Source organism: Pseudomonas sp. NPDC087342, from assembly GCF_044744265.1.
Classification (GTDB): Bacteria; Pseudomonadota; Gammaproteobacteria; order Pseudomonadales; family Pseudomonadaceae; genus Aquipseudomonas; species Aquipseudomonas nunensis.
Window position 1 is genome coordinate 400178 of record NZ_JBIUXZ010000001.1, and the last position, 227298, is coordinate 627475.

204 protein-coding genes and 3 pseudogenes (1 of these 207 running past the window's edge) are annotated in these 227298 nt (G+C 60.5%); 113 read left to right on the forward strand and 94 right to left on the reverse strand.

What is annotated here, in order from left to right; all coding sequences use genetic code 11:
* Positions 1-61: 61 nt before the first annotated feature.
* The 4 genes from ACIOYV_RS01910 to ACIOYV_RS01925 form a co-directional block, all read right to left on the reverse strand.
* Entirely contained in the window at positions 62-760 is a 699-nt protein-coding gene (locus ACIOYV_RS01910) for a dienelactone hydrolase family protein (RefSeq protein ID WP_401320358.1), read from the reverse strand.
* A gap of 33 nt (positions 761-793) precedes the next feature.
* Positions 794-1414: a glutathione S-transferase family protein gene (locus tag ACIOYV_RS01915; protein ID WP_054050387.1), complete on the reverse strand. Its 621-nt coding sequence runs from the start codon at positions 1412-1414 to the stop codon at positions 794-796.
* Positions 1415-1465: 51 nt separating this feature from the next.
* The gene (locus ACIOYV_RS01920; protein WP_163914317.1) at positions 1466-1981 is read right to left on the reverse strand and encodes a DoxX family protein; all 516 of its coding nucleotides are present in this window, start codon (positions 1979-1981) and stop codon (positions 1466-1468) included.
* Between the two features lie 289 nt (positions 1982-2270).
* The gene (locus ACIOYV_RS01925) at positions 2271-2894 is read right to left on the reverse strand and encodes a ferric reductase-like transmembrane domain-containing protein (RefSeq protein ID WP_054614360.1); all 624 of its coding nucleotides are present in this window, start codon (positions 2892-2894) and stop codon (positions 2271-2273) included.
* 208 nt (positions 2895-3102) lie between these two features.
* Here ACIOYV_RS01925 and glsB point away from each other — a divergent pair, with 208 nt between their 5' ends.
* The 3 genes from glsB (at position 3103) to ACIOYV_RS01940 (ending at position 5955) form a co-directional block, all read left to right on the forward strand.
* Positions 3103-4011 (forward strand): glutaminase B, encoded by a 909-nt coding sequence (glsB, locus tag ACIOYV_RS01930; RefSeq protein WP_054050381.1) that lies wholly within the window; start codon positions 3103-3105, stop codon positions 4009-4011.
* A 90-nt stretch (positions 4012-4101) separates the two neighbouring features.
* Positions 4102-5604, forward strand: coding sequence for an aldehyde dehydrogenase family protein (locus ACIOYV_RS01935; RefSeq protein WP_401320363.1), 1503 nt, complete (start codon positions 4102-4104; stop codon positions 5602-5604).
* Between the two features lie 60 nt (positions 5605-5664).
* Positions 5665-5955, forward strand: a complete 291-nt coding sequence (locus tag ACIOYV_RS01940) for a BON domain-containing protein (RefSeq protein WP_163914321.1) — start codon at positions 5665-5667, stop codon at positions 5953-5955.
* 8 nt (positions 5956-5963) lie between these two features.
* On the opposite strand, the gene ACIOYV_RS01945 is transcribed toward ACIOYV_RS01940, so the two are convergent.
* The gene (locus ACIOYV_RS01945; protein WP_401320366.1) at positions 5964-6860 is read right to left on the reverse strand and encodes a DMT family transporter; all 897 of its coding nucleotides are present in this window, start codon (positions 6858-6860) and stop codon (positions 5964-5966) included.
* 87 nt (positions 6861-6947) lie between these two features.
* Here ACIOYV_RS01945 and ACIOYV_RS01950 point away from each other — a divergent pair, with 87 nt between their 5' ends.
* Entirely contained in the window at positions 6948-8279 is a 1332-nt protein-coding gene (locus ACIOYV_RS01950; protein WP_401320368.1) for a PLP-dependent aminotransferase family protein, read from the forward strand.
* A gap of 3 nt (positions 8280-8282) precedes the next feature.
* On the opposite strand, the gene ACIOYV_RS01955 is transcribed toward ACIOYV_RS01950, so the two are convergent.
* The 3 genes from ACIOYV_RS01955 to cynS form a co-directional block, all read right to left on the reverse strand.
* Positions 8283-8942, reverse strand: coding sequence for a carbonic anhydrase (locus ACIOYV_RS01955; RefSeq protein ID WP_054614365.1), 660 nt, complete (start codon positions 8940-8942; stop codon positions 8283-8285).
* Positions 8943-8976: 34 nt separating this feature from the next.
* A complete protein-coding gene (locus ACIOYV_RS01960) occupies positions 8977-9213 on the reverse strand; it encodes a DUF2790 domain-containing protein (protein ID WP_401320369.1) in 237 nt (78 codons plus the stop codon).
* Between the two features lie 76 nt (positions 9214-9289).
* Positions 9290-9757 (reverse strand): cyanase, encoded by a 468-nt coding sequence (cynS, locus tag ACIOYV_RS01965; protein WP_054050366.1) that lies wholly within the window; start codon positions 9755-9757, stop codon positions 9290-9292.
* 124 nt (positions 9758-9881) lie between these two features.
* Between cynS and cynR the strand changes: the two genes are divergently transcribed.
* On the forward strand, positions 9882-10763 hold the full coding sequence (gene cynR / locus ACIOYV_RS01970; RefSeq protein WP_401320372.1) for a transcriptional regulator CynR: 882 nt from the start codon (positions 9882-9884) through the stop codon (positions 10761-10763).
* A gap of 179 nt (positions 10764-10942) precedes the next feature.
* Here cynR and ACIOYV_RS01975 read toward each other — a convergent pair whose 3' ends face one another.
* The 7 genes from ACIOYV_RS01975 to ACIOYV_RS02005 form a co-directional block, all read right to left on the reverse strand.
* Positions 10943-11272: a hypothetical protein gene (locus ACIOYV_RS01975; protein WP_054050362.1), complete on the reverse strand. Its 330-nt coding sequence runs from the start codon at positions 11270-11272 to the stop codon at positions 10943-10945.
* 494 nt (positions 11273-11766) lie between these two features.
* Positions 11767-12285 (reverse strand): GNAT family N-acetyltransferase, encoded by a 519-nt coding sequence (locus ACIOYV_RS01980; RefSeq protein ID WP_401320375.1) that lies wholly within the window; start codon positions 12283-12285, stop codon positions 11767-11769.
* Positions 12286-12487: 202 nt separating this feature from the next.
* Positions 12488-13117, reverse strand: coding sequence for a glutathione S-transferase family protein (locus ACIOYV_RS01985; RefSeq protein WP_163914337.1), 630 nt, complete (start codon positions 13115-13117; stop codon positions 12488-12490).
* 78 nt (positions 13118-13195) lie between these two features.
* On the reverse strand, positions 13196-15145 hold the full coding sequence (locus ACIOYV_RS01990) for a DNA topoisomerase III (protein ID WP_401320378.1): 1950 nt from the start codon (positions 15143-15145) through the stop codon (positions 13196-13198).
* A 117-nt stretch (positions 15146-15262) separates the two neighbouring features.
* Positions 15263-15412 carry a hypothetical protein gene (locus ACIOYV_RS01995; RefSeq protein ID WP_401320381.1) on the reverse strand — a complete coding sequence of 50 codons (150 nt, stop codon included), beginning with the start codon at positions 15410-15412 and terminating at the stop codon, positions 15263-15265.
* Between the two features lie 519 nt (positions 15413-15931).
* Positions 15932-16261: a DHCW motif cupin fold protein gene (locus ACIOYV_RS02000; RefSeq protein WP_401320384.1), complete on the reverse strand. Its 330-nt coding sequence runs from the start codon at positions 16259-16261 to the stop codon at positions 15932-15934.
* 76 nt (positions 16262-16337) lie between these two features.
* Positions 16338-17237, reverse strand: coding sequence for an AraC family transcriptional regulator N-terminal domain-containing protein (locus tag ACIOYV_RS02005; protein ID WP_401322560.1), 900 nt, complete (start codon positions 17235-17237; stop codon positions 16338-16340).
* A 205-nt stretch (positions 17238-17442) separates the two neighbouring features.
* On the opposite strand from ACIOYV_RS02005, the gene ACIOYV_RS02010 reads away from it, so the two are divergent.
* The 3 genes from ACIOYV_RS02010 (at position 17443) to ACIOYV_RS02020 (ending at position 20381) form a co-directional block, all read left to right on the forward strand.
* On the forward strand, positions 17443-18276 hold the full coding sequence (locus tag ACIOYV_RS02010) for an oxidoreductase (RefSeq protein WP_401320386.1): 834 nt from the start codon (positions 17443-17445) through the stop codon (positions 18274-18276).
* 149 nt (positions 18277-18425) lie between these two features.
* Positions 18426-19835 carry a serralysin family metalloprotease gene (locus tag ACIOYV_RS02015; RefSeq protein WP_401320389.1) on the forward strand — a complete coding sequence of 470 codons (1410 nt, stop codon included), beginning with the start codon at positions 18426-18428 and terminating at the stop codon, positions 19833-19835.
* 177 nt (positions 19836-20012) lie between these two features.
* Complete coding sequence (locus tag ACIOYV_RS02020; RefSeq protein WP_054052884.1) at positions 20013-20381, forward strand: DUF427 domain-containing protein; 369 nt, start codon at positions 20013-20015, stop codon at positions 20379-20381.
* A 127-nt stretch (positions 20382-20508) separates the two neighbouring features.
* Here ACIOYV_RS02020 and lldD read toward each other — a convergent pair whose 3' ends face one another.
* The 3 genes from lldD to ACIOYV_RS02035 all read right to left on the reverse strand — a co-directional run bounded on the left by lldD (position 20509) and on the right by ACIOYV_RS02035 (position 25567).
* Positions 20509-21651, reverse strand: coding sequence for an FMN-dependent L-lactate dehydrogenase LldD (gene lldD / locus ACIOYV_RS02025; RefSeq protein ID WP_265039027.1), 1143 nt, complete (start codon positions 21649-21651; stop codon positions 20509-20511).
* A gap of 290 nt (positions 21652-21941) precedes the next feature.
* Positions 21942-23564, reverse strand: coding sequence for an MFS transporter (locus ACIOYV_RS02030; protein ID WP_401320393.1), 1623 nt, complete (start codon positions 23562-23564; stop codon positions 21942-21944).
* A 356-nt stretch (positions 23565-23920) separates the two neighbouring features.
* Entirely contained in the window at positions 23921-25567 is a 1647-nt protein-coding gene (locus ACIOYV_RS02035) for a GMC family oxidoreductase (protein WP_401320395.1), read from the reverse strand.
* Positions 25568-25688: 121 nt separating this feature from the next.
* Between ACIOYV_RS02035 and ACIOYV_RS02040 the strand changes: the two genes are divergently transcribed.
* From ACIOYV_RS02040 to ACIOYV_RS02050, 3 genes are all read left to right on the forward strand, one after another.
* Positions 25689-26585 carry a LysR family transcriptional regulator gene (locus ACIOYV_RS02040; RefSeq protein ID WP_401320398.1) on the forward strand — a complete coding sequence of 299 codons (897 nt, stop codon included), beginning with the start codon at positions 25689-25691 and terminating at the stop codon, positions 26583-26585.
* A 197-nt stretch (positions 26586-26782) separates the two neighbouring features.
* Positions 26783-26998: a DUF4287 domain-containing protein gene (locus tag ACIOYV_RS02045; RefSeq protein WP_290027292.1), complete on the forward strand. Its 216-nt coding sequence runs from the start codon at positions 26783-26785 to the stop codon at positions 26996-26998.
* A 697-nt stretch (positions 26999-27695) separates the two neighbouring features.
* Positions 27696-28064, forward strand: a complete 369-nt coding sequence (locus ACIOYV_RS02050; RefSeq protein ID WP_401320401.1) for a DUF6124 family protein — start codon at positions 27696-27698, stop codon at positions 28062-28064.
* A 395-nt stretch (positions 28065-28459) separates the two neighbouring features.
* Here the strand turns inward: ACIOYV_RS02050 and ACIOYV_RS02055 are convergent, their stop codons facing one another.
* From ACIOYV_RS02055 to ACIOYV_RS02070, 4 genes are all read right to left on the reverse strand, one after another.
* Positions 28460-29563 (reverse strand): DNA alkylation repair protein, encoded by a 1104-nt coding sequence (locus ACIOYV_RS02055; RefSeq protein WP_401320404.1) that lies wholly within the window; start codon positions 29561-29563, stop codon positions 28460-28462.
* A gap of 25 nt (positions 29564-29588) precedes the next feature.
* Positions 29589-30200: a glutathione S-transferase gene (locus ACIOYV_RS02060; RefSeq protein WP_401320407.1), complete on the reverse strand. Its 612-nt coding sequence runs from the start codon at positions 30198-30200 to the stop codon at positions 29589-29591.
* Between the two features lie 60 nt (positions 30201-30260).
* The gene (locus ACIOYV_RS02065) at positions 30261-31370 is read right to left on the reverse strand and encodes a hypothetical protein (protein WP_401320410.1); all 1110 of its coding nucleotides are present in this window, start codon (positions 31368-31370) and stop codon (positions 30261-30263) included.
* Positions 31371-31456: 86 nt separating this feature from the next.
* Positions 31457-32377, reverse strand: coding sequence for a MurR/RpiR family transcriptional regulator (locus tag ACIOYV_RS02070; protein ID WP_054052853.1), 921 nt, complete (start codon positions 32375-32377; stop codon positions 31457-31459).
* Between the two features lie 310 nt (positions 32378-32687).
* Between ACIOYV_RS02070 and iolC the strand changes: the two genes are divergently transcribed.
* The 14 genes from iolC (at position 32688) to ACIOYV_RS02140 (ending at position 50780) form a co-directional block, all read left to right on the forward strand.
* On the forward strand, positions 32688-34625 hold the full coding sequence (iolC, locus tag ACIOYV_RS02075) for a 5-dehydro-2-deoxygluconokinase (RefSeq protein ID WP_401320413.1): 1938 nt from the start codon (positions 32688-32690) through the stop codon (positions 34623-34625).
* Between the two features lie 134 nt (positions 34626-34759).
* On the forward strand, positions 34760-35650 hold the full coding sequence (gene iolE / locus ACIOYV_RS02080) for a myo-inosose-2 dehydratase (RefSeq protein WP_401320416.1): 891 nt from the start codon (positions 34760-34762) through the stop codon (positions 35648-35650).
* Positions 35650-36459: a 5-deoxy-glucuronate isomerase gene (iolB, locus tag ACIOYV_RS02085; protein WP_401320418.1), complete on the forward strand. Its 810-nt coding sequence runs from the start codon at positions 35650-35652 to the stop codon at positions 36457-36459. The genes iolE and iolB overlap by 1 nt, the downstream gene beginning before the upstream one ends.
* A gap of 44 nt (positions 36460-36503) precedes the next feature.
* On the forward strand, positions 36504-38006 hold the full coding sequence (locus ACIOYV_RS02090; RefSeq protein WP_401320421.1) for a CoA-acylating methylmalonate-semialdehyde dehydrogenase: 1503 nt from the start codon (positions 36504-36506) through the stop codon (positions 38004-38006).
* A gap of 23 nt (positions 38007-38029) precedes the next feature.
* Complete coding sequence (locus ACIOYV_RS02095) at positions 38030-38851, forward strand: TIM barrel protein (RefSeq protein WP_401320423.1); 822 nt, start codon at positions 38030-38032, stop codon at positions 38849-38851.
* A gap of 173 nt (positions 38852-39024) precedes the next feature.
* On the forward strand, positions 39025-40956 hold the full coding sequence (gene iolD / locus ACIOYV_RS02100; RefSeq protein WP_401320425.1) for a 3D-(3,5/4)-trihydroxycyclohexane-1,2-dione acylhydrolase (decyclizing): 1932 nt from the start codon (positions 39025-39027) through the stop codon (positions 40954-40956).
* Between the two features lie 42 nt (positions 40957-40998).
* A complete protein-coding gene (locus ACIOYV_RS02105; RefSeq protein ID WP_054052840.1) occupies positions 40999-42009 on the forward strand; it encodes a Gfo/Idh/MocA family protein in 1011 nt (336 codons plus the stop codon).
* A 141-nt stretch (positions 42010-42150) separates the two neighbouring features.
* The gene (locus ACIOYV_RS02110; protein WP_401320429.1) at positions 42151-43011 is read left to right on the forward strand and encodes a sugar phosphate isomerase/epimerase family protein; all 861 of its coding nucleotides are present in this window, start codon (positions 42151-42153) and stop codon (positions 43009-43011) included.
* A gap of 163 nt (positions 43012-43174) precedes the next feature.
* Positions 43175-44245, forward strand: a complete 1071-nt coding sequence (locus tag ACIOYV_RS02115) for a Gfo/Idh/MocA family protein (RefSeq protein ID WP_401320432.1) — start codon at positions 43175-43177, stop codon at positions 44243-44245.
* 349 nt (positions 44246-44594) lie between these two features.
* Positions 44595-45521, forward strand: coding sequence for a sugar ABC transporter substrate-binding protein (locus ACIOYV_RS02120; RefSeq protein ID WP_401320435.1), 927 nt, complete (start codon positions 44595-44597; stop codon positions 45519-45521).
* A gap of 70 nt (positions 45522-45591) precedes the next feature.
* Positions 45592-47157: a sugar ABC transporter ATP-binding protein gene (locus ACIOYV_RS02125; RefSeq protein WP_163914378.1), complete on the forward strand. Its 1566-nt coding sequence runs from the start codon at positions 45592-45594 to the stop codon at positions 47155-47157.
* A gap of 57 nt (positions 47158-47214) precedes the next feature.
* Positions 47215-48237, forward strand: coding sequence for an ABC transporter permease (locus ACIOYV_RS02130; RefSeq protein ID WP_054052830.1), 1023 nt, complete (start codon positions 47215-47217; stop codon positions 48235-48237).
* A gap of 326 nt (positions 48238-48563) precedes the next feature.
* Positions 48564-48968, forward strand: coding sequence for a TraR/DksA family transcriptional regulator (locus ACIOYV_RS02135; RefSeq protein ID WP_010459637.1), 405 nt, complete (start codon positions 48564-48566; stop codon positions 48966-48968).
* A 588-nt stretch (positions 48969-49556) separates the two neighbouring features.
* A complete protein-coding gene (locus tag ACIOYV_RS02140) occupies positions 49557-50780 on the forward strand; it encodes a methyl-accepting chemotaxis protein (RefSeq protein ID WP_401322563.1) in 1224 nt (407 codons plus the stop codon).
* Between the two features lie 276 nt (positions 50781-51056).
* On the opposite strand, the gene ACIOYV_RS02145 is transcribed toward ACIOYV_RS02140, so the two are convergent.
* The 3 genes from ACIOYV_RS02145 to ACIOYV_RS02155 all read right to left on the reverse strand — a co-directional run bounded on the left by ACIOYV_RS02145 (position 51057) and on the right by ACIOYV_RS02155 (position 52066).
* Entirely contained in the window at positions 51057-51296 is a 240-nt protein-coding gene (locus ACIOYV_RS02145) for a DUF2789 domain-containing protein (RefSeq protein WP_054052826.1), read from the reverse strand.
* A 130-nt stretch (positions 51297-51426) separates the two neighbouring features.
* Positions 51427-51657 carry a hypothetical protein gene (locus ACIOYV_RS02150; protein WP_054052825.1) on the reverse strand — a complete coding sequence of 77 codons (231 nt, stop codon included), beginning with the start codon at positions 51655-51657 and terminating at the stop codon, positions 51427-51429.
* Between the two features lie 160 nt (positions 51658-51817).
* Positions 51818-52066: a hypothetical protein gene (locus ACIOYV_RS02155; protein ID WP_401320439.1), complete on the reverse strand. Its 249-nt coding sequence runs from the start codon at positions 52064-52066 to the stop codon at positions 51818-51820.
* Between the two features lie 408 nt (positions 52067-52474).
* Between ACIOYV_RS02155 and ACIOYV_RS02160 the strand changes: the two genes are divergently transcribed.
* The 3 genes from ACIOYV_RS02160 (at position 52475) to ACIOYV_RS02170 (ending at position 54294) form a co-directional block, all read left to right on the forward strand.
* Positions 52475-52945 (forward strand): hypothetical protein, encoded by a 471-nt coding sequence (locus ACIOYV_RS02160; RefSeq protein ID WP_401320442.1) that lies wholly within the window; start codon positions 52475-52477, stop codon positions 52943-52945.
* Positions 52945-53148, forward strand: coding sequence for a hypothetical protein (locus ACIOYV_RS02165; RefSeq protein WP_401320445.1), 204 nt, complete (start codon positions 52945-52947; stop codon positions 53146-53148). Before ACIOYV_RS02160 ends, ACIOYV_RS02165 begins: the two co-directional genes overlap by 1 nt.
* Before the next feature lie 129 nt (positions 53149-53277).
* Positions 53278-54294, forward strand: a complete 1017-nt coding sequence (locus ACIOYV_RS02170; protein WP_054052817.1) for an ABC transporter substrate-binding protein — start codon at positions 53278-53280, stop codon at positions 54292-54294.
* Between the two features lie 122 nt (positions 54295-54416).
* On the opposite strand, the gene ACIOYV_RS02175 is transcribed toward ACIOYV_RS02170, so the two are convergent.
* Positions 54417-56549 carry a TonB-dependent receptor gene (locus ACIOYV_RS02175; RefSeq protein WP_401320448.1) on the reverse strand — a complete coding sequence of 711 codons (2133 nt, stop codon included), beginning with the start codon at positions 56547-56549 and terminating at the stop codon, positions 54417-54419.
* 88 nt (positions 56550-56637) lie between these two features.
* The gene (locus ACIOYV_RS02180) at positions 56638-57024 is read right to left on the reverse strand and encodes a DUF2946 domain-containing protein (protein ID WP_401320451.1); all 387 of its coding nucleotides are present in this window, start codon (positions 57022-57024) and stop codon (positions 56638-56640) included.
* A gap of 95 nt (positions 57025-57119) precedes the next feature.
* Here ACIOYV_RS02180 and ACIOYV_RS02185 point away from each other — a divergent pair, with 95 nt between their 5' ends.
* Complete coding sequence (locus ACIOYV_RS02185) at positions 57120-57557, forward strand: DUF3995 domain-containing protein (protein ID WP_265038991.1); 438 nt, start codon at positions 57120-57122, stop codon at positions 57555-57557.
* Positions 57558-57684: 127 nt separating this feature from the next.
* On the opposite strand, the gene ACIOYV_RS02190 is transcribed toward ACIOYV_RS02185, so the two are convergent.
* From ACIOYV_RS02190 to ACIOYV_RS02220, 7 genes and pseudogenes are all read right to left on the reverse strand, one after another.
* On the reverse strand, positions 57685-58047 hold the full coding sequence (locus ACIOYV_RS02190) for a Na+/H+ antiporter subunit G (RefSeq protein ID WP_054614405.1): 363 nt from the start codon (positions 58045-58047) through the stop codon (positions 57685-57687).
* Positions 58044-58322 (reverse strand): K+/H+ antiporter subunit F, encoded by a 279-nt coding sequence (locus ACIOYV_RS02195; RefSeq protein ID WP_054052807.1) that lies wholly within the window; start codon positions 58320-58322, stop codon positions 58044-58046. Before ACIOYV_RS02195 ends, ACIOYV_RS02190 begins: the two co-directional genes overlap by 4 nt.
* Positions 58319-58807 carry a Na+/H+ antiporter subunit E gene (locus tag ACIOYV_RS02200; protein WP_401320455.1) on the reverse strand — a complete coding sequence of 163 codons (489 nt, stop codon included), beginning with the start codon at positions 58805-58807 and terminating at the stop codon, positions 58319-58321. The genes ACIOYV_RS02195 and ACIOYV_RS02200 overlap by 4 nt, the downstream gene beginning before the upstream one ends.
* Positions 58804-60489 (reverse strand): monovalent cation/H+ antiporter subunit D, encoded by a 1686-nt coding sequence (locus ACIOYV_RS02205; protein ID WP_401320459.1) that lies wholly within the window; start codon positions 60487-60489, stop codon positions 58804-58806. Before ACIOYV_RS02205 ends, ACIOYV_RS02200 begins: the two co-directional genes overlap by 4 nt.
* Positions 60486-60830, reverse strand: coding sequence for a Na+/H+ antiporter subunit C (locus tag ACIOYV_RS02210; RefSeq protein ID WP_054052801.1), 345 nt, complete (start codon positions 60828-60830; stop codon positions 60486-60488). The genes ACIOYV_RS02205 and ACIOYV_RS02210 overlap by 4 nt, the downstream gene beginning before the upstream one ends.
* Positions 60830-63766, reverse strand: a complete 2937-nt coding sequence (locus ACIOYV_RS02215; RefSeq protein WP_401320462.1) for a monovalent cation/H+ antiporter subunit A — start codon at positions 63764-63766, stop codon at positions 60830-60832. The genes ACIOYV_RS02210 and ACIOYV_RS02215 overlap by 1 nt, the downstream gene beginning before the upstream one ends.
* A 244-nt stretch (positions 63767-64010) precedes the next feature.
* Positions 64011-65040: pseudogene (locus ACIOYV_RS02220) on the reverse strand (DMT family transporter).
* On the opposite strand from ACIOYV_RS02220, the gene ACIOYV_RS02225 reads away from it, so the two are divergent.
* The 12 genes from ACIOYV_RS02225 (at position 65035) to ACIOYV_RS02280 (ending at position 76735) form a co-directional block, all read left to right on the forward strand.
* Complete coding sequence (locus ACIOYV_RS02225; protein WP_401320464.1) at positions 65035-65598, forward strand: helix-turn-helix domain-containing protein; 564 nt, start codon at positions 65035-65037, stop codon at positions 65596-65598. The pseudogene ACIOYV_RS02220 and the gene ACIOYV_RS02225 sit on opposite strands and share 6 nt — an antisense overlap.
* Positions 65599-65725: 127 nt before the next feature.
* Entirely contained in the window at positions 65726-66058 is a 333-nt protein-coding gene (locus ACIOYV_RS02230; RefSeq protein ID WP_401320467.1) for a hypothetical protein, read from the forward strand.
* A gap of 168 nt (positions 66059-66226) precedes the next feature.
* The gene (locus ACIOYV_RS02235; protein ID WP_401320469.1) at positions 66227-67420 is read left to right on the forward strand and encodes an SfnB family sulfur acquisition oxidoreductase; all 1194 of its coding nucleotides are present in this window, start codon (positions 66227-66229) and stop codon (positions 67418-67420) included.
* A gap of 10 nt (positions 67421-67430) precedes the next feature.
* On the forward strand, positions 67431-67868 hold the full coding sequence (locus tag ACIOYV_RS02240) for an acyl-CoA dehydrogenase (protein ID WP_401320472.1): 438 nt from the start codon (positions 67431-67433) through the stop codon (positions 67866-67868).
* The gene (locus ACIOYV_RS02245; protein ID WP_401320474.1) at positions 67868-69271 is read left to right on the forward strand and encodes an LLM class flavin-dependent oxidoreductase; all 1404 of its coding nucleotides are present in this window, start codon (positions 67868-67870) and stop codon (positions 69269-69271) included. The genes ACIOYV_RS02240 and ACIOYV_RS02245 overlap by 1 nt, the downstream gene beginning before the upstream one ends.
* A 233-nt stretch (positions 69272-69504) precedes the next feature.
* A complete protein-coding gene (locus ACIOYV_RS02250; RefSeq protein WP_401320476.1) occupies positions 69505-70410 on the forward strand; it encodes an acyl-CoA synthetase in 906 nt (301 codons plus the stop codon).
* Complete coding sequence (locus tag ACIOYV_RS02255) at positions 70407-71183, forward strand: ABC transporter ATP-binding protein (protein WP_163914411.1); 777 nt, start codon at positions 70407-70409, stop codon at positions 71181-71183. The genes ACIOYV_RS02250 and ACIOYV_RS02255 overlap by 4 nt, the downstream gene beginning before the upstream one ends.
* Positions 71183-72064 (forward strand): branched-chain amino acid ABC transporter permease, encoded by an 882-nt coding sequence (locus tag ACIOYV_RS02260; protein WP_054052782.1) that lies wholly within the window; start codon positions 71183-71185, stop codon positions 72062-72064. The genes ACIOYV_RS02255 and ACIOYV_RS02260 overlap by 1 nt, the downstream gene beginning before the upstream one ends.
* Positions 72065-72068: 4 nt before the next feature.
* Positions 72069-73118, forward strand: coding sequence for a branched-chain amino acid ABC transporter permease (locus ACIOYV_RS02265; RefSeq protein ID WP_054052780.1), 1050 nt, complete (start codon positions 72069-72071; stop codon positions 73116-73118).
* A gap of 25 nt (positions 73119-73143) precedes the next feature.
* Positions 73144-74484 carry an ABC transporter substrate-binding protein gene (locus tag ACIOYV_RS02270; protein ID WP_290027259.1) on the forward strand — a complete coding sequence of 447 codons (1341 nt, stop codon included), beginning with the start codon at positions 73144-73146 and terminating at the stop codon, positions 74482-74484.
* A gap of 3 nt (positions 74485-74487) precedes the next feature.
* Positions 74488-75255 carry an ABC transporter ATP-binding protein gene (locus ACIOYV_RS02275; protein WP_401320478.1) on the forward strand — a complete coding sequence of 256 codons (768 nt, stop codon included), beginning with the start codon at positions 74488-74490 and terminating at the stop codon, positions 75253-75255.
* Between the two features lie 7 nt (positions 75256-75262).
* Positions 75263-76735, forward strand: a complete 1473-nt coding sequence (locus ACIOYV_RS02280) for an FAD/NAD(P)-binding protein (protein ID WP_401320480.1) — start codon at positions 75263-75265, stop codon at positions 76733-76735.
* Positions 76736-76913: 178 nt separating this feature from the next.
* Here ACIOYV_RS02280 and ACIOYV_RS02285 read toward each other — a convergent pair whose 3' ends face one another.
* From ACIOYV_RS02285 to ACIOYV_RS02295, 3 genes are all read right to left on the reverse strand, one after another.
* Entirely contained in the window at positions 76914-77159 is a 246-nt protein-coding gene (locus ACIOYV_RS02285) for a hypothetical protein (RefSeq protein WP_054053488.1), read from the reverse strand.
* Positions 77160-77408: 249 nt separating this feature from the next.
* Entirely contained in the window at positions 77409-77711 is a 303-nt protein-coding gene (locus tag ACIOYV_RS02290; RefSeq protein ID WP_401320482.1) for a phage infection protein, read from the reverse strand.
* Between the two features lie 173 nt (positions 77712-77884).
* Positions 77885-78625, reverse strand: coding sequence for a response regulator (locus ACIOYV_RS02295; RefSeq protein ID WP_401320485.1), 741 nt, complete (start codon positions 78623-78625; stop codon positions 77885-77887).
* Between the two features lie 205 nt (positions 78626-78830).
* Here ACIOYV_RS02295 and ACIOYV_RS02300 point away from each other — a divergent pair, with 205 nt between their 5' ends.
* Positions 78831-79853: an alpha/beta fold hydrolase gene (locus tag ACIOYV_RS02300; protein ID WP_401320488.1), complete on the forward strand. Its 1023-nt coding sequence runs from the start codon at positions 78831-78833 to the stop codon at positions 79851-79853.
* Positions 79854-79988: 135 nt separating this feature from the next.
* On the opposite strand, the gene ACIOYV_RS02305 is transcribed toward ACIOYV_RS02300, so the two are convergent.
* Positions 79989-81512 carry an MFS transporter gene (locus ACIOYV_RS02305; RefSeq protein ID WP_401320491.1) on the reverse strand — a complete coding sequence of 508 codons (1524 nt, stop codon included), beginning with the start codon at positions 81510-81512 and terminating at the stop codon, positions 79989-79991.
* Positions 81513-81630: 118 nt separating this feature from the next.
* Here ACIOYV_RS02305 and ACIOYV_RS02310 point away from each other — a divergent pair, with 118 nt between their 5' ends.
* On the forward strand, positions 81631-82533 hold the full coding sequence (locus tag ACIOYV_RS02310; RefSeq protein WP_401320493.1) for a LysR family transcriptional regulator: 903 nt from the start codon (positions 81631-81633) through the stop codon (positions 82531-82533).
* A 128-nt stretch (positions 82534-82661) separates the two neighbouring features.
* On the opposite strand, the gene ppnN is transcribed toward ACIOYV_RS02310, so the two are convergent.
* The gene (gene ppnN, locus ACIOYV_RS02315) at positions 82662-84035 is read right to left on the reverse strand and encodes a nucleotide 5'-monophosphate nucleosidase PpnN (protein WP_054053494.1); all 1374 of its coding nucleotides are present in this window, start codon (positions 84033-84035) and stop codon (positions 82662-82664) included.
* 229 nt (positions 84036-84264) lie between these two features.
* Here ppnN and ACIOYV_RS02320 point away from each other — a divergent pair, with 229 nt between their 5' ends.
* Both ACIOYV_RS02320 and ACIOYV_RS02325 read left to right on the forward strand, forming a co-directional pair.
* Positions 84265-84792: a DUF3087 domain-containing protein gene (locus ACIOYV_RS02320; protein ID WP_401320496.1), complete on the forward strand. Its 528-nt coding sequence runs from the start codon at positions 84265-84267 to the stop codon at positions 84790-84792.
* Positions 84793-84991: 199 nt separating this feature from the next.
* Positions 84992-86569: a sensor domain-containing diguanylate cyclase gene (locus tag ACIOYV_RS02325; protein ID WP_401320499.1), complete on the forward strand. Its 1578-nt coding sequence runs from the start codon at positions 84992-84994 to the stop codon at positions 86567-86569.
* Positions 86570-86571: 2 nt separating this feature from the next.
* Here the strand turns inward: ACIOYV_RS02325 and ACIOYV_RS02330 are convergent, their stop codons facing one another.
* The 3 genes from ACIOYV_RS02330 to ACIOYV_RS02340 all read right to left on the reverse strand — a co-directional run bounded on the left by ACIOYV_RS02330 (position 86572) and on the right by ACIOYV_RS02340 (position 89002).
* Complete coding sequence (locus ACIOYV_RS02330; RefSeq protein WP_401320502.1) at positions 86572-87489, reverse strand: LysR family transcriptional regulator; 918 nt, start codon at positions 87487-87489, stop codon at positions 86572-86574.
* 130 nt (positions 87490-87619) lie between these two features.
* Positions 87620-87994 carry a DUF2784 domain-containing protein gene (locus ACIOYV_RS02335; RefSeq protein WP_401320505.1) on the reverse strand — a complete coding sequence of 125 codons (375 nt, stop codon included), beginning with the start codon at positions 87992-87994 and terminating at the stop codon, positions 87620-87622.
* 72 nt (positions 87995-88066) lie between these two features.
* The gene (locus tag ACIOYV_RS02340; RefSeq protein WP_401320508.1) at positions 88067-89002 is read right to left on the reverse strand and encodes a GGDEF domain-containing protein; all 936 of its coding nucleotides are present in this window, start codon (positions 89000-89002) and stop codon (positions 88067-88069) included.
* Positions 89003-89181: 179 nt separating this feature from the next.
* On the opposite strand from ACIOYV_RS02340, the gene ACIOYV_RS02345 reads away from it, so the two are divergent.
* The 3 genes from ACIOYV_RS02345 (at position 89182) to ACIOYV_RS02355 (ending at position 90416) form a co-directional block, all read left to right on the forward strand.
* Positions 89182-89880, forward strand: coding sequence for an AzlC family ABC transporter permease (locus ACIOYV_RS02345; protein ID WP_054053503.1), 699 nt, complete (start codon positions 89182-89184; stop codon positions 89878-89880).
* On the forward strand, positions 89880-90191 hold the full coding sequence (locus ACIOYV_RS02350) for an AzlD domain-containing protein (RefSeq protein ID WP_162830874.1): 312 nt from the start codon (positions 89880-89882) through the stop codon (positions 90189-90191). Before ACIOYV_RS02345 ends, ACIOYV_RS02350 begins: the two co-directional genes overlap by 1 nt.
* Positions 90192-90257: 66 nt before the next feature.
* A complete protein-coding gene (locus tag ACIOYV_RS02355; protein WP_401320511.1) occupies positions 90258-90416 on the forward strand; it encodes a hypothetical protein in 159 nt (52 codons plus the stop codon).
* Between the two features lie 111 nt (positions 90417-90527).
* On the opposite strand, the gene ACIOYV_RS02360 is transcribed toward ACIOYV_RS02355, so the two are convergent.
* From ACIOYV_RS02360 to ACIOYV_RS02385, 6 genes are all read right to left on the reverse strand, one after another.
* Complete coding sequence (locus ACIOYV_RS02360) at positions 90528-90755, reverse strand: hypothetical protein (RefSeq protein ID WP_401320513.1); 228 nt, start codon at positions 90753-90755, stop codon at positions 90528-90530.
* Between the two features lie 195 nt (positions 90756-90950).
* Positions 90951-91223 carry a hypothetical protein gene (locus tag ACIOYV_RS02365; protein ID WP_401320516.1) on the reverse strand — a complete coding sequence of 91 codons (273 nt, stop codon included), beginning with the start codon at positions 91221-91223 and terminating at the stop codon, positions 90951-90953.
* A 276-nt stretch (positions 91224-91499) separates the two neighbouring features.
* Positions 91500-92189 carry an SOS response-associated peptidase family protein gene (locus ACIOYV_RS02370; RefSeq protein WP_401320517.1) on the reverse strand — a complete coding sequence of 230 codons (690 nt, stop codon included), beginning with the start codon at positions 92187-92189 and terminating at the stop codon, positions 91500-91502.
* 29 nt (positions 92190-92218) lie between these two features.
* Positions 92219-92932, reverse strand: coding sequence for an ABC transporter ATP-binding protein (locus ACIOYV_RS02375; RefSeq protein ID WP_401320518.1), 714 nt, complete (start codon positions 92930-92932; stop codon positions 92219-92221).
* 3 nt (positions 92933-92935) lie between these two features.
* Positions 92936-93772 carry an ABC transporter permease gene (locus ACIOYV_RS02380; protein ID WP_401320521.1) on the reverse strand — a complete coding sequence of 279 codons (837 nt, stop codon included), beginning with the start codon at positions 93770-93772 and terminating at the stop codon, positions 92936-92938.
* Positions 93773-93898: 126 nt separating this feature from the next.
* Positions 93899-94885 carry an aliphatic sulfonate ABC transporter substrate-binding protein gene (locus ACIOYV_RS02385; RefSeq protein WP_401320522.1) on the reverse strand — a complete coding sequence of 329 codons (987 nt, stop codon included), beginning with the start codon at positions 94883-94885 and terminating at the stop codon, positions 93899-93901.
* Between the two features lie 299 nt (positions 94886-95184).
* Between ACIOYV_RS02385 and ACIOYV_RS02390 the strand changes: the two genes are divergently transcribed.
* Complete coding sequence (locus ACIOYV_RS02390) at positions 95185-96132, forward strand: ABC transporter substrate-binding protein (RefSeq protein WP_401320525.1); 948 nt, start codon at positions 95185-95187, stop codon at positions 96130-96132.
* Here the strand turns inward: ACIOYV_RS02390 and ACIOYV_RS02395 are convergent.
* Positions 96106-97008: a LysR family transcriptional regulator gene (locus ACIOYV_RS02395; protein ID WP_401320527.1), complete on the reverse strand. Its 903-nt coding sequence runs from the start codon at positions 97006-97008 to the stop codon at positions 96106-96108. The genes ACIOYV_RS02390 and ACIOYV_RS02395 overlap by 27 nt on opposite strands.
* A gap of 131 nt (positions 97009-97139) precedes the next feature.
* On the opposite strand from ACIOYV_RS02395, the gene ACIOYV_RS02400 reads away from it, so the two are divergent.
* The 8 genes from ACIOYV_RS02400 (at position 97140) to ACIOYV_RS02435 (ending at position 104813) form a co-directional block, all read left to right on the forward strand.
* Complete coding sequence (locus ACIOYV_RS02400) at positions 97140-98432, forward strand: CitMHS family transporter (protein ID WP_123409572.1); 1293 nt, start codon at positions 97140-97142, stop codon at positions 98430-98432.
* Entirely contained in the window at positions 98432-99796 is a 1365-nt protein-coding gene (locus tag ACIOYV_RS02405; protein WP_401320530.1) for an acyclic terpene utilization AtuA family protein, read from the forward strand. Before ACIOYV_RS02400 ends, ACIOYV_RS02405 begins: the two co-directional genes overlap by 1 nt.
* A complete protein-coding gene (locus ACIOYV_RS02410) occupies positions 99793-100101 on the forward strand; it encodes a hypothetical protein (RefSeq protein ID WP_401320532.1) in 309 nt (102 codons plus the stop codon). The genes ACIOYV_RS02405 and ACIOYV_RS02410 overlap by 4 nt, the downstream gene beginning before the upstream one ends.
* Positions 100102-100249: 148 nt before the next feature.
* Positions 100250-101149 (forward strand): polysaccharide deacetylase family protein, encoded by a 900-nt coding sequence (locus ACIOYV_RS02415; protein WP_401320534.1) that lies wholly within the window; start codon positions 100250-100252, stop codon positions 101147-101149.
* Positions 101150-101260: 111 nt separating this feature from the next.
* Complete coding sequence (locus tag ACIOYV_RS02420; RefSeq protein WP_401320536.1) at positions 101261-101503, forward strand: DUF1652 domain-containing protein; 243 nt, start codon at positions 101261-101263, stop codon at positions 101501-101503.
* A gap of 100 nt (positions 101504-101603) precedes the next feature.
* Complete coding sequence (locus ACIOYV_RS02425; protein WP_265045031.1) at positions 101604-102488, forward strand: LysR substrate-binding domain-containing protein; 885 nt, start codon at positions 101604-101606, stop codon at positions 102486-102488.
* Between the two features lie 100 nt (positions 102489-102588).
* On the forward strand, positions 102589-103713 hold the full coding sequence (gene aguA, locus ACIOYV_RS02430) for an agmatine deiminase (RefSeq protein WP_401320538.1): 1125 nt from the start codon (positions 102589-102591) through the stop codon (positions 103711-103713).
* Between the two features lie 2 nt (positions 103714-103715).
* Positions 103716-104813 (forward strand): extracellular solute-binding protein, encoded by a 1098-nt coding sequence (locus ACIOYV_RS02435; RefSeq protein ID WP_401320541.1) that lies wholly within the window; start codon positions 103716-103718, stop codon positions 104811-104813.
* Positions 104814-104928: 115 nt separating this feature from the next.
* On the opposite strand, the gene ACIOYV_RS02440 is transcribed toward ACIOYV_RS02435, so the two are convergent.
* The 6 genes and pseudogenes from ACIOYV_RS02440 to ACIOYV_RS02465 form a co-directional block, all read right to left on the reverse strand.
* Positions 104929-105546 carry a DNA-3-methyladenine glycosylase family protein gene (locus ACIOYV_RS02440; RefSeq protein ID WP_401320543.1) on the reverse strand — a complete coding sequence of 206 codons (618 nt, stop codon included), beginning with the start codon at positions 105544-105546 and terminating at the stop codon, positions 104929-104931.
* 5 nt (positions 105547-105551) lie between these two features.
* Positions 105552-106355 carry an isocitrate lyase/phosphoenolpyruvate mutase family protein gene (locus ACIOYV_RS02445; protein ID WP_401320545.1) on the reverse strand — a complete coding sequence of 268 codons (804 nt, stop codon included), beginning with the start codon at positions 106353-106355 and terminating at the stop codon, positions 105552-105554.
* A gap of 24 nt (positions 106356-106379) precedes the next feature.
* Positions 106380-107462, reverse strand: coding sequence for a bifunctional transcriptional activator/DNA repair enzyme AdaA (locus ACIOYV_RS02450; RefSeq protein WP_401320547.1), 1083 nt, complete (start codon positions 107460-107462; stop codon positions 106380-106382).
* A 177-nt stretch (positions 107463-107639) separates the two neighbouring features.
* Positions 107640-107792, reverse strand: a pseudogene (locus tag ACIOYV_RS02455) (LysE family translocator); the annotation flags it as partial.
* 3 nt (positions 107793-107795) lie between these two features.
* Positions 107796-108275, reverse strand: coding sequence for an SRPBCC family protein (locus tag ACIOYV_RS02460; RefSeq protein ID WP_401320548.1), 480 nt, complete (start codon positions 108273-108275; stop codon positions 107796-107798).
* 290 nt (positions 108276-108565) lie between these two features.
* On the reverse strand, positions 108566-109189 hold the full coding sequence (locus ACIOYV_RS02465) for a TetR/AcrR family transcriptional regulator (RefSeq protein ID WP_401320550.1): 624 nt from the start codon (positions 109187-109189) through the stop codon (positions 108566-108568).
* Between the two features lie 392 nt (positions 109190-109581).
* Between ACIOYV_RS02465 and ACIOYV_RS02470 the strand changes: the two genes are divergently transcribed.
* From ACIOYV_RS02470 to ACIOYV_RS02485, 4 genes are all read left to right on the forward strand, one after another.
* A complete protein-coding gene (locus tag ACIOYV_RS02470) occupies positions 109582-110538 on the forward strand; it encodes a Bug family tripartite tricarboxylate transporter substrate binding protein (RefSeq protein ID WP_401320553.1) in 957 nt (318 codons plus the stop codon).
* Between the two features lies 1 nt (position 110539).
* On the forward strand, positions 110540-111034 hold the full coding sequence (locus ACIOYV_RS02475) for a tripartite tricarboxylate transporter TctB family protein (RefSeq protein WP_054047492.1): 495 nt from the start codon (positions 110540-110542) through the stop codon (positions 111032-111034).
* Between the two features lie 24 nt (positions 111035-111058).
* Positions 111059-112567: a tripartite tricarboxylate transporter permease gene (locus ACIOYV_RS02480; protein WP_290028344.1), complete on the forward strand. Its 1509-nt coding sequence runs from the start codon at positions 111059-111061 to the stop codon at positions 112565-112567.
* A gap of 82 nt (positions 112568-112649) precedes the next feature.
* Positions 112650-113237: a LysE family translocator gene (locus tag ACIOYV_RS02485; RefSeq protein WP_401320556.1), complete on the forward strand. Its 588-nt coding sequence runs from the start codon at positions 112650-112652 to the stop codon at positions 113235-113237.
* Between the two features lie 37 nt (positions 113238-113274).
* Here ACIOYV_RS02485 and ACIOYV_RS02490 read toward each other — a convergent pair whose 3' ends face one another.
* Both ACIOYV_RS02490 and ACIOYV_RS02495 read right to left on the reverse strand, forming a co-directional pair.
* Positions 113275-114108, reverse strand: a complete 834-nt coding sequence (locus ACIOYV_RS02490; RefSeq protein WP_401320559.1) for a helix-turn-helix domain-containing protein — start codon at positions 114106-114108, stop codon at positions 113275-113277.
* Positions 114109-114142: 34 nt separating this feature from the next.
* Positions 114143-114640: a VOC family protein gene (locus tag ACIOYV_RS02495; RefSeq protein ID WP_401320561.1), complete on the reverse strand. Its 498-nt coding sequence runs from the start codon at positions 114638-114640 to the stop codon at positions 114143-114145.
* Between the two features lie 148 nt (positions 114641-114788).
* Between ACIOYV_RS02495 and ACIOYV_RS02500 the strand changes: the two genes are divergently transcribed.
* Entirely contained in the window at positions 114789-116147 is a 1359-nt protein-coding gene (locus tag ACIOYV_RS02500) for an XAC2610-related protein (RefSeq protein WP_401320563.1), read from the forward strand.
* A gap of 9 nt (positions 116148-116156) precedes the next feature.
* Here the strand turns inward: ACIOYV_RS02500 and ACIOYV_RS02505 are convergent, their stop codons facing one another.
* From ACIOYV_RS02505 to ACIOYV_RS02515, 3 genes are read right to left on the reverse strand one after another with little or no spacing between them, the layout of a single operon-like run.
* The gene (locus tag ACIOYV_RS02505; protein ID WP_401320565.1) at positions 116157-118580 is read right to left on the reverse strand and encodes a TonB-dependent siderophore receptor; all 2424 of its coding nucleotides are present in this window, start codon (positions 118578-118580) and stop codon (positions 116157-116159) included.
* Positions 118580-119563 (reverse strand): FecR domain-containing protein, encoded by a 984-nt coding sequence (locus ACIOYV_RS02510; protein WP_401320568.1) that lies wholly within the window; start codon positions 119561-119563, stop codon positions 118580-118582. Before ACIOYV_RS02510 ends, ACIOYV_RS02505 begins: the two co-directional genes overlap by 1 nt.
* A gap of 3 nt (positions 119564-119566) precedes the next feature.
* Positions 119567-120091: a sigma-70 family RNA polymerase sigma factor gene (locus ACIOYV_RS02515; RefSeq protein WP_401320570.1), complete on the reverse strand. Its 525-nt coding sequence runs from the start codon at positions 120089-120091 to the stop codon at positions 119567-119569.
* 293 nt (positions 120092-120384) lie between these two features.
* Here ACIOYV_RS02515 and ACIOYV_RS02520 point away from each other — a divergent pair, with 293 nt between their 5' ends.
* On the forward strand, positions 120385-120633 hold the full coding sequence (locus ACIOYV_RS02520; RefSeq protein ID WP_401320572.1) for a transmembrane sensor/regulator PpyR: 249 nt from the start codon (positions 120385-120387) through the stop codon (positions 120631-120633).
* On the forward strand, positions 120633-121787 hold the full coding sequence (locus ACIOYV_RS02525) for an NnrS family protein (protein WP_401320574.1): 1155 nt from the start codon (positions 120633-120635) through the stop codon (positions 121785-121787). Before ACIOYV_RS02520 ends, ACIOYV_RS02525 begins: the two co-directional genes overlap by 1 nt.
* Here the strand turns inward: ACIOYV_RS02525 and ACIOYV_RS02530 are convergent.
* Positions 121771-122700 carry a LysR family transcriptional regulator gene (locus ACIOYV_RS02530; protein WP_401320577.1) on the reverse strand — a complete coding sequence of 310 codons (930 nt, stop codon included), beginning with the start codon at positions 122698-122700 and terminating at the stop codon, positions 121771-121773. The genes ACIOYV_RS02525 and ACIOYV_RS02530 overlap by 17 nt on opposite strands.
* Positions 122701-122815: 115 nt before the next feature.
* Between ACIOYV_RS02530 and ACIOYV_RS02535 the strand changes: the two genes are divergently transcribed.
* From ACIOYV_RS02535 to ACIOYV_RS02555, 5 genes are all read left to right on the forward strand, one after another.
* Complete coding sequence (locus ACIOYV_RS02535; RefSeq protein ID WP_401320580.1) at positions 122816-123661, forward strand: oxidoreductase; 846 nt, start codon at positions 122816-122818, stop codon at positions 123659-123661.
* Between the two features lie 368 nt (positions 123662-124029).
* The gene (locus ACIOYV_RS02540; RefSeq protein WP_054615082.1) at positions 124030-124485 is read left to right on the forward strand and encodes a (2Fe-2S)-binding protein; all 456 of its coding nucleotides are present in this window, start codon (positions 124030-124032) and stop codon (positions 124483-124485) included.
* Between the two features lie 9 nt (positions 124486-124494).
* A complete protein-coding gene (locus tag ACIOYV_RS02545; RefSeq protein ID WP_401320584.1) occupies positions 124495-126666 on the forward strand; it encodes a molybdopterin cofactor-binding domain-containing protein in 2172 nt (723 codons plus the stop codon).
* Between the two features lies 1 nt (position 126667).
* The gene (locus ACIOYV_RS02550) at positions 126668-127249 is read left to right on the forward strand and encodes a hypothetical protein (protein WP_401320587.1); all 582 of its coding nucleotides are present in this window, start codon (positions 126668-126670) and stop codon (positions 127247-127249) included.
* Between the two features lie 74 nt (positions 127250-127323).
* Complete coding sequence (locus ACIOYV_RS02555; protein ID WP_401320589.1) at positions 127324-127932, forward strand: GGDEF domain-containing protein; 609 nt, start codon at positions 127324-127326, stop codon at positions 127930-127932.
* Positions 127933-127941: 9 nt separating this feature from the next.
* Here ACIOYV_RS02555 and ACIOYV_RS02560 read toward each other — a convergent pair whose 3' ends face one another.
* Positions 127942-128367 carry a VOC family protein gene (locus tag ACIOYV_RS02560; protein WP_290028358.1) on the reverse strand — a complete coding sequence of 142 codons (426 nt, stop codon included), beginning with the start codon at positions 128365-128367 and terminating at the stop codon, positions 127942-127944.
* Between the two features lie 111 nt (positions 128368-128478).
* Here ACIOYV_RS02560 and ACIOYV_RS02565 point away from each other — a divergent pair, with 111 nt between their 5' ends.
* Positions 128479-129345 carry a LysR family transcriptional regulator gene (locus tag ACIOYV_RS02565; RefSeq protein WP_401320592.1) on the forward strand — a complete coding sequence of 289 codons (867 nt, stop codon included), beginning with the start codon at positions 128479-128481 and terminating at the stop codon, positions 129343-129345.
* Positions 129346-129526: 181 nt separating this feature from the next.
* On the opposite strand, the gene fabI is transcribed toward ACIOYV_RS02565, so the two are convergent.
* The 8 genes from fabI to gloB all read right to left on the reverse strand — a co-directional run bounded on the left by fabI (position 129527) and on the right by gloB (position 140336).
* Positions 129527-130321: an enoyl-ACP reductase FabI gene (gene fabI / locus ACIOYV_RS02570; protein ID WP_054047522.1), complete on the reverse strand. Its 795-nt coding sequence runs from the start codon at positions 130319-130321 to the stop codon at positions 129527-129529.
* A gap of 21 nt (positions 130322-130342) precedes the next feature.
* The gene (locus ACIOYV_RS02575) at positions 130343-131953 is read right to left on the reverse strand and encodes an ABC transporter ATP-binding protein (protein ID WP_401320595.1); all 1611 of its coding nucleotides are present in this window, start codon (positions 131951-131953) and stop codon (positions 130343-130345) included.
* Between the two features lies 1 nt (position 131954).
* Positions 131955-132974: an ABC transporter permease gene (locus ACIOYV_RS02580; RefSeq protein ID WP_163909757.1), complete on the reverse strand. Its 1020-nt coding sequence runs from the start codon at positions 132972-132974 to the stop codon at positions 131955-131957.
* Between the two features lies 1 nt (position 132975).
* Positions 132976-134049: a microcin C ABC transporter permease YejB gene (locus tag ACIOYV_RS02585; RefSeq protein ID WP_054047527.1), complete on the reverse strand. Its 1074-nt coding sequence runs from the start codon at positions 134047-134049 to the stop codon at positions 132976-132978.
* 3 nt (positions 134050-134052) lie between these two features.
* Entirely contained in the window at positions 134053-135894 is a 1842-nt protein-coding gene (locus ACIOYV_RS02590) for an extracellular solute-binding protein (RefSeq protein WP_401320600.1), read from the reverse strand.
* Positions 135891-137723 carry an extracellular solute-binding protein gene (locus ACIOYV_RS02595; RefSeq protein ID WP_054615075.1) on the reverse strand — a complete coding sequence of 611 codons (1833 nt, stop codon included), beginning with the start codon at positions 137721-137723 and terminating at the stop codon, positions 135891-135893. Before ACIOYV_RS02595 ends, ACIOYV_RS02590 begins: the two co-directional genes overlap by 4 nt.
* Positions 137724-138005: 282 nt before the next feature.
* Complete coding sequence (locus ACIOYV_RS02600; protein WP_054047531.1) at positions 138006-139469, reverse strand: transglycosylase SLT domain-containing protein; 1464 nt, start codon at positions 139467-139469, stop codon at positions 138006-138008.
* A gap of 99 nt (positions 139470-139568) precedes the next feature.
* Positions 139569-140336, reverse strand: a complete 768-nt coding sequence (gene gloB, locus ACIOYV_RS02605) for a hydroxyacylglutathione hydrolase (RefSeq protein WP_401320602.1) — start codon at positions 140334-140336, stop codon at positions 139569-139571.
* A 65-nt stretch (positions 140337-140401) separates the two neighbouring features.
* Here gloB and ACIOYV_RS02610 point away from each other — a divergent pair, with 65 nt between their 5' ends.
* The 5 genes from ACIOYV_RS02610 to ACIOYV_RS02630 all read left to right on the forward strand — a co-directional run bounded on the left by ACIOYV_RS02610 (position 140402) and on the right by ACIOYV_RS02630 (position 145803).
* Positions 140402-141160, forward strand: a complete 759-nt coding sequence (locus tag ACIOYV_RS02610; protein ID WP_054047532.1) for a class I SAM-dependent methyltransferase — start codon at positions 140402-140404, stop codon at positions 141158-141160.
* Positions 141161-141250: 90 nt separating this feature from the next.
* The gene (gene rnhA, locus ACIOYV_RS02615; protein WP_401320605.1) at positions 141251-141703 is read left to right on the forward strand and encodes a ribonuclease HI; all 453 of its coding nucleotides are present in this window, start codon (positions 141251-141253) and stop codon (positions 141701-141703) included.
* Positions 141704-141799: 96 nt separating this feature from the next.
* A complete protein-coding gene (gene dnaQ / locus ACIOYV_RS02620) occupies positions 141800-142558 on the forward strand; it encodes a DNA polymerase III subunit epsilon (RefSeq protein WP_401320608.1) in 759 nt (252 codons plus the stop codon).
* 360 nt (positions 142559-142918) lie between these two features.
* Positions 142919-145174, forward strand: a complete 2256-nt coding sequence (locus ACIOYV_RS02625; RefSeq protein ID WP_401320610.1) for an Orn/Lys/Arg decarboxylase N-terminal domain-containing protein — start codon at positions 142919-142921, stop codon at positions 145172-145174.
* Positions 145175-145188: 14 nt separating this feature from the next.
* Positions 145189-145803 (forward strand): GNAT family N-acetyltransferase, encoded by a 615-nt coding sequence (locus tag ACIOYV_RS02630; RefSeq protein WP_163909762.1) that lies wholly within the window; start codon positions 145189-145191, stop codon positions 145801-145803.
* On the opposite strand, the gene ACIOYV_RS02635 is transcribed toward ACIOYV_RS02630, so the two are convergent.
* Together ACIOYV_RS02635 and ACIOYV_RS02640 are read right to left on the reverse strand one after the other, a co-directional pair.
* Entirely contained in the window at positions 145769-146662 is an 894-nt protein-coding gene (locus ACIOYV_RS02635; protein WP_265045120.1) for a LysR substrate-binding domain-containing protein, read from the reverse strand. The two genes, ACIOYV_RS02630 and ACIOYV_RS02635, sit on opposite strands and share 35 nt — an antisense overlap.
* Positions 146663-146750: 88 nt before the next feature.
* Positions 146751-147011, reverse strand: coding sequence for a hypothetical protein (locus ACIOYV_RS02640; protein WP_054047549.1), 261 nt, complete (start codon positions 147009-147011; stop codon positions 146751-146753).
* A 176-nt stretch (positions 147012-147187) separates the two neighbouring features.
* On the opposite strand from ACIOYV_RS02640, the gene ACIOYV_RS02645 reads away from it, so the two are divergent.
* Both ACIOYV_RS02645 and ACIOYV_RS02650 read left to right on the forward strand, forming a co-directional pair.
* Positions 147188-147748 (forward strand): NADPH-dependent FMN reductase, encoded by a 561-nt coding sequence (locus tag ACIOYV_RS02645; RefSeq protein WP_213938218.1) that lies wholly within the window; start codon positions 147188-147190, stop codon positions 147746-147748.
* 751 nt (positions 147749-148499) lie between these two features.
* Positions 148500-149783 carry an arsenic transporter gene (locus tag ACIOYV_RS02650; protein WP_054047553.1) on the forward strand — a complete coding sequence of 428 codons (1284 nt, stop codon included), beginning with the start codon at positions 148500-148502 and terminating at the stop codon, positions 149781-149783.
* Positions 149784-149890: 107 nt separating this feature from the next.
* Here the strand turns inward: ACIOYV_RS02650 and ACIOYV_RS02655 are convergent, their stop codons facing one another.
* Entirely contained in the window at positions 149891-150841 is a 951-nt protein-coding gene (locus ACIOYV_RS02655) for a DUF1853 family protein (RefSeq protein WP_401320614.1), read from the reverse strand.
* A 105-nt stretch (positions 150842-150946) separates the two neighbouring features.
* Here ACIOYV_RS02655 and ACIOYV_RS02660 point away from each other — a divergent pair, with 105 nt between their 5' ends.
* From ACIOYV_RS02660 to ACIOYV_RS02695, 8 genes are all read left to right on the forward strand, one after another.
* On the forward strand, positions 150947-151837 hold the full coding sequence (locus ACIOYV_RS02660; RefSeq protein WP_010459816.1) for an NAD(+) kinase: 891 nt from the start codon (positions 150947-150949) through the stop codon (positions 151835-151837).
* Complete coding sequence (locus tag ACIOYV_RS02665) at positions 151834-152808, forward strand: metallophosphoesterase (protein ID WP_177332710.1); 975 nt, start codon at positions 151834-151836, stop codon at positions 152806-152808. The genes ACIOYV_RS02660 and ACIOYV_RS02665 overlap by 4 nt, the downstream gene beginning before the upstream one ends.
* Positions 152805-153674, forward strand: coding sequence for a rhomboid family intramembrane serine protease (locus tag ACIOYV_RS02670; protein ID WP_401320616.1), 870 nt, complete (start codon positions 152805-152807; stop codon positions 153672-153674). The genes ACIOYV_RS02665 and ACIOYV_RS02670 overlap by 4 nt, the downstream gene beginning before the upstream one ends.
* A gap of 33 nt (positions 153675-153707) precedes the next feature.
* Positions 153708-153968, forward strand: a complete 261-nt coding sequence (locus ACIOYV_RS02675; RefSeq protein WP_054047564.1) for a YeaC family protein — start codon at positions 153708-153710, stop codon at positions 153966-153968.
* A complete protein-coding gene (locus tag ACIOYV_RS02680; RefSeq protein WP_265045131.1) occupies positions 153965-154795 on the forward strand; it encodes a DUF2797 domain-containing protein in 831 nt (276 codons plus the stop codon). The genes ACIOYV_RS02675 and ACIOYV_RS02680 overlap by 4 nt, the downstream gene beginning before the upstream one ends.
* 10 nt (positions 154796-154805) lie before the next feature.
* The gene (pepN, locus tag ACIOYV_RS02685; RefSeq protein WP_401320620.1) at positions 154806-157463 is read left to right on the forward strand and encodes an aminopeptidase N; all 2658 of its coding nucleotides are present in this window, start codon (positions 154806-154808) and stop codon (positions 157461-157463) included.
* 1211 nt (positions 157464-158674) lie between these two features.
* Positions 158675-159727: a WD40/YVTN/BNR-like repeat-containing protein gene (locus tag ACIOYV_RS02690; RefSeq protein WP_401320621.1), complete on the forward strand. Its 1053-nt coding sequence runs from the start codon at positions 158675-158677 to the stop codon at positions 159725-159727.
* Positions 159728-159756: 29 nt separating this feature from the next.
* Positions 159757-162141, forward strand: coding sequence for an RND family transporter (locus tag ACIOYV_RS02695; RefSeq protein ID WP_163909771.1), 2385 nt, complete (start codon positions 159757-159759; stop codon positions 162139-162141).
* A gap of 123 nt (positions 162142-162264) precedes the next feature.
* Here the strand turns inward: ACIOYV_RS02695 and ACIOYV_RS02700 are convergent, their stop codons facing one another.
* From ACIOYV_RS02700 to ACIOYV_RS02710, 3 genes are all read right to left on the reverse strand, one after another.
* A complete protein-coding gene (locus ACIOYV_RS02700; protein ID WP_401320623.1) occupies positions 162265-167001 on the reverse strand; it encodes a dermonecrotic toxin domain-containing protein in 4737 nt (1578 codons plus the stop codon).
* A gap of 262 nt (positions 167002-167263) precedes the next feature.
* Positions 167264-167992: a FadR/GntR family transcriptional regulator gene (locus tag ACIOYV_RS02705; protein WP_054047576.1), complete on the reverse strand. Its 729-nt coding sequence runs from the start codon at positions 167990-167992 to the stop codon at positions 167264-167266.
* Positions 167993-168178: 186 nt separating this feature from the next.
* Positions 168179-169915 carry an IlvD/Edd family dehydratase gene (locus ACIOYV_RS02710; RefSeq protein WP_265045141.1) on the reverse strand — a complete coding sequence of 579 codons (1737 nt, stop codon included), beginning with the start codon at positions 169913-169915 and terminating at the stop codon, positions 168179-168181.
* A 195-nt stretch (positions 169916-170110) separates the two neighbouring features.
* On the opposite strand from ACIOYV_RS02710, the gene ACIOYV_RS02715 reads away from it, so the two are divergent.
* From ACIOYV_RS02715 to ACIOYV_RS02750, 8 genes and pseudogenes are all read left to right on the forward strand, one after another.
* Positions 170111-171433, forward strand: coding sequence for an MFS transporter (locus ACIOYV_RS02715; RefSeq protein WP_401320626.1), 1323 nt, complete (start codon positions 170111-170113; stop codon positions 171431-171433).
* Positions 171434-171498: 65 nt separating this feature from the next.
* Positions 171499-172491 carry an AraD1 family protein gene (araD1, locus tag ACIOYV_RS02720; protein WP_401320628.1) on the forward strand — a complete coding sequence of 331 codons (993 nt, stop codon included), beginning with the start codon at positions 171499-171501 and terminating at the stop codon, positions 172489-172491.
* 10 nt (positions 172492-172501) lie between these two features.
* Positions 172502-174082, forward strand: a pseudogene (locus ACIOYV_RS02725) (aldehyde dehydrogenase (NADP(+))).
* A gap of 203 nt (positions 174083-174285) precedes the next feature.
* Positions 174286-174582, forward strand: coding sequence for a DUF5629 family protein (locus ACIOYV_RS02730; protein ID WP_054047586.1), 297 nt, complete (start codon positions 174286-174288; stop codon positions 174580-174582).
* Positions 174569-175744 (forward strand): lactonase family protein, encoded by a 1176-nt coding sequence (locus ACIOYV_RS02735; protein WP_401320631.1) that lies wholly within the window; start codon positions 174569-174571, stop codon positions 175742-175744. The genes ACIOYV_RS02730 and ACIOYV_RS02735 overlap by 14 nt, the downstream gene beginning before the upstream one ends.
* Before the next feature lie 167 nt (positions 175745-175911).
* The gene (locus tag ACIOYV_RS02740; protein ID WP_054047590.1) at positions 175912-176091 is read left to right on the forward strand and encodes a hypothetical protein; all 180 of its coding nucleotides are present in this window, start codon (positions 175912-175914) and stop codon (positions 176089-176091) included.
* A 253-nt stretch (positions 176092-176344) separates the two neighbouring features.
* A complete protein-coding gene (locus ACIOYV_RS02745; RefSeq protein ID WP_054047591.1) occupies positions 176345-176557 on the forward strand; it encodes a hypothetical protein in 213 nt (70 codons plus the stop codon).
* Complete coding sequence (locus ACIOYV_RS02750; protein WP_401320633.1) at positions 176554-176811, forward strand: hypothetical protein; 258 nt, start codon at positions 176554-176556, stop codon at positions 176809-176811. The genes ACIOYV_RS02745 and ACIOYV_RS02750 overlap by 4 nt, the downstream gene beginning before the upstream one ends.
* 113 nt (positions 176812-176924) lie before the next feature.
* Here the strand turns inward: ACIOYV_RS02750 and ACIOYV_RS02755 are convergent, their stop codons facing one another.
* From ACIOYV_RS02755 to ACIOYV_RS02800, 10 genes are all read right to left on the reverse strand, one after another.
* Entirely contained in the window at positions 176925-177521 is a 597-nt protein-coding gene (locus ACIOYV_RS02755) for a glutathione S-transferase (RefSeq protein WP_401320635.1), read from the reverse strand.
* Positions 177518-181159, reverse strand: coding sequence for an AAA family ATPase (locus tag ACIOYV_RS02760; RefSeq protein ID WP_401320638.1), 3642 nt, complete (start codon positions 181157-181159; stop codon positions 177518-177520). Before ACIOYV_RS02760 ends, ACIOYV_RS02755 begins: the two co-directional genes overlap by 4 nt.
* Entirely contained in the window at positions 181156-182400 is a 1245-nt protein-coding gene (locus ACIOYV_RS02765) for an exonuclease SbcCD subunit D C-terminal domain-containing protein (RefSeq protein ID WP_401320640.1), read from the reverse strand. Before ACIOYV_RS02765 ends, ACIOYV_RS02760 begins: the two co-directional genes overlap by 4 nt.
* Before the next feature lie 254 nt (positions 182401-182654).
* On the reverse strand, positions 182655-184295 hold the full coding sequence (locus ACIOYV_RS02770; protein WP_401320643.1) for a BatD family protein: 1641 nt from the start codon (positions 184293-184295) through the stop codon (positions 182655-182657).
* The gene (locus tag ACIOYV_RS02775) at positions 184292-186031 is read right to left on the reverse strand and encodes a tetratricopeptide repeat protein (protein ID WP_401320645.1); all 1740 of its coding nucleotides are present in this window, start codon (positions 186029-186031) and stop codon (positions 184292-184294) included. The genes ACIOYV_RS02770 and ACIOYV_RS02775 overlap by 4 nt, the downstream gene beginning before the upstream one ends.
* On the reverse strand, positions 186028-187107 hold the full coding sequence (locus ACIOYV_RS02780; protein ID WP_401320647.1) for a vWA domain-containing protein: 1080 nt from the start codon (positions 187105-187107) through the stop codon (positions 186028-186030). The genes ACIOYV_RS02775 and ACIOYV_RS02780 overlap by 4 nt, the downstream gene beginning before the upstream one ends.
* Positions 187100-187594: a DUF4381 domain-containing protein gene (locus ACIOYV_RS02785; protein WP_054047613.1), complete on the reverse strand. Its 495-nt coding sequence runs from the start codon at positions 187592-187594 to the stop codon at positions 187100-187102. Before ACIOYV_RS02785 ends, ACIOYV_RS02780 begins: the two co-directional genes overlap by 8 nt.
* Positions 187591-188535, reverse strand: a complete 945-nt coding sequence (locus ACIOYV_RS02790) for a DUF58 domain-containing protein (protein ID WP_401320650.1) — start codon at positions 188533-188535, stop codon at positions 187591-187593. Before ACIOYV_RS02790 ends, ACIOYV_RS02785 begins: the two co-directional genes overlap by 4 nt.
* A gap of 5 nt (positions 188536-188540) precedes the next feature.
* On the reverse strand, positions 188541-189500 hold the full coding sequence (locus ACIOYV_RS02795) for a MoxR family ATPase (RefSeq protein ID WP_003218556.1): 960 nt from the start codon (positions 189498-189500) through the stop codon (positions 188541-188543).
* Between the two features lie 285 nt (positions 189501-189785).
* Positions 189786-190139, reverse strand: a complete 354-nt coding sequence (locus ACIOYV_RS02800; protein ID WP_163909791.1) for a hypothetical protein — start codon at positions 190137-190139, stop codon at positions 189786-189788.
* A gap of 504 nt (positions 190140-190643) precedes the next feature.
* Between ACIOYV_RS02800 and ACIOYV_RS02805 the strand changes: the two genes are divergently transcribed.
* Entirely contained in the window at positions 190644-195539 is a 4896-nt protein-coding gene (locus tag ACIOYV_RS02805; protein ID WP_265045215.1) for an NAD-glutamate dehydrogenase, read from the forward strand.
* Between the two features lie 170 nt (positions 195540-195709).
* On the opposite strand, the gene ACIOYV_RS02810 is transcribed toward ACIOYV_RS02805, so the two are convergent.
* The 4 genes from ACIOYV_RS02810 to ACIOYV_RS02825 form a co-directional block, all read right to left on the reverse strand.
* Entirely contained in the window at positions 195710-196417 is a 708-nt protein-coding gene (locus tag ACIOYV_RS02810; RefSeq protein WP_401320653.1) for an ATPase, read from the reverse strand.
* Between the two features lie 230 nt (positions 196418-196647).
* Positions 196648-197046: a cupin domain-containing protein gene (locus tag ACIOYV_RS02815; protein WP_054615052.1), complete on the reverse strand. Its 399-nt coding sequence runs from the start codon at positions 197044-197046 to the stop codon at positions 196648-196650.
* 282 nt (positions 197047-197328) lie between these two features.
* A complete protein-coding gene (locus ACIOYV_RS02820) occupies positions 197329-197622 on the reverse strand; it encodes a putative quinol monooxygenase (RefSeq protein WP_054047625.1) in 294 nt (97 codons plus the stop codon).
* 122 nt (positions 197623-197744) lie between these two features.
* Positions 197745-199178 (reverse strand): PLP-dependent aminotransferase family protein, encoded by a 1434-nt coding sequence (locus ACIOYV_RS02825; RefSeq protein ID WP_401320657.1) that lies wholly within the window; start codon positions 199176-199178, stop codon positions 197745-197747.
* A 205-nt stretch (positions 199179-199383) separates the two neighbouring features.
* Here ACIOYV_RS02825 and ACIOYV_RS02830 point away from each other — a divergent pair, with 205 nt between their 5' ends.
* Entirely contained in the window at positions 199384-199824 is a 441-nt protein-coding gene (locus ACIOYV_RS02830) for a carboxymuconolactone decarboxylase family protein (protein ID WP_163909796.1), read from the forward strand.
* 267 nt (positions 199825-200091) lie between these two features.
* On the opposite strand, the gene ACIOYV_RS02835 is transcribed toward ACIOYV_RS02830, so the two are convergent.
* Entirely contained in the window at positions 200092-201042 is a 951-nt protein-coding gene (locus tag ACIOYV_RS02835; protein WP_054047631.1) for a transporter, read from the reverse strand.
* Between the two features lie 196 nt (positions 201043-201238).
* Between ACIOYV_RS02835 and ACIOYV_RS02840 the strand changes: the two genes are divergently transcribed.
* The 11 genes from ACIOYV_RS02840 (at position 201239) to ACIOYV_RS02890 (ending at position 212133) form a co-directional block, all read left to right on the forward strand.
* The gene (locus tag ACIOYV_RS02840) at positions 201239-202267 is read left to right on the forward strand and encodes an AraC family transcriptional regulator (RefSeq protein WP_401320661.1); all 1029 of its coding nucleotides are present in this window, start codon (positions 201239-201241) and stop codon (positions 202265-202267) included.
* A gap of 173 nt (positions 202268-202440) precedes the next feature.
* Positions 202441-203328, forward strand: a complete 888-nt coding sequence (locus ACIOYV_RS02845) for a Dyp-type peroxidase (protein WP_401320664.1) — start codon at positions 202441-202443, stop codon at positions 203326-203328.
* 16 nt (positions 203329-203344) lie between these two features.
* Entirely contained in the window at positions 203345-204310 is a 966-nt protein-coding gene (locus ACIOYV_RS02850) for a Gfo/Idh/MocA family protein (RefSeq protein WP_401320665.1), read from the forward strand.
* A gap of 274 nt (positions 204311-204584) precedes the next feature.
* Positions 204585-205337, forward strand: a complete 753-nt coding sequence (locus tag ACIOYV_RS02855; RefSeq protein ID WP_401320666.1) for a GntR family transcriptional regulator — start codon at positions 204585-204587, stop codon at positions 205335-205337.
* Positions 205334-207079 (forward strand): fumarate reductase/succinate dehydrogenase flavoprotein subunit, encoded by a 1746-nt coding sequence (locus ACIOYV_RS02860; RefSeq protein ID WP_401320669.1) that lies wholly within the window; start codon positions 205334-205336, stop codon positions 207077-207079. Before ACIOYV_RS02855 ends, ACIOYV_RS02860 begins: the two co-directional genes overlap by 4 nt.
* A 25-nt stretch (positions 207080-207104) precedes the next feature.
* Positions 207105-207350 carry a ferredoxin family protein gene (locus ACIOYV_RS02865; protein WP_007946457.1) on the forward strand — a complete coding sequence of 82 codons (246 nt, stop codon included), beginning with the start codon at positions 207105-207107 and terminating at the stop codon, positions 207348-207350.
* Positions 207351-207586: 236 nt separating this feature from the next.
* A complete protein-coding gene (locus ACIOYV_RS02870; RefSeq protein WP_401320670.1) occupies positions 207587-208993 on the forward strand; it encodes an ABC transporter substrate-binding protein in 1407 nt (468 codons plus the stop codon).
* 269 nt (positions 208994-209262) lie between these two features.
* Positions 209263-210045, forward strand: coding sequence for an ABC transporter permease (locus ACIOYV_RS02875; protein ID WP_401320672.1), 783 nt, complete (start codon positions 209263-209265; stop codon positions 210043-210045).
* The gene (locus ACIOYV_RS02880) at positions 210045-210893 is read left to right on the forward strand and encodes an ABC transporter ATP-binding protein (RefSeq protein ID WP_054047644.1); all 849 of its coding nucleotides are present in this window, start codon (positions 210045-210047) and stop codon (positions 210891-210893) included. The genes ACIOYV_RS02875 and ACIOYV_RS02880 overlap by 1 nt, the downstream gene beginning before the upstream one ends.
* Positions 210890-211852: a HEAT repeat domain-containing protein gene (locus tag ACIOYV_RS02885; protein ID WP_401320675.1), complete on the forward strand. Its 963-nt coding sequence runs from the start codon at positions 210890-210892 to the stop codon at positions 211850-211852. The genes ACIOYV_RS02880 and ACIOYV_RS02885 overlap by 4 nt, the downstream gene beginning before the upstream one ends.
* Complete coding sequence (locus ACIOYV_RS02890; RefSeq protein ID WP_401320676.1) at positions 211849-212133, forward strand: DUF971 domain-containing protein; 285 nt, start codon at positions 211849-211851, stop codon at positions 212131-212133. Before ACIOYV_RS02885 ends, ACIOYV_RS02890 begins: the two co-directional genes overlap by 4 nt.
* Positions 212134-212456: 323 nt before the next feature.
* Here ACIOYV_RS02890 and ACIOYV_RS02895 read toward each other — a convergent pair whose 3' ends face one another.
* The 3 genes from ACIOYV_RS02895 to ACIOYV_RS02905 all read right to left on the reverse strand — a co-directional run bounded on the left by ACIOYV_RS02895 (position 212457) and on the right by ACIOYV_RS02905 (position 217173).
* Positions 212457-214115 (reverse strand): phosphoethanolamine transferase, encoded by a 1659-nt coding sequence (locus ACIOYV_RS02895; protein WP_401320678.1) that lies wholly within the window; start codon positions 214113-214115, stop codon positions 212457-212459.
* A gap of 480 nt (positions 214116-214595) precedes the next feature.
* Positions 214596-215333: a TorF family putative porin gene (locus tag ACIOYV_RS02900; RefSeq protein ID WP_401320681.1), complete on the reverse strand. Its 738-nt coding sequence runs from the start codon at positions 215331-215333 to the stop codon at positions 214596-214598.
* A gap of 97 nt (positions 215334-215430) precedes the next feature.
* The gene (locus tag ACIOYV_RS02905; protein WP_401320683.1) at positions 215431-217173 is read right to left on the reverse strand and encodes an amidohydrolase; all 1743 of its coding nucleotides are present in this window, start codon (positions 217171-217173) and stop codon (positions 215431-215433) included.
* 103 nt (positions 217174-217276) lie between these two features.
* On the opposite strand from ACIOYV_RS02905, the gene ACIOYV_RS02910 reads away from it, so the two are divergent.
* The 7 genes from ACIOYV_RS02910 to ACIOYV_RS02940 all read left to right on the forward strand — a co-directional run.
* Positions 217277-218212 (forward strand): LysR family transcriptional regulator, encoded by a 936-nt coding sequence (locus tag ACIOYV_RS02910; protein ID WP_169369145.1) that lies wholly within the window; start codon positions 217277-217279, stop codon positions 218210-218212.
* Positions 218213-218403: 191 nt separating this feature from the next.
* Positions 218404-219021: a transcriptional repressor LexA gene (lexA, locus tag ACIOYV_RS02915; RefSeq protein ID WP_163909811.1), complete on the forward strand. Its 618-nt coding sequence runs from the start codon at positions 218404-218406 to the stop codon at positions 219019-219021.
* Entirely contained in the window at positions 219021-219638 is a 618-nt protein-coding gene (imuA, locus tag ACIOYV_RS02920; RefSeq protein ID WP_054055082.1) for a translesion DNA synthesis-associated protein ImuA, read from the forward strand. The genes lexA and imuA overlap by 1 nt, the downstream gene beginning before the upstream one ends.
* A gap of 7 nt (positions 219639-219645) precedes the next feature.
* On the forward strand, positions 219646-221061 hold the full coding sequence (locus ACIOYV_RS02925; RefSeq protein WP_401320688.1) for a Y-family DNA polymerase: 1416 nt from the start codon (positions 219646-219648) through the stop codon (positions 221059-221061).
* Positions 221037-224135, forward strand: coding sequence for an error-prone DNA polymerase (locus ACIOYV_RS02930; RefSeq protein WP_401320690.1), 3099 nt, complete (start codon positions 221037-221039; stop codon positions 224133-224135). The genes ACIOYV_RS02925 and ACIOYV_RS02930 overlap by 25 nt, the downstream gene beginning before the upstream one ends.
* 136 nt (positions 224136-224271) lie before the next feature.
* Entirely contained in the window at positions 224272-226383 is a 2112-nt protein-coding gene (locus tag ACIOYV_RS02935) for an ATP-binding protein (RefSeq protein WP_401320692.1), read from the forward strand.
* A gap of 145 nt (positions 226384-226528) precedes the next feature.
* On the forward strand, positions 226529-227298 hold the 5' end (the start) of the coding sequence (locus tag ACIOYV_RS02940; RefSeq protein WP_401320695.1) for an excinuclease ABC subunit A. The gene runs 1861 nt beyond the window's last position; the window shows 770 of its 2631 coding nt (coding positions 1-770); its start codon is at positions 226529-226531; the stop codon falls past the right edge of the window.

Genomic DNA, 227298 nt, shown 5'->3' on the forward strand with positions numbered 1-227298 from the left:
ATCGACTGGGATGACGCCTTCGCGGGCAAGCCTCGCTCCTACAAGGGGTTTTGCGTTGGGCTTAGAGTTCCATGCCCAGGAAAATCAGGGTATTGCCATGGGCCTCAACCGAGGCGCGCTGGTTGTAGCTGTCGCGGTGGGAGCAGTTGAAACCATGCTCGGCTTCCGGGTACACCACGATTTCCACATTGTCGTTGTTGTCGAAACGCTCGGCGATTTTCTCCACGGCTTCCAGGGGAATGTGGCTGTCCGCTTCACCGAAATGCATCAGCAACGGCACTTCGATTTCATCGGCGCGGTCGAGTTGGTTCTGGATACCGCCGCCGTAATAGGCGATGGCTACGTCGACGAAACCGTTGGCGGCGGTGTGATACGACAGCAAGCCGCCGAAGCAGTAACCGATCGATGCGATGCCGCCATCCAGGCCCGGTTGGGCTTGCAGGGCATCGATGGCCAGTTTGATGTCGGCCTGGGCCTTCGTCACGTCGGTGGCGTTCATCAACTCGACGGCTTTTTTCCAGCCGGCCTCGTCGTAACCCAGTTCGATGCGCGGGCCGCTGCGCCAGAACAGGTCCGGTGCGATCACCAGGTAGCCGTCGGCAGCGTATTGCTCGACGACCGAGCGGATGTGTTCGTTGACGCCGAAGATCTCCTGGATCAACACAATCCCCGGACCCTTCTGGGTATGGGGAATCGCCAGGTAAGCGCCGAATTTACCTTCGGGGCTGTCGATCTCGATCCATTGGGTGGTCACGCTCATGGTGGCTCCTGTCTTCAGTGAGGGTTGAGTTTATTACGGTGCGGTGGCCTGGAAACTGGGCAAGGCCTGCAGACGTTTCCACCACTCGGCGAAACCGTCAACGGCAAATACTTGCCCTGCATCCGGCGTCATGGCGATGTAGGCGCAGCCCGGAGCCAGGTAGAAGTCACCAAAGCTGGGGGCGAGGCCGGCGATATACGGATCATCGCCTTTTATTTTCATCAGTTCACGCAAAACGCGCTTGGAGTTTTCGATGCCTTTGCGTCGTGAGTCTTCATTCTTGCCGCCAATAAAGTCTGGAAACAGGTGATAACCGAACACCGAGACCAGCGAACCATAGCCATAGGAATCATAAATGCCCATGGCCATGTGCGTACGAGCGCGGTCGTGGGCGTTGTCCGGGGTCAGCGACGGGCCGGGCAGGACTTCATCCAGATAGGCCATGATCGCCGCGGTTTCGATGATCCGGAAACCGTCGTGATCAATCACCGGCACCTTGCCGAAAGGGTGGCGTGCCAGGTGTTCCGGCAGGTGCGGTTCGCCTTTGATGACGTTGACCTGCACCTGATCGAAATCCGCGCCTTTTTCCTCCAGTAGCATCTTCACCGTGCGTACATAACTGCTGCCGTCAAAACCGTAGAGTGTGAGGCTCATGACGATCGCTCCGTTTTAGAGAGTGTGGGACGTTTTCGAGACACTGACGTTTCAGTGGTTGTGACGACGCCAGAAGAATCGAGCCAGCAAGGCATCCAGACTGAGCTTGCCTGCGCCCGAGAGCAACAGCGGCATAAGGGCGGCGAGGTAGATCAGCGGCAGTTTGAAGTTGCCGTGTCCTTTGTTACTGATGGCGTAGCCTTGCGCGAGTTCACTCAATGTAGACCAATCGGCCGGCCAGTGAACAGCGGCTGTCGCGACCACAGTGACCACGATCAGAATGACTGTAGAGATCCGCGTGCCGAGGCCGACCAGCAAGGCGAGGGCGCAGATCAGCTCGGCCCACATCGACAGTTCCCAGTTCAGCGTGGCGGGTACGTGGTTGAACGGAAACGGAAAGGCATCCTGGATATCGGCGAACCAGTTCTCGCCGTTCCATTTCTCCAGGCCCGACTCGAAAAACTCCCAGGCCAGGAAAATGCGCAGGGTCAGCGGCGCGATCCAGCTGCCGGCACGGTCGAGGTTCAGGTGCAGGCCTTTGACGGCCGAAGAAAGTGAAGTGTTCATGGGCTTGATCTCCGTTGAGGACTTTGATCGGCTGGGCCAATCGACCGGGTCATTTGATCAAGCGGGTGTATCTGCGGTGTGTCGCGGGGGTAGGGTTTTGAAGCGTTGGTGTGTCTGGGGCAGGGCTGTACACACTCCGATACATAGCCGAACGCTGAACCCCCAAACACCAAAAATCCCCCTGTGGGAGCGGGCTTGCTCGCGAAGGCGCCGTGTCAGTCAACATTAATGCTGGATGACAAACCGCTTTCGCGAGCAAGCCCGCTCCCACAGGAGGCAGTGGTGGATTTCAGGAATAGGCAACCCGCTGACTACGCTTGTTCTTCACCGCCCACTTACCCACCAACCGCACCGCAATCGCGGCGCACATCATTCCGAACGGCAACACGTACCAGGCACTCATCGGGATCCGTTTGAAGTTGGAATAGGTAAACACCGCCGCAATCACCCACATGCCGGTCACGTGCAGGGCTTTCCAGGCTTTGGCGCCGATCAGTCGCGTGGTGGTTTTGAACGACGTCAGCGCCATCAGCAAAATGAACAAATAACCCACCGACCCCGGAATATTGCCCACCGTGGTTCGCCCCGGCCAGAACTCGGGATTCAACTGCCCGTAGCTATAGATCAGTACCGCATGCACCAGATGCGAAAAGGCAAACGCCAGGCCGATAAACCGCCGCTCGCGCACCAGGGATTTAGTGAACGGCGAGGGCACCAGCACGGCGAAGGCCGACGCCAGGAACGCCGCGAGAAACAGTGCAAACGAAGTCCGGGCCGTGGCGCGGATGGCGCTGCGGGTGGCTTCCACCAGATCGGGGTTGAGCACCAGGATCAGGCCGGTCATCAACAGCACCAGCAAGGACAGCAGGCCGAACAGCGACCAGCCGTGATAACGAGGAATTGAAGTATTCATGACAACGCTCCGGAACAAGGGCCGACCAGGGTCAGCAGACAACCCAAGTGTTTCAGCGCGGTGTGTTGGCGATATGTCCTGAAAGCCTCTTCATGTATCAGGCCGGGCGCCAGATACATTCCTCTACAAAACTGTGATCCGTCCCGGACCAGCGGCGTCTAGCGACTGTGTCCCCGCAAACCCATGGGGCGAGACTTCGGAACCCGGCATGCAAGCGCTGTTGAACGAGATCCTTGACGCAGTTCGTCCCCTGATCGGCCAGGGCAAGGTGGCTGACTACATTCCTGCCCTCGGCACCGTGCCGGCCAACCAGTTGGGCATCGCCGTGTATGGCAATGACGGCGAGTTGTATTGTGCCGGCGACGCGGAGACGCTGTTCTCGGTGCAGAGTATTTCCAAGGTGTTCAGCCTGGTGCAGGCCATCGACCACTCCGGCGAAGCAATCTGGGAACGCTTGGGCCACGAGCCGTCCGGCCAACCGTTCAACTCGTTGGTGCAGCTGGAATTCGAACGCGGCCGCCCGCGCAATCCGTTCATCAATGCCGGGGCGCTGGTGATCTGCGACATCAACCAGTCGCGCTTTGCCGCGCCGGCCCTGTCGATGCGCGATTTTGTCCGGCGCCTGTCCGGCAACCCGCAAGTGATGGTGGACGGCAAAGTCGCCGAGTCCGAATACCAGCACCGCGCACGCAACGCCGCCATGGCGTACCTGATGCAATCCTTCGGCAACTTTCACAACGACGTCGAAGCCGTGTTGCGCAGCTATTTCAGCCACTGCGCCCTGCGCATGAGTTGCATCGATCTGGCGCGGGCCTTCTGCTTCCTGGCCAACGACGGCTTCTGCAAACACAGCGGCGAACAAATCCTCACCGCGCGCCAGACCCAGCAAGTCAACTCGATCATGGCCACCAGCGGCCTCTACGACGAAGCCGGCAACTTCGCCTACCGCGTCGGCCTGCCGGGCAAGAGCGGCGTCGGCGGCGGGATTGTTGCGGTGGTGCCGGGGCAGTTCACGGTGTGCGTCTGGTCGCCTGAATTGAATGCGGCCGGTAACTCCCTGGCAGGGATGGCGGCACTAGAGTTGTTGAGTCAGCGGATTGGTTGGTCGGTGTTCTAAAGGCGTGCAGGCGAGGGCGTTGGTAATGACGGTTCGGGAAAATTGCTATACATTTTTCCGCCCCGCCCCTCTGCATGGTGAAACCGCTTCATGTCCCTGATGCTCGAACGTCTCGTCGCTGGCACTCCGATCCCTTTCGCTGGTAACCGCGTCACTGTGGTCAGCCCCGAACTGGCGGCGCGCTTCCAGCCCGGTGACCATCTGCTGGTGGAGCAGGTCAGCGGCGAGTTGTTGTTGATTCCGGTGGTGGATCAGCAAGCGGCAACCGCGGCGATCGAGCGCGCGCAAGCGGCGTTTACTGCGATGTCGGCGGTGTCGGATGAGGCGATCAGCGAGTTCTTCGATTTGTTCGCCCAGCGTCTGGAAACCGCCGAAACCTGGGCCTTGATCGAGGCCGCCAACCTGGCTGACATCGAGCGCGCCAAGGCCCGTGGACGTTCCACTACGCGGTTGCTGGCCGATGAACGCATGCGCCGCGACATGATCGCCGGCCTGCGGGCCTGGCGCGATGCGCCGGCCACTCGCGGCAAAGTGATCAGCTGCGTCGAGCACGACGGCTGGAAAGTCGAGCAAGTGGTGTCGCCGCTGGGCATCGTCGCTTTCGTCTTCGAAGGCCGGCCGAATGTGTTTGCCGACGCCGCTGGCGTTCTGCGCACTGGCAACACCGCCGTGCTGCGGATTGGCAGCGATGCGTTGGGCACCGCCCAGGCCATCGTCAAACACGCCTTGAGTCCGGCACTGGCCGATGCCGGGTTGCCGACTGGCGCGGTGTCGCTGGTAGAGAGCATCAATCACGCCGCCGGTTGGGCGATGTTCGCTGATCGGCGTCTGTCGCTGGCCGTGGCCCGGGGTTCGGGTCGTGCGGTCAGCCAACTCGGCAGCATCGCGCAACAGGCCGGCACCGCCGTCAGTCTGCACGGCACTGGCGGCGCCTGGTTGATCGCGGATAAAGACGCCGACGCCACGCGATTTGCCGCCGTGGTGCGCAATTCCCTGGACCGCAAAGTCTGCAACACCCTGAACGTTTGCCTGATCCAGCGCGACCGCGCCGCTGAATTGGTGCCGCTGTTTCTCGAGGCCTTGCAACAGGCCGGCACCGCACGCGGCCAGGGCTGCAAATTGCACATTGTCGAAGGCAGCGAATCGTACTTGCCGAACGAGTGGCAGGGCGCCACGGTCGAGGTCTATCGCGCCGAAGGCTACGTCACCGAAGCCTTGGCCGAACCACTGGCGGAAGCTCAATTGGGCCGCGAGTGGGAATGGGAAGAAACCCCGGAAGTCAGCCTGAAAATCGTCGACGACCTGGATCAGGCGATCGCGCTGTTCAACCGCTACAGCCCGCAGTTCACCGTGTCGCTGATCAGCGAAGAAGCGCCAGCGCATGAACGTTTCTACAACGCGGTGAATGCGCCTTTTGTCGGCAACGGCATCACCCGTTGGGTCGACGGCCAGTACGCGCTGAACAAGCCGGAACTGGGGCTTTCGAACTGGGAAAGCGGTCGCCTGTTCGCCCGCAGCGCGATTCTTTCGGGCGACGGCGTGTTCACCGTACGCAGCCGCATGACCCAGGTCGATTTGTCGGTCAAACGCTGAGCCCCCGCGACCGCACTATACTTATCGGGTGTCTGTGTTTGTGTAATGGAGGTTTGCACCATGAAACTTCATTCCTTTGAGCATTACTCCCATGACCTGGCCATGGCCGCTCGCGACTCGTGGACCACCGCGAGGGTGAAGTCGGCCCTGACCCGGGCCGACCCCAACTTTGGCCTGCACATCCATGTCAAAACCCATGGCGGCGCGGTGGCGCTGAGCGGCATGGTCGATACCCATCGCCAATGTGACCAGGCGATTGAAGTGACCCGGTCGGTCCAGGGTGTCGTCGATGTCGAGGCCAGTGCCTTGCGCACCCATGTGTTCAAGCCCGGTAACTTTGACGACCAATGATCTGGCGATCAGCGAGAAAACTTTCTCGCCCCGGCCACACACAGGATCACCGCAACGGTGACCCCCAGCATCCCCAAGCTGACCTGCTCATGCAGCAGGGTGGCTGCCAGCGCCAGGCCAAAGAACGGTTGCAGCAACTGAAGCTGGCCCACGGCGGCAATCCCGCCTTGGGCCAGCCCGCGATACCAGAACACAAAACCGATCAGCATGCTGAACAGCGACACATACGCCAGGCTCAGCCAAGCGGGTGTGCTAACCGTCGAAAATGAGTTGGGCAACCGATACCAGGTCAGCGCCGCCATTACCGGCAACGCCACCAGCAGCGCCCAGCAAATCACCTGCCAGCCGCCCAGCGTCCGGGACAGTTTCGCTCCTTCGGCATAACCGAGCCCGCACACCACCACCGCCAGTAGCATCAGCAGATCGCCGGTGGGCGAAGCGGTAAGTCCCTGTGAAACGGCAAATCCAATCACCAGCAAACTGCCGAGAATCGAGAACAGCCAGAACGCCGGTTTCGGCCGCTCGCCACCGCGCAACACGCCGAACACGGCAGTCGCCAGCGGCAGCAGACCGATGAAGACAATCGAGTGCGCGGAGGTCAAGTATTGCAAGGCCAGTGCGGTCAACAACGGAAACCCGACGACCACGCCCAACGCGACAACGATCAGCGGTACAAGCTGATGCCGGGCAGGGCGTTTTTCCTTGAACAGCCATAGCAGGCACAGCGCGAGAATCCCGGCAATGGTCGCGCGGGCCACGGTCAGGAACACCGGGTCGAATTCGAGCACCGCTACTCGTGTGGCGGGCAACGAGCCGCTGAAGATCACCACGCCAATCAGTCCATTGATCCATCCACGGGTGCTGTTTTCCAGCGGCGGGTTATTCAGCTTCGAGGTACGTTCCATGGCGGGTCTCGTCAGGTCGGGTTGCTTTCAGCGCATGCTATGACCGAAGATCAAGACAATCAAAAAATTGTCATGGATACATTTCCGATGCCGCGCTCCCGGTACAAGTCGTTGGTCGACACGTTTGCCGCCGATATCCGTTCAGGACGATTGCCGCCCGGTACGCGTTTGCCGACGCATCGGCAGTTGGCGACCACGGAAGGTCTGGCGCTGGTCACGGCCAGTCGGGTCTATGCCGAGCTGGAAGCCATGGGCCTGGTCAGTGGCGAAACCGGGCGCGGCACTTTTGTCCGCGAGACTTCGCTGCCACCCAGCCTGGGCGTGCACCAGCCCAGTGTGGTCGCGGGGATGCGCGATCTGAATTTCAACTATCCGGCGTTGCCGGGCCAGGCCGATCTGTTGCGCATGGCCTTGCGTCAGTTGGCGTTGTCCGGGGATCTGGAATCCCATTTGCGCTATCAGCCCCACGCCGGACGCCTGCACGAGCGGGCTTCGGTGGCGCGGCATCTGCTGACACGCGGGCTGAGCGTGGCGGCCGAACAAGTGGTGATCGTCAGCGGCGCCCAGCACGGTTTGGCGGTGACGATGATGGCGCTGCTGCAACCGGGCGATGTGATCGCTGCCGACGCGTTGACCTATCCGGGGTTCAAGGTGCTGGCCGAGACGCTACACCTTGAAGTGGTGCCGATTCCCGTGACGGAGACCGGGCCTGATCTTCAGGCGCTGGAAAAACTCTGCCGAAGTCGTTCGGTGCGCGCCGTCTACAGCATGCCGACCCTGCATAACCCACTGGGCTGGGTAATGGCCGCCGATCAACGCGAGCAACTGGTATCGATTGCGCGAAAACATGATTTGCTGATCATCGAGGATGCGGCTTATGCGTTCCTGGCGGAAGCGCCTCCACCACCGCTGGCTGAATGGGCGCCCGAAAGAACGGTCTACGTTTCCGGATTATCCAAGAGCATCGCCACTGGACTGCGCGTCGGTTTTGTCGCCGCGCCGTTGTCGATGGTGCCGGCGCTGGAGCGCACGATCAGGGCCACCACCTGGAACACTCCTGGCGTGATGACGGCGATTGCCACCGCCTGGCTCGACGATGGCACCGTTACTCTGTTGGAAGCGCAAAAACGCGCGGATGCCCAGGCCCGGCAGGCGATAGTCGATGAGGTACTGGCGGGCTTGCACTACGTGCGTCATCCGTCGTCCTACTTTGTCTGGCTGCCCTTGTCGGAGGAGGCCAGGGCGGATCAGATTGCCGTGGCGTTGCTGCATGAGCAGGTGTCGGTGTCCACCGCCGAGCCGTTTGCCACCTCGGTCCATGTCCCCCATGCGATCCGGTTGGCGCTTGGCTCGGTGGACATGGACGCGCTGCGCCAGGCGTTGAGGACAGTGAAGCAGGTGGTTGGGGCTTACTTTTAGCTGTCAGGCGACTTGCGCAGCCTTCGCGTAAACCGCGCAGGTAGTCGGGTGCTCGACCAGTGACACGAAGCTGCGGCTGTCCGCATCCAGCGCATCGATCGAACCGGTTTCGATGTCGTACACCCAGCCGTGCAGGTTCAACTGACCTTTTTCCTGGGCCAGACGCACGCTTGGGTGAGTCTGGATATTCGCCAGTTGCGCGATCACGTTCTCGCGCACCATCGAACTGACCTTGGCCGCTTCACTGGCGTGAGGCCGCGATTCGTTGATCACCTTGGCCGACTCGGCGTGTTGCAACCAGCCGCTGACGGCGGGCAGGTGATCCATGCATTTACACTTGGCCACGGCGGTCATCGCGCCGCAATCCGAGTGGCCGCAGATCACGATGTCGGTGACGCCCAACACCGCGACGGCATATTCAACCGTGGCCGAGACACCACCCGGGTGCGGGCTGTAGGAAGGCACGATGTTGCCGGCGTTACGGATAACAAACAGCTCACCGGGCTCTTGCTGGGTCAGCAATTCCGGCACGACGCGGCTGTCGGAACAGGTGATGAACAACGTGCCGGGGTGCTGGGTGGTGGCCAGGTGTTTGAACAGGTCGGTGCGTTGCGGGAAGGCTTCTTTCTGGAACTTCAAAAAACCGTCGATGAGCGCTTTCATGGTTGCGTCCTCATAAGTGATGAACGGTGGCGGCTCAGTTCGAGCAGCCGGTGCCGAATTCGCTGTACTGCAAAATGTGCGTTACGCCTTTGGAGTCGAGGTAGGTCATCTCCACCGGCGCCGGGCCGCAGACATCGGCAACCGGGGTGATATTCACGACCTGAGCGATGTCCAGGTCCATGCCGTATTGGTAGGCGACGGCGCTGTCCTGGGCTTGAGCCTGGGTTGCCAAACCGGCGATCAGCGACAGTGCGAGCAGAATTTTTTGCATGGGGCGTCCTCCAGTCGAAAGTGGTGACCTGTGGAATTTGGGGGGAGGCCCGCCGGTTAAGCGGGCCTGTCCTGGTTTAGAAAGGACGCAGTGGCAGGAACTTGCCGTCCAGGGTGATCACGGCGCGGGAGCCGCCTTCCGGGTCTTCGACTTTCTTCATGTCCAGCTTGAAGTTGATCGCGCTGATGATGCCGTCGCCGAATTGCTCATGAACCAGGGCTTTGAGCGTGGTGCCGTAGATCTGGATCATTTCGTGGAAGCGGTAGATGGTCGGGTCGGTCGGCACACCGGCCAGGCTGCCGCGCAGCGGGATGATTTGCAGACGGGCGATGCTGTCGGCGTCCAGCTCCAGCTTGTCGCCGACCACTTTGGCGGCGGCTTCCGGCAGTGGATGCTGGCCGAGCAGGGCGGCGGTAACGTAGGCCAGGCTCAGGCCGGTGCCGTCGCTCAGGTCCTGCCAGGACAGGTTTTTGCGCGCCTTGGCATCGAGAATCGAAGTGGTCAGGGCCAGACTCTGATCGTTGTAAGCGTGGGACTGTTGCATGGTGTGACTCCTTTATCGGATTGGGTTGTTGCTGTGTGTGGAGCAATCTTCTGCCGATTGATCCATAGCGTCCAAGACCGATATACAATGCCGAGCATAAGCACAGCCTATAGATGGTGTTCCGATGCTGCTCCGACATTTGCGTTACCTGATCGCCGTCGCCGACCACGGCGGCTTCACCCGCGCCGCCGAAGCGCTGCACGTCTCCCAACCGACCCTGTCCCAGCAGATCCGCCAGCTGGAGGAAACACTCGGCGTGAGCCTGTTCGACCGCACTTCGCGCACGGTCAAAACTACCGATGCCGGCGAGGCCTACATCGAATGCGCCCGTCGTGTATTGGTGGAACTGGAGGCGGGCAAGCGTGCGTTGCTCGACGTGAAGGACTTGTCCCGTGGCACCTTGCGCCTGGCCATGACGCCGACGTTCATGGCGTACCTGGTGGGGCCGCTGGTGCGCGATTACGTGGCGCGCTTCCCGAACATTCACCTGGAGATTTTCGAGTTGTCCATGGACGACATCGAGGCCGGGCTGGCGGACGACTCATTGGACATTGCTATCGCTTTTACGCCGGTGCGAAACCCCGAAATCGAGTGCCTCCCGGCGTTCGTAGAAACCCTTGGGGTGATGGTCGGGCGTGATCATCCGTTGTATGAAAGCCAGGGCGCGCTGGCGCCGAGCGAGGTGGCGCAATTGGAGTTCGCCTTGCTGGCGCCGGAGTTCATTACCCGGTCGTCCATTGACGAATATTTCCGCCAGCAAGGCATCACGCCCAAAGTGGTGATCGAAGTGAACTCGGTGAGCACGCTGCTGGAGGTGATTCGGCATACGGCGGTCGCGACGATTTTGCCGGAGGCGATTGCGACGCAGGATCGCGCGTTGCGCAAGATTGTGGTGACGGGGGAGGCGCCGCAGCGCGGGGCGGCGTTGTTGCGGCGGCGGAATAACTACCACAGCGCGGCGGCGTCGGCGTTTGTGGATTTGGTGCTAAGTACGAAGTTCCCCTAGTCACCGCGAACCACTGTGGGAGCGAGCCTGCTCGCGAAGAGGCCGTCACATCCAACATCATTGTTGTCTGAGCTACCACTTTCGCGAGCTGGCTCGCTCCCACAGGGTTCGATGTGATATTTCGGGCATAAAAAAAGGGCCTGCTCCTCAATGGAAGCAGGCCCTTTTTTCAATGTTGCTTAGTAGAACCGATCAATCACCCGAACTTCGTTCTGGTTCTGCATCGATGCCCACGCCTGTTTCAGAGTTTGCAGAACATTACCGATGAAGTCCTTGTCGGCGGCGGCTTTCTTGCCGACATAACCCTGGCCGCGACGGTACATCTTCAGGCGGGCCAGCAGGTTCTGGTTGTTCTTGTCGAACTCTTCTTCGTGAGCATGCGGCGACAGGCAGTCCATGTGCACCTGGCCCGACTTGCTGATCCAAAGGATATGGCTGTCGTGGCTGTCTTTTTGCGCAGCGAACATACGAGCCAGTTCATCGATAGTGGTTTGATTGTTCAGATTCATAGTAAGCCCCTTGACCATTTGGTGATCTTTCAAAGTTGATTCGCTAATACAGGTAGCCCATCGGTTAGTTGATCCCTGGCACCGAAACCAGGACGTCAGCGGTCAGCCGTCAAATTGACGGGGTCTCGCGTCTGCTGCATGTAGTCGTGTTGAATAACTGCTACGCAATAGCGTCACAACGAAGAGAAGCGGCGAAAACCTGGAGGCCACTGCCGACGTTTTCAGGGTCGGCCACAAGCTTCATGAGAACATTTCGCCAGCGCTTCTCGTCTTTGTACTGGACGTTCGGGCCAGGTCAGCTTCTTCAATCTGCCTTGTGGGCAGCGTGTATCCGGGAAAAACAGCTCGGCGGTCAGACGAGCTTGCTCAAACATGTTGCCTGTACTCCCGATCGGGGAGACGTCTGCATCATGCAAGGGCAAATCGACGGCGTCAACGGTTATGTAGTGATTATTTTTAGTCACTACATATTGTCGGACAAAGTGCTTTTGGAATTAGGAAGGGTCGCCCGAGGGGCTGTGGCGGGGGCTTTCGAAGCAGTAGGAGGTGCACGGATAGCCGTCCACCTCGAGTTGATGCGTTGTGAATTCTCCCAGGGTAAGAACCGGGATCACACGCGCCCAGAACCGCTGTGCAGGCTGGTTCGCATCGATGTGGAAAATTTGCCACTGACCGGGCAATCGGCTCAAGAGGGCAGAGACGACAAACTTCGCGACACCTTGGCCACGAAAGCGTCGGCTGACAAAAAAGTAGCCGATGTTGTACTCGGCGCCGGCAACGTGGGTGTCACCGTCGACGGTCACAAACCCGGCCAGTTCGCCATCGACCCTGATCAAGAACGGGCGCGTGGCCGGTTGCTGCCAGTAGTCCGGTTTAGGCTGGATGTTGAATAAACCCTGCTCGCCCAGTTTCAACGGCAACCATTCGCTGAAGTCGTACACGTAGAACTGCATCAGGTTTTCAATGGTTTCCAGCTCATCGCGATGGGCGGCATGCAATTCGATTCGAGACATGGCGGGAGCGCTCTGGTAAGGCCTGATACTTGTAGCAGCTGCCGAGGCACGAGGCTGCGTTCGGCTGCGAAGCAGTCGTAAAACCTGAGCTCGTGGTCTTCCTGAAGCACCGCGTCGGCTGATTACACGACTGCTGCGCAGCCGAACGCAGCCTCGTGCCTCGGCAGCTGCTACAGAGCCGGGCGCAGGCTGCTACAGATTCTCAGTGCGGCGCGAAGTCGTACTTGCCACCCGTTTTCAAAGCGGCGGCGTAGGCCGGACGCGCCTGGAAGCGTTCAACCCAGGCGGCAATATGAGGATAGTCACGCAACTTGCCCTGGGCCCTGGCGATCTCGCCGATAAAGCTCATCTGGATATCGGCGGCGCTGAATTCATCGCCCAGCAGGTAATCGGACTGGCTCAGTGCGGTGTCGAGGTAGCTCAGGTAATTCGCCACTTCCGAGTTGATTCGCGGATGCAGCGGCGCGCCGGCTTCACCGAGCTTGCCCACGTACAGATTCAACATCAGCGGCAACATCGCCGAGCCTTCGGCGAAGTGCAGCCACTGCACGTATTGATCGTAGGCGGCGGTGGATGGATCAGGTTGCAGGCGACCCTGGCCGTGACGACGAATCAGGTAGTCGATGATCGCGGCGGACTCGATCAGCTTCTGCGCACCATCCTCGATCACCGGCGACTTGCCCAAGGCGTCGATGGCTTTCAGTTCCGGTGGCGCGAGGTTGGTTTTCGGGTCGCGCTGATAGAGCTTCAGTTCGTAGGGGATGGCCAGTTCTTCCAGCAGCCAGAGAATGCGCTGGGAGCGGGAGTTGTTCAGGTGATGGACGATGATCATGGTCGGTGCCTTTTCAGAAAGTGGGGCGATCGCCGGGCTTGAGCAACACTAGACCATTCGGGACTTCATGAAGTGCCCTCAAGCTTTGCTCGCCGGTTTGGCGGCGCGTTTGGTGCCGGTCGCGGGCTTGCGCGGGGCGGACTTGCGTTTTTTCTTCCACGGAGTGGCGCCGCGACCGGCCGGGCTCGCCGGTCCACTGATGGTCATGCTCAGGCCCGCACAACGGGCGACTTGCTTGCTCATCCACGCGGCTTGTTTGGTGACGAATTCTTCCAGGCTCATTTCGCCGCTTTGCACCATGTCCAAGGCCTGTTCCCAGATTGCAGTGGTGCCGGGGTCGGCGATGGCTCGCGGCACGGCATCGATCAGGCTGAACGCGGCCGGCGTCGCGGCCAGGGCCTTGCCGTTCTTCACCAGATAACCACGGTCGAGCAGGCCCTGGATGATCGAGGCGCGGGTCGCTTCGGTGCCGATCCCGGTGGTGTCCTTGAGCTTCTGCTTGAGCAGCGGGTCTTCCACCAGTTTGGCGACGTTCTTCATTGCCTTGATCAGATCGCCTTCGGTGAACGGCTTGGGCGGTTGGGTCCAGAGGTCCTTGAGCTTGACGTCTGCCACCGCGCAATCGCGTCCTTCGGCCAGCGCCGGCAAGGTTTGTGGCGCTGGCGCCTCACGTCCCTTGGCCGGTGCCAACGCTTCGGGCAGGGCACGCTTCCAGCCGGGTTCGACAATCTGTTTGCCCACGGCGCGCAAGGCTTCACCGGCACAGTCGAAGTCGGCCTGGGTGCGGTCGTATTCATGGTTGGGCAGGAACTGCGCCAGATAACGCGCACGAATCAGGGTGTAGACCGCCCGTTGTTTGCCCACCAGTCGCTCAAGGTTTTTTGCTGCTGCGGTGGGGATAATGCCGTGGTGAGCGCTGACCTTGGCATCGTTCCAGGCTCGTGAGCGCCGCTGCGGCTCCAAATGCTCGTTTAAGGCGTTCAGGCTCGGGTCAGCCTGACGTAGCGCCGCGAGAATGCTTGGGGCTTCGCTGTGCTGGCTCAGGGGCAGGTAGCCGCAATCGCTTCGCGGGTAGGTGATGACTTTGTGGGTTTCGTAGAGGGCCTGGGCGATATCGAGGGTTTCCTGGGCGCCGAGCCCGAGTTTCTTCGAGCAGACTTCCTGCAAGGTACCCAGGTCGAACGGCAACGGTGCGATTTCACGCATGCGCTCGGTGCGCAGCTTGATCACCCGGGCGCTCGTCGCGCTGCTCATTGCCGCCGCTGCTTGCTGCGCCAGGGCCTGATTCAGACAGCGATCCTGATCATCACAAACATCGGACGCCGCGCGCCACTGTGCGGTGAACGCCGTGCCATCGTGCAGCAATTGCACATCGATAGCCCAATAGGCGACCGGAACGAAATCGGCAATGCTGCGATCCCGATCCACCACCAGGCGCAAGGTCGGCGTTTGCACGCGACCCACCGGCAACACCCCTTGGTAACCGGACTGGCGCCCAAGCAAGGTGAACAACCGGCTCATGTTCATCCCGATCAGCCAATCGGCGCGGGAGCGGCCCAGCGCCGAATGGTAGAGGCTGAACGTCTCGGCCCCCGGCTTCAGTGCCGCCAGGGCCTTGCGGATCGAGGCATCGTCCAGCGCCGACAGCCATAGCCGTTGGATCGGTCCTCGATAACGGCAATGCTCCACCAGTTCCCGGGCGATCATCTCGCCCTCACGGTCGGCATCGGTGGCGATCACCAGCTCAGTGGCCTCGCCGAGCAAGCGCTTCACTGCTTTGTATTGGCTGGCGGTACGCGGCTTGACGGTCATCTTCCATTTGTCGGGGATGATCGGCAGATCTGCCAGCACCCAGCGCTTGTAACGCGCGTCGTAGGCATCCGGCGGGGCGGTTTCCAGAAGATGGCCGATGCACCAGGTCACCGTGACGTTCGTTCCCAACCAGCAACCGTCGCCCCGGCGCTTGGCGCCGAGCACTGCCGCGATGTCTTTGGCCTGGGAAGGTTTTTCACAGAGGTACAGCTGCATAACCACCATCGTTCAAGTCGGTTTGAAGAAGGTGAACAGAATGCGCAGGGATTTTGATTGGAGCAACCTTTATCTGTATGGATATACAGATAAAAGGTTGCCGATGATGACTGAGGGTCAGGCCGAGGCTTCCAGACCAGCGAGCGCTTTCCATCCGGCCAGCGGCGTCAGGAAGTGCAACTCGAAGCGGCGTTCGGTAAAGGCCCAGCGACCGTCCCGACGTTCGAAACGATCGTGGTAGAGGCCACTGATTTGCACCTGGCCCATTTCGCCGTGATTCAGTGTGGGAGCGGGCTTGCTCGCGAACGCGGTGGGTCTGGCGAATCTGATGTTGAATATGCCGGCCTCTTCGCGGGCAAGCCACGCTCCCACAGTTGTCCTGTGTTGTGCCTTGCATGTGTGCACGACCACGATCCCTTGTGGGAGCGGGCTTGCTCGCGAACGCGGTGGGTCTGGCGAATCTGAGTTGAATATGCCGGCCTCTTCGCGGGCAAGCCACGCTCCCACAGTTGTCCTGTGTTGTGCCTTGTATGTGTGCACGACCACGATCCCCTGTGGGAGCGGGCTTGCTCGCGAAAGCGGTGTGTCTGGCGAATCTGATGTTGAATGTGCCGGCCTCTTCGCGGGCAAGCCACGCTCCCACAGTTGTCCTGTGTTGTGCCTTGTATGTGTGCACGACCACGATCCCTTGTGGGAGCGGGCTTGCTCGCGAAGACGGAGTGTCAGGCGACATCATTTTTGAATGAGCCGGCATCTTCGCGAGCAGGCTCGCTCCCACATTGGTTATCAGTCGACGATGAACAATCTGGCGCCAGTGGACGTTGAGGACCGATGCGCTTCAGCATTGTCCGCGACCTGGTAACTCATGCCGGGTTTGAGCACGAATTGGCGGCCATCGTCCAACTCGGTTTGCAGTTCCCCTTCAAGGCAAAACAACACATGGCCCTTGGAGCACCAGTGATCAGCCAAGTACCCCGGTGTGTATTCGACGATACGCACCCGAATCGCCCCGAACTGTTGCGTGCGCCAAAGAGCGCTGCCGGTTTCTCCCGGGTGTTCGGTGGGTTTGATGTGGGTCCAGTCGGTGGTGCCAAAGGGGATGCCTGCAATGTCCATTTTGCTCTCCAGAGTGTGATTCTTGCCGAAGCGATGGGTCGGCACTGTAGCGGAAGGTGGCAGGCCATGAAATGGCTTAATGCGACGACACAAACACCGAATCCTGCACCGGCGGCGGCAGCGCGAACGCGCCTTTCATCCGTGCCACTTCATCGGTCGGCGTCCGGCCAAATAGCCGTTTGAACTCGCGACTGAATTGCGAGCCGCTTTCATAACCGACTTCCGAGGCCGCCAGCGCCACGCTGTAGCCGTTGCGCGCCATCAACAGTCGGGCCTGGTGCAGGCGGGTGGATTTCAGATACTGCATCGGCGAAGTGTGGGTAACGGCTTTGAAGTGCGCGTGAAAGGTCGGCATGCTCATGTTCGCCTCCGAGGCCAGTTGTTCGACGTCGAGCCGTTCGCCAAGGCTGCCGTGGATTTTACGCAAGGCCAGGGAGATCCGGCCGAAGCGGCCTCGGGCGGTGAGGGCGGCGCGCATCGAGCCGCCCTGGGCGCCGGTGAGGATTCGGTAATAGATTTCCCGCACCAGCGACGGCCCGAGAATGCGGCCATCCAGCGGCAGGTCGAGGGCTTCCAGCAGACGCAACACCGATTGGCTCAAACACGCTTCCATCGGCGAGGCGTACATGCCCTTGGGCTCGGCGGTGGGCTGGTCATCGAGTTGCAGCATCAGGTCGGCGGCGAGGTTAAAGTCCAGATGGAAATAGATCGCCAGCAATGGCTCCTCGGCGCTGGCGTCGGTTTCCATGGTGAACGGCACGGGCACGGCAACCGCCAGATAATGCTGGGCATCGTAGAGGTAAGTCGCATCGCCCCAATACCCGCGTTTGCTACCCTGACAGACGATGACGATGCCCGGATCGTAGAGCACCGGCGTACGTGCCAGCGGACGGTTACAACGCAATAAACGGACATCCGGCAGTGCCGTCAGGTTGTAACCCTCGTCCGGGGCGAGCTTCGTCAGCAACGTGATCATTCGTTGCTGGTCATCGTTTTGATCAACCTTTGCCGCGCTCACATGTCTTCCTCGTGCGATATCACTGGCTCGAATGTGAACCGCCGTACGCCGTAAATCAATCGGCTCATAGGATTAGGCAAAACACCCACAGTAATCGGCGTTCAGCCATCAAGGCTGCCTCCCTATCATGGCTACAACTTCACAACCACGGCGGAACGCGACCATGACGACAACCAAAACGCTTTTCATCACCGGCGTCAGCAGTGGCTTCGGCCAGGCCCTGGCCAACGAAGCCCTGGCCGCAGGGCACCGGGTGATTGGCACCGTGCGCAACGAAACGGCCCGCATCGAGTTTGAACAACATCCCTCGAAAAACGCCTTCGGCCGCTGCCTGGATGTCACCGATTTCAGCGTTATCGATGCCGTCGTCGCCGAGGTCGAAAGCACCCTCGGGCCGGTGGATGTATTGGTCAACAACGCCGGTTACGGCCATGAAGGAATTTTCGAGGAATCGGCGCTGGAAGAGATGCGCCAGCAGTTCGACGTCAACGTGTTCGGCGCGGTGGCCGTGACCAAGGCGTTCGTGCCGTTCTTCCGCCAGCGCCGGGCCGGACACATCATTAACATCACCTCCATGGGCGGCTTTATCACCATGCCCGGCATCGCCTATTACTGCGGCAGCAAATTTGCCCTGGAAGGCATTTCCGACACCTTGAGCAAGGAACTCAAACCGTTCGGCATCGCGGTCACGGCAGTGGCGCCGGGCTCGTTTCGCACCGACTGGGCCGGGCGCTCGATGCGTCGCTCCGAGCGCAGCATCGCCGACTATGACGCGACATTCGACCCGATCCGCACCGCGCGCCAGAAAAAGAGCGGCAAGCAATTGGGCGACCCGGTGAAAGCTGCGCGCGCCATGCTGACCTTGATCGCCAGCGACGCACCGCCCGCGCATTTGTTGCTGGGCAGCGATGCCCTGCAACTGGTGCGCGAGCGATTGGCGACGATGGCGCAAGAGATCGAGGCGTGGGAGGCAGTGTCGCGATCCACGGATGGTTGAACCGCAGCGCTATCGAGAAATTGATTAGCGCCACGTTTCAGGCTGTGTCAGTTTCACCTCGCCTTTTTTGGGGCGAGTGACAGGACGATCTCGCCAAGGGATCGCCGTGGTCTGTCGGAAACTGACTACTTTGAACAAGGACGTAAGCAATGTCTCAAGCAAAATCCCGGGCCAGTGACGCCTACTCGACAGTCGACACCTTCAGCCATCTGTACGACCGTGGCGGCAGCGTTTTGGTGAACGGCAAGCCATCCTTCACCGCCGATCAGGCGGCGGACCAGATCCTGCGTAAAGGCGCGTCCTGGCACGACCAGAATGCCGACGGCAAGATCGACCTCAGCTACACCTTCCTGACTGCGAAACCGGCGAACTACGACCGGGCCCTCGGCACGTTCAGCGAATTCAGCGCCCAGCAAAAAGCCCAGGCCGTATTGTCGATGCAATCCTGGTCGGACGTGGCCAACGTCACCTTCCGCGAAGGCGCTGGCGGCGACGGTCACATGACCTTCGGTAACTACAGCAACAACACCGGCGGCGCGGCGTTCGCCTACCTGCCTCAGGGCAGTCAGTACGACGGCCAGTCCTGGTACATGATCAACGATCAATACCAGGTGAATAAAACCCCGGACACCAACAACTACGGGCGCCAGACCCTGACTCACGAAATCGGCCACACCCTGGGCCTGTCGCACCCTGGTGTGTACAACGCCGGCAACGGCAACCCGACCTACAACGACGTGACCTACGCCCAGGACACCCGTGGCTACAGCCTCATGAGCTACTGGAGCGAAAGCAATACGCACCAGAATTTCAGCAAGGATGGCAGCGGAGCCTACGCCTCGGCCCCGTTACTGGACGACATCGTTGCGGTGCAGAAACTCTACGGCGCCAACCTGGACACCCGCGCCAGCGACACGGTGTATGGCTTCAACTCCAACGCCGAACGGGACTTCTACAGCGCTACTTCGGCGGCGTCGAAAGTGGTGTTTTCGGTGTGGGACGGCGGTGGCAACGACACCCTGGACTTCTCCGGTTTCAGCCAGAACCAGAAGATCAACCTCAACGAAGGTTCGTTCTCCGACGTTGGCGGTCTTGTGGGCAACGTTTCCATCGCCCACGGCGTGACTATGGAAAACGCGGTCGGCGGTTCGGGCAATGACCTGCTGATCGGCAACGCGGTGGCGAACGCTCTGGAAGGCGGGGCCGGTAACGACATCCTCTACGGTGCCGGTGGCGGTGATTCGTTGTGGGGCGGGGCGGGGGCGGACACTTTTGTGTTTGGCGCGGCGAGCGATTCGACCATGACTGCGCCGGACTGGATCATGGATTTCACCAGCGGCCAGGACAAGATTGACCTGTCGGGGATTGCTGAGTTTGCTTCGGGCGCGGCGACGTTGAACTTCGTTGGCGGTTTTACCGGGCATGCCGGGGATGCGATCCTGACGTACTTTGCGCAGACCAATCAGACCAGTTTGATGGTGGATTTGACCGGGCATGGCGCGGTGGATTTTGCGGTGGGGACGGTGGGGCAGGCGGCGGTGACGGATATCGTGGCTTGATCTTTTGATGTTGTGGCGAGGGAGCTTGCTCCCGTTCGGCTGCGAAGCAGTCGTGAATGCGAAATTTGGGTTATACCTGACAGTTCGAGGTCTCAGATTTCGGGGCTGCTTCGCAGCCAGCGGGAGCAAGCTCCCTCGCCACAGGGATACGTTCATCCCATGACTCAGGAGAAATCCATGAAAAGCTCCGGTCCCAGTCCTGTCATCACCATCGCCGAGCAACCCGGTTGCCTGCTGGTGAAGTTCCACGGCATCCAGGTGGCCGCCTCCGCCCGGTCGCTGGTGCTGCTTGAGGCCAACTACCCTCCGGTGTATTACGTCCCGCGCGAAGACATCGACGAAAAGTATTTCGCCCGCACCGATCACACCAGCTATTGCCCCTACAAGGGCGATGCCAGTTATTTCAGTTTGCAGATTCCGGGGCACGAAGGCGCCAATGCGGTATGGAGTTATGAAAACCCCAAGGTGTCTGTGGAGCAGATTCGTAACTATGTGGCGTTCTATCCCGATCAGGTGAAGTTCGAGATCATCGAAAACTTTGAGTGATTGTGGCGCTGACCTGTGGCGAGGGAGCTTGCTCCCGCTGGAGTGCGTAGCAGTCCCGTTCTTTTGGGGCAGCTTCGCAGCCCAGCGGGAGCAAGCTCCCTCGCCACAGGGTCAGTGTCGAAGCTCGTTACCGGGTAGCAGCCACCAACGTCGATTCATCAATCTGCCCAATCGACGTCACCCCGGTCAACGTCATGGCCACGCGCATTTCCTTGGCGAAAATATCCAGCATGTTCTCCACCCCACGCTGACCATCGGCCGCCAATGCATAAGCCATGGACCGCCCCAGCAGCACGCCTTTGGCCCCCAGCGCCAGCATCCGCACCACATCCAGCCCCGAACGAATCCCCGAGTCCACCAGCACCGTCAGGTCATTGCCCACGGCCTGCATGATCGGCGGCAACGCCTTGGTCGTCGACAGCACGCCATCCAACTGCCGCCCACCGTGGTTCGACACCACGATGCCATCCGCGCCGAAGCTCACCGCATCCTTCGCATCCTGCGGATCGAGAATGCCTTTGATGATCATCGGGCCTTTCCAGAACTCACGAATCCACTCCAGATCGCTCCAGCTTATCGACGGGTCGAAGTTGTTGGCCAGCCAGCCCATGTAGTCTTCGAGGGTGACGGCTTTGCCCAGGTACTTTGAAATATTGCCCAGATCGTGCGGCCGTCCCATCAAGCCAACGTTGAACGCCCAGTCGGGTTTGGTCATCGCCTGGAGCATCCGCCGCGAAGAGGCGAACGGGCCGGACATGCCCGAGTGCGCATCCCGGTATCGGGCGCCTGGGGTGGGCATGTCCACGGTAAACACCAGGTTCTTCACCCCGGCGGCCTTCGCGCGCTCCAAGGCGTTTTTCATGAAGCCCCGGTCTTTCAGCACATACAGCTGAAACCAGATCGATTGCTGGCTGTGGGCCGTGACTTCCTCGATCGAGCATACCGACACCGTGGACAGGCACAGCGGAATGCCTTTGTTCTCCGCCGCTTTGACTGCCTGCACTTCACCACGCCGGGCGAACATGCCCGTCAGGCCGACCGGCGCCAGTATGATCGGCATCGAAAGCGGTTGATCGAAGAGGGTGGTTTCGAGGCTCAGGGTTTCGACGTTTTTCAGAATGCGCTGACGCAGGCTGATGCCGGTCAGGTCGGCACTGTTGGCCCGCAACGTATGCTCGGCGTAAGCGCCGCCATCAATGTAATCGAACAGAAATCGGGGAAGTTTGCGACGTGCCGCCTCGCGATAGTCGGATGCAGATGAAATGATCATGGTGCCTCGGTCTGTGGAGTGGCGGGGCTAAAGTGTTCATCGAGCTTAACCTGTTGCGAGGACCTGTAGCAGTTGCCGAGGTTGCGCGCGGTTCGCGTAGCAGCTGCCGAGGTACGAGGCTGCGTTCGGCTGCGAAGCAGTCGTGAAATCAGACACCGCGGTGTTTCAGGAAGACGGGTTTTACGACTGCTGCGCAGCCGAACGCAGCCTCGTACCTCGGCAGCTGCTACATGAGCCGAACGCAGCCTCGTGCCTCGGCAGCTGCTACAGATTAGGCATTTGCCGCGCTGTCAGTTTTTATCCAGATCCACGTTCTTCGTTTCGCGCAAGCAGATCAACCCCACGATCAAACTCACCCCGGTAATCACCACCGGGTACCACAGCCCATAAAAGATGTCCCCGGTGTACACCACCAACGCAAACGACACCGTCGGCAGGAACCCGCCGAACCAGCCATTGCCGATGTGGTAGGGCAGGGACATCGAGGTGTAGCGGATGCGCGTCGGGAACAGTTCGACCATCAGCGCGGCCAGCGGGCCGTAGCACATGGCGGAAATGATGATCAGCGCCACAATCAGCGCGACGATCATCGGTTTGTTGATCAACTGGGTATCAGCCTGTGACGGATAACCCGCCAAAGTGATCGCGCCGCGCAGGGCGGATTCGTCGTAGCCATCGATTTTCACGTCACCGACGCTGACCTGCACAGCCGCGCCTGCCGGGGCTGCGGCGCTGGTGTAAGGCAGGCCCTGCTTGACCAGGAAGGTCTTGACCTTGTCGCACGGGCTATCAAATTTCTCCTTGCCCACCGGGTCGAACTGGAAGGTGCACGTGGCCGGGTCGGCCAGCACGGTGATCGGCGCCTGTTGGCTGGCTTGATCCACGGCTGGGTTGGCGTAGTGAGCCAGGCTTTTGAAGATCGGGAAGTACAGCGCGGTGGCCAGCAGCAGGCCGATCATTAGCACCGGTTTGCGACCGACCTTGTCCGACAGCCAGCCGAAAAAGATGAAGAACGGTGCGCCAATAATCACGCTGACGATCAACAAACTATTCGCCAGCGCCGGGTCCATTTTCAGGAACTGAGTGAGGAAGAACAGCACGTAGAACTGCGCGGCGTAGAAGGTCACTGCTTGGCCGGCGTTGATGCTGAACAGGGCGATCAGTACGACTTTGAGATTTTCCCATTTGCCGAAGGAATCCCGCAGCGGCTGCTTGCACAGCTTGCCTTCTTCTTTCATTTTCACGAAGGCCGGCGACTCGTGCAGGCTCAAGCGAATCCAGGTCGAAATGCCCAACAGCACGATGGAAAACAGAAACGGAATGCGCCAGCCCCAGACTTCAAACTGGTCGCCGGTGAAGTAGCGGCAACCGAGCACCACCAGCAACGACAGCAGCAACCCGAGGGTCGCGGTGGATTGAATCCAGCTGGTGTGAAAACCGCGTTTGCCCATTGGCGCGTGTTCCGCCACGTAAGTCGCGGCGCCGCCGTACTCGCCACCGAGCGCCAGGCCCTGGAGCATGCGCAACACCACGAGAATGATCGGCGCGGCGATGCCGATGCTGGCGTAGGTCGGCAGCAAACCGACACAGAACGTCGCGAGACCCATCAGGACAATGGTCGCGAGGAACGTGTATTTACGCCCGATCATGTCCCCCAACCGACCGAACACCAGCGCACCGAACGGCCGCACGATGAAGCCGGCGGCAAATGCCATGAGCGCGAAGATAAACGCCGTGGTGTCGTTGACCCCGGCAAAGAACTGCTTGCTGATCACCGCCGCGAGGGCGCCGTAGAGGAAAAAGTCATACCACTCGAACACCGTCCTCAGGGACGAAGCGAAGATGACTTTCTTGGTGCCGCTGCTGACGCCCGCGCTGCGCGTGGCTTCCAGGGGCTGAACGTGTTCTGACATATCGGTATCCCTCACAGTGATTGTTTTTGTTGTTCCACTGTCGGCACCTGCCTTGTGGGCGAGTGCCGCGTTTATCCATAAAGCGGGGTGTACGTACCGCGAATCTTCCTGTGTGCCGCCATTTTCGTTGGACCATGCTCCTGCGGGTATGATCTTGCTCTCTGTAGGAGCGAAGCTTGCTCGCGAAGGCGTCAGACCTGACACACCGCGTCATCGTTCTTCGCGGGCAAGCCTCGCTCCTACAGGTGGCGCATTCCAGATATCTGTAGGAGCGAAGCTTGCTCGCGAAGGCGTCAGGCCTGACACACCGCGTCATCGTTCTTCGCGGGCAAGCCTCGCTCCTACAGAGGTGTGATTCAGGCGTTACTCAGCAGTTCCTTCTGCGGGGTGGCGCTCCTTGTGCTTGGGTTGAGGATCAACTGCGCCGCCTTCTCGGCAATCATCAGCGTAGGCGAACACGTGTTGCCCGAGGTAATACGCGGCATGATCGACGCGTCGGCGATACGCAGGCCCGGAATGCCATGCACGTTCAACTGCGCATCCACCACCGCGTCCGCATCATTGCCCATCCGGCAAGTACCTACCGGATGGAAAATCGTCGTGCCAATCCGCCCGGCCGCTTCGTGCAGTTCTTCTTCACTCTGCAAACTGTCACCCGGCAAATACTCGACCGGTTTGAACGCCGCCAGGGCTGGCGCAGCAACAATGCGCCGGGTCAGGCGGATGGCATCCGCCGCGACACGCAAATCCTCGGGATGGCTCAAGTAATTAGGCTGAATCAGCGGCGCTTCCTGCGGATCGGCACTGCGAATCTCAATTCGCCCACGGCTCTGCGGCCGCAGATCACACACCGACGCGGTGAACGCAGGGAAGGGGTGCAACGGCTCGCCAAAACGTTCCAGCGACAGCGGCTGCACGTGATACTCAAGATTCGCCGAAGCCTGCTCCGGCCCCGACCGCGCAAATGCGCCCAATTGACTCGGCGCCATGGACAGCGGCCCGCTGCGGTCATACAGATAACGCAGGCCCATGCCCATCTTGCCCCACACCGTGCCGGCGATTTGATTGAGTGTGCGGGCGTTTTCCAGTTTGTAGATCAGCCGCAGTTGCAGGTGATCCTGCAGATTGCCGCCCACCCCCGGCAGCTCATGCACCACGCCGATCCCCAGGCGTTGCAGCAATGGACCCGGGCCGATCCCGGAGCGTTGCAGGATGCTCGGCGAACCTACCGAGCCGGCGCACAGTACGATTTCCTTGCGGGCCTTGAAGGTTTTCGCCTGGCCTTGCCAACGGGTGAGGACCGCAGAGGCACGGCCGTTTTCCAGCAACACACGGTCCACTTCAACTTCAGTCAACACCGTGAGATTGGCGCGATGACGGATCGGTTTGAGAAACGCCTTGGCTGCGTTCCAGCGAATCCCGGCCTTCTGATTCACCTGAAAGTAGCCGCAACCTTCGTTGTCGCCCTGGTTGAAGTCATCAATGCTGGCGATACCGCTTTGTTCGGCGGCGCTGCGAAACGCATCCAGAATCGGCCAAGACAACCGCTGACGCTCGACCCGCCATTCTCCAGCGGCGCCGTGAAATTCCGAGTCGCCGGCAAAGTGGTTTTCGCTTTGTTTGAATAACGGAAACACGTCTTTCCAGGACCAGCCCGGATTGCCGTCCGCCGCCCAACCGTCGTAATCGCCAGCCTGGCCGCGCATGTAGATCATGCCGTTGATCGAGGAACAGCCGCCGAGCACTTTGCCCCGTGGGTAGCTCAGCGTTCGGCCTTGCAGACCGGGTTGCGCTTCGGTCTTGAAGCACCAATCGGTGCGGGGGTTACCGATGCAGAACAGGTAACCCACGGGAATATGAATCCACGGGTAATTATCGCGGCCGCCGGCTTCGAGCAGCAGCACCTGGTGTTGCGGGTTGGCCGACAATCGATTGGCCAGCAAACACCCGGCCGGCCCGGCGCCGACCACGATGTAATCGAATTCATCCAGGGAGGTCTGCATCCCTTACCTCGTATTGTTTTTGTTGTTGGGCTTCATCCTAGTTGTTAGCTTTCGTATAAAGAATGTTAGTTTTTGCGCAGCCGCTGTGCGTTTTCAGACAGCTTAGCCCTAAGGAAGCCTGATGTTCGATTGGAATGACCTGCGGTTTTTTCTTGAATTGCAACGCAGCGGCCGCCTGCTTACCGCTGCCCGCCGCTTGAACACCACCCACGCCACGGTGGCCCGGCACATCGAGGCCATCGAAAAAAGCCTCGGCACCGCGTTGTTCGTGCAGCACGCCCAAGGCTATCAGCTGACCCCGGCCGGCGAGGCGCTGCTCAAACACGCTGAAGCCATGGAAAACGTCGCGCTGCTGGCTCAGGAAGAAATCACCCAATCCACCGCGCCTCTGGGCAAAATCCGCGTCGGCGTCACCGAAGGCCTGGGCATCATGTTCCTCGCCAGCCGCATGAACGGCCTGTTCGAACGCTACCCCGGCCTTGAAGTGGAACTGGTCGCCGTGCCGCGCTTCGTCAGCATCCTCAACCGCGAAGCCGAAATCAGCATCCACCTCGAACGCCCGGCCGCCGACATGCTGGTCACGCGCAAACTCACCGACTATCGTCTGGCGCTCTATGCCAGCCAGGCCTACCTCGACAAGGCGCCACCACTCAACAGCCGCGAAGACCTCGGCCGCCATGCGTGGATCGGCTACGTCGATGATTTGCTGTTCAGCCAGGAGCTGATGTTCCTCAACAGCTTCTGCCGCAACCCCCAAGTCGTGTTCCACAGCACCAGCGTCATCGCCCAGCAACAGGCCGCGCGCTCGGGGCTGGGGATCGCGGTGCTGCCGTGTTACATGGCTGCTGATGATCCGCAATTGGTGCCGTTGTTACCGGATGAAAGTATTCAGCGCAGCTACTGGATCAGCACACGGCGGGAGTTGCACAAGTCGGTGCGGTTGCGGGTGTTGTGGGATTACGTGGTGGAATTGTGTGAGCGCGAGCAGGATTTGTTGCTGGGCCCCAATCCCCTGTAAACGCCATTCCCCTGTAGGAGCGAAGCTTGCTCGCGAAGGCGTCAGGCCTGGCACACCGCGTAATCTTCTTCGCGGGCAAGCCTCGCTCCTACAGGGCATAGCAGGGGATTTGCGGGAATAACACTTGGCGTCCACTCTATTTCATGCCGACAAGGAGCGTTATCCGACACTCCGTCGTGATAAAGGGAGCTTGCAGCATGACCGAAGATACAAAAGTGAAAGGCCCTGCGTCGTACTTCCCCTCCATTGAAAAAAAGTACGGCCAACCAGTCAGCCACTGGCTGGGGTTGCTCGAAACTGTGAGCGGGAAGAAGCATATGGAAATGGTGGCGTGGCTGAAAGATGAACATGGGATGGGGCATGGCCATGCGAATGCGTTGGTGGCGCATTATTTGGCGAGTGCTAAAAAGTGAGGCTTCTTTAGGCGGTATACCGTTACATGGATGTTGTCTCTGCCGACGTCTTCGCGAGCAAGCTCGCTCCCACATTGGTTCGATGTCGTTTGCAAGATTTGTGGCCGCCACAGACCCCAGTAGGAGCGAAGCTTGCTCGCGAAGGCGCCTGTCCAGCCGGCGCATCTTCGGTGCCTGAAATACCGCTTTCGCGAGCAGGCTCACTCCCACATTGGTTCAGTGTCGTTCGCAGGATTTGTGGCCGCCACAGATCTCCTGTGGGAGCGGGCTTGCTCGCGAAGGCGTCGTGCCTGACACACCGCGTCATCGTTCTTCGCGGGCAAGCCTCGCTCCTACAAAAGCAGGCGTTTAAGGGAGTGTTTAAAGACACCCGGTGTTACGTCATAAACGGCTACAACGCCTTGCGCCGTTACCTACGCGTACGCCAGAATCGGCCGGCTTGTGCGTCTAGGGCTTGGGTTTTATCGTTACTGGGTCACTGCAAAACAGTGATCGGGTTTGGTAGCCCGGTATTCCAGTCGCATAGCGCCACCTTTGCAGAGACCGTTTTCTTCTCAGTCTTTTATGGTGGCCATGCGCAGGGCGCCTTCGGGCGCGCCGGGTTCCTGGACCGGTCTACCAACCCGCGTATGGCCACCACCCTACGTTTGGTAGCGAAGGGTGATGGCTCCTAATATGTTTTCCAGGAGTTCCATCCATGTTCAAACCAACACCCAATCCCCCGAATACTGATCCAGTACCCTACGACGCCTCTTTTGATCTTGACCCCAATAAAATGAAAGCGGCGGCCGACCGCGCGCTCAAGATCTACCTCAACCCCGGGGCGACGAAAGCGCAGATACCGCCCCGCAGATCCGGCACCATCTTCACCATCGACGCAGCGGTGGATGACGAAGCGTTGCTGGTTGAGGTCTATGAGTCGCTTTCAACCGCCTGCAAGATGGTCAACGATATGGTCGAGCTGGAGGAAGGCCCGCGACGCCATACGTTGTTGGTGTTGCATCGGTCGCTCCTGATGGGAGAGGCGGCGGCCAATCGCGTACTGGATAACCACAAGCCTTTGTAGGAGCAAAGCTTGCTCGCGAAGGCGTCGGACCTGACACACCGCGTCATCGTTCTTCGCGGGCAAGCCTCGCTCCTACACAAAAGCTTGCCCAATCCCCTGTAGGAGCAAAGCTTGCTCGCGAAGGCGTCGGACCTGACACACCGCGTGATCGTTCTTCGCGGGCAAGCCTCGCTCCTACACAAAATCCTGCCCAATCCCCCGTAGGAGCGAAGCTTGCTCGCGAAGGCGTCGGGCCAGACACACCGCGTTATCGTTCTTCGCGGGCAAGCCTCGCTCCTACACAAAATCCTGCCCAATCCCCCGTAGGAGCGAAGCTTGCTCGCGAAGGCGTCGGGCCAGACACACCGCGTTTTCGTTCTTCGCGGGCAAGCCTCGCTCCTACGGGGGGTTGTGTTTCAAGGGAGGATTTCGAATGAAGTGCTGGCTAGCCGTTCGCCGTTGACCATGATGTGCACGGCGTGCGCGCCCGCGTAATGCCTACGCGTCGTGAGCTCCTTAATCTGCTGCCCACGACTGACGAATTCACTGGCATGGCCGGGCAGGGTCAGGGCCTTCAGCTTGAACACCTTCGCCGACGTGCTGCCGTTGGCTTTGACGTAATCAATCGCATAATCAATCACCAACCGCTGACTCTCCGCCACCGTGGATTTCACGCTAAACGAAAGCGTGATTTTCTCCCCAAGCCGAATCACCGCCGGTTCAACCTTCACCCCGACAATCTCAACCTCAGGCTTCCCGCCAGCCCCAATCACCGCCAACGCCCGCTGATTCCCCTGTTTGATCAAACTGCGCAGCGCATGCTTGGCAATCCACGCGGTGTGCTTGTTCTCCAGCGACCAGCCCTCAATCAGATCCAGCACCCACTCCGGGTGATCCTTGGTGATGTCATTGAGGTGATTGGCGACAGACTTGCGCACATACAGGCTTTCATCCGCCTTGAGGTTATCGAGAATCGCCGCCGCTAACCTCGGGTCAGCCTGAATCGGTTCCAGGCGAAACGACCATGGTAATCGCGGCCGACTGCCTTCGCTGGCCAGCCTGCGCACATGTTCGTTTTCATCCAGCGACCACACCTGCATCAACGCCAACGAGCGCTCAAGATCACTGCGCAGAAAATGCCGGATCGCAAACTCGGATGAACCGAACGAGGTGAAAAACTTCAGCGCCTCCATCGACTGGTCAAAGTCATGTGCGCCGTACATCGCGACGTAATGCGGCAGGGAGATGCTGACAAACCCGCTATTCAGCCGAGGGGCGAGGGCACGCAACACGTCCAGGGATTCTTCATACCCAAGCGGCAACACCGCATGCAGGCACTCGCTGACCCGCGCCATGCGCTGCATGATCGACAGGTCAGCCAGGCCTTCATTGGCCATTTTCAGGAAGGCTTTGGCGTTGAACGCCGGGTAAACCGCCGTCATTTCGGTCGCGATGTGCTTGAGGCGCTCGGCGTTGAAGATTTCCTTCAGCGCCGGGGCAGGGGTTTCAGCGGCGGTCATGAGCGAATCCGTGAAGAAGGGCGGCTCAGGTTATCGGGGTAGCGATGAACGCCTCAAGCTTTTCCGCCTGCGCGGTGAACTCGGCGATCTGCGGGAAGCGCTCCGCATCGACCTGATCTGGTACCACGAGGTTGGTGAAGCTCCAGGCGACCGCTACGGTAATCCCGTCCTGCGCAATCGCGGAACCACCCAGCAATTGTTGCTTCGAAAGCTCCCGCTCCAGCGCCGAATAGGCCGCAGCGAGTTGACCTTCAACCCGCTCAACCCACGGCTGATACTGAATGTCCGCCGGCCGCAGATTACGTTCGTAGTAAAGCTGCACCGACTTCTCGCACGCCGCCAACGCCAACCCGATCACCCGCAACGACCGCAGGCGCTGCTTCAGATCGCTCGGCATCAAGCTTTTAGAAGGTCCGGCCAGCGCTTCGAGGTAATCAATGATCAGCGTCGAATCGACCAACACTTCACCGTCATCCAGCACCAGCGTCGGTGCCTTGACCACCGGATTGATCTGCTGGAACTGCTCGAAATGCCGGAACACCGACACCGAGTCGTGTTCCAGAGAAACACCCAGCTGCCTGGCGGAAATCGCCACACGTCGTACGTAAGGTGAATCCAGCATACCGATCAGTTTCATAGTAGGGCTCCTTCAAAACTTTTAGGGCTGTTATTGTTGAGCTTTGAATGGGGGTTGATTTTATTTGTTTTCATCTGCTTTTTTTGAAGTCGGAATTTCAAGTTTGTTTATTATTGCCATCATTATTTCGTGAGTGTTTAAAGGGTATGGGTCGGCGGCTGTAGTAGAAAAGTCCTTCGCTGAAAAAACTCTGCTCGCTATCTCTATCTTTAACTTATGCTGTTCTTCTACTGGTAGTGAGGCGACAAATGGCGCCAAAGCTTTCAAATCTAAAGCTGTCTGTAGATGTTGGTATTGTTGCTGTCTGCGTTTGGCTGATTCTCGGGCTAAATAGGCAGCGGGTACGGATATTAAGAAGGTAAGAGTTATTCTAAATATAGTTTTTTCCCATTGAAAAGTTGATTCTGTGGTCTCCCAAAAGGTAATGCCCAGTAAGATTGTAACCACGAGCATGCATGCAAGCGAGCCCCAGCGCAGCATGTCAGCCATGAATTGCTCTTGCGTGGCGCTTTTTTCGTAATCTCCAGCTATCACTCTTCCAGACGCATGCCCTAAAAGATCATCTATTTGTTGTTGTTTGTTATTTGTATCTGTTACGGCGTCATCATACGTGCTAGATATTCTTGCTATCTGTTCGTGCGCTAAGCTCTCGATAACTTTCAGCTTTTCATCAAGAAGAGTTATTTTGGATTCGCTTTCGCTAATCGATTTTTTTATTCGATTGTCGTGTCGTTCTTGTTCTTCTGAAATAGATTGTATTTCTTTTTTTATCTTTAAATAGTCGAACGTTTCGCTCGTGTTTTTTGATGTTATGTCAAGTGGTCGGTAAGTTGCGGGGTTTTCATCGATAAAAGTTCTGAAGGCGGTTGCTTGGAGTAGCAATTGCTCGCTTGTATTGATTGTAACTGGGTCAAGTAGGTCTCGGTAGCTAGGTGTTGTTTGCCCTATGGATTGGCCATAGACGGCAACCATTTTTGCTGCTTGGGTAATGGAGTCTATGTCCGAAGTATTTGCTATCTTTGTATATGACTCAAGGCGTTCGTAAAATGTACTTATTGATTCTCGCAGGTCTTTAGGTAAGGGTGTAATACCCAAGAAACCTTTTAGCTTGTCGACATGTTCCTTAAGTGTGCTTATTCTTTTGTCGAATTCGAAGAGCAATTCATCCATTTTCCTGTTCCTATTAATGTTTTTTTTTGCCTGTCATGCCAAAGAAGTTCGAGTGTCACATTGATTCAGTACTTGGATGCTAGACATTAATCCTCAAACCCCACCTGCTCATGAATCTCATCCACCTTCAGTTCCAACCGATACGCCACCGCAATAAACAACGCCTGACACAAACACAACGTCGCACTCAACGAGCGAAACGCAAACGAACTTCCTTCGTTCACCAACAACACCGTGCTCGCCCGCTTGGCCAGCGGCGAAAGGTTGCTGTCGGTGATGATCAGGGTTTTCGCCTGATGATGCTGGGCGATGCGCAGGCAGTGTTGGGTTTCCTTGCCGTAGGGCGTGAAGCTGATGGCGATCACCAGATCGTTGGCGCGCACGCTGCGCATTTGCTCGCGGTAGCTGCCGCCGAGGCCGGAAACCAGGTGAATGCGCTTGTTGGTGTGTTGCAGGTTGTAGACCAGATAGTCCGCCACCGCGAACGAGCGGCGCACGCCAACCACGTAGATGTTGTCGGCATTCACCACGAGGTCCACGGCTTTGTCGAAGGCGACGTCGTCGAGTTCCATGCCCAGGCGTTCGATGCCCGACAGCGTGGCGTTGACGCATTCGCGCGCCAGGTCGCCGCCGCTGGCCTTTTGCGACTTGTTGGCGATCATGCTGCGGATGCGTTGCTGGTAGTTCTGCACCGGCGTGGTCTTGTGCGTGTACGCCTCGCGGAACAGCGCCTGCATCTCGCTGAAACCGCTGAAACCGAAGCGCTGGGAAAACCGCACGATGGCCGACGGGTGCACTTCGCATTCCCGGGCGATGTCGCTGATGCGATCGACCATGATCCGGTCGCTTTGCTGGCTCATGTAGCTGGCGATGCGTTTGAGCTGGCGCGGCAGGCTTTCGTATTCGTTGGTGATCAGCTGCAGCAATCGCTCGGCATTGATCGGTGGGCTCTGGAGGTCGCTCTCGGGCGTGCTCTCGGTCGTAGCCGGCTGATCGGTGCGGGACATAGGAAATCCTTCTGGCTTGTTCTTATAGGAATGACGAATCGGTCATCCCCTGACAATAGGTTGGCTGTGCGCAGTCTACAGGGTAGGCCGGAATAAAATCTTGAGCTTGCCGACGGCAAGCGGCCTGCTGAAACGATGAACCACGTCTGGAACGCTCGTACCGGAGTTTATTGGAAAAAATATTCCACGTAAAAAATATATAGAATAAATATTGATTGTTCGGTCCCGGTCGTTTTAGTCTGCATCCACCAAGAGTGTTCGGCACGTCCATCGTCCCGAACGCAGGCTGATAAAAATAACAGGAGCCAGCATGGGCCAGACTCGTTTTGCCAGTGGGCGTCAATTGGATCTGATTTGCCTGGGGCGCCTTGGCGTCGACCTCTATGCGCAGCAAGTCGGGGCGCGGTTGGAAGATGTTTCAAGCTTCGCCAAATACCTCGGTGGATCCTCCGCCAATATCGCGTTCGGCACCGCACGCCTGGGCCTCAAGTCGGCCATGCTGAGCCGGGTAGGCGACGACCACATGGGCCGCTTCCTCCTCGAATCCCTGGCCCGCGAAGGTTGCGATGTCAGCGGTATCAAGGTCGATCCGGAGCGCCTGACCGCCATGGTCTTGCTGGGCCTCAAGGACCGCGAAACCTTTCCGTTGGTGTTCTACCGCGAGAACTGCGCCGACATGGCGCTGCGGGCCGAAGACATCAGCGAAGCCTTTATTGCCTCCAGCAAAGCCTTGCTGATCACCGGCACGCATTTCTCCACCGACGGCGTGTACAAGGCGAGCATCCAGGCGCTGGACTACGCCGAAAAGCACAACGTTAAACGCATTCTCGACATCGACTATCGCCCGGTACTCTGGGGCCTGGCCGGTAAGGCGGATGGCGAAACCCGTTTCGTTGCTGACCAGAACGTCAGCCAGCACGTGCAGAAAATCCTCCCGCGTTTTGACTTGATCGTCGGCACCGAAGAAGAGTTTTTGATTGCCGGCGGTTCCGAGGATTTGCTCACGGCGTTGCGCAACGTGCGGCGTTTGAGTGATGCGACCTTGGTGGTCAAGCTCGGGCCGCAAGGTTGCACGGTGATTCACGGGGTGATTCCGGTGCGCCTTGAAGACGGCGCGATCTACCCCGGCGTGCGCGTCGAAGTGCTCAACGTGCTGGGCGCCGGCGATGCCTTCATGTCGGGCTTTCTCGCCGGTTGGCTGGAAGACGCCAGCGACGAGCGTTGCTGCCAATTGGCCAATGCCTGTGGTGGTCTGGTGGTGTCGCGCCACGCCTGCGCCCCGGCGATGCCGACCCGCGCCGAACTCGACTATCTATTCAACAGCCCGGTGCCGATCACCCGGCCGGATCAGGACGCTACCCTGCAACGCCTGCATCAGGTCAGCGTGCCGCGCAAACAGTGGAAGCAGCTTTTCATCTTCGCCTTCGACCATCGCGGGCAACTGGTGGAACTGGCGCACAAGGGCGGTCGCGACCTCAATGCGATTGGCGAACTGAAACAACTGTTTATCAAAGCCGTGGAGCGGGTCGAAGCGGATTTGCGCGAGCAGGGCATCGAGGCTGACGTCGGGTTGCTGGCGGATCAACGCTTCGGTCAGGACTCGCTGAACGCCGCCACCGGGCGTGGCTGGTGGGTGGCGCGGCCGGTGGAAGTGCAGGGTTCGCGGCCATTGGCTTTCGAGCACGGGCGCTCCATTGGCAGCAACCTGATTGCCTGGCCGCAAGAACAAATCATCAAGTGCCTGGTGCAATTCCACCCGGATGACGAGCCACTGTTGCGTCTGGAGCAGGAAGCGCAGATCAAGGGTTTGTATCAGGCGTCCCAGGTCAGCGGGCATGAACTGCTGCTGGAAATCATCCCGCCGAAGGATCATCCATCGGCTCATCCCGACGTGCTGTACCGCGCGCTGAAACGCCTCTACAACCTGGGTATTTACCCGGCGTGGTGGAAGATCGAAGCGCAGAGTGCCGAAGAGTGGAAACAGCTCGATGAGTTGATTCAGGAGCGTGACCCGTATTGCCGTGGGGTCGTGCTGTTGGGCCTGAATGCCCCGGCGGCGGCGTTGGCCGAGGGCTTTCAACAGGCCAGCCAGAGCCAGACCTGCCGAGGGTTTGCCGTGGGCCGCACGATTTTCCAGGAGCCGAGCCGGGCGTGGATGGCGGGGGAAATCGACGATGAAACGTTGATCCGCCAGGTGCAGGGCACGTTTGTCGAATTGATCGATGCCTGGCGCACGGCCCGCGCCTGACGTTGTACCGCGTTATCGTTCTTCGCGGGCAAGCCTCGCTCCTACAGATCACCGCAAACCCGTAGGAGCGAGGCTTGCCCGCGAAGGCGGCCTCAGACTCAACGCAAATTTAGAAAACAATAAAAGGTGCAGCCATGCCCGCTATCCGAATTGGCATCAACCCGATCTCTTGGAGCAACGACGACTTGCCGTCCCTCGGTGGCGAGACGCCGCTGAGCACTGCGTTGAGCGAAGGCAAGGAAATCGGTTACGAAGGTTTCGAACTCAACGGTAAATTCCCCAAGGATGCCAAAGGCGTCGGTGACGTGCTGCGGCCTTACGATCTTGCGCTGGTGTCCGGCTGGTATTCCAGCCGATTGGCCCGCCGTTCGGTGGCCGAGGAAATCGACGCCATCGGCAGCCATGTCGAGCTGCTGGCCAAAAACGGCGCCACGGTGCTGGTCTACGGCGAAGTCGCTGACTCGATCCAGGGCCAGCACATTCCACTGGTCGAACGCCCGCGTTTCCACACCGAGCAGGCGTGGCAGGAATACGCCGACAAGCTCACGGAACTGGCGCGTTTCACCCTGTCCCAAGGCGTGCGCCTGGCGTATCACCACCACATGGGCGCCTACGTCGAATCCCCGGCGGACATCGACAAGTTGATGGCGCTGACCGGCAGCGAAGTCGGCCTGCTGTTCGATTCGGGCCACTGCTACATGGGCGGCGGCGAACCGTTGCAGGTGCTGCGTAAACACATCGAACGCATCTGCCACGTGCATTTCAAGGACGTGCGCAAACCGGTGGTGCAACTGGCGCGCAACCACTTGTGGAGTTTTCCGGACTGCATCATCAACGGCACTTTCACTGTGTCGGGGGATGGCGACATCGATTTCGGCGCGTTGCTCGATGTGTTGCTGGCCGCCGATTACCACGGCTGGCTGGTGGTCGAAGCCGAACAGGATCCAGCGGTCGCACCGAGTTATGTCTACGCCAAGAAAGGCTTCGACACCCTGCGCGCACTGCTCGACGAGAGGATTAAGTGATGAGCCTGCTGGTTAAAAGCAACGCCCGTGGCCGGACCATGGTCGAGCTGGGCAAAGGTGAGTTGGAGTACGTCGGCTTCGCTGCGTATCGCTTGAGCCTCGGCGAAACCTTGCCGGTGTCGGCGGGCGATAAAGAACTGTGCCTGGTGCTGCTCAGCGGTCGCGTCAGCATCAAGGGCGAAGCGCCGGGGCAGGGCGCATTCGACTGGGACAACCTCGGCGATCGCCAATCGGTGTTCGAAGAAAAATCCCCGTTTGCCGCGTACTTGCCGCCCGGCAGTCAGGCGCAAGTGGTTGCCCTCAGCGATGTGCAAATCGCCGTGTGTGCCGCACCCGGCTCAACCGCCAACAACCTCGGGCCACGCCTGATCAGACCCGAAAGCATGAAGCGCAGCGTGCGCGGCAAGGGCGCCAACACCCGTTACGTCTGCGACATCCTGCCGGACACCGAGCCTGCGCAGTCGCTGCTGGTGGTGGAAGTGCGCACGCCGTCGGGGCACTCGTCGAGCTACCCGCCGCACAAGCACGACACCGACGACCTGCCGCACCAGAGCTTTCTCGAAGAAACCTATTACCACCAGATCAACCCGCCTCAGGGCTTCGTGTTCCAGCGGGTCTACACCGACGACCGCAGCATCGATCAAGCCATGGCCGTGGAAAACAGCGACCTGGTCGTGGTGCCCAAGGGTTACCACCCGGTCAGCGTGCCGTACGGCTACGAGTCGTATTACCTGAACGTGATGGCCGGGCCGAAACGCGTCTGGCAGTTCCATAACGATCCGCAGCACAGTTGGCTGCTTGATCTCTGAACTGAAAAGCCTGAATTCCAACATTTGCGAGGAGAACAAGAACAATGAGCAACGCCCCGGTTTTAGGCCATTACATCAACGGCCAGGTGCAAGACAGCGGCAGCGAACGCTTCAGCAACGTATTCAACCCGGCCACCGGTGCGGTGCAGGCGCGGGTCGGATTAGCAAGCGAGAAGACCGTCGACGAAGCCGTGGCCTCGGCCCTGCAAGCCTTCCCTGCGTGGTCCGAGCAATCGTCGCTGCGTCGTTCCCGGGTGATGTTCAAGTTCAAGGAACTGCTCGACCGCCACCATAACGAACTGGCGGAAATCATCAGCCGCGAACACGGCAAAGTCCTGTCCGACGCCAAGGGCGAAGTCACTCGCGGCATCGAAATCGTCGAATACGCCTGCGGTGCGCCGAACCTGCTGAAAACCGATTTCAGCGACAACATCGGTGGCGGTATCGACAACTGGAACCTGCGTCAACCGTTAGGCGTTTGCGCCGGGGTTACGCCGTTCAACTTCCCGGTGATGGTGCCACTGTGGATGATCCCGCTGGCGCTGGTCACCGGTAACTGCTTCATCCTCAAGCCGTCCGAGCGCGATCCGTCGGCCAGCCTGTTGATGGCGCGTTTGCTGACTGAAGCCGGGTTGCCGGACGGTGTGTTCAACGTGGTCCAGGGCGACAAAGTCGCGGTGGATGCGTTGCTGCAACACCCGGACATCGAGGCGATTTCCTTTGTCGGCTCGACGCCGATTGCCGAGTACATCCACCAGCAGGCCACGTCTCGCGGCAAACGCGTGCAGGCGCTGGGCGGCGCGAAGAACCACATGATCGTCATGCCCGACGCGGATCTCGATCAAGCCGCCGACGCCTTGATCGGCGCGGCTTACGGCTCGGCTGGCGAGCGGTGCATGGCGATCTCGATTGCCGTGGCAGTGGGCGATGTTGGCGACCAGTTGATTGCCAAGTTGCTGCCGCGCATTGATCAGCTCAAGGTCGGCAACGGCATGCAAGGCGACAGCGACATGGGGCCGCTGGTGACGGCTGAGCACAAGGCCAAAGTCGAGGGCTTCATCGGCGAAGGCGTGGCCCAGGGCGCGCAGTTGATCGTCGACGGACGCAATTTCAAGGTGCCCGGTGCCGAGAACGGTTTCTTCGTCGGCGCGACGCTGTTCGATAACGTCACGACCGAGATGAGCATCTACCAGCAAGAGATTTTCGGCCCGGTGCTGGGCATCGTCCGCGTGCCGGATTTCGCCAGCGCCGTGGCGTTGATCAACGCCCACGAATTCGGCAACGGTGTGTCGTGCTTCACCAGCGACGGCGGCATTGCCCGCGCGTTTGCCCGCACGATCAAGGTCGGCATGGTCGGCATCAACGTGCCGATCCCGGTACCGATGGCCTGGCACTCGTTCGGTGGCTGGAAGCGCTCACTGTTCGGCGACCACCACGCGTATGGCGAAGAAGGCATTCGCTTCTACAGCCGCTACAAAAGCGTGATGCAGCGCTGGCCCGACAGCATCGCCAAAGGCCCCGAATTCAGCATGCCAACCGCCAAATAATTCACCTGCGGAGAACAACAATAATGAGCAAGCCCCTGCGTTTCGCCCTGAACCGTATGGTCGCCCCGCGTTTGTCCCTGCCGGCGTTCATCGACCTGGCGGTGACCCTCAAGGCCGACGCCATCGAGATCCGCAACGACCTCAAAGGCATCGAGATCGAAGACGGCACCGCGCCTGAAACCGTGCGTGAACTGTGCGCGGCCAAAGGCATCACCGTGCTGTCGATCAACGCGCTGTACCCGTTTGATGTGTGGAATGACGAGCGCCGTGCCCAGGCGTTGAAGCTGGCTGCGTATGCCCGGGATTGTGGCGCGCAAGGGCTGGTGATGTGCCCGTTGAATGACCGCGCCGATACGCGCAATGAAGCGGAACGCGCTTCGGGGTTGCGCACGGCGTTGACTGAACTGGCGCCGATCCTGCGCGATCACGGGATTCTCGGGTTTATCGAGCCGCTGGGGTTTGAAGAGTGTTCGTTGCGGCGCAAACGGCCGGCGGTGGATGCGATCAAGGCGATTGGCGGGCTGGATGTGTTCCGGCTGGTTCACGACACCTTTCACCATCACCTGGCCAGTGAACAGGAGTTTTTCCCTGAGCTGACCGGGTTGGTGCATATCTCTGGCGTCGAGGATGCCGAAGCACCGCTGAACAGTATTCGCGACGGTCATCGAGTGCTGGTGGGCGAGGGCGACATTCTCGGCAATGCCGCGCAGATCGAAACCTTGCTGGGCAGCGGTTACAGCGGCTACCTGTCGTTCGAACCATTTGCCGACAGCGTGCATGGCCTGGCGGACATCGAACAGGCGATCGGCGCAAGCATGAACCACCTGCAAAACTCTCAAGGCTAATGAAGATCCCCCTTGTGGGAGCGAGCCTGTGTGGCGAGGGGGCTTGCCCCCGTTGGACTGCGCAGCAGTCCCAAATGCTAATAGAGGGCCGCTCCGCGCCCTAGCGGGGGCAAGCCCCCTCGCCACACAAGCTCGCTCCCACATGGGTTTCTTCGTGTATTGAAGGATCGGACATGACCACTACAAGACTGACCATGGCCCAGGCCCTGGTGAAATTCCTCGATAACCAGTACATCGAAGTCGATGGCGTTCAGAGCAAATTCGTCGCCGGGGTCTTTACCATTTTCGGCCACGGCAACGTGCTCGGTCTCGGCCAGGCGCTGGAGCAGGACAGCGGCGATTTGATCGTGCATCAGGGCCGCAACGAGCAAGGCATGGCCCACGCCGCCATCGGTTTCGCCAAGCAACACCTGCGGCGCAAGATCTACGCCTGCTCCTCTTCGGTCGGCCCCGGCGCGGCCAACATGTTGACCGCGGCTGCCACGGCCACCGCCAACCGCATTCCTTTGTTGCTGCTGCCCGGCGATGTCTACGCCTGTCGCCAGCCGGACCCGGTGCTGCAACAGATCGAGCAGTTCCACGACCTGAGCATCAGCACCAACGATGCCTTTAAAGCCGTGAGCAAATACTGGGACCGCATCAATCGTCCCGAGCAACTGATGACGGCGGCGATCCACGCCATGCGCGTGCTCACCGACCCCGCCGAAACTGGCGCCGTGACCCTGGCATTGCCGCAAGACGTGCAAGCCGAGGCCTACGACTACCCCGATTATTTCCTGCAAAAACGCGTGCACCGCATCGAACGGCGTCCGGCCACTGAAGCGATGCTCGGAGATGCGCTGGCGCTGTTCAAAGGCAAGCGCAAGCCGCTGATTATTTGTGGTGGCGGGGTGCGCTACTCAGGTGCTAACGCCGCGTTGCAGACGTTTGCCGAGCGCTTCGATATTCCGTTCGCTGAAACCCAGGCGGGTAAAAGCGCGGTGGTGTCGAGCCATCCGTTGAACGTCGGCGGCATCGGCGAAACCGGTTGCCTGGCGGCGAATCTGCTGGCGAAAGACGCTGACCTGATCATCGGTATCGGCACTCGCTACAGCGATTTCACCACCGCGTCGAAATCCTTGTTCCAACATCCCGAGGTGCAATTCCTCAACCTGAATATCAGCCCCTGCGATGCGCTGAAACTCGATGGCGTGCAACTGCTGGCCGACGCCAAAAGCGGTCTGCTGGCATTGGCCGACGCATTGGGCGATTACCGTTCGAGCTGGGGCGATCAACCGCGCCAGGCCAAGGCGCAACTGGATGAGGAAGTCGACCGCATCTATCAGGTCGAATACCAGGCCAAGGATTTCGTCCCGGAAATCAACGACCACATGGACCCGGCCGTGCTGCGGGAATTTATCGAGCTGACCGGTTCCTGCCTGACCCAGAGCCGCGTGCTCGGCGTGCTCAACGAAACCCTGGCCGACGACGCGGTGATTGTCGCCGCCGCCGGCAGCCTGCCCGGCGACTTGCAGCGCAGCTGGCGCAGCAAAGGCGTGAACACTTACCACGTCGAGTACGGTTATTCGTGCATGGGCTACGAAGTCAACGCCGCGCTGGGGGTGAAGCTTGCCGAGCCGGATCGCGAGGTCTATGCATTGGTCGGTGACGGCTCTTACATGATGCTGCACTCGGAACTGGCGACCTCGATTCAGGAACGACGCAAGATCAACGTGGTGCTGCTGGACAACATGACCTTCGGTTGCATCAACAACCTGCAAATGGAACACGGCATGGACAGCTTCGGCACCGAGTTCCGCTTCCGCAACCCGGAAACCGGCAAGCTCGATGGTGGTTTCGTGCCGGTGGATTTCGCCATGAGCGCGGCGGCCTATGGCTGCAAGACTTACAAGGTGAATACCGTTGAAGAGCTGCAATCGGCACTGGCCGATGCGCGGTTGCAGACGGTCTCGACCCTGATCGATATCAAGGTTCTGCCCAAGACGATGATTCACAAATACCTGTCGTGGTGGCGGGTCGGCGTGGCGCAAGTCTCCACCAGCGCCCGCACCGACGCGGTGGCCAAGACCCTGAACGAACGACTGGCCAAGGCCCGTCAGTACTGATTGCCCCTGAAACCAATAACAAGTCCTCACAGGAGAGTTTTCATGTCTTTAAAGATCGGCGTCATCGGCACCGGGGCCATCGGCCAGGACCATATCCGTCGTTGCAGCCAGACCTTGCTCAATAGCCAGGTCGTCGCGGTCACCGACATCAACTTGCAGCAAGCCGCGAAAGTGGTGTCCGACCTGAAGCTGACCGCCGAGGTTTACCCCGATGGCCACGCACTGATCAAGGCGCCAGAGGTCGAGGCGATCCTCGTTACCTCCTGGGGCCCGAGCCACGAAGAATTCGTATTGGCAGCGATTGCGGCGGGCAAACCGGTGTTCTGCGAGAAACCCCTGGCCGTCACAGCCGAAGGCTGCCGCAAGATCGTCGAGGCCGAGGTGGCCCACGGCAAGCGCCTGGTGCAGGTCGGTTTCATGCGTCCGTACGACGAAGGTTATCGCGCCCTCAAAGCGGTGATCGACAGCGGCCAGATCGGCGAACCGCTGATGCTGCACTGCGCGCACCGCAACCCGAGCGTGGGCGAGAACTACAAGACCGACATGGCGATCACCGACACGTTGATCCATGAACTGGATGTGCTGCGCTGGTTGCTTGATGACGACTACGTTTCGGTGCAAGTGGTGTTCCCGCGCAAATCCAGCAAAGCCCTCGCGCACCTGAAAGACCCACAGATCGTCCTGCTGGAAACTGCCAAAGGCACGCGTATCGACGTGGAGGTGTTCGTCAATTGCCAGTACGGCTACGACATCCAGTGCGAAGTGGTGGGGGAGACCGGCATCGCCAAGTTGCCGGAACCGCAACAGGTGCAACTGCGCAGTGGCGCGAAGCTGTCGAACGCGATTCTGATGGACTGGAAGGATCGGTTTATCGCGGCGTATGACGTGGAGTTGCAGGCGTTTATTGATGGTGTGCGTGCGGGCCAGGTTGGCGGCCCATCGGCGTGGGATGGCTTCGCGGCGGCAGTGGCCGCAGACAAGTGCATCGAAGCGCAAAACAGCGGTCAGATCGTCAAAGTCGGCCTGCCAGAGCGCCCACACTTTTACGGCTAACGATGATCTCCTGTAGGAGCGAGGCTTGCCCGCGAAAGCGGTGTGTCAGGCGACATCAATGTTGACTGTGCCGCCGTCTTCGCGGGCAAGCCTCGCTCCTACAGGGGGAGGTGTCGATTTCGGGTGAAGGAGAACAATAAAATGCGCATCGCACTAGACCCCTACATGTACCGCACCCTGTCCCTGGGCAAGATGGTCGATAAAGTCGCCGAGCTCGGCTATGAACACATCGAACTTTCGCCCCGCGAAGACTTCTTGCCGTTCTACAAAGCTCCCCGCGTGGACAAGGCGCGGATCAAGGAATTTCGCAAAGCCCTGAGCGACACCGGGGTCAAACTCTCTTCTTTATTACCGATGTACCACTGGGCCGCTGCCGACGAAGGCCTGCGGGTCGCCGCCGTACGCAACTGGAAACGCGCGATTCAGATCGCCGTGGAAATGGACTGCGAACTGGTCAACACCGAATTCACCGGCCAGTCGGACAACCCGCTGGTGTGCGAGAACCAGTTCATGCGCTCCATGGACGAGTTGATCCCCGAGTTCGAACGCGAAGGCATCAAGCTCGATATCCAGGCGCATCCATATGACTTCTGCGAGCGCAACAACGAGTCGGTGGACATCATTCGCGGCCTCGATCGCGACTGGATCAACTACCTCTACGCCGCGCCGCACACGTTTTTCTATGACGACGGCGTCGGGGATATCGCCTCGATGCTCAAGTACGCCGGCGCCAAGCTGAGCCACTTGATCATCGCCGACACCTACAACCACAAGGCTTCTTCGGGCTTGCGCTATATCGTCAACCCGCCGGGCGTGGTGGCCACCGTGCACCAGCATCTGGACATCGGCCAGGGCGAGGTCAATTGGGAGGCGTTTTTCAGCACGTTGCGCGAGATTAAGTTCGACGGCATCGCCACGGTGTCGGTGTTTGCCTGGGAAGACCGGCCGGATGAGTCCAACCGGATGATGCTGGAACGGGTCAAAAGCGAACTCTGCCGCTAACGGCCACCACAACACCTTTGTAGGAGCGAGGCTTGCCCGCGAAGGCGGAGTGTCAGGCGACGTCAATGTTGAATATGCCACCGCCTTCGCGGGCAAGCCTCGCTCCTACAGGGGGAGTGCCAACCCAGCCAGCGGCTATCTAACAATAAGAAGGAATGCACACATGCGTATCGGACTTGTCGGTTACGGCCATGGCGGCCGGTTTTTCCATGCTCCGCTGCTCAGCAGCCTGCCGGGCGCCACGTTTGTCGGTGTGGTCACCCGTTCCCCGGAGCGCCGACAGTTGCTCGCCGCCGAGCACCCCAACGTGCCGGCCTTCGACAGCATCGGCCAACTGGTGGAAGCCGGGATCGATGTGCTGGTGGTGTCGACGCCGCTCAAGGGCCGTCCGGCGCTGGTGCTCGATGGCATCGAACACGGGGTGGCGGTGGTCAGCGACAAACCGTTCGCCGCCGATGCGCAACAGGCGCAAACCCTGATCACCATGGCCGAGCGTCAGGGCGTGCGGCTCAGCATCTATCAGAACCGGCGCTGGGATTCGGACTTCCTCACGGTGCGCAAACTCATCGAATCCGGCGCGCTGGGCCAGATCACGCGTTTCGAATCGCGGATCGAACGCTACTCGCCGCAAGCAGTGAACAACCCCAGCGGTGGCGGATTCCTGCGGGATTTGGGCAGCCATCTGGTGGATCAGGCGCTGCTGCTGTTCGGTCCGGTCACGCAGGTGTACGCCGAACTGGAATACCTCGAAAAGGGCCAGGCCTACGACAACGGCTTCTTTATGTCCCTGACACACGCCAGCGGCGTCACTTCGCACCTGGGCGGCAGTTGCCTGCAAAACACCCCCGGGCCGCGCTTTCGGGTCACCGGTACTCAGGGCTGCTACAGCGTCGATGGGCTGGACGGGCAGGAAGCCTCGGCGCTGGCCGGGCTCTCGCCAAAATCCGAGGGCGAACGCTGGGGCGTCGAGGAACACCGCAACTGGGGCTGGTTCGAACAAGGCGAGGTGCGTGAGCGCGTTCCCTCCGAACGCGGCTGCTGGAATCAGTTCTATTTACAGCTACAAACCGCGTTGCAGAGCGGTGGCCCACTGCCGGTCGAGGCGCGTGATGCACTGGCGACCACCCGTGTTCTGGACGCTGCGCGACTGAGTGCCGAGCGCCATCAAGTGGTGGAATTGGGCCAGTTCGATGCCCGTGGAATAAAATCAGAATTAAATTCTAAAATGAGTTGATATAGAAATTATTTTCCAATAAAGTCATTTCCAGGTTGCCGACTATCAACGTTCAATCTCGCTCAGGCCAAGCCTGAACGGGTGCAGAACGAACCAAAAACAAGAAACAAAAGCCAGGTACCGTCGATGAAAACCTTTAACGCTGCTTTGCATGTTTTACGTTCCGCCTCACACCTCTTTCGCGACCTGCCTCGCGCCTCGTTCCATTCCTTTTCCCGTTTGCTGTGCGTTGAACGCAACGGCGCCCTGGTCTGCTGCATTCCAGGCGCACCGATTGTCCGCTTGCCCCGTCACTGAAATCGTCACGCCTTATCCATAAAACCAACAAGAATGTGGAGAAAGACTTTTCATGAAGACCCCGATCCGTTTCACCGCACTTGCCTTGTCCTTGATGTTCGCCAGCGGCGCTGCTCTGGCTGATATGAAGATCGGCGTGAGCATGTCCCAGTTCGATGACACCTGGCTGACTTACCTGCGCGAATCCATGGACAAGAAAGCCAAGACCTACCCCGATGGCGTGCAGCTGCAATTCGAAGATGCCCGCAGCGATGTGGTCAAGCAGTTGAGCCAGGTGGAAAACTTCATCAGCCAGAAGGTCGATGCCATCGTGGTCAACCCGGTGGACACCGCAGCCACCCGTAAAATCACGGACGCCGCGGTCAAGGCCGGCATTCCGCTGGTCTACGTCAACCGCCGTCCGGATGACCTGAAACTGCCCAAAGGCGTGGTCACCGTCGCTTCCAACGACCTGGAGGCCGGTGAAATGCAGATGCAATACCTGGCGGACAAGATGGGCGGCAAGGGTGACATCGTGATTCTGCTGGGCGACCTGGCCAACAACTCCACGACCAACCGCACCAAAGGCGTGAAAGAGGTGCTGGCCAAATACCCAAACATCAAGATCGAGCAAGAGCAGACCGGCACTTGGCTGCGCGATAAAGGCATGACCCTGGTCAACGACTGGCTGACTCAGGGCCGCAAGTTTGACGCGGTGGTGGCCAACAACGACGAAATGGCGATTGGCGCCGCGATGGCCCTGAGTCAGGCCGGCGTCGACAAGGGCACGGTGCTGATTGCCGGGGTCGACGGCACGCCAGATGGCTTGAACGCGATCAAGAAAGGCAACATGGCGGTCTCGGTGTTCCAGGACGCGAAAGGCCAGGCGGACGGCTCCATCGACACGGCGGTGAAAATGGCCAAGAACGAGCCGGTTGAACAGAACGTCTGGGTGCCATACCGCTTGATCACCCCGCAAAACGTCGACACGTTCAAATAGCCTGTCCGTTCAATAACAACAATAAGCACGCAAGGTTGCCACCGCGACCTTGCTGATGGAGTACCTGATCATGTTCGCTTCAGCGACTGCTTCGAGCACCCCGTTGGTGGGTATCCAGCCAACCGCAACACCTGTCGATGAGCCGTACCTGCTGGAGATCATCAACGTCAGCAAGGGTTTTCCCGGTGTGGTGGCCTTGTCCGATGTGCAACTGCGGGTGCGCCCCGGTTCGGTGCTGGCCCTGATGGGCGAGAACGGCGCGGGCAAATCGACCCTGATGAAAATCATCGCCGGCATCTACCAACCGGACGCCGGCGAGATTCGCCTGCGGGGCAAACCGGTGGTGTTCGACACGCCGCTGTCGGCCCTGCAATCCGGGATCGCGATGATCCACCAGGAACTCAACCTGATGCCGCACATGAGCATCGCCGAAAACATCTGGATCGGTCGTGAGCAGCTCAATGGCCTGCACATGATCGATCACCGCGAAATGCATCGCTGCACCGCGAAACTGCTGGAACGCCTGCGCATCAACCTCGACCCGGAAGAGCAGGTCGGCAACCTGAGCATCGCCGAACGGCAGATGGTCGAGATCGCCAAAGCCGTGTCCTACGACTCCGACGTGCTGATCATGGACGAACCGACTTCGGCCATCACCGACAAGGAAGTGGCCCATCTGTTCTCGATCATTGCCGACCTCAAGAGTCAGGGCAAAGGCATCATCTACATCACCCATAAAATGAACGAAGTGTTCGCCATCGCCGATGAAGTAGCAGTGTTCCGCGACGGCGCCTACATCGGCCTGCAACGGGCCGACAGCATGGACGGCGACAGCCTGATTTCGATGATGGTCGGCCGCGAGCTGAGCCAGTTGTTCCCGGTGCGCGAGAAGCCGATTGGCGATCTGCTGCTGTCGGTGCGCGACCTCAAGCTCGACGGGATTTTCAAAGGCGTGTCCTTTGACCTGCATGCCGGGGAGATTCTCGGGCTTGCTGGCTTGATGGGCTCTGGGCGGACCAACGTCGCCGAAGCGATTTTCGGCATCACCCCCAGCGACGGCGGCGAGATTCGCCTCGACGGCGAGGTGGTGCGCATCAGCGATCCGCACATGGCGATCGAGAAGGGCTTCGCGCTGCTGACTGAGGATCGCAAGCTCAGTGGCCTGTTCCCGTGCCTGTCGGTGCTGGAAAACATGGAAATGGCTGTGCTGCCGCATTACGCCGGTCACGGTTTTATCCAGCAGAAAGCCTTGCGGGTGTTGTGCGAAGACATGTGCAAGAAGCTGCGGGTCAAGACCCCGTCGCTGGAGCAGTGCATCGACACACTGTCCGGCGGTAATCAGCAGAAAGCCTTGCTGGCGCGTTGGCTGATGACCAATCCACGAATCCTGATCCTCGACGAGCCGACCCGTGGCATCGATGTCGGCGCCAAGGCCGAGATCTATCGGCTGATCTCCTACCTCGCCAGCGAAGGCATGGCGGTGATCATGATTTCCTCGGAACTGCCGGAAGTGCTCGGCATGAGCGACCGGGTGATGGTCATGCACGAGGGCGACCTGATGGGCACCCTCGACCGCAGCGAAGCGACCCAGGAACGGGTGATGCAACTGGCCTCGGGCATGTCCGCGGTTCACTAATTGATGTTGGCGTTGGCTGCGGCCAGCGCTGGCGACGCGATAAAAGGGTGAGTGGTTATGAACGCGATACTGGAAAACAAGCCAGCAACGGCACCGACCAAGAGTCGTCGGCGCTTTCCGACCGAGTTGAGCATCTTCCTGGTGCTGATTGGCATTGGCCTGGTCTTTGAGGTGTTCGGTTGGATCGTGCGCGACCAGAGTTTCCTGATGAACTCCCAGCGCCTGGTGCTGATGATCCTGCAAGTGTCGATCATCGGTTTGCTGGCGATCGGCGTGACCCAGGTGATCATCACCACCGGTATCGATTTGTCCTCCGGTTCGGTGCTGGCGCTGTCGGCAATGATTGCCGCCAGCCTGGCCCAGACCTCGGACTTTGCCCGGGCGGTGTTTCCGTCGTTGACTGACTTGCCGGTGTGGATACCGGTGATTGCCGGGCTCGGGGTCGGACTGCTGGCGGGGGCGATCAACGGCAGCATCATTGCTGTGACCGGGATCCCGCCGTTCATCGCCACCCTTGGCATGATGGTGTCGGCCCGTGGTTTGGCGCGGTATTACACCGAAGGCCAACCGGTGAGCATGTTGTCCGATTCCTACACCGCCATCGGCCACGGCGCCATGCCGGTGATCATCTTCCTGGTGGTGGCGGTAATCTTCCACATCGCCCTGCGCTACACCAAGTACGGCAAATACACCTACGCCATCGGCGGCAACATGCAGGCGGCGCGGACCTCCGGGATCAACGTCAAACGGCATCTGGTGATCGTCTACAGCATCGCCGGGTTGCTTGCCGGTCTGGCTGGCGTGGTGGCCTCGGCCCGAGCAGCGACCGGGCAAGCCGGGATGGGCATGTCCTATGAGCTGGATGCGATTGCCGCGGCAGTGATCGGCGGCACCAGCCTGGCGGGCGGGGTAGGGCGCATCACTGGCACGGTGATCGGCGCGTTGATTCTCGGGGTGATGGCCAGCGGCTTTACCTTTGTCGGGGTCGATGCGTATATTCAGGACATCATCAAGGGGCTGATCATTGTGGTGGCGGTGGTCATCGACCAGTACCGCAACAAGCGCAAACTCAAACGCTGAAACTGCAATAAACAGCAAAATGCGCCACGCCTGACCCGCGTGGCGCAGCCGTTTGTCTTCTATATACAGCCGCTGGACTGAATTTCTTGCTATAAACGCACTCCGATAACCACCACAACGGCTGCCATAGAGCACTTTCCGGGTGTTGTCGGACAAATTCGCTGTCTTTTCAGTTGCTGAGGCCTCAAGTCGGCCTTAGACTGCCGCCCCTCGTAAATTGAGTGCCGGGTGGCGCTTGGAATACATGGCGCCTTTCCGACGGCCGACGAGGTCCGACGGAACGCTCCCTAATTCGCCTTAATGCACGTTTTTTTATAGAGATATCAATGACAAAGGACAAGTTGCTGGCCATGCCGGCGGATGACTACATGAATGCCGAGCAACATGCTTTTTTCTACGAGCTGTTGCAGAACATGAAAGTCGAAACCCACGAGCGCATCGAACAGAACCGCATCGCCATCGAAAGCCTGGACACCCCGGCTGACCCGGCCGACGCTGCTTCCGTTGAAGAAGAGCGCACCTGGCTGGTCAACGCGATCGATCGCGACCAACGCATGCTGCCTCAGTTGGAACAGGCTCTGGAACGCATCAAAGAAGACAGCTTCGGCTGGTGCGACGACAGCGGCGAGGCCATTGGCCTGAAACGCCTGCTGATCAGCCCGACCACCAAGTACTGCATCGAAGCTCAAGAGCGCCACGAGCAAATCGACAAGCACCAGCGTCAGGCTTGATTCGGTAACGCCCACTTCGCGGGCAAGCCTCGCTCCTGCACACATCCTGTAGGAGCAAGGCTTGCCCGCGAAGCTTTTTGCCGTCTGAAAATCCCCCGCACTTCTATTGACCTGCTGCAGCATCCACTACGAACGGACCATAGATAATGGCCCATTAGTGGCGTTTAATGCAGTCACAACAAATAGAAAACGCATGGGGTGACGAAGATGACGAGAGACGGATCTCTGGTTGGGCATGTGCCTGCACCAGTGCTTGCGCCGAAAAACCTGTGGCTGACGCCGACCTTGCAAAGCATCGCCCTGGTGCTGTTGCTCTGTGGCATGACCTTGGGTGGCGCTTCGCTTTATATCGGCCTGCCCGTGGCCGTGCTGATCATCTGGCTGCCGCGCCTGCGTTCGCGCGCGATCCCCGATTTAATCCCCGTCGACAGCTCAAGCGCGATCGCCGAGCTGACCCGCGACCTTTCCTACACCACCAGTCACAACGCGTTGTCCGCTGCGGGCGTGGCATTTTCGGTCAAGCAACTGGCCGAGAAGGTGCAATCGCAACTCGATGCGGCCAAGCGGATCGTCAGCAACGCTGAAGTGATGATTTCCACCGAACAAGCCACATCGACGCTCAGCCGAGAAGCCTTGACCGCTGCCAGTGAGGCCCACGAGAGCAGTGCCGCCGGGCGCACCGAACTGATCGAATCGATCTCGCGCATGCATCAGCTCAGCCAGCGCGCCAGTGCCAGTCGTGAACTGATCGAAGCCCTGAGCCTGCGCAGCGATGACATTCAGCGGGTTACCCTGGTGATCCAGTCCATCGCCAGCCAGACCAATTTGCTGGCACTGAATGCTGCCATCGAAGCGGCACGCGCCGGGGAGCACGGTCGCGGGTTTGCCGTGGTGGCGGACGAGGTTCGCGGTCTGGCCGCACGCACCGCGACAGCCACCGGCGAAGTAGGAGAGATGGTCGCCGACATCCAGCAACGCACCGCGCAAGTGGTGGAGCAGATCCGCCAGCTCTCCAGCGACCTCGACGTCGGGGTCAAACAGGTGGAGCACACCGGCCAGCATCTGGAAAACATCGCGCGCCTCGCCGCCGGTGTCGAACATCAGGTCGGGGAAATCGCCCGGGGCGCCGACACCAATCGCGAACAACTCGACAGTCTGTTTCATGCCATCGAACAGATGCGCAGCGATTTGGCGATCAGCGATCAGCAAACTCAGCACTTGGCCAAGGCAGCGGTGCAGATGGAAGGGCAGGCCGAAACCATCAGCGAGCGTTTGGCGGAGGTCGGGCTGGACGACTATCACCAACGGATTTATGACTTGGCTCGGGAAGGTGCGAGCCAGATTGCCGCGCGGTTTGAGGAGGATATCGATCAGGGCCGGGTCAGTCTCGATGACCTGTTCGATCGCAATTACCAGGCGATTCCCAACACCAGCCCGGCCAAGTTCCAGACGCGCTTCGACCGTTACACCGATCAGGTGCTGCCAGCGATCCAGGAACCGTTGCTACCGCGTCATGAAGGTTTGGTCTTTGCCATCGCCTGCACGCAGCAGGGCTATGTGCCGACCCATAACACGGTGTTCAGCCAGCCGCTGACCGGTGATGTGCAGGTCGACACTCTGCAGAACCGCACCAAACGCAAGTTCGCCGACCGCACCGGGATTCGCTGTGGCAGTCATCAGCAACCGGTGCTGTTGCAGACCTACACCCGCGATACTGGTGAGTTGATGCACGATTTGTCGGTGCCGATCATGCTAAAGGGAAGGCATTGGGGTGGGTTGCGGTTGGGGTATAAACCAGAGAAACCACGCTAGGTGCGTGGTCCTGTATCGCCGCCAGCTTGTAGCAGCTGCCGAGGTACGAGGCTGCGTTCGGCTGCGCAGCAGTCGTAAAACCTGAGCATGCGGTCTTCCTGAAACACCGCGTAGCCTGATTCCACGACTGCTTCGCAGCCGAACGCAGCCTCGTACCTCGACAGCTGCTACGGGCGAACGCAGCCTCGTACCTCGACAGCTGCTACGAGCGAACGCAGGCTTGTACTTTGGCAGTTGCTACGAGCGAATGCCTGCTACTAAGGGTGGGGGTTTTGCCTAGTGAACCTGATGCATCCGCAGGTTCAAATCATCTACCACTCGCGCCCAGTCTGCGTCTTCACGCAGTTGTTCTTTCAGGAACCCGGCTTGTTGCGGGGTCCAGAATTCGGCGTCGATCAGTTTTTTGTCGTCGGGAAGCGGTGAGTGGCTGGCGATGAAATCGTCGATGGCCTTCTCGCTGGAGTCCAGGCCGAGCTGGTCGAACAAACCTTTCAAGTCGTGTGTCGGTGAATCCATGTTCATCTCCTTGCGGGTCGCGTCGAGTGCGAGATCTGAGGGGCGGCTTCACTGCATCTGAGGGAGCCGCGCGTCAGGAGTTCGATTGCGATGGTCGAAAGCAGGAGAGAGCATAGACGGCAAAGCAGGATCAGGCTTTCAATGCACCTTCATCGACCGCCAGCTTCAGGGCCTTGGCGGCTTCCAGGGCGGCGATCAACGCAACGTCCGAGGTCTTGAACCAGCGATCTTTCTCGACCTGGTGATAGGTCACGGTGGTCAAGGGTGGTTTGGCACGCATCACAATGACTGCCTGGAATTCGCCTTCGACTTCTCTGGCTTCGCCCCGGATAAAAAATTCACCGATATCAAATTCCGTCACGTAGCAGCCTTCCCTTGGAAATATTATGTTGTATTGAAAGCCGTCCGCCGAGGGGCCGGAATTCATGGGTTGTGCAGTATGGCAGTAGTTGCCGGCCGACGGCTGAGTTAAGTCGTCGGTGTGACGAAACGTCATTCGGGATAAAGACAAGGGTGGGGCGTCAGTTGCGTGTCGCCAATGAGCGGGCGAGAGTGCAGGCGTCGTTATGATTAGTGCGGAAACCTCTTACATGTCCGGTGGCAGTTTCCTTGATGTGGAAGAACGACTTGCCGGCCGGTATCACCTGAAAGCGCGGCATGACAAGCGTTTGCGAGGCCAGGACATAGGCTTGCAACACCACGGGATGCAGGTTCGCAGGGAGGTTTGTCGAGGCGGTCGAGTGTTTCGCAAAGTGAGTCATGGTGCACATAAGAAGTCCTTTTCATGTTTTTACCGACGTGTGTTCGTCGTTTTGAGTAGTCTCGATGAGCGTCGCTGCTCTAGAATCGCCATCACTGTTGGCGATTGGCGTCCATCTAAAGCAATTTTTTACGGGCGATATGTCGGAAAAGTGCTTTTCTTGAAGGGTTTTTTCCCTAAAGTTAGTAGTCCGCTTTTTCTGGCCGCCAGAAGGGCGTTTTCCTTCAAGGTTTGGCGAACGTCAGGGAGGACGGCGCAGGTGACAATCCAGTAATCTCACTGACCTCGCGATAGATGAGCGCTCTGCTCAGTTCAGGATTTTGACCCGGCTCATTCGGCAACACATTCGCCATGGCCGCTTTTTCTGCTGTGCGTTTTTCCTGCGTGCAGCATCATTTTCAGATGTGGGGATGTTTCCTTGGCAGTAAGTAATCTTGATATGCACGCGTTGTTCGTCCTGGGCGATTTGCGTGCAAAGTTGGTTAAACAGTTCCAGTCCCGTTTTGTCTACGTCACCGAACAGAACGCCGAAGGCATCTACATTGCCGAAATCGATACCGAAGAAGCGCTGGTGGTGGACGACAAGCCTGGCCTGAAACTCAAGGTCGGCGATCATTTCAGCGCCTCGGTGTTGCCCAGTCGCGAAGGCGGCAAACTGGACATCAAGTTCCGTGAAATCAAACTGACGGTGTATGGCCTGGGCGATTACGCATTTGTCACCACCGCTGACGGTCACGCGATTGTGTTCAAGGAAGGCCATAGCGTGGTGATGGTGTTCGCCGCTCACCAACAGTTGCAGGAAGGCCTGACCAAAACCTTGAAAGCCGTGACGGCCAAGGCCGCCAAGTGGCGCAAGGGTGAACTGGTGACCTTCAAGGCCAGCGAGTAATGCCCTTGGCCCGCGCCGATTTCCACCTGCAGAACCTTGCCAGTGCACAGGCCGAGGCCCAGCGCCTGTTCGACCAGAAGGCCATTCTGCAAGGCGGTTGGCTGACTTGGGTGGCGTCACAGATCTATTCCCTGCGTCCGGCGGAATACGCCAGCATGGTGCGAAGGGAACTGGTGCGGTTGCAGCAACCTTCTGAAAAGTAATCCTCGTACCTCGTGATCCCTAAAAAGCGGGAACCTCTACTACAGTCAATGGACTGAGTATTCAGAGGCTTGCGGTCTTGTCTGTCAGGCCATCCTGCTATTGCTGTGAACAGCACGAGGTGCAAAAGCATGAAAGGACTTCGACGGTTGCTGGCCGCTACCCTGGCCACCTTTGGTTTACTGGCTTCACCGGTACCGGTATTCGCGGCCCAGGCGCCGATCCACTTCGCCGACCTGAACTGGGAAAGCGGCAGCCTGATCACCGATATCCTGCGGATCATCGTCGAAAAGGGCTACGGCCTGCCGACCGATACATTGCCGGGAACCACCATCACGCTTGAGACCGCCCTGGCCAACAATGACATTCAGGTCATTGGCGAAGAGTGGGCGGGGCGCAGTCCGGTGTGGGTCAAGGCCGAGGCCGAAGGCAAGGTCGTTAGCCTGGGCGATACGGTCAAGGGCGCCACCGAAGGCTGGTGGGTGCCGGAATACGTGATCAAGGGCGATCCAGCCAAAGGCATCAAGCCGCTGGCGCCGGACCTGCGCAGTGTCAGCGACTTGCCACGCTACAAGGACGTGTTCAGCGACCCGGAAAGCCCGGGCAAGGGACGCTTCCTCAACAGCCCGATCGGTTGGACCTCGGAAGTGGTCAACAAACAAAAGCTCACGGCGTATGGGTTGAACGACAGCTATGTAAATTTCCGCAGCGGTTCCGGCGCAGCGCTGGACGCGGAGATCGCGTCGTCGATTCGCCGTGGCAAACCGGTGTTGTTCTATTACTGGTCACCGACGCCGTTACTCGGGCGCTTCAAGTTGATCCAACTGGAAGAACCGCCGTTTGACGCCGAAGCCTGGAAAACCCTGACCGACGCCGACAACCCGAATCCGAAGCCGACCCGTTCGCTGGCCTCGAAACTGTCGATCGGGGTGTCCACACCGTTCCAGAAGCAGCATCCGGAAATTGCCGAGTTCTTTAGCAAAGTTGATTTGCCGATCGAGCCGTTGAACAAGGCTCTGGCGCAGATGAGCGAGAAACACACCGCCCCGCGTCAGGCGGCCGAGGCGTTCATGAAGGCGCATCCGGACGTTTGGAAGGCCTGGGTGCCGAAGGATGTGGCGGATAAGGTGAGTGCCAGTCTTCAGTGATGAGGTGATGCGGATGGCGCCTTCGCGAGCAAGCCCGCTCCCACAGGGGTTGAAGGTGGACACAAAATTTGTGTACATCCAAAGCCAATGTGGGAGCGGGCTTGCTCGCGAAGCTTTTGCTCTTAGAACCGCGTCTGCACCGCCAACTCAAAGGTCCGCGGCGTCCCCAGATAATACGCCGGCGACACATGCGCAAACTCGGCATACACCTCGTTGGTCAGGTTACGCACCCGGCCGGTGACGGTGGTGTGCTGGTCGACTTTGTAGCTCAGGAAACTTCCGAACAGCGTGTAGGACGGCACGGTCATCGTGTTGGCGCTGTCGGCAAACACTGAAGCCACGTACCGCGCATCGACGCCTCCCTGCCATTGCGGCGCGAAGTCGTAGGTCAGCCACAGGTTGCCGACCCGATCCGGCACGTTGGTCGGTGTGTTGCCTTTACGTGAAACCACCACGCCCGCCGCGTTCTTCTCGGTGAACTCGTCGTACTGCGCATCGACCCAGGCGAAGTTGCCTTCGGCCAACAGTTTGTCGGTGATCCTGAAAGACGTGGCCAGCTCGATGCCTTTCGAGGTTTGCTGACCCACCGGAATACTTTGCGTCGGGTCCAGCGGATCCGTCACCGCGAAATCCTTGCGCTCGATCGTATACGCCGCCACCGTCGCCGAGCCTCGACCGTCCAGGTAATCAAACTTGCTGCCGACTTCCCATTGCTTGCCGGTGGACACGTCGAAATCCTGCGTGCCATTGGGCTGTTCGGCGGCGGTGCTGTATTGCACGTAGACGTTGGCCGAGGGGATGAACTGGTAGGTCAGGCCGACGCGACCGGTGACCGGTTCCCAACTGCGCTTGAGGTGTCGGGGATTGCTGGCGGTCACTGCGCGGTGATTGGTTACGTCCAGGTCAATGTCGTCGTAGCGCAGGCCGGTGAGCAGCGCCAGTTTGTCGGTCAGCGCCAGGCGATTCTCGGCGAACAACGCCTTGGTGGTGACTTCGTTGGTCTTGTCGCTGATCAGCTTCGGATTGGTGCCCGGAATGTCGTAGAAGTGGCCCGGCTGGAAATTATTCGGGTCAACGGTGCTGGCGCCTTTGACGTTCAGCGGCGAGTTGGTGGTCTGGTTGACCTTGTACTCGAAACCGCCGGACCAGGTGGTGTCCAGACCGAACAAGGTGTTGTCGTGGCGCAGCTCGAACTGGTTGCCATTCTGCTCACCCTGATGCCGCACCTGATACGCCGTCGAGCGGTTCACCGCGCTGTTGTCGGCGTTGTATTGGTAGGTTTCCAGGTTGCGATAGTCGCGCTGACTGTCGAGGTGGTACAGGGTGTTGCGCAAGGTGGTGTTGTCGTTGATGCGGTAGTCGATGATCGAGCGCACCCAGATCGTGCGTTGCTCGTAGCGGCCATCCTCGACGTTGTAGTTATTGAAACGGTTGTGTTTGTCGATCTTCAATTCGCCGGCCTTGGGATTGAGCACCGGCGTGCCCCAGTAGGGGCTGTCCTCGTGTTCGTCCTGATATTCCAGGGCCAGGGTGTGGGACAGGTTCGGCGTCAGGTCGCTGAGCAGCGAGAACGCCACGCTCCAGGCGTCGCGCTCCTGACGGTCGATGTAGCCGTTGCTGGTGTTGTGGCTGACGTCGAGTCGCGCGTAGTGCTGAACGTCCGCCCCGGCTTCGCTGAGGGCGTGGTTGAGGCCGAATGCGGTTTCGGTGGTGTCGTAGCTGCCGTAGCTGACCCGGCCTTCGGCGGCTTGCTCTTCACGGGTCGCCAGTTTGGTCACGTAGTTCAGCGAACCGCCCACGGAGCCGGCGCCATTGATCAGCGACGACGGGCCGCCCACCAGTTCGACCCGATCATAAATCCACGCATCCACTGGGCGGGCGAGGCCGCCGGAGACATTGATGCCGTTGAACATCTGGGTGATCTGGCTGCTGGTGAAACCGCGATAGGACACGAAACCGCCGAAACCCGGCGGCGCGCTGGCGTTCACGCCGGGCAAGGTGTTGGCTGCGTCCTGGAAGTTCTGCGCACCGTGGCGCTCGATGTCATTGCGGTTGGCAATGGCCACTGAGGCCGGTGTGTCCCGCACGCTCAGGCCCAGGCGCGAGGCCATGCCGCTGGATTGATCAAGGCTCAGGCCCGGTTCGGTACCGTCCTCGCCATCAATGGTGATCGGCGCCAGATCGACAGTGGATTGCGCCCAGGTGTTAACGGACAGGCAGCCGAACAGGCTGGCCAGAAGAGGAAGATGTTTCATCGATGAATCCTGAATACTTGGCTAGGAAACAGCGCACAGGCAAACGCCACGCGTTAGCGAAGTGAGCTGATCAGAAAGGCGAAGTTGTTCAGGCGAACGGCGGGGCGCGAGGGTTGGCTGACGGCCAGGTGTAGCGGGCGGGGAGGTCAATGTCGGCAACGACAGCCAGCGGTGGGCTGTGTTGTTGCGGAAGGATCGCCAGGGTCAGACTGGAATTGAACGCCGGGCCCATGCCGCCGGTGGAGCACAGCGGGCAACCAAACGCCTTGGACAGCGTCGGCAGCTTTTCTTCGGAGGTGTTTGAAGCGACGGGTGCCTGGGTCGTCGGGTCCACGGCACAGAACTGGCCGCCGAGGCCGTTGAGCTGCATTCCGACCATTTGCCCATGACCGATACTGCAGGCGAACACGTTGAACAGGACGCAGCAATAAAGCATCCAGGCCATCAATATGCGATCAGTTCGGGCAAATTTCATGGGGCAGCACTTTACCACCGCCGATGACATTTACCCTTACAAAAATGCTCGATGAAGTTCATCCTGCTGCGACATTTCACGCTGGAAGTCTGAATATGAGCCTAATGGTCGCGCAATGGATTGCTGCAATCTTCCTGTTGATCAGCCTGATTCATGTGTATTGGGCGGCAGGTGGCAAGTTGGGAAGCGAGGCGGCGGTGCCGCGAGTGCCCGGGGAGGGCGGCGGAGAATCAAGGCCAGCGTTCAAGCCTTCGGGGTTTGCCACGTTGCTGGTCGCGGTGGGGTTGCTGCTGATCGCGATGCTGGTGTGCTTGCGGGTCGGCCTGTACTTGCCGACGGTGCAGCATTGGTCACTGCAATGGGTGATCAGCGCCATTGCGATGCTGATGTTCGCCCGGGCGATCGGGGATTCGAACCTGGTGGGGTTCTTCAAGCAGGTCAAGGATTCGAAATTCGCCCGGCTCGACACCTGGGCTTATTCGCCGTTGTGCGTGGTGTTGGGGGCCGGGTTGTTGGCGGTTGCCTGGATTTGAAAAGCTTCGCGGGCAAGCCTCGCTCCTACAAGGTTCGCGTTGAATCACACATTGGTGAACAACCCAAACCCGTAGGAGCGAGGCTTGCCCGCGAAGAGGCCCGCCCAAACACTACAAACCTCAGAACCTAACCCTGACTCTCTGTGTGCCGACTACTCACCTCTGCCGGCACATCATCCCCGGCCATGCGCTTGCGGAACAACGCCGCGCGCGCCAGCAACAACGTGGTCACCGGCACCGTGATTGCCAACAGAATCGGAATCAGCCACGCGTGCAATATCGGCGCGGACTTGAGTGCTGAAAAGTAAATGATCGACGCCAACGCCACACACCATGCGCCCAAGGTCGACGCCAGCGCGGGAGGGTGCATGCGCTGGAAGTAATCCTTCATCCGCAACAACCCGGCCGCGCCAATCAACGCAAACAGACTGCTGAGCACCAGCAGGATCGCCACCGGGATCTCGACCCACAACGACAATTCGCCATTCATTCGATCACCTCGCCACGCAGCAGGAATTTGGCCAGGGCAAACGAGCCGACGAAGCCGAACAAGGCGATCAGCAGCGCCGCCTCAAAGTAGGTGTCACTGGCATAACGAATACCCAGGGTCAGCATCATCAGCATGGCGATGATGTACAGGTAGTCCAGCGCCAGCACCCGGTCCTGGGCCGAGGGGCCTTTGAACAGGCGGATCAGCGTCAGGATCATCGCCAGGGAAAAGATGAACAGGCTCAGCAGGATCGCGTTCGACAGCAGGGCGCTCATTCGAAGATCTCCATCAAGGGCCGCTCGTAGGTGGTCTTGAAGTGCTCGATAAACGACGCTTCGTCATCCAGGTCGAACACGTGCAACAACAGAATGCTGCGGTCCAGCGACAGTTCCGACCAGACTGTGCCGGGCACCACGGTGCAGATCATCGACAGCGCCGCGAGGCCGTTGGCGTCGTGCAAGTCCAGCGGCACTTTGATAAACACCGAGCGCGGTGGACGCCGGCCGGCGTTGAGCACGCCCCAGGCCACGGCGAGGTTGGACGTCACCACGTCGCGCCCCACGAGGAAAAACAGCCGCACAATCACATCGGGTCGCCGAATACGGATGGGCAACGGTCGCAATTTGCGCATCATCAACGGCGCGCAGAATCCGAGCATCGCACCCAGCAGCAGATTGCCGGGGCTCAACGACAGGTTCAGCAGCAGCCACAACAGCCACAGCGCCAGGGACAACCACGGTGCAGGAAACAGGCGCTTCATGGTTGCACCTCTGCCATCGCGGTCTTGGCTTCGGGGCTCGGAACCGCGCGGGTACCGAGCACCGCCATCACGTATTGCTGCGGGTTGTTCAAGGCATCCGCCGCAGCCTGGGTATAGCGCAACAGCGGTTCGGCCTTGAAGGTCAGCGCAATGCTCAGTCCCAGCAACGCGATGATCGGCAAGCATTCAAAGCGTCGCAGCAGTGGCGATGGCCGCTCTTCAGGCGTCCAGAACCGCTGGATGCCCAGGCGCGAGAAGGCAATCAGCGAAGCCAGCCCGGACAGGACCAGCAATGCCAGCAAGCCCCACGCCGCGTTGGATACCGGCACGTCACCGCTATGGCCCAGGCCCAACGGGTTGAGCAGGGCGCTGAGCAGGCCGAGTTTGCCGATGAACCCGGAAAGTGGCGGCATGCCGATGATCAGCAGCGAGCAGGCAATGAAACTCAGACCGAGGAACGCCATGGTCCAGGGGATCACCTGGCCGACCACGGCTTTTTGTTCGTCGTCGAGGTTGATGCCTTTGGGCGGTTGCAGGGATTCCATCGGCCGTGGCAACAAGTCGCCGTCGTCGTACAGCGGCATCTCATTCACCGAACGGGAGCGCTCGATCAACTCGGCCAGCAGGAACAGCGCGCTCAATGCCAACGTCGAGCTGACCAGATAGAACAACGCCGCGCCAATCAGGTTCGGCTGGGCGAAACCGATGGCCGACAGCAGAATTCCCGCCGACACCAGAATGCTCAGGCTGGCCAGGCGTTCCAGGCGTTGCGCGGCCAGGATTGCCACGCCGGCGCAGACGATGGTCGCCATGCCGCCATAGATCAGCCAGTCGCCGCCAAAGTAGGCGGACGCCCCGGCCTGACCGGAGAACAGCAGCGTCCACAGCCGCAGTAAGGTGTAGACGCCAACCTTGGTCATGATCGCGAACATCGCCGCCACTGGGGCGCTGGCGGCGGAGTAGGCCGGCACCAGCCAGAAGTTCAGCGGCCACATCCCGGCCTTCGCCAGGAACGCCACCGCCAGAATCGCCGCGCCAGCATGCAGCAGGCCGCGATCAGCCTCAGGCACGAGCGGGATTTTCATCGCCAGGTCGGCCATGTTCAGCGTGCCGGTGACGCCATAGATCAGTGCCGCGCCAATCAGGAACAGCGACGAGGCCAGCAGGTTGATCGAAATGTAATGCAGCCCCGACGATACTCGCGCCCGCCCCGAGCCGTGCAGCATCAGGCCGTAAGACGCGGCCAGCAGCACTTCGAAGAACACGAACAAGTTGAACAGGTCCGCCGTCAGGAAGGCGCCGTACAGGCCCATCATCTGAATCTGGAACAGCGCGTGGAAGCTTGAACCGGCGCCGTCCCAGCGAGCCATGGCGAACAACAGGGCGCTGACGCCGATGATCCCGGTCAGCACCAGCATCAACGCCGAAAGGCGATCCACCACCAGCACCAGGCCGAACGGCACTTGCCAGTTACCCGGCAGGTACACGCCGATGGAACCGGGCACGCCAGTGGTCTGCGTCCATTGCAGCAGCAACACGGAAATGCCCAGGCCCACCAGGCTGGAGAACAGGTTGATCTTGGCTTTCAACGGGCGATGTTTTTCGCCAAGCATCAGCATGATCGCGGCGGTCAGCAGCGGCAGCAGAATCGGTGCGGCGATCAGGTGCGTCATCGCATTCATTCTTTAGGCTCCCGGCCATCCACATGGTCGGTGCCGGTCAGGCCCCGAGAGGCCAGCAGCACCACCAGGAACAGCGCGGTCATGGCGAAGCTGATGACGATGGCGGTCAATACCAGCGCTTGTGGCAGCGGGTCGGTGTAATGCAGCAAATCCTGGGGCACGCCGTCCTTGATGATCGGCTCTTTACCGATAAACAGGCTGCCCATGCTGAAGATGAACAGGTTGACGCCGTAGGACAGCAGACACAGACCCATGACCACCTGGAATGTCCGTGGCCGCAGGATCAGCCAGACGCCGGACGCGGCCAGAATGCCGATGGCGATTGCGATGACTTCTTCCATCAGACGGCTCCTTTGGCGGCAACGGATCGGGGCAGGGCGGCAGATTTAGGTTGTGCCGCCGTTTTGTGACCCCGTACCGATTGGTGGGCGAGGGCAGTGAGGATCAGCAGCGTCGAACCGACCACCACGGCGTACACGCCGATGTCGAAGAACAACGCGCTGGCGACATGAATGTCGCCGAGCACCGGCAAGTTGAAATGCCAGGTGTGGGTGGTCAGGAACGGATAGCCGACCACCATCGCCCCCAGCCCGGTAGCCGTGGCGAACAACAGTCCGGTGCCCATCCAGCGCAGCGGTCGCAGGCTCATTTGCGCCTCGACCCACTGCGTGCCGGCGACCATGTATTGCAGGATAAAGGCGACGGACATCACCAGCCCGGCAACAAAACCGCCACCCGGTTGGTTGTGGCCGCGCATGAATAGATAGAACGAGACCACCATGGCAATCGGCAGCAACAGACGCACCAGCACCGCCGGCACCATCATGAAACCGAGTGCGGTGTCGCTGGCCTGACGCGGGTTGACCAGGTCAGTAACCACGTCGGGTGCGAGCAAACGCTGCTGGGCCGGCAATTGCAGGCTTTCTTTCGGTGGGCGGAAGCGGCGCAGCAGGGCAAACACAGTCAGTGCCACGGCCACCAGCACGGTGATTTCACCGAGGGTGTCGAAGCCACGGAAGTCCACCAGCATCACGTTGACCACGTTGCTGCCGCCGCCTTCAGGCAGGGCGCGACTGAGGTAGAACGAGGAAATATCGTTCGGTGTCTGGCGGGTCAGCATCGCGTAGGACAGCAACGCCATGCCGCCACCGACCAGGGCCGACAGCAGCAAGTCACGGATACGCCGGATGCGCGCCTTGCGCAGGGTGCTTGGCAGCGGCGACACCTCTTCGATCCGGCGTGGCAGCCAGCGCAGGCCCAGCAGGATCAGGACGGTGTTCACTACTTCGACCACCAATTGCGTCAGGGCCAGGTCCGGTGCCGAGAACCAGACGAAGGTCACGCAGGTCATCAACCCGCAAACACTGACCATGGTCAGGGCCGCGAGACGGTGATATTTGGCCTGCCACGCGGCGCCGAGGGCACAGGCAATCGCCAGCAGCCAGAGGATCACGAACACAATCGAGCCCGGAATCTTCGGCCGGTCGCCCCAGCTCAGGCTGCTGTGGAGCATCGGGATCAACCCGGCCAGCACGGCGGCGAGCACCATCAGGAACAACTGGGTTTGCAAGCGTTTGGTGCTGATCCGTCGCTCCAGGCGACGGGCCAGGCGCATCATGACCACCAGGCTGCGTTCGAACTGGCGCTTGCCATTGAGGCGGCCAATCAGCGGCGGGTACTTGAAGCGTCCGCGCTTGAGCTGATTGCGCAGCAGCAGGTAGAGCACGATGCCGCCGGACATGGCGATCAAACTCATGATCATCGGCGCGTTCCAGCCGTGCCAGATCGCCAGGCTGTATTCAGGCAGGGTGCCGCCGACCACGGGCAGGGCCGCCGCCGCGAGCAACGGGCCAACCACTTGCGCCGGGAATATCCCGACGATCAGGCAGGTGAACACCAACAACTCCACCGGCGCACGCATCCAGCGTGGCGGTTCGTGCGGGATGTGGGGCAGGTCGGTGGCGGGCGGGCCGAAGAACACGTCGACGGTAAAGCGCAGGGAGTAGGCGACGCTGAAGGTGCCGGCGATGGTCGCGACGATCGGCAACGCCATTTCGACCCAGGCCGTGGCGTTGATGAACACGGTTTCGGCGAAGAACATCTCTTTGGAGAGGAAACCGTTGAGCAACGGCACGCCGGCCATCGAGGCGCTGGCGACCATCGCCAGGGTGGCGGTGAACGGGATCAGCTTGATCAGGCCGCTGAGCTTGCGAATGTCCCGGGTGCCACTTTCGTGGTCGATGATCCCCGCGGCCATGAACAGCGAAGCCTTGAAGGTGGCGTGGTTGAGAATGTGGAACACCGCAGCCACGGCGGCCAGTGGACTGTTCAGGCCCAGCAGCAGGGTGATCAGGCCCAGGTGACTGATGGTCGAGTAGGCCAGCAGGCCCTTGAGGTCGTTCTGGAACATCGCGCAGTACGCGCCGAGCAGCAAGGTGCAGGCACCGGCCCCGCTGACGATGTAGAACCATTCTTCACTACCCGACAGTGACGGCCACAGCCGTGCCAGCAGGAAAACCCCGGCCTTGACCATGGTCGCCGAGTGCAGATAAGCCGAAACCGGGGTTGGCGCCGCCATCGCGTGGGGCAGCCAGAAGTGGAAGGGGAATTGTGCGCTTTTGCTCAAGGCGCCGATCAGGATCAGGGGCAGCAGGATAGGGTAGAGGGCATGTGCGCGAATCAGGTCGCCGGCGGCCAGGACCTTGTCCAGGTCATAGCTGCCGACCACATGGCCGAGCAAAACAACCCCCGCCAACAGGCACAATCCCCCGGCACCGGTGACCATCAGCGCCATATAGGCACCGCGACGGGCATCGGCGCGGTGGTGCCAGTATCCGATCAACAGGAACGAGAAGAGGCTGGTGAGCTCCCAGAAAAACACGATCTGGATCAGGTTGCCGGAGATCACCAGTCCGAGCATGGCGCCCATGAATGCCAGGAAAAACGCGAAGAACCGCGGCACCGGATCGTCCGGCGACATGTAGTAGCGGGCGTATAGCGAAACGAGCGTGCCGATGCCCAGCACCAGTAGCGAGAACAGCCAGGCAAACCCGTCCATGCGCAGGACGAAGTTCAGTCCCAGGCTGGGCAGCCAGAAAAACTCTTCGCGGATGACGCCGCCATGGGCGATCTGCGGGTACAGGAGGGCGACCTGGATGGTGCCAATCAAGGCAACCAGGCCAGCCAGCAGCGATTCGGTGTTGCGCGCGTTGTGTGGCAGCAAGGCCGCGACACAGCTGCCGATAAAAGGCAGAAGCAGTAGAACTATCAGGGACATAGGCTTCTAATCTGCGGAAGTTTGTGAAGCATCATACGTGCCAGATCCTGGATCGCAAAACGCCAACTTGTGGCAGGATCCTACAAGGTAGGCGAGATAGGCTGGTTTTTCAGGGTTTGCGCAGGATTGTTTGCAGCATGTCCGGCCCCTTCGCGAGCAAGCCCGCTCCCACAATGGTTTGGCGTACACCAGACACCTGTGGGAGCGGGCTTGCTCGCGAAGAGGCCCTGACAGCCAGCATCAATTAATCGGCTGTCTCGCTTTCCAGCGCCTCCTCGACCTGATCGCGATTCTTACCCTTGGTCTTCAACTCACTGACAATCACCGCCGCCACAATCAACCCGGCCCCCACCAACGCAATCCCCGGCAGTCGCTCTCCGGCAATCCGCCCGACAATCCCGGCCCACACCGGCTCACCGGCATAAATCAACGTAGCCCGGGTTGGCGAAACACTCTTCTGCGCCCAGTTCATCGCCACCTGAATCGCCGCACTCGCCGCACCCATCCCCAGCGCGCTGCACAACAGCAGCCAGGAGAAATGCGGAATCGCTTCCTGAGTCGGCACCACCATCAGAAACGCCAGCATCGACGTCACCGCCAATTGCACCACCGTCACCCGACGCACATCGACCTGGCCCGCATAGGTGCTGATCAGAATGATTTCGGCGGCAATCGCCACGGTGCTGATCAGCGTGGCGATTTCGCCGGGGCTGAAGTTCAGCGAGGCACCGGATGGCCCGGACAGCATCATCAACCCGGTGAAGGCCAGCATGATGCCGATGCTTGGCATCAAACCCGGACGCTTGCCGAAGACCAGCCATTGCAGCAACGGCACGAACGGAACATAGAGGGCGGTAATGAATGCCGACTGACTGCTGGGAATTGTCTGCAAGCCCACGGTCTGCAGGCCATAGCCGAGCATGATCGCCACGCCGATAAAGGACCCGGCCTTGAGTTCCAGCAGCGTCAACGCCCGCAGGCTGCGCCAGGAGAACAACGAGACAATGCACGCCGCCGCGGCAAAGCGCAGGCCCACGAAAAACATCGGCCCGCTGACGGTCATCGCGTGCTGCACCAGCAAAAAGGTCCCGCCCCAGATCATCGTGATCAGTACCAGCACGCACTCGGCCTTGCTGAACCGCGAGAAACGGGAAGATGCCTGAGGGGAGTTCACTGACGTCATGGCCTTGCGCGCTACCTGGAGCGGACGCACAATGCGCCCGAATGTTGCGCAGTATACTGCCCAACCCCACCGAGTGAGCAATATAGTGCACAAAGATTCTCCCCCGCGGGCTTCGGTCCTCCAGCACGTCAGCCTGAACGTCCGGCGTCTGCGCCACGCCGCCGATATGAGCCAGACCGCGCTCGCGGAAAAGTCCGGGGTCAGCCGACGGATGCTGGTGGCGATCGAGGCCGGCGAGAAAAACGTCAGTTTGACCACCCTCGACCGCGTGGCCGAAGCGCTGGACGTGGCGTTTAGCGACTTGATCCAGGCGCCAGACGTGCGCGATCCGAGCCGCATCAATGAACTGGCCTGGGCCGGGACCATTCCTGGCAGCAAAGCGGTGCTGCTGTCCAAAGCCACCGCCACCCGCGAAGTGGAACAGTGGGAATGGTGCCTGCAACCGGGGGAAATCTACCCGTCGGAACCGGACGCCGATGGCTGGAGCGAACAGATCTACGTGTTCGAAGGCTGCCTGACGTTGATGCTCGGCGACACCCCGCAGCGAATCGCCGCCGGTGAGTTCTTCATGTTCGCCAGCAACCAGCCGCATTCCTATCGCAATGAAGGGGATGTGGCGGCGCGGTTTGTGCGTAATGTGGTGATTTGATCGGCGCTGATTGTCTGCTTCAAACTCGTAGACCTGTTACTTCTTACAGTAGACGATCGGCCCCGGATCCCGACAATGACGAGTGCGCCAGCGGACTTTCGCGCTCTCCTCACTATTGGGTTCAACCATGTCTATTCCACAAAAAAAGCTATCAGGGCTTTTACCTGCACCCGGCGTATCGATGGCCTGCGATAGCACGGTCTTTATCGAAGAAATCGTCGGTGGCGCCTGGGTCGATGTTGAGCTGCAGCGGGGTGTCTATCCAGGCATTCAGGTGACCCTTCAATACAGCCATGGCATCACCTGCGGGATGATCACAGCACCATTGAATGGCGGGCATGCCTGGTTCCTGATTCCTGCCCGTGCCTTCGGCGACGGGAAAATTCAGATTCACTACTGGATTGATGGCCTCTACCAGAAAAGTGAAGTCCTCGATTTATATGTATCGACGCGATTATGACTCAGGCCGAGCTGTTGGCAGGGCAACAGTGATTAGGCAGTTTGTGTTTTTTCAGTTAATTTATTTTCTTCAATTGATCTGTAAACAGTTGATTTAAAACATATTAGTAAATTGGCACGACTTCTGTAACAGCTCCAGGGTATTCACCCGGAACCAAGGAGTCGGCCCATGACAACTTCACCTCCCACTGCCCATTTGATCCGCTCGGACGCCGAGGCCATCGCCGTTGCGCACAAGCTTGCTGCACGCTTCGCCGTCGAGGCCAGCGTCCGTGATCGCGACCGACGCCTGCCGGTGACCGAGCTCGACGAGTTTTCCGCCAGTGGCCTGTGGGGCATCACCGTTCCCAAGGAATACGGCGGCGCCGGGGTGTCCTACGTGACGGTCGCTGAAGTGATCAAGATCATTTCTGCTGCCGATTCGTCCCTCGGCCAGATCCCGCAAAATCACCTCGGCGTGCTCGATATCCTGGTGCAAACCGCCACCGAAGAGCAGAAGCGCTACTACTTCGGCAAAGTCCTGCTGGGTTACCGTTTCGGCAATGCGTTTTCCGAATCCAAAAGCAAAAACGCCGGTGCGTTTGAAACCCGTATTCGTTTCAATCAGGACACCGCGCAAATCGACGGCGAGAAGTTCTATTGCACCGGTGCATTGTTCGCGCACATCGTGCCGGCGGTGGCGATCAACGAACAGAACCAGGCGTTTATTGCCTTTATTGAGCGGGACAATCCCGGTCTGACGGTGATCGACAGTTGGGACGGCTTCGGCCAGCGCACCACGGCCAGCGGAGGCGTAACCCTCAACGCGGTGAAAGTGCCGTTGAACGCGGTGATCCCGGCGCACAAGGCCTTTGACGAACCCACCGCTGACGGCCCGATTTCGCAAATCATCCAGGCCGCCGTGGACACCGGTATCGCCGTCGGTGCGCTGGAAGAGACCAAGCGCTACGCCCGCGAATCCCGCCCGTGGATCGACAGCGGTAACGATTACGGCTGGCAGGACCCGTTCAGCATCGCCGCGATTGGCGATCTTGAATGGCGCGTCCACGGCACCGAAGCGATTCTGAAAAAGGCCGGGCTGGCCATCGACGCAGCATTGCTCAATTCCAACGAAGACACGGTCGCCCACGCTTCGGTAGTGGTGGCCCAGGCCAAAGTCTTGTCCGCCGAGATTGCCTTGCTCGCCAGCAGCAAACTCTTCGAACTCGCCGGCACTCGCTCGGTGCTCGGCAAATACAACCTCGACCGCCACTGGCGCAACGCCCGGACCCACACCTTGCATGATCCGGCGCGCTGGAAATACCACTTGATCGGCAACTATCTGCTCAACGGCGTGAAGCCTGCGCGCCACGCCTGGAACTGAGGAGCCCACCATGAATGCATTGACCCAACCGATCAGCGCCGAGCAGCCCTTGGCCAAAAGTCAGCACGACTTGCACAACGCCCGCAGCCTGCTGGATGCGACCCTGCGGTTTGTCCGCCAGAACGGGCTAACCACGCAGGATCCGTATGTCATCAGCCGCTTCGGCGATTTGCACATTCGTATCGAAGTCGCCGCCGCGCTGCTGGAACGTGCCGAAGCCTTCCTCAACAGCCATGAAGACGACACCGAAATCAGCGTCGCCATCGCCGAATCGCATCTGGCCAGCGCCGATGCCTTGAATGCCGTGAGCAACGCCGAGTTCGAACTCACCGGCCAACGCACTCCGTTGCACGGTTCACTGCACGACCCGCTGCGCTGGAAACTCCACCTCATCGGCAACTTCCGCCTCAACGGCATCCATCCCCCTAGCTTCAGGAGCGCCGTTTGATGGCCCGTGAAATTCGTCTTAATGCTTTCGACATGAACTGTGTCGGCCATCAGTCACCGGGGTTGTGGGCGCATCCGCGCGATCGTTCCTGGCAGTACAAGGACCTCGAATACTGGACCGATCTGGCGAAAATCCTTGAACGCGGCAAGTTCGACGGCTTGTTCATTGCCGATGTGCTCGGTATCTACGACGTCTACAACGGCAACGGTGACGCGGCGATTCGTCAGGCGGCGCAGGTACCGGTCAACGATCCGCTGCAACTGATCCCGGCGATGGCGCTGGTCACCGAGCACTTGGGTTTCGGCCTGACCGCGTCGTTGTCCTTTGAGCATCCTTACCCGTTCGCCCGGCGCCTGTCGACCCTCGATCACCTGACCAAGGGCCGCGCCGGCTGGAACATCGTGACTTCGTATCTGGAAAGCGGCGCGAAGAACCTCGGCCAGAAAAACCAGACCGAGCACGACGCCCGCTACGACTTCGCCGAAGAGTATCTGGAGGTTTGCTACAAGCTGTGGGAAGGCAGTTGGGAAGAGGGCGCGATCCTGCGCGATCGCGAACGGCGGATCTTCAGCGACCCGAGCAAAATCCATGAGATCCAGCACGTCGGCAAACACTTCCAGGTGCCGGGCATTCACCTCTGCGAGCCTTCGCCGCAACGTACGCCAGTGTTGTATCAGGCCGGCGCGTCGAGTCGCGGCAAGCAGTTCGCGGCTGAGCACGCCGAGTGTGTATTCGTTGCCGCGCCATCGAAAGTGCTGCTGAAGAAGACCGTTGCGGACATCCGCCGGCGTGCCGCTGAAGCGGGGCGCGATCCGAAGAAGATTCTTATTTTCAACCTGCAAACGGTGATCCTTGGCGAGACCGATGCCAAGGCCAAGGCCAAGTTCGAGGAATACAAAACCTGGGTCAGTTATGAAGGCGCCATGGCGCTGATTTCGGGCTGGACCGGGATCGATTTCAGTCAGTTCAAGCCGGACGAACCGCTCAAGCATGTGCACACCAATGCGATTCAGTCGGCGGTGGAAGCGTTCTCCACAGCGGACCCGAACAAGGTCTGGACCCCGAATGAATTGGCGGATTGGGTGGGGATTGGCGGGTTTGGGCCGTTGTTTGTCGGCAGCCCGGAGACTGTCGCGGACCTGTTGCAGGAATGGGTTGAAGAGACGGATGTGGACGGTTTCAACCTGGCGTATGCGCTGACCCACGAAACCTTTATCGACGCCGTGGAATTGCTGGTGCCGGAGTTGCAAAAGCGCGGCGTGTACAAGACCGAATATGCGCCGGGGACCCTGCGCGAGAAGTTGTTTGGGGAAGGGCCGAGGTTGCCCGACATCCATCCGGGGGCTGGGTATCGGGATTTGGCGGGGTTGCGGCAGCAGGAGAAGAAAGTGCTGTCGGCGTAGACGCCTTCGCGGGCAAGCCTCGCTCCTACAGGTGACCGAGTCGCCCGGGAGAAATGCAATCCCCCTGTAGAAGCGAGGCTTGCCCGCGAAGAGGCCGGCACATTCAACATCAGTGTCGCCAGACAGACCGCTTTCGCGAGCAAGCCCGCTCCCACAATTGGATCGTGGTCGTTTTACAGATTTCAGCCCAGCGGACCACCGCACGCTTTTGCCCATGACATAGAGGTCAATCCATGAGCGTGCATGAACTCAAGCGTCCGCCCAGCGCGGACGCTGCCGAATGGCAGGTCAAGGCGCCCCAGGCTTTGGAGCAGTTGCGCCATTGGGGGCAGGTCAGTCCGTTGCAAACGGCGTTGCGTCACAAGCGCCACGGTCAGTGGTTTGTCTGGCGCTGGATCGATGCCTTGCGCGATGTCGAGCGTCTGGCCGATGGCTTGCGTCAGCAAGGGTTTACCGAGGACTCGCGGCTAGCCCTGAGCGGCGCCTTCGAACCGAATCTGTTGCTGCTGGCCCTGGCCGCCCGGCATGTCGGCGGCGAAGTGCTGACCTTGCCCGACACCCTCGACGCCGAGTCATTGCACAAAGCGCTGTGGCGCGGCCGTCCGACTCACGCCTTTATCCAGGGCCGGCAAACCCGGCAACTGTGGCTCAACCACGGCCAATCGCTGCTGGACTTCAACGAACTGCTCGGCCCTGTAGAACCGCCGCAACGCCAACGCCTCGGTGCCCACGGTGCGCAACTCTGGAGCGAAGAGGGCACGCAATGGCAGGACGGCCTCAGCGTTCTGCTGGAGCAATGGCTGGCCAGCGGCCAATCCCTGGCCTTCCCGGAAAGCCCCGGCAGCGCCAGCCGTGATCGGCGAGAAGTCGCGCCGTCCGGGCTGCTGCTGTCCGCCGAACGCCTGCAACGCCTGGCCGACGAAATCGACAGCCGTCTCGCCCCCCAAGGCACCTGGCGCCGACGCCTGTGCGACTGGGCCATCGCCCACCCGGAAAAACCCCTGCAACGCCTGATCAAGAATCGCGTTCGCCGACTGCTGGGCTTCCACAACCTGCATTTCATCTGGCAAGCCACCCGCACGCCAGGCGCTCAACCCGCGCCAACCTGGCTCGCCGAATTCAAACGGGACATCGCATGAGCTCGACCGATTCCATCCTGCAAGTCAGCGGCATTTCGCTGTCGTTCAAAGGCGTGAAAGCGATCAACGACTTGTCCTTCGACGTGCGCCGAGGCGAGATCTGCGCGCTGATCGGCCCCAACGGCGCGGGCAAGAGTTCGCTGCTCAACGTGCTGAACGGCGTGTACCGCTTCGATGCCGGTTCGATCGTCTTCGAGCAGCAACCATTCAAACGCATCGACCCGCTGAGCGCCGCGCGCCGGGGCATCGGTCGCACGTTCCAGAACAACGCGCTGTTCAAGAAGATGAGCGTGATCGACAACATCCTCACCGGCCTGTCCCGGCACTTGCGCAGCAGCTTCATCGAACAAGCCCTCAACCTGCCGCGCGCCCGGCGTGAAGCCGCAGACTTTCGCCAACAAGCACAGGGCATTCTCGAATTCCTCGAACTGCAAGCCCACCGCGACGTGCCGGTGGGCAATCTGTCCTACGGCCTGCAAAAACGCGTAGAGCTGGGCCGCGCCTTGATCGCCGGCCCGCGCCTGTTGCTGCTCGATGAGCCAATGGCCGGGATGAACGCCGAAGAGAAACAGGAAATGGCGCGATTCATTGCTGACATCAACCGCGACCTCGGCACCACCGTGGTGCTGATCGAACACGACATGAGCGTGGTCATGGGCCTGTCCGACCACGTGGTGGTGCTGGATTACGGACGCAAAGTCGGCGACGGCACGCCCGCCGAAGTGCAGGCCGATCCGGAAGTGATCGCGGCCTATCTGGGAGTGGTGCACTGATGACCTTCTTCTTCGAAACCCTGCTCGGCGGCTTGCTCGCCGGCACCATGTATTCGCTGGTCGCGATTGGCTTCGTGCTGATCTACAAGGCCAGCGGCGTGTTCAATTTCGCCCAGGGCTCGATGCTGCTGTTCGCCGCGCTGACCTTCGTCAGCCTGCACGACCAAGGCGTGCCGTTTGCGTTAGCGTTGTTGCTCACCGTGGTGGTGATGATCATCGGCGCACTGTTGATCGAACGGCTGGTGCTGCGGCCCTTGGTCAATCGTTCGCAAATCACTCTGTTCATGGCCACGCTCGGGCTGTCGTTCATCATCGAAGGTCTGGCTCAAGGGCTGATGGGCTCGCAAGTGCGGGCGCTGGATCTGGGCATCGACGACGTGCCGATTTTCATTGGCGGGATGATGGTCAGCCAGTTCGACCTGATCGCCGCCGCAGCCGCCATCGTGCTGGTGACGGTGCTGGCGCTGTTGTTCAACAAGACCCGCATTGGCGTGTCCTTGCGCGCCGTGGCGGATGACACCACCGCCGCGCTGTCGATCGGCATCAACCTCAATCGCATCTGGCAAATCGTCTGGGCGGTGGCCGGGATTGTCGGACTGGTCGCCGGATTGCTCTGGGGCGCGCGCCAAGGCGTGCAGTTTTCCCTGTCGCTGGTGGTGCTCAAGGCCTTGCCGGTGTTGATCATCGGCGGCTTCACCTCGATTGGCGGGGCGATTGTCGGCGGGCTGATTGTCGGTGCGGCGGAGAACCTCGCCGAGGTCTACATCGGTCCGCTGATCGGCGGCGGCATCACGCCGTGGTTCGCGTACGTCCTGGCTTTGGCCTTCCTGTATATCCGTCCCGCCGGCCTGTTCGGCGAGCGCGCCATCGAGCGAGTCTGAACCCATGTCGATTTCCCTTACCCGCGAAACCGCGCCGTCGGTGTTGATCCAGCGTCGTGTGCCGTTTGGCCTGCTCGGCTTGTTGTTGATCGCCTTCGTCATCGTGCCGCTGACCGGCAACGACTATTGGCTGAACGCGATCCTGATCCCGTTCCTGGTGCTGTCGCTGGCCGGGCTCGGCCTGAATCTGCTGACGGGCTACACCGGCCAGACGTCGGTCGGCGCGGCGGGATTTATGGCGGTCGGCGCGTTTGCCACGTATGGATTTTTGCTGCGATTGCCTGAACTCGGCTTGCCGGTGGCTCTGCTCGGCGGCGGCTTGATCAGCGCCGTGGTCGGTTTTGTCTTCGGCCTGCCCAGTTCGCGGATCAAGGGTTTCTACCTGATGGTCACCACGCTGGCCGCACAATTCTTCCTCGAATGGCTGTTCGTCAAATTCCCCTGGTTCTACAACTACGGCTCGTCCGGGACCATTTCCGCGCCGAAACTGGCGCTGTTCGGCCATGACCTGAACACACCGGTCGGGCGTTATTTGCTGACCCTGACCACGGTGCTGTTGTTGACCTGGGTCGCCGTGAACCTGGTGAAAAGCCAGATCGGCCGCAACTGGATGGCGATCCGCGACATGGACACTGCCGCCGCCGTGATCGGCATCCCGGTGGTGCGCTACAAACACCTGGCGTTCGCCGTCAGCTCGTTCTACCTCGGTATCGCCGGGGCGTTGTGGGCCTTCGCTTACCTGGGCACCGCCAGCGCCAGCAGCTTCGATATCAATCGATCGTTCCAGATCCTGTTCATCATCATTATCGGCGGCATGGGCAGCATCGCTGGCAACTTCGTCGGCGCGGCGTTTATCAGCCTGCTGCCGATCCTGCTCAGCCACGCCGGGCAAGCGTTGTTCGGTGGCGCGGTGGACGCGGGGCAATTGCAGAACCTGCAAAAAATCATCTTCGGCGTGTTGATCATCCTGTTCCTGATCAAGGAACCGGAAGGCTTGATTCGCCTGCTGGGCAACCTTCGTGAACGGCTGAGCCACTGGCCGCTGCGCTTCTGAATTCCTGACCTATTAGAGAGACAACATGCGTGCATCCTTGAAACGTTCCTTGCTTGGCGCTGCGCTGACGCTGGCGGTTTTCGGCACTGCGGTGCCAATGGTCCAGGCCTCGCCGGACCAGCAATTCTTCCCGTTGGCCACCTACCGCGTGGGCGCCTATGCCTCCAGCGGCGTGCAGGTGTGGGCCGGCATGCTCGATTACCTGAACTACATCAACGAGGTGGAGGGCGGGATCAATGGGGTGAAACTGGTCTGGCAAGAATGCGAGACCGAGTGGACGGCGGAGAAGGGCATCGAATGCTATGAGCGCTTCAAGAAAGGCCTGGACGGCGCGCCGGTGGCGATCTATTCCCCCAACGGTGCACCGGCAGCGTATGCGCTGAGCGAGCGCGCCGAGGTCGATAAAATCCCGCTGATCACCCTCGGCTACGGCCGCACCGAAGCCACCGACGGCACGGTGTTCCCGTACAACTTCCCGGTGATGCTGACCTTCTACAGCGAAGCGTCAAGCCTGATCAACTACATCGCCCAGCGCGAGGGAGGCTTCGACAAACTCAAGGGCAAGAAAATCGCCACGGTCTACCACGACTCGGCTTACGGTCGCGAAACCCTTGGCCCGTTGAAGCTGTTGGCGGAGAAGTACGGCTTCGAAAACATCCAGATTCCGGTGGCCGATCCAGGCAACGAACAATCGTCGCAATGGCGGCAGATTCGCCAGCTCAACCCGGACTGGGTATTCCTGCGCACCTGGGGCGTGTCGACCCCGGTGGCGGTTAAGACGGCTGCGCGTTTCGGCTTCCCGGTGGACCATATCGTCGGCGACATCTGGGCCAGTTCCAGCGAAGACGTGTTGCCCGCAGGCGCCGCTGCCAAAGGCTATCTGGCGCTGACGCCATACCCGGCCGGCACCGATTTCGAGATCCACAAACGCCTCAAGCAATACATCCTCGACAAGGGCAAAAGCGACCTCAAGGACCTGAAGAATTTCGGCAGCGTCTACTACAACTCCGGGCTGGTGAACGCCGCCGTGATGGTCGAAGCGATCCGCACTGCTCAGGGTAAATTCGGCAAACGCCCATTGAACGGCGAGGAAGGGCGCTGGGGCCTGGAGCATTTGAACATCGACGACGCGCGGCTCAAGGACATGGGCTACTTCGGGCTGATGCAGAACCTCAAGCTGTCCTGCAAGGATCACGAGGGCGGTGGTTCGGCGCGGGTGCAGCAATGGGACGGCGCGAACTGGACGCTGATCAGCGACTGGATCCCGGCGGATCGCGCCTTGCTGCGGCCGTTGATCGACGAAAAATCCGCGGCGTTCGCCAAGGAAAAAGGCCTGACGCCGCGCACCTGCACCGGGGATGAATAAGCCATGAGCCAAGCCGCCACGGATAACGCCGCGCAGCAGCTGTTGCAGGTCAAGGACATCGAAGTGGTCTACGACGGCGCGATCCTGGCCGTGGCCGGGGTGTCGCTGACGGTGCCCAAGGGTGGCATCGTTGCGTTGTTGGGGGCCAACGGCGCGGGAAAAAGCACCACGCTCAAGGCGATTTCCGGGCTGGTGCGGGCCGAGCGCGCGGAGGTCAGTCGCGGCAGCATCGAGTTTCTCGGGCGTGATACGGCCGGTGTCGATCCGAGCGTGCGGGTGCGCCAAGGCATGGTGCATGTGCTGGAGGGTCGGCACGTGTTCCCGCAATTGACGGTGGAGGACAACCTGCGCAGCGGCGGGTTTGTCCGGGGCTTGAGTCGCCAGGAACTGGCCCGGGACCTGGAGCGAATCTACGCTTGGTTCCCCCGCCTGAAAACCAAGCGCAAGACCCAGGCCGGGCTGACGTCCGGTGGCGAGCAGCAGATGGTCGCCATCGGTCGGGCGTTGATGACACGTCCTACTTTGGTATTGCTTGATGAACCTTCCATGGGTTTGGCGCCTATTATCGTCCAGGAAATTTTCGAGATCGTGGCCCAGCTCAATCGTGATGAAAAGGTTAGCTTCCTGATTGCCGAACAAAACATTAATGTGGCGCTGAAATTCGCCTCCACGGCCTACGTACTTGATACCGGTAGGGTGGTGCTGAACGGCAGCGCCGAGCAATTGCTGGCCCGGGGCGATTTGCACAACTTTTATTTAGGTCAACACTGAGAACTTCATGACTCAAATTCCAAGCGGACAGGCCACGGACGCCATCCGCCACGCAGACATTCTGATCATCGGAGGCGGCCTGAGCGGCGCCTTGCTGGCCGCTCAGTTGATGCGATTGCCGGGTCAGCGCCATGTGCTGGTGATTGAACCGCGGGCCGAATTAGGCCGGGGAGAGGCTTACAGCGCCGTCGAACCGGGCCACACAATGAACGGAAATGCAGCGCGCATCAGCGTCGATCTGGATAAACCCAATGACTTGACCGAGTGGCTGACCGGGTACATCGCGGCGGGGGGCTGGCCCGAGTCTGACGAGCAACATGTGCCGGTCAGCGAAATGTTCCCGCCTCGTGGGATTTTCGGCCTTTACGTGCAGCAGCGTTTGGCGCAAGCGCAAGCGATGGGGGCGTTGAACGGTTCCAGTCTCGAGCATGTGCGGGCCGAGGTGGTTGACCTGCAAACCCTCGACGATTCCGTGCGACTGACCTTGAGCGACGGTAAACGCCTGCAAGGTGCATTTGCGGTGCTGGCCACGGGAATGTTCACTGCCGCGCGCACGCCGCAGACCAAATCCTGCGGTTTGAATGCAGCAGCGTTGGATCCGTGGGACATCGCCGCCATGCAGCAACTCGACCCGCAATCCACGGTACTGATCATCGGCTCGGGCCTGACCATGATCGATGCGGTGGTGTCGCTGGAACAGGCCGGGCATCGCGGGCCGATCGAAGTGTTTTCCCGTCACGGATTGCTACCCCATGTCCGGCGCCAACCGCCGGCCTGGGTGGATTTTCTCGCACAAGACCCCAGCATTCGCACACCGCGACAGGCGATGCGCGCACTGCGCCAGCACTGCAAGGACGCCATGGCCCAAGGCATCGACTGGCAAGCGCCGCTGGATACGGTTCGGCAGCACATCGGCCGGTTGTGGAGCCAGGCGACGGACGTGCAGCGTCGGCAATTCGTGCGGCATGTACGGCCGTGGTGGGAGAGTCATCACCACCGTTCGCCGCCGTTGAGCGCGCAATTGGTGGCGCGGCTGCACGGGGAAGGGCGGTTGCGGATTCAGGCGGCATCGTTCAACGGTCTGGAGCCTTCCGTGAGTGGTGAGGTGAGCATTCGCATCCGGCGTCGCGGCGAAGCGCAAACGGTGATCGTCAGCGGTGCGGCATTGATCAATTCCAGTGGCATCGAATACGACTGGCGCCGGGTCGCTCGTCCGCTGCCACAGCAGTTGCTGGCGCGTGGATTGATCAAGCCGGGGCCATTGGCGCTGGGGATTGCGGCGGCGGTGGATGGCGCGGTGCTGGATGCCGAGGGGCAAGTTGCCCAACGGTTGTTTGCCATGGGCCCACCGTTGCGCGGCATGTGGTGGGAGAGTACAGCGATAGCGGATGTGGTGAGTCAGGCCAAGGCTTTGGCAACACGGCTAGCTGTAGCAGCTGCCGAGCCTGCGAGGCTGCGTTCGGCGGCGAAGCCGTCGTAAAATCAGTGGCTGCGTTGTTTCAGGATGACCGTGCATAGCGGGTTTACGACGGCTGCGCCGCCGAACGCAGCCTCGCGCAGCTCGGCAGCTGCTACCACGGGTATCAGTGGCTGTTAAAACGGAGAAACCCCGGGTAGAGCGGATCTACCCGGGGTTTCTTGTTTGAAGCGGCGCAAACTTACGAATCGATACGCTGATATTTCGAACCGAACTCAGGGCGGTTTTCAGCCACGTAGAGTTTGGCTTGTTCGGCGTTCTGCTGCAGGTTGACGCTGCCTTTGCGTTCAGTGTCGATGCTGACGCTGTTGACGTTCTGGGTCGCTGGTTGGCCGACTTTTACCGCAGCGATGGATTGGGTTGCGGCCATGGCCGAGGTAGCGCCAAGGACGGTAAGGGCGAAGGTAAGACCGATGATGCTTTTCATGATGTTGCTCCAGAGAGTGGGAAGAAGATGTGGCCACTCTAGTGCTGGAGCGCGGAGATGAGAAAACACCCTGACGCATAGTTGATATCGAGAGCGTTGATCCATTCAGTTGACAGGTGTTGATCGCATTTTCTGTGTCTGGCCCAAAACCCTTGTGGGAGCGAGCTTGCTCGCGATGAGGCCGGCACATTCAACCTCTCAATTGACTGGCTGGCCGCTATCGCGAGCAAGCTCGCTCCCACAGTTGGATCAGTAGCGCTGATATTTCGAGCCGAACTCAGGGCGGTTTTCTGCAACCACTACTCCGGCGTTCACGGCGTTGGCTGGGCTGAACAGCGCAACACGTTCGCGCAGTTCTTGCAGGCGATCGGCGCCACCTTCGGCCACACGATTCTGGATCAGCCGATCCGACCCACCCTCCACCAGCAGTTGCTGTACCGGGCTGTGAGCAGCAGCGCTCACAGTATTGGCCGAGGCCAGGTTCGACAGGCCGAGGCCGCCAATCAGTGCCAGACCGAGTGCCAGGGACGAAACTTTCGAGAAGTTGAACATGGTGATTCTCCGTGCGCTTAATGATTGAGTGAGTCAGCAGCACCGGCTAGGTCAGTGCTGTCTGGTGTTCACAGTTAAACGCTCGGGTGTATCGGTGATGTGTGCGGGAACGCCGCGAAGTCGGGTGTTGCGTATCTAGCGCGGGGTTTTATACAGACGGATACAAATCCCCCTCATGACGGCGCGCCCAACATCTCCACAGGGTAGGAGAACACGTAGCCTTCATTGCGCACGGTCTTGATATAGGTCGATTCCCGGGAGTCGTCCATCAGGCGCTGGCGCAACCGACTCACCAGCAAATCGATGGAACGGTCGAACAGATCGGCGTCGCGGCCCTGGGTCAGGTTGAGCAACTGATCGCGGCTGAGCACCCGTTGTGGGTGATCAAGGAATACCCGCAGCAGGCGATACTCGGCGCCGCTGAGGGCGACCATGGTGTCGTTTTCGTCAAGCAGATGGCGGGCGGTGGTGTCCAGGCGCCAGCGGCCGAAACCCAGCAGCCGGCCGCTCTCGGTGATCAGCAGGTTCGGCGGCAGCATGCGGGTGCGGCGCAGCACGGCGTTGATCCGCGCCAGCAGCTCGCGGGCGGCGAAGGGTTTGGTCAGGTAATCGTCGGCGCCCATTTCCAGGCCGAGAATGCGATCGGTTTCATCGGTGCGCGCAGTGAGCATCAGGATCGGCGTGGCTTTGTGCTTGCCGGCGCGCAATTCCCGACACAGCAGCAAGCCGTCATCGCCGGGCATCATGATGTCGAGCACGATCAGGTCCACCTGATTCGCTTCCAGGAAGCTGCGCATCTGCCGGCCGTCGGCGACCACGGTGGTACGCAAACCGTTCTTCTTCAGGTAATTGCCGACCAACTCGCGGATCTCGCGATCGTCGTCGACAATCAGAATGTGGTCCACATGTTCCATCGCTCAGCCCTCTTGTTATTAGTACACAGCCAGGTCCCACACCTGTTTGTATCGCACTGTATCTCAGGCGCTGTTGGACACGTTATGCCTTATTAGCAGTGGTTTTACGACACATGGCAGATACCTCGGGACGATTGAATGGATCCATTGAGGCAAGCCGACTTGCCTGGCAACCACTGGTCATCGCACCCCTGAGGAAATCACCATGAACTGGAACAAACTCGCTGCAGCCAGCTTCTTCGCGGTCCTGAACGTTGCTGCGTTTGCAGCGCATGCCGATGTCAAAACCACGGCGCCTGTGGCAGCCAGTGCCAGCACCCTCAAGGCTGACCCGTTCGGCGCCCTGAAGCACGTCAATGCCGGGTTGCTGAATGTAGCGTATGCCGAGGTCGGCCCGGTCGATGGGCCGGTGGTGATCCTGCTGCACGGCTGGCCCTACGACATTCACAGCTACAGCGACGTGGCGCCGTTGCTGGCGGCCAAAGGTTATCGGGTGCTGATCCCGTACGCGCGTGGCTATGGCGATACGCATTTCCTGTCCGAGAAGACCCTGCGCAACGGCCAGCCCGCCGCGCTGGCCAGTGATGTCATCGATTTCATGGATGCCCTGAAAATCAAGAAAGCCGTGCTCGGCGGCTACGATTGGGGCGCACGTTCGGCGGACATCGTCGCGGCGCTGTGGCCGGAGCGGGTAGAAGCGCTGGTCGCCGTGAGCGGTTACCTGATCGGTAACCAGGCCGCAGGCAAGAATCCGTTGCCGCCCAAGGCTGAACTGCAATGGTGGTACCAGTTCTACTTTGCGACGGACCGTGGCGAGGCCGGTTACGAAAAAAATCGCCACGACTTCGCCAAGCTGATCTGGCAAACCGCATCACCGAAATGGACCTTCGACGACGCCACCTTCGACCGCAGTGCTGCGGCGCTGGATAACCCGGACCATGTCGCGATCACGGTGTTCAACTACCGCTGGCGCCTGGGCATCGTCCAGGGCGAACCGCAATATGAAGCGCTCGAACAGCGACTGGCCAAGGCACCGAACATCACCGTGCCGACCATCACGATGGAAGGTGACGCCAATGGCGCGCCGCACCCGGCTGCCGAAGATTACGCCAAGCGCTTTACCGGCAAGTATGAGTATCGGCTGATCAATGGCGGCATCGGCCACAACCTGCCGCAGGAAGATCCGCAGGCGTTTGCCAAAGCAGTGATTGACGCTGATCATCTGTAGCAGACACAAAACCACTGTGGGAGCGAGCCTGCTCGCGAAGGCGGAGTGTCAGGCGACGTTGATGTCGGATATGACGGCCCCTTCGCGAGGAGCCGGGGATATCTACAAAGCGTCGGCCTGACATCGCTAACCCAATCAGTCCGCTGGTTCGAGGACCGGCGCGGCCCCGTCACTCTGCTCATCCCCCCGATCAAGGAACAGAAAAACCACGCCCGCCGCCACCACAGTGATCGTGGTCAAAACCAGCAGCAATGTGCTGAAACCGGCGCTATAGCCATCGATCAGCGCGGCATGACTGGTTCCGGCCAATAGCGAGGACGCCCCTGCGACATCGCCGGTGACCAGGTGCTGTGCAGCTTCTGCAGTGTTGAGCGAGACGCCCAGATGACTGGCCGTCAGCGCCGAGAGCAGGGCGGTGACCACCGCGACCGCGACCCCTTCACCGGCGACCCGCGTGGTGCTGAAAATGCCGGTGGCCATGCCGGCCCGTTCCTTGGGAACGACGCTGACCGCCAGCCCATCCATCAAACCCCAAGGCAGGCTGATGCCGATGCCAATCACTGACATCGGCAATGCCAACATCCAAGGCGCACTGCCGGTGGGCACATGACTGAGCCAGAACAGACCCGCTGCCGATATGAGCAAACCTACGCCGCAGATCGTCGATGGGGACAACCAGCGAGTCAGGTAACCCGCCACGATTGGCAGAAACAACAGCGGTGCCGAGAGCGCAATCATCAGCCGGCCGGCGTTTATTTCGCTCATGCCGTCGATCCCGACAAAACGCACCGGCAGCAACAGCAGCAACACCACAAAGGCGTAGGCCGGGGCGGCGGCGAGCAGTTGTACGCCGACGAAACGCGGGTAACGGAACAGGCTGAGGTCGAGCATCGGCTGGGCAACCCGTTGCTCGATCACCACAAAGGCAATGAACGAGAGTAAGGCCACGGCGAACAGACCGAGCACCCACGGATCGCTCCAGCCGCTTTCCGGTACCTTGAGCACGCCATAAGTGAAGATCCCCAAGGCCCAGGTGAAGCTGATTGCGCCGGGCCAATCGATTCCGCCCGCTTGTGGATTGCGCGATTCGTCCATGTACCGCGCTGCCAGAATGAACGCGATCGAGGCCAGTAGCGTAATCAGCAGGAAAATCGTCGGCCAGCCAAACGCTTCAATCATGACACCCGCTGCAATCGGTCCGAATGCCAGACCGATACCAAAACTGCTGCCGACAAAACTGAATGCACGGATCCGCGCCGGGCCATCGAACACTTGCGCCAGGGCCGACATGCCGCCTGAAAAAGCCGCCGCCGCAGCGATTCCTTGGGCAGCGCGCAGCAGATCGAAAGTGGTCAGATCGGCAGCAAACGTCAGCGCCGCCGACAGCACCGCGAACGACGCTACACCGCCGATGAAGACTTTCTTGCGCCCGAAACTGTCGGCCAGTGCGCCTGCCACCATCAGAAAACTGCCGAAAGTCAGCATGAAAGCGTTGGTCACCCAATTGAGTTGCATGGGGCTGCCATCGAAGGCCCGGCCAATCGCCGGCAGCGCGACAGCGGCGGCGGTGAAGTTGAATGGCATGGTGATGGCCGCGATACACACGGCCAACAACACCAGGTTTTTTTGCGTTGTACGCGAAGCCGCCGAGTTTTCCATCGGGAGAGTCCTTTGCTGAAGTTTGAACATGCAAGGATGATAGGGCGGCGCTAATCGTGTTAAAAACGGCAAATATTCCGCTTATATTGGAATAAAACGCTCGAATAGGAGGTGGGTGATGGATCGGCTCAGTGGGCTCATGCCCTTCATACGAACGGCTGAACTGGGCAGTTTTGTCGCGGCGGGCAGGGCGCTCGGATTGTCTGCCTCGGCGGTTGGCAAAGGCGTGACGCGGCTTGAACAGCAGGTCGGTGTGCGACTGTTCCAACGCTCGACCCGCAGCATTAGCCTCACCGATGAAGGGCGGATGTTTCAGGAGCGTTGCCGGCGCATTCTCGATGACCTCGACGATGCCCAAGCGGCGCTTTCACGCTCCACCGAAACCCCGCGCGGACGCTTGCGGCTGAGCTTGCCGATTGCCAGTTATCACTTGTTCCAGTCAGCATTTCTCGAATTTATGGCCCAGTACCCGGACATCGAACTGGACATCGATTTCAGCGACCAGATGGTCGACCTCGTCGAGGAGGGCATCGATATTGCGATTCGCGGCGGCGAGTTGCCGGACTCGCGCTTGATGAAGCGCGCTTTACCGCCGGTGCAGTTGATCATCTGCGCATCGCCTGATTACCTGGCGCGTCATGGCACACCAGGAACGCCTAGAGATTTGGACAGTCATCTGGGCGTTCGTTTCCGGTTTTTCAAAAGTGGCAAGCTACAGGAGTGGCCGCTGAAGCTTCGCGCAGGCGAGGCTGAAATTCGCACGCGTACCGTCCTGACCTGCAACAACATGGACATGGTGTGCAGCGCCATCATCAGCGGGTTCGGTGTGGGGATACTTCCGGACTTCCTTGCGCGCGAACCCTTGGCCGATGGCTCGTTGCACAGGGTCTTGGGCGATCATTCGATCGGCCCTAATCCCTTGAGCCTGGTCTGGCCGTCAAGCCGTCAGCTCTCGCAAAAAATCAGGGTGTTTGTCGATTTCATCAGTGCGCATCTGGAAGGGCAGATGGGTGATCTGTAGGAGCGAGGCTTGCCCGCGAACAGGCATGACGCGGTGCAATAGATGATCGCGGCGCTCCCTTCGCGGGCAAGCCTCGCTCCTACAAAGGGCTGCTGCGCAACCCCGTGGGAGCATTCACTTTAGGTTTGTTACGCAACCACTTGATAACACGGAACATATGCCGCGCCGCCCGGCAGTTTCATCCGGTGCTGGGCTACAAACGCCTTGAGCAACTGATCCAGCGGTTGCATCACCGCCGCGTCGCCACGGATCTGGTATGGGCCGTGTTCTTCGATCAGGCGGATGCCTTTGTCCTTGACGTTGCCGGCGACGATGCCGGAGAACGCCCGACGCAGGTTGGCCGCCAGTTCGTGGGCCGGTAGCTTGCGGCTCAGTTGCAGGCTGGCCATGTTTTCGTGGGTCGGGTCGAACGGGCGCTGGAAGCCTTCGTCGATCTTCAACAGCCAGTTGAAATGGAACGCATCGTTGCGCTCGCGGCGGAACTGTTTGACCTCTTTGAGCCCCGCAGTCATATGCCGCGCCACTTCCGCCGGGTCGTCGATGATGATCGTGTAGTGCTGCTTCGCCGCGTCACCCAGGGTGGCGCCGACGAATGCGTCCAGTTGCTCCAGATACGGCGCCGCGTGTTTCGGCCCGGTCAGCACGACCGGGAAGGGCAGGCCCGCGTTATCCGGGTGCATCAGGATGCCCAGCAGGTACAGGAATTCTTCCGCCGTACCGGCACCGCCCGGGAAGATGATGATGCCGTGACCGACGCGGACGAAAGCTTCCAGGCGTTTTTCGATGTCCGGCAAAATCACCAGTTCGTTGACGATCGGGTTAGGCGCTTCGGCGGCGATGATGCCCGGCTCGGTCAGCCCGAGGTAACGGCCGCCGTGGATGCGCTGTTTGGCGTGGGCGATGGTCGCGCCTTTCATCGGGCCTTTCATCACGCCGGGACCGCACCCGGTGCAGATGTCGAGGCTGCGCAGGCCCAGTTCGTGGCCGACTTTCTTGGTGTATTTGTATTCTTCGGTATTGATCGAGTGGCCACCCCAGCACACCACGATCTTCGGCTCGACGCCTGGGCGCAGGGTGCGCGCGTTGCGCAGCAGGTGGAAGACGTAGTCGCTGATGCCTTGCGAGGTGCTCAGGTCGATGCGCTGGGCGTCGAGTTCGTTTTCGGTGTAGACGATGTCGCGCAGGGCGCTGAACAGCATTTCCCGGGTGCTGGCGATCATTTCGCCATCGACGAAGGCGTCGGCCGGAGCGTTCAGCAGTTCCAGGCGCACGCCGCGGTCCTGCTGGTGAATACGGATTTCGAAGTCCTTGTAGGCTTCGAGGATGGTCTTGGCGTTATCAACGTGGGCGCCGGTGTTGAGGATGGCCAGGGCGCACTGGCGGAAGAGGGTGTAGGTGCTGCCGGAACCGGCTTCGCTCAGTTGCTGGACTTCACGCTGGGACAGGGTTTCCAGGCTGCCTTTAGGGCTGACAGAGGCGTTGATTACTTGGCGTTGGGACATTCAATGATCCTTAAAACGATGCCAGTCATAGAGGAGGAGCGATTGGCATCCGAATAAAATGTATCCATGAAAGAAGATGGCACGAAGTACGCTGTCTCGCCACGTTCTCCTTTGACGATGAAAAGATGAAAAGGAGCCCCAGCATAGCTAAATCCCCCACAGAGGCGATAATGCCCCGCACTCTTTTTGCTCACAGAGCCTTTCCATTGATGCAGGGAACCCCGCCAAGATGTTCGAAATCCAGCCAATGAATGCCGAAGTTTTCCGAAGCCAGACCCGGCGCAGTACGGTGATCATCGCCCTGATTTTCCTGGCGCTGGCCATGGTGCTCTCGACGACGGCTGTGGCGTTGTTCGGCGAACCGGGCGGCGACAACCTGCGGTTCAACGTCGGCGGCGTGTTTGTCGCGGTGTTGCTGATGGTGGCGCTGATGCGTGGCCGGTTCTGGAACCAGCAATGGATGGCCCCGGCAGTCTACGGCTGGCGCCTCAAACGCAGCCTGATGAGCGTCACCAACGTCATGCATCAGGTGACGGCAGCGGTGGCGAAGGATGATCCGGACACCATGAAGCTGCTGCGCTTCTATCACCTGGGGTTGCACCAGATGCATGAACTGGACGGCAACTCCAGCGATCACAGCCAGTTGATCCGCGAAATGGATCAGCACAAGGCGCGGATGGAAGCGTTGGGGATCGATACCGAACAGACCCGATTGAACCCGGCATGGATTGAAGCGGTGAAGCAGACGCCGCGTTAAACCTGTGGTGCAGGCGAAATCCGCACTCCTGTTCCACTTGCGGTGACGTTGCCCTCGATGTTCGCGATTTTTCTGACGTTGCGGGCATTCAAGGCACGTATCGCCTAATCTGATCGATGCTCAGGCATAGTAATGCGCTCGACGGGTCAAAGACGCGATCAGGAAGCATCGCCTCTTCAACGCAATTTCAAGGAATGTCATGGGACAGCCGTCCGTAAAAGTCCGTATCGAAGCCCTGCAACCCACGCAGTCGTTGCTGGCCGAGCAGGTCCAGGCGAAGCTCAAGGTTCGTTACGCCGTGGTGTTGCTGGTTGCGGTGTGCCTGTCCATGGCGGCCATTGCGATCTGGGAAGCCTGGAACTCGCGGCATTACCACTTGCATGACAAGGAAGTGGCGATGTCCAACCTGGCGCAGACCCTGGCGTCCCAGGCGCAAGCCTCGATCAAACAGGCAGATACGCTGCTGTTTTCGCTGGTGGACCGCCTCGAAAACGAGGGCATGGGGCAAGCGCAGATGCCGCGCCTGCAGCGATTGCTCGGTGCCCAGCGCAGCGAATTGCCGCAACTCCATGGCTTGTTCATTTTCGGTGAAGACGGACGCTGGCTGGCCAACTCCAATGGCGCCAATGTGCCGGACGCGAACAACTCCGACCGTGAATACTTCATCTTCCACCGCGATCACTCTGACCGTGGCCCGCATATCGGTCCGTCGATCAAGAGTCGTTCGACCGGTGAATGGATCATGACCGTGTCGAGAAGGATCAATCATCCCGACGGCAGCTTCGCCGGTGTGGCGCTGGCAACGCTTTATCTCAGCCATTTTCTCGATTTGTACAACAGCATCGACATGGGCCAGAACGGAGTCATCAACCTGATCGCCGACAACGCCACCATCGTCGTGCGCCGGCCGTTCAAAGACGCCGAGGTTGGCACCAGCGTGGCGAAGGGGCCGCTGTTCACCCAATTGCTGCCCTTGGGCAATTCCGGCACGGCAATGGTCAAGTCGTACCTGGATGGTGTTGAGCGGGTCGTGGGGTTTCGCCGGGTCGAGGGCTATCCGCTGATTGTGTTTACGGCCCTCAACAAGGAAGAAGTGCTGACCGGCTGGCGCCAGGAATCCCTGAACAGTGCAGCCATCGTCGCCTTGCTGCTGGCGTTCCTGGGCACGCTCGGCTATCGGCTGATCCGGGTCATGAAGCAGCAGAATCACATTCAAAGCGTATTGCTCGACGCCCAGGAAAAACTTATGGAGGTCAATCGCAGCCTTGAACTGCTGGCCCTGGAAGATGCGCTGACCGGGCTGGCGAACCGGCGTCAGTTCGATCTGTTCATGGTCGCGGAGATGGGCCGTGCCCGACGCAGCCAGACCAGCCTGGCGATGCTGATGCTCGATGTCGATCACTTCAAGTTGTTCAACGATCACTATGGGCATGTGGCCGGTGATGTGTGTCTGCGCAAAATCAGCGCGATCATCACGCAAAACATCAATCGTCCCGGTGACCTGGCCGTTCGTTACGGTGGTGAGGAATTTGCGGTGGTACTGCCCGGTACCGACTATGTCGGAGCCTTTCTGGTGGCGGAAAAAATCCGTCGCGCGGTGCAGTTGGCGGGTATGGAGCATACGGACGGTATTGAAGGCGTGGTGACGGTCAGCCTGGGTGTCTGCGCCTACGATCCGGCCTCGCAAGCCGGGGCTGATGATCTGGTCAGCGCGGCGGACAAAGCGTTGTACGTGGCCAAGGCCAGTGGCCGGAACATGAGCGTCATCGCTAACTGAGTTCAGACAAAGCGGTCATTGCCCTGGACCAGTTTGGTGGCGAGCCAGGGTTGCTTGAGCTGTTCCAGCCACCAGCCCAGGGCGCGACCGTCATGGTCGCCGCGCCAACCGGCGTAGAGGATGTTCGGCTCGCGTGGGTCGGCCATTTGTTTTTCAACCAGCGTGCCGTTGTCCAGCAGAGTACCGACCCGGTGTCGCGGCAACCAACCGACGCCCAGGCCGTTGCACTGGGCGAGGATTTTGGCGCGCATGGTCGGCACGGCGAGGACCGGTTGCCCGCCGGAAACGCCGTAGGTACTGCCTTCGGTGGCCCGGGATGAGTCGGCCACCACAATCGCCCGGTGCTGGGTGACCATGGCCCGGGTGATCGGTTCTTTGGCCTTGGCCAGCGGGTGTTTGGGCGAGACGGCGAACACCCACTCCATTTCCCCCAGTTGCATCCAGCGCAATGACGGGATGGCCGGCGGTTCGTTGGTGGCGCCGATGATCAGGTCCGCGCGACCTTCACGCAGGGCTTCCCAGACCCCTTTGAGCACTTCCTGCGTAATGCGCAACGGCACGCCGGATTCCAGCGCGTCGAAGTCGTGAATCACCGGGATTAGGGTGTCAAATTCGAGCAATTCATCAGTGACGATCCACAACCGGCTCTCCCAGCCGTTGGCCACTTGCTGGACGCGTTGGGTCAGCCGGGAGACGTCCTGCATCAGCCGCGCCGCTTCGTTCACCAGCAACTCGCCGGCTGCGGTGAGCTGCAAACGGTAGCGACGGCGGTCGAACAGCAGGGCATCGAAGCGCTCTTCCAGTTGGCGGGCGGCGTAGGAGACGGTGGAGGGCGCCTTGCCCAGATGGGCGGCGGCGCGGGACAGGCTGCCGGTTGCGCGGATGGCCTCAAGCAGGGCCAGGTCTTCAATCGACAGCATGTTCAAGGTCCTCAAACTGTAGGAGCAAAGCTTGCTCGCGATGCGGCCACTGCGGTCCACCTGAGGATCAACATTGCTTGTGCCAATGCCTTCGCGGGCAAGCCTCGCTCCTACGGGAGGGTGGTGTCGTTCACGCGGCTCTACGCAACTTCCACAATCGGATCAACCGCACATACACCAGCAGGTTGACCGCCAGCACCACGCTGCCAAGCCCCAGTTGAATCGTCGGTGTCAGCCCGGCCGGGTAGATGATCGGCAACACGTAATGCTCGACGAAACCGCCGCCATACACGGTTTGCCCGGCCGCTTCGCGCATCAGGTTTTCCCAATAGGTCAGCGGGCAGGTCAGGTGAAAGACTTCTACGATTACGCCCCACGCGGCGGCGGGCAGGTGCCACCAGATCAAGTGGCGCCATTTGAGCACCAGCAGCCCGCCGAACAGCACGAACAGAATGAACAACAGGTGGAACAGCACTAGCCCGTCGGCGGCGATTCGGTAAAGCATGTCGATTCCCTGACTCTTCGATTGAATGGCTCCATGTTACGCGGGCAGCGGACTGCGCTCCATGCCTCGTTTTCAATCACGAAAATCAGTGAATTCCGCACGCATCCGCCCGTTGTGCTTGGCCCGATACAGCAACTTGTCGACCTGCTCGACGAAGTCCACGGCACTGGCGTCCTGGCCGGCTACGGTGGTGCCGACGCCCAGGCTCAGGGTCACCAGTGGCGAAACCGGTGAAAACACATGGGCAATATGCTGCTGGCGAATCAAGTGCAGGCATTTGCGCGCCACCAGCCTTGCCGACTCGGCATCGGTTTCCGGCAGCAGCCAGACGAATTCTTCGCCGCCGATCCGGGCAATGAAGTCCCGTGGCCGGTTGGCTGCCAGAGACAAGGTCTGCGCCACGCGCCGCAGGCATTCGTCACCCTTGATGTGGCCGTAATGATCGTTGTATTGCTTGAAGTAATCGATGTCCAGAATCAGCAGCGACAGTGGCTGCCCGGTGCGTTGGGCGTTGCTCCATTCGCGCTCCAGCACCGTGTCGAACATGCGCCGGTTGGCGATGCCGGTCAGGCCGTCCTGGAACGAATATTCTTCGAGTTGCTTCTGCAGGCGAATCAGGTGCTCTTCGGTTTTCTTGCGCTCGCTGATGTCGAACATGAAGCCCACCAGCGCCTCGACTTCGCCGTCCTTGCGCACCACGTGCACCACATCGCGAATCCACACGTAGTCACCGTCGCGGGTCAGCGCACGGTAGTCGGCCTCGTGATCGACACCGGCGCGGGACTGCGATACGCAGAATTCCACCACGTAGTCGCGGTCGTCCGGGTGCATGCGCTCGACCCAGTCATTGACCGTGACCCAACTGTCCTGCTGCCAGCCCAGCAAGCTTTCGATCTGCGGGCCGATGTAGCTGAACGTCATGGTTTGCCAGTCGATCCGCCAGGGAATCGCCTTGGTCGACTCAAGCAGGGTTTTGTAGACAGCGCTGTCGGTGTCGACGGTACTCATAAAGGGCCGGCCTCATGGAAAAGTGCATGGCCATCATGTTGATACTATCGTCGCGAATCAAGCGGGGAGCCGATGAAAGGCAGCGCCACAAACGTTTGCGTGAAGTGCGCAAGATTGTTCAAGCCTTCGCCGGCATCTGCTGGCACAGTCGGTGGTCTTTCCACGGGTTGTAGAGCGTTATGTCGAATTCACACATGCCGCGCAGCGCCTTCCTGCGTGGCGCGGCGGCGATCATGCCGCTTTCCTTGGCCACCGCGCCGTGGGGCCTGTTGGCCGGCTCCATGGCCATCGAGGCCAACCTCACGCCGCTGCAAGGCCAGGGCTTGTCGAGCATCGTGTTTGCCGGCGCCGCGCAACTGGTGGCGATCGGCATGCTCAAGGGTGGGGCCGGGATCTTTTCGATTCTGCTGACCACGTTGTTGCTGACGTCCCAGCATTTGCTCTACGGGATGAGCATGCGTTCGGTGATTTCGCCGTTGCCGGGGCGCTGGCGGGTGGGGTTGGGCTTTTTGCTCACCGACGAGTTATTTGCCCTGACCAGCCAACATGACAAACAGCAGTTCAACCGCTGGTATGCCTTGGGCGTGGGGCTGACGTTCTATATCGCCTGGAACCTGTTCACCCTGGCCGGCATCGTGTTGGGCAGCAGCATTCCGGGTCTTGAACACCTGGGCCTGGACTTCTCCATCGCGGCGACGTTTATCGCCCTGATCACCCCGGTGGTGCGCAATGTGCCGACGGTGGTCTGCGTGGCGGTGTCGTTGTTCTGTTCGGTGCTGTTCAGCTATTGGCAATGGGGCTCGGCCCTGGTGCTGTCGGGGCTGGCGGGCATGACCGCCGGGTTTATCTGCAACAAGCTGTATCTGGAGCGCACATGATTGTTTGGGCAGTGATTATCGGCATGGGCGTGTTGGTGTTCTTGAACCGCTACGTGTTCCTCGAACCGCGACTGCCGGTGCGCCTGAGCAGCAATGCGCGGCAGTTTCTCGGGTTTGCCGTGCCGGGCATGTTGACGGCGATCTGCGGGCCGATTGTGTTTATGCCGGACAAGCAGCTGAACCTGCAGTGGGACAATCCGTACCTGATCAGTTCGCTGGTGGCCGTGGGGCTGGTGCTCTACACCCGCAACACGCTGCTCAGCATGTTGTTGAGCATGGGTTTCTTCTTTCTGCTGCGCTGGTGGCTTTGAGTCGGGCGAGGGGAAATGTTCTACGCTTAAGTTTGATATCTGATCCCTTCAGGAAGAGAGGTGGACATGGCAACTGAACCCAAGCAACCGGACCTGGATGAAGACACGGATGAGCCGAGCGAAGAAGAGATCGAGCGGCAAAGGCGCTCGACGCCGGACTGGAAACATCCGGATGACGGCAAGGAACTGTCAGAACGCGACAGAGAATTTCCCTTGAAACCCTGATTCTGTGGGAGCGAGCCTGCTCGCGAAAGCGGTAGGTCAGTCAACGAGATGTTAAGGCTGATGCCCTCTTCGCGAGCAGGCTCGCTCCCACAATTTAGCGGTCGCGCAGAATCAAATCGCCTCATTCCACCGAATGTGCGTAATTCCCAACTGCTGAGCCTTATCGCGCGCGGTTTCGAGACTTGCGTGTGGCGCAATCTTTTGTCCGGATTCGGGATAGGCATGCGCCGACGCCGACTGGATGGCTTCCACATCGGAAAACCCCACCGCCAATTTGAAAAAGTGTTGTCGCACACCATCGAGCAGGTAATACACGGCATAAGGGACAAGTTCGCTCATATAATTCCATTTGGAGCCAGCCATTACTTCGGCTTAGTCGTTGAGCGGGGAATTCAGAGAGATCTGCGGTACCAGTGTCATGCAGAAATAGGGTCGCCTGAAAAAACAAGAGGCCAATCCGGCCTCGTTTCTTCAGAGTGTTCACAAGGCCGGTTCGTTCAGTTCTTGCGCTGACGTGACCTGTGGAGCGTTATTTCAAGCGTCTTCAAACTGTGGAAAGTCGGGGTGGGCCGCCCGATAACCGAGCGTTTTGTCGATCCAGGCGTTGAGCTCATTGACCATCACCGGCGGCTTGCCCGGATAGCTTTGCAGCGTGGAGCGCAGAAGGCTGCCGATATCCGCGACCGAGCGCAGGTTTCGAGTATTGATGTAATTGCCGATAAAGCAGTCGAGTTGCAAGTGTTCTGTCATCGAAAGATAGACACACGCCGGCTCACCGACTTGTTTGAGTGCAAAATCGTCGCGCAACTTATTTCTCTGCAAGGTGTGTAAAAGTTGTAGGGATTTCCTTGGGTTGTTGACTCTTTGGTCAACTGGGCATGCTTATGGAAATGCGGCGCGCATGCTATCTGTAGTCCTGTTAAATGTATGTATGACGGTTGAAATGTCAGACCAATGGTTGTGCGTCAAACAGCCGCATATATATAAGTGTCTCGCGCATGAAACACTGAATGTAACGTTTGAGTGTCCCGTTTATATAGGCAAGTTTTTTGTAAGGGTACTTTTGCCAATGCTGGGTTAACTTCAAGGCATTTCATCAATAAGGGCAGGGCCCTGGTTTCGGACATTGCCTACCGCTTTGCCAACCCTGTACCACTGGAACCTTTCGCTGGTTTCACCTTGCATCAGCAGCATGTCTTCGGCGCGTTCCCTGGGTGTGGCCGGGTCGAGCCATTCCCGCGCGAGTTCGGCCGACAACACCAGCGGCCGCCGGTCGTGAATGTCGAGCAGTCCGCCGGCGCTGTCGGCGCTGTCGGCGGTGATGATTACAAAGCCGTCATCCGCTCCGGCTTCAGTGTCGCCGGCAGGAAACTGACCAATCGCCGCGCAGAAGATCGGCGTTCCGTCACGATGACGGATCAGCCAAGGCTGGCGCTTCGAATCCCCTTCATCGACCCATTCGAACCAGTTGTCGACCGGACAAATCGCGCGGTGCGGCCAAATCGAGCGGAAGAACGGCCCGTGCGCGACTTTCTCGACCCGGGCGTTGATCGGCGCCGCGCGGTCCTTCGCCCAGTGCGGCCGCCAGCCCCAGCGCACGTTGTCAGCGTGCAGGCCGTCGCTTTCCTGATGAAACAGCGCCAGTTGCGTGGTGGGCGCGGCGTTGTAGCGCGCCAGCGGATCATCGCCGACGTGGTTGATCAGCGCGTCGGGGATGCTCAACACCGCCACGAAATCGTGAATGCCCCGGTACTGCGACAGGCGTCCGCACATCAGCGAAATCTCCCATTGGAGATTTCAGCTTAGATGACATGCGCCAGTTGCAACTCGGTCAACGACAACGCCTTGAGCCGCGCCAGCAACGGGTCACGACGATCTCGCGGATGGGCGAGTTCTACCGCCAGCTCCTGACGAATGCGGCTCGGCCGATGATCCATCACCAGCACCCGGTCGCTCAGGTACAGCGCTTCATCGACATCGTGGGTCACCAGCAGCAGGGCAATCGCGTGGCGTTCGGCCAGTTGCAACAGCAGGTCCTGGAGTTTCATTCGAGTGAAGGCATCCACGGCGCTGAAGGGTTCGTCGAGCAACAGCACCTGCGGGCGCGAATACAGGCCGCGAGCGATGGCCACTCGCTGTGCCATGCCGCCGGACAAGGCTTTGGGCAAGGCCTGGGCAAAACCGCCGAGGCCGACTTCTTCGATCAACTGCGCCACCCAGGCTTTGTCGAAGTGGTTGTCGGCGCTGAAACCGATGTTTTGCTCCACCGTCAGCCACGGCATCAAGCGAGGTTCCTGAAACACGAATGCGACTTCACCGGCGTTGTTTTTCAGTTCGCCCTGAAAGTCCTTTTCCAGCCCGGCGACGATCCGCAGCAAGGTGCTTTTGCCGCAACCGCTGGGGCCGAGCAGGCTGACGGTTTCACGAGGTTTGAGCTGCAGATGGATATTGTTGAGCACGGTGGTGGCGGCGAAGGTTTTGCGCTCCACGCGGATGTCCAGCAAGTGTTCGGTCATGCCTCAATCCTCTGCACTTTGGCCGTTGAAGGTGTCGCGCCAGGCCAGGAAGCGTTTTTCCAGGCTGGCGAGAATGCCGTCGCTGAGTTTGCCCAGCACCGCCAATACGATAATCGCCGCGAGGACGATGTCCGGGCGTGAAGTTTCGCGACCGTCGCTCAGCAGGTAGCCGAGGCCTTTGGTGGCGGCGATCAGTTCGGCGGCCACCAGAAACATCCAGGCCAGGCTCATGCCGCTGCGCAGCCCGGTGAACAGGCCGGGCAGGGCGGCGGGCAGCAAAATACGGCGTACCAGCCGAGCGCGACTGAAACCGTACATCTGCCCGACTTCCACCAGTTTGCGGTCGATGTCACGGATCGCCGCGACGCCGTTGAGGTACACCGGGAAGAATGCGCCGATGGCGATCAGGACGATTTTCGACGTCTCGTCGATGCCCAGCCACAGCAGCAACAACGGCACCCAGGCCAGGCTCGGAATTGAGCGCAGGCCGGCGAAAGTCGGTTCCAGGTACGCCTCGGCTTCGCGGCTCAAACCGACCCACGCGGCAAACACCAAGGCCAGGCTGGCGCCGATGGCGAAGCCCAGCAACACCCGCAACAGACTGGCGCTGATGTGTTTCCACAGCGCGCCTTCGGCCAGATCGCCGAGGGTCATCGCCACTTCGCTGGGCGCGGGCATCTGGTAGGACGGCAGCCAGCCGATGCGCACGACAAACTCCAGGACGAGGATGATCAGCACCGGCAGGGCCAGGCCTTTGAGGCGCAGTTGCCAGGCCTGGCTGAGGCGTCGGGGGGCGGGCAATGCCACGGGTGTGTGGAGGGTTTTGCTCTTACTGGTCATCGGTTTCTCCGAAAAATCGCAGCCCCCTGTAGGAGCGAGGCTTGCCCGCGAAGCTTTTGGCGTCTTCAAAGGCCCCTTCGCGGGCAAGCCTCGCTCCTACAAAAGGGAGGGCGGCGATCTTTTGCTTTATTGACGGGCCACGGCTTCTTTGAAACCGGTGTCGATCAACTGATCGATGACTTGGTCGACGTTAACCCCTTTGCGCACCAACTCCTCGGACACCAGAATCGGCGCCGCAGCCTTCGAAGCAATCACATCCTTGGCCGTTAATTGCGGGCTGCTCAGGTCAGTACGCGATAGTTGCAGCTTGGCCACTTCCAGCGGCAAACCCGATTCGCTGGCGAGCAACTTCGCCAGTTCTTCCGGGTTTTTCACCGCCCATTCCCGCGCCTGTTCGTAGGCGTTGAGCACGGTTTCGATAGTTTTCGGGTGTTCCTTGGCGTAGCTGTCGGTGACGCTGACCACGCCGTAGCTGTTGAAATTAGTGTTGCGATACAGCAAGCGGGAACCGGCCTGGACCTGGCTCGCGGCCATGTGCGGATCGAGTCCGGCCCAGGCGTCGACATCGCCTTTTTCCAACGCGGTGCGACCGTCCGGGTGTTGCAAGTGCACCAGTTCCACGTCGTCCTTGTTCAGGCCGGCCTGTTGCAGGCTGCGTAAGGTAAACAGGTACGGGTCGGTGCCTTTGGTGGCGGCGATTTTCTTGCCTTTCAGATCGGCGACAGTCTTGTAGGGCGAATCCTTGCGTACCACCAGTGCGGTCCATTCGGCGCGGCTGTAAACGTACACCGACTTGATCGGGCTGCCATTCGCCCGGCTCAACACCGCCGCGAGGCTGGCGGAAGAAGCGAAATCGACGCCGCCGCTGTTCAGGTATTCCAACGAGCGGTTGCTGCCTTGGCTCAACACCCAGCCAACCTTGGTCTGGGGCAGGGCTTTTTCCAGGAAACCAAAGTGCTTGAGCACCAGGCTGACGGGCGAGTAATAGGCGTAATCCAGATGCACTTCGGCCGGGGCGGTTTCGGCGGCCTGGGCCAACGGTTGCAGGCTCAGGGCGATGGCGACGGCGCTGATCAGGTGCCTGGCTTTGGCAAAACGGAAGAGGCGATTCATGGGGGTGAAACTCCGGCAAGGCAACGGGATTCTTATGTCCTGATGATTGGTACTAACGGATGCATCCTGCATAAAAGGAATATTGCAGGCTCTGTGCCATGTCGTTGGTTTTACCGGTTTTCGGGACGCTGGCGGGGGGCAAGTTGGCAAAGCAATGTCTCAAGCGGAACAGTCTGTTGCGACGCTGTTGCTGGGCCAACACTGTTGCTTGGCAGTCATGAGCTTATGCATAAATCGAATTTAAAAAGCTTGCGGTAAGAGCGTTATGGTCTATCGGAATAACACCCCCGGAGCCTCCGATGAACCCGTCACGATTCCTACGCAGCTTGCTGATCAGCGCGCTATTCACCGCACCTTTTGCCTACGGCAGTGACCCCGTCGTCCTGCACGTCGGCGACCAGAACTACTACAACGTTCGCGCCTCAGTGGAGGCTTCGGGTGTACTGGAAGGTGCGCCGTACACCGTCGACTGGAAACACTTCCAGGCCGCCGCGCCATTGGCGGAAGCGCTGAACACTGGCGCACTGGATTTGGGCTTTCTCGGCGATTCAGGCTTTCTGTTCCTTGCCGCAAAACAGGCGCCGGTGAAGCTGATCGGCGTGTCGCGGCAGAACCCGGACACTATCGCGTTGCTGGTGCCCAAGGATTCGCCGGTCAAGACCATCGCCGACCTCAAGGGCAAGAAAGTCGCGTATTGGCCCGGCGCCTGGAGCCAGCAACTGACCTTGCGCGCGCTGGAGAAAGCCGACCTGCCGGAAGACTACGTGGACTTCATCAAACTGATGCCGATTGACGCGGCGGCAGCCTTGCCCCAAGGCAGCATCGACGCGTTCCCGGTGTGGGAACCGTACATCTCGCAACAGATTCTGTTCTCCGGCGCCCGGCCGATTCTCACCGCCAAGAGCCTGATGCCCGGCCTCAGCGCGATTGCCGCTTCAACGCCATCGATCGACAGCAAGCGCGAAGCCATCGCCGACTTCCTCGGGCGCCTGAAAAAGGCCCGGGCCTGGGTCGATAACCACACCGACGAATACGCCGATCTGTGGGCGAAGAAGGCCAACCTCGATCAGGACGTTTCGCGCCATTGGTTGCGTCAGGCCCACATGACTGTAGGCCCGGTGGATCAGCAAGCGGCGGCGGATTTGCAGAGCACGGCGGACTTCCTGTTCAAGGTCAAGGCACTGCCGGCAGCTTTCGCGACGGCGCCGATCATCGACCACTCATTCCAGAAGTCCTTCGCCGAGTAAACCGTCGCCCTGCAGCATCTCGATAAAGCGCTGCGCTGCCGGCGCCATGGCCTGGCCCGTGCGGGTGATCAGGCCAATCTGGCGGGTGACGCCGGGATGATCCACCGGCACTTTGACCAGATCGTCCCGGCCGTCATCCGCCGATTCCGGCAGCAGGCTCACGCCCAAGCCCTGGCGCACCAGCGCCAGCACCGTCGACATGTAATTGGCTTCCAGCCCCGGCGACAACGGCAACTGTGCGTCGGCGAACAGTTGCTCCACCAACTCCCGCACGCTGCTGTCGCGCCCGGTCAGGATGATCGGTTGATCCGTCAGTTCGTTCAGTTTGACCGAGCGTCGTTCGGCCAACGGGTGATCGACAGGGATAAACAGGCACAGCCGATCTTCCAGCACCGTCTGAAACTCCAGCCCATGGCTCATCCGCGCCCGCACGCCGAGGCCGAAGTCCACCTCGCCATCGCGCACCAGCGTGTCGATGCGTTGCGCCACCACATCGCGCAACCGCACTTCGACCCCCGGAAACTGCTCGCGGAACTGCTTCAACAACGGCGGCAGGGCGGCGGCGCACAGCGATGGCAGGGCCGCGATAGTCACCACGCCCCGACGCAGCGACGCCAAGTCCCGCGAAGCGCTGACGATGTTGTCCAGATCCAGCAGCAACTTCTCCATGGGCAACAGCGCACTTTGCCCGGCACTGGTCAGCGCCACATGTCGCGGGCTGCGTTCAAGCAGGGCGACGCCGAGCCAGTCTTCCAGTTGTTGAATCTGCACGGTCAGGGCCGACGGCGAGAGATTGAGCGCCACCGCTGCCCTCGAAAAACTGCCGGTTTGCGCCACGACGAGGAAGGCGCGGATGTGCTGGATCGAGTTCTTCATTTTGTTTTTCCGAATGCAGGCAGCCGAACATTTCAATTTACAAAGATTACCTGCAATTCCAATACTCGGTGAAAACAACAACAGCGCATTTCATCGCCGCCGCGAGCAGAAATGCCGAACAGGACCTGCCCATGCTTGCCACACTCGGTGTCATCACCATTCTCTGTTTGCTCGTCGCGGTGATGAGCAAACGCCTGTCGCCACTGGTTGCGCTGATCGCCTTGCCGATCATTGCCGCGCTGCTCGGTGGTTTCGGCCTGCAAACCAGCGCTTTCATCATTACCGGCATCAAGAACGTCGCCCCGGTAGTCGGGATGTTTGTGTTCGCGATTCTGTTCTTCGGCGTGATGACCGACGCCGGGATGCTCGACCCGATCATTGACCGCATCCTCAAACGCGTCGGCACCCGACCGACCCGCATCGTCATGGGCACCGCGCTGTTAGCGCTGCTGGTGCATCTGGATGGTTCCGGGGCGGTGACCTTTCTGGTGACCATCCCGGCGATGCTGCCGCTGTACACGCGCCTCGGCATGGACAAACGCATTCTGGCTTGCGTTACCGCGATGGCGGCCGGGGTTAATTTCCTGCCCTGGACCGGCCCGGTGCTGCGCTCTTCGGCGGCATTGCATGTACCGGTGGCGGACCTGTTTCAGCCGTTGATTCCAGTGCAAATTGTCGGCCTGATCTTCGTCTTCACTTGCGCCTGGTTCCTCGGTCGTCGCGAAGAAAAACGCCTGGGCCTGGGCGCTGGCGCAGTGGTGGACGTGATGCCGCAACGGGTCTTGACAGAGGCCGAAGTGGCCCTGCGCAAGCCGCGCTTGTTTTGGCTCAACCTGGTGCTGACGGTGGTGGTGATGGGTGTGATGATTGCCGGGGTTGTCGACCCGGTGGTGATGTTCATGCTCGGTACGGTGCTCGCGTTGTGCATCAACTACCCGAACGTCGATGCGCAACGCGCACGCATCGATGCGCATGCGAAAACCGCGCTGACCATGGCCAGCATTCTGCTGGCCGCCGGGGTGTTCACCGGGATCATGCAGGGCAGCGGCATGCTCAAGGCCATGGCCGAGGTCGCGGTGGCGCAGATTCCCGCCGGGCACGGCAAGCTGATTCCGATGGTGGTGGGTTTTATCTCGATGCCGTTGAGCCTGCTGTTCGATCCGGATTCCTTCTACTTCGGCATCATGCCGGTGGTGGCTGAAGTCGGCCGTGCCCTCGGTGTCGATCCGCTGCAAGTGGCCCAGGCCTCGCTGCTCGGCGTGCACACCACCGGGTTCCCGGTCAGTCCGTTGACCCCGGCGACCTTCCTCTTGGTTGGGCTGTGCAAGATCGAGTTGGCAGATCACCAGCGCTTCACCATCCCGTTTCTGTTCGCAGCCTCGGTGCTGATGACCCTGACCGCGCTGCTCTTTGGAGTCTTCTGATGAAAACCTTACGCATCGGCTCCGGTGCCGGTTACTCCGGCGACCGCATTGAACCGGCGATCGAATTGGCCGAGCACGGCGATCTGGATTATCTGGTGTTCGAATGCCTGGCTGAACGCACCATTGCCCTGGCGCAACAGGCGCGGTTGCTCGATCCGCAGGCCGGTTTCGACCCGCTGCTGGGCGAGCGCATGCGCCGGGTGCTGCCCTTTGTCGGGCGCGGCGTTGAGGGGCAGCGCCGGCGCTTGCGGGTGATCACCAACATGGGCGCGGCCAATCCGTTGGCGGCGGCGCAGGAAGTGCGGCGCATCGCCGGGGAATTGGGCTTGTCGGGGCTGAAAGTGGTCGCGCTGACTGGTGACGATGTACTGGCGACGTTGCTGGGCGATCCGTCGCAGGTGCTGGATAACGGCAAGACTCTGGCATCCCTGGGCGAGCGCCTGATTTCGGCCAACGCCTACCTTGGCGTGGACGGCATTATCGAGGCGTTGCGCGCCGATGCCGATGTGGTGATCACCGGTCGCGTGGCCGACCCTTCGTTGTTCCTTGCACCGCAGATGTTCGAATTCGGCTGGGCGGCGCATGACTGGTCGCTGCTGGGGCGCGGCACCTTGGTCGGGCATTTGCTCGAATGTGCCGGGCAAATCAGTGGCGGCTATTTTGCCGATCCGGGGTTCAAGGACGTGCCGGATCTGGCGCGCCTAGGATTCCCATTGGCCGAGGTGGATGCCACGGGGCGAGCGGTGATCAGCAAGGTCGCCGGGTCCGGCGGGCGCATCGATACCGCGACTTGCACCGAGCAGATGATCTACGAAGTGCATGATCCGGCGGCTTACCTCACGCCGGATGTCAGCGCTGATTTTTCCGGCGTGTCCTTCAACGTACAAGGGCCGGATCAGGTCCTGGCGTCAGGCGCCGATGGCCGTGCGCGACCGCAGTCGCTGAAGGTTTCGGTGGGCTATCTCGATGGCTGGATCGGCGAGGGGCAGATGTCCTATGGCGGCCGCGGCGCTCTGGCTCGGGGGCGATTGGCACGAGAAGTGGTGCTGGAGCGCTTGAAGCTGACGGGCGTGGTGTTTGAAGAGGTCCGCGCCGAGCTGATCGGCGTCGATGCGTTGCACGGCACAGAGCTGGGGTCGCGGACGGACAGCGAACCCTGGGAAGTGCGTCTGCGCGTCGCGGCCCGTTGTGCGGACCGCGCCGAGGCTGTGCGGATCGGCAATGAAGTGGAAACGTTGTACACCAACGGCCCTTATGGCGGAGGTGGGGCGAGCAAGTCGGTGCGCCAGGTGGTGGCGGTGGCTTCGCTGTTATTGCCGCGTGACGCCGTCACCTTGCAGATTCACTCGGAGGACTTGGCATGAAACTGCGTGAACTGGCGCATTCCCGAACCGGGGACAAAGGCGATACTTCGAACATCTCGGTGATTGCTTTCCGGGCGGAAGACTTCCCGCGTCTGAGAGAGTGGCTGACGGTGGAGCGTGTGACCGCGCATTTCGCCGAACTGCTGGACCCGCAAGGTCCGCCGGTGCGCCGCTACGAATTGCCCAACGTCCACGCACTGAATTTCGTGTTGCCCGGCATCTTGCGCGGTGGCGTTACCCGCTCCCTGGCCCTCGATGCACACGGCAAGGCGCTGGGGGCTGCGTTGCTCGATCTGGAGCTTTGAAACACCTGACATAGCGGCACTTGAACCAAAACTGTGTACCCTGTTCCAACCTGAGCTCGCCGGCACCGGCGGGCCCATTGGAGGATCACCGGGCGAGGGGTTTTTGCCATTAACGTGACGACCGCAACGGTCTGGCCCAAGGCAAAACATGACGCAATTGTTCAAGGTTCTTTCGGCGCTCGTCCTGGCTATCGGATTGACGGGCTGCATCGCGTCGCCCATCGAACTGACACCGCAGACACAACAGCGCCTGCAAACCCAGGCACCGATCCGTTTCCTGCTGACTTTCGATGACGGCCCCAGCGCATCGAGCTTCTGGAACCCGACCGACACCGTACTCGATGGCCTCGCGCAAAATCCGCTGCAACCGAATATCAAAGCGGTGTTTTTCGTCCAGACCGGCGCGCCCCGGGCCGGTAACAGCGATATCGGCCGGCGAGTCATGCAGCGCGAGCATGCCGAAGGGCAGATCCTCGGCTTTCACACGGCCACGCATTTCCATACCAATCATCGCTGGTTGAGCCCTGAAGACCTGGAGCAATCCCTGAGCAGCGGCAGCGCTGCCATTGCCGCGATCACCGGCGCGCCACCGAGCCTGGTGCGTCCGCCGTTCTGGAATTACGACTCGCGCACCTTCGCCGCCTATCAACGCCACGGCATGCACGTGTTGTTGACCGATGTGAGCGCGAATGACGGCAAGATCTGGGGCTTCAACGCCAGCCCCCGGCGCCGGGCGAACATGCTGCGCCAGCTATCGGAAATTCGTGAGCGTATCGCCCAGGGTGAACTGCCGACGGTGGACGGGGCGATTCCGGTGGTCGTGACCTTCCACGACCTCAACCGCTACACGGCCCGGCATACCCGCGAATACCTGCAAATCCTGCTCGACAGCGCCAAGGCCACCGGGGTGAACACTGCGCCGAAGCCGTTCTATGACGACCAAGGGCAACTGTTAAAAGCGGCCATGGCCCGCACCGTTACCGAAAGCGCGGAGCCGGTGCAATTGCCGGGCATCTGGAACTGGCTGTGGGACGGCGATAGCCATTGAGGGCGCGCCTGAGTCAGGAACTAATAATTTTGGCGTTGGTGGTGCAGGGTCGCAAAAGCGAATCTATGCTGATCGGGATCTCAGTCGATCACTCGCCACGGAGGCCCCGTTATGGTTTCGATTCCAGAGCTTTGCCGCATCGTGACGTCCGGTTTTCAGCCGCTGTCGTGCGACTGTTCGGTTAATCCGGACGGCACGCTGCGGATCAAGGTCTTTGAACCTGCGACCGGGCGCATCGACCTGTTGCTCACCGGCGTTTCACCGGCGCACCTGACCACGGTTCGCGACATCTCCAACCTGATCGGTGAACTGCGCACCGAAATGCGTGCGGGGCGGCGGGCGTTCGCCGGCTAAAAGCGCCAATGGCATGTAGGAACTGCCGAAGGCATGGCTTCAGGGGTGGACGGGTTTCATCGGCCACGTCAGCATGAGCACCTGAAAAAGGGCCCTGATCATGCGACGACTACCCTCCCTGGCAGCACTCAAAACCTTCGAATGCGCCGCCCGCCACGCGCATTTCGGCCGGGCGGCCGCCGAGTTGTGCGTCACCGACAGCGCCGTCAGCCATCAGATCCGCCAGCTCGAAGAGCAACTGGGCGTGTCGCTGTTTATCCGCGAAGGCCGGCAGATTCGCCCGACCATGGCCGCCGGGCGCTTGATGCAGAGCTTGCAGCACGCCTTCGAACTGATCGGCGAGGCCTGCGATGAACTGCGCGACCCGTCATCCCTCGCCGTGTTGCGCCTGGCGGTCACCGCCGAGTTGGCGCAAAAGTGGTTGATGAGTCGCCTCACGGATTTCTACGCGCGCTACCCGCACATCACCTTGCACCTCTATGAGCAACCGATCGACGCCACCGCGCCGGGGGAAGACATCGACCTGGCGATCACCTACGGCACCGGTCCGGTGGACAGCAGCGCGTACTTCGTCCGGCCATTGCCTGCGTTGCAATTCTTCCCGGTGTGCAGCCCCGGCCTGTTCAACCAGGGCACGCTGAAAACCCCGAAGGACCTGGCCCGCCATTGCCTGCTGCACGACGATCAGGACGGCAAGACCTGGACTGCCTGGCTCACCAGCCATGCCGGCGACCAGCGCCCGGAACGCCAGTTGTATTTCGCTCACGCCGGTCTGGCGCTGGAAGCGGCGGCGCAAGGGCAGGGCGTGGCGATGGGCGACAACCTCACGGCCCAGGAAGATTTGCTCAGTGGGCGGCTGGTGCGTCCCTTCACCGCCAACATCACTGCGCTGGGCCAATACGCGCTGGTGTGTGAACGGGTGAGACTGGAGCGCCCGGCGGTGGCGCAGATGCTGGAATGGTTCAACGATCAACTGGTCGATTGATGAGTTAGATTCAACTATTCCGAAATAATCATCGTTGGCGAGGAGGGCGCTGGCGACCTTAGCCTGTGGTCATTCCAATCCCCGCTGATGAGGTTTGTCCATGGCACGTTTGCTCGATTCCACCCCCAAGCACGACGGTTTCCGCCTGCCCGGCGAGTTCGAAAGAAAATCCGGTTGCTGGCTCGGCTGGCCGGAGCGCACTGATGTATGGCGCAACGGTGCCAAGCCTGCGCAGAAAGTCTGGGTGCAGATCGTCACTGCGATCTCCCAGAGCGAACCGGTCACCGTGTGTGCCTCCGCCGCGCAATTCGCCACCGCCCGCCGTCAACTGCCGCCGCAAGTGCGGGTGGTGGAAATGACCTGCAACGACACCTGGTTCCGCGACAGCGGCCCATGCTTTGTGGTCAATGACGCCAGTGGCGAAGTGCGTGGCGTGGATTTCGAATTCAACGCCTATGGCGGTCTCGACGGCGGCCTGTACTACCCGTGGGACAAGGACGACCAGATCGCGAGCAAGATCCTCGAAATCGAACGTTTCGACCGTTACCGCGCGCCGCTGATTGCCGAACTTGGCGGCATCCAGAGCGACGGTCAGGGCAGCATCCTCACCACCGAACAATGCCTGCTCAACCGCAATCGCAATCAGCATCTGGGCAAAGAAGAAGTCACCCGGCGGCTAACCGATTATCTCGGTGCCGAGCAAATCATCTGGCTGCCACGGGGCTGCAAATTCGACGAAACCGATGGCCACGTCGATGACCTCGCGTGCTTCGTCCGCCCCGGCGAAGTGGTGCTGCAATGGACCGACAATCGCGATGACCCGCAGTGGGAAATCTACCAGGAAGCCTACGACATCCTGCGCAGCACCCGCGACAGCCGTGGCCGCGAGTTGATCGTGCACAAACTGCCACAACCGGACGTGCTGGAATGGACCGCCGAAGAAGCCGAAGGCCTCGACCAGCAGGACAGTACGCATACCCGTCAGGCCGGGACGAAGATCTGCGCGTCGTACATCAACTACTACGCTGGCAACACCTCGATTGTGGTGCCGTTGTTCGGCGATCGTCAGGATCACGCGGCATTGGCGACCCTTGCGGAACTGTTCCCGCAGCACAAGATTGTCGGCATTGAAAACTCCCGGGAAATCCTCCTTGGCGGCGGCAACGTCGCCTGTATCACCATGCCGCAGTACGCTGCGCCTGCTTGCAACAAACAGGGAGTGTAATCATGGGCCTGCACAAACTGACTCAAGCGTTATTGCTGGTGCTTGCACCCCTGTGTGTGCAGGCCGCCGACTCCGCCAAACCGGTGGTCAACCTGTACATCTGGGGCGAATACCTGGCCCCGGACACCTTGAGCAATTTTGAGAAGCAAACCGGCATTCATGTGGTCGCCGACCACTTCGATTCCCTGGAAACCGTCGAGACCAAACTGCTCACCGGACGCAGCGGCTATGACCTCGTGCTGACGGCGGGGCAGCACTTGTCCCGGGCTATCCAGAGTGGCGCGATCCAGACCGTGGACAAGCAGCAACTGCCGCACTTTGCCGGCGTCGGCGAGGAGTTCCGCCAGCACATGGCGGTGTTCGATCCGGGCAATCGCTACGCCGGGATTTACGCCTGGGGCACCACGGGCGTGGGCTATCAGGAGGAAGCGGTCAAGCAACGTCTGCCCGACGCGCCACGGGACAGTTGGGCGATGTTGTTCGATCCGGCGGTGGTGTCGAAATTCGCTGATTGCGGGGTCAGTCTGCTCAACGATCCCAACGAAGTGTTCGCGGCGGTCATGAAGTACATGGGCCTGGACATCAATCGCCAGAACCTCGATGACCTGAAACTCGCCGAGCAGCAACTGGCGAAAATCCGGCCCTACATCCGCTACTTCGACAACGATTTGAACATCAGCGACCTGGCCAACGGCAACACCTGCGTGGCCATGTCGTGGAACGGTAACGTGGCCATCGCTGCCGGCCAGGCTTCGACGGCGAACAAGCCGTTCAAACTGAATTACCGGATACCGAAGGAGGGCACGTTGATCTGGTTCGATGCCATGGTCATTCCCAAGGACGCGCCGCATCCCCAGGCCGGGCTGGCGTTAATGGATTACCTGATGACACCGCAGGTGATTGCGCCGATCACCGACACCATTCACTACGCCAATGCGATCACGGCGGCGGACGGGTTGATTGATCCGGCGATTCGTAATGATCCGGGGACGTATCCGTCGGCGGTGGTGAGGGCTTCGTTGTATAGCAAGAATGACAATGGCAAGGCGTTCAACCGGGCTTTGATTCGGGCGTTCAGTCGGTTGAAGTCGGGGTTGTGATTGGCTTTTGAAGGTGTATCGAATGGGCGGGCGCCTTCGCGGGCAAGCCTCGCTCCTACAGGGTTGCGCTGAACCTGTAGGAGCGAAGCTTGCTCGCGAAGAACGATAACGCGGTCTACCTGCCAGGCACCCGCCACAAATACCACGAAGCCACCGTCCGAAACGGACTCCAGCCCAACCCAATCTCAATCATCTGCTTGCGCGTAGGCTGCACCTCCAACCCCTTCATCCGCCGATACCCCTCGCGCACCCCGAAATCATCTGCCGGCAAGATATCCGGCCGCTCCAGGCTGTAGATCAACAACATCTCCACCGTCCAGCGGCCAACCCCGCGCAGGGTGATCAGCCGCTCGATAAGCGCTTCGTCATCCATCGCCAGCGCCGTAGCGTAATCCGGCACCACCCCATCCAGCGTCGCCTGGGCAATCCCCTGAATCGTCGCAATCTTGCTGGCGGAAAACCCGCAACTGCGCATCTGCTCAAAGCTTGTCGCCAGGATCTGTTCCGGGCGTGGGAACGCACTCGAAGGAAACAACGCGATCAACCGCCCGACAATCGCATCCCCGGCCTTGGCATGCAGCTGCTGATAGGCAATCGCACGCACCAGGGATTCATACGGATCCCGCGCCGGATGCGGCTGATGCAGGCACGGACCGATGGCGCTGATATGGCGCCGCCAGTCGTCATCGAGGGTGGCCAGAAATTCGCTGGCGGGCTGGTAGATATCGGGCATGGAACTCAAGTTTTCTTCAGCAACGAGTTCACTTCGCCGTAGGTGAGCGCCTTGAGGTCGTGGGTATCGAGTTTGCCGGTTTCCAGAAAGCTTTTAGCCACGCTCGCCATGGCGCCGTACAGGAATTCAGCGATGCCCGACCCGGCACTCAAGCGTCGCACGCCGAGGGTTTTCAGTTCCTCGGGGGACGGCAGGGAGGCCCAGCCCAGCACGTTCACCGGCAGCGGCGTGCCACGGCAGATCGCGGCGATCTCGTACTCCGCCGTCACACCCGCGGCGAACAACCCGTCAGCCCCGGCGGCTTGATACAGCGCGGCGCGCTTGAGCGTTTCGGCGACGCGGTCTTCGGCAGGCACCAGGCCCTTGAGGTAAACGTCGGTGCGCGCATTGATAAACAGCTTCACGCCACGGCGCTCGGCCACTTGCCGGGCGACTTCGATCTTGCGTGCCAGCAACTCGGGCGGGGAAGCGCCGTCCTCGATGTTGATCCCGACGGCACCGGCGGCGAGCACCGCGTCGATCACTTCGCCGACCCGCGCCAGGTCATCGGAATACCCGGCCTCTATGTCCACGGTCAGCGGCACGTTGATCACCCGCACGATGGATTCCACTGTCGCCACCAAACGTTCGAGGGGCAGGGCGTTGCCATCGGGGTAACCATGCACCCAGGCCACCGCCGCACTGCTGGTGGCCACGGCTTTGCTGCCCAGTTGTTCCACCAGCCGCGCTCCGGCGGCATCGGCGACGTTGGTGAGGATCAGCAGGCCGTCCTGATGCAGCCTGTGGAACTGTCGGTCGAACGCTTCCATCGAGTTTCCTTCCCTTTGAAATGATCAGAATGCCAGTTGCTGAGTGATCTGCACCGCAGCTTTTTCCAGCCTGAGTAGAAACGCCTTGCGCGGCTGTCCACCACCATAGCCGGTCAGCGAACCGTCCGCACCGATCACCCGGTGACAGGGCAGCACAATCGCCAGACGGTTATGCCCGTTGGCCAGGCCCACGGCCCGACTGGCGCCGGGTTTGCCGAGCAGCGCGGCGATCGCGCCGTAGGTGCTGGTCTGGCCGTAGGGGATTCGCGCCAGCTCAGCCCAGACCTGCCTGGCAAATTCGCTGCCCGGCAGGTGCAACGGCACGGTGAATTCGGTCAGCTCGCCAGCGAAATACTGCGCCAGTTCGGTTTCGGTCTGCTTCAAGTGGCCGTTGTGTCCCGGCGCCACGACGTAGCCATAACGGTTCTGCAATTCTTCGACTTCCCGGGTCAGCGCCGGGCGATCGAGAAACTCCAGCAACACCAGTCCACGCCGTTCGGCCATGGCGATCATCGGCCCCAGCGGCGTGGTCAGCCGGGTGAACAGCAGCGGCTCGCTGTTGGCGGCGCGCCCCGGCGTGATGTGGAAAGACTTTTGAAAGGCATCGCGAAAACCGCTCAGGGATTCGTAGCCCGAATCGAACGCCACGTTGTCGATGGATTCGCCCTGCTTGATCCCGCCCAACGCCATGCCCAGGCGCCGGGTGCGCAGCCACGCATGGAAAGTCATGCCGAAATGCTGCTTGAACCAGCGACGCAATTTCAGCGGCTCGATGCCCTCGGCTTGCAGTTGCGTGTCAGTCCAGCGCTGCTCCGGATCGGCGTCCACCAAGGTCAGCAAGCGCTGCACCCAGTCCGGCGCAATGGCCGCCGCATCCAGCGGTTTGCAGCGCAGGCAGGCGCGGTAACCGGCAGACATGCACTCGTCGGCATGCGCAAAGAACTCGACATTCTCGGGCTTGGGTTTGCGCGCCGTGCAACTGGGCCGGCAGAAAATCCCGGTGGTCTTGACCGCAGTAAAAAACACCCCCTCGTAGGCGGTGTCTCGTTCGAGCATGGCGCGGACCATCTCGGCGTGGGGTGGCAGCACAGCGTTTTGTAGGTTCATGGGCTGAGCATAAGTCCGCTTGCGGGTTGCCTCCACCGGAAAATCGACAGTGAATTTTTGATGTCGGTCATTGGGTGGGTAGCTAATGTGGGAGCGAGCCTGCTTGCGAAAGCGATTTGTCAGTCGACATTGATATTGAATGTCATGGCCTCTTCGCGAGCAGGCTCGCTCCCACATTCAAGCCCGCCGCGCCATCAACAACACCGAAGCTGCCGCCGACAACAACCCCGCGCAGTCGACGAATTGCGGGAGAAACGCGGTGAAGATCAGGATCGCCTTTGGATTGCCTGGCATCACCGTGAACGAGGACGGCGCGATGGGCGACGCATCGGCTCAGTTTGCTTTCGTCAGCTTGCGCGTCTGGTTCAGGCAGACCTGCATATACCCGCGCCACATGAGCCCCGCAAAAGCCTTGAGTGGAAGCGCGGCTAGCGCATTTTTTGCGTAGAACGTGTATGTCCAGCGAACCTTGGTTTCGCCTGCCCCGGCGTCAGTGAACCACCACTGGCCTTGGGCATGGGTCGCCAAATATTTCACTGCAAACGTGAACTCATTGATGCGGTAGGCGAAATAAATTCCAGGCTTGAATTCGGTGACCTCTTCGCGCGCCGTATTGCCGTCAGCCAGCACTACGTGCCGCCAGGACCCCGGCTGGTCCCATGGACCGCTGACATCGCGGGTAGTCACTACGGCGGGTAACGGACCGTAGCCGGTAAGGACTTTGGGCAGTACGTCTTCGGCAACGATGAAGTCGAAAATTTGTTGCCGAGGCAAGCTGAAGGTTTCTTCCAATGTGACCGAGACTGGGTGCATTTCAACGCTCTCTTGGGGGGTTGCTTGGGGGGGATACGCAACCGTTTAGCGCCAGCGCTGCGGTAACGAGAAGGGCAAGGCAAAGGGGGAGTGACACAGTGCGTAAACGGCGCATGTTGGACCCCATCGATAATGAGCCGGCATTATCTGGCAGCCAGGCTCACTCGAACATTCGCGTTTCCCGGAAGTGATGGAATGCCCTGTCTGCGGCACTTGGGGCCAATTCGACGCCCCGCAGAGGGTGTTTTTTTCAGATTCCCAATTTCGCCCAAAGCACGCCGGCGCGCTCACTAGGCGCAGGATTGCAAATAGCCGCTCGCGAGGTTCACCAGTTGCTCGCGTACCGAGGCGACGGCGACATCATCGTAATCCTGCTCGAGCAGTTCTCTCACCGGTCCGGCCACTGCCCCCAACAGCACCAAAGCGACCGTCTCCACTTTTGCAAAGCGTTTATCGCTGGCACTGCTGAGTACGCTGCAGACTGCGCGCAACATGCGTTCACGTGCGATGGCGACCAAGGCAACCCCGCCATGGCTTTCGCTGATGGTGTAGAGCGCACGGGACGCCTCTGCGCGTACTAGTTTTGCATCTAGAAACGCATTAGCTATCGCGGCGCCCATCTCGCCTGCGGTCGCACCGTGGCCGGTCGCACAAGCGTGCTCGATGGCCTGCGCCACCGACTCGAGATGCCGCTCCAACACCCCCGCCAGCAGAGCCCGACGATTGGGGTAGTACTGATAGATGGTGCCGACCGAGACACCTGCACGCTCGGCCACGCGGGTGGTGTTGCAGCGCGCAGGTCCTTCCTTGACCAACACTTGCAGCGTCGCCTCATAAATGATCTCAAGCGTCGCCACGGAACGCGCTTGGGCCGGACGTTTACGAGGTAGATCGGGAGCACTGATCAAATTCATATCCTGATTCACCTCTATCTCGCCTAAACAAGGAATGTTCGTCAGTATCGGCGGTGTCATCCAGGTATGGCCACTTCACCGTGAGGTTTTGCTAGCCGAAAGGAATCTCGATGCTGACAGGGATTTTGCAGATCGGGCCGGGACTCACAGGGTGAGGGTGGCGAACTCCATGATGGCGTCTCCTGATTCGAGAGCCTGTTTTTATCACGGATAGCATTGGGTTTGCTCCATATAGCCATGGACACAAGTCGCCATACACTTGCCCATGTGTCCCGCCAAAAAACCGATCCATGACCTACGCTTGTTCACAGACCCATGTTCAGTGAGCAGCGCCTGATCCTGAGCGAGATAAAACCGCCCATCCCTAAAACAACAACATCGGGAGACAACCTATGCAGCCCTTATTCCGTCGACTCACCTGCGCGATTGCCTTGTCCATTGCCGCAGCCACCCCGGCTTTCGCCCTCGACACCGTCAAGTTCATGGCCCCCGGCTCAGTCGGTGGCGGCTATGACCAGACTGCGCGTGATTTGGGCAAGGCGCTGATCGAGGCCAAGACCGCCAAATCCGTGACCTTCGAGAACAAGGGCGGGGCGGGCGGGACGTTGGGGCTGGCGCAGTTTGCCAACAGCACCAAGGGTGATCCGAATGCGCTGCTGGTGGTCGGCGCGATCATGGTCGCGGGGATTGAACAGAACAAACCGCAAATCACTTTGAAGGACGTCACGCCGATTGCCCGGCTGTTTACCGAATACAACGTGATTGCCGTGCGCAAGGAGTCCGAGTTCAAAACCCTGGAAGACTTGCTCAAGGCCTTCAAGGAAAAACCGTCCAGCATCACTTGGGGCGGCGGTTCCAAAGGTTCGGTCGATCATATCGGCATCGCCGATCTGGCCGGCAAAATGGACATTCCGGTGAACAAGGTCAATTACGTGGCCTTCGCCGGCGGTGGGGAAGTGGTGGCCCAGGTCCTGGGTGGCCAGATCAAGGTGATCACCGGCGGCTATGCCGAGCTGGGTCAGTACATCAAGAACGGGCAGTTCCGCGTGCTCGCCATTGGCGCACCGGAACGCGTTGAAGGCATCGATGCGCCGACGCTCAAGGAGAAAGGCTACGACGTGATCATCGGTAATTGGCGCGGTGTCTACGGCGCGGCGAATCTTACCCCTGAGCAGCGCAAGGAAGTCACCGACGCCGTGGTGGCCGCCGCCAAGACCAAGGTCTGGCAAGACAATGTGAAAACCAACGCGTGGTCGCCGAGCATTTTGACCGGGGATGAGTTCGGCAAGTTTGTCGACGAAGAGCACGTGCGGTTGCACGAAATGTTGGTCAAGGTCGGGCTGCTTTGAGATGGCCGCGCCGCGCAAGATAGTCCCGGTGCAACTGGCGATTGGCGCCGGTGTGATCGCCATCAGCGCCGTGTTGGCGGTCGGCGCGTTTCGCTTTCCGGCGGAGATGGGTTTCGTGATCCTCGGCGCGCATGTTTATCCCTACGCGTTGGCGGCGTTTCTCGGTGTCGTCGGCCTGCTGCTGAGTTACCAGGCGCTCACCGGTGGTTTCCGCGAACTGGCCGACCACGATGATGAAAGTGCCAAGGCGCTGCCCGGCGGCAAACTCGGTGCGGCGTGGGTCACCGCGGGCCTGGTGGCGGTGGCCGTGCTGATTGACCTGATTGGCTTCGTCCTGGCGGCCGGGTTGCTGTTTGCCTGTTCGGCGCGGGGTTTTGGCAGTCGCCGTCCGGTGCGCGATCTCGCCATCGGCATTGCCCTGACGCTGCCGATCTATTGGCTGTTCAACGCCGGGCTTGGGGTCTCCCTGCCGCCCCTTATCAACGCCTGGCTCTGATCCGGGCCGAAGGAGGTCAACACGGTGGACATTCTCTCAAGCCTGGCCATTGGTTTTTCTGCGGCGCTGACACCGATCAACCTGATGTGGGGTTTCATCGGCTGCCTGCTGGGCACTGCGATTGGTGTCCTGCCAGGTATCGGGCCGGCGCTGACCGTGGCGTTGCTGTTGCCGATCACCGCCAAGGTCGATCCGACCGGGGCGCTGATCATGTTCGCCGGGATTTACTACGGCGCGCAGTTTGGCGGCTCGACGACATCGATTTTGCTGAATACGCCGGGGGAATCATCGTCGATGGTCACCGCGCTGGAAGGCAACCTCATGGCCCGCAACGGCCGGGCCGGACCGGCACTGGCGACGGCGGCGATTGGCTCATTCGTGGCCGGCACCATCGCGACCATCTTGCTGACGCTGTTCGCGCCCCTTGTGGCCACCCTCGCACTGAAGTTCGGTCCCGCCGAATACTTCGCGATTCTGGTGTTGTCCTTTACCACGGTGTCGGCGGTGCTTGGCGCTTCGATGTTGCGCGGTTTCGCCTCGTTGGGGATTGGCCTGATGGTGGGCTTGATCGGCCTCGACGCGACTTCTGGCATCGCCCGCTACACCTTGGGCGTGCCGGAACTGGTGGATGGCATCGAAGTAGTGCTGGTGGCGGTCGGTTTGTTTGCAGTGGGCGAGGCGTTGTACAGCTTGTTGTATCAAAAGGAAGAAGCCTCGGGCAGGCACCGTTTGACCTCGCTGTGGATGACCCGCGCCGACTGGAAGCGCTCGATCCCTGCGTGGCTGCGGGGCACGTTGATCGGTTTTCCCTTTGGATCGATTCCGGCGGGCGGCGCTGAAATTCCGACGTTCCTGTCTTACTCGGCCGAACGCAAACTGAGCAAATTCCCCAAAGAGTTCGCCGGCAGCAAAGGCGAAGGCGCGATTGAAGGTGTGGCCGGCCCGGAAGCCGCCAACAACGCGAGCGCGACCGGTTCGCTGGTGCCGTTGCTCACACTTGGCATTCCCACTTCGGCCACGGCGGCAATCTTGTTGGCTGCGTTCCAGAACTACAATCTACAACCGGGGCCGATGCTGTTCCAGACCTCCGGTGAACTGGTCTGGACGCTTGTGGCGTCGCTGTACATCGGCAACGTGATCCTGCTGGTATTGAACCTGCCGCTGGTGGGCCTGTGGGTCAAGTTGCTGCAAATCCCTCGGCCGTACCTGAACGCGGGCATCCTGGTGTTTGCCACCATCGGCGTGTACGGCATGCGCCACTCTTCCTTCGACTTGATGCTGATGCTGGCCATCGGTTGGGGCGGGGTGTTGATGCGGCGATTCGATTTCCCGGTGGCTCCAGTGATCGTCGGGATGCTGCTGGGGCCGATGGCCGAAAAGCAATTGCGCAATGCCTTGTCCATCAGCGAGGGCGACTGGACGATTTTCCTCACCCAGCCGATTTCGGCGGCGTTCCTGGCGTTGACGTTGCTGGTGCTGCTGGTGCCGCATCTGCTGCATGCCCGTGGCATCAAATTGCATGAGGATGATTGAGTCAGGGCAGTTTTCTTCAATACGTGGAGCAGCGTGCTCTCTACCTTGAGCAGCGTTCCCACTGAATTGAAGAAGGTCTGTGATGAGTCTGATGATTTCCATGGCGGCGTTTGCCCTGGCCGCTTCGATAACCCCGGGCCCAGTGAATATCGTGGCGTTGAGTTCTGGCGCGCAGTTTGGCTTTCGCGCCAGTCAACGGCATGTGGCGGGGGCGACCTTGGGGTTTGTCCTGTTGCTGGTGCTGATGGGTTTGGGCCTGCATGAGTTGTTGCAGTTGTGGCCGATGCTGACCCGGGTGGTGCAATTGGCCGGGGTCGCGTTTCTGTTGTTCATGGCCTGGAAACTGGCGGTCGACGATGGCCGGTTGAGCGCCGGGCAACCGGGCAAGGCCCCGTCGATGTTCTACGGCGCGTTGATGCAATGGCTCAATCCCAAGGCTTGGCTGGCCTGTGTCGCAGGCATGGGCGCGTTTGTCGCGGACGGCGATGCGCGGCTGGTCTGGCAATTCGCGGCGATTTATCTGGTGATCTGTTACCTTTCGGTGGGCTGCTGGGCCTACGCCGGCACGTTCTTGCGCGGGTATTTGAGCAACGCCAAAGGCCTGCGGCTGTTCAACCGGACGATGGCGTTGCTGCTGGTGGTGTGTGCCGGGTATCTGCTCTGGGCCTAGATTTAAAGGCGTCCGGGCGTTTTCCGGGATAGCCTGCTTACCCCCGATACTGCCCCGGCGTCGCCGCCAGATGCTGTTTAAACGCCCGCTGAAAGTGCGCCTGATCGGCAAACCCGGCTTCCAGCGCCACATCGGCAATCAGCCGGCCGCTGCGCAGGCGCTCCCGGGCAAACTGGATGCGCTGGTTGACCAGGAAGGCGTGGGGCGTCATGCCGAAATGCTGCTTGAACGCGCGGATCAGGTAGGACGGCGACAACTGCGCCGCCTCGCAAATGTCTTCCAGCTTGAGCAACTGCGTGCAGTTGTCGCGGATGTACTCGGCGGCCCGTTCCAGTTTGAAGTTGGGCTCGCGCAGCGGCTGATCGATGGGGTTAAGACGTTGCTGCACGTCGGTGAAAAACTCCAGCGTCGCGCTGTGTTTGCGCAACACGTCTTGCTGATCATCGATCAACACCGCATACAAATCCTTCAGGCCGGTAAACAGGCTGGCGTCGCGTAGATGAGTGATGGAAAACCGCCGGAATGCCTGGTCCTGGCTGAACCCCAGTTGATGCTGCAAGTCGGTCAGCCATGGCGTCTCGACGTAGAGCATCAGGTACGACCAGGGCTGGTCGTCGATGGGATTGCAGGCGTGCACATCGCCCGGATTCATCAGCACCACAGTGCCGGCACTCACCGCGAATTCCGATTGCTCGTGAACGTACGTGCTGCACCCGGCGGTGATCGCGCCGATGGAAAAGTGCGCGTGGGAATGCCGGGCATAGCAGACCTCGCGCCCGTCGGCGATGGCCCGGGCCTCGATGAAGGGCAGGGCGTCGTCGCGCCAGAAGCGTGGGGCTTTGTCGGCATTTTTGGCCACGGTGTGCTTCATCGTCGGCGTCCTCGCAGGTCAGCGCACGAGTGTATTAGCTCTCGCCATGAAAGGCGCGTTGCAGTTCGGCGATGTCGAGTTTTTTCATCTGCATCATCGCCTGCATGGCCCGTTGGGATTTGACCGTGTCGGGGTCCTTGAGCATTTCCATCAGTACCACCGGCACGATCTGCCACGACACCCCGAACTTGTCCTTCACCCAGCCACATTGCTCGGCCTCGGGAACGGCGGACAACGCGCCCCAGAAATGGTCGACCTCGTCTTGCGTGTAGCAATTGACCTGGAACGACACCGCCTCGTTGAACGTGAACACCGGGCCACCGTTGAGCCCGGTGAAGCTTTGGCCATCGAGTTCGAAACTCACGGTCAGCACCGAACCTTCCGGGCGCCCATGAAACTCGAAACCGGCCTTGCCGTAATGGGTGATGGCGGTGATTTTCGAGTGATCGAAGATCGAGCAATAAAATTTGGCAGCGGCTTCAGCCTGATCGTCGAACCACAGGCAGGGTGTGAGTTTTTGCACGCGTTGCATGGCGGTTCTCCTCTACGGGTTATCACGCTGGATTATCAGCGTAGTCAGTCTGTAGTCGATTGGCCGTGCCGTAGATCGACAAGTCGCCGCCCGCACCGTTTGTCGTTAGACTTGCCGCCCGGATTTTGCCGCAAGGACGCTCAGCATCATGGTTACCCCTCGTTTATTGGCTGTTGCCTGCCTGCTTGCCAGCGCGGGCGTGAATGCCGAACCGTTGACGTTTCACCTCACTGATCCTGCGCACAAATATGCGATTGAGGTGGTGTTCCCGCAGACGCCGACTAAAAGCTATGAGGGCGCGCCCGCGCAGATCACTTTGCGCGACAAAACCGGTGGCCAGGTGTTGCAGCGCATTGATTCACCCGAGGGGTTTGTCACGTACAAACCGGGCAGCCAAATGATGGAGATCAACCAGGCCCCGCTCTATGGCGAACAGAGTTTGCTGTTTTTCGATGATTTCAATTTCGACGGACAACAGGATCTGGCTGTGCGCAACGGCAGCGAGGGCGGTTATGGCGGGCCTTCCTATGACATTTACCTGTCCGCCCCCGGGAGCCCGACTCTGGTGTTTGCCCCGGCTTTCTCCGACCTGACCCGCGACGGGCAATTGGGCATGTTCGGTGTTGATCCAGTCGCCAAGCGCTTGCACACCAGCTCGAAAAGCGGCTGTTGCTGGCATCAATACGCGACTTGGCAGATCGAGAATAATGAGCCGGTCATGGTCGCGGAAAAGATCGAAGCGATGCAGATGCCGACGCAAGCCAATCCCTACATGCCAGCGGGTTACGTGGACGTCACCGAACGCGAGCTCAAGGACGGCCAGTGGATCGAACACCAGACACTTGCGGGCCCCTACGCCGAGCCGCCATTGACGTTTCGCGGCACCCTTAACGACAAGATCGCGTTCGAGCTCTGGTGGCAAATCCAGGGCGAGGTGTACATAGGTGAAGTGCGTTACGGAAAAAGCGGTAGCGGCAAACCGATCCGGCTGGTCGGAGACTCCGTCTATGGTCGCGGTGTGTTGCTGCATGAATTGGACGATGACGGGCAGATCACCGGCGACTGGTCCCTGAAAGACGAACCGGACGAACAGGGTAACTACACAGGCACCTGGCGTAGCGCCAAGCGCGAGTTCAACGCCAAAATGCGTCTCGCCGAATTCAAGATTGCGCCGCAGAAACTTGAAGGGGTGGCCAACAATCAGCGTGAAGGTAAGTACCGGCTGACCAATTTCGAAGCGAGACTAATCAGCGAGCTGTCGGTGAAAATACTGCCGGGAATCGATAATGGACCGGAGATTGCCGACATCACCCTCGACTACTCCCAGCTCAAGGACCCACCGAGCGAAATCCATTATCAGTCGACGTTGCAGGCGGGCAATCTGGCCATCGTGCTGGACGCCCAGGGTGGGCCGGTCTTGCGCCTGCAGTTGTTCAACGGCGCGGCGGTCGTGACGGGTTACGGTGAGTACCTGAAATACGGCGGCAACTACGTAAAAATCCGTTGAGGCGCAGCCCTAGAAATCCCACTTGGTGGTGAGCTGCAAACTCCGCGGCTCCCCATAAAACCCGGTGCCGAAGTTGCCGAGGCCGGTGTAGTAGGTCTTGTCGAACAGGTTCTTCACATTGAGCGTCGCACTCAGATGCTCGTTGAAACGATAGCGCGCCATCACGTCCACCAAGTAATAACTGCCCTGGGTGATGCGCGCGTACTGGCCGCCATCGTTTGGATTCGGCTGGAACACATTGCCGAAAAATTCACTCTGCCAATTCACCCCACCTCCGACCGTAAGGTTTTCCCACGCGCCGGATAGGCGATAGGTGCTGAACACCCGAACCACTTGCGTCGGTGCAGTGGTTTGCAGCACCGAGCCGTAGACATAATCACCCTTGGCATCGCGAGTGTGGTTGTAGGTGTAGCCGGCGGAGAGTTTCCAGCCTTCTTGCACTTCGCCGGCCAGTTCCAGTTCGAAACCCTTGGTGGTCGCGCCTTGCACCGGGCGGTAGATCGACTCGGTGTCGACGCCGCTGACGTATTCGGCGAGGTTGTCCTGTTCGATGCGGAAAATCGCCAAACTGGCGTTCAGCCGCCCGCCGAAATACTCAGCCTTGATGCCGGCCTCGTAGGCATCGCCTTCCACCGGATCGAGCAATTTCCGATTGGCGTCTTTGCTCATTTGCGGCTGATAGATGTTGGTGTAGCTGGTGTACACCGAGTAGGTGTCGTCGAGGTCGTAAACCAGTCCGGCGTAAGGCGTGATCACGCCGGTTTGCCGATAGCCGTCGCGCACGTCCGGGGTGTTGGCGTCGAGGTAGTCGAGGTGGTCGCTGCCCTTGAAATCGCTGACCCGGCCGCCGAGGATCAGCGACAGATCGTCGGTCGGCTTCAGGCGGGTAGCCAGGTAGGCGCCGGTCTGGCGCTGGACGATGTCGTCGCTGCCGACGCGTGGGATGTCCGGTTTCGGGAATTCGCCGCGCCAGTCGAAGATGCTGCCGTCCAGCGCCGGATAGATCGAGCCGAACACTGGTATGTCCTGGCGGGTGTTCATCGCCATGAACCCGGCGATCAACTCGTGTTCGCGACCGAACAGGCTGAACGGGCCGCTGAAGTTGACGTCGAGGTTGTCCTGCACCTCATCGCCCTTGAATTTGCCCATGTACATGAACATGCCGTCACCGCTGACCGGGTCCGGGTTGCCGCCGCTGGCCGAGCCGAGAAAGGTGTCGTGTTGGCGGTGTTTGCGGTCGTAGCTGAGTTTTAATGTCCAGTCGTTAGCCAGTCGCTGTTCCAGCGCGGCAAACAGCGTCTGATTGTTGAAGTCGCGGCGGCTCCAGTCGGTGGCCGGGTTGAATGAACGCGAGAAATGCGTGCGTGAACCGTCGCTGTTGAACATCGGGAAACCGGTCCAGCTGGCGCCACGGGAGCGGGTGTTTTGCTGATCGATACCGAAGGTCAGCAAGGTGTCCGGCGTCAGGTCGGCTTCGAGGATGCCGTAGGCGATGTCCTTGGTATTTTGATAGTGATCGGCGTGGGCGCTGCGGTCCTGATACACCCCGACGAAGCGCCCGCGCACGTTGCCGCTGTCGGTCAGCGGACCGGAGATATCGCCTTCGCTGCGATAGCTGTCCCAAGAGCCGACACTACCGCTGACCGAGGCCTTGAACGTCTCGGTCGGACGCTTGCGGATCAGGTTGACGGTGGCCGACGGATCGCCGGAGCCGGTCATCAGCCCGGTGGCGCCCTTGATGATCTCGACGCGGTCGAAGGTCGCCATGTCGGTGCTGGTAGTGCCGTAATCGTAGACGCCGTCGTAGTCGGTATTGACCCCGTCGTACTGGAAATTGGTGATCGGCAGGCCACGGCTGGAAAACTCCCAGCGCTCGCTGTCGTAGTTCTGCACGCTGATACCGGGGGCGCGACGCAGAACGTCGGCGATGCTGGTGCCGCCCTGATCGTCCATTTGCTGGCGGGTGATGACCGTGACCGATTGCGGGGTTTCGCGTAATGACAGCGGCAGTCCGGTGGCGGTCGAGGTTGAGCCGGTGGTGTAGGCGTGGGTGGCTTCGGTGATGGCGCCGAGGCTGAGCGCTGCGATATTCGTGGCATCCAGCTCAAGCGGACCACTGGTGGTTTGCAGCACATAACCGCCGTCGATCTGCGGTTGCGCTTGCAGACCGCTGCCCTGTAGCAGGCGTTGCAAGGCTTGTTGTTCGGTGAAGTCGCCGCTCAAACCCGGACTGAGTTTTCCGCTGGCGAGGTCGTTGTGCCCGGCGAGGAAAATCCCTGCTTGTTCGGCGAAGCGGTTGAGCACGCTGACCAGTGAACCGGCGGCAATCGCGTAATGACGCTTCTGGCTGGCGGACTGCTCACTGGCGGCCGGAGCGATGCCAGGGGCAAGACTCACTAGCCCTGCCGCCAGCGCAAAGGCCATCGGGCGCATCACGCTTTCGGGCCGACGCTGACCCACCAAGGCATGGTCTTTTGCACCCGGATCGGCAGCGCGGCTTCCAGCAAGCGCAACGCCTGATCGGTGTCCTTGAGCGGGAACGAACCCATCACCGGCAGCCCGGCAATCGCCGGATCGCAGGCCAGATGCCCCGGTCGATAGCGGCTCAACTCTTCGATCAACTGCCCCAGCGGCAGGTTATCCGCCAGCAACACCCCGCGACGCCAGGCTTCGCGTCCCGCAGCGGCAGGCGTGGTTGCCAACATCTGGTCTTCGCTGAACGCCAGTTGCTTGCCGGCTTCGACGACTTGCACCTGACCGCCCGAGGTGCGGATTTCGACCGCGCCTTCGTAGACGTTCAGCAACGTGCGCTGTTCTTCCTGACGCACGCTGAAACGTGTGCCCAGCGCGCGCATCTGGCCTTGGGCGGTGCGCACCAAGAATGGCCGGCGGCTGTCCTTGGCGGTGTCGATCAGCACTTCGCCGCTACTTAGCAACAGCAACCGCTGCGTGCTATCGAAGCGTACGTTCAGCGCACTCAGGGCATTCAACCAGATCCGGCTGCCATCGCTAAGCAGGCTTTCCCGGGTTTCGCCGGTGCCGGTGGACAGGTCGGCGGTCCAGCGGCCGAAGGTGTCCGGCAACGAGGTTTGTCGCCATGCGCCCCAGCCCAACAAACTGCCCGAGGCCAAAATAAACAGGCTCTTGAGGGTTTGCCGGCGACTGACCGGTGAGCGACCGGTGTGGCGCAACACATGGCTGGCGGCTTGCGGCTGGTCATCCTGCAGGGCGGCGAAGCGTTGGCCGACGCGCTCGACGTAGCGCCAGGCTTGCTGGTGATCGCCACTTTGCGCCAGCCAGGCTTGCCAGCGTTCGCGTTCAGGTTCGCCGGCCTGCTGATCGTGCAATTGCACATACCATTGGGCCGCCTGTTCGAGGCTGGCGTGGCTGATGCTGTTCGGGGAAGTGCGAGGCATGGGTTACTCGATCAGCAGGCCGTCGAGTTCGGCCTCGAGGATCGCGCAATGCATCAACGCTTGGGCCAGGTACTTCTTGACCATGCGTTCGCACACGCCGATTTCCTCGGCGATGGCGCGGTAGGGCAGGCCGTGCAGCTGGGCGAGGATGAAGGCATCGCGCACCCGCTGCGGCAGCCGTTGCAGCATGGCGTCCACTTCATACAGGGTCTCGACGATGATCACCCGTTGCTCCGGCGATGGATGAACCGCCTGGGGCCGCGCGGCGAGAGTGTCGAGCCAGGCTTGTTCGAGTTGAAGGCGGCGCCAGTGATCGATGCACAAGCCCCGGGCGATGGTCGCCAGGTAGGAGCGCTCACGGGTTTCGCAGTCGAACGCCAGCGGACGCTTGAGCACCCGGATAAACGTGTCATGGGCCAGGTCAGCCGCATCGAAAGCGTTATTCAAGCGTCGGCGCAGCAGCTCATGCAACCAGCGATGGTGCGAGAGATAGAGGTTCTGAACGCTGGAGAGATCGGCGACCGTCATCGTGAGCACTTGTCCATGGGCGACCGGCGCCTTCGGTGCAAATAAGAATTGGTCGCGATTAAACCAAATGGCCTGAGTGTGCGCAAATGATATTGGTTTGCTTTTAGGCGGGTGGATAGGGAGATTGTTTGCGATGTAGTCGCTATGACTCTGGAGTGAGTCATTAAGACCAGTTCCGGGTTGAGTCATATTGACTGCATGAGCACCAACCTATTGATTTACCGTCCTATAAATCCTGGCATGGCTTTTGGATTAACCCACGTACAACTGAACAGCTTCGGGAGTACGGAAAAATGTTCGATTTCTTCAGCAATCCCCAGAACGTTCTGCACCTGTCGAGCAAAGTGTTGGGCCTGGGCCTGGCGCTGCTTTTGATCGGCATCTACGGCGCATACCTCTACAGCGGTCACTTGCCCATCGTGGCACTGGTGTCGATGCACGCCATGACCATCATCGGTCCGACCTTGCTCAAAATCGGCTACGTGATGCGGTTGCTGGCCCAGCATCGGTTGGCAACTCACCACGTCGGTGTGGTGGCTTGATGCACAAACCGGCCGCCGCACCAGTTTTCAGTCTTGGGTTCCGCCCGTTCTTCCTTGCCGGTGCCGGGTTTGCCGTGTTGGCGGTGGCGATCTGGGCGCTTTGGTTGTACGGCCGATTACCCGGTGCGCAACCGATCGGCGGGATGCTGGCCTGGCATCGGCATGAAATGCCGTTCGGTTTCGCCACGGCGATCATCGCCGGTTTTCTGCTGACGGCCGTGCCGAACTGGACCGGGCGACCGGGCCTCAACGGCTGGCCCTTGATCGGTCTGGTGCTGGTGTGGCTGCTGGCACGACTGGCCTGGCTGCTACCGATCAGCCCGACGCTGTTGATTATCCTGCAACTACCGTTTCTGCCCTTGCTGGCCTGGTGCCTGGGGCGGGATCTGGTGGCAGCGGGCAAACGCGACAACTATCCGATTCTGCTGATGATCACGCTGCTGGCGGGCTGTCAGGCGATGACCTTGTGGGGTTTCGTGACTGACGACGCTGGATTGCAACGTCATGGCGTGCTGGCCGCGTTGTGGCTGGTGGCGGCGCTGATGAGCGTGATTGGCGGGCGGGTGATTCCATTCTTCATTCAGCGTGGCTTGAATCGGCCCGCTGCGGCACCGGCTCATCCGCTGACCACCAAAGTATTGCTGCTGGGCGGATTGCTGGCTGCGGTGTCGTTTGCCGCTGGCTTGAATGACACACCGAAACTTTGGCTGGCTGCGTTGTACCTGATGCTCGGCGCGGTGCATCTGCTGCGGTTGTGGCGCTGGCACGACCGGGGCCTCTGGCGAGCGCCGCTGTTGTGGTCGCTGTACCTGGCTTACGCTTGGCTGGTGGTTGCCACACTGGCCATGGCGCTATGGCATTTGGGGCTGATGCCGCAACAGAGCCTGGCCACTCATTCGCTGGCGGTCGGCGGAATTGGCGGACTGATCCTGGCGATGATTGCCCGGGTCAGCCTGGGGCATACCGGGCGATTGCTGCAGCCCTCGAAAGCGGTGGTGCTGGGCTTTGCCTTGCTGCTGCTCGCCGGTGTGTGCCGGGTGTTGCTGGTGCCGTTTTCCGCTGCTGGATTGGGGCTGTCGGCGCTGCTCTGGTGTGCGGCGTTCGGGCTGTTCCTGACGCGTTACACCGGCATCCTGCTCAAACCGAGGGTTTAGCGCCGAGGCCGCCGCGTTCGGCGATCCAGCGGGTCGCCATGTCGATAAAGGCGCGCAGTTTCGGCTGCGTCTGGGTGCGGCTGGGGAAGTACAGGTACAGCCCCGAACTCAGTGGCACAAACGCTTGCAGCACCCGTTGCAGACGTCCATCGGCCAACTCCTCGGCGATCTCCAGGTCGCAGGCATACGCCAGGCCCAGGCCATCCCGGGCAGCGGCCACCAGCAACTTGCGGTCGTTGACGATCACGCCACCCGCGACGCCGACGGTAAAGTCGCGACCGTCGCGGCGAAACTCCCAGCGATGGGCATTGCCCGAGGTCGAGAAGCGAAAGCCGATGCATTCGTGCCCGGTCAGCGCTTCAGGCGTGGCGGGTTGCCCGGCTCTGGCGAAATATGCCGGCGAGCCCACCACCGACCACTGCAGGTCAGGCGTCAGGCGCACGGCGACCATGTCTTTCTCGATGGACTCACCCAACCTGATCCCGGCATCGAAACCGCCCGTCATCAAATCCACGGTGGCGTCGTCGAGGGAAATATCCAGGGTGACTTGCGGGTGCGCCTGGCGAAACAGCGGCATCAACGGCTCGATCAACAACGCGCCGGACAGGCGTGGCGCAGTGATGCGCAGGGTGCCCATCGGTTGATCGCGAAAACCGCTGAGCACCGCCAGCGCTTCATCGATTTCACTGGCTGCCGGGCGCAAACGGCTGAACAGGCTGGCGCCGGCCTCGGTCAGCGCGACGCGGCGAGTGGTGCGCTGGAACAACAGCACGCCGGTGCGCCTCTCCAGCAACTTGATCGCATGGCTGACCGCCGTGGGCGTGACGGCCAGGCGAGTGGCGGCGAGGGTGAAGCTTTTGTGTTCGGCCACCGCGAGGAATTCGGTCAAGCCGTCGAACGGATCATGGTTCATGGAAAAAGCTCCATTATGAAACAGCGTTTCATAGTGCTTGTAACACGAGGGCATTTTTCCCATCAATCCTGCGGCGTACCTTGGGCACATCCCCAACCCACACAAGGTATTGATCATGAGCACTTCCAACGCTTTCAAACGTGTCTGGCTGATTACCGGCGCTTCCCGTGGTATCGGCGCAAAAATCGTCGCCGCCGCCCTGGCCAACGGTGATGCGGTGGTCGCCACGGCCCGCGATGCGAGCACCATCGTCCAGCGTTTCGGCGATCAGCCGGGCTTGCTGGCTGCGACCCTCGACGTGACCAATGAAGCCCAGGGCGCCGCCGTGGCCAAGGCCGCCATCGAGCATTTCGGGCGCATCGACGTGCTGGTCAACAACGCCGGTTTCGGTTTGCTCGGCGCGGTGGAAGAGGCGAGCAGTGATGAAATCAAGCGCCTCTACGAAACCAATGTTTTCGGCCTGCTGAATGTTACTCGCGGGGTGTTGCCGTACATGCGCGCCGCCCGCAGCGGTCATGTGATCAACATTTCTTCGGTGGGCGGCTATCAGTCGGCGCCGGGTTATGGCGTGTATTGCTCGACCAAATTTGCCGTCGAAGCCCTGAGCGAAGCGCTGCACGGCGAACTGGCACCGCTGGGTGTGAACGTCACCGTGGTCGAACCGGGCTACTTCCGCACCGATTTCCTCGACACCAACTCCTTGGTCGAATCCCCTGAAACCATCGCCGACTACGCCCCGACGTCGGGCGAAGTGCGCAAACTGGCCAAGGCGGTCAACCAGCAACAACCTGGCGACCCGGAGAAACTGGCCTTGGCGATGATCACCCTGGTCGAAGCCAAAAACCCGCCGCTGCGCCTGCCGCTGGGGACCGATTCGGTGCGTTACATCGAGGCCAAGAATGCGTTCGTCAGCGATGAACTGAACACCTGGCGCACGCTGTCGCAATCCACTGATTTCTAACCTCCACCGATAACCCCTGTAGGAGCGAAGCTTGCTCGCGAAAGCGGTGTTCCAGTCGATAGAGATGTTCGACTGATACGACGCCTTCGCGAGCAAGCTTCGCTCCTACAGGGGTCTTCGGCAGTCAGGGATACGTGACCGGCGGTCGCAGAAGCTGGCCGGCAGGTCAATCTGCGCTTAGCTGTATGGATAACCCGAGGCGCGCGTACCCCCGCCGACCCGGTAGGAGCAAAGCTTGCTCGCGATAAACGATAACGCGGTTTACCAGACCTGACGCCTTCGCCGGCAAGCCTGGCTCCTACAAAAAATAAAACGACGCCGCTTCAGCGGCGCCCCTTCAGAACACCGTGAGTCTGAGGAAATTGGCAATGCTGACCCTGAATATCAATGGCAAGGACCAGGCGCTGGATGTCCCCGCGGACATGCCGCTGTTGTGGGTCCTGCGCGATGTCGCGCACCTGACCGGGACCAAGTTCGGTTGCGGCATGGCCCAGTGCGGTGCGTGCACCGTGCATGTCGACGGCGCGCCGCTGCGTTCCTGCATCACCCCGGCCACCGCCGTGGCCCATGGGCAAAAAATCCTCACCATCGAAGGCCTGTCCACCGACGGTTCGCACCCGGTGCAACAGGCCTGGGCCGAACTCGACGTGGTGCAGTGCGGTTACTGCCAGTCGGGGCAGATCATGTCTGCCGCCGCGTTGCTGGCGAAGATTCCCAAGCCCACCGACAGCGACATCGACCAGGCGCTCTCCGGCAATATCTGCCGCTGCGGCACTTATCCAAGGATTCGCGCAGCGGTCAAACGCGCCGCCGAGATCGGTTGAGGCCATGTCATGAACAGCATCAACAATCCCGTATCACGTCGCGGTTTTCTCAAGGGCAGCGCCGTGCTCGGCGGTGGTCTGGTGGTGGCGTTTGTCATCCCCGGCGCTCATCGCTTTGCCATGGGCGCCGAGAACCAGGGCAATGTCTTCGCGCCCAACGCCTTCCTGCGCATCGCCAACGACAACAGCGTCACCATGCTGCTCGGCCACTCGGAAATGGGCCAGGGCATCTGGACCGGCCTGACCATGCTGATCGCCGAGGAACTGGACGCCGACTGGTCGAAAATCCGCGTCGAACATTCTCCCGCATCAGCCAAGGATTACGGCTTGGCCGGGTTCGGCGGCATGCAGATCACCGGCGGGTCGACTTCGACCTGGATGGAGTTCGACCGCTATCGCCAGGCCGGTGCCGCTGCACGCTTGATGCTGATCGACGCCGCTGCCAAGCGCTTCAACGTCGCTCCATCGGAGATTCGCACCGAGTCGGGCGTGGTGACTGCCGGCGACAAACGCGCCACCTACGGTGAACTGGCGGATGACGCCGGCAAGCTGCCGGTGCCGGATCCGGCCTCGATCAAGCTCAAGGAAGCCAAGGACTGGAAGATCATCGGCAAACCGACCCCGCGCCTCGACACGCCGGAGAAAATCACCGGCCGCGCCAAGTTCGGCATGGACGTGCAGTTCGACGGCTTGATGACCGCTATGGTCGCGCGCCCGCCGGTGTTCGGCGGCAGCGTCAAATCCTTCGAAGGCGCCGAGGCATTGGCGGTGCCGGGGGTGCACAAAGTGGTGCAGGTGCCCACGGGCGTGGCGGTGATTGCCGATCATTACTGGGCGGCGAAACTGGGCCGCGATGCGCTGAAAATCGACTGGGACCTGGGGCCGAACACCGGGCTCGACAGCGTCAAACTGCTGGAAAGCTTTCGTCAACTCGCCGCCACCCCCGGCATGCCGGCCAGTCAGGCCGGTGATACCGCCGCCACGTTGAAGAAAGCGGCGAAATCCATCGACGTCGAATACAGCGTGCCGTACCTGGCCCACGCGCCGATGGAACCGCTCAACTGCACGGTGAAAATCAGCGCGGAGAAATGCGAAATCTGGACCGGCACCCAGTTCCAGACCCTCGATCAAATGGTCGCGGGCCAGATCACCGGGCTCAAACCTGAACAGGTGGAAATCCACACCGAATTCCTTGGCGGCGGCTTCGGTCGTCGGGCCAATCCAACCTCGGACTTTGTCGCTGAAGCCGTGCAAGTGGCCAAGGCGGCGGGCATGCCGGTGAAAACCGTGTGGTCGCGGGAGGACGACATTCGCGGTGGCTACTATCGCTCGATGTTCCTCCATCAGGCGAACATTGGGCTGGATGCCGACGGCATGCCGCTGGCCTGGAAGCATGTGATGGTTGGGCAGTCGATCATGGACGGCACCGCGTTTGCCGCGACGATGGTCAAGGACGGCGTCGACAAGACCTCGGTCGAAGGTGTGGCCGACAGTCCTTATATCGAAGGGCTGGCCAATCATCAGGTCGAACTGCATTCGCCGAAAACCGGCATCAGCGTGCTTTGGCTGCGTTCGGTGGGACACAGTCACAACGCGTTTGTCATGGAATCGCTGATCGACGAACTGGCCGATGCGACCGGCAAGGACCCGGTGGAATACCGACGGACCTTACTCAAGGATCATCCACGACATTTGGGTGTGCTGAATCTGGCAGTGGAGAAGGCCAACTGGAGCGCGCCGTTGCCTGACGGTCACACCCTGGGTGTGGCGGTGCATGAGTCGTTCGGCAGCTATGTCGCGCATGTCGCCGAAGTGTCCGAAGACAACCTGAAAATTCGCGTGCACCGGGTGGTGTGCGCGGTGGATTGCGGCATCGCGGTCAACCCGCAGAGCATCGCCGCGCAGATGGAATCCTGCGTCACCTTCGGCCTCGGGTTTGCGCTGCACAGCAAACTGACGCTCAAGGACGGCCAGGTGGTGCAGTCCAATTACCACGATTATCAGGTGCTGCGACTCAACGAAATGCCGGTGGTGGAGGTGCACATCGTGCCCAGCACCGACAAACCCGGCGGCATCGGCGAGGCCGGTGTGCCGCCCGTGGCGCCAGCGGTGGCCAACGCGGTGTTCGCCCTGACCGGGCAGCGTCTGCGGGAACTGCCGTTGCAACTGTCGGGGGTGTGACATGAGACGACATTTGATACTTGGCGCCGTGGTGTTGGTCGGTCTGACCGGCTATGCGTCGGACCTGTTCGCAGCGGACAAACAGGCCGCGCTGGAAGCCTTCGGTACTGTGCAGAAGGTCTTCCAGAGCCCGCGTTGCCAGAACTGCCACATCCCCGGCGACTCGCCGTTGCAATTCGACGCCGGCATTCCACACGCGATGAACGTGATGCGTGGCATGGACGGCAAGGGCGCCGCCGGTTTGCCTTGTGCAACCTGCCACGCCGAAAACAACCCGCCGGCCAGTTACGGCCCTCACGCACCGCCGGGCGCGCCACATTGGAGCCTGCCGCCCGCCGCACACAAAATGGCCTGGATCGGCCTGCCCGCAGACAAACTCTGCGCGATGATCAAGGACCGTTCCAGCAACGGTGACCGGGATTTCGCGGCGCTGATCAAGCATGTCAGCGACGACAAACTGGTGCTCTGGGGCTGGAATCCGGGAGGCAATCGGGCGCCGGTTCCGGTGCCGCACGACATCTTTGTCACGCAATTCAAGCTCTGGGCAGACGCCGGAGGCCCGTGTCCCGTGGCGGGCATCTGACCAACGGCGGCTTAAAAAGGAGTCAAACCGGATATGTGCGGCTCTAACGTACATACCCATCGCAGGAGTGACACATGCTGCTTCCAGGCAAACCGATCAAACCGGGCACTAGTGCGGACACCCTGCACGGCCCGGACACTGCACTGCAGGAGCGCGAATTGCTGCGTGACCTGGCGCGACAGGCCGAGCAGGAACTGACCGCGGTGCAGGTGGCGAGCATGGACGAATTGACCCTGTTACCTAATCGCCACGGCTTCCAGGCCCTGGCACAAATGGGCCTGGACGCATGCTTGCGGATGGGCAAACCGGCGACGTTGCTGTTTTTCGACCTCGATAACTTCAAGCACATCAACTATCTGTACGGCCGCGCCGAAGGCGATGATGCCTTGAAGACCTTTGCCGACGTGCTGCGGATCGCCTTTCGCGAAAGCGATGTGATCGGGCGCATGGGCAGCGATGAGTTCGCCGCTTTGCTGACCGGCGCCCACGCCGTGGAGATCCCGGCGATCCGGGCGCGGCTCGAAGAAATGCTCGACGAGCGCAACGCCACGGTGCATCGCGGTTACGACATTCGCTTCAGTGTCACCCAGATCGAGTTTCATCCGGCGCTGCATCAGACCGCAGAGGGTCTATTGGCCGCGATAGGTGAGCAGGTCAACGGCCACGCCTTCGGCCACTCGTAACAGGGCGGCTCATTTGGCGAACAACTGGCTGATGTCCTTGAACGCCTTGAACTCAAGGGCATTGCCGCACGGATCAAAGAGAAACATCGTCGCCTGCTCGCCCACCAACCCCTGAAAACGAATCCCCGGTTCAATCACAAACTGCGTACCGAGGGATTGCAGCCGTTCGGCCAGGACCTCCCATTCCTTCATTCCCAGCACCACGCCAAAGTGCGGCACCGGCACGTTATGACCATCCACGGCGTTGGTGTGCGCGGCTTCTTGCGAGGCGTTTTTCGGCGCGAGGTGAATCACCAGTTGATGGCCGAAAAAATTGAAATCCACCCAATGATCGCTGGAACGGCCTTCTTCCAGACCGAACACTTCGCCATAGAAACTGCGTGCCGCCGCCAGGTCATACACCGGAATCGCCAGGTGAAAAGGGGAGAGCTGCATGGGTTGATCCTCAATGGTCGGAAGTTGCAGCTGAGTTTAGTCCTGTGCTTTTTGATTAAAAGACGATAATTTTTGCGTCGAGCTCAAATTATTTCGATCAATGGTGCGGCCATGTTGCGGGAACTGAAAACCTTTATCGCGGTGACCCGCTACGGCACGTTCGCGGCGGCCGGCATGCACATTGGCCTGACGCAATCGGCAGTCAGCGCGCAGATCCGTAATCTGGAGCAGGCGCTGGGCATTCGCTTGTTCGACCGCACCGGACGTCAGGCGCTGCTCAACGCGGCGGGCGAGCGGGCGTTGCCGATGGCCCGAGAGATGCTGGAAACCTTCGCGCGCATGGCGGTCAGTGATGACGTCAGCGAATACCGTGGCGAATTGAAGATCGGTGCGGTGGCCACGGTGCAGACCGGGTTGTTGCCACAGGCGTTGTTGCGGTTGAGGCAGCAGGCGCCGTTGCTGGAGCCGAAACTGGTGCCGGGTGTGTCGCTGAATTTGCTGAGCCAGGTGGATACCGGCGAAGTGGATCTGGCAATTCTGATCAAGCCCCCGTTTGAATTGCCCAAGGAATTGTCGGCGCAGGTCATCCGCAAGGAGCCGTTCGTGCTGATCGTGCCGGCGGACTTAGAGGGTGATGATCCGCTGCAACTGCTCGCCGACCATCCTCACGTGCGCTACGACCGCAACTCGTTCGGCGGGCGTTTGGTGACGCGGTTCCTGCGCGAACAGCAGATCGACGTGCGCGTGGCGCTGGAGCTGGATGAGCTGGAGGCGATTGTGAAAATGGTCGAGTGCGGGTTGGGCGTGTCGTTGCTGCCCGAGGCGGGGTTGTGGGTAGAGCATGGGGCGAAAGTGCGGGTGATTGCGTTGGGGGAACTGACGTTCTATCGCGAGATTGTGTTGTTGCAGCGGTATAGCCAGCGCATGCAGCCGATTCAGCAGCTTTTTGCGCGGTGTCTCACACGGATCGAAAGTTAACCCGGAACCCTGTGGGAGCGAGCTTGCTCGCGATGGCGTACTTACATTCAATAAATTTGTCGGCTGGCATGCCGCCATCGCGAGCAAGCCCGCTCCCACAGGGGATCTGTGTCCACCACTGAAATCCAGGCATAAAAAAACCCGCCAATCTCGGCGGGTTTTTTTATGCGCTAACCGAAGATCACTCTTCGATGTTGCCCATCGCAGTGGTGTTGAAACCACCGTCTACGTACATGATTTCGCCGCTGATGCCGGACGCCAGGTCCGAGCACAGGAAGGCGCCGGCGTTGCCGACTTCGTCGATGGTGACGTTGCGACGCAGCGGGGTTTGCGCTTCGTTGGCAGCCAGCATCTTGCGGAAGTTCTTGATGCCGGAAGCCGCGAGGGTGCGGATCGGGCCAGCCGATACGGCGTTGACGCGGGTGCCTTCCGGGCCCAGGGAGCCGGCCAGGTAACGTACGCCAGCTTCCAGGGAAGCCTTGGCCATGCCCATGACGTTGTAGTTCGGCATGGTGCGCTCGGCGCCCAGGTACGACAGGGTCAGCAGGCTGCCATTGCGGCCTTTCATCATTTCGCGGCCAGCCTTGGCCAGGGCCACGAAGCTGTAGGCGCTGATGTCGTGAGCGATACGGAAACCTTCACGGGTGGTGGCTTCGGTGAAGTCGCCGTCCAGTTGGTCGCCCGGTGCGAAGCCGACGGAGTGAACGATCACGTCCAGGCCATCCCACTTCTTGCTCAGTTCTTCGAAGACCTTGGCGATTTCTTCATCGCTGGCCACGTCGCACGGGAAGCACAGCTCAGGGCTCGAGCCCCAGCCTTGTGCGAATTCTTCAACACGACCTTTCAGTTTGTCGTTCTGATAAGTGAAGGCAAGCTCAGCGCCCTCGCGATGCATGGCGGCAGCGATGCCGGATGCGATGGACAGCTTGCTGGCGACACCGACGATCAGTACGCGCTTACCGGCGAGAAAACCCATGTGTTGCTCCTCTCTTTCAGGTTATTGCGCAGTGGCTGGTGCCAGGAAAGCGGCTTCCAGCAACTGCTGTGTATACGGATGTTGGGGGGCGGCAAAGATACTTTGCGCGTCTCCCTGTTCGACCACTTGGCCATGCTTGACCACCATCAGCTGGTGGCTCAGCGCTTTGACGACAGCCAGGTCATGGCTGATAAACAGATACGTCAGGTTGTACTTGGTTTGCAGTGACCGCAACAGCTCCACCACTTGGCGTTGCACTGTCCGGTCGAGGGCCGATGTCGGCTCGTCCAGCAGGATCAACGCCGGTTTTAGCACTAATGCCCGGGCAATGGCGATTCTCTGCCGTTGCCCGCCGGAAAATTCGTGGGGGTAGCGGTTCCGGCTTTCCGGGTCCAGGCCTACCTCCTTCAATGCCGCAATAATCGCTTGTTCCTGTTCCGCCTCGGTGCCCATCTTGTGGATCCGCAAGCCTTCGCCGACGATCTGGCTCACGCACATCCGAGGGCTCAGGCTGCCGAACGGGTCCTGGAACACCACCTGCATCTCGCGACGCAACGGTCGAACTTCGTTCTGCGTCAGGCAGTCTAGCTGCTTGCCCTCAAAACGGATGCCTCCTTTGCTGCCTATCAGCCGCAAAATCGCGAGGCCGAGCGTCGATTTGCCGGAACCGCTTTCACCCACGATCCCCAAGGTCTGGCCCTGGGGCAGGCTGAAATTGATCCCGTCCACAGCCTTGATGTAATCCACCGTGGTTTTCAAGAAGCCTTTCTTGATCGGGAACCAGACTTTCAGGTCCTCGACCTGCAGCAATGGCGGGCCAATAACGTTGGTCGCCGGCTTGCCGCTGGGCTCCGCTGCCAGCAGTTCCCGAGTGTACGGATGCTGCGGCGCGCGGAACAACTCTTCGCACGATGCCTGTTCGACGATGCAACCGCGCTGCATGACACATACGCGATGCGCAATTCTTCGTACAAGGTTCAAATCGTGACTAATCAGTAACAACGCCATGCCCAGACGGGCCTGTAATTCCTTGAGCAATTCGAGGATTTTCAGCTGAACGGTCACGTCCAGCGCGGTGGTCGGTTCGTCGGCAATCAGCAGTTCCGGCTCGTTGGCCAGGGCCATCGCAATCATCACCCGCTGGCGCTGGCCGCCGGACAATTCGTGGGGCAGGGCCTTGAGGCGCTTGTGCGGTTCGGGAATGCCGACCATCTCCAGCAATTCCAGAGTGCGCTTGGTCGCGACTTTGCCGGTCAGGCCCTTGTGGATGCCGAGGATCTCGTTGATCTGCTTCTCGATCGAGTGCAGCGGATTGAGCGAGGTCATTGGCTCCTGGAAAATCATCGCGATCCGGTTACCACGGATGTGACGGATGGTTTTCTCTTTCAGGCCTAGCAGGTCTTGCCCGGAATACTCGATGGTGCCGGACGGGTGCCGGGCCAGCGGGTACGGCAGCAGGCGCAGGATCGAGTGAGCCGTCACCGATTTGCCGGAGCCGCTTTCACCGACCAGAGCCAGGGTTTCGCCACGCTTGATATCGAAGCTGACGCCTTCGACCACCCGCTGCACGCGTTCGCCGACGACAAACTCGACAGAGAGGTCGCGCACTTCGATCAGATTGTCCTGATTCATTTCACTTCCTCGGGTCGAAGGCATCGCGAGCGGACTCGCCGATAAACACCAGCAAACTCAACATCAGCGCCAGTACCGCAAACGCGCTCATGCCGAGCCACGGCGCTTGCAGGTTGGATTTGCCCTGAGCCACCAGTTCACCCAGTGACGGACTGCCCGCCGGCAGGCCAAAACCAAGGAAATCCAGGGCGGTCAAAGTGCCGATGGCGCCGGTCAGGATGAACGGCATAAAGGTCATGGTCGAGACCATGGCGTTGGGCAAAATGTGGCGGAACATGATCGCGCCATTCTGCATCCCCAGCGCCCGGGCCGCGCGCACGTATTCGAGGTTACGCCCACGCAGGAACTCGGCGCGCACCACGTCCACCAGGCTCATCCACGAGAACAGCAGCATGATCCCCAGCAGCCACCAGAAGTTCGGTTGCACGAAACTGGCGAGGATGATCAGCAGATACAGCACCGGCAGCCCCGACCAGATCTCGAGGAAACGCTGCCCGGCCAGATCGACCCAGCCGCCATAGAACCCCTGCAAGGCCCCGGCAATCACGCCGATGATCGAACTGAGAATGGTCAGCGTCAGGGCAAACAATACCGAAATCCGGAAGCCATAGATCACCCGCGCCAGCACATCGCGGCCCTGATCGTCGGTGCCCAGCAGGTTGACCGTCGAGGGCGGTGCCGGGGCCGGGACTTTCAGGTCGTAGTTGATGCTCTGGTAGCTGTAGGGGATCGGCGCCCACAGAATCCAGGCGTCCTTGGCCTTGAGCAGTTCGCGGATGTACGGGCTCTTGTAGTTGGCTTCCAGCGGGAATTCGCCGCCGAAGGTGGTCTCCGGGTAGCGCTTGAGCGCCGGGAAATACCAGCCGTTGTCGTAATGCACCACCAACGGTTTGTCGTTGGCGATCAGTTCGGCACCGAGGCTGGCGCCAAACAGGATCAGGAACAGCCACAGCGACCACCAGCCGCGCTTGTTGGCCTTGAACAGTTCGAAACGGCGGCGATTGAGAGGGGACAGGCTCATCTCAATGCTCCCGGTGTTCGAAGTCGATGCGCGGATCGACAAGGGTGTAGGTGAGGTCGCCGATCAGTTTCACCACCAGCCCCAATAACGTGAAGATAAACAACGTGCCGAACACCACCGGATAGTCACGGTTGATTGCCGCTTCAAAACTCATCAGGCCGAGGCCGTCGAGGGAGAAAATCACTTCCACCAGCAACGAGCCGGTAAAGAAAATCCCGATAAACGCCGACGGGAACCCGGCAATCACCAACAGCATTGCGTTGCGGAACACATGGCCGTAGAGCACGCGGTGATTGGTCAGGCCCTTGGCTTTGGCGGTCACCACGTACTGTTTGTTGATTTCATCGAGGAAGCTGTTTTTGGTCAGCAGGGTCATGGTCGCGAAGTTGCCGATCACTAGCGCCGTCACCGGCAGTGCCAGGTGCCAGAAGTAATCGAGGACTTTGCCGCCCATGCTCAGCTCGGCGAAGTTGTTCGAGGTCAGGCCCCGTAGCGGGAACCAGTCAAAATAACTGCCGCCGGCAAACAGCACGATCAGCAGGATCGCAAACAGGAACGCCGGGATCGCGTAGCCGACGATGATCAGCGAACTGGTCCAGACGTCGAAGTGACTGCCGTGCCGCGTGGCCTTGGCGATCCCCAGCGGGATCGACACCAGGTACATGATCAGCGTGCTCCACAGCCCGAGGGAGATCGACACCGGCATCTTTTCCTTGATCAGGTCGATGACCTTGGCGTCGCGGAAGAAGCTGTCGCCGAAATCCAGGGTCGCGTAGTTCTTGACCATGATCCACAAGCGTTCCGGCGCCGATTTGTCGAAGCCGTACATGTGCTCGATTTCCTTGACCAGCGCCGGGTCCAGGCCCTGGGCGCCGCGATAGGCCGAGCCGGCCACCGACACTTCGGCACCGCCACCGGCGATGCGGCTGGTGGCGCCTTCGAAGCCTTCGAGCTTGGCGATCATCTGCTCCACCGGGCCGCCGGGGGCAGCCTGGATGATCACGAAGTTGATCAGCAAAATGCCGAACAAGGTCGGGATGATCAGCAGCAGTCGCCGAAAAATATACGCCAGCATTGATTACTCCGTGCCCGCAGGGTCGGCTTGCAGTTTGGTTTCGACTTCTACCGCCGGTTTCGCGTCAGGCTTGACCCACCAGGTGGCAATGCCGACGTCGTACTTGGGTGAGATTTTTGGATGGCCGATATGGTTCCAATAGGCCACGCGCCAGGTCTTGATGTGCCAATTGGGGATCACGTAGTAGCCCCATTGCAGCACGCGGTCCAGTGCGCGGGCGTGGGCCACCAGGCTTTTGCGTGACTCGGCGTTGATCAGCCCTTCGACCAATTGGTCCACCACCGGGTCTTTGAGGCCCATGGAGTTGCGGCTGCCGGGTTTGTCGGCGGCGGCGGACATCCAGAACTCGCGCTGTTCATTGCCCGGCGAGTTGGACTGCGGGAAGCTGCCGACGATCATGTCGAAGTCCCGGGAACGCACGCGGTTGATGTACTGCGAAACGTCGACCCGGCGAATCACCAAGTCGATCCCGAGATCGCTGAGGTTGCGCTTGAACGGCAGCAGCACCCGTTCGAATTCGGTCTGGGCCAACAGGAACTCGATGGTCACCGGTTTGCCGGTGGCGTCGACCATTTTGTCGTCGACGATCTTCCAGCCAGCCTCTTGCAGCAACTGATAGGCCTTGCGTTGCTGGGTGCGGATCATGCCGCTGGCATCGGTCGTAGGGTTTTCGAACGCCTCGCTGAACACTTGGGCCGGGAGCTGGCTGCGGAACGGGTCGAGGATCGCCAGTTGAGCGGCGTCCGGCAGGCCGGTGGCGGCCATTTCCGAGTTCTCGAAATAACTGCGGGTGCGCGCATAGGCGCCGTTGAACAGTTGCTTGTTGGTCCATTCGAAATCCAGCAGCAGCGTCATCGCCTGGCGCACGCGGATGTCCTGGAACACCGGGCGACGCAGGTTAAAGACGAAGCCTTGCATACCGGTCGGGTTGCCGTTGGGGATCTGTTCCTTGATCAACCGGCCTTCGGTGACTGCCGGGATGTTGTAGGCGTTGGCCCAGTTCTTCGCGGTCATCTCCAGCCAGTAATCGAACTGCCCGGCCTTGAGCGCTTCCAGGGCCACGGTGTTGTCGCGGTAATAATCGGTGGTCATCACGTCGAAGTTGTAGAAGCCACGGTTGGCCGGCAGGTCCTTGCCCCAGTAATCCTTGACCCGCTCATAGCGCACCGAACGCCCGGCCTTCACTTCGCTGACTTTGTAAGGGCCGCTGCCCAGCGGGATTTCCAGATTGCCCTTGTTGAAGTCGCGGCTGGCCCACCAGTGTTTCGGCAGCACCGGCAACTGGCCGAGGATCAGCGGCAGTTCGCGATTGTTGCTGTGCTTGAACTTGAACAGCACCGTCAGCGGGTCTTCGGCGACCACGTCGGCGACATCGCTGTAGTAACCGCGATAGAGCGGGGCGCCGTCCTTGATCAGGGTCTGGAAGCTGAACACCACGTCTTCGGCACGTACCGGGTGGCCGTCGTGGAAGCGTGCTTCGGGGCGCAGGTAGAAACGCACCCAGCTGTTGTCCGGGGCTTTCTCGATCTTGCCGGCGATCAGTCCATATTCGGTGAACGGTTCGTCCAGACCCTGTTTGGCCAGGGTGTCGTAGATCATCCCGATATCGTCGGCCGGCACGCCTTTGCTGATGAATGGGTTGAGGCTGTCGAAGCCGCCGAAACCGGCCTGGCGGAAGATCCCGCCCTTGGGCGCATCCGGGTTGACGTAGTTGAAGTACTTGAAGTCGGCCGGGTATTTCGGCGGCTCGTTGTACAGGGTCAAGGCATGCTGCGGGGCGGCGCAGGCCAGCCCGGCGAACAACAGACCGCTGGCCTGCAGGAGCAGGGCGCGTACGGGTTTCATTGATCTTTCTCCGAAGACTTCAGCCACCACGCGCTAAGGCCCAGGGTGTAGGGCGGCGTCGTGACAAAGGCGAACCGGTTGCGGTAGGCCAGGCGATGGTAATTGAGGTACCAGTTGGGAATGATGTAGTGCTGCCACAGCAGCACCCGGTCGAGGGCCTTGCCGGCGGCGACCTGTTCATCCCGGGTCTGGGCGGCGAGCAATTGTTCGAGCAAATGATCGACCACCGGGTTGGCAATGCCGGCGTAGTTCTTGCTGCCCTTGACCCCGACCTGGCTGGAATGGAAGTACTGCCATTGCTCCAGGCCCGGGCTGAGGGTCTGGTTGAGGGTCATCAGGATCATGTCGAAATCGAACTGATCCAGGCGTTGTTTGTACTGGGCGCGATCCACCGTGCGCAGCCGTGCGTCGATGCCGATGCTGGCGAGGTTCTCGACGTATGGCTGGAGGATCCGTTCCAGGTTCGGGTTGACCAGCAGGATCTCGAAACGCAGCGGTTGGCCGTTGGCGTTCTGCACGCGCTGGCCATTCAGCTTCCAGCCGGCCTCGCTGAGCAGGCCCAAGGCCTTGCGCAAGGTTTCCCGAGGGATGCCGCGCCCTTCGGTCTGCGGCAGGCTGAAGGGCTCGGTGAAGAGCTTGGCGGGCAACTGCTCGCGATACGGCTTGAGCATCAGCCATTCATGACCGACCGGCAGCCCGCTGGCTTCGAACTCACTGTTGGGGTAGTAACTCATGGCGCGCTTGTAGGCGCCGCTGAACAGGGTGCGGTTGGTCCACTCGAAGTCGAACATCAACCCCAGCGCTTCGCGCACCTTGACCTCCGCGAAGGCCGGGCGCCGGGTGTTCATGAACAGGCCCTGGCTCTGGGTCGGGATCTGGTGCGGGATCTGCGCCTTGATCACGTCACCGCGCCGCACCGCCGGGAAGTTGTAGCCGTTGTCCCAGTTCTTCGCCTGGTGCTCGATGTAGATGTCGAATTCGCCGGCCTTGAAGGCTTCGAAGGCCACGTCGCTGTCGCGGTAGAACTCGACTTCCATGCGATCGAAGTTGTACTTGCCGCGATTGACCGCCAGGTCCTTGCCCCAATAATCCTTGACCCGTTCGAAGACCAACTGGCGCCCCGGTTGCACCGAGGTGATTCGATACGGCCCGCTGCCCAGCGGCGGTTCGAAGGTGGTGGCCTTGAAGTCGCGACCTTTCCAGTAATGCTGGGGCAGCACCGGCATCTCGCCCAGGCGCAGGATCAGCAGCGGATTGCCGGCGCGCTTGAACACAAAACGGATGCGCTGCGGATTGAGAATGTCGACCCGCAGCACTTCCTGGAGCGCGGTGCGGTACTGCGGATGGCCTTCCTTGAGCAACAAACGGTAGGAAAACGCCACGTCGTAGGCAGTGATCGGCGTGCCATCGTGGAACCGCGCTTCGGGGCGCAGGTTGAACACCACCCAGCTGCGGTCCTCGCTGTATTCCACCGTTTGGGCGATCAAGCCATAACTTGATGTCGGCTCGTCGCCGGACGGCGCGTACTGGCCGGTGCCGACCATCAGCGGCTCATTGAGCTCGTTGATGCCGTATTGCAGGAAATTCGGCGTGGAAACCGGGCTTGAACCCTTGAACGTGTAAGGGTTGAGCGTATCGAAGGTGCCAAACGCCATCACCCGCAAGGTACCGCCCTTGGGCGCTTGCGGGTTGACCCAATCGAAGTGGGTAAATCTGGCCGGGTACTTGAGCGTGCCGAACTGCGCATAACCATGGCTTTCGCTGATCGTCGCGCTTGCGGGGGAGCTCAAGGCCAGGCTGATCAGGAGAAGGAGGAGGGGACGCTTCAAGTCAGAGATCCGATCCAGGCGGCTTGGGCTTTGTGGGCCGTACAGTAACAGCTTGTATCGACAGGAAAAAGACAGGGGGTTAATGCGCTGTTAATTGCTGATGTAACAGTTCTGCACGCCGCATAACCTGTGGGAGCGAGCTTGCTCGCGATAGCGGACTGTCAGGCGACATTTGTGTTGAGTTTAAAACCGTAATCGCGAGCAAGCTCGCTCCCACAGGGGATTTGTTTCAGCCCTCAAATTGCAGGCAAAAAAAAGCCCCTGAATTTCAGGGGCTCTTTGTTAGCGTGGCGAAGATACCGTCAGCATTTGTCCAGGCTTCAGCGCCTGGCCAACCCGCGGATTCCAGCGCTTGAGGTGTTGCATTTCAACGTTGAAACGTTTGGCAACCATATACAGCGAGTCGCCTTGCTGGACCTTGTAGGTCTGCTGGGTCTTGGCGACGGTCTTTCCGGTGTCCTTGCCTTTGGACTTGCCGCTCGCAGCAACCACGGTGTTGATCCGGCCGGCGCTGCGCTTGGTGTTGTCCTGCATGACCAGGGTCTGGCCGACCTTGAGGTTCTTGCCGGTCATCTTGTTCCAGCGCTGCAGGTCTTTGACATCGACCTTGTTGGCCTTGGCGATGGCAGCGAGGTTATCGCCACGTTTCACCCGGTAGGCGCGCTTGAGTTTGGCGATTTCGTTGTCGTCAGCGCCTTCGAACACCGGTTTCAGTGGTCGCGAGCTGATCAACTCTTCGGGGCGCATGGTCGACAGGCTGGCTGTCAGCAGTTGCGCCTTGGACGTCGGCACCAGCAAATGCTGGGGGCCGTCGATGGTGGTGCGCTGCTTGAAGGCCGGGTTGAGCTGGAACAGTTCGTCTTCGTCGATGTTGGCCACCGCGGCAACCTTGGACAGGTCCATGCGCTGGTTGATTTCGACGACCTGGAAGTACGGTTCGTTGGCGATCGGGTTGAGGTTCACGCCGTAGGCTTCCGGCGCCAGTACCACTTGCGACAGGGCCAGCAACTTCGGCACGTAGGCCTGGGTTTCGGCCGGCAGCGGCAGGTTCCAGTAATCGGTTGGCAGGCCGAGCTTCTCGTTACGCTCGATGGCGCGGCTGACCGTGCCTTCGCCGGCGTTATAGGCCGCAAGGGCCAGCAGCCAGTCACCGTTGAACATGTCGTGCAGGCGGGTCAGGTAGTCCATGGCCGCAGTGGTGGAGGCGGTGATATCGCGACGGCCATCATAGAAACGGGTTTGACGCAGGTTGTAGTAACGCCCGGTGGAAGGGATGAATTGCCAAAGACCCACCGCATCGGCCCGGGAATAGGCCATCGGGTTGTAGGCGCTTTCAATCACTGGCAGCAGCGCCAGTTCCAGCGGCATGTTGCGTTCTTCAAGGCGTTCGATGATGTAGTGAATGTACAGGCTGCCGCGTTCGCCGGCGTTTTCGAGGAAGGACGGGTTACTGGCGAACCACAGTCGTTGTTGCTCGATACGCGGGTTGACGCCCAGGTTGTCCTGCAGCTGGAAGCCCTGGCGCATGCGCTCCCAGACGTCCTGCGGTACTTGCGGTGTTGGTTTCTCGCTGAGCCAGATGGGTTTCTGCTTGGCTCGGGCGGCAATATTCGGAACGTGTGTGGCTTCGGGTTGCGGGACATGGCTTGAACAGCCCGCCAAAGTGGCGGACACAGCCACCGCGATGGCTTGAGCCAAGCGGGTCAATGCGTCTGAATTGATGGCTTTACGAATAGATGACGACATTGGCTGGAAGTAAGTTCCGGGCAAAAATGTCGGGGGATTCTAGAAAGCGTACCCCCCGCGGTCAACCATTCAGAATTTTTGTACCAATAGGTAGCCAGCTTAGAACTTATCTTTCCAAGCCCGCAAGGCAGCAAAAACCGCACTCGGACCCCGGTTTTGGGTTTCATTCCGTTCGTCCACTTTTTCTTTAACGGATGTTTCATCGACACGTAAAAACGGGTTGGTGAGCTTTTCGAGCGCCAGCGTAGAGGGCAGCGTCATGATTCCGGCTTCACGTTGCGCGGCTACTTTTTCCAGACGCGCGGCAGTGTCCGGGTTGCCCGGTTCGACCGCTGCGGCAAACTTCAGGTTGCTCAGGGTGTATTCGTGGGTGCAATACACCAGAGTGTCTTCAGGCAACGACGCCAGGCGCGTCAGCGAGGTGTGCATCTGCTCCGGAGTGCCTTCAAACAGGCGGCCGCAACCGGCGGCGAACAGGGTGTCGCCGCAGAACAGCAGGCCATGGTGATAAAAGGCAATATGCCCAAGGGTGTGGCCGGGAACGGCGTAGACATCGAAGTCCCAGTCCAGCACGTTGATGCGGTCGTTATCCTTGAGCGCCACGTCCCGCGCCGGAATGGTTTCGCTGGCCGGGCCATAGACTTTAGCGTCTGTCGCTTTTTTCAGCTGCTCGACGCCGCCAACGTGGTCATGATGGTGGTGAGTGATCAGAATATCGCTGAGCACCCAGCCCGGATGCTCCGCCAGCCAGGCCTGGACCGGCGCGGCGTCGCCCGGATCGACCACGGCGCAGCGTTGGGTGCGGTGGTCTTGTAACAACCAGATGTAGTTGTCGGTGAAGGCGGGCAGGGCACTGATCTGTATCATCGTCGGATTCGCCAAGCGGAAAACAATGGCGCATCTTAGAACTTCCTGGCGCTTTGGAGAATGCAATGACCGATAAAGCGTTCGCTCAGGCCGATCCTGAGTGGCTGACATTGATCAGCGCCGCCCGTGAATGGTTGTCCGGCCCGATCGGGCAATTTCTGCTGGACGAAGAACGGCGCATGCTCGAAGACGAGTTGGGCCGGTTCTTCGGCGGCTACCTCGTGCACTACGGTCCATCGGCCGAAACACCGCCGTCGGCGCCGCAAGTACAGCGCAACGTACGGCTCGGGGCGCCACTGCCCGGGGTCGAGATCGTCTGTGAAGAACAGGCGTGGCCGTTGAGCGAGCACGCCGCCGATGTGGTGGTGTTGCAGCACGGGCTGGATTTCTGCCTGTCACCCCACGGTTTGTTGCGCGAAGCGGCAAGCAGCGTGCGGCCTGGCGGGCATTTGCTGATTATCGGCATCAATCCCTGGAGCACCTGGGGCCTGCGGCATGTGTTCGCCCACGACGCCTTGCGCAAGGCCCGTTGCATTTCACCGTCGCGGGTCGGGGACTGGCTGAACCTGCTGGGCTTCGCGCTGGAGAAACGCCGCTTCGGGTGCTATCGTCCGCCGCTTGCGTCACCCAAATGGCAGAGCCGTCTGGCGGGTTGGGAGCGCAAGGCCGGTGACTGGCAACTGTCGGGCGGCGGCTTCTATTTATTAGTGGCACGCAAGATCGTGGTCGGCCTGCGCCCCGTGCGTCAGGAACGACGCGAGCCAATGGGCAAGCTGATTCCGTTGCCGATGGCCAAGGTCAATCGTCGTCATATCGAGCCGTAAACATTCTTTATTTTCCCGGCCGGGTTAGCCCGGCCTCGGGCATCGTCGATCCTGGATCGGCGAGCCACCGCATTTTCTGGATAGATTGGCATGAGCGATAGCGTAGAACTGTTCACTGATGGCGCCTGCAAAGGCAACCCCGGCCCCGGCGGCTGGGGCGCACTGCTGGTGTGCAAGGGCGTCGAGAAGGAACTGTGGGGCGGCGAAGCCAACACCACCAACAACCGCATGGAGCTGATGGGCGCGATCAAAGGCCTGGAAGAACTCAAGCGTTCCTGCGACGTGCTGCTGGTGACTGACTCCCAGTACGTGATGAAAGGCATCAACGAGTGGATGGCCAACTGGAAAAAACGCGGCTGGAAAACCGCCGCGAAAGAGCCGGTCAAAAATGCCGACCTGTGGAAGCTGCTGGATGAACAGGTCAACCGCCATACCGTGACCTGGAAATGGGTACGCGGGCACATCGGCCACCACGGCAACGAACGGGCTGACCAGTTGGCCAACCGGGGCGTGGATGAAGTGCGCGGTTGCAAGCAGGATTAAACGGCGGTGCGACCTTCGCGAGCAAGCTTTGCTCCTGCGGTGAGCATGTTAAGATCGCCGCTTTTGCACGATTGACCCGTTGAGAGCTGAACACTGATGGCCACCAGATCCGTTGTACTCGATACCGAAACCACCGGCATGCCGGTGACCGACGGCCACCGGATTATCGAAATCGGTTGTGTCGAGTTGATCGGTCGGCGCCTCACGGGCCGGCACTTCCACGTTTATCTGCAACCGGATCGCGAGAGTGATGAGGGCGCCATCGGCGTTCACGGCATCACCAACGAATTCCTGGTCGGCAAGCCCCGCTTTACCGAAGTGGCTGATGAGTTCTTCGAATTCATCAAGGGCGCGCAGCTGATCATCCATAACGCGGCGTTCGACGTTGGCTTCATCAACAACGAATTTGCGCTGATGGGCCAGCACGACCGCGCTGACATCACCCAGCACTGCTCGATCCTCGACACCCTGATGATGGCCCGGGAACGTCACCCGGGTCAGCGCAACAGCCTCGATGCGTTGTGCAAACGCTATGGCGTCGACAACTCCGGCCGTGAACTCCACGGCGCCTTGCTCGACTCCGAGATCCTCGCCGACGTTTACCTGACCATGACTGGCGGCCAGACCAGCCTGTCCCTGGCGGGTAACGCGTCTGACGGCAACGGTTCGGGCGAAGGCGCGGACAACTCAGCCACTGAAATTCGTCGCCTGCCGTCCGATCGCCAGCCAACCCGGATCATCCGCGCCAGCGAAGATGATCTCGCGCAGCATCTCGTGCGCCTGGAGGCCGTGGCCAAATCCGCCGGTGCGCCGTCGTTGTGGCAGCAGTTGATCGAAGCCAAGGCTCAAGCCTGAGGCTGAAGGGCTTTTGTGGCGAGGGAGCTTGCCTGTGGTGAGGGAGCTTGCCTGTGGCGAGGGGGCTTGCCTGTGGCGAGGGGGCTTGCCCCCGTTGGGTCGCGAAGCGGCCCCTGCTTTTCTTTCAGATAAACCGCATTCGCAGTATTTACGACTGCTGCGCAGCCGAACGGGGGTAAACGCCCTCGCCACAAGGTCCCGCGTCAACCTCTGATCATCATTTCAGATTGCGATTGATGGCCACATGATGGTGCGCTGACTGACCCGCTTCGGGGCATCCGCGCTCGCCACATCCGCCGCAACCCTCTACCCTGAGGGAATTGGCAGACCACGGTCTGCCGCCTCAGGACACTGAGCCCCATGTATAAAGATTTGAAATTCCCGGTCCTGATCGTCCACCGCGACATCAAGGCCGACACCGTTGCCGGTGACCGCGTGCGGGGTATCGCCCGGGAACTGGAGCAAGAAGGTTTCAGCATTCTCAGTGCGGTGGATTACACCGAAGGGCGGCTCGTTGCCTCGACCCATCACGGCCTTTCGTGCATGTTGATCGCCGCCGAAGACGCCAGCGTCCATTCTCATTTGTTACACAATATGGCCGAATTGATCGGCCTGGCGCGGGTGCGTGCGCCGGATTTGCCGATCTTCGCGCTGGGCGAACAAGTCACTTTGGAGAACGCCCCGGCCGATGCCATGGCCGAGCTCAATCAGTTGCGCGGCATTCTCTATCTGTTCGAGGACACCGTGCCATTCCTCGCCCGCCAGGTCGCCCGGGCGGCGCGTAAATACCTGGATGGTCTGTTGCCGCCGTTCTTCAAGGCGTTAGTGCAGCACACCGCCGATTCCAACTATTCCTGGCACACCCCCGGCCACGGTGGTGGCGTGGCGTATCACAAGAGTCCGGTAGGGCAGGCATTCCATCAGTTTTTCGGCGAAAACACCCTGCGCTCGGATCTGTCGGTGTCAGTCCCGGAACTCGGTTCACTGCTCGATCACACCGGTCCGCTGGCCGAAGCCGAGGCCCGGGCAGCGCGCAATTTCGGCGCCGATCACACCTTTTTCGTGATCAATGGCACTTCCACCGCCAACAAAATCGTCTGGCATTCCATGGTCGCCCGGGATGACTTGGTGCTGGTCGATCGCAACTGCCACAAGTCGGTCCTGCACTCGATCATCATGACCGGCGCCATCCCGCTGTACTTGTGCCCGGAGCGCAATGAGTTGGGGATCATCGGCCCGATTCCGCTGAGCGAATTCAGCCGCGAATCGATCCAGGCCAAGATCGACGCCAGCCCGCTGACCAAGGGCCGCGCGCCCAAGGTCAAGCTGGCGGTGGTGACCAATTCGACCTACGACGGCCTCTGCTACAACGCCGAGCTGATCAAGCAGAACCTCGGCAACAGCGTCGAGGTCTTGCACTTCGATGAAGCCTGGTACGCCTACGCGGCGTTTCACGAATTCTTCGCCGGGCGCTACGGCATGGGCACCTCGCGCAGTGAAGACGGCCCGCTGGTGTTCACCACGCATTCCACGCACAAATTGCTGGCGGCGTTCAGCCAGGCGTCGATGATTCATGTGCAGGACGGCGGTGCGCGGCAACTGGATCGCGACCGTTTCAACGAAGCGTTCATGATGCACATCTCCACGTCGCCGCAATACAGCATCATCGCCTCGCTGGACGTGGCGTCGGCGATGATGGAAGGCCCGGCCGGGCGTTCGCTGTTGCAGGAAATGTTCGATGAAGCCCTGAGCTTCCGTCGCGCCCTGGCCAATCTGCGCCAGCACATTGCGGCGGATGACTGGTGGTTTTCCATCTGGCAGCCGCCGTCGGTGGAAGGTATTACCCAGGTCATCACCGAAGACTGGTTGCTGCAGCCCGATGCCGACTGGCACGGCTTTGGCGGCGTAACCGATGACTACGTGCTGCTCGATCCGATCAAGGTCACCCTGGTCATGCCGGGCCTGACCGCTGGCGGCGCACTGAGCGAGCGCGGGATTCCGGCGGCGGTTGTCAGCAAATTTCTCTGGGAGCGCGGGCTGGTGGTCGAGAAGACCGGGCTGTATTCGTTCCTGGTGCTGTTCTCCATGGGCATCACCAAGGGCAAGTGGAGCACGCTGCTCACCGAGTTGCTGGAGTTCAAGCGCAGCTACGACGCCAATACCAGCCTCGCCAGTTGTCTGCCGTGCGTGGCCCAGGAGAATCTGACGCGCTATCAAGGCATGGGTTTGCGCGACCTGTGCGATCAACTGCACGCCTGTTACCGCAGCAACGCCACGGCCAAACACCTGAAACGCATGTACACCGTGCTTCCGGAAATCGCCATGAAGCCCGCCGACGCCTATGATCAATTGGTACGCGGTGAGGTTGAGGCGGTGTCGATCGATGCCCTGGAGGGGCGAATCGCCGCCGTGATGCTGGTGCCGTACCCGCCGGGAATCCCGTTGATCATGCCCGGCGAACGCTTCACCGAATCGACTCGATCGATCATCGATTACCTGGCATTCGCCCGTACCTTCGACAGCAGCTTCCCGGGATTTGTCGCCGATGTGCACGGATTGCAACACGAAGATGAGGGCAATGGGCGGTTGTACACCGTCGATTGCATCAAGGAATGAGGACCTTTCCCAGTATGCAACCGGTCATGAATCCGAAATACCCAGGGCTGTCGGTGCGGGTTGCCGACGATGGTTTTGCCGCATACATCTGGGGCAGCGATTTCAGTTTTGAAGTCGCCGCCTACGGTGCTGCGCAAATTGGCAAACCGGTGGCGCAGTGGCCGGTGACGCCGATCACCCCTTATCGAAAGTGCTACGGCATCGATCCGGAAGAGTTCAGCAGTTTCCGCGATGCCGCCGACAGCGCGATTTTCATGGCTTATCTGGATGACGAGCCAGTCGGCCATCTGGTGATCAGCACCAACTGGAACGGCTTTGCGCATATCGACGAGTTGGCGGTGCATGCGCCGGCCCGGCGGCATGGCGTGGCCAAGTCACTGCTGGATGTGGCGCAGTTCTGGAGTCGCAAGAAGAAACTGCCGGGCATCATGCTCGAAACCCAGAACAACAACCTCGGTGCCTGTCGGCTCTACGAGCGTTGTGGTTATGTGATTGGCGGGATCGATCATCTGCGCTATCGCGGCATCGACCCGAACACCGCCGAAGTGGCGTTGTTCTGGTACCGATTGTTCGATAACCCGCTGGAAAACCCGGTCAGCTCGCCAGCATCGCCACGGCTTGTTCCGTGATGATCGCCAGCAACGCCTGAACGGCCGGTGATGGCTCTGCGTTCTTCAAGGTCAGGGCGTAGAGGCTGATCGGCACTGCCGGGGCCAGCGGGCAAGCATCCAGCCCGGACGCCTTGGCGCCGAGGGCGGTGAAGGGGTCGACGATGGCCAGGCCTTCACCGGCCTCGACCATGCTGCGCATCATCTGATGGGTCTGCACGCGGGTCTGGATCACCAGAGCCGGGCGTAGCGCCTGCAACTTGGTTTCCAGCGCCGGGCTCAATGGATCATGACCGTCGAGGCCGACCATCGATTGGCCGGCCAAATCCTGCACCGACACATACTTCTGCTTCGGTTGCAGCCAGCCGTGGGGCGCCAGCAATTGGAGCTTGCCCTGGGCAATAACCTGGCAATCGATATCAGCGTGGTCGGGGTCGTGCAAGCTCAGGCCCAGATCGCTTTCGCGCAGCAACAGGCTGCGGACGATCTCGCGAGTAGGTTGGCTGAGGAGGGTACACGGCGCATCGGGAAAACGTCGGCGCAGGGCCGCGATGCTGTGGGGCAATAACTGTTGGGCCAACGGCGGGGTGCCGATGACGCGAAGCGGTGGCGCGAGGTATTGCTTGAGACTGTTGGCCAACCGCTGGACCGGCTCGAGGGCTTCATAAACGTGGGCGATTTCGACCTGCAACTCCCGCGCCTCGCGCGTGGCCTGCAAGCGGCCGCGCACGCTGGAAAACAGCATGAAGCCCAACTGACCCTCGGCGTCGCGCAAAATCCCTTCGACTTCGGCCACCGGCAACTGCAGCCATTCGGCGGCGGTGCCCAGGTGACCGGTCTGCAAGAGCGCCTGGATCACTTCGATATGACGTAAACGCATGCGTGAAGTCCATGTTCAGCAGGTGAGGGAGTCAGTGGCTGAATCCTAACTCAAGTGCGCGCATATGACTTCTGCTCATAACACGGGGTTATGAGGCGACGGTGGTTTCCGGCAGGGTACCGATGTAAGTGTCCGGTTCGCGAGTCAGGGTGATATCCGACTGGATCAACTGGAACCGATTGTCATCGAGCTTTTTCATGCGATCGCCAATGGCCAGTTTGTAAGTGGTGACAGGCTCCGTGCCTTCGACACCGTCTGCCGACGGGTTGGATTCCTGGAACTCATGCACGGAATAAACGCGGCCTTCCGCGTCTCTTGCATGGAACTGACCGACGAGTACTGCTGCCATCTGCTTAGAACCTCTGGAGATAAATCACTCAATTTGCGGTTCTGTAGACCGTGCTTGGGCGAAGTAAGTTTTCCTACAAGAAAAAAATAGTCAGCGGTGGCGATTTTCGCTCGCCCGCTGATCGAAACGTCATCTATAACTACAGGCTCTTCCCATCGGACAGTCGAGAATCTTCCATGAGCAACGTCTATACGATCGCCGTTGTGGTCGGCAGCTTGAGAAAAGAATCGATCAACCGCAAGGTCGCATTGGCCCTGGCTGATCTGGCGCCTGCCAATCTGAAGTTGAACATCGTCGAAATTGGCGACTTGCCACTCTACAACGAAGACATCGATGGCGCTTCACCGCCGGCAGCCTACAGCACTTTCCGCCAACAAGTGAGCTCATCCGACGCAGTGCTGTTCGTGACCCCGGAATACAACCGTTCGGTGCCGGCGCCGTTGAAGAATGCGATTGACGTGGGTTCGCGTCCTTATGGCAAGAGTGCCTGGAGCGGCAAACCGGGCGGCGTGATCAGTGTTTCGCCGGGTGCTATCGGTGGTTTCGGGGCCAACCATCACTTGCGCCAGTCCATGGTGTTTCTCAATGTGCCGTGCATGCAGCAACCAGAAGCGTATCTGGGTGGCGCCGGTACAGCGTTCGACGAGGCGGGCAAGTTGAATGAATCGGTGAAGCCGTTCTTGCAGAGCTTCATCAATGCGTACGGGCAGTGGGTCGAACAACACAAAAAGCTCTGATCAATACCTGTAGGAGCAAAGCTTGCTCGCGAAAGCGGTGTACCAGCCAACATCAATGTTGAATGTTCCGCAGCCTTCGCGAGCAAGCTTCGCTCCTACAGGGGGTTAGGTGGGGCTCAGTAATCTCGCGCAGATCATCGATTCAATTTCCGCCAACCAAGCCGCCATATGCGCCGCCACCGGTTGCGCAACCACGCAATACTGCCGCCCATCCCACACGCAGCAAACGCCTCACGCCATTTTTGCGACAGTTCCTGGAACAGCCGCCGATGATGCTTGGGTTCGTTGAACCGGTGTTCGATCGCCAGCACTTCATGATTGAACAACGGTTGCCGCACAACGTCCGGTTCGCAGGTCAGCCAGCATATTGGTGAAGGGTTGCAGCGGTTTTACGGGTTGGTCACTGCGACTTCCACGCCGTTGCTTGAAGTGGTCGAGAGTGAAGGCTACGAGGCGGCGCAACGTGTAATATCGCGGCTGTTTCATGGGCAGGTGGCGCCGGTCGAGGGGCATGTCATCAGGTTGTAGTCTGCGGACTCAACGATAGCCCCCTGTAGGAGCGAAGCTTGCTCGCGAAGGCGGAGTGTCAGTCAAATAAATAGCAACTGACACTCCGCCTTCGCGAGCAAGCTTCGCTCCTACAAGGGGTAGAGCTGTGGCCGGAATTTTTTCGGGCACCACGGAATTATCGCCCCGACCCTCCACTCTGTTGCATGTCCCCCCACCCGATTGTCTTTCAAGGCTGCTGTGCATGCTCATTGCGTCGTTGATTTTCCTGCTGACCATTACCCTGGTGATCTGGCAACCCAAAGGCCTCGGCGTTGGCTGGAGCGCGGTGTTTGGCGCGGTGTTGGCGCTGCTGTTCGGGGTGGTGCACCTGAGCGATATCCCGCTGGTGTGGCAGATTATCTGGAACGCCACCGGCACCTTTGTCGCACTGATCATCATCAGTCTGTTGCTGGACGAGGCGGGGTTCTTTGCCTGGGCGGCGTTGCACGTGGCGCGTTGGGGCAAGGGCAGCGGGCGCAAGCTGTTTGCCTTTATGGTGTTGCTCGGGGCGCTGGTGTCGGCGCTGTTTGCGAATGACGGCGCGGCGCTGATCCTTACGCCGATCGTGATTTCCATGCTGCTGGCCCTGCGCTTTTCGCCCGCCGCGACCCTGGCCTTCGTGATGGGCGCCGGGTTCATCGCCGACACCGCGAGCCTGCCGCTGGTGGTGTCGAACCTGGTGAACATCGTCTCCGCTGACTTCTTCCACATCGGTTTCAACCGCTATGCGGCGGTAATGATCCCGGTCAACTTCGTCAGCGTCGCCGCGACGTTGGGCATGTTGATGTGGTTCTTCCGCAAGGACATTCCCAAGGCCTACGACCCCGGACAACTGGACGACCCGGCCACGGCGATCCACGATAAAGCCACGTTTTATGCCGGTTGGGTCGTGTTGGTGATCCTGCTGGTCGGTTGCTTTGCCCTGGAACCGCTGGGCATTCCGATCAGCGCGATTTCCGCGGTGTGCGCGGCGCTGCTACTGGGCATCGCCGCGCGCGGCCACAAGATTTCCACACGCAAGGTGATGAAAGAAGCACCGTGGCAGATCGTGATTTTCTCTCTGGGCATGTATCTAGTGGTCTACGGCCTGCGCAATGCCGGGCTCACCGACTACCTCGCCGGGTGGCTCAACGGCTTTGCCGGTTACGGCGTCTGGGGCGCGGCGATGGGCACGGGTGTGCTGACGGCGCTGCTGTCGTCGATCATGAACAACTTGCCGACGGTGCTGATCGGTCTGCTCTCGATTGATGCGAGCCAGGCCACGGGCGTGGTCAAGGAAGCGATGATCTACGCCAACGTCATCGGCAGTGACCTGGGGCCGAAAATCACTCCGATTGGCAGTCTGGCGACGTTGCTGTGGCTGCATGTGCTGGAGCGCAAGAGCATCAAGATTGGCTGGGGGTATTACTTCAAGGTCGGGATTGTGCTGACGGTGCCGGTGTTGTTGGTGACGTTGGCGGCGTTGGCTGTGCGGTTGTCCGTTTAGACCGCGTCGGGCCATTCGCGGGCAAGCCTCGCTCCTACAGGGGAGCGCGTTCCAAATGTAGGAGCGAGGCTTGCCCGCGAAGAGGCCCGCCCAGACACCACAAAATCTCAACCACTACCCGGCACATTCGGCCAAAGATCCGCCACCAGAAACAATCGCTCGGCTTCTTCCCATTCGCCATTGGCATTTTCGGTCAACCGCACCATCAACTGCGCCGGGGCCAACGGGTCTAGCTCATTGAGCCAGGCATCCAACTGTTCAGTGTTCCAGGTCTGCTCCACCGGATAGTGCGCCGGCGCCAACCAGGCATGCCGGGGCAGGGGTTGCCAGCGCCCGAATGGCCGCTGCACGACAAAGTCCGCCCAGTCTTTCTGATGCAACCAGCTGCCGCGCAAATGCTGCGGATGCGCGCCGTTCGGCGAGGCGGATTGCCCCGGCCACGGGTACAACAGATAACCGCCGAGCCATAAATGCGCGCTGAACTGCTGGATATCCAGCGCCGCCAGCGCTTCGCGGCTTTCAGGGCGGGCGGAAATCGGCAGCTGATGCTGGCTCAAATGCGCCAGTTTGCGGTCCAGTCGATCGTGGCAACCCGGTCCCAACCACGTCGCCGTGTCATGCCCATCGCCGTTTTGCGGCCCGAGGTAGAGCTTGATCGCCAGTTCCAAGTGATGCACGCCGTCGCGATCCCGTAGCAGCATGTCCAGCTCGCCAAGGGTATGACCTTCGCGGCGGATTGGCAGGTTGGCGGCAATCAACTCGATGCCCGGCGCATGCCGCACGGCGTATTGCCACAGGCGTTCGTAATACAGGCCCAGGCGTCGGGTGCGCGACTGCGCCAGCCAGTGCAGCAAGTCATAACTGTCGCGATCCAGTTCCCGCAACCAGCGTTCCAGACCTTCCGGTGCCTGCACCCAGTCGCTGCCGGCCAGCGGATGACGCTGCGGCCACGGCGGTTCGCCGAGCATCGGCGGCGCAAGGATGACCCACGCCAGGTCGCGCACTTCCGGGTGGCGTAACTGGTGGGGTAGCTGGAGCAAATCCGGGAATAAGATCATTCTGCGAGCATAGCCTCTTAAGTCATGGCTTAAAGGATTTTGTCTATCCCGCGCTTTCGCCCATAATCGTCGCTTTAGCCCGACGCAGAACCTCGCAGGAGCCCCATGGAGCAATTTCGTAATATCGGCATCATCGGTCGCCTGGGCAGTTCGCAGGTGCTGGATACCGTCCGCCGACTGAAACGGTTTCTGCTCGATCGTCACCTGCACGTGATCCTCGAAGACACCATCGCCGAAGTCCTGCCGGGGCACGGCCTGCAAACCTCGTCGCGCAAGATGCTCGGCGAAGTGTGTGACATGGTGATTGTGGTCGGCGGTGACGGCAGCCTGCTCGGCGCCGCACGCGCGCTGGCCCGACACAATATCCCGGTGCTCGGGATCAACCGTGGCAGCCTGGGTTTCCTCACCGATATCCGCCCCGATGAGCTGGAAGTCAAAGTCGCCGAAGTGCTCGACGGCCACTATCTGGTGGAAAACCGCTTCCTGTTGCAGGCCGAAGTCCGCCGCCATGCCGAGGCCATCGGCCAGGGCGATGCGCTGAATGACGTGGTGCTGCACCCCGGCAAATCCACGCGCATGATCGAATTCGAGCTGTACATCGACGGCCAGTTCGTCTGCAGCCAGAAGGCCGACGGCCTGATCGTCGCCACGCCGACCGGTTCGACCGCGTATGCGCTGTCCGCCGGCGGGCCGATCATGCATCCCAAGCTCGACGCTATTGTGATTGTGCCGATGTACCCCCATACCTTGTCAGGCCGGCCAATTGTGGTCGATGGCAACAGTGAGCTGAAAATCGTCGTGTCCAAGGATATGCAGATCTACCCGCAAGTCTCCTGTGATGGGCAGAACCATTTCACCTGCGCGCCGGGTGACACCATCACCATCAGCAAAAAAGCCCAGAAGTTGCGGCTGATTCACCCTCTCGACCACAACTACTACGAAGTGTGCCGGACCAAGCTCGGCTGGGGCAGTCGGTTGGGTGGTGGAGGCGACTGATGCTCGATCCCGCGCGTAGCTACGACCTGATCGGTGACGTGCACGGTTGCGCTCTGACCCTTGAGCACTTGCTCGACCGGCTCGGTTACCACAAGCAGGGTGGTGTCTGGCGGCATCCGTCGCGCATGGCGGTGTTCGTCGGTGACATCATCGACCGCGGCCCGCGTATTCGCGAAGCGCTGCACATCGTCCACGACATGGTCGAGGCCGGCCAGGCGCTGTGCATCATGGGCAACCATGAATTCAACGCCCTCGGCTGGAGCACCCCGGCGCCACCGGGCAGCGGCAAGCAGTTCGTGCGCGAGCACACGCCACGGCATGCCCGGCTGCTCGGCGAAACCCTGACTCAATTCGAAGATCATCCCGCCGACTGGCATGACTTCCAGCAGTGGTTCTATGAACTGCCGCTGTTCGTCGATGCCGGACGTTTCCGCGTGGTGCATGCTTGTTGGGATTCGGGCCTGATCGAACCGTTGCGCGCGCTGTTCCCCGACGGTTGTGTCGATGAACACTTCCTCCAGGCCTCCGCCGTGCCGGGCAGTTTCGCCTGCACCGTGTTCGATCGCCTGCTGCGCGGCACCGACATGCGCCTGCCTGATGGCCAGACCATGACCAGCGGCGATGGCCTGACGCGTTCGTTCTTCCGCACCAAATTCTGGGAAGACGACCCGCAAACCTACGGAGACATCGTGTTCCAGCCCGACGCCTTGCCGGAGCCGGTGGCGCGTACGCCGCTGTCGTCCACCGAGAAAAACACCTTGCTGCGCTACGGCGTCGACGAGCCTTTGCTGTTCGTCGGCCACTACTGGCGCAGCGGCAAACCGGCGCCGATCCGGCCGAATCTCGCGTGCCTGGATTACAGCGCGGTGCTGTACGGCAAATTGGTGGCTTATCGCCTGGACCAGGAAACCCGTCTCGACCCGCATAAATTTGTCTGGGTCGACGTCGAACGGCCGGAGGCCTTGCAATGAGTGTTGTGGCGGTATTGCGTCTGCCGTTGGCGGTGGATTTGAGTGGTTTCGTCAAACTGCTGCAACGCATGCAAGTGCCTCATCGGGTCAGCGAAGAGGCGGGCGAGCAAGTGTTGTGGGTGCCGGACAACATCAGTGAGGACGTGCGCTCGTTGTATGAACGCTTCCCGGCCGGTGATCCCGATCAACAACTGGATATCCCGGTGGCGCAGGCCCCACGGCGTCCGGGTTTCGTCGAACAGTTGCGCCACAGCAAGGCGACCGCCGGCATTCTGCTGCTGTGCCTGATCGTCGGCGCCGTGACAGTGCTGGGTGAAAACCTCACCACCATGCACTGGTTCACCTTCCTCGATTTCCGCGTGATCGGCGACTACATCGAGTTCACGCCGCTGGATGAAGGTCTGGCAGCGGGGCAGTGGTGGCGTCTGGTGACGCCGATGCTGATCCACTTCGGCTTCCTGCACCTGGCCATGAACGGCATGTGGTACTGGGAACTGGGGCGGCGCATCGAGGCGCGCCAAGGCAGCATCAACCTGATCGGCCTGACCTTGCTGTTCAGCCTGGTTTCGAACTACGCCCAGTATTGGTTCAGCGGCGCGACCCTGTTTGGCGGGTTGTCCGGCGTGCTCTACGGTTTGCTCGGGCATTGCTGGATCTTCCAGCTGCTGTCGCCGAACCCGGCCTATCGCCTGCCGCGCGGCGTGCTGGTGATGATGCTGGTCTGGCTGGTGCTGTGCCTGTCCGGGCTGGTCTCGATGATCGGCTTCGGCGAAATTGCCAACGCGGCCCACGTCGGCGGGTTGCTCATCGGATGCTTCACCGGTTTGTTGGGTGGTTTGTACAACCGCCGTAAACTGGCCGTCTAAAACAGTTACTGAATAAAGAGCACGGAGACCCTGATGTCCTCTTTTAACGAAATGATCAAAAACATCACCCCCGATATCTACCAGAGCCTGAAACTGGCGGTGGAAATCGGCAAATGGTCCGACGGTGGCAAACTCACCGCCGAACAACGCGAACTGTCGTTGCAAGCGATGATCGCCTGGGAAATCCAGAACCTGCCCGAAGAACAGCGGACCGGTTACATGGGCCCGCAGGAGTGCAGCTCCAAGTCGATCAGCGTGCCGAACATCCTGTTCAAGTCGGATGCCATCCATTGATCGAGATTGGCCGCGGTGCAATCAGCAAAATGTCGGCGCGCCTGGACGGGCCGGACGTGCAGTACGCTTTTCGTCTGGGCGACACCGAGGTGCCGGTCAATCCATTGATCGGCACGACCGTGCGCCTGGAATACCTGGGGGCGATTTTCTGTTCCCATTGCGGACGCAAGACCAAAACCAGTTTCAGCCAGGGTTACTGCTACCCGTGCATGACTAAACTGGCCCAGTGCGACATCTGCATCATGAGCCCGGAGCGTTGCCATTTCGACGCCGGTACGTGCCGTGAGCCGGAGTGGGGCCAGAAATTCTGCATGACCGATCACATCGTCTACCTGTCCAACTCGTCGGGGGTGAAAGTCGGGATTACCCGCGCCACCCAGCTGCCGACCCGCTGGATCGACCAGGGCGCACGCCAGGCGTTGCCGATCATGCGCGTCGCGACCCGCCAGCAGTCGGGCTTCGTCGAAGACCTGTTCCGCAGCCAGGTGGCTGACAAGACCAATTGGCGTGCTTTACTCAAGGGCGACGCAGTATCGGTGGACCTGGCCGAGGTTCGCGATCAGCTATTTGATAGCTGCGCCGAAGGTTTGCAAGGTTTGCAGGAACGATTCGGCCTACAGGCAATCCAGACTATTGCCGATGTAGACGTCCTCGAAATCCGCTATCCGATCGAGCAATACCCGGCCAAGATCGTCAGCTTCAACCTGGACAAGAACCCGATTGCCGAAGGCACGCTGCTGGGGATCAAGGGCCAGTACCTGATCTTCGACACCGGCGTGATCAATATTCGTAAATACACGGCCTATCAGCTCGCCGTGCATCAGTAAGGACTCCAGCATGCGCACCGAACAACCGAAGATGATCTACCTGAAGGACTATCAGGCGCCTGAGTACCTGATCGACGAGACGCACCTGACCTTCGAGTTGTTCGAGGACCACAGCCTGGTCCATGCGCAACTGGTGATGCGCCGCAATCCTGAACGTGGCCCGGGCCTGCCGCCACTGGTGCTGGATGGTCAGCAACTTGAGTTGTTGACGGTGAACCTGGCCGACCGCGAGCTGAGCGCCGACGACTACCTGCTGACCGAAAACCACCTGACGTTGCATCCGCAGAGTGAACGCTTCACGGTCGACACCACCGTGCGTATCCACCCGGAAACCAACACCGCGCTGGAAGGTCTGTACAAGTCCAGCGGCATGTTCTGCACCCAGTGCGAGGCCGAAGGCTTCCGCAAGATCACCTATTACCTCGACCGCCCGGACGTGATGAGCAAGTTCACCACCACCGTGGTCGCCGAGCAGCACAGCTATCCGGTGCTGCTGTCCAACGGCAACCCGATTGCCTCGGGCCCTGGCGAAGACGGCCGGCACTGGGCGACCTGGGAAGACCCGTTCATGAAACCGGCCTACCTGTTCGCGCTGGTGGCCGGTGACTTGTGGTGTGTCGAAGACACCTTCACCACCATGACCGAGCGTTCCGTGGCGCTGCGTATCTACGTCGAGCCGGAAAACATCGACAAGTGCCAGCACGCCATGAACAGCCTGAAGAAGTCGATGCGCTGGGACGAAGAGGTTTACGGTCGCGAGTACGACCTGGACATCTTCATGATCGTTGCGGTCAACGACTTCAACATGGGCGCCATGGAGAACAAGGGCCTCAACATCTTCAACTCCAGCGCCGTGCTGGCCCGTGCCGAAACCGCCACCGACGCCGCGCACCAGCGGGTCGAGGCGATCGTCGCCCACGAATACTTCCACAACTGGTCGGGCAACCGCGTGACCTGCCGCGACTGGTTCCAGTTGTCGCTGAAGGAAGGCTTCACCGTGTTCCGCGATTCCGGCTTCTCCGCCGACATGAACTCGGCCACCGTGAAGCGCATCCAGGATGTCGCTTACCTGCGCACCCACCAGTTCGCCGAAGACGCCGGCCCAATGGCCCACGCCGTGCGCCCGGACAGCTTTATCGAGATTTCCAACTTCTACACCCTGACCGTGTACGAAAAGGGCTCGGAAGTGGTCGGCATGATCCACACCTTGCTCGGCGCCGAAGGTTTCCGTAAAGGCAGCGACCTGTACTTCGATCGCCACGACGGCCAGGCCGTGACCTGCGACGATTTCATCAAGGCCATGGAAGACGCCAACGGAGTCGACCTCACCCAGTTCAAACGCTGGTACAGCCAGGCTGGCACACCGCGTTTGGCAGTCAGCGAGTCCTACGACGCTGCGGCCAAAACCTACAGCCTGACCTTCCGCCAGAGCTGCCCGGCGACCCCGGACAAAGTTGAAAAACTGCCGTTCGTGATCCCTGTGGAGTTGGGCCTGCTGGATTCCAAAGGCGCGGCGATAGCGCTGCGTCTGTCTGGCGAAGCGTCGGCGCAAGGCACTTCGCGGGTCATCTCGGTGACTGAAGCCGAGCAGACCTTCACCTTCGTGGACATCGCTGAACAGCCATTGCCTTCGCTGCTGCGTGGCTTCTCGGCGCCGGTGAAACTGAGCTTCCCGTACAACCGCGACCAACTGATGTTCCTGATGCAGCACGACAGCGACGGCTTCAACCGCTGGGATGCCGGTCAGCAACTGTCGGTGCAGGTGCTGCAAGAACTGATCGCCCAGCAGCAGAAGGGCGAGACGCTGGTGCTCGATCAGCGACTGATTTCGGCGTTGCGCACCGTGCTGTCCGACGAGACGCTGGATCAGGCGATGGTGGCGGAAATGCTTTCGCTGCCGGGTGAAGCGTATCTGACTGAAATCAGCGAAGTGGCTGACGTCGATGCCATCCACATCGCTCGTGAGTTTGTGCGCAAGCAGTTGGCGGATAACTTGTTCGAAGCGCTGTGGCTGCGTTATCAGGCTAACCGCGATCTGTCGAAGAAAACTCCGTACGTGGCCGAGGCTGAGCATTTTGCGCGTCGTGCGTTGCAGAACATCGCGCTGTCTTACTTGATGCTGAGCGGCAAGCCGGAAGTGTTGGCGGCGACGCTGGAGCAGTTCGAGACCAGCGATAACATGACCGAGCGTTTGACGGCGTTGGCGGTGTTGGTCAATTCGTCGTTCGAAGATGAGAAGGCCAAGGCGTTGGCCAGTTTTGCCGAGCACTTCAAGGATAATCCGCTGGTTATGGATCAGTGGTTCAGTGTTCAGGCGGGCAGCACGTTGCCGGGTGGTTTGGCGCGGGTGAAGGCGTTGATGGAGCATCCGGCGTTCAATATGAAGAACCCGAACAAGGTTCGGGCGCTGGTGGGGGCGTTTGCCGGGCAGAATTTGATTAACTTCCATGCGGCTGATGGTTCCGGGTATCGGTTCCTGGCGGATTTGGTGATTGAGCTGAATGGGTTTAATCCGCAGATCGCTTCTCGGCAGTTGGCGCCTTTGACTCGCTGGCGTAAGTATGACGATGCGCGTCAGGCGTTGATGAAAGGGGAGTTGGAGCGGATTCGTGGTTCGGGTCAACTTTCGAGTGATGTGTTTGAGGTGGTCAGCAAAAGCCTGGCCTGAGTTTGGCTTGGTTCTTTCGGGGGGCTTTCGGCCCCCTGTAGGAGCGAGGCTTGCCCGCGAAGGCGCTCTTACTGGCGGTGGGGGGTGTTGGTGTACATATCCGTTTCTGCGGTAACGGCGGCTTAGGGTTTCGCCCTTACGGCGAGTCCCTTTTGGCAAACGCCCCAAAAGGAACCAAAAGGTCTCGCCCCGGCGTCCGGCCCCTCGCTTAGGCTCGGCGTTCCTTCGTTCTGGTATTCATCTGGGGGCATCGCCTACGGTCGGCTTCGCTTCGACCTCCTCTCGATGTGTGCGGCTTCGCCGCACGGCGCTACGCGCCTAACCCCCAGATGAACACCTCCACTCAGCCTCCCGAAGGGGCGGGCAGAGCAAGATCAAAAGCTGCAGGCGAGCTAACGCTCGGCCTGTTGAGTGGTGGGCGGCGGGCGGTGTGAGCCCCTCCCTGTAGGAGCGAGGCTTGCCCGCGAAGGCGGCCTGATGGACGATTCATCTCTTTCTGACGTACTGATGCCCGAGTTGCCGAAGGCTACGATCTTTTGATTCGGGCCCAAACCCCAGATCTTCTGTGGCTGTGGCTGTGGCTGTGGCTGTGGCTGTGGCTGTGGACGTTGATTTTGATGTTGATCTTGACCTTGATCTCTCGCCCATTCGGCAGGCCGAGCGTAGGTGTTCATCAGGGGGTTAGGCGCGTAGCGCCGTGCGGCGAAGCCGCACACATCGAGAGGAGGTCGTCGCGAAGCAGACCGTAGGCGATGCCCCCTGATGGACACCGTAGCGAGGGTACACCGAGCGAAGCGAGGTGCCGTACGCCGGGGCGAAGCCTTTTGCTTACTTTTCGGCGTCTGGAAAAGTGAGTCGCTGTAAGAGCGAAACCATAATCAGCCCTCACCGCAGCAACGGATATTCACACAAACCCCCAACCCCCAAATCAGCCATCACCGCAGCAACGGATATTCACACAAAACCCCAAAACCCAAATCACCCCACCTAATACCCCATCATTCACCGGCTCCCCCAAACACCCCAGGTTAACAAAACATAACGTGGCGTCGATTGTCAGACCTTTCCAAAGCCCGATAGGATAAGCCAGCTTCCGAAGGGGCTCTAGATTGCAGGTTTCAGGACTATGCTCCAACCAACCAATCACCAAGAGCACCCTTACGGCGCCCTGAAAGGTTGAACGACCTAACAATAATAATGGGGGAAGGTCTATGAGTGAGCCTGTCATGGGTGTGGGTATCTGCCGCCCGCCGGCACTACGCAAAATCGCGTTGCTGGCTACAGCGCTCTCGCTGTTGGGCTGTGCCATGTGGTCGGCACCGGTACTGGCCGCCGACGCGCCGTCCGCCGATGCGGTCTATTCCGTTGAATCCGCCAAGGCTGCCAAAAGCCTGATGCTCGACGTCGTCCACGCCGGCAAGCGCCTGGTGGCGGTCGGGGATCGTGGGCACATTCTGTATTCCGATGACCAGGGCTCGACCTGGACCCAGGCCAAGGTGCCAACCCGCCAACTGCTGACGGCGGTGTTTTTTGTCGATGACAAACACGGCTGGGCCGTCGGGCATGACGCGCAAATCCTCGCCAGCGAAGACGGCGGCGTCACCTGGACCAAACAATTCGAAGACCTGAAACGCGAATCGCCGCTGCTCGACGTCTGGTTCAAGGACGTCAACAGCGGCTTTGCCGTGGGCGCCTATGGCGCGTTGATGGAAACCACTGACGGCGGCAAGAACTGGGAAGATGCCAGCGACCGCCTCGACAACGAAGACCAGTTCCACCTCAACGCCATTGCGGCCGTGAAGGATGCCGGGCTGTTCATCGTCGGGGAGCAGGGCAGCATGTTCCGCTCCGCCGATTGGGGCCAGACCTGGGAAAAACTCGAAGGCCCGTACGAAGGCTCGCTGTTCGGCGTGATCGGCACAGCACAGGCCAACACCCTGCTGGCCTACGGGCTGCGCGGCAACCTCTACCGCTCCACCGATTTCGGCAGCACCTGGGAGCAAGTTCAACTCCAGGCCGCACGCGGCACACTGGAGTTCGGGCTGTCCGGCGCTACGCTGCTGGAGGATGGCTCCATCGTCATCGTCGGTAACGGTGGCTCGGTGGTCAGCAGCAGCGACAACGGCGAAACCTTCACCGTGTTCAACCGCCCGGACCGGATTTCCGTGTCGGCGGTCACCGCAGCAGGTAACGGCAATCTGATTCTGGCAGGACAGGGCGGCGTTCGCGCCACTTCGCCAACCGGCGCTGAGCTTGGCAAGTGAACCGGGCAAATAATAAGAAGGGCGAAGCTATGACATCATTGACCAGTCACCACCAAGACAAGGCGACGTTTCTTGAGCGCCTGATTTTCAACAACCGCCCGGCAGTGATCGTTATCTGCCTGCTGGTGAGTATCTTCCTGTTCTGGCAAGCGACGCTGATCCGGCCGTCCACCAGCTTCGAAAAAATGATCCCGCTCGAGCATCCGTTCATCCAAAAGATGATGGAGCACCGCAACGATCTGGCGAACCTCGGCAACACCGTGCGGATTTCCGTGGAAGCCACGGACGGCGATATCTTCTCCAAGGAATACATGGAGACCCTGCGCCAGATCAACGACGAAGTGTTCTACATCTCCGGTGTCGACCGTTCCGGCCTCAAGTCGTTGTGGAGCCCGAGCGTGCGCTGGACCGAGGTCACGGAGGAGGGCTTCGCCGGTGGCGAGGTGATCCCGCAGAGCTATAACGGCTCCCAGCAAAGCCTCGACCTGCTGCGCAACAACGTGCTCAAGTCCGGCCAAGTCGGGCGCCTGGTGTCCAACGACTTCAAGTCGAGCATCGTCGACATTCCGTTGCTAGAGTCCTATCCGGACCCGCAAGACCAGGGCAAGTTGCTGGCTCTGGACTACCGCAAGTTCTCCCACGAGCTGGAAGACAAGATCCGCGACAAGTTTGAAAAACAGAACCCTAACGTGCAGATCCACATCGTCGGTTTCGCCAAGAAAGTCGGCGACCTGATCGATGGTCTGGTCATGGTGGTGATGTTCTTCGGCGTCGCCTTCGTCATCACCCTGATCCTGCTGTACTGGTTCACCAACTGCATGCGCAGCACCGTGGCGGTGTTGAGTACGACGCTGGTGGCGGTGGTGTGGCAACTCGGCTTGATGCACTTCTTCGGCTTCGGGCTCGATCCGTATTCGATGCTGGTGCCGTTCCTGATCTTCGCCATCGGTATTTCCCACGGCGTGCAGAAAATCAACGGGATCGCCTTGCAGTCCAGCGAGGCCGACAACGCCCTGACTGCTGCACGGCGTACGTTCCGCCAATTGTTCTTGCCGGGGATGATCGCGATTCTTGCGGATGCGGTGGGCTTCATTACGCTGCTGATCATCGACATCGGCGTGATTCGTGAACTGGCCATCGGCGCGTCCATCGGCGTGGCGGTGATCGTGTTCACCAACCTGATCCTGTTGCCGGTCGCGATCTCCTACGTCGGCATCAGCAAACGTGCGGTGGAACGCAGCAAGAAAGACGCTCACCGCGAACACCCGTTTTGGCGCCTGTTGTCGAACTTCGCCAGCCCGAAAGTCGCTCCTGTATCGATTGCCCTGGCTCTGATCGCTTTCGGCGGCGGCCTCTGGTACAGCCAGAACCTGAAAATCGGCGACCTCGATCAAGGGGCTCCAGAGCTGCGTCCGGACTCGCGCTACAACAAGGACAACAACTTCATCATCAGCAACTACTCCACCAGTTCCGATGTGTTGGTGGTGATGGTCAAGACCAAGTCCGAAGGTTGCTCGCGCTATGAAGCCATGGCGCCGATCGACGAGTTGATGTGGAAGATGCAGAACACCGAGGGCGTGCAGTCGGCGATCTCGCTGGTGACCGTGTCCAAGCAGATGATCAAGGGCATGAACGAGGGCAACCTGAAATGGGAAACCCTGTCGCGCAATCCGGACGTGCTGAACAACTCCATCGCACGGGCTGATGGCCTGTACAACAACAGCTGTTCCCTGGCACCGGTGTTGGTGTTCCTCAACGACCACAAGGCTGCGACCCTCGACCGTGCGGTGCATGCGGTGCAGGACTTCGCCAAGGACAACAACAAGGACGGCCTGGAATTCATCCTCGCTGCGGGTAACGCCGGGATCGAAGCGGCAACCAACGAAGTGATCAAGGAATCGGAGCTGACGATCCTGATCCTGGTGTACATCTGCGTCGCGACCATGTGCATGATCACCTTCCGTTCCTGGGCGGCGACCTTGTGCATCGTGTTGCCGCTGGTGCTGACCTCGGTACTCGGCAACGCATTGATGGCCTTCATGGGCATCGGCGTGAAAGTCGCGACCCTGCCGGTGGTGGCGCTGGGTGTGGGGATTGGCGTGGACTACGGCATCTACATCTACAGCCGCCTCGAAAGCTTCCTGCGTGCCGGCCTGCCGTTGCAAGAGGCGTACTACCAGACACTGAAGTCCACCGGTAAAGCCGTGCTGTTCACCGGTCTGTGTCTGGCCATCGGCGTGTGCACCTGGATCTTCTCGGCGATCAAGTTTCAGGCCGACATGGGCCTGATGCTGACCTTCATGCTGCTCTGGAACATGTTCGGCGCACTGTGGCTGCTGCCAGCGCTGGCGCGGTTCCTGATCAAACCGGAGAAACTGGCAGGGCAGAAGGGCAATTCGTTGTTTGCCCACTAAACCGGCGAGCACCGCAATCCCCCCTGTGGGAGCGGGCTTGCTCGCTCCCACAAGGGATCTTCAGCAGGATTTAAGAAGCCGCAACCTCAGGTTGCGGCTTTTTCATGGGCGATCACCACGGATTCAGTTCGGTTCCAATGGCAGGAAATGCTCTCGGGCCAGCGTTTCGCTGATGGCGCCACGATAGATTTCGATTTTCTGTTTCGGATCTTTTGCGTTGGCCATGATCGATTCGTAACTTTCGAAGCGTTGCTCCACGGTTTTCAAATGCGCTGTCGTGTAAGTGGCTTTATCGTCCAGCAAGCCGGCGTAATGAAAATGTGCGTACCACAGGGGAGCATCGTCAGCCTTCAGCAGGGCATATTCCTGCATCAAATCTCGGCGTCCGGTTTTTAGCCTGACCCGCCGGCCAATGGGCTCGACGTGAATCACATGATGCCGCAACAGGTATTCCACACCTTCACCGGTGGGCGCCTGACCCAGCGTCATGCGGATACGCAGTTCCGTTGCCTTGCTTTCGAGGACGCGGGCCTTGTCCCGAAGCGCGGTGACAAGGGCTGCATCTCGTTCATTGTCTGATGGAGCGTGCTCATGCTTTTCCAGCTTATCGGCATACCCGATGAGCTTTTGCGCTTCGCGTTGCAGTTGCTCCTCGATTTCCTTGGGCGAACTTGCGCCTTTGGCGTAGCCGTCGATCTTGGTGACTTTTTCATGCACCTGCGCCAAGGCCTTCCGGGCGTCGCCCTTGAGCAACGGATAGGGCTTTGATGAGGCCTTGGGCGCGGGCGCTCTGACTTCGACGATCTCCACCCAGAGATTGTCGTGTTGATGGAAAGAGAACAGGGGCTTGTCATCGATTGGCCCGTTGATGTCGACGATGTCACCGCCCTGATCGGCAGTGCGTGGGCGCAGATCACCGATAAAGGTGCCCTTGGCGGTTTTGATGACTTTCTTTCGGGCCGGGGCCTGGGTTTTTTTCTTGCCTGTCTCCGCATCCTTGGAGGTGCCGGCTGCTTGCGATGAGTCTGCATGAGCGGATGTGTCGGATGATTTTTGCTGGTCCAGGGCAAGCTGTTGAATCTCATCAGCCAGACGCTGTTCGGCATCGAGGTGCAATTGATGGATGATGATCCGCAGGCGGTTGAACACCGGCATCTCCAAATCATCCACCCTGAAAATCCCGATACTGCCCAAGGCATCCTGCGCGGTGCCGTAGTGACGGACCAGGCTGTCCAGCACGGCGATGCGATCGCTGCGTTCATAGACGTGATCGGTCTGCAACTCGGCGTGAGATCGGGACAGCATCAGCAAGGGCTCGACGGCTGTGTCCAGGGCCTCGGTGGTTTCAGTGCCCAAGGCTTTGACGCTGAGGATGCGCAGGATAATCAGTTGGTAGGACTTTACCCGTAGGGCGGTCAGTTCATTGTCCGGCCTGTCCTTGTTCAATTCCTTCAAGGTTTCGGCTCCCAGCAGCGGAATCTGTTCCAGTTCCTTGAGCCGCCTGTCGATCTCTTCGTAAGAGCTGATCATGGTTTCGTTGATTTCATTGGTTTTGCGGATGAAGTCGAAATAACGCTGTACCACCGACTCGCCCTCGATACTCAGGGCTTCGTAGAGTTGTTGCACGTTGCTGGCGAATTCGTTGTATTTGGCGTTGGCTGCGGTTCGAGCATCGTCGGCCTTCACAATTCGTTTGCGAATATTCTTGATGATGTTGCCCAGCACATTGCAAATCAGTGAGTGGTCCAGGGGGAAATCTGTCAATTCGCTGGTTTCCCTCAATCCGTCAAGCAATGTGGTGTAGGTGTCGGTTTGCTTGTCGAGTTCGGCAACAAAACGTTCCATGAACGTCGTGCGCTCTTGATCCATGCTGGCGGGGTTGTTGTCTTTGAGGTCCATCAGGTTTTCCGAGATATCGACACGTTTTTGCACCCGGTCCTGTTGGGCAAAGAACTCTTGGCGCCACAGGGCCAGCTCCTCAATGCGCTCACGTCTGGCTCTGCGTGCGTCGGCGATCCGTTTTTTCGGGCCGCCGCCGACCAATTGCAGCCCTTGATCCAGTGTCCATTTGCCGCGGCCATTGGATTTGAGCTTGATGCCCGGATGGTCAGGGTGTTGCGCAGGGACCAGGAAAACCTCACCGAAGCCCGGCACGATCCGCACGCGAAACAGCAGGCCGGCGAGGCTGACGTGCCATTTGTTGTCGATGCGGTACAGCCCGTGGAAGGCGCCGATGGCAATCGGTTCCGGTAGCGACGGCGGCCATGGCACCCGCACGGTTTTCAGTTGTTCGATCAATCGGGCGGTGGCTGAATCCCGCGCCGATGACAGGTTGAAGTCCAGCAAAGTATGGCCACTTCCCGGTGGTTCGGACGGCAATCCAGGCGCTGCCTGGGTCACGGTGCTTTCGGCAATAACGTTGGCGGGATTCGGCGGCCGACGCAGCGTGGCGAAGTGGGAGTCGCGGGAAAAAGCGGGGCTGTCAGCCGCGCCGCTGTTTTGCGCCACATGCAGCAATACCAACCCAAGGTTCAACAGCACATCGACCCAGGCCTGCTCGCGCGCGGTGACGTCGTCGCTGTCGAGGGCGGGAAGATCCTGAGTCAGGCTGTGGGTGATTTGCAGCATCCAGCCCACCAGCATGGCCGGGCCGCGCAACATTGGCAGAATCAGGTTGTTGAACAACAGCCAGCCGCCTTCGAGAATGATCGCCCAACGACTTTCGGCGTTCGATACCGACTGCCAGTCACCCCGTTCCGCCAGTGCACGGGCATTGCTGTCGAATAACCAGGCAAGCAAGTGACCTTGTTGCAGTGCTGTGAGCCAGTCGGTGGCCGCTTCGTTACCGACCAGAATCGCCGGTTTTGGTTTTTCCGGGCGAGCGAACTCATCACCGGGATGAAAATGCACGATGTGTGGCTCGTTGAAACCGTTGTTGTCGTAGATCGGCCGCGCGCGATCGGGTAACCAAGTCAGTACGCTGGTCTGTAGCGGACCCGGTTGTGCGATCGCGTTCAGCAAGGCTTGCCGGCTCGAGTATTGCAGCATTGCCGGAACGTACATCGGCCGATAAAGAATATGCGGGCCATCGGCCTTCAAGTCTCGGGGCTCGATGATAAACAGGTTGCCGGCGACGTCGCATTCGGCGTCGGCTTTCCTCTGGAACGCCAGTGGCCGCAGGACAATCTCCTGGTCATCGACGAAGCGTTCGGCGGTGGTCTTGTGCATCAGTGCCTCGACGTAGCGGTAACCCTGGCGGGTGAAACCTTGTTCAGCCTTGATCGAGTGTTCGAGTGCAAGCATTGGCAAGCTGACGGCCAGTTCCAGGCTGAACAGTCGCTGGCGTTCCCGCGCTTCGGGCGTGTCGGCCAGCAGTTCGGTGCGGATGTATTCGGGGTAGTGTTTGCCGATGTCGACACGGGTCACCAGCTCCAGCAGATAGGCCTCGGTGGTCCAGTCCTGGACCAGTTGCCCCGCGGTGTGGCGCACGGTCATCCGGCCCTTGGGTTTGCCTGCCAGGTTCTTGATCGCCAGCTCGGTCAGCGACATTGTCACCGGCTCGATGTAGCCGCTGCCGAGGTCGCCGACCGGCACGTGGAAGGTCAGTTCCAGTTCGTCAGGGTTGTAACCGGGGGCTTGCGGCTGGTCCAGCAGCATCTGTTGGTGCAAGGCTTTTTTGGCAAAGCTGTGAAGGTCATCGATGCCGGCGTGGAAGGTGCTGCCCAGGTTTTGTTGCTTGATGCTGGCGTGTTCCAGCACATGCTTGCGGTATGTCATGCGATCGATGGCGCTGGCGCTTTGCAGCCACTCGGGCAGGTTTGACTCGATGTGCTGGAAGAGCATCGGGCTCGCGGTCTGGACGGGCGACGAAGTGACGAACAGCGCCGCCACATCGGCGATCGCTGCGAAGCGTTTTTCCAGCTCGTCCAGCGGTCGGCCTGCGGGCAGCTTGAACGCGGCCAGATCGTCCAGTTGCTGGTTCAGTAGCAGGGCGGCCTGGGTGTCGAAGATATTGCCGTCAGGCTCAAAGCGTTTCCAGATGATGGTGTCGGCCATGAAGGTGCGTTGAAACCGCGCTGCCCAGGCCTGGCCGAACATTTCCATGGACGGGAATGCTTCAACAGCGCCAGTCACGCTGCACAACAGCAGGGTTTCACCACAGGCCAGCAGAATGTCCGGGCTTTGCAGGCTGACCGATTGCTGATTGATGTTCAGGGTCGCTTCAAGCGTGTAGGCATGGATGACGCCTTTTGCCCAAGGTGCCTGGAGGCGCTCCTGTTTGTCGGGGTGGCGGGTCAGTTCGGTGAGGACCTCGGCGTGCAGCGCATTGATCGGTGCATGCTGTACCGCTGCTGTTTTCAACACCCCGTTCAGCAGATCCCCCAGCCATTGCCAGCGGCTGGCCCCCGCGTTGATCGGCTCATTCCAGTAGTCAGTCAATGCTTGTTGATACGCGACCGACACAATGGCCGGCAACTCACGGATGACGTCAGCGATGACCTGCATGTCCGGTTCGCGTCGGGCGGTGCTGTCGAGGGTCAGGTGCGTCGGTGCCTTGTTGGTGAGGAAACAGGCGCGGCCATATTGTTCGCTGAGCAGCGGTGGTTTACCGCTTGCCAGGTACGCGAGCGCCACTTCCAGCAGCAGTGTCAGGCGCCAGCCTCCCTCGGGAAGCGGTTGTGCCAAGCGGGTTCGCTCAGGGGCGAAATCCAGTGGTGGGTATTTTTCCAGCAGGTCTTCCTTGAGCAGGCTGGCGGTTACCGAGCGCAGGGTCGGGCGAGTGCTGAACCGAGCGCTGATCGTTCGGGCAATGATGTCGGTGGAATCGGCTGTGACGGTCGATGATGAAACGGTGGGCATGATGCAATCCTTTGCATGGTTGATACCTTGAACATAGAACGTTGGCGGGCGAGGTGTGCGGTACCCGGGTACCGCACAGGTGTCGATTGAATGGGATATGGCGCGCGCAGAAACAAAAAAGCCGCGACCTGAGGGTGGCGGCTTTCTTGTGGTTCACACAGATCAAATGTGGGAGCGGGCTTGCTCGCGAAGGCGGACTATCAGCCAACATCTTTGCCGACTGACATACCGCCTTCGCGAGCAAGCCCGCTCCCACAGGGGTTTAGTGGTTGTTGGTGGGATCGGCGCCGAGCACTACGTTCAGCGCGCTGCGCGCATCATCCAGTTGCACCAGCGTCGCATGCCGGGCGCCCAGTGCATCGCGATTCTCGATAGCGGTGAGAATCGCCTTGTGCCGTGGCAGCGCCAGTTCGTGCAGGTTCGGTCGCTGGTTGGAATGCTTCAACGCCTCGGCAATCGCCACCGCGAGCATGTTGCACAGGTTGGCCAGCAAGTCGTTGTGGGTCGCGTCGGCGATGCGGCTGTGGAAGTCCAGGTCTGGTTGCAGCAGCGCTTCCGGGGTCGGCGCGGCTTCCATCCGTTGGTAGGCTTCGCCGATGGAGGCGATGTCGGCGTCGGTGGCGTACTGCGCGGCGAGGGCGGCGGCGGCCGGCTCGATGATGCTGCGCACGCTGGTCAGCAGGCCGAAGAACTCATTCTGCGGACTGCTTTGCATCAACCAATGCAACACGTCCGGGTCGAGCATGTGCCATTCCTTGCGCGCCTTGACCACCGTGCCGACCCGCGGACGGGAATACACCAAACCCTTGGCGACCAGCACGCGCGTGGCTTCGCGCAACACCGGCCGACTCACCGCGTACTCTTCGCACAACAGGGCTTCGGCGGGCAGTTTGTCGTCGGGCTTGAAGCGTCCGGAGACGATCTGCATGCCCAGTTCCTGGACGATGCGCGAGTGCATGCTTTTGCGGTCGGAGGGTTTGCGGTAATCCATGGGGAACGAAGCAATCCTGGGCGATGGGGGTGTGGCGCATGATAGCAGGCGTGGACACAATCTTGAGACGGGCATAGATCATATGTGGGAGCGAGCCTGCTCGCGAAGGCGATTTAACATTCACCATCTCTGGTGAATGTCAGTCCGCTTTCGCGAGCAGGCTCGCTCCCACAAGGGGATTGTGTGTCAGTGGGAATGACGCGGTACTTCGGAACCGCGGCAGCCGACCAGGAAGTCAAAGTCGCAGCCCTGATCCGCTTGCAGCACGTGGTCGATATACAACTGACGATAACCGCCGACGATCAGTTGCTTCGGCGGTTCCAGATCAGCCATCCGCGCTGCCAGTTCAGCGTCGGGAATGTCCAGGTGCAGTCGCCCACTGGCGCAATCGAGCTCAATGAAGTCGCCTTCCTGCACCACCGCCAACGGCCCGCCGGCTGCGGCTTCCGGCGCGACGTGCAAGACCACCGTGCCATACGCCGTGCCGCTCATGCGCGCATCGGAAATCCGCACCATGTCAGTCACGCCCTGGGCCAGCAGCTTGGCTGGCAAACCCATGTTGCCGACTTCAGCCATGCCCGGATAACCCTTCGGCCCGCAGTTTTTCATCACCAGAATCGAGTTCGCATCCACGTCCAGTTCCGGGTCGTTGATCCGGGCCTTGTACATGTCGAAGTTCTCGAACACCACCGCACGGCCACGGTGCTGCATCAGTTCGGCGCTGGCGGCGGAGGGCTTGAGCACCGCACCGAGTGGCGCCAGATTGCCGCGCAACACGCAGATGCCGCCATCGGCACGAATCGGGTTGTCGAGGGTGCGGATCACTTCGTCCTGCCCGTAGATCGGTGCGTCCTTGGTGTTCTCGCCGAGGCTCTTGCCATTGACGGTCAAGGCGTTCGGATGCGGAATCAGATTGGCCTCGCCGAGGCGACGCAATACTGCGGGCAAACCACCGGCGTAGTAGAACTCTTCCATCAGGAAACGCCCGGACGGTTGCAGGTCGACGATGGTCGGCATGCCGCGACCGATGCGGGTCCAGTCATCCAGATCGAGTTCGACGCCGATGCGCCCGGCGATGGCTTTCAAGTGAATTACTGCGTTGGTCGAACCGCCAATCGCCGCGTTGACCCGGATGGCGTTTTCAAACGCTTCCTTGGTCAGGATCTTCGACAGTCGCAAGTCTTCGCGCACCATCTCCACCGCACGCATGCCGGACATGTGCGCCAACACATAACGTCGTGCATCCACCGCAGGAATTGCCGCGTTGTGGGGCAGGGAAGTGCCGAGGGCTTCGGCCATGCAGGCCATGGTCGATGCGGTGCCCATGGTGTTACAGGTACCGGCCGAGCGGGACATGCCGCCCTCGGCCGCGAGGAAATCGTCGATGGTGATCGTGCCTGCTTTCACTTGTTCGCTGAGCTGCCAGACCACGGTGCCCGAGCCGATGTCCTGGCCTTTGTGCTTACCGTTGAGCATCGGTCCGCCGGTGACGACGATCGCCGGCACGTCGCAACTGGCCGCGCCCATCAACAGTGCCGGGGTGGTTTTGTCGCAACCGGTCAGCAGCACCACACCGTCAATCGGGTTGCCGCGAATCGCTTCTTCAACGTCCATGCTCGCCAGGTTGCGGGTAAGCATGGCGGTCGGGCGCAGGTTCGATTCGCCATTGGAGAACACCGGGAATTCCACCGGGAAGCCACCGGCCTCGATCACACCGCGTTTGACGTGCTCGGCAATCTGACGGAAATGCGCGTTGCACGGGGTCAGTTCCGACCAGGTGTTGCAGATACCGATGATCGGTTTGCCGTGGAACTGGTGGTCGGCGATGCCCTGATTCTTCATCCAGCTGCGGTACATGAAGCCGTTCTTGTCGGCCGTGCCAAACCATTGGGCGGAGCGCAGGGTGGGTTTCTTATCAGACATGATCGATTCTCTTATTGTATGACTATATTGTTCGAGCTGACGCTTAACATAAGCGCAATTCTGCGGATTTGGAAGTGTTGCTAGCTTAAATAGTATTACTATATAGTCGCGTTCAACGGAGGGATTGGCCCTGGCGGTTTTCCGCGAGAGGCGTCCCCCGAGGTTCTATAACAACAACAATCGGAGACCGATCTCATGAGCCAGGAATTGCGGCTTATTCGTCGCATCACGTTGAAACTGATTCCCTTCCTGATCCTGCTGTACCTGATCGCCTATGTGGATCGCTCCGCGGTCGGCTTCGCCAAGCTGCACATGGGCGCGGACATCGGTATCGGTGATGCGGCCTACGGCCTCGGTGCCGGGCTGTTCTTCATTGGCTACTTCTTGCTGGAAATCCCCAGCAACCTGATGCTCGAACGCTTCGGTGCCCGCCGCTGGTTCGCGCGGATCATGATCACCTGGGGCGCGATCACCATCGGCATGGCCTTCGTCCAGGGGCCGCACAGCTTCTATGTGATGCGCTTCCTGCTCGGCGCCGCCGAAGCCGGGTTCTTCCCGGGCGTTCTGTACTACATCACCCAATGGTTTCCGGTGCGCCATCGCGGCAAGATCCTCGGGCTGTTCATCCTTTCGCAACCGATCGCAATGATGATCACCGGCCCGGTGTCCGGCGGTTTGCTCGGCATGGACGGCACCCTCGGCCTGCATGGCTGGCAGTGGCTATTCATCGTCATCGGCACCCCGGCGATCCTGCTGACCTGGCCGGTGCTGCGCTGGTTGCCCGACGGTCCACAACAAGTGAAATGGATGGACCAGGCCGAGAAGGACTGGCTGACCGGCGAGCTGAAAAAAGACCTCGAAGAATATGGCCAGACCCGCCACGGCAACCCGTTGCATGCGCTGAAAGACAAACGCGTCCTGCTGTTGGCGCTGTTCTATCTGCCGGTAACGTTGAGCATCTATGGTCTGGGCTTGTGGTTGCCGACCTTGATCAAACAGTTCGGCGGCACCGATCTGGTCACCGGTTTCGTGTCTTCAGTGCCGTACATCTTCGGGATCATCGGCTTGCTGATCGTGCCGCGCAGTTCCGATCGCTTGAATGATCGCTACGGGCATTTGGCGGTGCTCTATGTGCTGGGCGCCATCGGCCTGTTCCTCAGCGCCTGGCTGACGCTGCCGGTGCTGCAATTGGCGGCGTTGTGCCTGGTGGCGTTTGCACTGTTTTCCTGCACGGCGGTGTTCTGGACCTTGCCGGGACGCTTCTTTGCCGGCGCCAGTGCAGCAGCGGGTATTGCCCTGATCAACTCGGTGGGCAATCTCGGCGGCTATATCGGGCCGTTCGTGATTGGTGCGTTGAAGGAATACACCGGCAACCTGGCGTCCGGGTTGTACTTCTTGTCCGGGGTGATGGTGTTCGGGCTGGTGCTGACCGGTGTGGTTTATCGGTTGCTTGAGCGCAAGCATGTGTTGCCGGCCGATCAATTTGCCTCCAGCGCCCGAGGTGCAACGCGCACCTGAGAGATCACACAAATCCCCCTGTGGGAGCGAGTGTCGGATTTGAGAGTTGAATACAGGAGAAAATCATGCGTTTAGTTCAGTTCGAATTGATTAACGGCGAGCGCCGGGTTGGCGTGGTCGAGGGCGGTCTGGTGCGTGAAGTGCAGGACGCGCGCACGGTCCGCGATCTGGCCCTGGCGGCCATCGAGGCCGGCGTCAATCTTGAGCAACAGGTGCAAAACCTCGGCCTGGGCATCAGCCACGATTACGCGGAGCTGCTGACGCACCTGCGCATCCTCCCTCCGCTGGATCACCCGGACCCTGCGCACATGCTGGTCAGTGGCACTGGCCTGACTCACTTGGGCAGCGCCTCGGCCCGGGACAAAATGCACCAGCAAGTCGGCGACGAAGCGGCGATGACCGACACCATGCGCATCTTCAAGTGGGGCGTGGAGGGCGGCAAACCGGTGGCGGGCCAGGCCGGCGTGCAACCGGAATGGTTCTATAAGGGCGACGGCAGTATTGTCGTGCGTCCGGGCCAGCCGTTCCCGCTGCCACCGTTTGCCGAAGACGCCGGAGAAGAGCCGGAGCTCAGCGGGCTCTACGTCATCGGCCACGACGGCAAGCCGTATCGCCTCGGTTATGCGGTGGGCAATGAGTTCTCCGACCATGTGATGGAACGCAAGAATTACCTCTACCTCGCTCACTCTAAATTGCGCAGTTGCAGTTATGGCCCGGAACTTCGCGTCGGTGAGCTACCCCAACACTTGGCAGGCACCAGTCGCATTCTGCGTGATGGCAAGGTGCTGTGGCAGAACGAGTTCCTCAGCGGCGAGGCGAATATGTGCCACAGCCTGGCGAACCTCGAGTATCACCATTTCAAGTACAGCCAGTTCCTGCGTCCGGGGGACGTGCACATTCACTTCTTCGGCACCGCGACCCTGTCCTTCGCCGATGGCATCCGCACCCAACCGGGTGATGTGTTCGAAATCAGCCAGGCTGAATTCGGCGCGCCGTTGATCAACGGTATTGCGCCGGTAGCAGCGGCATTCGAACCCGGCACCGTCGGCACCCTTTAAGGAGATTTGCATGACCCAGATTCTTGGTCACAACTACATCGGCGGCCAGCGCAGCGCGGCCGGCAACCTTAAGCTGCAAAGCGCCGACGCCAGCACTGGCGAGGCCTTGCCCCACGATTTTTATCAAGCTACCCCGGAAGAAGTCGATGCCGCCGCCAAGGCTGCCGCCAGCGCTTACCCGGCCTATCGCAGCCTGAGTGCCGAGCGTCGCGCGCAGTTTCTCGACACCATTGCTGATGAGCTGGACGCACTAGGCGATGACTTCGTTGCCGTGGTCTGCCGTGAAACCGCGTTGCCCGCCGGGCGTATTCAAGGCGAACGCGGTCGCACCAGCGGCCAGATGCGTTTGTTCGCCAAGGTCCTGCGTCGTGGTGATTTCTACGGTGCGCGCATCGATCAGGCCTTGCCTGAGCGCCAACCGTTGCCACGCCCGGATCTGCGTCAGTATCGCATCGGCCTCGGCCCGGTTGCCGTGTTCGGCGCGAGCAACTTTCCCTTGGCGTTTTCCACGGCTGGCGGCGATACCGCTTCTGCGCTGGCTGCCGGTTGCCCGGTGGTGTTCAAGGCGCACAGCGGCCACATGGCCACCGCTGAACTCGTCGCCGATGCGATCATTCGCGCCGCAGAAAAAACCGCGATGCCGGCCGGTGTGTTCAACATGATCTACGGCGGTGGAGTCGGCGAAGCGCTGGTCAAGCATCCGGCGATCCAGGCCGTCGGCTTTACCGGTTCGCTCAAGGGCGGTCGTGCCTTGTGTGACATGGCAGCGGCACGTCCGCAGCCGATTCCAGTGTTCGCCGAGATGTCGAGCATCAACCCGGTGATCGTGTTGCCGCAGGCGTTGGCAGCTCGGGCGGAAACCGTTGCCCGTGACCTGACCGCGTCGGTGGTGCAAGGCTGTGGTCAGTTCTGTACCAATCCAGGGCTGGTGATCGGCATTCGTTCGCCGCAGTTCAGTGCGTTCGTGCAGCAGGTCGCGGCGTTGATCGGCGATCAACCGGCGCAAACCATGCTCAATGCCGGGACGTTGAGCAGCTATGGCAAAGGCTTGCAGAAGTTGCTGGCGCATTCTGGGATCGAGCATCTGGCGGGCAGCGCGCAGCAGGGCAATCAGGCGCAGCCGCAGTTGTTCAAGGCCGATGTCAGCCTGTTGATCGATGGCGATGAAGTGTTGCAGGAAGAAGTGTTTGGCCCGACCACGGTGTTCGTTGAAGTGGCGGATCAAGCGCAACTTAGCGCGGCGTTGAATGGCCTGCACGGGCAACTGACGGCGACCATCATTGGCGAGCCAGCGGACTTCGAACAGTTCGGCGAGCTGACCGCGTTGCTGGAACAGAAGGTCGGGCGAATCTTGCTTAATGGTTATCCGACTGGCGTGGAAGTCTGAGATTCGATGGTCCATGGCGGGCCGTACCCGGCGACTTCCGATGCGCGCGGCACGTCGGTGGGCACCCTGGCCATCGACCGTTTCCTGCGCCCGGTGTGCTTCCAGAACTACCCCGACAGCTTGCTGCCGGAGCCGCTGAAAAACGGCAACCCGCTGCGGATCCAGCGGTTGGTTGACGGCAAGCCATCGCGTGATGCGCTCTAAAGCTTAAACACCATCCCCTGTGGGAGCGGGCTTGCTCGCGAATGCGGAGTGTCAGGCGCCATAGATTTCGACTGACCCACCGCATTCGCGAGCAAGCCCGCTCCCACATTGGTTCGGTGTTGTGCGTGAGTTTTGTGTTCAGCACCGGTCCAGGGGGAGTGATGAGCTATCATTGCGACTTTCCAATTGAATGATTGATTGCCATGACTGCCGTTACCGACACTTTGCTCAACGCCCTCGAAAATTGCGACATGCTGGAAATCGATGGCTTGCATGCCTTCGATTTCTCTCTCGATGAAGACGACAACCTGCACATCGAATGCATGGACGGCCGTGCGGCCAAGCGTTGGGCGTTCAGCATGGCCCAGATCCAGGCAGCGACTTTCGATCCAACCCTGCAGAGCTGGCTCATTACCGGTGATTCCGGCGAGCACCGGCTGGTGTGCATGGCCGCGATTGGCGGGCATGACGACGAGGAAGAAGAGCATGAAGATGCGTAATTTCTGGCCACTGTTGATGGCCGGCAGTGTCGGCGCCATGGGCGTTCAGGCGGCGACCGTTGACGATTATCAACTGCTGGTCGGTTCCTACACCGCAGGTCAGAGCCAGGGCATTTATCGCCTGAACTTCGACAGCGCCACCGGGCAGATAGCCGCTAAACCACTGCAAGTGGTCAAGAGCGAAAACCCGTCCTGGTTGACGATCTCCAAAGACCAGCAGCACCTGTTCGTGGTCAACGAAAACGGTCCGGGCCAAGCCGATCCGGTGGGCAAGGTCAGCAGCTATGCGATCAACCCCAAGACCCATGAATTGAGCCTGCTCAGTCAGGTCCAGAGCCTGGGCAACGAACCGACCCATTCGAGCCTCAGCGTTGACGGCAGCCACTTGTTCGTCAGCAACTACTCGGTGGTCGAGGATCCGGGCGGCACCCTCGCGGTGTTGCCGGTGGGCACTGACGGCAAGCTAAAACCCGTGGTGCAGATGAGCAGCCACCCGTCGAGCCGGGTCAACCCGGAGCGTCAAGCCTCGGCGCACGTGCATTCGACGATCTCCTCGCCGGATGGCAAGTACGTGTTCTCCAATGACCTGGGCGCAGACAAGATCTTTGTCTATCACTTCAATCCCAAGGCCAACCCGCTGTTGCCATTGACGCCGGCCACCCCGGCCTCGGTGCAATTGCCAGCCGGCAGTGGGCCGCGTCATTTGCTGTTCAGCGCCGATGGCAAACACGCCTGGCTGACCATGGAAATGAGCGCGCAGGTCGCGGTGTTCGACTACCAGGACGGCACGCTCAAGCAAACGCAAATGGTCGATCTGGCGGCAGGGCAACCCACCTCCGACAAGGCTGGCGCAGCGCTTCACGCCTCGGCTGACGGCAAGTTCCTCTACGTCAGCAATCGTGGCACCGCCAATCAACTGCTGGTATTCGCCATCGACCCGACCACCGCTCAGCTCAAGGAAGTCCAGCGACGTTCCGTCGAGGGTGATCACCCGCGTGAGTTCAGCCTCGACCCGAGTGGCAAGTTTCTGTTGATCGCCAACCAGAAGAGCAACGAGATTGTCGTCGTCGAGCGCGACGCCAAGACCGGCCTGTTGGGCAAAACCGTGCAGAAATTGCCGATGGATGCCCCGAGCGACCTCAAGTTTCTAGTGCGTCAATAGGTGCGGCAATAGGCCGCAGGCCCCGGTTGATAAGGCCTGCGACCTTGTATTAATGAGACTGATATCCGCTAATGCTACAAAGCATTTCAAGGCGCGGACCTCGGACGTTAAGTTTGCTCCACGGCCCAACCGGGCAAGCAAGCCAACTGACTCCGAGGAACACCGCCATGAACTTCAATATCTTCTCCATCATCGCCGCATCCGCCATCTCTGCCACCGTTGCCCTGCCAGCCAGCGCCAACGTTGAAATCAACAGCAAAAAATCCCACACCCAGAGCTACACCCAGAAATACCTGCAACAAAGCGCCAACTTCTACGCCGCGCTGGATCACAAAACCCAAGCCTGAAATCTTCGAACATTGTCGCTCCCTGCAGGAGCTGCCGAAGGCTGCGATCTTTTGACTTATTAAGAGCAAAAGATCTCAGCCTTCGGCAGCTCCTTTGCGTGTGTGTTTCTCGGGTTCATAGGTTTTATCAAGCGTCGGCATAGACGGGTTTAATGATCAACCAAGCTGATGGTCACTATGGAAAACGCTGAGTGGTTGCTTCGGTTTTTTTGATCGATCCTGTCGGCACTTAAACATGCCCACGGAGAACACCATGGCCAGCGCAATCCTCACTTCTGCCAAACACGGCGCCTACCTGGCCATCGGAATCTACGTGGCCATGGTGCTCGTGGTGAGCCTTTCGGCTCAATCGCAACACGACATTCAAGCGCCGATTCAGGTCGCTTATCCCGCTATCCAGTTCGAACACCGCGCGCAAAGCGTCGTGGCTGATCACGAGGATTTGTTGGGAGCGGTCGGAGCATGAAAGGACACAGACTCTGGGTCATCGCCTTCTTGGCGTTCATGACCAATGGCGCTTCACTGTTGGGGATCGGGCAGGGCTCGGCGGGGTCGGTGGCCCGGGCCATCGAATGCAACCACAACATCGCCCATAACATTCAGACGGCCAAGGCGTTGGGGTTGCTGGCGGGTAATCCGCCATCGAAGGTCCCGGGCGAGTTCCTCGGACCGTTCCAGGTGGATTGCTCGGCGCTGGGGATGTGCTCGGTATTGGCGTAACGCCGCCGAACCCCGTAGGAGCAAAGCTTGCTCGCGAAGGCGGCGTGACAGTCGACATCAATGTTGCATGTTAGGACGCCTTCGCGAGCAAGCTTCGCTCCTACAGGGCGGGGTTATTTCTTCATGATTGAGGTGAACAGGTCGGACTCCAGCAACCGCTGAAGCCACACCTGCAACCGCGCATACGGCGTCTGCCCAAACCACTCCCGATCCACATGCGCAAACTGCCGAACGAACGGCATCAATGCCACGTCCGCCAGGCTCAGGTGCCCGGCGAGCAAATAATCCCGCCCCTCCAGCAACTCATCGAGCTTGCGCAAAAACACCTCACCCTCGGCCCGATAATGTTCCATCGGCTGCTCGGGATAACGCTCGGCGTATTTGTAGCGATTCAGATGCACCTTGAACACCTGATCGTTTTCTTCGATCAGTTCAGCGATACGTTGCTGCGCGGCAGGATCGTCCTTGAGCATCCAATCCTCAGGATCGTGCTGTGCCAGGGCCCAGCGCATGATCGCCAGGCTTTCATCAATCACCCGACCCTCAACCTCCAGCACTGGCACCGTGCCCTTGCTCGACAGCGCGAGCATTTCGGCGGGCTTGGCCTTGAGGCTGACTTCGACAATCTGCACTGCAACCCCTGAATAACGCAGCGCCATGCGCGCACGCATGGCGTAGGGGCAGCGGCGGAAGGAGTAGAGCGTAGTCATTTCACCTCCAGCGTACTCAGGCCATTGCCCTGGCGGCGCACCTGAATCTGCACCGGAATCCGCTCATGCATTTCCTGCACGTGGGAAATCACCGCGACTTTGCGGCCCTGCGCCTGCAAGCCATCGAGGGCGTCCATGGCCAGTTGCAGGGATTCCGGGTCTAGGCTGCCGAAGCCTTCGTCGATAAACAGCGATTCGATCTTCAGCGTGCTCGACGCCATCGACGCCAGACCAAGGGCCAAGGCCAGCGACACCAGGAACGTCTCGCCACCGGACAACGAATGCACCGAGCGCAATTCGTCGCCCATCTCGGTGTCCATCACCAGCAAACCAAGCATGCTGCCACCGCGTTTCAGGCGATAGCGCCGCACCAGTTGCCGTAACTGCACGTTGGCGTGATGCACCAGCAAGTCGAGGTTGTAGGCCTGGGCGATCTTGCGGAAGGTGTCGCCAGTGGCCGAGCCGATCAACGCGTTCAAACGCGCCCAGCGCTGGTACTCGGTGTAGGCATCGGCGATCTGTTGCGCCAAGGCCTGATTGGCGTTCTGCCGCCGTTGATCCTCGGCCTGTTCGGCGCGCAGTTCGGCGCAGCGGTGTTCGCTGGCGGCAAACAGGTTTTGCAATTCCGTCAGTGCAGTGGCCAGTTGTTCGGCATCGAGATTGCCGTTGTGCTGGGCCTGATGATTGAGCAAACGCTGATCGCGTTCCTGCAACAACACCTTGGCCTGCTCGATGGCTTTTTCGCTGTGCTGCAATTGTTGGCGCAGGTCGCTGACCTGTTGATCATCCACGCTCAGCAACGCTTCCAGCCCACCATCATCCAGCTCTGGATGCCGCGCGCGCCAATCGGCAATCTTGCCGCTCAACTCGCGATCTTCATGCTCCAGCGCCTCTGAACGTTGTTGCTGGGCCTTGAGTTCTGCGGCCAGTTGCACCAGCCCCGTGCGCACGGTTTGCAGTTCCTGATTGGCCGTCGCTTCGGCATGTCGCGCCTGTTCGACCGCTTGATCGAGTTGCTGCTGCCACTGTTCGGCGCTGGTGTGATCACCCAGCAATTGTGCGAGTTTCTGCTGGCAAGCCTGTTGCTGCTCGGCCAGCACCGTGAACTGCTGTTGCGCGGTTTCCAGTTGTTGGATGCGGGTCAGTTGGCGATCCTGTTCTTTCTCCAGCGTCTGCTGGCGTTGCTGCTGTTCGCCGAGTTCGTCGCGCTGCTGGTCGAGTTGTTCCAGACGCTGGGCGATCTGCCGGTCGAGCTGCATGAACGTCGCGGCCGGCTCGGTGCGCAAGGCTTCCAGCGTATCGGCCGGAAGCAGCGAACTGAACGCCGCGAGTTCTTCGTCCAGACGCTGGCGATCGCTGCTCAAGGCTTGTTGCTGAGTGCTCAGGTGCTGGGTCGCTTGCTGGCTCGCGGTTTCGGCGCTGCGCAGTTGCTGGGCCAGTCGCGCGGCATCCTGTTGCAGAGTGAGCAGGGCGGTCTGGCGTTGTTCGTCTTGGGTGATGCTCTGGTTCAACTGGCTGTTTTGCTGCGTCAGCCAGGCATCGCGCTTGGCGGCGTCCTGGTTCAGCAACTGCGCGGACAACGGATGCGCTTCGAGGCTTGGCGTCAGGCTTTGTTGTTGCGTGGCCAGGTGTTCCTGCTGTTGCAGCAGCTCCTTTTGCTGCGCAATCAAACCACCGACTTCGGCGCGCAGATCGGTGAGTTTTTCCTTCAGCAGATCGACGGCTTTCTGCGCGTTGGTCAGCTCGCTTTCATCGTGCCGACCGAGGCTTTGCAGCAAGGCTTCGGGCTGATGATAAGGATGCTCCGGGCTGCCACAAACCGGGCACGGTTGGTCATCCTGCAATTGCCCGCGCAGTTCTTCGACGCTTTCACTGCGTGCCAGGCGCTGGCGTTCCAGCAGTTCCCGGGTGACGGTCAGGGTCTGTTCGGCGACGGTCAGTTCGGCCTTGGTTTTCACCCCGTCCTGGGTCAGGCGCTCACGTTCCTGTTGGGCAGCGAGTTGACGCTGCTGAAGCTCGGCACCGCGCTTGTCCAGTTCCTGCTGACTGGCCCACAGCCGCGTCAGTTCTTCGAAGGCGCGCAGTTGTTTGCGGTTGTCCTGCAACAACGTGCTCAGCAACTGGATCTGCTCGGCCACGGCTTCGGGCTCGGCGCCGGCCTCTTTGTACAGGACTTCCAGATTCTGCTTTTGCGCGGCCAGTTCTTCGGCGGCGCGGGTGGCGCTCTGTTCCAAGGCAGCCAGTTCATCCTGGCCTTTGTTCAAACGATTGCCGATCAGCATCAGCTGTTGCAGGCGATCACGGTAGGCGTTCCAGGCATCGCTCAGCGGCGCCAGATGAGCGCTTTGTTCAAGCTCCCCGGCGATGCGCTGCAAACGTTCGGCGACCTGTTTTTGCTGGTCGAGCAAACCTTGAATCGTGGTCTGGCCTTGGGTGCTGGCCAGTTCCGCTTGCTGCTTGGCGTCGGCACTGAGGCTGGCATCCTTGGCCAAACGGGCGAGGGTGCTTTGCTCTTCAAACGCCTGACGCAGCAACGGTGCACCGGCGCTGTGCTGGTTTTGCGCCTCGATCAACGCAGCATGCGCGCTGCTCAGGCTCTTTTCGAGTTGCGCTTGCCGCTCGGACAATTCTTGTTGCTGTTGCGTGTGCTGCTGAATCTGCGCGGCCAGCGGAGTGAGCTGGGCGGTGAGTTCGGTTTTGCGCGCAAATTGGTGCCGCTGCGGCGCCAGTTGCTCCAGGCGCGTGAGCTTCAGGCGTTCACCGGCCAGGCTTTCCGAGTGTTGCTGGGCGGATTGCAGTTGTTCGGTGGCGCTCTGTTGTTCGTCCTGCAATTGGCGCAGGTTTTTCAGCCACGTGTGTTGCTCATCAAGCTGTTTGAGCTGCGCTTGCTGGGTCTTGAGTTGCTGCTGGGCTTCGTTGAAACGTTCATCCAGTTCGGCGCGGGCTTCGGGGGACAGCGGCGTGACGCCGGTGGCCTGATCCTGCAGCAACTTGTGGGCTTCGCGGGCCTCTCTGGTCTTGTCGTACGCGCGACGACCGAGGCGCGTATAGAGCGCAGTGTCGGTGAGTTTTTCCAGCAACTCGCTGCGGTCGTTGTCATCCGCCTTGAGGAACGCGCTGAACTCACTCTGGGCCAGCAGCACGGCGCGGGTGAACTGTTCGAAGTTCAGGCCCAGCGCGGCTTCAAGTTGCGCCTTGTACTCGCCTTTCTGACTGGCCAGCAGTTGATCCTGGTCGATATCGCGCAGGCTCTGGCGACTGGCTTGTAGCTTGCCGCCAGCCTTTTCCCGAGCGCGATTGGCTTCCCAGCGTGCACGGTAACGGCGCCCGTCGATGCCGACGAAATCCACTTCGGCGTAACCTTCACCGGTGCCACGACGCAGCAAGGTGCGAGGGTCGCCGGTGCCGATTTCGCCATCGGCGTCCGGGACTTTCGCATCGCGGCCAGTGTTGTTCAGGCGCGGCACAGCGCCGAACAGGGCCAGGCACAAGGCATCGAGCAAGGTGCTTTTACCGGCGCCGGTCGGTCCGGTGATGGCGAACAAACCAGCGCTGGCCAACGGCTCGGCAGTGAAATCGATTTCAAATGGTCCGGCCAGGGAGGCGAGGTTTTTCAGGCGGATCGCGAGGATTTTCATGGCTGTTCGCTCTCCATCTGCACGTCTTGCAGCAGCTCGGCAAAGTCCTTGAGGGTTTGCTCATCGACCTCGCTGCCGTAGTTGTCCTGCCAGGCGCGACTGAACAATTCCTGAGGCGAGAGCTGATCGAGTTCGATCAAGGTCGCGCCGTCGTCGGTCCCGTCTTTGCTGCCGTTACCGGCGTACTCGGCGGCGATTCGCACCAGCCGTACGGCTTTGCCTTCCAGGGCCGTTTCCACTTGATAACGCAGGTCGGGTTGCGGTTCGTCGAGACGCACCCGGACTTCCAGCCACGGCTGGCGCTGCAGATCTTCCAGCAAATCGGTGTTCGGCAGATCCGCCAGTTGCAGCAGGATCTCGGCCAGCGGGGCGGGGCCGATGCGCTGCAGGTTGACCGCGCGCGGGATCAGTTTCGGTTCGACGCTGACCAGGGTTTCGCCATCGAGGGTGATGTCGAGAATCTGATGCTGATAGTTGATCTCGGAGAACGACAACGGAATCGGCGAGCCGCTGTAGCGGATGCGTTCTTCGCCATTGACCTTCTGCGGCTTGTGCAAGTGACCGAGGGCCACGTAGCTGATGCTCGGCCCGAACAGGCTGGCGGGCAGGGCTTCGGCGTTGCCGATAATCAGGCTGCGCTCGGAATCCTCCGACACCGAACCGCCGGCCATGTGCGCGTGGCTGATGGCGATCAGTGCCTGGCCCGGCTTGCGCTTGGCGTTCGCCGCTTCGATCAGCCATTCATGCACCTGGCCGATACCGCGCAAATAGTTGTCGCCCAACTGCGCGCCGGTCACCTCTGCAGGGCGCAGGAACGGCAGCGCCAAGCACCAACCGGCAATCTCGCCGCTGGCATCGGGCAGCGGCAGCAACAGGCGTTCGGAGTCGAGCTGCCCGTCATCGAGCCACAGCACCCGACCGAGCGCGTGAGTGCGCAGGCGCCGCATCAACGGCGCCGGCAGTTCGATCCGTGAGCCGGAGTCGTGGTTGCCGGCGATCATCACGATGGTCAGCAACGGCTGCTGCTCGTGGGCGCTGACGATGAAGTCGTAGAGACGTTCTTGGGCTTTGACCGGCGGATTGACCGTGTCGAAGATATCGCCGGCGATCAACAGCACGTCGGGCTGGTCCAGCTTCAGCTGGCGCAACAGCCACTCAAGGAAACAACCGTGCTCGAAATCGCGGTCCTGGCCGTGCAGGTTCTGCCCAAGGTGCCAGTCGGAGGTGTGGAACAGACGCAAGGCGAACTCCGTAGGAAATAAGGTGATGGCCGCGTGGGAAATGATGGCGGCTAAAGGAAGGGGAGTTTACTGGCAAACCGTCGATTGGGTGCGTCAGGGGTGTTATTTTTGCCCTGACTTATAGTATGTGGTGATCTTTAGGCCGTCATCGCGAGCAAGCTCGCTCCCACATTGGCCCTGCGTTGACTCCAATGTTGTGTTCAACACCGATCCTTGTGGGAGCGAGCTTGCTCGCGATGAACGATGACGCGGTCTTACTTCGGATAAAGCGGCGGCAACCCGCTATCACCCACTGGATCCTGCACCCGCTCGGCGATTGGAATCGCCCGGGTCGCGCGCCACAGGTCTTCGCCTTGCCAGTGCTGGCCGGTTTCGCTGTACAGCGCGCCGTTCAAGCCGTCGAGGGCGTCGGACAACGGCACAAACCGCGCCGCCATGTCGGCGAGGGTTTCCGGCTGTTGCCGGGCCCAGGCGTCGAGGGCCTGGCGGGTGGCGTGGGGGTCGTTGGCCTGGCAGGCGCGCTTGAGCTCGTCGAGCACGGTGCGCGGGCTCGGGCCGGCTTGCGCCGCTCGCAGGATCGCCGGCTGCCAGCGGGCGCGCCACCACAGGCCGAAGCCGAGCAGGGTGGTGCACGCCAGGATCAGGGTGCTGAGTTTCCACCACCACAGCGCTTCGCTGTCGGCGACGTAATTTGTTTGCGCAGTACCTGCCGGGGTGTCGACCATCAGGCTCGGATTGTTCGTCACTTGCAGGGTCCGCGCCGGCAGGCTGCTGTGTTCCAGGTGATCTTCGAAGGTGTTCCACCAGACTACGTCCACCGTCGGCAATTCGATGGCGCCGCTGTGAGCGGGCACCAGGGCTTCACGGTCTTCGCGACTACCGATCAGCCCACGCTCGCTGTTCTGGTTGCCCAGTACCGGTTGATCCGGGTAGCGGCGCAAGCCATTGATGTCGGTGGCCGGCAGCGGCGGCAACTGCGAACTGGCCAGGCCTTCGGCTTTCAGGGTCAGGCTGCGGGTCAGGGAATCACCGACTTGCGCGTGGTCCGGTTCCGGACTCCAGCTTTCGCTCAGGCTCAGGCTACGCGCTGGCAACCACGGCGCGTCGGCCGGGTAACTCTCGGGTTTGGCCTTGACCGTCAGCGGAATCTCGGCCGAGCTGACACGCAGCAACTTGCCCGGTTTCGGCCCTTGGGAGGCCACGTCCGGGGACGGCTGCACGTCCACCAGGGTCGCGCTGAACGTCTGCGTCGGAATGTTCAACACACCGCTGTGCTGGGGAAAGATCGCATAGCGCATTTCGATCACGCCGTGGCGCAATCCATTGATGTCCTTCTCATAGGTGCGCGAATCGCCGAGTTGCTCGATGCGCGCATCGGGAATCTGCAATGGCGTCAGGCTGCTGTCGTCGTACAGCGACACCGAATGGTAGATGCGCAGGGTCAGGATCGCCTGGGCCTGCACGTACACGCTGTTCTGATCGAGGCTGACCTCGATAAACACCGGCGCCAGGGTGTTTTTAGTGTCTTGGGTTTCGCTTTCGACGACCTGGATAGTGATCGGCTGACTGCGCACTTCGCCCAGTTGCAGCGACGGGATCTCCACGCTGCCGTTTTGCTTGGGCAGCAGCGTGATGATCCAGCGCGTGGTGGCGCGGTTGTCGCCGTTGATCGTGGTCAACTGATTGACCTGGCGGGTGCCGCGCACTTCGAATGCCGGCTCCAGCGGCGTGAGGTCGGGTTTGCCGAACAGCGTGACGTCGTTTGATTCCAGGATCAACTCGACCGTTTCGCCGGAACTCAGGCGACTGCGATCGACACTGGCGACCAGGTCCGCAGCCTGGACCTGAAAGGTCCAGAAAAGCATGGCGAGCAAGAAAGCGGTGAAGCGGGTCATCGAGTTTTTCCCTGATCCTGATGTTGTTGCTGTTCGTACCAGAATTTGCGTCGCAGCAGTTCGCCCGGATCATCCGGGATCTTGCGCAGCCATTGCTCTAGCGCCTGGGCCTGTTCGCCTTCAAGACTATCGTTGGCCGGGCGCCGCGGTGGCGTGGTGCTTTGCTCGTCCCCGAGCTCGCTGCCCGGCACCTCGTTGGCCCCGGGTTGCGGCGGCGTGGTGGTCGTTTGATCGGTGTCCGGCGTGTTCGGCTGGGCATCGGTTTTCGCCTCGCCGCTGTTCGACGGCTGGGTCGCGGCGCCGGGGGCCGGGCTGTCGCTGGCGGTTCCCGGTGCATCACCTTCGGATTTGTCCGGCTCAACCGCCGGCGGTGTGGCTTTCTGCTTGATCAGGCTTTCCACCAGCGCCTTGTTGGTCAGCGCCGGACGCAAATCCGGCTGCCGCTCCAGGGCTTGATCGTAAGCGTCGAGTGCCGCTTCCAGCTCACCGCTCTTGGCCAGGGCGTTCCCCCGATTGTAGTGCGCCCGCGCATCGTTGCCTTGGGCGAAGCGCTGGGCGGCGCCGCTGTAGTCGCCGGCCTCATACAGCGCCACGCCTTGCCATTGCGGGTCTTCGAAATGTTGCGCGGCCTCGGCCGGATGCTCCTGATTGAGCAAATGCAGGCCGCGTTGATCGGGACGCAGCCACAAGTCTTCAAAGTCGAAGGCGTAGCTCGGTTGCGGCAGCAGGAACAACAGCGGCAAGCAGAACAACCAGCCCCGACGCCCGGCAAAAGACGCCAGCAATAACAGTGGCAATAACAGCCAGTAACCCTGATCGGCCCAGGTGTCGAGGCGCAGAGTCTGGCCGTCGTTGCGCAAATTACGCGGACCGTCGAGCAGGCCGAGGGCGCCCAGGTCGGCATCATCCAGGCGTGAAGCGTGATAGCGGCCACCCAGATCGCTGGCGAAGGCTTTCAGGCCCGGATTATCCAGGTGCGGCACCAGAATCGCGCCCTGGGCGTCCTTGAGGAAACTGCCGTCCTCCTGAGCCACCGGCGCACCCTCGGGCGTGCCGACGCCGAGCATCAGGAATTCCGTGGATTTGCCGTTCAGCGCGCGCTCGATGCCGAAGCGCTCCTGTTCGGTCAGGGACGAACCGATCAGCAGGATCCGCCCCTGGCCGAGGGCACCCTGATCCAGCAGCGCCAAGGCTTTTATCACCGCCAGATCGGCACGATGACCGGCCTCGGGCATCAGCGAAGGCTTGAGCGCGTCCAGCAGATTGCGGCTGGTGGAAAGGTCATCCGACAGCGGCACCAGCGTGTGGGCGCTGCCGGCGTAGACGACGATTGCGGTCTGCGCATCGCTGCGACTTTGCAGCAAATCGAACAGCTTGCGCCGTGCCTGTTCCAGTCGGGTCGGTGGGCTGTCGGTGGCGAGCATTTCCGGCGTCAGCTCCAGCAACACTACCAACGGATCGGCGGGTTTCTGGCTGGTCTGTTCGACGCGCTGCCAACTCGGACCCAGCAGCGCGCCGACGGTCAGCACCCAGGCCAGGCCGAGCACAACCCACGGCAATTTGCTGTCACTGCCTTTACCACCGCTGAGCAGCGCGGCGTGGAAGGCTGGCGGTAGAATCATTTGCCAGCGCCCGGCGCGTTTCTGCCTATGCCACAGTTGCCAGAGCAACCAACCGAGCAGCGGCAACAGCAGCAGCCACCAGGGGCGGAACCAGTACGGCCAGAGCGCGCTCATCGGCGCCTCCGCAGGCGCAGGCGATTAAGCCGTTGGCGCCAGTCCGGCAGTTGGCTTTGCAAAAACAGGTCCTTGCTCAGGAAACGTTGCAACGGATTGTCCGGCCAGCGCTCGCGCGCCACCAACAGCATGCTTAACAGCAACGCCAGCGCCAGAGGCCAGTGATACAACGCCTGGGCCGGACGGGCCTGGGTCGGTTGCTGGGTCACCGGCTCAAGTTTGTCGAGCGTTTCCTTGATCGCCTGCAACTCTTTGCCGTCGTGGGCGCGGAAGTACTGGCCGCCGGTGGCTTGGGCGATGGCCTTCAGCGCCGGTTCATCGAGGTCCAGGCTCGGATTGACGCCGAGGAAACCCAAGGTGCCGCTTTGTTCCGGATCGGCACCGATGCCGATCGGGTAGATTTTCACACCTTCGCTGGCGGCCAGGCGCGCGGCGGTCAGCGGGTCGATTTCGCCACCGTTGTTGGCGCCGTCAGTGACCAGAATCAGCACGCGACTTTGCGCCGGACGCATGCGCAAACGCTTGAGGGCCAGGCCGATCGCATCGCCGATGGCGGTGTTCTTGCCAGCGATACCGATCCGCGCTTCATCCAGCCAGACCCGCACCGTGCGGCGGTCAAAAGTCAGCGGCGCTTGCAGATACGCCTGGCTGCCAAACAGGATCAGGCCGACCCGGTCGCCTTCGCGGCTTTCCAGAAAGTCCCCGAGCAAATGCTGGACCAGCGACAAGCGGCTGACGTCTTCGTCCTGCCACTGCATGTCGGGAAAATCCATCGAGCCAGACACGTCCACCGCCACCAGCAAGTCTCGGCCACTGGCGGCAATCGGCAGCGGCTCGCCGAGCCATTGCGGGCGCGCGGCGGACATCAGCAGCAACAGCCACAACAGAATGAACGGCGCTTGCTGGCGCCAGGCCGGCAGATTGGCGCGGGCACGCCGGCGGGTCAGGCCTTCAAGGTCGCTGAGAAAACTGACTTTGAGCGCCGGTTCACCGCTGTCGGCTACCGGCAGCACCAGACGCATCAGCCACGGCAGCGGCAGCAGGGCGAAAATCCACGGCCAGGCGAACTCAAACATGTTTGCGAATCCAGGTGTCGACGGCTTGGGTCAGGCCGGCGATGGCCTTGTCGTCGAGTTTGCATTCGGGTTTGTAGGCGCCTTCCACCAGTACCATCCAGCGCGTCAAACCAGCGGCCGGGCAGCGGTTGTCGAGAAACGCCAGCCATTTTCGGCCATTCAACGTGTGACTCTGGCTGTAGGGGTAATGGTTGCGGCACAGGCGTTTGAGCAAGCCATTGAGTTGCTGCAGCCAGGCGCCGGCCGGTGCGCCGTCGTAGGGTTTGGGCATGCGCGCCAGTTCGGCCAGGGCGGCGACGCGCACCGGGTCCAGCGGTTGTTCGGCGCGCACGATGGGACGTTTGTTGGGAATGAAGCGGCGCAACTGCCACAGGCCGAAGCCGATCAGCGGCAGCAACAACAGCAATAGCCACCAACCCGGCGCTGGTGGCCAGAAGCCGATCGGCGGCGGTGTCATCAGCGGTTGTAGCTGTTCGAGACTGCTCATCGACCTTTCCCCGGTTTCTGTGGGTTCAGGTATTCACGCAATTGCTCGACCATCTCGCTCTGAGTGCTCAGGGGCATCAACAGGACCCGCAGTTTCTGCGCGAGCAATTCCCAGCGTGCGATGCGTTCTTCGGCCTGGGCGCGGTAGGTCTGGCGCAGGTCGAAATTAAGGGTGTCGAGTTCCAGTTGCGCGCCACGTTCCGCGAAACGTAAAAGCCCGGCGGCGGGCAGGGCGTGGTCCAGCGGATCGGACAGCGGCAGCAGCAACAGGTCGCAATGGCGCGACAACAGACTCAGTTGTTGCTCGGAGCCTTCGGTCAGTGCGCGCTCGTCACAGATCACGATCACCAGGCTGCCTGGGCGCAACACTTCACGGGCGCGGCGCAGGGCCAGGTTCAGCGAATCGCGGTTCTGCTCGCTTTCGGTGTGCAGCGACTGGTTGACCCGCACCAAGCGGTTGAGCAGTTGCAGCAGGCTTTGCTTGCTGCGCCGGGGTTTGATTTCGTAGTGCTCGTTGTCGCCGAACACCAATCCGCCAACCCGGTCGTTGTGGCCCAGGGCGGCCCAGCCGATCAGGCTCGCGGCTTGCGCAGCCAGCACCGATTTGAACATCAGTCCGGAGCCGAAAAACAGCCGACGGCTTTGCTCGACCATAATGAAAATCGGTCGCTCGCGTTCTTCGTGAAAGAGCTTGGTGTGCGGCTCCTGGGTGCGGGCAGTCACGCGCCAGTCAATGGTGCGCACGTCGTCGCCGGCCTGATAGACCCGCACTTGATCGAAATCGACGCCACGGCCACGCAGCTTGGAGTGGTGCAGGCCGATCAGCGGGCTGCGCTGGCTCGGCGTGGAGAACAATTGCACTTCGCGCACCCGATGGCGCATCTCGATCAGCTCGGCGAGGCTGACACTGATGCCCGGCTCGGGCGGCAGGATGACGTTCATCGGGGTCAAGCGACGGCTACGACGTCGAGAATCCGCTGGACCACCCGGTCCTGGTCGATGCCAGCAGCTTCGGCTTCAAAGGACAGGATGATGCGGTGACGCAACACGTCGAACAGTACGGCCTGGATGTCTTCCGGGCTGACGAAGTCGCGACCGGCCAGCCAGGCGTGGGCGCGGGCACAGCGGTCGAGGGCAATCGAGCCGCGCGGGCTGGCGCCGTAGGCGATCCACTCGGCCATTTCCGGGTCGAACTTGGCCGGCGTGCGGGTGGCCATGACCAGTTGCACCAGGTATTCCTCCACGGCGTCGGCCATGTACAACCCGAGGATTTCCTTGCGTGCGGCAAAGATTGCTTGCTGGCTGACCCGGCGCTCGGGCTTGGTTTCGCCGTTGAGCGCTTCGCCGCGAGCCTGTTGCAGGATCCGCCGTTCGACAGCGGCGTCCGGGAAACCGATTTTCACGTGCATCAGGAAGCGGTCGAGCTGGGCTTCGGGCAGCGGATAGGTGCCTTCCTGCTCGATCGGGTTTTGCGTGGCCATCACCAGAAACAGTGGCGACAGTTCATAAGTGCTGCGTCCAACGCTGACCTGGCGCTCGGCCATGGCTTCGAGCAGCGCCGACTGGACCTTGGCCGGGGCACGGTTGATTTCGTCCGCCAGCACCAGGTTGTGGAAGATCGGGCCTTGCTGGAACACGAAACTGCCGGTTTCCGGGCGATAGATCTCGGTGCCGGTGATGTCGGCGGGCAACAGGTCGGGGGTGAACTGGATGCGATGGAACTGTGCTTCGATGCCTTCGGCGAGCTCTTTGATGGCCTTGGTCTTGGCCAGCCCCGGGGCACCCTCGACCAGCATGTGGCCGTCGGCGAGCAAGGCGATGAGCAAGCGCTCGATGAGTTTTTCCTGGCCGAGAATCTGCGTTGAAAGAAAGGTTCGCAGCGCTAGCAGCGCTTCACGATGTTCCATCGATGACTGTTCCTGGAAAGGGTGACCGAAGACGTTCGAATAACGCCAGGGCTGGGGGCGTTACTTTAATGCATCGCAGGGGGTGGCGACTAACGGCATTTTGCTTAAAGGCTGGGAAATGGTTGGCGAAATTGTTGGAAATTTGTGGGGCGGGGAGTGGTGGTGTTCTTTTGGGCGCCTTCGCGGGCAAGCCTCGCTCCTACAGGTGACCGCGTCCTGTCAGGTGCATGCGGTCATTGTAGGAGCGAGGCTTGCCCGCGAAGAGGCCGGTACAGCCAGCGAAAATCACAGCTCGCTGATATAGGTCCCGATCCCCTCGAGAATGTTCTGCAAGGTTTCTTCCACTTCCGGCAAATCACTGGCATCGGTGCTGTGAATGATTTCCAGGGAATCTTCGCCGTTCAACGCATCGGCGTCGGTTGCCGCGATTTCGATCAGCAGGCGGGTAGGGCTGAGGGTCACTTTCACGCCGTCCAGCGCCGAAGGTTTGTCCTGGAAGATGATCTCCAACTCGTCCTCGTCCGGGAATCGGCTCATCAGGAACAATTCGCCATCATCGCTGGTGCAGCAGAGCATGGCCAGGTTGTCTTCTTCGTCATCGCACGGGTTGACGATCAACAGTTCTGTGGTGATTTGCATGGGAAATTCCTGGCTCGACGAGCATCGTGAAGACAAACAAAGGGCGATTCTGCCAGTCGGCGGGAATTTCTGCTCGCCTGAGTGTCAGAGGATGTGTCGTGAACATCCGGGGTGTTACTGGTCATTTCTGGTACGGATGTGCCGCAAAAACGGGCTGAAACCTGCCGTTTTGGCGTGCGGCTGCTAGTGTTGTTCGATGCACAAGGCGCAAGCTGCGTGCCGATGACCGAATATGTCGCAGCGCCGCAAGCAGGCACGTTGTCGCACTCGTTAAGCTGCGCATCGAATGGATACCGGTAAAGGCATTGTGCAATTCATCGTACAGTCGCTTTTGCCGATAGCCATTCTTGGAAGGTGAATGTGACCCGAGTGTCTCGTCCAGCTTCACCCACCTGTCACCCTGTTTCCTCTGCCCGAGAATCAGGAACAGGGTGACGGATCGCCCCGAAAGGGGTTTTGCACGCGACGCTTCCATCAATAACAAGCCCAAGCGGAGTACCACAGATGGCGTTCTTCACCGCAGCCAGCAAAGCCGACTTCCAGCACCAACTGCAAGCGGCACTGGCGCAGCACATCAGTGAACAGGCACTGCCACAAGTGGCGCTGTTTGCTGAACAATTTTTCGGCATCATTTCCCTCGACGAGCTGACCCAGCGTCGGCTGTCCGACCTCGCTGGCTGTACCCTTTCTGCGTGGCGCCTGCTTGAGCGCTTCGATCACGCGCAACCGCAAGTGCGCGTCTACAACCCTGATTACGAACGCCACGGCTGGCAGTCGACCCACACCGCGGTCGAAGTGCTGCACCACGACCTGCCATTCCTCGTGGACTCGGTGCGTACCGAGCTGAACCGTCGCGGCTACAGCATCCACACCTTGCAAACCACAGTGCTGAGCGTGCGTCGCGGCAGCAAGGGCGAGCTGCTGGAAATCCTGCCCAAAGGCACCCAGGGCGAAGACATCCTGCAAGAATCGCTGATGTACCTGGAAATCGACCGTTGCGCCAACGCGGCCGAATTGAATGTGCTGAGCAAAGAGCTGGAACAGGTTCTCGGTGAAGTCCGCGTTGCGGTCGCTGATTTCGAACCGATGAAAGACAAGGTCCAGCAAATCCTGACCGGTCTGGACAACAGCCAGTTCAAAGTCGATCCAGAAGAAAAAGCTGAAATCAAAAGCTTCCTGGAATGGCTGGTGGGCAACCACTTCACGTTCCTGGGCTACGAAGAATTCGTGGTCAGCGACCAGGCCGATGGCGGCCACATCGAGTACGACCAGAGCTCCTTCCTGGGCCTGACCAAACTGCTGCGCACCGGCCTGACCTACGAAGACCTGCGCATCGAAGACTACGCCGTGAACTACCTGCGCGAACCGACCCTGCTGTCGTTCGCCAAGGCTGCGCACCCAAGCCGTGTGCACCGTCCGGCTTATCCTGACTACGTGTCGATCCGTGAAATCGACGCCGACGGCAAAGTCATCAAGGAATGCCGTTTCATGGGCCTGTACACCTCCTCGGTGTATGGCGAGAGCGTGCGGGTCATCCCGTACATCCGCCGCAAGGTCGAGGAAATCGAACGCCGTTCCGGCTTCCAGGCCAAGGCTCACCTGGGCAAGGAACTGGCGCAGGTGGTCGAAGTACTGCCTCGCGACGATCTGTTCCAGACCCCGGTGGACGAACTGTTCAGCACCGTGATGTCGATCGTGCAGATCCAGGAACGCAACAAGATCCGCGTATTCCTGCGCAAAGACCCGTACGGCCGTTTCTGCTACTGCCTGGCCTACGTGCCGCGTGACATCTACTCCACCGAAGTTCGCCAGAAGATCCAGCAAGTGCTGATGGATCGCCTGAAAGCCTCGGATTGCGAGTTCTGGACCTTCTTCTCCGAGTCCGTGCTGGCTCGCGTGCAGCTGATTCTGCGGGTTGATCCGAAGAATCGCCTGGACATCGACCCGCAGCAGTTGGAAAACGAAGTCATCCAGGCTTGCCGCAGCTGGCAGGATGACTACTCGGCCCTGACCGTCGAAACCTTCGGCGAAGCCCACGGCACCAACGTGCTGGCTGACTTCCCGAAAGGCTTCCCGGCCGGTTACCGCGAGCGTTTCGCAGCGCATTCGGCCGTGGTCGACATGCAGCACCTGCTGAGCCTGACCGAAAAAAATCCGCTGGTGATGAGCTTCTATCAGCCGCTGGGCCAGGTCTCCGGTCAACGCGAACTGCATTGCAAGCTGTACCACGCCGATACCCCGCTGGCCTTGTCCGACGTGTTGCCGATCCTGGAAAACCTCGGCCTGCGTGTGCTGGGTGAGTTCCCGTATCGCCTGCGTCACAACAACGGTCGCGAGTTCTGGATTCACGACTTTGCGTTCACCGCCGCCGAAGGCCTGGAACTCGACATCCAGCAACTCAACGACACGCTGCAGGACGCCTTCGTCCATATCGTGCGTGGCGATGCCGAGAACGATGCGTTCAACCGCCTGGTGCTGACCGCCGGCCTGCCATGGCGCGACGTTGCGCTGCTGCGTGCCTATGCGCGCTACATGAAGCAGATTCGTCTGGGCTTTGACCTGGGCTACATCGCGACCACCCTGACCAACCACACCGACATCGCTCGCGAGTTGACCCGGTTGTTCAAGACCCGTTTCTACCTGGCGCGCAAGCTGTCCAGTGACGATCTGGAAGACAAGCAGCAACGCCTGGAACAAGCCATCGTTACTGCACTGGACGACGTCCAGGTGCTGAACGAAGACCGCATCCTGCGTCGCTACCTGGACCTGATCAAGGCCACCCTGCGCACCAACTTCTACCAGACCGATGCGCAAGGCCATAACAAGTCCTACTTCAGCTTCAAGTTCAACCCGCACCAGATCCCTGAGCTCCCGAAGCCAGTACCGAAGTTCGAAATCTTCGTTTACTCGCCACGCGTCGAAGGCGTGCACCTGCGCTTCGGCAACGTCGCGCGTGGCGGTCTGCGCTGGTCCGACCGTGAAGAAGACTACCGCACCGAAGTGTTGGGCCTGGTAAAAGCCCAGCAAGTGAAGAACTCGGTGATCGTGCCGGTTGGCGCGAAGGGCGGCTTCCTGCCGCGTCGCTTGCCGCTGGGCGGCGGTCGCGACGAAATCGCGGCTGAGGGCATCGCCTGCTACCGCATCTTCATTTCGGGCCTGTTGGACATCACCGACAACCTGAAAGACGGCGCACTGGTACCGCCGGCCAACGTCGTGCGTCATGACGACGATGACCCGTACCTCGTCGTTGCAGCGGACAAAGGCACTGCGACCTTCTCCGACATCGCCAACGGCATCGCCATCGACTACGGTTTCTGGCTGGGTGACGCGTTCGCTTCCGGTGGTTCTGCCGGCTACGACCACAAGAAAATGGGCATCACCGCCAAAGGCGCGTGGGTGGGCGTACAACGTCACTTCCGTGAGCGCGGCATCAATGTCCAGGAAGACAGCATCACGGTAGTCGGCGTCGGCGACATGGCCGGTGACGTGTTCGGTAACGGTTTGTTGATGTCCGACAAGCTGCAACTGGTCGCAGCCTTCAACCACCTGCACATCTTCATCGATCCGAATCCTCAGCCAGCCAACAGCTTCGTCGAGCGTCAGCGCCTGTTCGACCTGCCGCGTTCGGCCTGGACCGATTACGACACCAGCATCATGTCCGAAGGCGGCGGGATCTTCTCCCGCAGCGCGAAAAGCATCGCGATTTCCCCGCAGATGAAAGAGCGCTTCGACATCCAGGCTGACAAGCTGACCCCGACCGAACTGCTGAACGCCTTGCTCAAGGCGCCGGTAGACCTGTTGTGGAACGGCGGTATCGGCACTTACGTCAAGGCCAGTACCGAAAGCCACGCTGATGTCGGCGACAAGGCCAACGATGCACTGCGTGTGAACGGCAACGAACTGCGCTGCAAAGTCGTGGGCGAGGGCGGTAACCTCGGCATGACCCAACTGGGTCGCGTCGAATTCGGCCTCAATGGCGGCGGTTCCAACACCGACTTCATCGACAACGCCGGTGGCGTGGACTGCTCCGACCACGAAGTAAACATCAAGATCCTGCTGAACGAAGTGGTTCAGGCCGGTGACATGACCGACAAGCAACGCAACCAGTTGCTGGCGAGCATGACCGACGAAGTCGGCAATCTGGTTCTGGGCAACAACTACAAGCAGACTCAGGCCCTGTCCCTGGCGGCCCGCCGTGCTTTCGTGCGGATTGCCGAATACAAGCGCCTGATGAACGATCTGGAAGGCCGCGGCAAGCTGGATCGCGCCATCGAGTTCCTGCCGAACGAAGAAGTGCTGGCTGAACGCGTCGCGGCAGGCCATGGCCTGACCCGTGCCGAACTGTCGGTACTGATCTCGTACAGCAAGATCGACCTCAAGGAAGCGCTGCTCAATTCCCTGGTGCCGGACGACGATTACCTGACTCGCGACATGGAAACCGCTTTCCCACCGAGTCTGGTGAGCAAGTTCTCCGAAGCCATGCGCCGTCACCGTCTGAAGCGCGAAATCGTCAGCACCCAGATCGCCAACGATCTGGTAAACCACATGGGCATCACCTTCGTTCAACGACTCAAAGAGTCGACCGGCATGAGCCCGGCGAACGTGGCCGGCGCGTATGTGATCGTGCGTGACATTTTCCATCTCCCGCACTGGTTCCGTCAGATCGAAGCCCTGGATTACCAGGTTTCCGCTGATGTGCAACTGGAGCTGATGGACGAGCTGATGCGTCTGGGCCGCCGCGCTACCCGCTGGTTCCTGCGCAGCCGTCGTAACGAGCAGAACGCTGCCCGTGACGTCGCGCATTTCGGTCCACATCTGGCAGCGCTGGGCCTCAAGCTCGACGAACTGTTGGAAGGCCCGACCCGCGAAGGCTGGCAGACCCGTTATCAGGCGTACGTTGCTGCTGGCGTGCCTGAATTGCTGGCGCGCATGGTTGCAGGCACGACTCACCTGTACACCTTGCTGCCGATCATTGAAGCGGCCGATGTGACCGGTCAAAACCCGGCGGACGTGGCCAAGGCGTACTTCGCCGTGGGCAGCGCGCTGGACATCACCTGGTACCTGCAACAGATCAGCGCTCTGCCGGTTGAAAACAACTGGCAGGCCCTGGCCCGTGAAGCGTTCCGTGATGATGTGGACTGGCAGCAACGTGCGATCACCATCTCCGTCCTGCAACAGGGCGACGGCACCCAGGACGTGGAAACCCGTCTGGCGCTGTGGATGGAAGAGCACGAAGGCATGATCGAACGCTGGCGCGCCATGCTGGTGGAAATCCGTGCCGCCAGCGGTACGGACTACGCCATGTACGCGGTGGCCAACCGTGAACTGCTGGACCTGGCGTTGAGTGGTCAGGCAGTTGTGCCTGCTGCTCCTGCGCTGGAGCTGGAACCGGCGGCCTGATTTTAGGCGCTGAATGAAAAAACCCCTGTATCGAGAGATGCGGGGGTTTTTTTATGCCTTTGGGTTTTGTGGTGGCTGGGCGGGCCTCTTCGCGGGCAAGCCTCGCTCCTACAGTTGATCGCATTCCAATGTAGGAGCGAGGCTTGCCCGCGAAGAGGCCATCCGCCTCACTACAACTTCTGATCCGTGCTATTGCTGATCATCGACACATTACTTGCCGGGCTGGTCAATAAATTACTGAGCGACTGGTCAAACTTCTTCAGCGCCCGAACTTGCACATCCTGTTGTTGATTAATATCCGCAACAATCTCTTCACTGCGTTTAAAGTCGGCCCACACAGGACTCAATGACTTGGCATCATGCCCTTGCGCAGTACCGATGTAGTTAAACTTCGCATCATAAAAATCCGCACTGACATCGGCCTTGATATCGGAACTGCGCGAGGTCATCAACTGGCTGTGGGTATCGACAATCGCCACCACATCCGGCCGCGCAGCCCGCAGGCTTTGCAGGTCTGGATAGACCGTCACCGAACCGAACTGGCGCTGCAACGACGCCTTGACGGCATCCACCGCAAAGTCCGGGTTGGACGTCGCTACGTAGGCGTCGTGGATCGGCTGCACCAGCAGGCTTTGGCCGAAACCGGTGCCGGCATTGGCCTGGTAGTGGCGCAGGTATTCGCGGTTAGCCTGGGTGGAAGGGCTGAAGACAATGCCCAGGGAAACATTGCCGCCATTGGTCACTTGGGCGGCGCTGGAACGGCCGACCGGCGCGCTGAACATCGTGTCCAGGGACGACACGGCTTTGGGGGCGGTGGGGACCGAGCAGCCGGCGAGCAACGCGGCAATCGTCAACGAACTGACAAGCGCAAGTTTCATGGTGTTTCTCCAGTGAAACAACTTGAGTCGAAAAGTTGATAGTTGCCGGTAGTGTCCGGCAGTGGCTCCAGACTAAACCTCTATGGGCTGAATGAAATCGTCCATAAATACACTTATAGACTGATCCATAGTTTTGTTTGATGTAAAAGTTTTCATCTAAGTGCGCCGGGTAATAAAAAGGCCCGAATCATCGATTCGAGCCTTTTTATTTATGGCTGATGCACTGGCTATCAGTTTTTCAAGGGGATCAATACTTTCTCGTCCGGCGACAACACCATGAACACCAGCAACTTGGCGGGTTTGGTGGCGCTGGCGTTTTTCGACACCAGATGCTCGGAACCGGCCGGCTCGTACCAGAACTCGCCGGTCTTGTAGGTGATCGCTTTCTGGCCCTTGACCTGGGAAGTGACCTGGCCTTGCAGCACGTAAGCCATGGCCGTGCCGTCGTGTTTGTGGGCGATGGAGGATTGGCCGGGCTTGTAGTCGACCTCGATCATCATGGCTTTTTTGCCGGGCACGTTTTGCAGTAGTTCATCCTGCAACACGGTGACCTTTTCCGACGGGTCGTGGGCGAAGGCCGAGGCAGAAACGCTGAGGGCCAGGGCGGCCAGTAAACTCAAAGCTTTCATGGTTGATCACCTGGGGGTTGTTAGTCGTCAGGGACCACAGTAAGCCTCGGGTCGGGGCAATAAAACGGCCAATATTCGGGAAGGTGAGGGGACCAATCAAGGGCGGCGACATTAATTGATGTAGCAGCTGTCGAGCAGCGCGAGGCTGCGTTCGGCGGCGAAGCCGTCGTGAAATCAGCCAATGCGGTGTATCAGGAAGAATGCGTACGCGGGGTTTGCGACGGCTGCGCCGCCGAACGCAGCCTCGCGCAGCTCGACAGCTGCTACGAGGCCGCGCACGTTTCAGACGATAGGAAAGCTATTGAAGTCCACGGCATTAGCCAACCGGCTATCAATCAAACCAATAAAACCCTGCACTTGCGGGCTGTTGAAATGCGATTGCATGGCCGCTTCCGATTGCCAGCGGGCGCTGACGTTCCAGCGGTTGCTGTCCTCGGGGCAGCGGTCGACCATGTAGGAATCGCAGCCCGGAAGTTCGCGCAGGGTGTCTACAATCTTTTGCAGTTGCTTACCCAGTTCTTCCGAGCGGCCGGCGGCGGCCTGCACCCTGACGGTATTGATCACTTCGTTGGACATTACTCACACTCCTGAATCAGGCCGGACGAATCCTGCTCATTGAGGGATAACGCCCCAGCAGAATAGGCCCGGACCGGGGGACCGCCAATAGCCAATCGCCGGATAAACCCGCAGACCAATCGTCAGGCGACCTGCTGCAAAATGTCGCGCACGCGGTCCAGCGCGGTGTCGATGTCCAGGGTTTCAATCGCGCCAAACCCCATGAGCAGCCCGGCGCGCGGTGCTTGCTGATAGAAAAAGCCCTCAATCGAATACAGCCCGACTTCGACTTTTCTCGCCAGTTCGATAACCAGCGTCAAGTCGATGGGCACCTTGCACAGCGCCACCATGTGAAACCCGGCGACCGTCGGCACGGCTTCCAGCCACGGCGAAAGGTCACCGGCCATGCGCGCGAGGATCCGCTCGCGGCGCCCGGCATAGATCGTGTGGCAACGGCGAATGTGCTTGAGCAGGCAACCTTCGGCGATGAACTTGGCCAGCGCCCATTGCGGCAGGGTCGAGGTGTGCAGGTCGGTGAGCTGCTTGGCGCGGATCACCGCTTCGAGAATCGCTGGTGGCAGGATGGTGTAACCCAGTCGCAGCTCCGGCAGCAGGGTTTTCGAGAACGTGCCGACGTAAGCGACGATGCCGCGCTCGTCCATGCTTTGCAGCGAATCGGTGGGCCGGCCCTCGTAGCGGAATTCGCTGTCGTAATCGTCTTCGATGATGATCGCGCCCAGCTCACGGGCCCGTGCCAGCAGGGCTTCGCGACGTGCCTGGCTCATCGGCATGCCCAATGGAAACTGGTGCGACGGCGTCACGTAAATCAGCCGCGTCCCGTCCGGAATCAACTCGACCTGAATACCTTCTGCGTCCACCGGCACCCCGACTACCGTGGCCCCGTGGCTGCCGAACAACAGGCGCGCCGGGGGATAACCGGGATCTTCCATCGCCACCAGACTGCCGGGCCGCAGCAGCACCCGGCCAATCAGGTCCAGGGCTTGCTGGGCGCCGTTGCACACCACCACGTCTTCGTCCTGGCAATTGACCCCGCGGGAAAACGCGATGTGCCGGGCAATCGCATTGCGCAGCGCCGGCAGGCCTTCGGGCAGGCTGTAGAAACCCTTGGAACCGGCAATCTGGCGCAACGCGTGAGAGGTGCAGCGCCGCCAATCGTCCTGGGGAAACTGGCCCTTGCTGGTGGCGCCGCCGATAAAGTCGTAGCGCAGCGAGCCTTCCAGCGTCGGGTGGCGCAGGAACACCGGCAGGTTGCGCCACGACTCGATGACCTCGCTGCCGGCCAGCTCCGAATGGCTCTGCTTGCGCTGGATTTTCGCCGGCCGCGCGTTGACGTAGGTGCCTTTGCCGGTCACTCCGGTGAGGAAGTTTTCGTAGGTCAGTTGCGAGTACGTGTCGGAAATGGTCTTGCGCGAAATGCCCAACTGTTCCGCCAGCAAACGGCTGGGCGGCAGTTGCGTGCCGGCTGCCAGGCGACCGGTTTCGATGGCACTGCGCAGCTGTTGGTACAACTGGCCTGCCAGGTCCTTGCGGCCGTTGATGACAACGTGAAGTTCCATACCAGCGGGGCTCCTGGGGCTGTGACGCGACTGTGGGTCGCGCCAGATTACCCCCATTGCGCTGCTGCATAGAAGTTGCGTGGGCAAAAAGCGCCGGATTGGTCTGTTACTGGGTGGTCCCTGGGTTTTCCGTGGAATTGGATCTGTAACGCGGCTGCATCAGCGCCTACCTTGGGCATACACAACCGCGCTACGAGGTCCCGCCATGAATCCCCGCCTGGACTACTACAGCGCCTCGCCCAAAGCGATGAAAGCCATGATCGCCATGGAAGCGCTGACCAGCAACCTGAGCATCGAACCGGCCTTGCTGCACCTGATCAAAATCCGCGCCTCACAACTTAACGGCTGCGCCTTCTGCACCGACATGCACTCGGTGGATGCCCGACGCCTCGGCGAGACAGATCGGCGTTTGTATTCGATCGTGGTCTGGCGTGACAGTGGCTTCTTCAACCCACGGGAACGGGCGGCGCTGGCGTGGACTGAAGCGGTGACGCTGCTCTCCGAAAGTCATGTGCCGGATGACGTCTACGCGTTGGCGCGGGAGCAATTCAATGAAGGTGAACTGGTGGATTTGACCATCGCCGTCACCACCATCAACAGCTGGAATCGCCTGGCCGTGAGCTTCCGCCAAACCCCCAGTGACTGAAATCCTGAGCCAAGTGAAAACCCTGTGGGAGCGGGCTTGCTCGCGAAGGCGGTGGTTCAGTCGACAGTGTTGTTGCCTGACACGCCGCCTTCGCGGGCAAGCCTCGCTCCTACAGGGACTGGTGCCGAACACAGATTCTGCGCCCACCAATGATCCCTTGTGGGAGCGAGCCTGCTCGCGAATACGGACTGTCAGTCACATCAGTACTGAATGACCCACCGCCTTCGCGAGCAGGCTCGCTCCCACAGGGGAATGGTGTGTAGTCAGTCAAAACGCATACGGAATACTGACTTTCGCCCAGAGCATTTCGCCTTCCGGGCGGTTTTCCACATCAAACTCCTTGGCCCAGCGGATCTCCGCGCTGGCGTATTTGAGGAAGGTCCAGTGCAGCGCCGGGCCGATGGCGAATACCTGGCCGCGCACGCCGTCGTTGACGTCTTCGCCGTTGAATTGCACGGTGCGGCCGAACTGTTTGTCGTCGGTGGTTTGCTTGAGGTAGTAGCCGTTGAGGCCGAGCATCAGGTCGTCGGTGATCTTGTAGCTGGCGGAATAATCGAAGTGGAAAATCTGCCCCGACTTGTAGTCGGTGTCTTTGTTTTTCTCGTTGAAGCTGTAGGTGGTCTTCATCGACACCTCGGTGCGCTCCGTCGGCAGCCAGGTGAAGGAAAACAGCGGCTTGTAGGTGTAGAAATTGTTGCTGGTGTTGGCCAGGCGATCGGTGCTGTATTCGCCGGTGGGCACGGTGATTTCCACGGCTGCGCCGAGGGTCAGGTTCTTGCCCATGTCCCAGAGAATGATCGGCGCAATCGTCGTGTCGCCCATGCCTTCGCGGGTGTCCTGCAAGCCGAACACCGAGACTTCCTGCTTGAGCCAGGGTTGCGCGATGTAGCCGGCCAGCCGCCCGCCGAAAATGCGCAAGGGACTCAGGTAATCCAGGCGCGGGATCACGGCGGTAGATTCGATTTCGACATTCGGCACTTTGCCGCCGAGGGAGCTGATATGGAATTTGGTGGCTTTGTAGTGGTTGTAGTAGATGTTGAACGCCACCATGTTGTCCGGAAGGCTGTCGACTTCCAGCGGCAGCATGAAGAAACCATCGGTGCCGGTGCCGATATTGTCCACGCCGGCCTCGGTGGCCAGCGCCGGCAAATGAATGGCGTAGACGCCGGCCAGGCTGACGGCCAGTCGCAAGCAGAATCGTGTGCGGGTCGGGTTCATATGTGTGCTCATTATTATTGTTAGGGGCCAACCGCCGGCCGTTGCATAGAAATAAGCGGTTCGGGCCTGGCCGGGCAGGGTATTGGCGGCCACATAGGGGGACTTCTGCGGACAGCCGCCAAACCCTGTGCTAACTTCTTTCGACATAACCGGTAACAAAAATAAGAATTCAGCTTGATCCGGGATGTCCTGCCCCATGCAAATGAAAGTCGTCGATCCTACCTACGAACTGGCACTGGTTTCGCCATTCCTCCTGCAAACACTCGCCGAAGTCGCCGAACTCAAAGGGGTCAATCCCGAGAGTCTTTGCCGAGGCCTGGGTTTTACCCTGGAAGACCTGCAGGACCCGGCGCAGCGGATTTCCTATCGCCAGGCCGTGGCGATGATCCAGCGCGCGCTCAAGGTCTTGCCCAATCGCGGGCTCGGCCTGTGGGTTGGTGCGCAGAACGTGCTCGGCACCCTCGGCTTGCTCGGGCATGTGTTGTCGCTGTGCAAGACCCTGCGTGATGCCTTTGAGGTAGGCATCCGCCACCAACACACCTCGGGCGGCATCGTGGTGTCGAGCGTGGAGGAGGCGGGGGATCGGGTGTTTCTCGACATCGAATGTCGCCTGCCGTTTGCCGATGTGCAGCTGTTTGCGGTGGAGGAGTTTTTCGCCAGCCTGTTGGTCTACGGCCGGGCGCTGGTCGGGGCTGATTTCAAGCCGATGACGGTGGAGTTCGTCCACGCCGCGCCGGATTACGTTGCCGAGTACGCGCGTTTGCTGGGGCCTGAGGTGCGGTTCGGTTGCCTGCAGAACCGCATGGTGATCGCCGCGCATTGGCTGGACGTGCGGCTGCCGAATCATCATTCGCTGGCGTTGCGTCAGGCGGTCAAGTTGCTGGAGCTGGAAGCGGCGCAGGTGCACCAGAAAATCGACCTGATTCAAGCCGTGGAGCGGGCGATTTCCCGGGATTTGACGCGTGGCAGCCACATCGAGAAGATCGCTGGCGATTTGAACATGAGCAGCCGTACGTTGCGTCGGCGCTTGACTGAACATGCGCTGACGTTCGAGACCTTGCTGGAGCAAGTGCGCCAGGCACGGACGTTGAGTTTGCTGGCCAATCCCGAAATGTCGATCGAGCGAATCACCGAAGAAGTCGGCTACAGCGACGTGCGCAGCTTTCGCCGGGCGTTCAAGCGCTGGACCGGGATGAGCCCGACGGCGTTTCGGGTCAGCTCATAGCGAACCCCTGTAGGAGCGAGGCTTGCCCGCGAAGGCGGTGGACCGGTCAACATCTCTGTTGGATGTGAAACCGTCTTCGCGGGCAAGCCTCGCTCCTACAGGTGATCTTTTGCCCTGAAAATACACAACAGTCTTAGCCCCGGTTAAACTCGGCCTCTTTTTAAGGAGTTCATATGAGTTACTACCAGCCGGGCATTCTCGCCACCCCTGTTCCGCCTCAAGCCCGTCATATGTTCTTCGCCCTCGAATCCGTCGCTGCACTGCCGGCCGCGCTCGACAAGTTGATGCAACTGGTAGACGGCGCGTCGGCGGTGGTCGGTTTCGGTGAGTCCCTGGTCAAAGCCCTGCACGGTCAGATCGAAGGCCTGCGCGCATTCCCGGCCATGGCCGGCGTGGGCGTCGATAACCCGTCGACCCAACACGCATTATGGTGCTGGTTGCACGGCGTGGATCGTGGTGAATTGCTCAATCGCAGCACCGCCATCGAAGCCGCGCTGGCCCCGGCGTTTCGCCTGGTGCAGATGAACGAAACCTTCCGCCACCTCACCGGCCACGACCTGACCGGCTACGAAGACGGCACCGAAAACCCGCACGACGAAGCCGCCGTGGCCGCTGCGCTGGTGGGCGAGGGCGCTGACGGCACGGTCGGTGGCAGTTTCGCTGCGATCCAGCAATGGCAGCATGATTTGAAAGGCTTCAACGCGATGCCGTCCCATGAAAAGGACAACATCATGGGCCGTCGCCTGAGCGATAACGAAGAACTCGACGACGCGCCGATCTCCGCCCACGTCAAGCGCACGGCTCAGGAAAGCTTCGCCCCTGAAGCCTTCGTGGTTCGCCGCTCGATGCCGTGGATCGAAGGCCATCGCGCCGGTCTGATGTTCCTCGCGTTCGGCTTCTCCCTTGATGCGTTCGAAGCGCAACTGCGGCGCATGAGCGGTCTGGAAGACGGCATCACCGATGGTTTGTATCGCATGAGCCGGCCGATTACCGGCGGCTATTACTGGTGCCCGCCACTCAAGGACGGTCACCTGGACCTGCGCGCATTGCGCATTGGCTGAACCTCAAGGAGTGAGTATGAACGTGGTGCGTTGGGGCATGATCGGTTGCGGCAGCGTTGCTGAACGCAAGAGCGGGCCGGCCTTCTACAAGGCGCCGGGCTCGGCGCTGGTGGCGGTGATGGGGCGACGGCTGGAAGCGGTGAGCGATTACGCCACGCGCCACGGCATCGCCCGGTTCTACACCGATGCCGAAGCGCTGATCAACGACCCCGAGGTGGACGCGGTGTACATCGCCACGCCTCCCGACAGTCACCACGCTTACGCCTTGTTGGTGGCCGCCGCCGGCAAACATTGCTGCGTCGAAAAACCGATGTCGCTGAATGCCGGGCAAAGCCGAGAGATGCAAAAGGCATTCGCCGATGCCGGGCTACACCTGTTCGTTTCCTACTACCGACGTTCGCTGCCGCGCTTCCAGCAAGTGCGCCAATGGCTGGCGCAAGGCCGGATCGGTGAAGTCCGGCACCTGACCTGGACCCTGACCAAGGCGCCTTCACCGGCGGACTTGGGCGGCAGCGATAACTGGCGCACCGACCCCGCGATTGCTGGCGGCGGCTACTTTGCCGACCTGGCGAGCCATGGTTTTGATCTGTTCCAGTACCTGCTGGGTGACGTCGTCGAAGTGGCTGGTTTCACCGCGCGACAAGCCGGGTTGTATGCCGCCGAGGATGCGGTCACCGCCAGTTGGCGGTTTGCTTCGGGCGCCACGGGTATGGGCTGCTGGAACTTCGTGGCCGACCGGCGCGAGGATCGGGTCGAGATAATTGGCAGCAAGGGGCGGATCAGTTTTTCGGTGTTCGATGAGCACCCGGTGGTGCTCGAAGCCGAAGAAACCCTCAGCCTGGATATCGATCATCACGAGCACATTCAGTGGCACCATGTGCTGGGGATGAATGCGCATATCCGCGGTGAAGCGCAGCATCCGGCGCTAGCCGGGGAAGCGCTGAAGACGGATTGGGTGATGGACCAGATCCTCAAGCGCTAACGCCACTCTTATCCGTAGCAGCTGTCGAGCAGCGCGAGGCTGCGTCCGGCGGCGAAGCCGTCGCAAACCCTGCGTACTCGGTCTGCCTGATACACCGCGTTGTCTGATTTTACGACGGCTGCGCCGCCGGACGCAGCCTCGCGCTGCTCGGCAGCTGCTACAGATGGGATCGTGTTTGCGCCGCGAATCTAACCTTATGCTTAAACAATATTTCTCAACCCCCGCATCACCTCTCTAAGATCACGTCATAACTCGTTATAACAAGTGATCTCAGATGACCGATAACGTTCTATCCCTCAGCAGCGTGCCCCTGCACACCCAGCTCCGCGACGTGCTGCGTGCGCGGATCCTCGACGGTGAATACCCGCAAGACAGCCAGATGCCCTCCGAAAGCGAACTCGGCGCGCTGTTCAAAGTCAGCCGCATCACCGTGCGTCAGGCGTTGGGCGACCTGCAAAAAGAAGGGCTGATCTTCAAGATCCACGGCAAGGGCACCTTCGTCGCCAAGCCGAAAACCTTCCAGAACGTCAGCACCCTGCAAGGCCTTGCCGAGTCCATGACCGGTCGCGGCTACGAGGTGATCAACCGCCTGCGCAGCTTCAAATTCATCGCCGCCGACAAACTGGTCGCCGAGCGTTTGCAGGTCGCCGAAGGCGAAACCGTGGCGCAGATCAAACGCGTCCGGCTGATCAATCGCGAGCCGATTTCCCTGGAAATCACCTACCTGCCCAAAGCCATCGGCGAGCGGCTGGAGAAGGCCGACCTGGTGACCCGCGATATCTTCCTGATCCTGGAAAACGACTGCGGCCTGGCCCTCGGCCACGCCGACCTGGCCATCGACGCAGTGCTGGCCGACAGCGACTTGACCCAGGCGCTGAACGTCGAAGCCGGCTCGCCGATCATGCGCATCGAGCGTCTGACCCACGATGCAGCCGGCGTTCCCGTGGACTTCGAACACCTTTACTACCGTGGCGATGCCTTCCAGTACCGCTTGCGGATCGACCGGCAAAAAGGGGTGCAGGCATGACCCACAGCTCAATAACCAGAAGCACGTTGGAGCAGGAATACGACATCGTCGTGATCGGCGGCGGCACTGCCGGGCCGATGGCAGCGATCAAGGCCAAGGAACGCAACCGCGATTTGCGCGTGTTGCTGATCGACAAGGCCAACGTCAAGCGCAGTGGCGCGATCAGCATGGGCATGGATGGCCTGAACAACGCGATCATTCCCGGCCACTCGACGCCGGAGCAGTACACCAAGGAAATCACCATCGCCAATGACGGCATCGTCAATCAGGCGGCGGTCTACGCCTATGCCACGCACAGTTTTGAAACCATCGAGCAACTCGACCGCTGGGGCGTGAAGTTCGAAAAGGATGAAACCGGCGACTACGCGGTGAAAAAGGTCCACCACATGGGCGCCTACGTGCTGCCGATGCCGGAAGGGCACGACATCAAGAAAGTCCTGTATCGCCAGTTGAAACGGGCGCGAGTCAGCATCACCAATCGCGTGGTGTGCACACGCTTGCTGACGGACGAAGAGGGCGCGGTCAACGGCCTGATGGGCTTCGACTGCCGCACTGCCGACTTCCATGTGATCAAGGCCAAGGCTGTGATCCTCGCCTGTGGCGCCGCCGGACGCCTGGGGCTGCCGTCCTCGGGTTACCTGATGGGCACCTACGAAAACCCGACCAACGCGGGCGACGGTTATGCGATGGCGTATCACGCCGGGGCCGAACTGGCGAACCTCGAATGCTTCCAGATCAACCCGTTGATCAAGGATTACAACGGCCCGGCCTGCGCCTACGTCACCGGCCCATTGGGTGGCTACACCGCCAACAACAAGGGCGAGCGCTTTATCGAGTGCGACTACTGGAGCGGCCAGATGATGTGGGAGTTCCACCAGGAACTCGAAAGCGGCAACGGCCCGGTGTTCCTCAAGCTCGATCACCTGGCCGAGGAAACCATCCAGAACATCGAAGAGATCCTGCACAGCAACGAGCGCCCGAGTCGCGGCCAGTTCCACGCCAATCGCGGCACGGATTACCGCACGCAGATGGTCGAAATGCACATCTCCGAGATCGGTTTTTGCAGCGGGCATTCGGCATCGGGAGTGTGGGTCAACGAACGGGCTGAGACTTCAGTGAAGGGCTTGTACTCGGCCGGAGATATGGCCGCAGTGCCGCACAACTACATGCTCGGTGCGTTCACCTATGGCTGGTTTGCGGGCACCAACGCGGCGGACTTTGTCGCCGGACGCGAGTTTTCAGCGGTGAATGCCCAGCAAGTCGAAATCGAAAAAACTCGGGTCTACGCACCCCTGGATCGCGAACACGGTCTGCCGCCAGCCCAGGTCGAATACAAGCTGCGGCGCTTCGTGAACGACTACCTGCAACCGCCGAAAGTGACCAAGAAGATGCAAATCGGCCTGCAACGTTTCAGCGATATCCAGCGCGATCTCGATCAGATCAAGGCCCACAACCCTCACGAGCTGATGCGTGCCATGGAAGTCAGCATGATCCGCGACTGCGCCGAAATGGCCGCCCGCGCTTCATTGTTCCGCGCCGAAAGTCGCTGGGGGCTTTACCACTACCGGGTCGATTACCCGCAACGCAACGACAGCGACTGGTTCTGCCATTGCCACCTGAAGAAGGGCGACGACGGTCAGATGACCAGTTTCAAGAAAGCCGTCGAGCCTTACATCATCCCGCTCGATGCCGAAGAAATGCAGGCCTACGACCGCCTGCGGGTCGGCGCGTTTGCGGCCTGAGTATTAAAAAAGAGAGAACCGTGAAATGGCCTATCAACCCCAGGAAATCTTCTTCCGCTCCAACGCACCGGTCACGGTCGACGAGGACCTTTGCATCGCCCACAAAGGCTGCACCGTGTGCGTCGACGTCTGCCCGATGGACCTGCTGGCGATCAACCCGGCCACACAAAAGGCCTACATGGCGTTCGACGAATGCTGGTACTGCATGCCGTGTGAAAAGGACTGCCCGACCGGCGCGGTGAAAGTCGAAATCCCGTACCTGTTGCGCTGATCTGAAAGGACGCTATCGCGAGCAAGCTCGCTCCCACAGTGGATTGAAGCCAGTCGCAAATCCTGCCTACACCACGAAACCTGTGGGAGCGAGCCTGCTCGCGAAGAGGCCGGCCCAGACAACAAAAAAGCCATCCGGCAACCACCGGACGCCTGATTCAAAACACCCCTCGTTTCCCACCACGCCCTGATCGTGGCGGAGACGAATATCCAATAAATGATTCGAGGGGATTCACCATGTTCTTGCGCGCAACACTGGCCGGTCTGGTACTGGCGTCATTCACCTTGTCAGCCTCGGCCGAAACCATCCGTATCGCCATCGGCACCCAGGACACCACCATCAACTGCGCCGCCGGCGGCCTATTGATCCGTGAGCTCGGCCTGCTGGACAAATACCTGCCCCACGACGGGCAATACAAAGACGCCAAATATGACGTGGAATGGAAAAACTTCACCAGCGGCGCGCCCCTGACCAACGAGATGGTCGCCGGCAAACTCGACTTCGGCGCGATGGCCGATTTCCCCGGTGCGTTCAACGGCGTGGCGTTCGAAACGGCGGGCAAACACAGCCTGTTTATCAGCGTGCTCTCGGGTAGCACCAAGGGCAGCGGCAACGGCATCGTGGTGCCGAGCGCTTCGGGCGTGCAGTCGTTGGCAGAGCTCAAGGGCAAGACCATTTCCGTGCCGTTCGCGTCCACCGCTCACGGCATGTTGCTGCGTGCGGTGGCCGCTCAAGGCTGGGATCCGCTGAAAGACGTGAACATCATCGCCCAGCCACCGGAAGTCGCCGGCTCGGCGTTGCAGGCCGGGAAGATCGACGCGCATGCCGACTTCGTGCCGTTCGCCGAGCTGTTCCCGAGCCGTGGTTTCGCGCGCAAGATTTACGACGGCGCCCAGGCCAACGCGCCGACCTTCCATGGTGCGTTGGTGGATCAGGCTTACGCCAAGAAGTACCCGGAAATCGTCGTGGCTTACCTGCGTGCGAGCATCGAGGCCAATCAACTGCTGGCGGCGGAACCGGAGAAATACAGCGAGCTGATCGCCAAAGTTACCGGGGTCGATGCCGAGGTGAATTACCTGTTCCACGGTCCGCTGGGGGTGCAAACCCGTGACTTGAGCTGGAAGCCGGAATACCGCCAGGCAGTCGGCACCGCCATCGATACGCTGAAGTTGTTAAAGAAGGCTGAACGTGGCCTCGACCTCAATACCTTCATCGACGACCAATACATCCGAGCCGCATTCAAAGCTTCGAACCTGGATTACACCGCGCAACTGGCCAACTACGCGCAGACACCGCTCAAGGCTGTGGATGCGGTCAGCGGCAAAGCCATTACCGATGTCAGCCACGTGGCGGAAATCTGGGTGCGCGGCGAACCGAAAGTCCGCCAGTACGCCTCGGCGGAAGCAGCGTTCACCGCGTTGGCCGGGTTGAAGGCGGAAGGCAAAAACATCCGCGCGGTGTATGCCCAGGCGAGTGACAGCGGGATCAAGTTGCTGGCGGATCAGGCGTGGTTTGCCAGCGATGCGAAAGGCCGGCTCAGCGCGTTTCTGCTGAAGGGCCAGGCCCAGCAATTTGCTACGGCGCAGGGTGGCAAGGTGTTCGACTTCACGGATGCCACCACGCAGGCCGTTGCGGTTCGCTGACCCTCGGAACACCGCAATCCCCTGTGGGAGCGAGCTTGCTCGCGATGGCAATCGTGCATTCAACATTGATGTTGGCTGGTCCGATCTCATCGCGAGCAAGCTCGCTCCCACAGGGATCTGAGTCAGGCGCAAATATCGAGTTCGCCAACGATCAACTGTGGGAGCGAGCCTGCTCGCGAAAGCGCCGGGTCAGTCACATCCATGCTGGATATGCCGACGCCTTCGCGAGCAGGCTCGCTCCCACAGGTTTCGGGTTGAGAGGAATTATTGTGTACGGATTATATTTGCGCTGGACCGCAAGAGCCGCCTCACTGCTGCTCTGCCTCCTATTCTGGCAATTCGCTGCAAGCGGTCACTGGAACCTCGGCCTTGTCACTTTCGCCAACGTCCCGACCCCACTGGCGGTGATCCAGGCCGCACTGGGCCTCGGCGACTCTGGCAAGCTCGGCCAGCACCTGAGCAGCAGCCTCAGCCGGGTCTTCGCCGGTTACCTCGCGGCGCTGGTCATCGGCATCGCGTTGGGCCTGGCCATCGGCCGTTCGAAATGGGCGGAAGACTTGCTGCTGCCACCACTGGAAGTCTTGCGACCGATCCCCGCAGTCGCCTGGATTCCCCTGGCCATCCTGATGTTCCCATCCTCGGAACTGTCGATGGTTTTCATCACTTTCACTGGCGCGCTGTTCCCGATCCTGCTCAACACCATCCACGGCGTTGAAGGCGTCGACCCACGCCTGATCGCCTCCGCCCGAAGCCTCGGCGCAGAGCGTCGCGCCATCTTGCTGGAAGTGATCCTGCCCGGCGCCGCGCCGAGCATCATCACCGGCCTCGCCATCGGCATGGGCACGTCGTGGTTCTGCCTGGTCACCGCCGAAATGATCTCCGGCCAGTACGGCATCGGCTATTACACCTGGGAGTCCTACACCATCCAGAACTACGCCGATATCGTCGTCGGCATGTTGCTGATCGGAGTGCTCGGGATGGGCAGCAGCCTGCTGATCAAACGCCTCGGCGGGCTGTTCACGCCTTGGCATCGACCACGAGGAAAAGCCTGATGAGCGTTTTTCAACACCCGGAAGGGCACATCGATATTCGCGGGTTGTCCATCAGCCTGGGCGAGGGCAGCGCCGCGTTCGAAGCGGTCCAGGGCCTGGATTGCCAGATCGAACCGGGGCAGTTCGTGTGCATTCTCGGACCGTCCGGCTGCGGCAAGTCCACCTTGCTCGGGGCCTTGGCCGGGCATCTGCAACCGCGTATCGGCACCCTGAATGTCGATGGCGCGCCGATCTCCGGCCCGTCACCGCAACGCGGCATGGTGTTCCAGCATCACACGCTGTTCCCCTGGCGCACGGTGCGCGACAACGTGGCTTTCGGCCTGAAAATGCGCGGCATCGGCAAGACCGAACGCCACAAAGCCGCCGATGAAATCCTCGCGCTGGTGGGGCTGGAAGGCTTCGCCGAGCGCTGGCCGGACCAGCTCTCCGGTGGCATGCAGCAGCGGGTCGAAATCGCCCGGGTGCTGATCAACCGCCCACGCCTGTTGCTGATGGATGAACCCTTCGGCGCCCTCGATGCGCTGACCCGATTGAACATGCAGGAACTGCTGCTGGACATCTGGACGCGGATTCGCACCACCGTGGTGTTCGTCACCCATGACATCGACGAAGCGCTGTTCCTCGCCGATCGCCTGCTGGTGATGAGCTCGCGACCCGGTCGAATCATCGAAGACCTGCGCCTGGATTTCCCTCGGCCGCGCACCACCGAGCTGGTCACCAGTCACGAATTTTCACGCTTGAAGCGTCACTGCCTCGAGTTGCTGCGTCACGAGGACGGTCGGCAATTACCACGCCTGAACCCTCTCGGACTTCCCCCAGAAAACAAACTGCCGCGATTTGCCCTATGACCTCATTATTCGAAACAACCGATAACGACGACATCCTTGCCTTGCAACCGCGCCTGACCGATGACGATCCGGGCGTGCGCCGGATTGCCCTGATCGAACTGGCCGACCTCGAAGAACCGGAAGGTTTGCTGTGGCTGGTCGATCGGCTGGCAGACGACCCGACCGAAGAAGTCCGTGCCGAAGCTGCTCGGCTATTGGAAGCCTGGGAAGATGAGCCGGTGGTCGAGGCGTTGTGCCAGGCGCTGACCGATCCATCGCCGGCCGTGCAGGCTGCGGCCGCGCAAAGTTTGAGCCTGCTGAAAAGCGAAGCCGCTGGCCGGGTGATTTTGCCTTGGACCGGGCATGCCGATATCAGTGTGCGGGTCGCGGCGTTCAGGGCCTTGCGCGAATTGCGTTTCCCCGATGCCGCTGCCGCTGCGTTGGTCGCGCTGAAGGATGAAGACGCCAGCGTACGCCGCGAAGCCGTTGGTGTACTCGGCTGGCTCAAGCAACTCGATGCGTTGCCGGCGTTAGCCCGACTGGCCAGCGACGACCCGGACACCGAAGTGCGCCGCGCCGCGACTGGCGCCCTCGGCTTGGCGTCCGATATTCAAGTGCTACCTGCGCTGCGCCAGGCTTTGCAGGATCAGGCGTGGCAAGTGCGAGAAGAAGCCGCCACCACCTTGGGCAAGGTCGGTCACACCGATGCCGGCCCGGCGCTGATCGAAGCACTGGGCGACGATTACTGGCAAGTCCGCCTGCGCGCCACCCGCAGCCTCGGCCGCCTGCGCTATGCCCCGGCACTTGAAGCGCTGATCGAAACCCTCGGCCATCGCATCAGCAACCTGCGCAAGGAAGCGGCCCTGGCCCTTGGTGAATTGAACGACCGAGGCGCGGTTGCAGCCCTGCAAGCCGCGCAAGACGATGGCGACCCGGAAGTGCGCAAGGCCGTGCGCATCGCCTTGAGTCAACTGCAATGAACCCGCTGGCGGTGGGCAACTCCCAAAGCAAACAGCAACTGCGGCTGAACTGGCCGGATGGGCGGGAGCAGTTGCTCGATCACGCTGAATTGCGCCGCCAATGCCCGTGCTCGCAATGCCGGGCGTTTCGGCTGCAAGGGCTGACGGTGAAGGTGGATTCGCGGATTCGCGTGGTCGAGCTCAACGCCCAGGGCTATGGCCTGCAACTGATCTTCAGCGACGGCCACGAACGCGGCATCTACCCCTGGCCCTACCTCTCCGGATTACCCCCAACCCCGTAGGAGCGAGGCTTGCCCGCGAAGGCGGCATACCTGACCCACCGCCTTCGCGGGCAAGCCTCGCTCCTACAAAGGATTTGCGTCGGGCGCAGGATTTATGGCCACCCGGGACCCAATGTGGGAGCGGGCTTGCTCGCGAAAGCGGTGGGTCAGCCAACGAAGATGTTGAAGGTGATGGCCTCTTCGCGAGCAGGCTCGCTCCCACAGGGGATTTGCGTCGGGCGCAGGATTTATGGCCACCCGGGACAAAATGTGGGAGCGGGCTTGCTCGCGAAAGCGGCGTACCTGACACACCGTCTTCGCGGGCAAGCCTCGCTCCTACAGGGTTATTTGCCGGCCGTCATCGGCGGTCGGCAGCCTCGGAAGATGTCTAACCCCGGCTGATACAGCGAGGTCTGGACTTCGAACAAGCCGAGCACCGAGTGGAACAGGTTGTCGTGGCTCAGGTCCGGCTGGCCGCTCTTGCCTTGCAGGCAACCACGGTCGATCCCCAACTGGGCCAAGGTGTTGTTGCCGAACCACATGACCATCGGCACATGGGTTTGCGCTTCCGGCGCGAGGGCATATGGCGCGGCGTGCAGATACAGGCCATTTTCCCCCAGGGATTCGCCATGGTCGGACACGTAGAGCATCGACGTATCGAGCGCGTCCTGATTGCGCTTGAGCAGTTCGATCACCTTGGCGAGGAAGTGGTCGGTGTAGAGGATCGTGTTGTCGTACACGTTGAGCAGCTCTTCGCGGCTGCAACTGCCCAGCTGATTGGTGTGGCAGATCGGTTTGAATCGCTCGAGTTCTTTCGGGTAGCGCTCGTAGTATTCCGGGCCATGGCTGCCGTCGGCGTGCAGGACGATGATCGCGTTGCCCTTGAGGCTGTCGATGTAGCCTTGCAGGTCCGCCAGCAGCGCTTCGTCCAGGCAATTGTTGCCGTCGCAGAACGGCCCCGGCTGGTTCTTCGCGATGTCCCGGTGCGGCACCCGCAGGCAAGTGCCCTTGCAGTCGCTGTTGTTGTCCAGCCACAGCACCTGCACGCCGGCCCGTTGCAGGATATCCAGCAAGCCTTCGTAGGTTTTGCCTTTCTTGTCGCTGTAATCCTCGCGCGGGAACATCGAGAACATGCACGGCACCGACACCGCCGTGGACGTACCGCAGGAGTGCACGTTCGTGAAGTTCAGGATATCCAGCCGGCTCAACTCGGGGTTGGTCTCGCGCTGATAGCCATTGAGCGAGAAATGGTCGGCCCGGGCGGTTTCGCCGACCACGAACACCATCAGTGATTTCTTCTCGCGGCTGGTGGCCTTGGCGCTCATCACCGCGTCTTCACCGATGGCCTGCACCACGAAGTGTTTTTTGATCCCCAACCGCTGCTTGGCGTATTTGCTGATCGCGTAGATGTAGTTGGTCGGGTTGATGAAGTGGGTGAGCTTGTCTTCCTCGCGAAAGATCGGCGCGTAGGTCGAGTAGAACGTGCCCACCGAAGCGCCGATCACCAGCACACAGGCGACGATCACCAGGATCTTGTTCAGCAGCCCGCGAAAGAACGGTCGATAACTCACTGGCCAACGCCAGACCAGCACCGCCGGCAGCACGCCGAGCAGCAACACGTAAGCCAGCAACTTGCCGTTGAACAGCGCGGTGGCTTCGGCGGGATTGGTTTCGAACACGTTCTGGATCATCACCGTGTCGATGGTGATCCCGTACTCGTTCATGAAATACGCAGCGCAGGACGAGAGCAGGGCGACGAGGGTCAGCGCCGGTTTCATCGTCCAGCGAAACGAAACCAGGGTCAAAAGCAGGGTAATGGCTGCCCACAAAAACAGCCCGAAGGAGATGAAAAATCCCAGTCTGTGTAAGCCTTGCAAGGAGATCAGAGTCCCCAGCGCGTTCCATGTTGCCAGGTTGTACAACGCCACCAGTGCCAGGGAAAACAGCAGCACCAGTCGGGTCGGAGTGATGGACGGTAAACGCAGTCCTTTGCCCAAAGCCATTTCAAACATTCCTCTACTCAAATACGGAGTGACGCGCGTAACTGTAGAAGAACATTGGTAAAAATTCCGTAAACATCCTGTAACAAGCACTGATCAAAAACTGTGGGAGCGAGCCTGCTCGCGAATGCTGTGATTCAGTCAACAGAGATGTTGAATGTGCAGTCCTCTTCGCGAGCAAGCCCGCTCCCACCGGGGATTTATGGAGTGCACAAAAGCTGTGGCCACTTGAGATCCAATGTGGGAGCGAGCTTGCTCGCGAATGCGGTGTTTCAGCCCCACCAGTATTGACTGACAGGACGCCATCGCGAGCAAGCTCGCTCCCACAGGGGATTTATGGAGTGCACATAAGCTGTGACCACTCGAGATCCAATGTGGGAGCGAGCTTGCTCGCGATGAGGCCATCTGATTCAGCATCCCTGTTGACTCACACCGCCATCGCGAGCAAGCTCGCTCCCACAGTGGGGGCTGGATTTGCGGTGGTCAGAAGGATTTGCTGATGCTGGCCACTACCGTCGCGGTGCACACGTCCTTGAAGCCCCAATTGCTCTCGCACTGGCTTTGCGAAAGGTCAGTGTCGATGTAGCTCAACCCAACCATCACCCCGGCCAGTTCGTGGCTCAGTTTCACTTCCCATTCGTGGTACGCGTCCTCGGCGTGGCCGTTAGACGCGTACAGGTGCGGGTCCTTGAAGTCCATTTCGCCGTAGCGCAGTTTCAGGCCCAGCCCGTAGGGCAATTCGGTTTCGTAGCCGACGTAGGTGTAGAGCGAACTCTGCTTGCTATCGATCCCCGGCGCATCCGCCGAGTAATAGGCCGCGAGCTTCACCCCGTAAACGCTGAGAATCCCGTAGGTCTCGCTCTGATTGAACTGGCCTTCCTTGGGGTAGGCGTATTTCAGGTAACCGAGGTCCAGGCTCACGGCATCGGTCGCCTGCCACAGCCAGCCGGCGTAGTAGTCGATTTCCTGACGGGTTTTCAGGCCACCGCCGAAATCGACGTTCGAACTCCAGGCCCCCGCGTACAAACCGCTGCTATGGGCCAGCGTGACACCAGCCTGCACAGCGGGGTCGTTCTGAGTTTGCGAGATACCACGAGTGCGGTAATCGCTGGCCAGGGTCAGGTCCACCAGTACGTTGAAGTCGTCATTCAAGGGGATGGCCTGGCTGCTCAGGGGCAACACGCTCAAGGATCCGAGGGCGAACAGGGTGAAAGCTTTCATGGGTCAGTGCCTTTGTTTTGATTGTTTTGGGCAGATAGCGGACAAGGCTGCGCCAGACCCCGACGACGAGCGAGGGGGCGGGCAGGAAGAGGTTTTCTTATAAGGTGGGTGCGTAGACTTCGCGGCCGGCGAACCAGGTTTGCAGCACTTGGGTGTCGTGAAGGGCTTTGTTGTCGACCTTGAACACATCGCGATCCAGCACGATGAAATCGGCTTGTTTGCCAGCCGTCAGCGAACCGATTTGCTTCTCCAACCCGATGGTCCGGGCGGCGTTGAGGGTGTAGGCGTAGAACATCGTTTCCCGGTCCAGACGTTCATCGCCATTCAGCACGCCCAGCGGGCCGACACGGGTGATGGCCTGGGCCATGGCATTGAAGGGGTTCGGCGAAGACACCGGCCAGTCGCTGGCGCCGGCAATGGTCGCGCCTTGTTTGAGCAACGAGTGCGCCGGGTATTGATAACGGAAGGCCAGGGCGCTGACGTAGGGCTTGATCATGTCCAGCGTGTAATCGTCGGCAGTCGCCCACAGCAGTTGCATCGAAGCGATCACGTTCAGCGGTTTGAACCGCGCAAACTCCTTCGGGTTGACCATTTGCAGGTGCGTGATCGAGTGGGTCACGCCGCTCTGGCGATCCTTGCGCGCCTGCTCGATGCCGTTCAGTGATTCGCGTACCGCACGGTCGCCGATGGCGTGGATGTGCACCAGCCAGCCGCGCTGATCAATCGCGCTGACCAGTTCGCCGAAATGCTTCGGATCGATCAGCAACTCACCCTGTTTGTGCGAGTTGCTGTACGGATCGATCATCGCCGCGCTCTGGGCCGGGTATTCGATCACGCCGTCGGCGAAGATCTTGATCCCCGGCAGCGTCAGGTTGGGAATGCCCTGGAATTGCTGGCGCACCTTGTCCAGCACATCGAGATCGGCCGGCACGCTTTTCGGATTGGCCACCAGCAGCGCGGCGACGTGCGCGGTCATGCCGCCGCTCTCGGACAGGGCTTTATAGGCCGGCAGCACGCCGACGGTTTTCTCCGTGGGCTTGAGGGCGAATACCGGCTCGCCCGGTGCGGCGTTGGCGGCGGGGTCCATCCACGCGGTGATGCCGAGACTGTTGTTGTAGCGCACCGCGGATTGCGCGGCTTTGAGCATGTCGGCAGCGCTCGGCACCGGCATTTTCGAGGCGACGCGGTCCCAACCGGCATCCACCAGGAAACCGTTGGGGCTGCCATCGGCGCGTTTGCCGATCGTGTCTTTCTCGGCGTCGGGCAGGCTTTGCAGCAGCGCAGCATCGATGCCGGCGCGTTGCAGCATCACGTCGTTGGCCCACGCGGTGTGGTGGTCGCTCCCGGTGAATACTACCGGCACCTGGGCCCATTCGCCGCTGTTGAATTTCTTGCCGAAGGCCTCGGCCTGCGCCCAATACGCCGAACTCATGCCGGCCACGCTCAGCACATCGCCATGTCTGGCCTTGCCGTCATCACGCCAGCCGCGCAGGCGTTTTTCCAGTTCGTCGAGGCTGACCACTTCGTCTTCCATATTCGCCGAGACCATTTCCAGACCGCCGAAAATCGCGTGGGAATGGCTGTCGATCAGGCCGGGCATCAGGGTTTTGCCGCCGAGATCAATCACTTTGGTGTTCGAGTCGATCAAGGCCTTGATCTGCGCATCCGTGCCGACTTTCAGCACCTTGCCGTTTTCTACCGCCAGGGCCTGCACCTTCGGTTGGGCACGGTCGGCGGTGAAAATCTTGCCATTGAGCAGCACCAGATCAGTGGCGGCCATGGCTTCCATCGAGGCAAAACTGATCGCAGCCATCAATAGATTCGGGATGAATCTTTTCATTGAATGTTTCCTTGTTATTGCGTCTGATGGCCAGATTAGTGGCTGCTCGCGCTCAGCAGAACGCCTGCCTCACGAAAAACGTTTTTGCCTGAATGGAAAAAGCATGGACAAGTTGGGTGCGTTGAAAATGTTCGTGGTCACCGCGCAGTTGGGCAGTTTCAGCCGTGCTGCCGAGCAACTGGGCAAGACCCCGTCGGCGCTGACCAAAGCGGTGAATCACCTGGAAGCCGAGCTTGGAGCGCGGTTGTTCGAACGCAGCACCCGGCGGATTTTGCTGACGGAAGTCGGGCGGCTCTATCTGGAAACCGCGCGCCAGGTGTTGCAGCGGCTGGAGGAGGCGGGCGAGGAGGTCGAGCAGATGCAACATGGCCTGCGCGGCAGCCTGAAAATCACCGCGCCGCTGGCGTATGGGCAGGCGTTTCTGGATCAGGTGTGCGGTGGTTTTCTGGAGCAATACCCGCAGATCAACCTGCAAGTGGACCTGTGCGACGAGTTCGTCAATCTGCTGGAAAGCGGCTACGACCTGGCCTTGCGCGAAGGCCACGACGACTTGCCGGGGTTGATCGCCCGGGTAGTCGGCAGCAATCGCCTGGCGCTGTGCGGCAGCCCGGCCTATCTGGCGCGCAAGGGCGTGCCGGTGACGCCGCAAACCCTCGATGAACACGAATGGCTGTTGTATCGCCATCCTTTGCTCAGCCGCGAATTCTGGTGGGCCGAGCGCGACGGCCAGCGCCTGAGCCTGCCGCAACCGCAGTCACCACGTTTGCGCAGCGACAATTACGACTTGTTGCTGGCGAATGCCCTGGCCGGTCGCGGCTTGCTGCACACGCCGTTGTGGAGCGCCGCGCCGTACATCGCCGACGGGCGGCTGGTGCGGCTGATGGCCGACTACGACATCGACCCGGACAGCTTTGGCGCGCACATTCTGGCGGTGTACCCGAGCCATCGGCGGGCGACGGCCAAGGTGGTGGCGTTTATCGATTACATCGCAGGATTTTTGGCGGATCGCGGTTTGGGTGATGACTGCGGTCGTTACTGACTTGGTTTCCCCCGTAGCAGCTGTCGAGCAGCGCGAGGCAGCGTTCGGCGGCGAAGCCGTCGCAAACCCTACACGCGAGGTTTAGCTGAAAGACCGCGTGTCTGATTTCACGACGGCTGCGCCGCCGAACGCTGCCTCGCGCTGCTCGACAGCTGCTACGGGCTTGCCAGGAAAATGCCAAAAGAGTACAAATGTACTCCATGACGACTCTCACTCCCCGCCGTACCGCCATCCTGACGTTTATCCGCGATCGAATCGCGGAGCACGGTCAGTCCCCGAGCCTCGCTGAAATCAGCGAGGCGTTTGGTTTCGCCTCCCGCAGCGTGGCGCGCAAGCATGTGCTGGCGTTGACCGAAGCCGGTTTTATCGAGGTCAACCCGCATCAGGCCCGGGGCATTCGCTTGCTTGGGCAACCGGCGCGGCCTGAGTTGCTGGACATCCCGGTGCTCGGTCGGGTCGCGGCGGGGGCGCCGATTGGTGCCGATGCCGAGGTGCACAGCCGTTTGCTGTTCGATCCGTCGATTTTCTCCCGGGTGCCGGACTACATGCTGCGGGTCCAGGGCGATTCGATGATCGAGGACGGCATTCTCGACGGCGACCTGGTGGGCGTGCACCGCAACCCCGAAGCGCTCAACGGCCAGATTGTGGTGGCGCGGCTTGACGGCGAAGTCACCATCAAGCGTTTCGAGCGGGTCGGCGACAGCGTGCGGTTGTTGCCGCGCAACCCTGCCTATAAACCGATCATCGTCGAAGCCGATCAGGACCTGGCGATCGAAGGGGTGTTCTGCGGTCTGGTGAGGCAAGGGTGATGGGCGCCGTCGTTGCGTTGGATACGCTGTTCAATGGCGGCCAGGTCTGGAAGGGCCGGCCTGCGCCTCCGGCCGTCAGCCCGCAACCCACCGGGCATGCGGCGCTGGATGCGGCGTTGCCCAGCGGTGGCTGGCCGGAAGCGGCGCTGACCGAAATCCTCCTGGCCGGGCAGGGCGTCGGCGAGTTGCAACTGGTGTGGCCGGCGCTGGCACGGTTGTCGGCGGCGGGCGAACGCATTGTGCTGATCGCGCCGCCCTACGTGCCGTATCCCCAGGCGTGGCAGAACGCCGGGGTCGATCTGCGCCAGTTGTCGATCATCCAGGCCAGCGAACGCGATGCCTTGTGGGCGGCGGAACAGTGCCTGCGTTCGGGCAGTTGCGGCGCGGTGCTGTGTTGGCCGCACAAGGCCGATGACCGGGCGCTGCGGCGTTTGCAGGTGGCGGCGGAAACCGGTTCGACCCTGGCGTTTGCCTATCGCTCGCTGGCCGAGGCGGTCAACCCTTCGCCGGCGGCCCTGCGCATTGCCATCGACGCCAAGCCTGCGCAATTGCGAGTCTTGAAGTGTCGCGGCGGGTTGGCGCGTACGGCGCCGATTGCCTTCGCCATGGGACATTGAGGTTGCCATGCGCTGGGTGTGCATTCTGTTCCCGCAATTGGCGCTGGACGCGGTACTGCGTCAGCGTCCCGATCCCGATGAGCCGTTGGCGCTGCTGACCGGCCCGGCCCAACGCCGGGTGCTGCAAGCGGTCAACGGCGCGGCCCGGGCCCTCGGCTTGCGCCCTGGCCAGTCGATGACGGCGGCCCAGGCCTTGAGCAAAGGTTTTGTCACGGCTGAATACGACGCCGCCGAAATCGAGCACTGGCAGCAGTTTCTCGCGGCCTGGGCCTATGGCTTCAGCTCCCAGGTCAGCGTGCATTACCCGCGCGCGGTGGTGTTTGAGATCGAATCGAGCCTGGGCCTGTTTGGCTCCTGGCCGCAATTCGAAGCGCGGTTGCGCAGCGAACTCACCGCGCTGGGCTTTCGTCACCGGATCGTCGCCGCACCCAACCCGGTGGCGGCGCGGGTGCTGGCCAATGTTTATGACGGTCTGGTGGTGCCGGACGATCAGGCTTTGCACTATCACCTGGGGCAGTTGCCCATCGACCGGATCGCCCTCGAACCTTCGGTGTCCACGGCGTTGACGCGCATGGGCCTGCGCACCTTGAGCCAGGTGCAGGCGTTGCCCCGGCATACCCTGGCCCGGCGTTTCGAGGCCCAGGTGCTCAAGCATCTGGACGCCTTGCTCGGTTTGCGCCACTTGGCGCTGGCGTTCTACCTGCCGCCGGACCGCTTCGATGTGCGCATCGAGCTCAACTTCGACGTGCAATCCCATCAGGCGTTGCTGTTTCCATTGCGCCGGTTGACCGGTGATCTGTCGGCATTCCTTTGCGGCCGGGACAGCGGCGTGCAGCGTTTCGACCTGCACCTGGAGCACGCCGGGTTGCCGGACAGCGTGATCAAGGTCGGGCTGCTCAGCGCCGAGCGCGATCCGGCGATGCTCTTCGAACTGGCCCGGGGGCGGCTGGAGCAAGTGCAGGTCGAGGCCCCGGTGCGCGGCTTTCGCCTGCGCGCCGAAGACCTGCCGAGCTTCGTGCCCCAGCGCCAGGAACTGTTCGACGACCGCCCGCAGCAGTCCTTGCCCTGGGAGCAATTGCGCGAACGCCTGCGCGCCCGGCTGGGCGACGAGGCGGTGCAGGGCTTGCGTTTCCAGGCTGATCACCGCCCCGAATGCGCCTGGCAAACCAGTGTCGACAGCCAGTTCTGTGGCGGATTGCCGGGGGTGCAACGGCCGGGCTGGTTGCTGACCGAACCGCTGGCGGTGCACGAAGGTTCAGCGCGGATTCTCATGGGGCCGGAACGCATCGAGTCCGGCTGGTGGGACGGCGCTGATGTGCGCCGGGATTATTACCTGATCCAGACCCGCGCCGGCCAACAGGGCTGGGCCTATCGGGCAGTGGGTGAAGACGGTCCGTTGTGGCTGCAAGGCTGGTTCGCATGAGCGTCGAATATGCCGAGCTGCATTGCCTGTCGAACTTCAGTTTCCAGCGCGGGGCTTCCAGCGCACTGGAGTTGTTTCAACGGGCGAAACACCAGGGTTATCAGGCTCTGGCGATCACCGATGAATGCACGTTGGCCGGGATTGTCCGGGCCTGGCAGGCGGCCAAGTCTGTCGAGCTGCCGCTGATCATCGGCAGCGAAATCCGTATCGAGGACGGGCCGAAACTGGTGCTGCTGGTGGAAAACCTTGAGGGCTATCAGGCGTTATGTCGGCTGATCACCCGCGCTCGGCGGCGCACGCAGAAAGGTCAGTATCAAGTATTGCGGGAGGATTTCAGCGAACCGTTGCCGGGCTTGTTGGCGTTGTGGGTGCCGGATGCGGTGGATGATTTTCAAAGCGGTCACTGGCTGAAACAGGCCTTTGCCGAGCGCCTGTGGCTGGCGGTCCAGTTGCATCGCGGGCAGGACGATAGTCGACGGCTGAATGACCTGCTGACGCTGGCCAGGGAGCTGCAAATCCCGGCAGTGGCCAGCGGCGACGTGCACATGCACGCCCGTGGCCGGCGTGCCTTGCAGGACACCATGACCGCGATCCGCCATCATTTGCCGGTAGCGGCGGCGGGGCTGCGTTTGCATCCCAATGGCGAGCGGCATTTGCGTTGCCTGGATGTCGTGGGGGAAATCTATCCGCGAGCCTTGCTCGATGAAACGCTGGTTATCGCCCGGCGCTGCACCTTCGATCTGGGGCAGTTGCGCTATCAATATCCTCGGGAGTTGGTGCCGCAAGGGCATAGCGCCGCATCCTGGCTGAGTGAGTTGACCGAACGTGGCGTCCGCGAGCGTTGGCCTGAAGGTGCCAGCGAGAAGGTGCGCGGGCTGATCGATAAGGAGTTGGCGCTGATTGCCGAGCTGGGTTATGAAAGCTATTTCCTTACCGTTCAGGACATCGTCGCTTTCGCCCGACGCCAGAAAATTCTTTGTCAGGGGCGAGGCTCGGCGGCCAACTCGGCGGTGTGTTTCGCGTTGGGTATCACCGAGATCGACCCGGCGCGAATGAACATGCTGTTTGAGCGCTTTCTGTCCAAGGAGCGCAACGAACCTCCCGACATCGACGTGGATTTCGAACACGAACGCCGTGAAGAAGTCTTGCAGTATGTGTTTCAGCGTTATGGCCGTACCCGTGCGGCGCTGACAGCGGTGGTCAGCACTTATCACGCTGCCGGTGCGGTGCGCGACGTGGCCAAGGCCTTGGGCCTGCCGCCGGATCAGGTCAACGCCCTGGCCGATTGCTGTGGTCACTGGAGTGACAACACGCCGCCGGTCGAGCGCCTGATTGAAAGTGGTTTCGATCCTGAGAGCCCGGTGCTGAAACGGGTGTTGAGTTTGACGCAGCAACTGATCGGTTTCCCCCGGCATCTGTCTCAGCACCCCGGCGGCTTCGTTATTTCCGAGCAATCGCTGGACACCCTGGTGCCGGTGGAAAACGCGGCAATGGCTGATCGCACCATCATTCAATGGGACAAGGACGATCTAGATGCGGTAGGGCTGCTCAAAGTGGATATCCTGGCTTTGGGCATGCTCAGCGCGATTCGCCGTTGTTTCGATTTGCTTCGCCGTCACCGCAATCTGGACTTGAGCCTGGCGACGGTGCCTTCCGAAGACTCGCAAACCTACGACATGATTTGCCAGGCTGACACCATCGGCGTGTTCCAGATCGAATCCCGGGCGCAGATGTCGATGTTGCCCCGGCTCAAGCCCCGCAAGTTTTATGACCTGGTGATTGAGGTGGCCATCGTGCGCCCCGGCCCTATTCAGGGCGGCATGGTGCATCCCTATCTGCGGCGACGAAACAAGGAAGAACTCGAAAGCTATCCCTCCGAAGAGCTGAGGGAGGTGTTGAAGCGCACACTCGGGGTGCCGCTGTTCCAGGAACAAGTAATGCAGATCGCCATTGTCGCCGCCAGTTACAGCCCTGGCGAAGCCGATCAATTGCGCCGTTCCATGGCGGCCTGGAAACGCCATGGCGGACTTGAGCCGCATAAGGATCGCCTCGCTGCCGGAATGAAAAAAAAGGGCTACACAGCAGAATTCTCCGCGCAAATCTTCGAACAGATCAAAGGCTTCGGCAGCTACGGTTTCCCTGAATCCCACGCCGCCAGTTTCGCCTTGCTGACCTACGCCAGTTGCTGGCTCAAATGCCACGAACCGGCAGCCTTCGCCTGTGCGCTGATCAACAGCTGGCCCATGGGTTTCTACAGCCCGGACCAGATCCTGCAAGACGCCCGTCGGCATCATTTGCAGATTCGCCCGGTGGATGTGCGCGCCAGCGACTGGGATTGCAGCCTGGAACCGATCGCCGGGGCGCAACCTGCGATTCGCATGGGCCTGCGGATGATCAAGGGCTTTCGCGAGGACGATGCCCGGCGCATCGAAGCTGCTCGGGTGCGGGGTGCGTTTGTCGACATCGCCGACCTTGGCGAGCGGGCGCAACTCGACGCCCGCGCCCAGGAACAACTGGCCGATGCCGGGGCCTTGCGTGGTCTGGCTGGCGACCGCCATCGGGCGCGCTGGGAAGTCGCGGGGGTACAGAAACAGCTGGGGTTGTTCGCCGGGTTGCCGCGTCAGGAAGAGCCTGAAGTGTCGCTGCCCAAACCCACCGTCGGCGAAGACCTGCAAGCCGATTACGCGACCGTCGGCACCACCCTCGGCCCGCATCCGTTGGCGCTGTTGCGCCCGGAGCTGAAGGCCCGGCGTTGCCGCAGTTCGAAGGAATTGCTCGATGTCGAGCATGGTCGACCCGTCAGCGTCGCCGGGCTTGTGACCGGCCGCCAACGCCCTGGCACCGCCAGCGGCGTGACCTTTGTCACCCTCGAAGACGAGTTCGGCAACGTCAACGTGGTGGTCTGGCGCGATCTGGCCGAACGGCAGCGTCAGGTGCTGGTCGGCTCGCAATTGCTCAAGGTTGATGGGCGCTGGGAAAGGGAAGGCGAGGTGCGGCACTTGATTGCCGGGCGCTTGAGTGATTTGAGTTTCTTGCTCGACGGCATCAGCGTGCGCAGCCGGGATTTTCGTTAGCGCTGCCACGCCCACAGAGCCTTGTGGAAATCGGCTTTCCACAAGGGAATAATGAATCAGCTATACCTCTATGAAACCATTGGCATCCGCAGTGCTCGAAACAAACGGGCGTCATCACAGGACACAGAGTCAGTCAATGCAGTTTCTATCAGATAGCCACGGTTGTGCCGGCTGGACTGGCGAAATGGCCGGACGCATTCGCGCGTTCGACTGGAGCCAAACCGAACTGGGCAACATCGACGACTGGCCCCGCAGCCTGAGCAGTACGGTGCAGCTGATGCTCGCCTCGCCGCTGCCAATGGTGATGCTCTGGGGGCGGCTCGGCTACATGATCTACAACGACGCCTACTCGGCGTTCGCCGGCGGTCGCCATCCCTATCTGTTGGGGGTGCCGGTGGAGCTTGGTTGGCCGGAAGTTGCCGAGTTCAACCGCCATGTGCTCGATACCTGCCTGGCGGGTGGCACGTTGTCCTATCACAACAAAGAGCTGGTGCTACTGCGCGACGGTATCCCGGAAGATGTCTGGCTGGATCTCTATTACAGCCCGGTCGCTGATGATGAAGGGCGCCCCTCCGGGGTCATGGCGATGGTAGTCGAGACCACCGACCACGTGATTTCCGAACGCCGCCGCCAGGAAGCCGAGGATGCCTATCGCGCAGACAACGAACGGGTACGCCTGGCGCTGAATGCCGGGGCGCTGCTCGGCTCGTTCGTTTGGGACATCAAGGCCAATGTGCTGTCCGGGGACGAGCGGTTTGCCCGCACCTTTTCCTATCCGGCGGGCCAGAACCTGGCCGACCTGCCCACCGAGATCGCTGAATCGCGGATTCACCCCGACGACTTCGACTGGGTCGAGGAACAAGTCAATCAATCGGTGAGCACTGGCGCACCCTACAACGCCGAATACCGAGTCTTGCGCCCCGACGGCACCTACCTGTGGGTGCTGGCCAGCGGTTGCTGTGAGTTCAACGAACAAGGCAAACCGTTTCGTTTCCCTGGCGTATTGATCGACATTCACGAACGCAAGATCGCCGAAGAGTCCCTGATCAAATTCACCCGCAACCTGGAGCAGCGCGTCGCCGATGAAGTCAATGCGCGACTGGCGGCGGAAGAGCAATTGCGCCAGGCGCAGAAGCTCGAAGCCATCGGCGGCCTCACGGGCGGCGTGGCCCATGACTTCAACAACCTGCTGCAAGTGATCGCCGGTAACCTGCATTTGCTGGCCCGGCATGAGCCGGACAACCTCAATGTGCAGCGCCGGGTCAGCGCCTCGATTGCGGCGGTCGAACGCGGGGCCAAGCTGTCGTCGCAACTGCTCGCGTTCGCTCGGCGCCAGCCGCTATCGCCGGACGTTTGCGAACCCCGGCAGATCTTCGATGGCCTCGGGGAATTGCTGCAACGGGCGTTGGGGGAAACCCTCCAGATCAACGTGGCCGTGGCCGATGATGCCTGGCGCATTCATGTGGATCGTAATCAACTGGAAAACGCCATCCTCAACCTGGCGATCAATGCCCGTGACGCGATGAAGGGCGAGGGCACCATCGGACTGAGCGCCGACAACGTCGTTCTGGATCGGCGATTCTGCGCAGGCAAAGACATCGTCGCCGGTGACTACCTTCGCGTGACGGTGACCGACGCTGGGGGCGGCATGGCGCCGGAAGTGCTGGCCCAGGCGTTCGAACCGTTCTTTACCACCAAGGCCGATGGCCACGGCACCGGGCTCGGTTTGAGCATGGTGTTCGGTTTCGTCAAGCAGAGTGGCGGGCATATCGAGATGTCCAGCGTGGTCGGCGAGGGTACGCGAGTGCGGCTGTACTTTCCGCGCAGCCTGCGAGCGTTGGCCAATGAAGCGCCGCCGCCGGGGCCGCAGCAACGGGGCGGGCATGAAACCATTCTGGTGGTCGAGGATAACGAAGCGGTGCGCGCCTCGGCGGTGGAGTTGCTGCGCGAAGAGGGTTATCAGGTGCTGACCGCCGCCAACGGCGACTTGGCCATGCAGATGTTGCTGGAAGGCGTGGCCGTGGACATGATCTTCACTGACGTGGTCATGCCCGGCCTGATCAAAAGCTCGGACCTCGCGGCATGGGCCAAGGTGCAGAACCCGCCAGTGGCGGTGCTGTTTACCTCGGGGCACACCCGCGACATTATTTCGCGCAATCATCAGTTGAGTCCCGATACACATCTGCTCAGCAAACCGTATGGGCCAGAAGCACTGACCCAAATGGTGCGCATGGTTCTCAATGGCTGAACACATAATCCTGTAGGAGCGAGGCTTGCCCGCGAAGACGTCCTGTCATTCAACATTGATGTTGCTTGATACACCGCTTTCGCGGGCAAGCCTCGCTCCTACAATTGAATCGCGTCCTTCAATGCATCTTGATTAAGGTTGGTCCATGACTTCAAAGCGCACCTCAACCCCTCCCTCCGGCATGGTCAGGGTGCGCGGCGCCCGGGAACACAACCTCAAGAACGTCGACGTGGACATTCCCCGGGATGCTCTGGTGGTGTTCACCGGCGTGTCCGGTTCGGGCAAGTCTTCGTTGGCGTTCTCGACGCTCTACGCCGAAGCGCAACGGCGCTATTTCGAATCCGTGGCGCCGTATGCCCGGCGCTTGATCGATCAGGTCGGTGTGCCGGACGTCGATTCCATCGAAGGTTTGCCGCCCGCCGTCGCCTTGCAACAACAGCGAGGCACACCGAGCACCCGTTCTTCGGTGGGCAGCGTGACCACGTTGTCGAGCCTGATCCGCATGCTCTATTCCCGCGCCGGCAGTTACCCGCCGGGACAGGCGATGCTGTATGCCGAAGACTTTTCGCCGAACACGCCGCAAGGGGCGTGCGCTGAATGCCACGGCTTGGGCCGCGTCTATGAAGTGACCGAAGCGCAGATGGTCCCGGACCCGAGCCTGACCATCCGCCAGCGCGCCGTCGCGTCATGGCCGCTGGCCTGGCAAGGGCAGAACCTGCGGGACATCCTGGTGACCATGGGCATCGACGTGGACATCCCCTGGAAAAAGCTGCCGAAAAAGCAGCGCGACTGGATTCTCTTCACCGAAGAAACCCCGACCGTACCGGTGTACGCCGGGCTCACCCCGGAAGAAACCCGAGTCGCCCTCCAGCGCAAAATGGAGCCGAGTTACCAAGGCACTTTCACCGGCGCCCG

Excerpts from the sequence above, each read along its gene's own strand:
- ACIOYV_RS01910 (WP_401320358.1), bottom strand. The coding sequence starts at position 760 with ATGAGCGTGACCACCCAATGGATCGAGATCGACAGCCCCGAAGGTAAA.
- ACIOYV_RS01915 (WP_054050387.1), bottom strand. The coding sequence starts at position 1,414 with ATGAGCCTCACACTCTACGGTTTTGACGGCAGCAGTTATGTACGCACG.
- ACIOYV_RS01920 (WP_163914317.1), bottom strand. The coding sequence starts at position 1,981 with ATGAACACTTCACTTTCTTCGGCCGTCAAAGGCCTGCACCTGAACCTC.
- ACIOYV_RS01925 (WP_054614360.1), bottom strand. The coding sequence starts at position 2,894 with ATGAATACTTCAATTCCTCGTTATCACGGCTGGTCGCTGTTCGGCCTG.
- glsB (WP_054050381.1), top strand. The coding sequence starts at position 3,103 with ATGCAAGCGCTGTTGAACGAGATCCTTGACGCAGTTCGTCCCCTGATC.
- ACIOYV_RS01935 (WP_401320363.1), top strand. The coding sequence starts at position 4,102 with ATGTCCCTGATGCTCGAACGTCTCGTCGCTGGCACTCCGATCCCTTTC.
- ACIOYV_RS01940 (WP_163914321.1), top strand. The coding sequence starts at position 5,665 with ATGAAACTTCATTCCTTTGAGCATTACTCCCATGACCTGGCCATGGCC.
- ACIOYV_RS01945 (WP_401320366.1), bottom strand. The coding sequence starts at position 6,860 with ATGGAACGTACCTCGAAGCTGAATAACCCGCCGCTGGAAAACAGCACC.
- ACIOYV_RS01950 (WP_401320368.1), top strand. The coding sequence starts at position 6,948 with ATGCCGCGCTCCCGGTACAAGTCGTTGGTCGACACGTTTGCCGCCGAT.
- ACIOYV_RS01955 (WP_054614365.1), bottom strand. The coding sequence starts at position 8,942 with ATGAAAGCGCTCATCGACGGTTTTTTGAAGTTCCAGAAAGAAGCCTTC.
- ACIOYV_RS01960 (WP_401320369.1), bottom strand. The coding sequence starts at position 9,213 with ATGCAAAAAATTCTGCTCGCACTGTCGCTGATCGCCGGTTTGGCAACC.
- cynS (WP_054050366.1), bottom strand. The coding sequence starts at position 9,757 with ATGCAACAGTCCCACGCTTACAACGATCAGAGTCTGGCCCTGACCACT.
- cynR (WP_401320372.1), top strand. The coding sequence starts at position 9,882 with ATGCTGCTCCGACATTTGCGTTACCTGATCGCCGTCGCCGACCACGGC.
- ACIOYV_RS01975 (WP_054050362.1), bottom strand. The coding sequence starts at position 11,272 with ATGAATCTGAACAATCAAACCACTATCGATGAACTGGCTCGTATGTTC.
- ACIOYV_RS01980 (WP_401320375.1), bottom strand. The coding sequence starts at position 12,285 with ATGTCTCGAATCGAATTGCATGCCGCCCATCGCGATGAGCTGGAAACC.
- ACIOYV_RS01985 (WP_163914337.1), bottom strand. The coding sequence starts at position 13,117 with ATGATCATCGTCCATCACCTGAACAACTCCCGCTCCCAGCGCATTCTC.
- ACIOYV_RS01990 (WP_401320378.1), bottom strand. The coding sequence starts at position 15,145 with ATGCAGCTGTACCTCTGTGAAAAACCTTCCCAGGCCAAAGACATCGCG.
- ACIOYV_RS01995 (WP_401320381.1), bottom strand. The coding sequence starts at position 15,412 with ATGGGCCAGGTGCAAATCAGTGGCCTCTACCACGATCGTTTCGAACGT.
- ACIOYV_RS02000 (WP_401320384.1), bottom strand. The coding sequence starts at position 16,261 with ATGGACATTGCAGGCATCCCCTTTGGCACCACCGACTGGACCCACATC.
- ACIOYV_RS02005 (WP_401322560.1), bottom strand. The coding sequence starts at position 17,237 with ATGATCACGTTGCTGACGAAGCTCGCCCCGGACGAGGGTTACAACCTG.
- ACIOYV_RS02010 (WP_401320386.1), top strand. The coding sequence starts at position 17,443 with ATGACGACAACCAAAACGCTTTTCATCACCGGCGTCAGCAGTGGCTTC.
- ACIOYV_RS02015 (WP_401320389.1), top strand. The coding sequence starts at position 18,426 with ATGTCTCAAGCAAAATCCCGGGCCAGTGACGCCTACTCGACAGTCGAC.
- ACIOYV_RS02020 (WP_054052884.1), top strand. The coding sequence starts at position 20,013 with ATGAAAAGCTCCGGTCCCAGTCCTGTCATCACCATCGCCGAGCAACCC.
- lldD (WP_265039027.1), bottom strand. The coding sequence starts at position 21,651 with ATGATCATTTCATCTGCATCCGACTATCGCGAGGCGGCACGTCGCAAA.
- ACIOYV_RS02030 (WP_401320393.1), bottom strand. The coding sequence starts at position 23,564 with ATGTCAGAACACGTTCAGCCCCTGGAAGCCACGCGCAGCGCGGGCGTC.
- ACIOYV_RS02035 (WP_401320395.1), bottom strand. The coding sequence starts at position 25,567 with ATGCAGACCTCCCTGGATGAATTCGATTACATCGTGGTCGGCGCCGGG.
- ACIOYV_RS02040 (WP_401320398.1), top strand. The coding sequence starts at position 25,689 with ATGTTCGATTGGAATGACCTGCGGTTTTTTCTTGAATTGCAACGCAGC.
- ACIOYV_RS02045 (WP_290027292.1), top strand. The coding sequence starts at position 26,783 with ATGACCGAAGATACAAAAGTGAAAGGCCCTGCGTCGTACTTCCCCTCC.
- ACIOYV_RS02050 (WP_401320401.1), top strand. The coding sequence starts at position 27,696 with ATGTTCAAACCAACACCCAATCCCCCGAATACTGATCCAGTACCCTAC.
- ACIOYV_RS02055 (WP_401320404.1), bottom strand. The coding sequence starts at position 29,563 with ATGACCGCCGCTGAAACCCCTGCCCCGGCGCTGAAGGAAATCTTCAAC.
- ACIOYV_RS02060 (WP_401320407.1), bottom strand. The coding sequence starts at position 30,200 with ATGAAACTGATCGGTATGCTGGATTCACCTTACGTACGACGTGTGGCG.
- ACIOYV_RS02065 (WP_401320410.1), bottom strand. The coding sequence starts at position 31,370 with ATGGATGAATTGCTCTTCGAATTCGACAAAAGAATAAGCACACTTAAG.
- ACIOYV_RS02070 (WP_054052853.1), bottom strand. The coding sequence starts at position 32,377 with ATGTCCCGCACCGATCAGCCGGCTACGACCGAGAGCACGCCCGAGAGC.
- iolC (WP_401320413.1), top strand. The coding sequence starts at position 32,688 with ATGGGCCAGACTCGTTTTGCCAGTGGGCGTCAATTGGATCTGATTTGC.
- iolE (WP_401320416.1), top strand. The coding sequence starts at position 34,760 with ATGCCCGCTATCCGAATTGGCATCAACCCGATCTCTTGGAGCAACGAC.
- iolB (WP_401320418.1), top strand. The coding sequence starts at position 35,650 with ATGAGCCTGCTGGTTAAAAGCAACGCCCGTGGCCGGACCATGGTCGAG.
- ACIOYV_RS02090 (WP_401320421.1), top strand. The coding sequence starts at position 36,504 with ATGAGCAACGCCCCGGTTTTAGGCCATTACATCAACGGCCAGGTGCAA.
- ACIOYV_RS02095 (WP_401320423.1), top strand. The coding sequence starts at position 38,030 with ATGAGCAAGCCCCTGCGTTTCGCCCTGAACCGTATGGTCGCCCCGCGT.
- iolD (WP_401320425.1), top strand. The coding sequence starts at position 39,025 with ATGACCACTACAAGACTGACCATGGCCCAGGCCCTGGTGAAATTCCTC.
- ACIOYV_RS02105 (WP_054052840.1), top strand. The coding sequence starts at position 40,999 with ATGTCTTTAAAGATCGGCGTCATCGGCACCGGGGCCATCGGCCAGGAC.
- ACIOYV_RS02110 (WP_401320429.1), top strand. The coding sequence starts at position 42,151 with ATGCGCATCGCACTAGACCCCTACATGTACCGCACCCTGTCCCTGGGC.
- ACIOYV_RS02115 (WP_401320432.1), top strand. The coding sequence starts at position 43,175 with ATGCGTATCGGACTTGTCGGTTACGGCCATGGCGGCCGGTTTTTCCAT.
- ACIOYV_RS02120 (WP_401320435.1), top strand. The coding sequence starts at position 44,595 with ATGAAGACCCCGATCCGTTTCACCGCACTTGCCTTGTCCTTGATGTTC.
- ACIOYV_RS02125 (WP_163914378.1), top strand. The coding sequence starts at position 45,592 with ATGTTCGCTTCAGCGACTGCTTCGAGCACCCCGTTGGTGGGTATCCAG.
- ACIOYV_RS02130 (WP_054052830.1), top strand. The coding sequence starts at position 47,215 with ATGAACGCGATACTGGAAAACAAGCCAGCAACGGCACCGACCAAGAGT.
- ACIOYV_RS02135 (WP_010459637.1), top strand. The coding sequence starts at position 48,564 with ATGACAAAGGACAAGTTGCTGGCCATGCCGGCGGATGACTACATGAAT.
- ACIOYV_RS02140 (WP_401322563.1), top strand. The coding sequence starts at position 49,557 with ATGATTTCCACCGAACAAGCCACATCGACGCTCAGCCGAGAAGCCTTG.
- ACIOYV_RS02145 (WP_054052826.1), bottom strand. The coding sequence starts at position 51,296 with ATGGATTCACCGACACACGACTTGAAAGGTTTGTTCGACCAGCTCGGC.
- ACIOYV_RS02155 (WP_401320439.1), bottom strand. The coding sequence starts at position 52,066 with ATGTGCACCATGACTCACTTTGCGAAACACTCGACCGCCTCGACAAAC.
- ACIOYV_RS02165 (WP_401320445.1), top strand. The coding sequence starts at position 52,945 with ATGCCCTTGGCCCGCGCCGATTTCCACCTGCAGAACCTTGCCAGTGCA.
- ACIOYV_RS02170 (WP_054052817.1), top strand. The coding sequence starts at position 53,278 with ATGAAAGGACTTCGACGGTTGCTGGCCGCTACCCTGGCCACCTTTGGT.
- ACIOYV_RS02175 (WP_401320448.1), bottom strand. The coding sequence starts at position 56,549 with ATGAAACATCTTCCTCTTCTGGCCAGCCTGTTCGGCTGCCTGTCCGTT.
- ACIOYV_RS02180 (WP_401320451.1), bottom strand. The coding sequence starts at position 57,024 with ATGAAATTTGCCCGAACTGATCGCATATTGATGGCCTGGATGCTTTAT.
- ACIOYV_RS02185 (WP_265038991.1), top strand. The coding sequence starts at position 57,120 with ATGAGCCTAATGGTCGCGCAATGGATTGCTGCAATCTTCCTGTTGATC.
- ACIOYV_RS02190 (WP_054614405.1), bottom strand. The coding sequence starts at position 58,047 with ATGAATGGCGAATTGTCGTTGTGGGTCGAGATCCCGGTGGCGATCCTG.
- ACIOYV_RS02195 (WP_054052807.1), bottom strand. The coding sequence starts at position 58,322 with ATGAGCGCCCTGCTGTCGAACGCGATCCTGCTGAGCCTGTTCATCTTT.
- ACIOYV_RS02200 (WP_401320455.1), bottom strand. The coding sequence starts at position 58,807 with ATGAAGCGCCTGTTTCCTGCACCGTGGTTGTCCCTGGCGCTGTGGCTG.
- ACIOYV_RS02205 (WP_401320459.1), bottom strand. The coding sequence starts at position 60,489 with ATGAATGCGATGACGCACCTGATCGCCGCACCGATTCTGCTGCCGCTG.
- ACIOYV_RS02210 (WP_054052801.1), bottom strand. The coding sequence starts at position 60,830 with ATGGAAGAAGTCATCGCAATCGCCATCGGCATTCTGGCCGCGTCCGGC.
- ACIOYV_RS02215 (WP_401320462.1), bottom strand. The coding sequence starts at position 63,766 with ATGTCCCTGATAGTTCTACTGCTTCTGCCTTTTATCGGCAGCTGTGTC.
- ACIOYV_RS02230 (WP_401320467.1), top strand. The coding sequence starts at position 65,726 with ATGTCTATTCCACAAAAAAAGCTATCAGGGCTTTTACCTGCACCCGGC.
- ACIOYV_RS02235 (WP_401320469.1), top strand. The coding sequence starts at position 66,227 with ATGACAACTTCACCTCCCACTGCCCATTTGATCCGCTCGGACGCCGAG.
- ACIOYV_RS02240 (WP_401320472.1), top strand. The coding sequence starts at position 67,431 with ATGAATGCATTGACCCAACCGATCAGCGCCGAGCAGCCCTTGGCCAAA.
- ACIOYV_RS02245 (WP_401320474.1), top strand. The coding sequence starts at position 67,868 with ATGGCCCGTGAAATTCGTCTTAATGCTTTCGACATGAACTGTGTCGGC.
- ACIOYV_RS02250 (WP_401320476.1), top strand. The coding sequence starts at position 69,505 with ATGAGCGTGCATGAACTCAAGCGTCCGCCCAGCGCGGACGCTGCCGAA.
- ACIOYV_RS02255 (WP_163914411.1), top strand. The coding sequence starts at position 70,407 with ATGAGCTCGACCGATTCCATCCTGCAAGTCAGCGGCATTTCGCTGTCG.
- ACIOYV_RS02260 (WP_054052782.1), top strand. The coding sequence starts at position 71,183 with ATGACCTTCTTCTTCGAAACCCTGCTCGGCGGCTTGCTCGCCGGCACC.
- ACIOYV_RS02265 (WP_054052780.1), top strand. The coding sequence starts at position 72,069 with ATGTCGATTTCCCTTACCCGCGAAACCGCGCCGTCGGTGTTGATCCAG.
- ACIOYV_RS02270 (WP_290027259.1), top strand. The coding sequence starts at position 73,144 with ATGCGTGCATCCTTGAAACGTTCCTTGCTTGGCGCTGCGCTGACGCTG.
- ACIOYV_RS02275 (WP_401320478.1), top strand. The coding sequence starts at position 74,488 with ATGAGCCAAGCCGCCACGGATAACGCCGCGCAGCAGCTGTTGCAGGTC.
- ACIOYV_RS02280 (WP_401320480.1), top strand. The coding sequence starts at position 75,263 with ATGACTCAAATTCCAAGCGGACAGGCCACGGACGCCATCCGCCACGCA.
- ACIOYV_RS02285 (WP_054053488.1), bottom strand. The coding sequence starts at position 77,159 with ATGAAAAGCATCATCGGTCTTACCTTCGCCCTTACCGTCCTTGGCGCT.
- ACIOYV_RS02290 (WP_401320482.1), bottom strand. The coding sequence starts at position 77,711 with ATGTTCAACTTCTCGAAAGTTTCGTCCCTGGCACTCGGTCTGGCACTG.
- ACIOYV_RS02295 (WP_401320485.1), bottom strand. The coding sequence starts at position 78,625 with ATGGAACATGTGGACCACATTCTGATTGTCGACGACGATCGCGAGATC.
- ACIOYV_RS02300 (WP_401320488.1), top strand. The coding sequence starts at position 78,831 with ATGAACTGGAACAAACTCGCTGCAGCCAGCTTCTTCGCGGTCCTGAAC.
- ACIOYV_RS02305 (WP_401320491.1), bottom strand. The coding sequence starts at position 81,512 with ATGGAAAACTCGGCGGCTTCGCGTACAACGCAAAAAAACCTGGTGTTG.
- ACIOYV_RS02310 (WP_401320493.1), top strand. The coding sequence starts at position 81,631 with ATGGATCGGCTCAGTGGGCTCATGCCCTTCATACGAACGGCTGAACTG.
- ppnN (WP_054053494.1), bottom strand. The coding sequence starts at position 84,035 with ATGTCCCAACGCCAAGTAATCAACGCCTCTGTCAGCCCTAAAGGCAGC.
- ACIOYV_RS02320 (WP_401320496.1), top strand. The coding sequence starts at position 84,265 with ATGTTCGAAATCCAGCCAATGAATGCCGAAGTTTTCCGAAGCCAGACC.
- ACIOYV_RS02325 (WP_401320499.1), top strand. The coding sequence starts at position 84,992 with ATGGGACAGCCGTCCGTAAAAGTCCGTATCGAAGCCCTGCAACCCACG.
- ACIOYV_RS02330 (WP_401320502.1), bottom strand. The coding sequence starts at position 87,489 with ATGCTGTCGATTGAAGACCTGGCCCTGCTTGAGGCCATCCGCGCAACC.
- ACIOYV_RS02335 (WP_401320505.1), bottom strand. The coding sequence starts at position 87,994 with ATGCTTTACCGAATCGCCGCCGACGGGCTAGTGCTGTTCCACCTGTTG.
- ACIOYV_RS02340 (WP_401320508.1), bottom strand. The coding sequence starts at position 89,002 with ATGAGTACCGTCGACACCGACAGCGCTGTCTACAAAACCCTGCTTGAG.
- ACIOYV_RS02345 (WP_054053503.1), top strand. The coding sequence starts at position 89,182 with ATGTCGAATTCACACATGCCGCGCAGCGCCTTCCTGCGTGGCGCGGCG.
- ACIOYV_RS02355 (WP_401320511.1), top strand. The coding sequence starts at position 90,258 with ATGGCAACTGAACCCAAGCAACCGGACCTGGATGAAGACACGGATGAG.
- ACIOYV_RS02360 (WP_401320513.1), bottom strand. The coding sequence starts at position 90,755 with ATGAGCGAACTTGTCCCTTATGCCGTGTATTACCTGCTCGATGGTGTG.
- ACIOYV_RS02370 (WP_401320517.1), bottom strand. The coding sequence starts at position 92,189 with ATGTGCGGACGCCTGTCGCAGTACCGGGGCATTCACGATTTCGTGGCG.
- ACIOYV_RS02375 (WP_401320518.1), bottom strand. The coding sequence starts at position 92,932 with ATGACCGAACACTTGCTGGACATCCGCGTGGAGCGCAAAACCTTCGCC.
- ACIOYV_RS02380 (WP_401320521.1), bottom strand. The coding sequence starts at position 93,772 with ATGACCAGTAAGAGCAAAACCCTCCACACACCCGTGGCATTGCCCGCC.
- ACIOYV_RS02385 (WP_401320522.1), bottom strand. The coding sequence starts at position 94,885 with ATGAATCGCCTCTTCCGTTTTGCCAAAGCCAGGCACCTGATCAGCGCC.
- ACIOYV_RS02390 (WP_401320525.1), top strand. The coding sequence starts at position 95,185 with ATGAACCCGTCACGATTCCTACGCAGCTTGCTGATCAGCGCGCTATTC.
- ACIOYV_RS02395 (WP_401320527.1), bottom strand. The coding sequence starts at position 97,008 with ATGAAGAACTCGATCCAGCACATCCGCGCCTTCCTCGTCGTGGCGCAA.
- ACIOYV_RS02400 (WP_123409572.1), top strand. The coding sequence starts at position 97,140 with ATGCTTGCCACACTCGGTGTCATCACCATTCTCTGTTTGCTCGTCGCG.
- ACIOYV_RS02405 (WP_401320530.1), top strand. The coding sequence starts at position 98,432 with ATGAAAACCTTACGCATCGGCTCCGGTGCCGGTTACTCCGGCGACCGC.
- ACIOYV_RS02410 (WP_401320532.1), top strand. The coding sequence starts at position 99,793 with ATGAAACTGCGTGAACTGGCGCATTCCCGAACCGGGGACAAAGGCGAT.
- ACIOYV_RS02415 (WP_401320534.1), top strand. The coding sequence starts at position 100,250 with ATGACGCAATTGTTCAAGGTTCTTTCGGCGCTCGTCCTGGCTATCGGA.
- ACIOYV_RS02420 (WP_401320536.1), top strand. The coding sequence starts at position 101,261 with ATGGTTTCGATTCCAGAGCTTTGCCGCATCGTGACGTCCGGTTTTCAG.
- ACIOYV_RS02425 (WP_265045031.1), top strand. The coding sequence starts at position 101,604 with ATGCGACGACTACCCTCCCTGGCAGCACTCAAAACCTTCGAATGCGCC.
- aguA (WP_401320538.1), top strand. The coding sequence starts at position 102,589 with ATGGCACGTTTGCTCGATTCCACCCCCAAGCACGACGGTTTCCGCCTG.
- ACIOYV_RS02435 (WP_401320541.1), top strand. The coding sequence starts at position 103,716 with ATGGGCCTGCACAAACTGACTCAAGCGTTATTGCTGGTGCTTGCACCC.
- ACIOYV_RS02440 (WP_401320543.1), bottom strand. The coding sequence starts at position 105,546 with ATGCCCGATATCTACCAGCCCGCCAGCGAATTTCTGGCCACCCTCGAT.
- ACIOYV_RS02445 (WP_401320545.1), bottom strand. The coding sequence starts at position 106,355 with ATGGAAGCGTTCGACCGACAGTTCCACAGGCTGCATCAGGACGGCCTG.
- ACIOYV_RS02450 (WP_401320547.1), bottom strand. The coding sequence starts at position 107,462 with ATGAACCTACAAAACGCTGTGCTGCCACCCCACGCCGAGATGGTCCGC.
- ACIOYV_RS02460 (WP_401320548.1), bottom strand. The coding sequence starts at position 108,275 with ATGCACCCAGTCTCGGTCACATTGGAAGAAACCTTCAGCTTGCCTCGG.
- ACIOYV_RS02465 (WP_401320550.1), bottom strand. The coding sequence starts at position 109,189 with ATGAATTTGATCAGTGCTCCCGATCTACCTCGTAAACGTCCGGCCCAA.
- ACIOYV_RS02470 (WP_401320553.1), top strand. The coding sequence starts at position 109,582 with ATGCAGCCCTTATTCCGTCGACTCACCTGCGCGATTGCCTTGTCCATT.
- ACIOYV_RS02475 (WP_054047492.1), top strand. The coding sequence starts at position 110,540 with ATGGCCGCGCCGCGCAAGATAGTCCCGGTGCAACTGGCGATTGGCGCC.
- ACIOYV_RS02485 (WP_401320556.1), top strand. The coding sequence starts at position 112,650 with ATGAGTCTGATGATTTCCATGGCGGCGTTTGCCCTGGCCGCTTCGATA.
- ACIOYV_RS02490 (WP_401320559.1), bottom strand. The coding sequence starts at position 114,108 with ATGAAGCACACCGTGGCCAAAAATGCCGACAAAGCCCCACGCTTCTGG.
- ACIOYV_RS02495 (WP_401320561.1), bottom strand. The coding sequence starts at position 114,640 with ATGCAACGCGTGCAAAAACTCACACCCTGCCTGTGGTTCGACGATCAG.
- ACIOYV_RS02500 (WP_401320563.1), top strand. The coding sequence starts at position 114,789 with ATGGTTACCCCTCGTTTATTGGCTGTTGCCTGCCTGCTTGCCAGCGCG.
- ACIOYV_RS02505 (WP_401320565.1), bottom strand. The coding sequence starts at position 118,580 with ATGCGCCCGATGGCCTTTGCGCTGGCGGCAGGGCTAGTGAGTCTTGCC.
- ACIOYV_RS02510 (WP_401320568.1), bottom strand. The coding sequence starts at position 119,563 with ATGCCTCGCACTTCCCCGAACAGCATCAGCCACGCCAGCCTCGAACAG.
- ACIOYV_RS02515 (WP_401320570.1), bottom strand. The coding sequence starts at position 120,091 with ATGACGGTCGCCGATCTCTCCAGCGTTCAGAACCTCTATCTCTCGCAC.
- ACIOYV_RS02520 (WP_401320572.1), top strand. The coding sequence starts at position 120,385 with ATGTTCGATTTCTTCAGCAATCCCCAGAACGTTCTGCACCTGTCGAGC.
- ACIOYV_RS02525 (WP_401320574.1), top strand. The coding sequence starts at position 120,633 with ATGCACAAACCGGCCGCCGCACCAGTTTTCAGTCTTGGGTTCCGCCCG.
- ACIOYV_RS02530 (WP_401320577.1), bottom strand. The coding sequence starts at position 122,700 with ATGAACCATGATCCGTTCGACGGCTTGACCGAATTCCTCGCGGTGGCC.
- ACIOYV_RS02535 (WP_401320580.1), top strand. The coding sequence starts at position 122,816 with ATGAGCACTTCCAACGCTTTCAAACGTGTCTGGCTGATTACCGGCGCT.
- ACIOYV_RS02540 (WP_054615082.1), top strand. The coding sequence starts at position 124,030 with ATGCTGACCCTGAATATCAATGGCAAGGACCAGGCGCTGGATGTCCCC.
- ACIOYV_RS02545 (WP_401320584.1), top strand. The coding sequence starts at position 124,495 with ATGAACAGCATCAACAATCCCGTATCACGTCGCGGTTTTCTCAAGGGC.
- ACIOYV_RS02550 (WP_401320587.1), top strand. The coding sequence starts at position 126,668 with ATGAGACGACATTTGATACTTGGCGCCGTGGTGTTGGTCGGTCTGACC.
- ACIOYV_RS02555 (WP_401320589.1), top strand. The coding sequence starts at position 127,324 with ATGCTGCTTCCAGGCAAACCGATCAAACCGGGCACTAGTGCGGACACC.
- ACIOYV_RS02560 (WP_290028358.1), bottom strand. The coding sequence starts at position 128,367 with ATGCAGCTCTCCCCTTTTCACCTGGCGATTCCGGTGTATGACCTGGCG.
- ACIOYV_RS02565 (WP_401320592.1), top strand. The coding sequence starts at position 128,479 with ATGTTGCGGGAACTGAAAACCTTTATCGCGGTGACCCGCTACGGCACG.
- fabI (WP_054047522.1), bottom strand. The coding sequence starts at position 130,321 with ATGGGTTTTCTCGCCGGTAAGCGCGTACTGATCGTCGGTGTCGCCAGC.
- ACIOYV_RS02575 (WP_401320595.1), bottom strand. The coding sequence starts at position 131,953 with ATGAATCAGGACAATCTGATCGAAGTGCGCGACCTCTCTGTCGAGTTT.
- ACIOYV_RS02580 (WP_163909757.1), bottom strand. The coding sequence starts at position 132,974 with ATGAGCCTGTCCCCTCTCAATCGCCGCCGTTTCGAACTGTTCAAGGCC.
- ACIOYV_RS02585 (WP_054047527.1), bottom strand. The coding sequence starts at position 134,049 with ATGCTGGCGTATATTTTTCGGCGACTGCTGCTGATCATCCCGACCTTG.
- ACIOYV_RS02590 (WP_401320600.1), bottom strand. The coding sequence starts at position 135,894 with ATGAAACCCGTACGCGCCCTGCTCCTGCAGGCCAGCGGTCTGTTGTTC.
- ACIOYV_RS02600 (WP_054047531.1), bottom strand. The coding sequence starts at position 139,469 with ATGTCGTCATCTATTCGTAAAGCCATCAATTCAGACGCATTGACCCGC.
- gloB (WP_401320602.1), bottom strand. The coding sequence starts at position 140,336 with ATGATACAGATCAGTGCCCTGCCCGCCTTCACCGACAACTACATCTGG.
- ACIOYV_RS02610 (WP_054047532.1), top strand. The coding sequence starts at position 140,402 with ATGACCGATAAAGCGTTCGCTCAGGCCGATCCTGAGTGGCTGACATTG.
- rnhA (WP_401320605.1), top strand. The coding sequence starts at position 141,251 with ATGAGCGATAGCGTAGAACTGTTCACTGATGGCGCCTGCAAAGGCAAC.
- dnaQ (WP_401320608.1), top strand. The coding sequence starts at position 141,800 with ATGGCCACCAGATCCGTTGTACTCGATACCGAAACCACCGGCATGCCG.
- ACIOYV_RS02625 (WP_401320610.1), top strand. The coding sequence starts at position 142,919 with ATGTATAAAGATTTGAAATTCCCGGTCCTGATCGTCCACCGCGACATC.
- ACIOYV_RS02630 (WP_163909762.1), top strand. The coding sequence starts at position 145,189 with ATGCAACCGGTCATGAATCCGAAATACCCAGGGCTGTCGGTGCGGGTT.
- ACIOYV_RS02635 (WP_265045120.1), bottom strand. The coding sequence starts at position 146,662 with ATGCGTTTACGTCATATCGAAGTGATCCAGGCGCTCTTGCAGACCGGT.
- ACIOYV_RS02640 (WP_054047549.1), bottom strand. The coding sequence starts at position 147,011 with ATGGCAGCAGTACTCGTCGGTCAGTTCCATGCAAGAGACGCGGAAGGC.
- ACIOYV_RS02645 (WP_213938218.1), top strand. The coding sequence starts at position 147,188 with ATGAGCAACGTCTATACGATCGCCGTTGTGGTCGGCAGCTTGAGAAAA.
- ACIOYV_RS02650 (WP_054047553.1), top strand. The coding sequence starts at position 148,500 with ATGCTCATTGCGTCGTTGATTTTCCTGCTGACCATTACCCTGGTGATC.
- ACIOYV_RS02655 (WP_401320614.1), bottom strand. The coding sequence starts at position 150,841 with ATGATCTTATTCCCGGATTTGCTCCAGCTACCCCACCAGTTACGCCAC.
- ACIOYV_RS02660 (WP_010459816.1), top strand. The coding sequence starts at position 150,947 with ATGGAGCAATTTCGTAATATCGGCATCATCGGTCGCCTGGGCAGTTCG.
- ACIOYV_RS02670 (WP_401320616.1), top strand. The coding sequence starts at position 152,805 with ATGAGTGTTGTGGCGGTATTGCGTCTGCCGTTGGCGGTGGATTTGAGT.
- ACIOYV_RS02675 (WP_054047564.1), top strand. The coding sequence starts at position 153,708 with ATGTCCTCTTTTAACGAAATGATCAAAAACATCACCCCCGATATCTAC.
- pepN (WP_401320620.1), top strand. The coding sequence starts at position 154,806 with ATGCGCACCGAACAACCGAAGATGATCTACCTGAAGGACTATCAGGCG.
- ACIOYV_RS02690 (WP_401320621.1), top strand. The coding sequence starts at position 158,675 with ATGAGTGAGCCTGTCATGGGTGTGGGTATCTGCCGCCCGCCGGCACTA.
- ACIOYV_RS02695 (WP_163909771.1), top strand. The coding sequence starts at position 159,757 with ATGACATCATTGACCAGTCACCACCAAGACAAGGCGACGTTTCTTGAG.
- ACIOYV_RS02700 (WP_401320623.1), bottom strand. The coding sequence starts at position 167,001 with ATGCCCACCGTTTCATCATCGACCGTCACAGCCGATTCCACCGACATC.
- ACIOYV_RS02705 (WP_054047576.1), bottom strand. The coding sequence starts at position 167,992 with ATGGATTACCGCAAACCCTCCGACCGCAAAAGCATGCACTCGCGCATC.
- ACIOYV_RS02710 (WP_265045141.1), bottom strand. The coding sequence starts at position 169,915 with ATGTCTGATAAGAAACCCACCCTGCGCTCCGCCCAATGGTTTGGCACG.
- ACIOYV_RS02715 (WP_401320626.1), top strand. The coding sequence starts at position 170,111 with ATGAGCCAGGAATTGCGGCTTATTCGTCGCATCACGTTGAAACTGATT.
- araD1 (WP_401320628.1), top strand. The coding sequence starts at position 171,499 with ATGCGTTTAGTTCAGTTCGAATTGATTAACGGCGAGCGCCGGGTTGGC.
- ACIOYV_RS02730 (WP_054047586.1), top strand. The coding sequence starts at position 174,286 with ATGACTGCCGTTACCGACACTTTGCTCAACGCCCTCGAAAATTGCGAC.
- ACIOYV_RS02735 (WP_401320631.1), top strand. The coding sequence starts at position 174,569 with ATGAAGATGCGTAATTTCTGGCCACTGTTGATGGCCGGCAGTGTCGGC.
- ACIOYV_RS02740 (WP_054047590.1), top strand. The coding sequence starts at position 175,912 with ATGAACTTCAATATCTTCTCCATCATCGCCGCATCCGCCATCTCTGCC.
- ACIOYV_RS02745 (WP_054047591.1), top strand. The coding sequence starts at position 176,345 with ATGGCCAGCGCAATCCTCACTTCTGCCAAACACGGCGCCTACCTGGCC.
- ACIOYV_RS02750 (WP_401320633.1), top strand. The coding sequence starts at position 176,554 with ATGAAAGGACACAGACTCTGGGTCATCGCCTTCTTGGCGTTCATGACC.
- ACIOYV_RS02755 (WP_401320635.1), bottom strand. The coding sequence starts at position 177,521 with ATGACTACGCTCTACTCCTTCCGCCGCTGCCCCTACGCCATGCGTGCG.
- ACIOYV_RS02760 (WP_401320638.1), bottom strand. The coding sequence starts at position 181,159 with ATGAAAATCCTCGCGATCCGCCTGAAAAACCTCGCCTCCCTGGCCGGA.
- ACIOYV_RS02770 (WP_401320643.1), bottom strand. The coding sequence starts at position 184,295 with ATGACCCGCTTCACCGCTTTCTTGCTCGCCATGCTTTTCTGGACCTTT.
- ACIOYV_RS02775 (WP_401320645.1), bottom strand. The coding sequence starts at position 186,031 with ATGAGCGCGCTCTGGCCGTACTGGTTCCGCCCCTGGTGGCTGCTGCTG.
- ACIOYV_RS02780 (WP_401320647.1), bottom strand. The coding sequence starts at position 187,107 with ATGTTTGAGTTCGCCTGGCCGTGGATTTTCGCCCTGCTGCCGCTGCCG.
- ACIOYV_RS02785 (WP_054047613.1), bottom strand. The coding sequence starts at position 187,594 with ATGAGCAGTCTCGAACAGCTACAACCGCTGATGACACCGCCGCCGATC.
- ACIOYV_RS02790 (WP_401320650.1), bottom strand. The coding sequence starts at position 188,535 with ATGAACGTCATCCTGCCGCCCGAGCCGGGCATCAGTGTCAGCCTCGCC.
- ACIOYV_RS02795 (WP_003218556.1), bottom strand. The coding sequence starts at position 189,500 with ATGGAACATCGTGAAGCGCTGCTAGCGCTGCGAACCTTTCTTTCAACG.
- ACIOYV_RS02800 (WP_163909791.1), bottom strand. The coding sequence starts at position 190,139 with ATGCAAATCACCACAGAACTGTTGATCGTCAACCCGTGCGATGACGAA.
- ACIOYV_RS02805 (WP_265045215.1), top strand. The coding sequence starts at position 190,644 with ATGGCGTTCTTCACCGCAGCCAGCAAAGCCGACTTCCAGCACCAACTG.
- ACIOYV_RS02810 (WP_401320653.1), bottom strand. The coding sequence starts at position 196,417 with ATGAAACTTGCGCTTGTCAGTTCGTTGACGATTGCCGCGTTGCTCGCC.
- ACIOYV_RS02815 (WP_054615052.1), bottom strand. The coding sequence starts at position 197,046 with ATGAAAGCTTTGAGTTTACTGGCCGCCCTGGCCCTCAGCGTTTCTGCC.
- ACIOYV_RS02820 (WP_054047625.1), bottom strand. The coding sequence starts at position 197,622 with ATGTCCAACGAAGTGATCAATACCGTCAGGGTGCAGGCCGCCGCCGGC.
- ACIOYV_RS02825 (WP_401320657.1), bottom strand. The coding sequence starts at position 199,178 with ATGGAACTTCACGTTGTCATCAACGGCCGCAAGGACCTGGCAGGCCAG.
- ACIOYV_RS02830 (WP_163909796.1), top strand. The coding sequence starts at position 199,384 with ATGAATCCCCGCCTGGACTACTACAGCGCCTCGCCCAAAGCGATGAAA.
- ACIOYV_RS02835 (WP_054047631.1), bottom strand. The coding sequence starts at position 201,042 with ATGAACCCGACCCGCACACGATTCTGCTTGCGACTGGCCGTCAGCCTG.
- ACIOYV_RS02840 (WP_401320661.1), top strand. The coding sequence starts at position 201,239 with ATGCAAATGAAAGTCGTCGATCCTACCTACGAACTGGCACTGGTTTCG.
- ACIOYV_RS02845 (WP_401320664.1), top strand. The coding sequence starts at position 202,441 with ATGAGTTACTACCAGCCGGGCATTCTCGCCACCCCTGTTCCGCCTCAA.
- ACIOYV_RS02850 (WP_401320665.1), top strand. The coding sequence starts at position 203,345 with ATGAACGTGGTGCGTTGGGGCATGATCGGTTGCGGCAGCGTTGCTGAA.
- ACIOYV_RS02855 (WP_401320666.1), top strand. The coding sequence starts at position 204,585 with ATGACCGATAACGTTCTATCCCTCAGCAGCGTGCCCCTGCACACCCAG.
- ACIOYV_RS02860 (WP_401320669.1), top strand. The coding sequence starts at position 205,334 with ATGACCCACAGCTCAATAACCAGAAGCACGTTGGAGCAGGAATACGAC.
- ACIOYV_RS02865 (WP_007946457.1), top strand. The coding sequence starts at position 207,105 with ATGGCCTATCAACCCCAGGAAATCTTCTTCCGCTCCAACGCACCGGTC.
- ACIOYV_RS02870 (WP_401320670.1), top strand. The coding sequence starts at position 207,587 with ATGTTCTTGCGCGCAACACTGGCCGGTCTGGTACTGGCGTCATTCACC.
- ACIOYV_RS02880 (WP_054047644.1), top strand. The coding sequence starts at position 210,045 with ATGAGCGTTTTTCAACACCCGGAAGGGCACATCGATATTCGCGGGTTG.
- ACIOYV_RS02885 (WP_401320675.1), top strand. The coding sequence starts at position 210,890 with ATGACCTCATTATTCGAAACAACCGATAACGACGACATCCTTGCCTTG.
- ACIOYV_RS02890 (WP_401320676.1), top strand. The coding sequence starts at position 211,849 with ATGAACCCGCTGGCGGTGGGCAACTCCCAAAGCAAACAGCAACTGCGG.
- ACIOYV_RS02895 (WP_401320678.1), bottom strand. The coding sequence starts at position 214,115 with ATGGCTTTGGGCAAAGGACTGCGTTTACCGTCCATCACTCCGACCCGA.
- ACIOYV_RS02900 (WP_401320681.1), bottom strand. The coding sequence starts at position 215,333 with ATGAAAGCTTTCACCCTGTTCGCCCTCGGATCCTTGAGCGTGTTGCCC.
- ACIOYV_RS02905 (WP_401320683.1), bottom strand. The coding sequence starts at position 217,173 with ATGAAAAGATTCATCCCGAATCTATTGATGGCTGCGATCAGTTTTGCC.
- ACIOYV_RS02910 (WP_169369145.1), top strand. The coding sequence starts at position 217,277 with ATGGACAAGTTGGGTGCGTTGAAAATGTTCGTGGTCACCGCGCAGTTG.
- lexA (WP_163909811.1), top strand. The coding sequence starts at position 218,404 with ATGTACTCCATGACGACTCTCACTCCCCGCCGTACCGCCATCCTGACG.
- imuA (WP_054055082.1), top strand. The coding sequence starts at position 219,021 with ATGGGCGCCGTCGTTGCGTTGGATACGCTGTTCAATGGCGGCCAGGTC.
- ACIOYV_RS02925 (WP_401320688.1), top strand. The coding sequence starts at position 219,646 with ATGCGCTGGGTGTGCATTCTGTTCCCGCAATTGGCGCTGGACGCGGTA.
- ACIOYV_RS02935 (WP_401320692.1), top strand. The coding sequence starts at position 224,272 with ATGCAGTTTCTATCAGATAGCCACGGTTGTGCCGGCTGGACTGGCGAA.